The organism is Halomonas sp. JB37 (assembly GCF_002332255.1).
In the GTDB taxonomy this organism is placed as follows: Bacteria; Pseudomonadota; Gammaproteobacteria; order Pseudomonadales; family Halomonadaceae; genus Vreelandella; species Vreelandella casei.
The window spans coordinates 2,927,913-3,158,598 of record NZ_NRGW01000001.1; the positions used below are offsets into that span (position 1 = coordinate 2,927,913).

Below are 230,686 nucleotides of genomic sequence, written 5' to 3' on the forward strand. Positions count from 1 at the left end.
CACTGCGGCCTTAATTTATGGCGAAACGAACAGCAGGCTACACATCATCAGGCATTCGCAAGGTTAGTGCCCTGCCTGCCCTGCTGACCGAATTTGATCGTTTTGAACGCATAAACCCAGTGAAGCGGAAACCAAACGCGGTGATCGGCTGGGGATTAAAGCAGACCAGCGTGCGTGCCCGAGGGTATGCCCAACGCCACCAATTGCCCTATATTGCGCTAGAAGATGGCTTCCTACGTTCGCTAGGCCTGGGTGTTAATGGCTTTCAGCCACATAGTCTTGTCGTCGACCATACTGGTATTTATTACGATGCCTCGCGCCCCTCTGACTTAGAAAACTGGCTCAACACCGATACCTTTGATGATGAAGAGCTAGACCAAGCAACGCGCTGTATGGCGTTGATTGCCCGCTATCGGCTATCCAAATATAACCACGCCGTGGATCACCCTATTCAGGCATCAAACCAGGCGCGTGTATTGGTTGTTGATCAAACCGCTGGCGACGCGTCCATTCATTATGGCGGCGCGAGTGCTGAAAGCTTTGAGCAGATGCTTGAAGCGGCCTTGAGCGAGCACCCCGATGCTGAGATTTTGGTTAAAATTCATCCGGACGTCATCGCGGGTAAGAAGCAAGGCCACCTGCTAAAAGCCGCTGAGCACCCTCGTTGCCATGTCATCAGTGAAGATCTCAACCCCTGGGCGCTTTTTGATCACGTGGACCACGTCTATGTGGTGACCAGCCAACTCGGCTTTGAAGCCCTGCTAGCGGGCAAGCAGGTCAACTGTTTCGGCATACCGTTTTACGCAGGCTGGGGATTAACACTTGATCAAATTCCCTGCCATCGACGCCGCCAAGCGCGTACGCTGACAGAAGTGTTTGCCGCGGCCTATTTGCGCTACTGCCGCTACGCTAACCCTTACACCCAACAACCCGCCACGCTGGAAGAAACCATCGCCCTGATCACCGATCAAAAGCGCCAGCAGGAACGCTATCGAGGCGCATGGTTAGCCTGTGGCTTTTCATCCTGGAAGCGACGCTTTATTGGCGATTTTCTAGGCACCGCCGCTCAGGTCGAGTATCAGCCAAAGCTACCTAGTGCACTAACCGCTGAGCCAGATTCAAAGCGGCTACTGGTCTGGTCAAGCCGCATTGATGCGAACTTTAAACGCCAATATGCCCAGCACATGGAAACATTATGGCGGATGGAAGATGGTTTTATTCGCTCGGTGGGCCTGGGAGTTGACTTAACTCAGCCGCTGTCACTCGTCATTGACTCCCAGGGTATCTATTACGACCCCGGCCAACCCAGTGACTTAGAGACACTGCTTACCAACACCACGTTTAGCGATGACCTGCTACTTCGCGCCAAGCAGCTGCGTGAACGGCTCGTGGCGCTCAAGCTCTCTAAATACAACGTGCGCGGACAAACAGACATTGACCTACCTCAGGATCGCTATACGATTCTGGTACCCGGCCAAGTGGAAAGCGATGCTTCGATTGCTACAGGCTCACCCCATATCACCACCAATAGCGGGTTATTAAGTGCCGTGCGTAGCGCCCATCCGGACGCCTTTATCATTTATAAAGCCCACCCTGACGTATTGAGCGGGGCGCGCATCGGTAAACTCGATACCAATGCCAAACGCCTGTATGATCTAGAGGCCAGCGGTCTCGATATCGCGGCGTTGTTAGAGCGTGTTGATGCCGTTCACACGATGAGTTCCTTAACAGGATTTGAAGCACTTCTGCGCCAGCGTGAAGTGTGCACGTATGGTCTGCCATTTTATGCTGGCTGGGGGTTAACACACGATTCGCTTAGCTGCCCACGCCGCACGCGTTCGCTCTCATTGGACGCGCTAGTTGCAGGTACGCTGATTTTGTATCCCGGCTATGTGGACCCAGCGTCCGGGCAGCTATGCAATGCTGAAACGGTCGTTAGCCTGTTGGAACAGGCAAGAACACAACATTCTACCCTTACATGGAAACAGCATTTTTACCGCTGTTATCGTAACTTGTTGATTAAAAGGCATTGAGTTGAAGCATCCGAAGCGTGCATTCTTATTTTTGCAAGGCGTTTGCTCACCGTTTTACCCACGCTTAGCCAAGCGCCTGGTGAATGACGGGCATCGCGTTGTAAAGGTCAACTTCAATGCAGGCGATATCGCCTACTGGCAGCGTACCCATGGCGAAAGCCACCTCTTTCGCGGCGCTGAAGACGAGCTACCAGGTTATATCAAAGCACTGTGGCAAAAGTACGCCATTACTGACCAAGTGATGTTTGGTGACCGTCGGCCCATTCATCGCCCCGCGGTCGATAATGCGGCGGCAGCTGGCGTACGTACTCATGTGTTTGAAGAAGGCTACTTTCGCCCCTTCTGGATTACCTTAGAGCGTGAAGGCGTTAATGGCCATTCGCTGTTGCCCCGTGATCCACGCTGGTTTTACGAGACCGGCAAAGCGCTACCCGAACCACCCGCCCCGGTACGCTTTCGATCTTCTTTTAAGATTCGCGCGATGCATGACGTTAGCTATCACTTGGCGGGTCTGGCGAATCCGCTGGTCGCGCCCCGCTATCGCAATCACGCGCCAATTAGCGCACCCGTTGAGTATGCAGGCTACGTCAAGCGCTTCACCCAGCTGAAGTTCTGGAAAAAACGCGACGCCCAGCGTATCAAACAACTGATTGAGAGCGGCCGCCCCTACTTTATGCTGCCGCTGCAATTAAACAGCGACGCCCAGATTCGCTACCACTCACCCTACGCCGATATGCAGGCAGTGATGGAGCATGTTATGGGCTCATTTGCGCAGCATGCACCCAGCGATGCGATGCTGTGCATTAAGAATCATCCGCTGGATATGGGCCTCACCAACTACCCTAAAATCATCCGCCGGCTCGCTGATCACTACGGCTTGCAAGGGCGCATTGTTTACCTGGAGTCTGGCGACCTTAACGCGCTGCTCAAGCACGCCAAAGGCAACGTAACCGTTAACAGTACGGTGGGTATCGTTTCGCTTGAAAAACACTGCCCAACGTTCGCACTAAGCGACCCTATCTACAATCTGACGGGGCTCACCGACCAAGGCAGCCTTGAAGACTTTTGGCAGCAGCCACAGCCGCCTAGCGCAGAGCTGTTTGGCTATTTTCAGAAAACGGTGATGCACGCGGTTCAAATCAATGGCGGCTATTACTGTCAGCCTAGCATTGATTTAGCCGTCGACAACGCCGCGCGGGTGCTAGAAGCCTGCCCGTCGCCGCTGGAGAAACTGCTATGACCGCCCTTCAGAAAACGGCTGAAAACCATCACCACTGCGTGCTGATCACTGGCGCTACCGGCGCCATTGGCGGTGCCCTGGCGCGCGCCTACGCGGCTCCAAATACGCAGCTTATCCTGCACGGACGACAGCAGGATAAACTAGAGGCCCTAGCCGAGATTTGCCGCCACCAGGGTGCCAAGGTCACACTTTCGAACATCAACCTAACCGATGATCATGCTCTAAAGGCGTGGTTGGACGAACTATGCACCAACCAAGTGCCAGATATCGTCATCGCTAACGCGGGCAAAAACACCCATCCCCAAGGAGCCGACATGCTAGAGCCCTGGGGAGAAGTACAAGCGCTGCTAGATCTTAACCTTAAAACGCCTATCGCGATGGCCCAGCATTTAGTACCTGCTATGCAAAATCGTGGCAGCGGTCAGCTGGTCTTTATTAGCTCGCTTGCCGCATGGCACGGCTTGCCCACTACGCCCAGCTACAGCGCTAGTAAAGCAGGCATAAAAGCCTACGGCGAAGGCCTTCGCGGGCTGCTAGCCCCTCACGGCATTGGCGTGACAGTGGTGATGCCCGGCTATGTTACCTCGCCTATGTGTGATGCAATGCCTGGGCCTAAACCCTGGGAATGGCCACCCGAGCGCGCCGCTAAGGCGATTAAACGCGGCATCGCGGCTAATCGATCGCGCATCAGCTTTCCCTTCCCGCTTAACTTTGGCACCTGGTGGCTTGCCGTACTGCCCGCTGGCGTTTCTCAGTGGCTAATTCAACGCCTGGGCTTTAATCATCACGGGGAGACTCCGCATGATTAGTGCGCTGATGTGGCCACTTCTTGTGGGGCTGGTAATGTGCAGCGCTTTTGAAGCTTTGCTCAACCCGCGACCACGCCCATTTTGGCAGCGCAGCATCGCGGTTAATGTCACCCATACCGGCTCTTGGCTGCTGCTCTTTGGACTCTTGGCATTGCTGCTACAACGCCCCTGGTTTGCGGTAGTGGTGGTGCTTTCGCTGCAGTTGGTTGTTATTCAGTCGAGCAATAGCAAATCACGCACGCTTAACGAGCCGTTTATCTGCCACGATTTTGAATACTTTTGGGACGCCATACTGCACCCACGCTTATACGTCCCTTTCTTTGGCGTTGGGCTAGCGATTGCCGCCAGCAGCGCAGGGGCTGTGGCTATTGGCGCTTTTTTCTATTGGGAAACATCGCTTGTCACAAGCGAAGGCGCGAGCCGCTTTTTAATCGGTGCGTTTGAGGTCATTGCTATAGGCGTGCTGCTCCTGTCATTCAGCCTGCCCAAGCAGCCTGCCATCACGTTGCAACCCGTACACGACATGCACCAGCTAGGACTATTTGCTAGCCTCTGGGCCTACGGCGTGGCGCTTATGCGTGCCCCCGTGCCTAAGCCTGAGCAATCGCCCTTTCATGCATTAACAGAAGTAGCGAAAGCGCATCCAACTGAGCAATCACTACCTAATGTGGTATTCATTCAGAGCGAGTCATTCTTTGACCCACGTTCGTGGTGTGACGACGTTGACAGCGGTCTTCTGCATCATTTTGATACCACCCGCGCAAACGCTACGCTTCACGGCCCGCTAAACGTGCCTGCCTGGGGCGCCAATACTGTTCGCACTGAATGCGCTGTGCTAACGGGCATCGCCCCTGAGAAATGGGGCGCGCGCCAATTCAATCCTTACCGTACGTTATCACGTCACACGCTTCCCAGCTTGGCAAGTTCTTTTAAAGCAGCAGGTTACCGTACGGTCTGCGTGCATCCCTATCTGGCAAGCTTCTACTTTCGCCACAAAGTGATACCGCAGATGGGCTTTGACCAATTCGTGGATATCAGTGCATTTGAGAGCAGCGACAAAGCAGGTCAATACATCAGTGACCGAGCGGTGGCACGAAAGATTGGACGCCTGCTTGAAGATGACGATAATAGGCCGCTATTTGTTTTTGTGATCACCATGGAGAATCACGGCCCGCTGCATCTAGAAACGCCCAGTCAAGACACGCTAGCCGCGACGATGCCCGGCGCGCCTTGGCCATTACCGGATCATTTACGCGATCTTGCTGTCTATTTGCACCATCTTGGTGAATCCGACAAGATGCTAGCGAGCGTTAAAAGCACATTAAATACAGCAAATCGGCAGGGGCTGCTAGGCTGGTATGGTGACCATGTGCCCATTCTACCGGAGGCCTATGAATATTTTACGCCGCCGGATAGCCGCACCCCCTACATGATATGGTCAACGCAGGGCCCGGAAGCACAGCACTTGTTAGCAGCAGGCGAACGGTTGGCAAGCGCCAACGAACCTTACGAATTAGCCGCAAACGAACTTGGCGTCCAGTTATTCAAACAAGTGTTTGGACACGATATAAGTAGCGTTATGATCAAGGCAGAACCAGAACCTCAGGAGCAAGAATGACTAAACGCGTTGCCATTATCGGCGCCGCCCATCGTTTCCCCGGCACCACCCCTGAAACGTTCTGGCAGGACCTGCAAGCCGAAAAAGATTTAGTCACTGAAGTGGCAGCCGACCGCTGGAGCCATGAAGCTTTCCAGCACCCTGACAAACGCCACCCCGGCACCAGCGTGACGTTTGCCGCCGGTAGCCTGGGTGATATCAGCGGGTTTGACGCTGAGTTTTTTGGCATTTCGCCTCGCGAAGCGGCCAATATGGATCCTCAGCAGCGCATGCTGTTAGAGCTCGCCTGGGAGGCCATGGAAGATGCCAGCATTACACCCAGCTCCCTGCGCGGTAGCCAGTGCGGGGTATTTTTAGGCGTCGCAAGCTTAGACTATTCCTATCGCATCGCAGACGATATGGCGGCGATTGATGCCTCAACCGCCACTGGCAATACGTCGAGCATTGCATCGAACCGTCTATCATATGTGTTCGATTTACATGGTCCCAGCATGTCGCTGGATACCGCCTGCTCGTCTTCCATGGTGGCCTTTCACCAGGCCTGCCAATCGATTCGCAGTGGTGAAACTAATATGGCGCTGGCAGGCGGCATTAGCCTGCACCTGCACCCTTACGGTTTTATTATTTTCTCCAAAGCCAGCATGCTCTCGCCGACGGGCCGCTGTCAGGTATTCGATGACTCCGGAAATGGCTATGTGCGCTCGGAAGGCGCCGGCATTTTCCTGCTCAAAGAGTATGATCAAGCGGTTGCCGATGGCGACAATATTATGGCCGTTGTGGCAGGTTCTGCGGTCAACACCGACGGTCACAAATCCGGCCTGACCGTCCCTAACCCCAACGCCCAGATTGACTTGATGAAGCGCGCCTATCAGCAGGCGGGCATAGCACCCGATGAGATCGACTACTTAGAAGCTCATGGCACAGGCACCGCGGTGGGCGATCCGATTGAAGCTCGCGCCATTGGCGAGGCGCTCGGTCAGTACCGTAAAACACCGCTACTGATTGGCTCGGTTAAAAGCAACCTTGGCCACCTGGAAACCGCCTCTGGCGTTGCTGGGTTAGCAAAAGCGCTTTATAGCATTCAGCACCGTGAAGTACCGGCCACCATTGGGATTCGCAAACTCAATTCGCGCATCAAATTTGATGAGTGGAATCTGTCGGTGGTTACCAAGGGCCAAGCGCTAAAAAAACAGGGCCGCCTGGTTATTGGCATTAACTCTTTCGGTTTTGGCGGGGCCAATGCCCACGTTATTTTAGAAAGCCCACCTGAGCGAACTCAGCCAACGCCACAAACACCCGGCGCACGACTACCCATTCGCCTTAGCGCGCGTAGCGAAGCCGCGCTCACACAAAGCGCCGATGCGCTGGCCAGCTATTTGCGCGAAAACGGCTCTACGCCGCTGTACGATATCGCCCATACGCTGTTTAACCGCCGCGACCAGCATAGCCATGGCGCCCTGTTTTTTGCTCAGACGTCAGAAGAAGCGGCTATCGCTCTGAGTAAATTTGCAGCGGGTGAAACCAAAAGCACTACGCTACTTACGCGCTTATCCAACGCGGCGGGGCCAGTTTTTGTTTACGACGGCAACGGCTGCCAGTGGGAAACCATGGGGCGCGACCTGCTACAGGATTCACAGGTCTTCGCTGAGGCGATAGGCCGTGTTGATGCATTATTTCAGCAGTACGGTGATTTCTCTTTACGCGCCGAGCTTGAAGGTCGCAATACTGAAAACCCGCAGGCCCAAGCCCCGGCTGAACAAGACCGTTTTACGCTGACTGAGATAGCCCAGCCTGCCCTATTTGCGCTGCAGGTAGCGCTCACAGAGTGGCTTCGCCATCAAGGCATTACGCCCACCGCGGTTTTCGGCCATAGCGTCGGTGAAGTTGCCGCCGCCTGGGCCAGCGGCGCGCTAAGTCTGGAAGATGCGGTCAAAGTCATTTACTTCCGTAGCGACTATCAAGGTAAAACTCGCGGCCAAGGCGTCATGACCGCCGTCGCTATCAGCGCCGACGACATTGCTGAATGGCTGGCAAAGCCGGGGTTCGATAACGTGTGCTTGGCCGGCATTAATAGCCCGAAAGGCATTACGTTGGCAGGCGACAGCGCACAGCTAGGCGCATTGGAAGCGGCCCTGAGCGACAAGAGTATCTTCGCTAAGCGTTTGCCACTGGATTACGCCTTCCATAGCCCGGCGATGGATAGCATTGAAGCTGGCGTCATTCATGCACTGGCCGACATAGCCCCGCAGGCCACGCAAATTCCCTACTATTCCACCGTGACCGGCACACTAATTGATGGTCGTGATCTAGATGCCATCTACTGGTGGAAAAATATCCGTGAACCGGTGCTGTTTGACGATGCTGCCAGCGCATTGATTCAGCAAGGCCATAACGTGTTTATCGAGATCGGCGCACATCCTATCTTGTGGCGTTATCTCAACGACTCTCTGCGCCAGTTAGAATGCCCGGGCCTCGTTTTTGGCACCATTGAGCGCCATAAGTCAGGGCTTGACGGATTACAGCGCTGCTTAAGCCAGCTGCTGCTAAGCGGCCTTGCTCTAGACAGCAACTTTTTCCCCGTTGAGGGTAAGCGCGTACCGTTACCGCGCTATGCCTGGCAACGTGAGCATCACTGGGTGCAAAGCACCAGCGACAGCCAAGGCCTGCTCGGCCGTTATTATCAGCACCCACTGTTGGGCTACTCGCTTTCTCAGCATGAACACACGTGGGAAAGCCAGCTCGACACCCAGCGCCAGCCCTGGCTTGCAGACCACGTCGTTGGCGAAGGGGCAGTCTTCCCCGGCGCCGGGTTTGTCGAGCTCATGCTCGCGGCAGCGCTGCAGCTAAAAGATACTCCGCTGCTGGATATAGAAGAGCTAGAAATTCGCGCCCCGCTGCTGCTAGACGGCACTCATGGTCGCACCATGCGCCTTGCCTATCTGCCCGAAGACGGTCGCCTAGAAATTCACTCGCGCGAACCAGCTACCAGCAGTGAATGGCAGTTGAATGCCGTGGCACGCACAATGCGTGAGAGCCGTGGCTTCCTGCTTAATCGCAAAGCACCTGCGCTCCCCAGTCGCGCGCCGGACTACACGCTAAACGATCATCTGCAAATGGCCGAGCGCATTGGCCTTCACTACGGCCCTTCTTTTCAAGCCATTTCACGCGGATGGATTGAAGGCGATGCGGTCATCGGCGAAATTGCCCTGTCGGAGGCGGTTCAAGCGCAGCTCACCACGCTGCACGTACACCCTGGCATTCTGGACAGCGCCTTTCAAATGTTTATACCGCTGCTCGCGCAGCACAGCGAATTTGCCGCACAGCTGGCCTTTGTGCCGGTACGCGTTGGGCGCATTCAGGTAAATACCCAGGCAGGCGCGCCCGTATTAGCCCGTGCGGTGATGGGCAAGCGTGCACCGCACTCGTTTACCGCTGATTTTGAGCTGTATGACGCGGCCGGGAACGCTGTTGCCGTACTGAGCAAAACTCGCTTTAAAGCAATTCGCCTCAACCGCGCCCATCATCAGCACTTTAGCTATCTTGATATTGAGCTTACGCCAGCGCCACTTCAGGCCAAACCGCTGACATTACCAGCCGAAGCACTGGCGCAACTGGCCAATATCGTCAGTATTTACACTGAACGAACCGGCCAGCGCTATGGCAATGAAGTAGCGCCGTTGCTTGATAGCCTGAGCGATGCGTTTGCCCAGCAAAGCCTAGCTCAAGAAACAGGTCAAGAAACGTCGCAAGAAGCAGATCAAGCACAGCATTCGCCAGACGTTATCTGGCAACTGCTGGTGCAAGACTACCCGGACTACTTTGCCCCGATCCACCTCGTAGGCCGTTTAGGACTACATCAAAATGCACTGCGCAGCGGCACTAGCGACTTAGACTCTTTAGGCATTAGCCATGACCACTTAGCGCGCTTAAATCGTGTTCTAGTGGGTGAAAGCGGTTGGCAAGCCATCGCGGGCGAGCTGGGGCAGCTGGTAGATGCACTGTTAGCGTCCCTACCCGCCGGGCAGCGTCTGCAGCTTCTGGAAGCCGGCCCTAGTGCGCCCGCGCTGGGCGAGCGTTTGCTGGAACGCAGCAGGCACGCGGCCAATAGCGACCTCAGCCATTATCGTGTGATTACCACCCACGACACCGCCCGTCATCAGGCAGAGCAGCTGCAAGAACGCTTCCCGCTGATGGACGTACAGCACCTGAGTCAAGAAGGTTTTTCCTCGCTTACTGAGCCCGCTTGCGCTGAAAAAGCACAGCTGGCATTCGTCAGCGTCAATGTCACTCAGCCCGCAGCCACGCGCCAGTTAATTGAAGCGCTACCCGCACAGCTTGCCCCTGGTGCCCAGTTAATGCTTATTGGCATTTCTCCCAGCCGCTGGCTTGATGATCTGCTGGCCACACCGGATATTGATCAAACCGCGCTGGAACAAGATACGTTGATCGGCTGGCTAAACGATCAAGGCTTTGTCGTTTCTGCGCCTATGGCACTAGAAGAAAGCGGCAGCGGTGCTTATCTTCTGCATGCGCATTATCCCGAAAAATCAGTTGAAACAATTTCCAATGCACGCTCACGTCGCCACTTAGTGGTCGCTGATTCAGCTAGCGAAACAGTCGCTGCAAGCTTGGTTGAAACACTGCAGCAGTTGGGCGCGTCTGCCCTGCTCAGCATCAGCCAAAACGTGCCTGCTGCGCTATTGGCCGATGCGCTGTCCGAACCAATGTTAGCTAATCATAGTGACCTAACGCTTAATGTGATCGATTTACGTGGGCTAGGCGCTAGCAGCACAGCCGAGCAAACTGCACGCTGCGAGCACGCCTTGCAGTGGACGCTGGCATTAGAGCAGCAGTCGCTCGCGGCCTCGCTATGGCTGGTCACCCGAGGCCTTAGCTCGCTTTGGCAATGCGCTAGCCACACACCAGATGATCACGATGCGCCCGGTGATGCTGTGCTATGGGGCTTTGGCCGCTCGCTTGCCAATGAAGCCGTAGGGCACAGCGTTTATCTGCTGGATATACCGGCGGCCATTAGCGTGCCGGCTCTTGATACATGGGCGAAGCTACTCAGCCAGCCCGATAGCGAAAACGAAGCGCTGATCGATAGCCAAGGCCACCGCTTTGCCACACGGCTACGTACGCTACCTGCGCCGCAGCCTGAAACGGCAACCTCAAGCGAGCAGCCCCGCCAGGCGATGACGCTGGGCTTTGCTATGCCCGGCCAGCTACGCCAGCTAGCATGGCGCCCGCGCCCTCTGCCGGCAGCCAGTGCTGACGAAGTGGAAATTCGCGTTAAAGCCACTGGGCTGAACTTTCGCGATGTCATGTATACCCTGGGACTGCTTTCTGATGAAGCGATTGAAAACGGCTTTGCCGGGCCAACGCTAGGCCTTGAGTTTTCGGGCGTGGTTGAAGCCGTGGGCAGCAACGTGACGCACGTGACACCGGGGCAAGCCGTAGTGGGCTTCGGCCCGGCCAGTTTCAGTGACTGCGTCATCGCTAGCCAGCATGCCATTGCGCCATTACCGGAAGGCATTAGCTTTGCCGCCGCGGCCACCATTCCCACCACTTTCTTCACTGTCTATTACGCACTCAAGCATTTGGCCCGGGTAGAGCCAGGCGAAAAGGTACTGATTCACGGCGCAGCAGGCGGTGTGGGCATCGCGGCTATACAAATCGCTCAGTGGCTGGGAGCGGAAATTTACGCCACGGTCGGCTCTGACGAAAAACGTGATTTTCTGCGTCTGATGGGCATCGAGCGGCTTTACGATTCACGCTCGCTCACCTTCGCAGAAGAGATTCTCGAAGATACCCAGGGCGAAGGTGTTGACGTAGTGCTTAACTCGCTAGCCGGGGAAGCAATCAATCAGAACCTACGCGCGCTGCGCCCGTTTGGTCGCTTTTTAGAACTAGGTAAGCGCGACTTCTATGAAAATACTCACATTGGCCTGCGCCCTTTCCGCAACAACCTGAGCTACTTCGGCATCGATTCGGACCAGCTCATGAAGGTACAGCCTGCGCTCACCCAGCGCCTGTTTGGCGAAATGATGGCACTGTTCAATGACGGCACGCTGAGCCCTCTGCCGTTTACCTCGTTCAGCCACAGCCAGGTGATCGACGCCTTCCGCTATATGCAGCAGGCGCGTCAGATTGGCAAAGTGGTGGTGACTTACGAACAGCCCATTGCGCCGCCCAAGCACGACTTATTAGGCACGGCGACGATGGCGCTCCCAGAACAGGCCAGCTACTTAGTGACGGGCGGCCTCGGCGGCTTTGGCTTAAAAACGGCTCAGTGGCTGGTAGCAAAAGGCGCACGGCAGCTGATTCTGCTTAGCCGCAGCGGCCCCGCCACAGAAGAAGCTCAAGCAGCTATCGCGGCGTTTGAGCAGCAAGGGGTGAAAGTACTCGCCTTGGCCTGCGACATTACCGATCGCTCCGCACTGGCAACGGTACTTGAGCGGGCGAAAAGCGAGCTCGCACCTTTGCGCGGTATTGTTCACGCCGCCACGGTGATTGACGATGGCTTGATCCGCAACTTAGATGCCGAACGGATCCAGAAAGTATTAGCACCCAAAATCGACGGCGCCCGTCATTTAGATGCATTGACTCGCGAGGCGGCGCTGGACTTCTTCATTCTCTATTCTTCTGCCACTACGCTATTCGGCAACCCTGGCCAAGCCAACTACGTGGCGGCTAACCACTGGCTAGAAGGCTTTGCGGCTAATCGCCGCGCGGAAGGGTTGCCGGCAACCTGTGTACGCTGGGGCGCGATTGACGATGTCGGCTTTTTGGCCCGCAACACCCGCACTCGGGATGCGCTGCAAGAACGCCTAGGCGGTTCGGCGCTGCATTCAGATGATGCGCTTAACGTGCTCGAACAAATGCTGTTAACGCCAGGGCCAAGCCTGGGCGTGCTAGAGCTTGAGTGGGGTGCGCTTGCTCGCTTCCTGCCAACAGCTGAGGCGCCTCGCTTTAACGAAATTGCCCGCGCCAGTGACGACGACAGCAGCGTGGACGCAGACGATGACATCAGCGCCCTGCTGGCCGACCTTTCCCCTGAGGAGCTGCACAGCACGGTAACGGAGCTACTGCGCACCGAATTGGCCAGCATTTTACTGATTGATGAAGACAAGCTCGATATTCATCGCTCGGTTTACGACATGGGCTTTGACTCGCTGATGGGCGTTGAGCTAATGACGGCCATTGAGAACCGTTTGGGCGTCCAGGTGTCAGTCATGGTGCTCAGTGAAGCATCGACATTGGATAAATTGGCGGGTGTGTTGATTCAAAAAATGCATCAGCACGACGACGTTGACGACGACTCGCAGAACGCGATTGCTTCGCTGGCTGCACAGCACGGCACGGAGGGTTTTGGCAGTGAAAAATTGACTGCTGAGCCTGCGCCCGCGACATCATCATCGACAACCGAGACATCATGACCGCTAAGCGCTCTGACCTGAAACAACAGCTTCTCGAACAAGCACGCAGGCGTTCCACGTCGCGTACTAGTAATGCCCCTTCATCTGAGAAAGGGGCCGAGCAGCGCTCGGTGCCCGAGCGTTTCACACGCTTTGATGCCCAGCCTGGCTATCAGCAAATCGCTATGATGCGTCAAGCTGCAGAGCAGCTGGGACTGATCGATCCGTTCTTTAAAGTGCATGAAGGCACCGCAGGAGCGACCAGCGTCATCAATGGACATACCTGCATTAACTTTGCAAGCTACAACTATCTTGGCTTCTCCGGCGACCCGCGCATTAACCAGGCCGCCTGCGATGCCGTCGCCCGCTACGGCACATCGGTTTCTGCCAGCCGCGTGGTGTCCGGCGAGCGGCCCATCCATCAAGAATTGGAACAGGCCCTTGCTAAGGCGTATGACGTTGAAGATGCCGTTGCCTTTGTCAGCGGCCACGCGACCAATGTGTCAACGCTAGGCTATCTGCTTGGCCCTAAAGACCTGGTACTTCACGACGAATATATTCACAACAGCTCGTTAGTCGGCGCACAGCTATCAGGCGCCAAACGCATGTCGTTTAGCCATAACGACCCTGCAGCGCTGGAAGCCCTGCTAGCCCGTCACCGGCATCAGTTTGAACGTGTTCTAGTGGTGATTGAAGGGCTATACAGCATGGATGGCGATATCCCTGAGCTACCCCGCTTTATCGAACTTAAGCAACGCTACCAAGCATGGCTCATGGTTGATGAAGCACATTCTTTTGGCGTGATGGGTGACACCGGCCTGGGGCTACGCGAATACTTTGATATCGACTCGCGGGACGTGGATATCTGGATGGGCACCATGAGTAAATCCATGGCAGGCTGCGGAGGCTATATTGCCGGCAGCAAACCGCTGGTCGAAATGCTTCGCTACCTTGCGCCAGGTTTTCTCTACAGCGTTGGGATGCCTGCCCAGGTGGCAGCGCCTTCATTGATGGCACTGGAGCTCCTTCAGCAGGAGCCGGAACGCGTACAGCGACTTCACAGCATTTCGCGCTACTTCCTTGAGCAGGCAACAGCACGCGGGCTGGATACGGGTAAAAGCATCGGTGCGGCGGTCGTACCGGTGATTATTGGCAGCTCTGCCGCCGCCGCTCGGCTTTCCCACGGGTTACTAGCCGAACACATTAACGTACAACCGATTTTGCATCCGGCGGTTCCTGAAAAAAGCGCACGGCTACGTTTTTTCCTTTCATGTGATCACACTCGGTCGCAGGTTGATCAAACGCTAGATGCACTCGCCAAGCTGCTGCCCTAATAAATCAGCACGTTAAGGCTAAGGATGATCGTATGGACGTTGACGAAAGCGCGGAAAACATAGTCTCTGAAAGCATAGTCTCTGAAAACCTGGTCTCTGAAAACCGGGCCTCTGAAAACCTAGCCTCCGCCTGGTATGTTATTCAGTGTAAAGGAGGTGAGTCATTTCGCGCCGCGGAGCACCTCGCTAACCAAGGTTATGAGGTGTTCCATCCGGTGCTGAATGCTCAACGCAAACGTCAAGGCAAGCTAACCACTGTCGTTGAGCCTCTGTTTCCTTATTACCTGTTTATCTGCTTAGACCAGATAGTCAGCAACTGGCGACCCATTCGCTCCACCCGTGGTGTTCTTCGGCTGCTAACCTTCGGCGACAAGCCAGTGTCTGTGCCCGCATCGCTGGTCGAAACGTTACGTGCACAGCCACATCGTCAGGAAGGCATTCATAGCTACTTCTGCGCCGGTGAAAAAGTTACTATCACCGACGGCCCGTTTAAAGACTTAGAAGCTATCTTCTCACGCTGCAAAGGCGAAGAGCGCGCCATCGTTTTACTCAATGTTTTGCAGCGCCCTCAGCACATCGAACTGCCTGTGGGCAGCTTAGGCAAATCCTAGCGCGCCTAGCGATGAAACTGCTTTTCGCGCTCAGGCTGCCAAACGATGGCATCGATACGCAGGCGCACTTCGGTGTTATTAGGTAATGGCCACTCGATGACACTGCCGACCTTGAGGCCAATTAACGCTGCGCCGATGGGGGCCATCACTGAAATTCCATCAGCCACACTGTCCAGCAAGTGTGGGTACACTAAGGTGCGAACCATGCTGCGCTCCCTAGACAAATCGGTAAAACGCACCTGGCTATTCATACTGACAACATCGTCAGGAATTTCTTGAGGATCGATAACTTCCCCACGAGACAACTCTTCTTCAAGTAGTTCCGCCACCATCAAGTCCTTGTCAGATGCATTATCAATTAGGCGCTGAAGGCGCTCGGCATCAAGACGGTTAATGGTAATAGGAGGACGCTGCCCCATGCTTACTCTCCTTAGAAAGCAACAAAATCAAAAAAATTAATTTGTTTTGAAGATGAATTAACGGTATGAAAACCTACCAACAAAAACAGCCCTCCCCCAGAAGGGAAGGACTGTATATCATCAGTATAGGCGATTCACATGATAAAGGCGATTAGGTGACGCCCTGCTCGATCATGGCATCAGCGACTTTTCGGAAGCCCGCTATATTAGCCCCTAGGACTAAATTGGTCGGCTCACCAAACTCTTCCGCAGTGGTAGCGCACTGCTGATAAATATCACTCATGATCTGCTGGAGCTTTTGATCGACTTTTTCCATCGGCCAACGCTCCATGCTGCTATTTTGAGCCATTTCTAGCTGGCTCGTAGCAACACCACCGGCATTAGCCGCCTTGCCCGGGCCATAGTCAATCTTCGCTTCCAAGAAGAGGTCTACCGCCTCTGTAGTAGAGGGCATGTTGGCCCCTTCACTCACACAGCGCACGCCGTTGGCTAGCATTACCCGCGCATCGGTTGCCGTTAGCTCGTTTTGAGTGGCGGAAGGGAAAGCCACATCACCTTGAAGATGCCATACGGCATGACCAGCGTCAGGATAATCACGCACGGAAATATAGTGCGCATCAGGCCGCTCATTGACATACGCTTCTAAAGAAACCCGCTTAACTTCTTTAAGCTCCTTCAGCAAATCAAGGTCAATACCGTCGGGGTCATGAATAGTCCCCTGAGAGTCGCTGCACGTGATTGGCTTGGCGCCTAGCTCGTAGAGTTTCTCGATGGTATAGATAGCGACATTGCCTGCCCCAGACACCAAGCAGGTTTTGCCACTTAGCGTTTCATCTCGCGCCGCCAGCATATTCTGGGCAAAGTAGACGGCGCCATAGCCCGTCGCTTCTTTGCGGCCAAGCGAGCCGCCCCAGCTAAGCCCTTTACCCGTTAGCACGCCTTCATAACGGCCTGTCAGGCGTTTGTATTGGCCAAAAAGGTAACCTATCTCACGTGTTCCCACGCCGATATCACCAGCAGGAACATCGCTATTAGGACCTATATGCCGATACAGCTCCGACATGAAAGACTGGCAAAACCGCATAATCTCATTATCGGACTTACCTTTGGGGTCAAAATCGGAGCCCCCTTTTCCCCCACCGATGGGCAAACCCGTCAGAGCGTTCTTGAAGATTTGCTCAAACCCCAAAAATTTGATGGTGCCCGAAGTAACGCTAGGGTGAAAGCGCAAGCCGCCTTTATAGGGCCCAAGCGCAGAGTTGAACTGGACGCGGTAGCCTTTATTAACCTTGACCTGACCAGCATCGTTTAACCAGCTAACGCGAAACATCACCTGGCGTTCCGGCTCAACTATTCGCTCGATAATACTGTGATCAAGATAGTGCGGAGAGCGTTCAAACAGCGGCCGCAGGCACTCAAGCACTTCTTCTGTGGCTTGATAAAATTCTGATTGGGCAGGGCTGCTTTTGGCAAGCCGAGTAAGCGTGTCGTGAACGTAAGGCATAGAGCGACATACCCTTGCAGTTTCAAAAATCAGTGGGCTGGCCAGAGCGTTGTCGTATTTAACTGCGGGCGCGTCTTCCTGCATACCCTATGCCGGTTTGGTATAACGTGTTTATGCGCAAAATTAAGACCAAAGTCTATAATATTTTGCACAAAGCTGGTGCGCAGGATAAATCAAATAAACCTTTTTTAAACGAAGAGCAGTGAAATTAAAGGCTTTCAATAATCTTCTGTTAGTCATTGGCGCTGCCTAAAAGGCAGCGCCAATGTGTGTGGCAAGAGGCCTATACGTCGTAACCTGCTTCTCGAGCGAGAACAGTATTCGCTTTCAACCAGCCCTCAATGTGACCGCAATCAAAGGTGCGGCCGGTCATGCGGAAAGCCTGCACTGAATGCCCCTCCTGCATTAAACGGTCAATCGCATCGGTCAGTTGGATCTCGTTACCGGCACCGGGTGACTGGTCACTCAATAGCTCCATCACACGGAAAGGCAACACGTAGCGCCCAATGACAGACAGGCGCGAAGGCGCTTCTTCTGGCTTAGGCTTTTCAACCACGCCACGCATATCAGCGCTTTCACCAGCATTCGGTTCGCTGCCGCCACAGTCCACAATGCCGTAGCGATACACTTCATTCTCCGGCACGGCTTCCACCATGATTTGCGCGGCGCTGTTCGCATCCCAACGCATCACCATGTCACCAAGATCACAGCGAGCATCACCCGCCTGTGGCTTGACCAGCACATCGGGCAGAATCACAGCGAAAGGCTCGTTCTGGCTTAATAAATGAGCTGCGCAAAACACCGCATGCCCAAGGCCTTTTGCATTAGGCTGACGCACGCTGGTGATTTTTAACTGCGGTGGCGCGATGGCTGCCAATACTTCCAGCAACGCATCTTTACCTTTGCTAGCCAGTGAGTCTTCAAGCTCGGCATGCGCATCGAAGTGATCTTCAATGGCGGACTTTCCGGATCGCGTTACCAGGATAATCTCATTAATACCCGCCGCCAGCGCCTCTTCCACCACATGCTGAATCAAGGGGCGGTCGACTACCGGCACCATCTCTTTGGGAATTGCCTTACTGATCGGCAATAAACGGGTACCAAAACCTGCCACGGGAATAATCGCTTTACGCACCTGCGTCATTTATAGCCTCCTTGATTAAATTACAAGTTACTTGATTCGTGAACTAGTCGAATGCCTTGCTGATACCATTTATTGGGTTACCCAGCGATAACACGCTATTCAACCATGCGAAAAGCAAGGAGCGTCAGAAAATGCCAGCCCGTCAGCATCCTTACCTGATAGTGTTGGCAGCTTACCATCCGCTAGCGGCCAATTAATCGCTAAGTCAGCATCTTGCCAATGCACGGATACCTCATCACCCGGCGCGTAATAATCCGTACACTTGTACTGAAACTCAGCTTCATTGCTGGTGACGTAGAAGCCATGCGCAAAGCCAGGAGGAATCCACAGCATATGTTTGTTTTCTGCGCTTAGCAGCACTCCTACCCATTGGCCAAATGTAGATGAGTTTGTGCGCATATCGACTGCAACATCAAACACTTCGCCACTAATTACGCGCACCAATTTTCCCTGGGGCTTCTGATATTGGTAGTGCAAACCCCGTAATATACCCTGCACAGATTTACTATGATTGTCTTGCACAAACTGATAGTTGCCACAGTTAGTTTCAAATTCACTTTGGCGAAAGGTTTCCATAAAGAAACCGCGCTCGTCGCCGAAAACTTGCGGCGTGAGCAGAACCACATCAGAGATGGCGAGCTTCTCGTACTTCATTATTAAACCGTCAATGGTGAATAGTGAGTTATGAGTGTCGAGGGATGGTAGCCATTGACTTACTTCTCGCCCGGCACTGTGTGCTTTTTACCTTTCAAAAGGCGCTGGAGATATTGACCATACTGGGTTTTGGCAAGGGGTGCTGCGAGCAAACCTAGGTGGTCGTCGTCAATCCAGCCCTGCTGCCAAGCAATCTCTTCCAGGCATGCAATTTTAAGCCCTTGCCGATGTTCAATCGTCTGAACGTACTGGCTGGCCTCAAGAAGACTGTCATGAGTGCCTGTATCTAACCAAGCAAAGCCACGCCCTAAGCGTTCTACGCGAAGACGGCCCTGCTTTAAATAGGCATTATTAACACTGGTAATTTCTAGTTCACCGCGCTCGGAGGGCTTCACAGCCTTGGCAATTTCCACAACGTCATTATCGTAAAAGTAGAGCCCGGTAACAGCATAGGTAGATTTTGGCTTTTGAGGCTTCTCTTCAATGGATATGGCTTTACCCGTCTCATCAAATTCAACGACCCCGAAGCGTTCAGGATCCTTCACCAAATAGCCAAATACTGTCGCTCCCTTCGCATGACCACTGGCACGCCTTAACTGATCAGAGAAGTGCTGGCCGTGAAAAATATTATCGCCAAGCACTAAGCAAACAGAGCTATCACCGATAAATTCCTCACCAAGAATAAATGCTTGGGCCAATCCATCGGGGCTAGGCTGCTCAAGGTACTCAATGCTCAACCCAAAATCTTCACCGCTACCCAGTAAATTTTTATACTGAGGAAGGTCTTCAGGCGTGGAAATAACCAGAATTTCTCTGATGCCAGCCAGCATCAGCACCGATATCGGGTAGTAAATCATCGGTTTGTCATAAATTGGCAGCAGCTGTTTGGAAACACCCCGTGTAATGGGATGTAGCCGTGTACCAGAGCCACCCGCAAGAATAATGCCCTTCCTATATGCAGCGTTATGATTAATGGGAGAGGTGTTCATGGGCTAATTATCCGTCAGTATTAAGGTGTGAAAGATAAAGCGGGACTGATGAAGTTGAAGTAAGTTGCTTGTGATGCTCACTATTCACTTCTCATAAAGCTCTTTCAGCGTTAGCGATAGCTGGCTTTGCCAAGTGGGCATGGTGATGCCCAGTGCAGCTTCGAGTTTACCAAGCGCCATGCGTGAATTGAGCGGGCGCTGTGCTGGTGTAGGATAAGCTGCCGTGGCTATACTCGCTACGCGCTCAGACTTAATAGCCAGCTTTTTACCTAATAAAAGAGCATGCTCAAAAATTTCGCATGCAAATCCATGCCAGCTTGTCTCGCCTTGCGGAGACAGATGGTAAATGCCGGTTGGGATGCCAATAACGGGTGGCGAGTGGTGAGTAATTAAGGCAAGACGCGTTATCTGAGCAATAAGGCGCGCAGGAGTCGGTGCACCGACTTGATCATTGACGATGCTCAGGCCCTCGCGCTCGCAACCCAGGCGCAGCATTGTTTTCATAAAATTGTTACCGCGGGCAGCGTAAACCCAGCTAGTGCGAAAAATCAAGCAGCTTGCACCACTTTGACTAACCGCTTGGTCACCTTCTAGCTTGGTTTGGCCATAAACGCTTAACGGTGCGGTAGAACTATCTTCCCGCCAAGGAATAACACCATCCCCTGGATAGACGTAGTCGGTTGAGTAATGCACTAACGGGATATCGTGTTTAGCAGCATATCCAGCAAGCTGTTTCGGTAGCTTAGCATTAAGACATTTGGCGAGCGCAGGTTCACTTTCGGCTTTATCGACCGCTGTGTAAGCAGCAGCGTTAAGAATTAGCTCGGGTCTGTGCTCGTTTAAGTAGGCATCCACTGCATGGGCATTAGTTAAATCAAGCTCATATCGTGTCGGTGCCAGAATAGGACCGAAGAGCGAGAACTCACGCTGAAGTTCAAAGCCGACCTGGCCGCTGCCGCCGGTTATTAAGATAGCCATAGAAACCTTATTGCTAAATGTGAGGGCGTCTTGCTAAGCAAGCTTCCTGGGAAGCCGCTATGTATCTTCTCCACGAATGTACTAGCAGAGCAGCTAAGTTAATTTACCTACAGGACATGAGGTAGCCACATACAAGTGTTAAAGGCTGCCTAGTCGTTGACCTTGATAGCTGCCATCTTGGACGCGCTTCCACCAAGTCTCATTCGCTAAATACCATTGCACCGTTTTGCGCAGGCCGGTTTCGAACGTTTCATTTGGCACCCAGCCTAGCTCACGCTCAACTTTACTAGCATCAATGGCATATCGGACATCATGGCCTGGTCGGTCAGTGACGAACGTGATCAAGTCACGGTATGAGCTTTTGCGCGGCACAAGCTCTTGCAGCAGGTCACACAGTGTTTCCACTACGGTAAGATTGGCTTTCTCGTTGTGACCTCCAATGTTATAGGTTTCGCCTACCTGACCTTCGTTAGCTACTTTAATCAACGCGCGTGCATGGTCTTCAACAAAAAGCCAATCACGAATCTGCTGCCCATCACCGTATATCGGCAGTGGCTTACCGGCTAAGGCGTTAAGAATCATCAGAGGAATAAGCTTTTCTGGAAAATGAAACGGGCCGTAATTGTTCGAGCAGTTAGTGACTAACGTTGGCAGGCTGTAAGTGCGCTGCCAAGCACGTACTAAATGATCGGAGCTGGCTTTACTAGCCGAATAGGGCGAGCTCGGCGCGTAGGAAGTATCTTCCGTGAAGAGGTCATCGGTACCGTCTAAATCACCATACACTTCATCGGTCGAGATATGATGAAAACGGAAGGCGTTAGCTTTGACAGCATCTTGTTGCTGCAAGCCGTTCCAGTAGCTCCGCGCAGCTTCCAGTAGAACAGCGGTGCCAATCACATTGGTTTGAATAAATTCTGACGGGCCATCAATAGAACGATCGACATGACTCTCTGCGGCAAGGTGCATCACCACATCAGGCTGATACTGCTCAAACAGTTGCTGCATGATATTAGCATCGCAAATATCAGCCTGAACAAAAGCATAATGTCCACTGGCCTCAACGTTCGCCAGCGATTCTAAATTACCAGCATAAGTGAGTTTGTCTACGTTCACTACACGGTGATTTGTATTCTGAATAAGCTCGCGTATAACTGCAGAACCAATAAATCCAGCGCCGCCGGTAATTAAAAACATTTTACTCATCAACGGATCTCAACACACTCGACAATAACACCAGGGCACTCTCAATCAGCTCATCTAAGTGCTGCTCGCCTTTAAAGCTTTCTGCATAAACTTTGTAAAGTGACTCAGTGCCACTGGGGCGTGCGGCAAACCAGCCGCTTTCAGTCGTGACCTTAATACCGCCAATAGAAGCGCCGTTACCCGGTGCAGCGCTTAGCACAGCAGTAATAGCATCACCGGCCAGATTTTTTGCGTTCACGCTCTTTGCGCTTAACTTTTTAAACGCAGCTTTCTCTTCAGGTGAGCAGGTAGTGTCAACACGCTTATAGAAAGGTTCGCCAAAACGCTCAGTGAGCGCACGGTAATACTCACTAGGCGTTTTGCCCGTTACCGCCATGATCTCAGCCGCTAAAAGACACAACACAATGCCGTCTTTATCAGTAGACCATGCACTTCCATCGCAAGTCAGCAAGCTGGCACCAGCACTTTCTTCGCCACCAAAGGCCAACCAACCTTCATGCAGGCCTTCCACAAACCACTTAAAACCTACCGGCACTTCATAAAGCTCGCGCTGATGGGAAGCCACCACGCGATCAATCATGGAAGATGAGACCAGCGTTTTACCTATTTTCAAGGTGGCTGCCCACTCTGGGCGATGCATGATCAGATAATCAATACACACGGCTAAAAAGTGGTTGGGGTTCATCAATCCACTTGCATCGACAATGCCGTGACGATCCGCATCAGGATCATTACCAAAGGCGATATCGAAGCGGTCTTTAACCTTTAATAGATTGGCCATGGCAGCCGGGCTTGAGCAATCCATACGGATCTTACCGTCGTGATCCGGCGGCATAAACGCAAAATCAGGATCAATGGTGGTATTCACCACCTCAAGATTCAATTGGTAATGCGCCGCGACCGCCTGCCATACCGGCAGCGCCGTGCCGCCCATCGGGTCAGCACCCAGCGTTAGGTTCGCCTTCTGAATCGCGCTCATATCCACCACGGTGCCAAGCTGAGCCACATAATGCGCGGTGTAATCGTACTCTTGAGCGTGGGCAATTGCCTCTTCGATAGAGACGGTGAGAACATCGTCTAACTGGCGAAGCAGATATTCATTTGCGCGTTGCTCTATCCAGCCCGTCGCATCCGTATCAGCGGGGCCGCCATGGTAGGGATTGTACTTAATGCCACCATCTTCAGGAGGATTATGTGATGGGGTAATGATCAAGCCATCGGCCAATGCGGTACTAGGCTCAATCTGACCTTGAGGACGATTATGTTGCAAAATGGCGTGGCTAACTAAGGGTGTCGCGGTGTAGCCGTGAGCTTTCTCCACAAAGACCGCCACCTTGTTAGCGGCCAGCACCTGGAGCACGCACTCCCATGCCGGGCGGGAAAGCGCATGAGTATCAAAGCCTAAAAACAGCGGCCCTTGATAGCCCTCTTCACGTCGATAGTCAACGACCGCTTGGGTGATCGCATAAATATGTGATGCATTAAACGTTCGCTCAAGTGAGCGGCCACGGTGACCGGATGTGCCAAACGAGACTAGCTCTTTAGCCACGCTAGCATCGGGCCGTTGTTCGTAAAACGCCTTTAAAATGGCTTCCATGTGTAAACTCCTTTTAACAACAAGACCCGCAAGCGATGACCACAAGTGTCAAGTCTATAATAACGAGAACCATAATAACTAAAGCCCCTGAACAAGGGGCCATACCATCATTAATGCTGCCATTTCAACGCTGCCTGTTTTTCAATCACTGCCAAACAGGTCGCGGGTATATACTTTCGCTTCTACGTCACTAAGCTCAGCCACCATTCGGTTAGTCAAGATGACGTCACACTTGTCTTTAAAGGCGGCTAAATCACGCATCACGGTTGAGCCGAAGAACTTGTCGTCTTGCAATACCGGTTCATAAACAACCACCTCTACACCTTTTGCCTTAATACGCTTCATAACACCCTGCATAGCGCTGGCACGAAAATTATCCGAGCCTGTTTTCATGATAAGCCGATAAACGCCTACCACGGTCGGATTGCGGCGCAGCACTGATTCAGCAATAAAGTCTTTGCGCGTACGATTAGCATCCACAATCGCTTGCACCATATTGCTCGGCACATCCGCATAATTGGCGAGCAGCTGTTTAGTATCCTTCGGCAAACAATAACCGCCATATCCAAAGCTTGGGTTGTTGTAATGCTTACCAATTCTCGGGTCGAGACCAACGCCTTGAATAATCTGCTTGGCATCTAAGCCGTGAGTTTCCGCATAGCTGTCTAATTCATTGAAATAAGCCACCCGCATTGCCAGATACGTGTTCGCAAATAGCTTAATTGCCTCGGCCTCGGTGCTATTAGTCAGCAGTACCTCAATCTCTGCTACCAGCGCCCCTTGCTTGAGAAGGCCAGCAAACATCTCGCCCCGCTCGGAACGCTCACCGACAATGATGCGCGAGGGATAAAGGTTGTCGTAAAGTGCCTTGCCTTCACGCAAAAACTCAGGCGAAAAAATAAGATTTTGGGTACTAAAACGCTCCGAAGCACCCGTGGTGTATCCCACCGGCACGGTGGATTTAATCACCATCACTGCCTCAGGGTTAATGCGCATGACTTGCTCAATGACAGCTTCGACGCTTTTAGTATTGAAATAGTGAGTGTCCGCGTCGTAGTCCGTGGGGGTTGCGATAATCACGAACTGAGCATTCGCGTAGGCTTGTTCAGCATCCAACGTAGCCGTAAAGCGCAGGTCATTGCGACTTAAAAAGTCTGATATTTCAGCGTCCTCAACCGGCGAGAGACGATTATTCAGCAACTCGACTTTCTCCGGCACAATATCCACTGCGACCACTTCGTGGTGTTGTGCTAGCAGCATCGCGTTGGAAAGCCCTACATAGCCGGTTCCTGCAACGGCAATTTTCATACTTATAGCCCCTAAAAACTAACCCAGAAAAACATAAATCACTCGAAAGCGCCGTCCACTGAACGGCTGCGGCTCATCCAGAATGTCTCTGTTTTGAGTGGATCACCGATGAGCTGAGCATCTACTCCAGCCTGCTGAGCCATACGGGCCGTCGCTATTGGGTTATCCAGTAACTGCTGTAGGCTATCGCACCATGCTGAGGGTGAGTCTTCCACCAATAGACCGTTTTCACCATGGCGCACCACCTCAGTATAGGGGTAGCGATTGGAGTAAAGACCCACCCCCCCCATCGCGGCAATATCCAAAAACTTAATAAACGACTTTCCTTGGTTGAACGGCGTTGCTAGCAGCGGCGCCAAGCCAATATGAAAGCGGTGCTGGCGTTGGTACTTTTTGAATGCTTCCCAGGGCAACGGCGCCGGCGCCCTTACCCGCGGCAGCGCTGCCAATCGTTTCGGGATATTCTGACCCAACATCACCTCAAGCTGAGTATCATCACGCTGCTGTTGGAGCGCTTCCAAGGCTGGCATGATGTGCAGTAAATCTTGAAGATGCGCCCGCGTACCGTGAAAGCCTATTTGCCAGGGCAATTGCGCAGAAGGAGAAACCGTAAAATGTTCGTGGCTTGGCAACGGCGCCAATAACGGTGGTGTTAGTACTGAAACGTTAGGATGGCGAGGTGTAAAGTAACGAGCGAGCTGGTCGCTACAGACCACCACTTCATCGGCCAATGCCAATAAGCGCGACTGAAGGCTAGCGATAAGCGCCATGCGTTTGCGATAAGCGCCGGGCAGTGAGGCGTCAATGGCGGCCGCGGAAATGTCATCATCAATCAGATAAACAATATAGCCAAATGCATTACGGTTACGCTCTAAACAGCGCAGCCAACTAAGGGGAAGCGAACGGCATAGCAGCAGGTTAGCCCCGGCATAGTTGCGCATAAAGGAACGCCCATGCAGCCACCCAGCGCCAAAAGCACGAGAAGTAGGAAAACGCTCGGTTCGCACGCCCTGATGATGCATGGCAGTCGCGGCCGACTCATAAAAATAGATATCCTCAGTTGGCCTCGCGCCATCGCTAAGCACCAGCCAATGCGTATCCGGCCACTCTCTACGCCTTCTCCCTAGAATCATCGTAACGAAAAATCCTCATTTGCCAACGTCAAATTAGGATTATAGGCAGGGTCTTTATCGAGTAACGATCCCCACTGCTCTCGCATATAGCGTGCTTCTTTCAAAGCACGGGCACGCTTTTTAGGCGTATCATCAGCGCCACGGGAAATGGACTCATGGTGGTAAAGCTCAGCAAAGGGTGTCCACAGATTACGCAACCCCAGCTTATGCACCTTTAAGCACAAATCGACGTCATTGTAAGCGACCGCTAAATCAGGTTCGTTAAGACCACCTACTTGCTCAAACACCTCACGACGCAGTAGCAAGCATGCTGCCGTTACAGCCGTTAGGTTTTGAACAAGCTGTAGGCGACCCGCATAGCCTTCTTCGTTGTGCTGAAAAAACCGGTGCGCATGCCCCGCCACTCCGCCTATCCCTAATATGACCCCACCATGCTGAATGGTCCCATTTGGGTAATAGAGCTTCGCACCCACACACCCCACTTCCGGCCGGGATGCTTGGCTAACCATTTCTGTTAACCATTCGCCATCGATAGGCTCAACATCATTGTTAATCAGACCGATGATATCGCCTCTAGAATGCTGGGCACCAAAATTATTAATTGCAGAATAATTAAAATCATGGTTCCAACGCATGACTTTTACCCGCGAATCACGTTGTTCTACTTCTTCCATATAAGCCAGTGTTTTAGCGCAGCTGGACTGGTTATCTAAAATCAATAATTCAAAATGCCGGTAAGCGGTTCTCTCCAAGATAGCATCCACACATGGCTTCAGTATTTCAACACCATCACGAGTGGGTACTAACAAACTAACGAGAGGCTGAGGCGAAGGGACTGGCCACATAACCCGCGCTGAATTAACCACACGCCCAGGAACAATATGAGCAGAGCAGCCCATCTCATTGAGGCTAAGAGACACTAGAGCCGCATAATCGTTAGCAAGCGAAAGCGTGCTCGGAACTGCACGATGAAGCAGAATGCGCCCAATACTTTGTATTTTTCTAACATTACTGGCTAACACGTTAAGCGCCAGCTTAGCCTGCCAGCTGTCTATTGATGTAGCGCAAGGTAAGCCGCCGGCCGGCATTATCTCTGAGAATTTATCGCCACGTACCCATATCGCACATCCAATATAGGGCTGCGAAAGCAACAAGTCTGGGTTCCATTGGGGTTTAAAAAGCGGAGAATGTCGCATGCCTTCAGCATCTAACTGATCCTCATCGCTATAAAGCAACTCTGCGTCAGGATAACCTGCCAACATGTAAAGCGCATGGGCTGGTAGCTTATCGCCAGGGCTAAGAACAGACACCCACATGGAGGCAGAGAGTGTCATTTTTCGAGGCTCAGATTTTGTATCTGATATCGTAATGCGTGGGTCTTCCGCCACCATTTTTTCAAGATACGGGAGCACATCCGTGACGCAGCCTACCGAGGGTAAAAGCACAGCTCTCCAGCTATCTAGCAATTGGAGCTGAAGGCTTTTTATCGTTTTTACAAGAGAATCAGCATCATGAATACCTGCAACAGGAATATAAAAAAGGTATTCACCTACCAGTTGCCGCGCTTGAATTTTCGTTCTTATTTTAGCCCCATTTGGCTTACTTTCGAACTCACGCACCCAAAGCCTATAATTTCGGCGTGAGCACAAGCTAATGTAGGTTGACTCATACTCTCGAATGGCTGTTCGGCGCCATGACTCACCGCTCGCACGTGCGCGCAGGCGAACTCTTCTGACAGCCTCTTGCTGTGAGATATCGCGATAGTCCTGATGAATGTTAATCAACCGCTGCAGTAAACGGTCACGGGCAAACGAAGCAGTGACCCACACAAGGCGAAAGTGTGGCAATGAAAAATGTCCCTTTGCATTCATTGGCCTGAAGGCAAAGGACTTAACCCCCCAAGGCACATGCACTAGGCGCTTGCTCAGCTTGCCAACCCGCAAAGGCATATCAATATTGAAGGTCCTACGACCCGCCACAAAACGAAAGCTAGCGGCCACCGAGGTTACCGAGCGGTCTACCATAAGTTCAATCATATACCAGCCGGGTAAATAGACGCCGCCCTGAGTGGTAAACTCCATGGACTCGTCTAGCGCTTCCCAGCGATGGTGATAGGCATCCCATACAACATTATCTTTAGGCGCTAGGGCTTGCTGAAATGACAGCGTGCCCAGCACCACTTGCATATTGGCTGTTATCGTCACGCGCTAAACCACCCTTCCGGAAGACAGTCATTCCATTTATCCACCCCCCAGCCCGCTAAAGCAGTTTGTTCAGCGGGCATACGTTGAGCAAACGCAGCGGTATGTTCTTCCATGCTTACGCCTTCTGTTTTTTCAAGAATGGTATCTTGCAAAGACCACGTCACTTGCGGTGCCGCGACCATAAAACGTGCATTTGTCTGCACTAACACTACCTGGGCAGCGACAGAATGAACCAGTGACACATCAACATTACCGGCGCTATGTACAAATATCACACGGCGGAAAATACGCACTAAAAACGGAAACATCATATAGCTTGAAGAGGCCCCCATCACCAAACAGCACTGGTCAAGCACAGCATCGCTATTTTCCCACACAATGACACGCCCAAAGTTAGGCAGGCCATTGTCGTAGCGTTTATGTTCCCGATGATCAAACGAATTCAGCCGTGGAGTAGCCGCCCTGCGCACGGGATTTAACTTACTTCCCAAATCTCCACGCACCTGCACAACTTTATACTCATCCTCAGCAAACCAACGTTCGGCATCTTCCAATGCGGCCAGCCCTAATCGACTCACCGCCTCGCAGGTAACACGCATGGCAGCTTGCTGGGTCCAATGGGTATCCGTCACGTGGTAAGCGTCATCACCCATCTGTTTCAACAAAGCTTCAGGATACAAACAAAAAGCATCTGGTAACGCTTCAACAACTTGATCAACAGGCGTAACGGCACCCATTGGGTAAGGGTGATAAGCGTGCATCACCTTCTCCTTGCTAGGAGCAATCACCATCAAGACATTCGCGTTTGCCTGGATAGAAAGCGTTGTTAGTTGCTCAGCATAGGCAATCCAATTATCGATAGCTTCCTGCCGTAACGATATATAGCCAAGGTGCTGGTACAGGCTTGCGTTAGTATCCTGATCGAGAAACAGCCAGCCCTGTTGGCCAATCAATGCACTGGCCTGAAGCTCCTGCGCTGAAGCATCATGCATCAGCGTTAAACGCTCTAGCGGAATACGCTGCTCGCTTGTTTCAGTGGTTAGCACAGCAGACAACGTTACATTGCCGGCCCGAACCGGCAGCTCAACACGGAAATGAACAGTACCGCTTGTACTTTCGCCGTCAGTAAATTCAAAGCGAGTAACAGGAAGCACGCATTCGACGCCCTCTTGCCAACAACAGACAAGCTGCACATTGCCATTAACAGGCGATAAACCGGCAACACTCAGGCTAGCCTGAAGCAATACACCTCGCTGGGTAAGCAGCCCCCGCGACTGTTGTGGCCACGTTCGTTTCCAAGCCGTAATAGGTGGTTTTAGTGGCGCAGAGCGAGAGTGCACAAAAGCATAACGGGCATGCCTCCACCAGGATAAGGAAGCCGAAAGCGTTTTACGCCACCATGACTGCCTAGGCGCATAAAAAGGCACAGCAAATACACTTGTGCTGGGTAGCGACAGTGCCTGCAAGTAAACATGGCTGGCCCATGCCTTAGCGACGGAACTCTTCCGGGTATTTCGATCAAAGCGAGAGAAGTAAGCATCACCTTGCGTAGCTGTTAACGCGCTGCCTGCACGTTGCTTTACGCGGCTAAGCACAAACTCTTCCACGGATTTAACCGCGTAGTGGTTGATCCGCGCCCCCTGCCAGCACACGCGGCGGCTGACACCGGGCCGTCCATCAACCACTTGTAGCGGCTTACCTTCACCATCAACGTAATGCCCCGTTTTTAGCGTCGCATGGCACTCGTTATCGAAATGACGTACCCGCGAAGGCCTCACAACACTCTTGTAGAATCGGTTGTAGCGAAACGTGCGTGAAGAGCGTTGCGTAAAACGCTCTATCACCAAGCCATCGCCCCGAAAACGCTCACCAGAAGAGCCAAAACATGCAGAATTAAGCGCCAAGGCACTCACTTCTGGATTACTGAATATCTCGCCAAGCCAATTAGGCAGTCGTTTTGGATTAGGCTTGTTGGCAATCATGGTCTGAGCACCATGCTCATCTAGCGGCAATAAAAATTCGTCGACACCAATGAAGGCAACGATATCTAACGTCGCGGGGCACGCGGCTAATAGCGAGTGGTAAACGAAGGGTTCACTTGAGAACGGCTCACTTGACGTATCATCCACACCCGATGGACGTACTAATGTCACTAAACCAAGGCGTTTCAGCTCACGTAGATAGGCATAAGAACCATCGCTACTACCAATGTCTGCAATAACAAAATGCTCGACGCCTACCGCCAGATGGAAAGCAATCCACTCTTGCAGTGCATCCAATTCATTTTTAATAACTGCCGCAACACCTAGCCGGGGCAGCCTCTTCGAGGTTGAAATAGTCCCTAACTCCCAGTCGTTGCTAATCTAATCACACTTCGTTTGATTGACGTTCGTGGTGACAGCAGGAAAGAGGCGGCTTAAAGCATTCGCCATGGCGGCTTGATGCGCCGGGGTACCAAAGAGAGCGTTGGCTCGTTGGCGGCCAGCATTTCCCATAGAGACAAGCAACGCGGGGTCATTGGCCAGTGTTTCAATCCATTGCGCCACCCGCTGCACATCTCCCAAGGGAGCTAAAAACCCTGTCTTTCCATGTGCCACCAGTTCAGGCAGCGCGCCCCACTCATAGGCCACCACCGGCCTTGCAGCGGCCATCGCTTCTAATACAGTACGGCCAAAAGACTCCTGAAAACGGGAGAGGTTCACCACAATATCAAGATTCGCCAGCGCATCCTTAGGGTCTTGCACATAGCCTTTATGGAATATACTGCCCTGGCTACCTAACGCTTCACCCACTTCACGCCGCTGATCAAGCAAGTCATCTAAATCTGGGGTTTTCGCCCCGTACAAACAACACTCTACTGCAACGCCCTTACGTGCCAAGGCATCGGCAAGTGCCACAAAGTCTGCCAACCCTTTTTTATAGCTCAAGCTTCCCAGTAGCCCAACCCTTAGTGGGCGCTGCACATCAGGCTGAAAAGCAGGAACCGCCTGCCAAACGCACATATCAATTGTATTAGGCACAACCGCCACTGGCACGCCGGTTTCTTGGAACGCTCTCGCCGTGCACTGAGAGTTCACAATTAACAGGTCTGAATGAGCAGCCGCATGAGCCACTACCCCTTGCGCCGAGCTGTTTAATGCCTGGCAAAGGGCAGGGTCATGCGCAGGTAACTCACGAACGTGCGTCATCACAGGCAAGCCTAACCGCTTGGCCACTACCGAAGGGGCTTGAAGCGTTAATGTGTTCACATAAACCGCGTTTACACCCGCTGCTTCAAGCAGTGACTGCATAGACGCAAGCGTTTCAGGGTGGTCCGCTTCCCCCTCTCGCCACCAGTAATACGGCATAACACACACAGAGCAACTAACCCGCCGCAATGCATCTAGGTAGCTTGGGTTGCTAGCGTTAGGCACCACCACCACAGTAGCGACACCCAGCGCTTCCAGTGTGGAAAGTGCATCCAATAAACTACGTTCCGCCCCATATAACCGAGAACCAACGCTATGGGCAAACACCGCTAAACAAAGCTGCCCACCCCGGCCTGCTTGTATACCGCTGCCCGTAAAACAGGGCAACGGGCTCAGCCCCCGCCAACGGCCCCACCACCAGTAATGGATAACGGAATGGTAAGGCTCCCACGTCTGATTCCCGCTATAAAGAACGCCATAACCGCTGATACTGAAACGCGGCGCAAGCTCACGGCCTTCAGCAAGCCCATATAGCAAGCAGTGGGCGAAGGCATTTCCCCCGCCAGCGGCCACATCGGGGTAATGCTGCAAATACCACTGTTCGTTAAACAAGTGGGCTACCGCCCAACACAAAAAAGGGTAGCGCCAGCCATGCTGCCGCCACCCCTTCTTGTGATGCACCCACCCCAGGCTTCTAACCGCCTGCCATGCTGTCATAACACCACTCGGCCACCGCCAGCGAAATACGCCATTAAAGCGTCTGTTTGAGCGGCCGGAAGTGGCTTACCAATCAGATCACGCACGCCTTCCCGCGTGGTAAGCTGCGGCACGCTATCTGGCCAGCTAAACGCAGGCGCAAGCGACTGCACACGCACTTCACCACAGCGCAACTTGATGCCTCCATGGGCAACAGCAATGCCCTCTTCATGACACAGTTCCCACATATCATCCGCTAGCCAACGCGTATTAAAATCATCTGGCTTGCTCCAGGGGCAAACGACAACACGGTAGCCTTCATGGCGTAGTCGCAGCAACGTATTCAACAACTGCAAAAGCTCAGGATTTCGAGAAGAAACATCTGCGACGACGGCAATATCAAAGTGCAAACAGGGCTGTGGTTGGTTACCAAGAGGCGTTGGGAAAAGCCGGCGAAGCCCATCATTAGACATTACCGGCACTACTTGACGCTTTCGCCACCACGCTGCAGCTTGATGATATAAATGCCGCACACCACAATGAATACTGCGCACATGAGTCGTTTTGCGCTGGGTTAACGACGCTGCCTGCACTAATGAAAACGCCAACGGCACATCGGTAGCCACCTTAAATAGCGCATCAGCGCCATAATGCTTCTGAAGCCGCTCTACAAACTCATTATCTGCCGCTACCGCCACCTCATCCCACAGCCCCAGAGTATCAAGCACTTCACGACGCACCATGACAGACGCAGGATTAGGCTCCAACCAATCTGTACATAAATGCCACGGCCCCAGCGGCTGTAAGTGCTCATCTACCCGCACCCAAAACGACTGGGTAGCCATCACACTGGCACGCTGAATAAGTGCGAGCACTTGGCGTTCAATCTTTTGCGGATGCGACCAGTCATCGCTGTCATGCACCGTAATAAATGCCCCTTTGGCCGCCTTAACACCGGTATTTCTAGCGCTGTAAGCTCCTTGGTTTTTCTCATGCTGAATCAGTGTGAGTTTAGGTTCTAAACGCGCTCTCTTTTCTACTCGTTTAACCGTGCCATCGGTACTAGCATCATCTACTACGATAATTTCAATATTGGGCCAGCTCTGCGCCAACAATGACTTCAACGCTACATTAATCGTGTTTTCAGCGTTATAGGCAGGCACTACCACCGATACCAACGGCATACGTCGACGCACCTTAGCTCTCACTCGGCGTGTTTTTAACTGCCCTAGCCCTCTTCTCGACTCTACCGGCAACAGGGGTACCAGCTTACGTTTGGCTAACCACTGGTTTAGAGGCGCTAAACGCTGATTTAAAGGCAGATTAACCGACGCCAATTGCAGCATCGCCTCATCCAAACCACTGCCAGAAAAATACTGTTTGTCATGCAGCGCATCAAGCTTATCTTGCTTGCCCAAGCGTACATAACATTTCAGCAACGCCTGTGGAATCCACTGCTGGTACCGTTCAGCATCACCTTCCGCCAGCGTTTGTAAATGCGTCAATGCCTCTTCATAACGGGATTGACCATAATACCAGCCTGCTAAGTACCACAGCGCCGCCGGTTGCCCCTGAGCAGCCAGCGCCTGCAATTTAGGAATAGCCACCCCTGCGTGGCCATGCCAAGCCTGGTGATGCAACCAAACCGCTTGCTCCTGGAAAAGAGGGAAATCACTAATATGGCCCTCGGGGGAAGGCATGCGCCCTTCATAAATGCCATAGCGCAGAAAATGCACCAGGGGATTAACGTTAGCTCGCCGAACATCTACATAACGAGAGGTGTACCACCGAGAATCAAACCGAGAGCTAGGGGTTAACCCCCCACGCCAACCTAAGCGTAAAAAATGCAGCTCTGGCCTTACCCATAGCCACCGCTGCCAAACTGGCAACTGCTGTTTATAGTAGCCCTGCTCAAACACCTCGTGGTGATTTAGCAACCCAATATCGCCCTGCTCTTTGGCGCTAGCAAACGGTAAAAGCGCTTTCAAATACGAGATAATAGCCACTATAAGTCAACGATTCTCGAATGGGTTGAACACATATCACACGTAATCCTTGCACGAAGGTTTAAAGGGTTTGAAATACCTTGAAGCCTGAATGGGAAAGCTTGCGGTTGTACGGGGCTACCGACACCTTTGCCACTGTGGCCGTACGTGGCCCAAAGTGGAGCTTACCCAACAACTGCTCTACTTCCGAACGCTTACCTTTCAGCGCTGCTTGCAGCGTTCCATCTTGACGATAGCGCACCCACCCTTCAACGTTTAGTGTTACCGCTTCACGACGCAGCCACTTACGAAATCCTACCCCCTGCACTTTACCTTCAATAGACACCAACCGCTGGCAACGGGCTGGAAGCGCTGCCGGGATAGGGACGATAGAAAACGTGCTTGATAACGCTTTCTGCTTTTCATAAGCCCGCCGCCACACCGCTGTAGCAACATCGCGAGGCTTACCGCGCATTGGGAAGTGGTGCCCACCTAGGCCGGGACAAGTATTAACTTCAATGACATACACCTCGCCCTGCTCATTGCAGGGGTCAGATAACATTACATCTACTCCAGCCCAATCTAGTCCGGGCAAAGCCTTTACAGCTGCAACAGCAACGGCCTTAGCTCGTTCTGACACTAGATCGGTAGCATCAAAAGTATCGGCCCCCTTTGAAATATTGGCTTCCTGTCGCAAAACCACATGTTGCTCAGCATCGGGTACACTCTGCCAGTTTAAACCCTGCCGAGCCAAGTTCTGAAAAGCAATTTCATCCAGTGGGATCAAACTTGTCATCAAGCGTGGATTCATAGAGCGTAGGCTATTTTTTTCTTCAACTAAGGCTTCCACAGTGGAGATACCATCGCCGATAACATGCGCAGATTCCTTCCCCAACACAGCCAAAACATCATCGCCCAATACAAAAAAACGATATTCGCTGCCATGCACTTGCTCTTCTACTAAAGCACCGACGCTAGAGCGGGCTTGGTGAAAAGCTTTATTGATTGAGGATTCATCATTTAAGTTAAGCGCCACTGCGCGCCCACGAGTGCCTCTAAGTGGCTTAACAACCACCGGTTTACCAAGCACCTTCCAAAAACGAACAGCCGACTCAGCATCCATTACTTGTCTGGCAGACGGTGTTGATACCGCTGCACGCTTAAGAAAACTATGAGTGTATCCCTTGTGGGTTGCCAGTTTAGCACCCACCGCGGACTCGTTAGATCGCACATCCCAAAAAAATAGTTGGACACCATTATGTTGAATCAAAATCATTTGACGATTTAGCCAAACTACTTCAGCGCCTTCAAATGCCGCCGCTCTGGCTATCAACCACGGCCCAAACAAATGATACTGGGGTACGCATCTAGCCATTTGGCTAAAGGGGTCTTCGTAATAATTTTGGTCATTTTTTAAAACAGGGTCAGGTAAAACTGCCGAATCAACTTGCATAAAAACTTCCTACTAGAGCCAAGCAGGCTAAAGGCATCACTCTAAACAACTCGCCAGTTCAAAAAATGCTCCAAGGTAAGTATCGGCCTGATCACTAAAGGCATGATAAGTCCCAGGCACCGCTGTTAACTCGCCTAACACCACACCTTGATAAGTCTCGTAAAGATCAATTCGGCAAAAAGGTACCGACAGACTAGCAGAAACTCTTTCTGCAACAGCTAACAAAGCCCGTGGGTTACGTGGGGGGAGCAGGGTAGCGTCTAAGGCACCATCGTATTTACCAGTATCTATTGGGCACCAATCACGATCATACCAGCGATAACGCTGCCCGTGCTGCCCCCGTGCTACTTGCAATATCATTGCGGCATGCCCACGGAAAGCATAGAACTTAAAATCATCAACAGGGCGTAATAAACCAGAAGGCGGAAGCAGCAGTTCTTCTAATTGCCAATGATTGGGAAACTGATGCTCGCGCATTTCAGCATAAAGATGTTCGAGAATCTCAACTAACCGTATTGGCCGGCGTAACTGCAAGCAGTTAAAAGTAATCGCGTCCATCCGCTTAAGCGAAAGAACACCTCGGGAGCTATGCGCCTGACGAGGCTTGATCACACAAGCATCAATCCCCTCTAATGAATCACGCAGATGTTGTAGGGGAAAGTCTTCACGCAACATACGAGCTGTGGCTACGCCCATTGCTTGCATTTGCGCATTTACCCAAGCACGATCCACTGAAAGCCGCTCAAAGGAAGTCCCTTTCGGCTGAAGTGCTTCACGCTGATAACGCCGCACTAGCGCATCTAAACCAGCCCGGAATGAAGGTAAAGTGGGTGGGGAGCCCTTACGCGCTGGATGGGAAGCCTGAACCCACGCCAGAAGCGCGGGATTTGATATATAGGCATGAAAGGGTGGCATATCAGAAAGCAGCATTATTACAGCCCAAAATAGTAGAAAAGCAGCAACCCTAAGTCAGATAGCGACATTACAGTTTTAAATAGCGGGCATACACTATGCTATAGCTAAAGTCCTTTAACTCATAAGAACAAAGGTATGCCCTATCAAGAACCAACTTAAACTGAAACCGCTTTGTATCGTAAGAAGTCTTTATCTTTTAACTTACGCGTCCAGTTTTCCGTAACCAATTTAGTCACATCAGCTTTCCCCGGCCCCTGTCGCATTAACGTAAGCATCTCATCTAACGTCGTTTGCGCACAGAACAACACTGCTTCTACCGCGCCATCCGAACGGTTACGTACGAAACCTTGCACAGCACGAGCACGAGCTTCACGCTGGAGCCAAACTCTATAACCAACGCCTTGAACCTTATTACCGCTTACAACAACCCTGATTGGATGTGTAGGAAATTGTGATGTATTTGCTGGCTCAACCTCGATCGACCAACGATAATCTTGCCGTACGCGTGCATCGCGGGAACCTAGAATTGCCATTACCACAGTAACAAGGCTCATTCCATTTGATCCCTTGACTGCGATCAGATCACGATCTTGCAGTAAGAAACGAATTTTTTTGGCCGCTGTTTTCGCATCCTGAAATTTAACAGTCTCAATGTTTTTAACAGCATCAGCAACCATCGCGGCCTTAGGGCCGACAGTTATTAGTAGGTCTATACCCGCATCTTCTATTTTTGGAGCAAGTTCAAGATGATGACGAACCTCATCAGGCCCCAACTCTAGCATGTCACCTAAAACTAGAATCTTCCGCTTCACTTTCTCTCTTAGTTTTAATAGCTCTAGGAGAGCAACAACTGAGTCGGGCGCAGCATTATAAGCGTCATCAATAAGCTCGATAGTGCAGCCATCTTTTGGGATAGCTCTAAAACGCTCAACTCGACGCGCCGTTGGGGTGTAAGCTGTCAGCCCAGCCAGCGCCAATGAGCTTCCACCGACTGCAAGCAAAACCCCTGCCACGAGAAGCGAATTCATAACAAAGTGCGCTCCTGGCTGGCCAATCAAATAGTCTACACGTGTATCGCCAATCATTACCGTGACTTCGGAGCAAGTGGGGCGAAGCTTGGCATCAAGAAGACGCACATCATCTGAGTCGCGCTTACCACATGAAATAATTCGACCAACTCTCCCACTTTCTGATGCCCGCGCTACCATTTGCTCATAGCGAGCGTCACCGGATGGAAGAACAGCCGTTCCGCCATGCGCTAGCTCGAAGAATATCTCTGTTTTTCCAATTAAGATAGAATCAGCACCACCTTCAGCATGATGGCTCCCATGACTCAAGCCAATGCTAGTGATTACCGCTACATCAGGCTTAACCACCGCTGATTTACGTCTTACGGCCCCTTGATCCATCATTGCAATTTCAAGAACAGAATAAGCCGCATTTATGGGTAGGCTAGCCACCGCTGCCAGGTTTGCATTCCCAGCATTGAGATTACCTGTTGTGTGGTTGGTAGCACCACAGTATGAAAGTACAAGCGCAATCATATCCTTTGTAGTCGTCTTCCCCACACTTCCGGTGACACCGACCACTTTCCCTTTAAACTCCGAGCGTGCAAGCGTTGCAAGCTCACGAAGCGCATGATCCATTCGAGGAACTTCAATGATCGGAAAGTCTCCTTCAATATTGCCGGAAGACATCACAGCAACAGCCCCCCTCTCGACTGCTCGTTCAGCAAGCGCCTGCCTTCTACTTTCCTCTACAGATATAGGAACATAAATGTCCCCAGGGTTTACGTTAGCTGCGGATGTAATTATGCGGCTTACAAGAAGCTGGCCAGATTCGTTCCTAATAATTTTCGCTCCAAGGAATTCGGCGATTCCTTCAACGGTACCTAACAACGGTCTAGTTTGAAGTCCCATCGTTTTCTCTTCCTCAAGATGCTTTACTGATGGCACGCTGCCTTTTGGCGCACCACTCAATACTTTAGAGTTTTCCTGCTGAAGCCTATCCAAGGCATGTTCGATGGTCTTAACCATCGTATTATCTCTCTCAGCCTTGTCCGCAGCATTTAAGACAACGGCAAATACGGCTTTCCCATCTCGCTGGATCACTGTAGCTAGGTTACGGCGCAAACCAGCGGTCTTGCCGGTTTTCATTCCGAGCACTCCAGAAGCGTTATACATCAACACGTTTGTGTTAATACAAGTTTTTCCATTAAATACAAACAAGCCAATTGAAAATAAGCTGCGGTGTGCAGGATAGTCTTGCAAAAGACTCCTAGCAAATAGCACTATGTCCAAAGCAGTTGGCGTTGATGATATTTGCCTTCAACCAAGACAGCCTCAGATGGCATCACCATTTTCAAGTCCAAAACGACATCCGATTCACGTTCATCTTCAACGGGGACAACAATTAAAAATATGTGATCGTATCACTGGGCTCAAGTTGAGTATAGGGCGCAATTAGATCCCTTCTTACCTAAAAGTGCGTCAACCCGTAACAGTTTCAACCACCATGCTCTTAGTGTAATTTTTGAACCATTTATCCATAATCGAAAGCACCACATTTTTGACTCCCGCCGCTTTCAAAAAAAGCGCAGTTTTGATCGACGACCATCAGTGCTACTTCGAGTTGAAGCTCAGCGCTAGAATTACACTTTAGCTTTGTTGTTATACTGCCACCTAACTCTCTCCTGGCGCATGGTGTCTCCATAAAGGAATTAGGTAACCAAATTCACTATGCCACGAGACAACCGTTAACTTAACCAATTAATGAGTGAGAGTTCCGAGTTTTTTTCGAACTCGACGTCCTTGGCTAGCTCAGCGGCTGTGTCTCTAAGTTTTATTGGTTTATTTAACTGCGTACCCATATGATGATATTCTTTCGAAAGGCTACTCAACCGAGTACAGTCAAACAGTTTGGTTTAGAGCCTCCAGCTATGTTAGCTGCTATGCTGGTGCCAACAATATTTAAAAAAAGGGGCGAATGCTGACACTAAGCGCAACACCGTCAATGTATAAATTACGGTGCCTCATGGTACTTCGCCATCTGCCCGCTCATCACCTCAATAGGGCACTTGAAGTCGAAGCGCTTTCGGGGGCGCATGTCTAGCTCAAGCGCGATCTCATCCAGTTCTTGCTGATTATAGACTGATAGATCCGTTCCTTGGGGCTAGTGCTGCAGTATGAGACCATTGATATTTTCGTTGGCGCCTCTCTACCACGGACTATGTGGGTCACAAAAATAAATGGCAGCATCGGTATGCTAGGTAATCTTGGCGTGCAGCGTCATTTCGCGCCCCTGGTCATACGTCATACTCTTCCGTACAGCCAAAGCATCCGGTTCAGCGCAGCGCTAAAGGCTTCCACGGCCGAAGTGGCGGTCGCATCGTTCATCTTCGCCAGGATCAGGTAACCGCTTTTCAGTTCTACAAGGATCCCGACAGCCTATGCGTTGCCCTTGCCTTTGATCAGGTCTCCTTCCCAATGCCCGGTAAATTCACGTTTTTCTACCTCGGGAGGACGGAGGTGGATGCTGACCATATCAGGAATCTGGTTGCGTCGATCAACTTGCCCACGTCGGGGCTTACGGGTGGATTTTCCTTGCCGCAAGCAGTGGGTCAGTTCCTTTCGCAGCTCACCGACGGCCAACACCTAGATAGCACTTTAGATCGTTTCACGGCAGACGTAGGCGTCTCGAAGGTCCGACGCAGCATGTAATGAATCAGGGCGAACCGAGGGCTACCCGGAAGCAGTTTGCGCCTTGGTCGACAACGGTCATGACGGCGTGTAACGTGCGGTACCGGCCATCGGACGATCCATTGCGCCGTATCTCTCGACTGATCGTCGCCGGGGACCGCTCAAGCAGGGCTGCTACCTTCCTGATGCTCAAGCCTTGTGCGAGGCTGACTTGGATCGTCGCACGTTCTTCTATGCAAAGTTCATAATATGACATGGGGTCAACACCTTACCGGTTTGGTCAGGTGTTGCACTCAGAATCTGCTGCCAAGAGGTTATTGGTATCTCTGTACTAGACTGAGGCAGCCTTAAAACGTAAAAAATCGTTTGTTTTTAGCCCACGTGTCCAGGTATCCGTGACCAGTTCGGTTACCTCAGCTTTTTCTGGCCCTTTCCGCATCAGCGCAAGCAGTTCATCCAACGTCGCTTGTACACAGAACAGCACAGCTTCAACTGTTCCATCCGAGCGATTACGAACGAAGCCGTGTACGCCACGAGCACGAGCCTCTTGCTGAAGCCAAACTAAATAGCCAACACCTTGCACCTTACCACTAACCACAACACGGGTAGACGTTGGAGTTTGCTTATCAGCGCTTTCCTGAATTTTTGCTCGGATTGCATCCAGTCGCACTTGATCGTCTTCCTCGCAGTACGCCCGCAAAGTATCCCAATCAAGGTATAGGCCAAGACCTGCGCCATCCTGATTAGGTAAGACATTCGACTGATCAACCCATTTCAAAGGGTTGGTCACAATATGAGCTTCAATATTATGTCTAGGACCACTTGTAATATAATTAAACTTTGGCAAGGCCTGAGCAAGAGATAGAAGCGCTCGCGATGTCAAATCACTACAACCAACCATTCCTCCAATATATACATGAACTTTCTGATCAAATTGGTTAGCAGCGTCTCCAATTTCAAGTGCTTTTAATAAGCCACCGCATTTCTGTACTTTTATATTGATTCCACGACATCCACCTTGCTTCTGCAACTCGCGTAAATCGCTTTCATCCCAAAGACTTTCGTCAGCCATTAGCACTAAATCAAGATCCATCCCTGATATCTTATCATTAGCTAGCTTTTGAAACTCACACATCTCAGCAGAAAACCGTTTCGCAACAGGTTGCTCCAGAATAACCGTTCCTCGAATATCACCTGCACGCGCACTGTCCACGATGGCGTTAATCAGGCTAGGGACTCCTTCTGGAGAGTAGGCCTCATTCATATCTAGCCAAGCCACCTTATCCTGTCCCATCTCCCTGGCAACGGTGGTAACATCGCGCAAGAATTCTAAATTCAAATGAGTATCAAAAGCTCCTTTAGCCCGGCAAACCGGATATCGCTTAAGGTGTCTTCTAATTGACTTCAGTAATCGCAACCCGCCCTCTGATATTTCAGATATTGTAGCCGCTGATACACCAACTGGATCGCGCTGCTGACCCAATAACTCAGCCACCGTCATATTATGAAGGCGTGCTACCCCATCAAGCAGCATAATGTCAATACCTGCCAGTGACGCCCGGTATGGCTTTGTATTTCTAGTTGGCTCACCAAGCTTTAATGCCAGCTTTTCCAACTTTTGCATAATAAGTCGAACGTCAGCCAGTGATGCTTCAGGTGATGCTTTAGATATATGGGCCCCTATTAACTGCTCACGCGCCTGATTATAGAATTTACGCGCCGAAGCAATTGAGTCCCCGGTGAGCGCAAGCGACCTTGGGGAAGCTTCACCCAGACCGACCACACCATCAAGCTGCATCACCAAAATATAATTCGAAGAGACCTTTATCGTATGACGTGACGTTTTAAATCCACTTTTGAGAGGAATCCGACACAGTAGTGGTTCAAAATCAGTAATCACTGCAACATCAGCCGCCTGCTCTGGAGTTGCAAAGATCGATTTGGACTTTTTCGGGGCTGGAAGACCTGCCTCTGTTTCGATCACCCAGTTATTACCTACTTTCTGCCGTGCGGAGCGTGGTGCAAGGGCAGGCAGTAGTCGTTCAAGCTTGAGTCCTCCCGACCCTTTAATAACAATAAGGTCACCATTTTCAACCAACCCTCTGACTTTTTTAACCAAATCATCGGTAGTCTTAATGAGATGTACTTCAACTTTATCTTTCAGCATCGGCGCCATTAGTGCGGCCATTGGGCCGACAAGAATTGCCACATCGATGCCTGCCTCCAGAACATCCTGCACAAGGGACTCGTGCATTTGCGGAGCATCATCACCTAACTCCATCATGTCACCAAAGACAAGCACCTTGCGCTTGGGGCTACGAAGCTGGACTAGCTCTAAAAGTGCGCGTACGGAATCCGGCGCAGAATTCTGCGCATCATCGATAATTTCTACCGTTTTTTTACTATTCTGCACGTTAACTTTTAGGCGTTCCCCCCGTCGTGGGCCTCGCTCTAAAGTTGATATATTTTCAGCAATATCGAGAAGGTCAAGCCCCAGGGCATGTGCCCCTGCCATAGTGAACATGGCAGCATCGACAAACTGCCGCCCTGCAGCAGGAACCCTTACCGAAATGGGCTTGCCATCAACCAACATTCGAACTTTCGTTTCTAGCGCACCTAGTTCGGCACCTATTAGTTGCACTGTATCGACTTTACGCTGACCGACGGTGATTAGAGTCTCGATACTTTTTTGAGCAATAAGACTCTCATTAGCCTCATCGAAATCCAAAACACTTCTTCCTACGATAGCAACTCGGTCACCAACTAGGTAATCAAACATCGCAACTTTATCACGCAAAATATCATAGCGAGAAGGATATTTGGCTCCATGCGAGTGGCCAATCACCGTGACCATTCCTATATGTGGTTTTACATGTGTAGCCTTCTTGGGAACACTATTTGGTTTCGTGCTGCAAACCTCAATAAGAGAATACTGAACGTCTTCAGGCATTGATGCGAGAGTCATCAAGACGCCGTCAGTTTCATTATAATTGCCACGCGTCGCATAAATATCGCCGCAGTACGACAATGCGTGATTCATCATATCTTTGGTAGTTGTCTTGCCTACACTACCAGTTATCCCAAAGATTTTTCCTTGATAACGTGAGCGCGCACTATCAGCCAGCTTTTTCGCCGCAGCCACAACATTATTGACTTGTACGACAGGAGCATCAGTTGGAAAAATAGAACGATCCAACGAAGTCAAGACCATAGATGCTCCACGCTCCAAAGCCTTATTAATATAGTCTCGATTTTCCATTTTCACGTTACCAATTTTCGATCCTCTTGGAATATAAAGAGAACCGCGGCTACAGTGCCTAACGTCTATATCGACACGTTCAATAATAGCTTCAGCAAGTGCAGCATTTGGCTTCTTAACCAAGTCAAGTTCATCAGCAATAGTATTAAAAGTCCAAGCTTTAAATCTACGATTCACTGTCATAAGAGGCACCATTTTTCACTCTAAAAATCTACGCTAGATTATTTACTGTCATAAAAATATAAATGAGTTATCGAAAGATTATTTTTCATAAGCTACTACTTCAGTATTTCAACAATAAAATACTGCTAAGAAGGCAGATAATGAACTAGAAGATCTTTTCAATTATTTCGATCATTGAGCTATCTCTTTCAGCCTTATTTGCTGTATTTAATACAACAGCAAACACTGTCTTTTCATCCCGATGAACCACTGTAGCCAGATTACGGCGCAAACCAGCGGTCGTGCCGGTTTTCATTCCGAGCACTCCAGAAACGGTAGACAGTAGCTCGTTGGTGTTACGACGAGTTTTTCCATTAAAAACAAACGAGCCAATCGAAAAAAAACTGCGATACGCAGGATAGTCTTGCCACAGGCGTCTAGCCAATAGTGCCATGTCACGAGCAGTCGTTGTACCTTTACCTATGCCGGAAGGGCTGGCAAATTGGGTGTTCTGCAGCCCAAGCTTGACGGCCTCTTCATTTAGTTTTGAGACGAAATCATCAGCACCAAAATGATGAGCTATTGTAACTGCTGCATCATTAGCCGAGGGCAAAATCATGCCCAACACTAAGTCAGCTACAGAAACTGATTGGCCTTCTTTTAACCCCATATTGGTTTGCGGCACCCGCCCTGGGACTCGCTTGACTACAGCGGCATTAGGCACCGTTATCATTGTAGATAAAGGTAGGGTGCGGAAGACCAAATAAAGCACCATCATCTTGGTTAATGAGGCTGGGTTGAACTGCGCGTCAGCATGTTCAGCCAACAGCACATTTCCCTCTTGATCCGTTACTAGCCGTGCGACTTCGTTTGTCAAAATAAGCTTTCCTAATGCTAGCGATTTAACGAGGCATCTTCGATTAACCCTGCCACCAGTTGTGAAAAGGAAATTCCCCGCATCTGGGCAATTTCAGGCAGAAGAGAGGTTTGAGTCATGCCTGGCTGGGTATTCACCTCAAGCCAAATTAATTCATTGCGTTCTGGGTCAAAGCGATAGTCTGACCGACTCGCGCCTCGGCAGCCAAGTGCACGGTGCGCAGCCAGCGACAAGTCAAGTATGCGCTGCTCAACTTCCGGAGGTAATTCAGCTGGGCATATATGGCGAGACCCACCGGCGACATATTTGGATTCATAATCGTAGAAATCTTGACCCTGAGTAAAGATTTCAGAGATACCAAGGGCACCATCATCCAGCACTGCGCAGGTTAACTCTCGACCAGGCACAAAGCGCTCAACCATTAGCTTTTCGCCAAAACGAGCAATATCGGGCGAAAGACTTGGGGCTTCGTCTCCCTCATATACGGCGGTTATCCCGAAAGATGAACCTTCAGCGATGGGCTTGACAATATAAGGCGGGGCCATGACATGGTCAGCCGAAATTTCCTCTGGCGTAGCTAAAACGTGTTCCGCCACTGGAATCCCATTGGCAGCAGCAACATGTTTGGCATTAACCTTATGCATCGCTAACGCCGAGGCAAGCACACCTGAGTGGGTATAAGGAATGTGCAGCAGCTCTAGAAGCCCCTGAATTATGCCGTCTTCACCACCCGGCCCGTGCAGCGCATTGAAAACCTTATCAGGGCGGATCTGCATGAGACGCTCGGCAATATCATCTTGAACATCAACACGTTCGACAAGATAGCCAGCCTCTTCCAAGCCAAGTGCGCAAGCCTCTCCTGTCCTAAGGCTAACATCACGTTCGGAGGAAAGCCCGCCCATTAGTACTGCGACCAAAGGTTTGCGTGTCATATCAAAGAAGTCCTGTCGTTAATTTCAGTAACGCCAAAGTGGGTATTAGCATAACAGGCCAAGGCTTGAACCACTTACAGCATGGGCGATTCCCCTCTAACGGGGTCAACCACTGGCATTAAAAAGTGTTCAGCCATATTGGCCAAGTAATATTATTAACAGTCCGGCCAGGAAGGTGAACGAGCACTTATTATTGAGAAACCGCAACATGTACCCGACCGGAAGGAACCTAAAATCTTTCACCAACTTATGTCAAATTTTTATTAAATTATCAACTTCGACAAAGTCCGTGGAAAAACAGCAACTTGCCTACTATTAGCATAAACAGCCAAATCAAATAGAGGCAGCCGCATGCTTCCATATTTGTTGTGCAATATTGCTTTGCTTCCCTTCGCCTGGGTAGTGATAGACTGCAATATTAGGGTCGCATGAAACATCGAGTACATACGGCACAGCATCATTACCTTTTGAGCTAATCACCACATCAACACTGGCAACTTCTAACCCTGGAATGCTAGCTACTGCTTGTATTGCAAGCTTTTCAAGCGTTGGTGTTAAATCGTTAGTAGCATCAACAAATTCTGCCCCTGCAGCCAATGCAAGGCTACTTCTTACTTCAAAGGAATCACCCTCAGGCAAGATACTGTCAACGGTTAATCCGCGTTTCTGCATGTTGGATTCAGTGTTTCGTCCAAACCGGATAGGCTTGTTTCGGTAGCAAGGGTTAAGGTCACGGGCTTGGTTTTTTATTTCTATTAATTCTTGAATTGTAGAATTTCCATCACCGACCAGGGTAGCCGGTCGTCTGGATAGGGCTGCAACTACTTTATCGCCTACCACCATAACTCTGTATACGGAGCCTTCGATATGCTCCTCAGTCAAGACGCTACTCCGCACTTCAAAGCATTTTTCCAACTCACGCTCTAGGCGTCTTTCCGTCGAAACCTTGCCTACATTAACACTTTTCCCAGCAGTGCTAGTAGACCATAGGCTTAAAGTGCCACCGAAAGCTTTTCTTGCTCGCTTTGCCGCATTCAAGCTTTTTACAATGCGAGCCTTGGGAACATTAACACCAGCATGCTTCAGCAGTTTCCTAAGCAACACTCTTCTATCAGTGACTGAGTTAGCGGCATAGGAGTCAGCGCCTCTTACGTCATGAAAAAGGATTTTTTTTCCTGCTTTCTCGCACAGGAAAACATACTTAGAAATCCACGTTACCGTAGCTTCATCCAATTCAGCTTCATAAGCTATTAACTGGGGACCGACACCGTATCTGCCCATCTTCTCAATGATGGCTTCAGATGAAATATCGAGCGAGCTAGCTTCAGTAAACATAAAAGTCCCTTTAGTTAAGGTTTAAGGTTTAAGGTTTAAGGTTTAAAATTTAAGGCTTAAGCTTAAAATTCAAAAAACATCTATTGACATTGGCCTGACTGAAACGCCATGACCACAAGATAACGAATTCAAGAAACTGCTAACTTCGCTAGTACCTCCTTTTAAAATAAAATCCATCTGGCCTTTAATGGCATCAGATGCTTGCCATTCCAGAACCAACCCTGAATTTTTAGTGCTATAGAATTTGTCAACTTCTTCTTTAAATTTATCACAGTCGACTAAGCCTTTAGCTTTACAAGGAGTCGTCACCGATCTATTGAAAAAAGCCATGTTTTTTTGCGCAGCAAATTTAACATAAGAAACCTCGTTTTCAACAATGCTACTAGCTATTTTCTTAGCCAAACGTGCTGATGGGAAAAGAACATTATGAAGATGCAGCCTTTCACTCACCTCAACGATGCAGCATTGCTGCTCTGACACATCCCCAGCTGTATTGTCAACCACAATATCAATACATAGGGTACGTACTCCTGGTAGTGCATCCATAACTTTTTCGGCAACACGTTGGTATCTATGAGGCATTTTTAACAAATTGTAACCATCATATCCAGTATTTTCTGGCTTCGATAATGCACACACCACGCTACCATGAACAACTATTAATCTTACTTTGTTACCCGGCACATGCTGTTCTACTAGGAATCTGTGTTTTTCATTTTTTAATTCGATTCCATCCTCTGTAGTGACCGTAGGAAGCAGACCCGTTATTGCATACGCTGAGTTTTTGTAATCAGCTTGCGGTGAAAACATTCTTTCATCCACCACGCGAAGGCGCTTAATTACAGCATCAAATTCTTGGGCGTTGTTAACAACAACCCCCCTTTCTCCTAACTCCTGCGCCATCGCCTCTTTGATAACGACGGGGTAACCAATTCTGCGAATATACTTCACTACTTCTAGCTTTGACTCATAAGAAAAAGTGGCTCCTTCAGGCACCTTCATTCCATGCTTTTGAAGGAGCGCCCTCCTTACTCGCCGATCTGAAAGAAAAGTAACGCCTGCTAGCGAGGAACTTCCTGGCACACCATGAGTAAAGCCTACGGAGCTGATAGGCCCTGATGGTAAATATCCCACAACCATTTGTCTTGGTAGCAGCTGCAATGGCAGCCTTATTTTAAGTAACGCTTCCGTTATTAACACACCATCTATGAGCTCAGATGGAAAGTCAGCATAGGTACCCTCATATCTTTTTTCGGGTATTAATTTTTCATATAAATGTTTCATAACTTACCACCCAACAATCTGAAACCCACTGGTTTCTCGCCTTCATAGTGAATTGTATTTACCGAAGTAGGCTTCGCATTAGCAGGACCTAAAACTAACGCGGTTACCAGGTAGGATGCTGGCAGCAAATCACCGTAAATCCGAACCTCTACTGTTCTGCGGTCTACTTGTCGTATCCAGCCGGATAGACCAAATTTCTTTGCTCTTTCCATAACCCATTCGACATATCCCGTCTTAGCTAAGGTACCTTTTACGGTTGAATGTAGATGAAGTGTATCGAGTGGCGCAGTCAAAAAATTCAATCCTTCTTGATTTGCTGCACTGATTAATAGCTTCTTCGCGACTTCTTTAGGCTCACCAAAGAGAGGATATTCGCAATTACCAATCGCGGCATGAGCGTTTAGTTCACAGATACCGCTATCTTGCTCGCTTAATGGCTTTGTGTGATCTTCTAATAAGAAATCAACGCCGCAGTAATTTAGACCTGGAATCACCTTAACCGATTCCACACAAGCCTTTTTTATATCCTCATGTAGTTCGTCATAGACGCTGATACTATCCCCGCCTTGGGAAATATTACTGGAAGAAGAAAGCCTTACTAATTCACCTGCTGCGGGAACACTCTCTAAAGAGTAACCCAGCCTATCAAGTTGGAACAGCATAGTATCATTGAACTTTATCGGCCTCCTCCAAAGATGGGTGTTACTTTTTCGGAACTGATTTTTGAGAAGCACAAGTTCAGCGATACTATTTTCTCCATCGCCTACTACACACGCAGGCAACCTCATGATTGCCGCAATCACTTTACCATCTAATACCAGTATTCGGTAATCTTCACCACTAACATGTTTTTCAATGATAACATCTTGCTTACCCAGCTGTGAGGACTGACTTATATTCAGAGCATCTCTCAGTTCTTTAGCTGTTCGCAAGTTTGCAAAAACACCTATCCCACCAACGCCTGCCACGGGTTTGCATACAACAGGGTAACCAATCAATTCTGCGTACTGCTCAGCCATCCATAAGTCGTCTTTCTTAAACAGTCTACCTTCTGGCACGGGCAGACCTAGGCGTTGCAAACATGCTCGCGTTGCCTCTTTATGGCTAGTTAAAGCATGAGACATACTGCTTGAAACTATGGTCCTACTCCACTTGAACGGGAGTTTTTTATTACTCTCATCATAGATGACATAGGAGCCTTTCGTGAACCTTAAACTATTCAGACCTAAGCTAAGCGCATGTCTTTCTACTAAGTGCCCTTTTGTTCCGTTTATACCCAATGGTTTAGCAAACTCAACATCTGAATAATGCTGCGCCGATTTCCCAAGCATATCAGGTACATTTAACTCAGGAATTTTCCAGAAAAACAGTACATTTTCAAGCAAGTCGCTAAATCGGCTATTTGGCCAAGCTACATTGCTGAAGGTCTGCACGTCATCGTGCGCTGTAGAACTCCGGCTTTTAAAAGCATGGCGTATCAAAGAGCAAATAGCATATACAATCTTATCTTTATATTTTTTAAGAAACTTATCTAATTCAGGACTACCATCTCGATTGAATTTTCTAAATATTTTTTTATCTTTTATTGCTTCTATGGACCATGCTTCAATCAATGCTTCTAACTCATCACCTTCGTTTAACGAGAATGAGTAATTAACGAGACGCTTAACTACCTCCTTTAACAAGTCCTGGGCTCTTGATGGGTATCCCTGGCCTGATAAGGATGGCATTTGAAATTCTACCGCTGCGGTTTCTATACCACTGTTCCCTTCTATTTCTATACTAACCCACGCATTTGCGGCGTAGCGGGGGTCTGCATCCTTCCATATCCCGCCCTGTACTGGTGCTTTTAAACCACCAGCACTTACTTTTCTTACCTTAATACTCATCAAATACGCCCTGTATTGTCATCAAACACTAGTATCAGAAATTTTATTTCCTGTTTACAAACAGCCCCAAGCGACATGAGCTAAGCAGCCAATCCTTCAGCCAGAAGAAATCGTCTATAAGTGGCATCGTCAAGTAATGGCTCATGCATCTGAAAAAGACGCACTTGACTGTAGCTGTTGCCCTCTAGCACTACAAAGTCGTGGTCACGTAGAATCAGATCGAAACCGCAATATTTTAGATACGGTAGCTTGCTGAACAGAGCCTTGAGTTTGTACTTGTGTTCTTGCCAGTTGGGAATACTAGCCCCTGTTAGTGTCTCGCCCGTATCTGGGTGGGCATGCCATACTTGACCACTAAAACGACCCGCCGCAGCTACAGCATTGCCAAGTTTTCCCGTTTCCAAATCAATTTCAATGCTTAGTCCACCCAGCGAAAAATTATCGATAGGGTACGATTCGCTATTACCTACACGCAGTACGGCTCGCACTATGTATGGCTCACCGCTTTGCACGTCGCGCATTATGAGCACACGCACCGTATTAACCGTAAGAGGATAAAGACGGCGTGAGAATTCACCTTGCTGTACGTATTCATTAATAATAAATGGAACCCGTTGACTGGTGAATAATTCACTTAATGCGTCGCTTCGCAAGCTAAAACGCGGATTAATTGCGTCGTTGGTTTCCACCACGGCATGGCGTTTATCTATACGAATAAAGTAAACACTACCACCGCCGCCGCCACCTAAGGGTTTGGCCACTAACATTCGCGGCTCAGATTCGCCGCGCGCTATCTGCAGCCATAGATCGGTGTGTGGGATTACACGGCCTTGCCGGCATACCGCTACGGTACGCGGTACATTGCAATACTGGCCAAACACTTGGTCAAATAGTATTTTATTATTAAAAACAATACCATAGGAGCCATTCACTAGACGGGTAAGCCAGCGTTGCACATCACTTAAGTAACTGTCTATGTTATCGCGGTTAAGCCCATACAGCCTTGCTTTTTCAGGTAAAAAGCCACGCTCGTAGAAGAACTGAGCTTCTTCTTCACTTAGGCGTGCTAAGTCTGGGTCGGCATGAAAATCCAGCGTAAAGCGTTTTAGTAACGCAAGCTGATCGGTTTCTTTAAGGCTTTCCATTAGACGCTTGTGGTGGCCTTTCGGCAGCACTGTGTCGCTATGTGCTGCTGCCTCCATTTCCTGAGCATCTGGATGGGTCTTGGATGCGTGCTTGGGAGCCCAAAAGGTGGTATCTCTCTTCATATTCCAAACTCACGCATAAAGTCGATGGCTGTTTGGTTTTGCATTAGTGGGCCGTGTACCTGAAAGTCTTCCACAGTGGGGGTGGCTGCCAAGCGAATCAACATTGGAGTCGGCGTCGAAATATCAATATCTACCTGGATAAAAGAGTAAAGCGACTCTTTTTGTATTGGCACAACAATGCTTGCGTTGGCCTGCTGCCAAATAGCTTTATAGCGGTATTTTTCCCAAGGCACCGGTTTTCTTGGCCCTACCACAATGCCACTGGCGTTAAACCTAGCCACACTGCGGGTACGCCCACTGTTGGGTGATAACCACATGCTAAGCGCCATGCCCACAGTAGCAGCGGTAGCTTTTTTGGTAGCCACAACTGAAAGTGGCACCAGCCCTGCACATGCTGGGTCCATTATTAAAATCACTTTTAGCACAGCCCCTGTGGGCAGTGCTTGTTTAGTCACTGTGGGGTTAGCCACCATTGGTATGCGCTGGTTATATAGCTGCCACTGCAGCTCTGTATTTTCCAGCAAGGGTTGCATTGGCCCATTGGTTTGGGCCAACAGGCTGGCCTGTAGATCGCTGATATAGGCATCTATCCGCGTGTCTGGCAGCTTATAAAGGCGTTTGCGGTTGGGTAGAAAACCACGGTTATGTAGATATTCCGCGTCCTGCTGGGCAAGGCTTCCTTGCTGTGCTCTAAACGAGTGGCTAAATTCTCGCCAAATTTGTACGCCTTCACTATGATTCAGCCTTTTTATTCGACCAACGTGACTTAAATCTGCACTTCTGCGTGTTTTATAAATAACACGATGGTTTTTTGCGCCTCCTTGTTTGTGCATCATGCTCTGTACACCGCCCAGAAAAGGCGTTGGCCTGCGGTCTTCTTCACGGCCGAAACGTAAATAGTGCAGTAACGGATTCATGGAAGCGTTACGTACGTCGTCGTACTCTTCCAGATACCATTGGGTATGAAACCCTGGCCCTGGGTTGTGACCTTGCTGTATTCCGCGAGACAGATAATAACCTAACGGATCTTTTACGGCGCTTGGCTCATTGAGTAGTTCTGGATAGTTGGCTAGGTACCATTCTGAATGGAAGTAGCCGCTCTGCTCTATTTCTGCCCGTATCTTGGCGTCTTGGTAACCTAGCCACTTTTTGAGACGCCATTCGAACGTCTTCAATAGCGTTGGCATAAATTGCGTTGGCACGAGTTGCGTTGGCATAGCTAGCCGCTCACCTTGTTCAAGTGATTGGTAATGCCTGGGTGCTCAAGTAGCGGTTGATGCATTTGATGTGCTGCCATGACGTCCGTGTTGGTTCCGAAAAACGATACGCCTGTTTCGGTAACCACGAAGCTTAGACTGCAAACGTGCAAATATGATGATTCATCAAAGAAGCGCAGCAGGGCTTTTCTAATATCAGCCCAGTTGGGTAGGTGCTCACCGACTAGGGTTTGGGCGGTGTCAGGGTGTTGCAAATAGGTGTCTATAACGCCCTGCTGGTTAAGCCCGCGGCATGCTGTAATTAAGCCAGTTTGTGGATTGATACTGGCACTAAGCGCGCCTTCTTCTACCCGCATTGGTGTGTTTGATGAGGTTGCCATGCTACCCACCGTTAAGCTAGCAGCGGCTATTTCAGGCAGCCCTTCATCGGGTTCACGCACCAGTAATACGTGCAGCAAATGGTAGCCATCAGGGCTTACTTTAGTTAGCCAACTATGTTGAACCGGCGCTGTGGAAATGATCAACGCCTCGTTGTGCTCTTGTGCTTCTTCAACCAACTGATTAACAAATGCTTTTTGAAACGTTTGCGAGTCACTGCTCTCTACCAGCTTTATTTTGCGGTACTGCGCGTGGCTATCCGGTGCTAGTGAATGCACGTGCACTTCGCTAGGCGCTGTATTTCCATTCGTCCACCACGGTGATTCTAACCACTGAGCACCATTTTTAGAAATCATGCAGATGTTTTTTTCAACGCCGAAGTAATTGGCCAACACATGGCCACATAGAACTCGGTCGGAGAGGACGGTTTGATATTTTTGATTAATTGACTGCAGCCTAAGCGACTGGTAATCACTCAGGAAGGCATTAAGGTCGTTTTCAGTTAAATCGTACAGGCCTGCTCGGCTTCTGTAGAAGCCGCTGTGAAATAGCTGGCGGCTTTGCTCTTCTTTAGTTGCTGGTGCGCTTTCTTCCCAGAACTTTAATGTAAAGTCTTTCCAGGCTTGCAGGGAGGCGATGTCGTCGGCGTGCGCAATACTGTCTTTATGTGTTGAGAACATTTTGTTTAATAGCCACCTATAAAAAATCTATTCGTCGTCGTTGGCTTCTTGAAGCGATTTCAGCACTGCAAAATCTTTGCGCAATATTTTGAGCTTATCTTCCATGTCGCTTTTTAGTTCTGCTAACTCTTCAGGCGGCACGCTATTATTGCCTTTCGCTGCTAGATAAAGGGCTTTTGCTTCTCTGTATATTTTCCTTGCTGCTCTGACATCTTGACGCGCTCTTTTAAGCTTTTCTGCTTCATGCATACCAAAGGCCTTATGATAGGCATCAATCGCATCATCGATATCATCGAACCAGGTGGCTTCGCCTTTGTTGATAAAGATACCTGCCTGACAAAGCTCTCTGAGTATACCTTCGCTGTGCGAGACCATAATAAGGCTGGCTTTGCCGGTTTTCTCTCGAAAGGCAGCTTTTGCTTTGGCTTTAAAGTTTTTATCGCCAACCGCAGTGGCTTCATCTGAGATGTAAACGTCAAAATCAAACGCTAGCGATAGTCCAAATGAGATACGAGCGCGCATCCCCGATGAAAATGTTCTTACTGGCTCATCAAAGGCTTTGCCTATCTCAGCGAAGTCTTCAACGTATTTGATAACGCGTTTTACATCTTCACTGGAGCTGCCATGAACACGGGCCACAAACTTTACGTTTTGCCTGGCAGTCATGTTTTGCTGCATGCCTCCTGAAAGCCCAACTGGCCAGGAAACTTTGGTATGGCGAATCACCTCACCTCTTTCAGGCTTATCCATACCTGCTATTAAGCGCAGCAAGGTCGACTTGCCTGCACCGTTTGCACCTATCAGGCCAACGCTCACCTTGGGTGGGATGGTGAGATTGATATCTTTCAATACCCAGTCGCTACCGTGATGGTTATGGTAGCGCTTGTAGAGACTGCGAATTTCAATCATTTGCATTCTTAGTGATGGCTAGGGGATGAACGCTGCGCCTGTTAGGAGTGACCTTCATTTCTAACACTTAACACCTCACTGTCACACTCCTGCCTGTTCGCTGATAGAGGCTTTCGAGCTCTTCTTTGAGTGCTGCGCGGGCGGTTTGTTCACCGTGTATTAGGCGGATAGTGTGGGGCCAGCGGCGCATACGCTTTACGAAGTTGAGCAGATTCTTTTGGTCTGCATGGGCTGAGTAACCACTGACCGAGGCAACGCCGGCTCTTATATCAATGCGTTGCCCATCGATATCGACCCACCCGCCTTGCGGGCCGTATTTCTGAATATCACGCCCTGGAGTACCTGTGCCTTGATATCCAACAAACAACACTTGGTGGCGTACATCACCTAGCATGGCTTTCAGGTAATTCATAATGCGCCCACCTGCACACATACCACTAGCAGCAATCACCACTGCTGGCCGGCCTGTTTTGGCTAAGTACTCGACAGTTTGCTCATGTTCTGCGTGACTATCAACGGTGTAGAGGTTCGCAAAGTTAAGCGGGTGACGACCACTACGCAGGCGGCGTTGGGCTTCTTTATCCCAGTAAGGTTTTAGCTCACGATATACCTTGGTAAAGCGTGCAGCTAGCGGCGAGTCCACAATGATTTCTAGTGAGGCCCAGCGCGATGAGTGCGCATGATGAATAATGGTTTCTAACTCATAGAGAAGCTCTTGCGTGCGGCCTATGCTGAAAGCTGGCACCATCACGGTACCGCCGTTAACGAGCGCGGTTTCTATCGCATTCTTTAATACCGCCTGACGCTGGCGACGATCAGGGTGAGTGCGGTTACCGTAGGTGCTTTCTAGCACCAGCTGATCACAACCGTAAGGCGATCGTGGCGCAGGCAACAATGGCGCATAAGGCGCACCCAAATCACCAGAGAATACAACGCGCTCTTTTTCACCGGTAACGGCATCCTGATAAGCCACTTCAGCGTAACAAGAGCCTAAAATGTGCCCTGCCCGCTTCAGTTTTACGCGCGTTATGCCTACATTGTCAGAGGCAACACTGTGCCACTTGCCATAGGGCACGCTAACAACCTGCTGCCTTAACTGTGCCTGAAAGCGATTGATCAGTTTCGCATCACGGGTAAAGCCTATTTTTAGCGCATCTTCAATAACAAGGGGCAATAGCGTGGCAGAAGGCTCTGAGCAAATAATCGGACCTGTGAAACCAGCCGCTAGTAAATAGGGCAGTCGCCCTACATGATCAATATGCACATGGGTGATGATCAGGGCTTTAACCGTTGAGATATCGAATTCAATTTTTAGCTGTTCGAAGCTATCTTTAGCGGCATCTTTTCCCTGAAAGAGACCACAATCAACAAGGAGAGAGTGTTCGTTATTCAGTATTAACTGGTGGCAGCTACCGGTCACACCGATAGCGCCACCATGATGAAGAATATCGAGCATGAGGATACGAAAGATCGCTCCTTTTAGTCTCGGTGATCTTTAATAATCATGAGCAGCATACTGAAGATAAAGGCAAGGAAGATGGCAATGATGGCGAAGACGCTGCTGTTGTAGAGCCGGCTTGGTTCTGTGGGATATTCCGGCAGCAGTGGGCTTTGCAGTACGCTTACCTGCTTAAGCTGGCGGGCGGCCTCTAAGCGAGTATTTTCTAGCGCAGCAAGTGCGCTGGAGTAGGTTTCCTGAGCGAACTGCGCTTGCAGTTCTAGCGTTTCATATTCAGCAGAAACACTGTTCAGCGAGCCACCCGATGCCTGCGCTATACGATCACGTTGTTCAATAATTTGGTCGCGTAGCGCGGTGATATTACGCTCAACTTGGCGCAACTCGGGTGATTGTTCGCTTTGGAAACTGGCTAGTGCGTTACGCTGCGCCTGGAAGCGTGCCAAGTCAGCTTCAAGTGTTGACACCACCTGATTAATACTTGCCACGGTATCAGTGGGCGAGACTAGACCAAACTCATTTTGGTACGCCAGCAAGGCGGCACGGGTTTCTTTAAAGCGCTCATCGAGTCGCACCATTTGCTGCTCTAAAAAGTGGACCTGCTCTTCAGCTAGACGATGACCCATTTCATTCATATGGTCTTCGCCTGCCTGAAGTAGCAGCGTGGTCATTTGATGGGCAAACTCTGGTGTATAACCCTGAACAGAAATATTAAGAACGCCGGCGTACTCATCGAGCTCTATATTTACGCGGCGTAGATAGTATTTATGCAGGTCTTCAATCGGCGCGTCTCGATCATATAGCCTTGCGAAAATATCGCCGTGTTCAGTGTAGTGCTCTCTGATGTTTAGGTCTTCGTCTAGGAGGCGCAGCATATCCACTGACAATAAGTGCTCGCGCAGCAACAAGAGATCTTTAGTATTACCACCGCCGCCTCCCATTATTGATGACAGACTAATTTCTGGGGCCGCCACTTGCGGGCTTTCCAGCACCACCGTGGCACGCGAAACATAACGCTCCTCTGCCCATACAAACCAGTAGAACGAAACTAAAATAATGGCGATAGCAGCCACGGCCCAGTGCGGCGACTTTTTTACAAAACTACCTAAAGAACGTTGCATGAATTATTTGGCCTTTAAGCGATCAAGAAAGCGCAGGTGCATTAACAGCCCCAGGGCAATAAGGATGAGTGTAAACAGCCAGAAATAGAGCATGCTAGTTCCGTGAACCACTTGATAGCCCTCAAAAAAACCAAGGCGCAGAGTCTCCAAGCCATGAGGAATTGGATTTAGCATGAGATATTCCAGCAACCAGTGTGGCATCGAATTCAGCGGAAACATGACTCCGGAGAGAATCAGCAGCGGTAATGAGAGCATACGTATTATTCGGCCAATTTCAGGTACTAATGTAGCCGCCACCGAAGTGATTAGCCCTAAGCCCATCCCCAGGCTCCACAGCGAAAACCAAACAGCCATCGCTCTGATTGCATTATCTGGGTACATACCCAGCCCCAGCATTAACCCGCCGCCAATAAAGATCAAAAATACAAAGCTACGCAATATACCTTCTAAAAAATTACGCACAAACACTGGATCTACAGGCTGCACTTGGCGGTAAGCGAATAGAGCCTTGTTACCATCGATCGCCCCCATTCCACGCAACATGCCTTCTCTTACAAGCAGAAACCCCATTAAGCCCGAAATCATCCAGGGAATAAATTCGGCGTTAACCACTAGCCGATCACCACGAATAAAGCTGCGGAGGCCTACCATAATAGCAATAAAAGCGACTGGCTCAAAAATCATCCAGAACCAGCTCATGCGGTCTGCCATGGTGCGCGAAATAGCCTCACGCATAAACATGGCGTACCACACACTACGGGTCACTTGCCACGGCGTGCGGGCACGCCGTGGCTCACTGCTTATATTTTCCATAGCGTTACTTTGTAAAGGAGTGAGATGTGAGGTGTGAGGTGTGAGGTATTGACTCCCTCACACCTCACTATTTACTTTTTTACAGATCTAAAGCGACTCGAGTTGTCACAGCGATTTGGAAAAGTATTCGGGTTAGCGTAGCCGCTAGCTGCAGATTATGTATGGGTGCGGCAGGCATCACCAAGATCTCATCACCCGGCCGTAGCGGTGAATTGCTGGCATGCTCGACTGCACCGTTCTGGCGGACCAATAAAATTTGGTCTTTATCAGCACGCACAGTAAAGCCGCCAGCGCCCTGGACGTAATCGATCACGCTCATGCCGGGACGGTAAACAACGGCTTGGGGCACCAGGATTTCACCACTGATAAGTACGGAATCACTGATTTCAGGAATGGTAATGACATCACCATCCTGCAGGCGTATATCAGAGATACCGTCACTGTTAGCTACAACCAGCCGGCCGCTGGGCTCTAGGTCGCGAGCCCTTGAGATAAAACGCTCTATCAATTCGGCTTCTTGCAGGCGGATTTTCGCCTCTTCATCGGTCCGCGACTCTGCGCCCAAGTAGGTAGTTTCTAAGCGCCGTAAGCTGTCTTCAAGGGCCTCGGCTTGCTGCTGGCGCACGCTTTCACGCTGTAGAGAAACACTTTCTACTGCGGTCATGTTTTCCGGCACAGCTATAGCGTCCAGTAACTCACTTAAACGCGCATTGCGTGGCAGTGCATAGCGTGATGGGCCGTAGTAGCTGCCTTCCACTTCCACAACGATAGTCTCGCTACGCTGGTCTGCGCTGAATAGCACTTCATCGCCACTACGAATCATTTGGCCGTAGAACATGTCGATGGGGAAGTACTGAGCAATGGGCCCGTCTTCACGGTCGCCGCGGAGTAGCACGTGGGAAACGCCGCTTTTAAGTCGTGCCAAATTAATTAGCTCAGCACCGCTTAGCTGATTGCCGACCAACTCATAACGGTGGGCACGATGCACGTCACCGCCTACTGCAATCGCGGGGCCACGCTCTTCTACCACAATGGTGTCGCCATCTTGGAACTGCGGGCGGGCAATGATGCCATCGATCAGAAAGTCATATAGGTCAACGGTTGAAACGGTGCGGTCATCACGCACCACCCTCACTTGGCGATAGCTACCAAGGTCTTGGTCAATCCCCCCGGACTGATCAAGAAAATACAGCAACGAGTCGTTGGGCGTACCTGCATAGCGGCCAGGATTTTCTACATAGCCCGTTACGTATACCGCAACTGGCTGCACGCCTTGCAGATTTGTATAGACCTCTACGTTATCCGGATAGACGGAGGTAATAGCACTGCGGACGCTGTTATCCACTTCCTGGCTGCTTTGCCCTTCTACATTTATCGGGCCAGAACCAGGAATAAAGATATTGCCCTGAGCATCTACCGGTAGCACGCGGTCAAACTCAAACGCCCCCCAGGCACGGACGGTGACTTGGTCGCCGGGTTTAATGCGGTAGTCTGGGTTAAGGCCATCGCCCATGGCGCCACGAAAGCCGCCAGTAAATAGATTAGCGCCAAATGGCGGCAAAGTATCGGTATCTTGCAGCGGCAACGTCACAGGGCCATAAGTACCGCTGCGCCAATCTGCACGAGGCGTATCGTTCACTTCGTCTTGCTGCTGTGCCCCCCCTTGCTGACTACTCTCAGACGGTAAAATAGTATCGGACAGGCTAAGAGACTGCGCCCAGGCTGCGCCGCCCATGACCGCGCTTAACAGAGTAATAGACACGATTGCTGCGGTTTGCTTGAACATTAATAGCGCCCTTCAACTGTTTGCATGCCTGTCTGCGTCACTACGCGTTGATTTACCCAGCCGTTGGGCGTTGCACAGACAAGAGCGCTGTTAGCACTGCCTCCTGCTGCAACTACGCGAAGCTTACGGCATTCACGCCCGCTAGCAGCTAAGTAAGATTCATCAGCAATAATTTCGACGTTATCACCCCATGGGCTGCGCGCCACGTTAAGAACCCCACTGGCGGGTGCTTGCGAGAGAAAATTATTGAGGCTTTCGTTTTCTAACAACGTCGCCGCATCATTATTCAGGACGTAACGCGCTTCTTGCTGATTACTACCAGAAGGGTAGCTTGTAGCACAGCCACTTATAGCGACCACACTCAGTGCTGTCAGCAGCATGCGCGCTGGCGACACAAATGAACGTTGGGATATTGGCATAATGGATTCCAGATGAAAGGCACGCTACCGCCCAGGGATTGAAACGGGCATATTCCCTTGCCCTACTCTATCTGTGCGGCTGAATGGGGTGGTGCTCTAAATTCACACCAGCTTACCATTGTAGAGGATTACTGCCACCGCCTCCACATTGACAGCAGTTGTAGTGACACTCATTTAAATTATGAAAACACTAACCCTTCAGAGAAAGAAAAACCGACCATTTTTCAATGATCGGCTGTCTATGGCCTGCTGAATAGGAACGCTTTCTTTACGAATGGTTCTCTTTCATTGGTAAGCGCCTTAGCCTTCCTGAATGAATACCCCACAAAATTGCCAACAAAAAGGCATATATCATGACGCCGCTATTATGGGTCATAAACACCTGCGACAAACCAAAATCGATATATGTTACGGGCAATAATACACCCGCCGTTGCTAACGCTCGGTCTGATAAATCATTCGCAGTGAGCCCTTTTGAAAACAGCCTTAACGGGATTAAATAAAGCGCAATCAGGACTGCCAGCCCTAGCAGGCCACGCTTAGCAAAAGCATCAATGAACTCATTGTGTGCATGGCCATACTCACCTATTTCACGTGATATGAAGCCTTGATCGGATAATGCTAGCATCTCGTTCTTGTAGCCGTTGTATCCCCAACCAAGTAGCGGCTTTTCTTGGATAAGATGCGCCGCCCCACGCCACATTTCAAAACGCGCGCCTACTGATGTCGTGCGGTTCTCACCGGAAATATAAAGACTGACATCATTAAATGCTTCGTGAACACGCCCTTGCACACCTATTTGCGGCACGGCATACACAACGATAGCGCCTACAATAACAGCCGCTACCACCGCCGTTTTTAGCCTGACGGACAGATTTCTGCCATAGGCGCGGTAAAGCACTAATAAAACAATAGGGAAACCCACCCAGCCGCCTCGGCTACCTGAGAACAAAGATCCAAGAATGCCTGCTAGCGCCCCTAGCATTAAAAAGCACACCCACACGTGGCGATGTCGCTGCACAGTGGCCCACCCAAGTCCTGCTAAGCACATGACGCCAAGCAGCATGCTAAGGTTGCCAAATTGAATTACATACGTGTATCCCTGGGCCCGATCCACGCCTTCAAATAACTTTTGCCATCCTGCCCAGCTACCCGCGGCAATGGCACCAACAGCAAGACCACTCCATAGAAAAGCTCGCCTAGGCGGGAAGCGCAGCACCCACCAAAGCGCAGGTATCGCTAAAATAAAACGACTTGGCTTATCTAGCCCTCGACTACCCTGGCCATCCCACCAAACCTCTGCTAACGCAACGAGCGCATAGGCCAAAACAGCGCCCACTATCCAAGCATCTCCCTTTGAGAAACGCGGAACGCGCATGGTAAACAGCAGACCAAGCCCGCCTAACAGCAGCAACACTGCTCCCACTGAATAACCGCTAGGAATGACCAGCGCGATCGCACCGAACAGGAAAACGGCAACGCTAGTGTAAAACTCAGGAAAACGCGCTTGTACACTCATCGTAGAGGCACTCATGGATGGTCTCTCATCAAAATTCCTTTCGGTACATACCAACAAGCAATCACAGCCCAAACTTAGCTGCCTTGCTATGCCTTAGTAGAGAATTGCTGCCAACGCCACGTATCGATCATCATATCCTCGAGCGTTTTAACGGGTCGCCATCCTAAATCACGCTCGACTTTGCTGGCACTAGCCCAAAAAGCTGCTAAATCGCCTTCTCGCCGAGGAGCGTAGCGATGAGGGACTTCAACGCCTGTTGAGGCTACAAAGGCATCCACCATTTGCTTAACCGATATACCGCTTCCCGCGCCGAGGTTGTAACAATGAACGCCTGGGCTATCTAGCACCTTTAAAGCCACCCTATGCCCTATGGCTAAATCAACTACATGTAAATAGTCACGCACACAGGTACCATCATCAGTGGCATAGTCATCACCATAGATTAAGAGTTCCGGCAATGTTCCCGCCGCGACCTGGCTAATATAGGGCATTAAATTATTAGGAGTACCCTGGGGAAGCTCACCGATATAGCCCGAAGGGTGCGCCCCAATAGGATTGAAATAACGCAAAAGACCCACCGACCACTGAGGGTCACTCGCGTAAAGATCTTCCAGCAACTGTTCCACCATGCCCTTGGAGGTGCCATAGGGGCTACTCGAAACGCCCCTTGCCATTGTTTCGATATAAGGTGGCTCAGCATCTACACCATAAACAGTCGCAGAAGAACTAAATAAGAGCCGCTTAACTCCTGCTTTCTGCATAGCGGAACATAAACAAATACTGCCGTAAACATTTACGTCATAGTAGGCTAAAGGGTTTTTAACACTCTCGCCAACTGCTTTTAATCCTGCACAATGAATCACTGATTCAATAAGGTGATTTTGAAATATAGAATCTAACAGAGAAACATCACGTATATCACCATGATAGAAAAGGACATCGCGCTGCGTGATATTCTTAATGCGACCAATCACAGATTCGTTGCTGTTAGACAGGTCGTCCAAAATCACCACTTCATGACCAGCCTGAAGCAGCTCTACTGCTATGTGCGAACCGATATAACCGGTACCGCCTGTTAATAAAATCATATAACCCGCTCGTCAGTAAGCATTTGAGTGCTTAAAGCCTTTGAAAACAGTCATAAAAATAATTCTTACATCAAACCACAGCGACCAGTTATCGATATACCACAGATCATATTCAACTCGACGCTGCATTTTTTCTAGGGTCTCGGTCTCACCTCGCAACCCATTTACTTGCGCCCAGCCTGTGATACCAGGTTTGACTTTATGTCTACGCATATAGGACTCAACAAGCTCCTTATAATATTCATTGTGCGCTAGCGCGTGGGGCCGGGGGCCTACAATAGACATACGACCTTGTAAAACATTATAAAACTGAGGAAGCTCATCTAGAGATGTCCTTCGCAAAAAAGCACCAATCGGCGTTATACGATCATCGCTCTTTCGAGCCTGAGTAACCGACCCGCCCTCCTCTTGATGCACTTTCATAGACCTGAATTTATAGACTTTAAACACCTTACCATTTGAGCCTGTTCTATACTGCTTAAAGAGTACGGGACCTGGCGAGGTAACTTTTATCATCAAGACAATAAGTAAGCAGATAGGTAAAATCATCAGCGTAATCGCAGCACCGAAAAGAATATCCTCCGTACGCTTGACGACTCGCGCCACACCGTTAATGGGCGAAACGCTCAAGTCAATCGCCAAGTGACCAGCCACTTCGCTGGTACGATGATTAAGCAGCCGCATATCTTTAAAGTCAGGAATTAAGCGAATCTCCTCGGTGTGATTCCTTAACACATAAAAGATATTATGCACCATCTCGCCCATTTCCAAAGGTGCACAGATCCAAACTTCAGAAGCGCTAGAAGCACTGATTCGTTCAGCTATCTTTTCAAGCTGCGCCATAGTCGGTATACCGTGTAAGCGCTCAACGCCGGCGATGGAATGCCCCTCCCAAGAGGCCGAACGCATTCCTTTAGCAACATGAAGTACATTGCTGCCGGGGCCAATCAAAAAAATGGGACGACGGGCACCACCTCTAATGCGAATTCTACGCAGCCCATACTGCACGAGCGAGCGCGCACCAGCCGCCAATAAGAAAGAAAGAACGAGCGTGAGCCCTACCCACAACCTTGAATAGCGGTCAGCCGCATGTGCAAAATAAATCAGAGAAGCGGAAATAACACCGACCACTAACCAAACCATTAACAATTTGCTAACAATGTGAAACGTAGACGATACACGCCATCTTTTATAGCTACCGGTCGAGCTATTGATCACGACAATCATCAACGATATGCAGGCGAGTGCTAATACATATCGCTCGTGCAGCTCAAAGGTGCCAAATCTTGAAACGTAAGCAACTGAGCCTGATAGGATAACGATAAGGATATCCAGGATAGGGAAAATTATTTTAGGAGGGTAACGTTCGGAGAAAATAATTCCCTTTTTACTCTGACCAATTTTTTTATATATCGGGTCCATGCTCAATTCTCACCTAAGCTTTTAAATTCAGAATTACCGCTTCCTATGTTTTTGTCTTCAGGGACCTCTTTTCGTGAGAAATAGAAAATCATCGACAAGACGGCAAAAACACTGTTGAAAGCAGATACTGAAAGCGAAGATGCCAACAAAACCCCGAGCACACATAAAACATCTACCCAGCTATACCCAGATTTTCTAAGACCATACGCAGTAAATCCAATTAAAAAAAGCAAGCCCATAACACCATGATCGAATATTACACGAATAATATAAGAGTGTAGAATAACCGAATAACAGGTTTCATCACCTGAAAAACTGTATAAATCACTCCAATAAGATAGTGATCGACACGTTTCATCAGACAATGGTGTAAGCGGCTCTGTTCCGAATAAAACATTCCACCATTTCCAACCTTCCGCATTATCTAGAAAAAGCAATAAAAACCTGACCCTATCGACTGACGCCCCTTGCTCTAGAAAAGAACGAATGGTCATTTCGTGATCTTGTTCAATTGTAACACCAGGAATATCCGCGCTCGCTTCAGGAGATATTGCGGGCTGAACCTCCGCTGCAGTAGACGAGTTGCCTAGTGAGACATCCATTCTGTCATTAACCACAAAAACACCAACAAACAATAAAAAAGGAAGCAACAACAACCACTTTTTCCAATAAAAACCACCCACTCTAAACACGCTAAAGAAATAAACAACTAGCAAGCAGAGAAAGGCACTCCTGGACCCAGACAAGGAAACAATAGCCATAACAACAAGAAAAAAAACAGTGCGCCAGCGCAAATCAGGCAGCACTAGATAGAAAAGCAAAAGTAGAAAAATGAGTTCAAAATTATTCTCAGTATAAACACCCGGCCTAGAGCTAACCCATACGTCTAAACCAACAACTCTAGAGTAGAGATATTTAACCAAGAACAAAACCACTAAAATGTAAAAAAACTTACTCACATAAACTTTAGAGAAAAACGTTTTCCCTATGAAAGAGCACAAAAGAGCTACGTATATAAAAGCTTTATAAGCCTGAAGATAATCAAGTAAATTTGTATTATTCAAAAACACAGCGACGTAAAAAGTTATCAAAAGATATGCAACTACCGACATCATCAAAAAAACTGAAACTCGACCTTTAGGAGGAAAAACAAAAGCAGACAAAAGCAATACAGCTAACTCTAAAATAGCCACTGCTGGTAAAATATTATAATCATATGGCGAAAAAACACCGACGACACCTAGCGCCAATACAATCAGCACCAAAAATTGAGACAATAGTTCTTGGGATCTTAATCGGCACTCGAAAAAGTACTGCTTGTATTGATGATCAATTTGCATCCAATGCTCCTGCCTAAGCCAAGAAACGTTCTTGTCTCTCATTTTTTCAAAACAATCACTTAAAACAATTTTCTCATAATTTTTTCTTTTATCCCCATCTTCCACCCTTTCCCCCAATGATGAATTAGATAGGTATTATCCTCTATATAAGAATACATCAACTGTTTTCTATCGTGTGACTTGGCATAAGGATTATACGGATAAAAACACTGCCATGGCAGCCGGTTAATTCCTTCTGCATTTTTTTCGACACACGCATTTGCTACTTCTGGCGCTATTAGGAACGGTTGATTATCGTTATGACGTTGCTCTATTAATTCAATAGCATTATTAAAAAAATGATGCCCTGCAATACCACCTACAACAGCAGTATTGAGCCTATCTTGGTCTTCATAGCCCAAAAAGCATTGATTATCGAGCAAGGGCTCAAGTGACTTTACTACCTCCATATCGACATCTAGATAGATACCACCATGGTCTCGCAATGCAATCATGCGTACGTAGTCAGATAAGAAAGCCCACCGCTTCTTATCAATACAGTATTTAATATAAACGTTATTTGTATCAATGTTATGCTCATTCCATTCAATCACTTCAAAATCCGGCATATGCACTTGCCAGCCTTTCAAACACTCTTTATACAGGGAAGTCATTTCATTCCCACCAAACCAACAAAAATGTATCTTTTTAGGAATCATAACTCACCGAAGCTTGTTGCCAAACTTAATCAAATAATAAGGGTAGTCTTTAAAGTAACGTTTCAACAGGCGTCGCGGCTCTTTAAAAACCCTGTAAAGCCATCTTAAGTGCAGCTTATTCACAAGCTTTGGATAATAATCCTGCCCTTTAGCTTCTACAAGTTGATCTAAGTAACCGCCACACGTAAACCCTGTACCTTTCCAGCCAAGCTCCCTCATATCAAGGAGCACTCGCTCTTGCTTACCCGCTCCCATACCAACAATTAGGATATCAGTAGAATTAGATTGCTCAAGAAATAGTCTATATTCATCATCGCTATTAAAATAGCCTGATCGAGCTTGCACTATCTGCAAACCAGGGTACTTAATTTCTAATAATATTTTGGCCTGCTGAATATTGTCATCAGTGCCACCCACTAACGTTAGCGTGGAGTTTCGCTGCAACGCATGATTGAAAACAATAGGAGCAAGCGATGTATCATCAAAGCTAGTGCGCGTTATTGATTTATTTTTAAAGAGACGTGTATAAATAACAATTATGATTCCATCCGCGTAAAATTTTATCCTTGAGCACTCTTCGCTACTCAACTCTTGAGCAACCACCCCCAAAGAAAAAGGATTGATAAAACTATGATCAACACTCTCTTCTTGTTGAAATTCCTTTTCTAACTTAATCATCAGTCTTCACCGAATGCCTTTTAGAAACTAAAAATATTAACTATTAAACTTAACAGCCTCTCTCCAGTCGATGACTAAAAAGCCGAACTTTTTATTGACAACATACAATGCCACCACATTTTGTATCAGCAGGCATAGTAGTAGCGACAGCGCAGCACCATTAGCATTATACATGGGAATGAGCAGCAGTGATGCTAGCCCGCCAATCACTACCGACCAAATCAGAATATTCCTCGCGGATTTTTGTTCGCCCGCCATTAGCAGCAACAATATGATAGACCCAGTCATAACATTTATCAATTGGGCAACCACCAAGATCCTTAGCACGCTACTTGCACCGTCATAATCTGATCCAAATAGCCCCAGCACGGCTTCTGGCCATACAAGGAATAGTGCCGCAGGTAAAAATGCAACACACGTCATTTGAAAAGCGCTTTTCTGAGCTAATTCTCGTAAACTTTTGTGATCATTTTCATGCTGCAGCCTAGAAAATCTTGGCCCAAGAATACTATCGTAGACCGTTAAAATGAAACCAATAATCATTGCCAGCCTAAGCCCTAGGCTAAATATCGCAACATCGCTTTCATCATGAAAAAAGCCTAGTACGATTCCGGCTCCCCACTGGGTATAATAAAATATGATACCTACAAGTAAAAAGTCGGGGAGACTTTTGTAAAAGCTTTTTGAAAAGCTCACTTTCTCTAGCGATACGAACCGGCAGTCTTTGTATATCTTTATCACATACCACACTGCTAATAATAAATAAAAAAACAAGATACAACCTAACGCTAAAATAAGCTCAAGAGCACTAAACTCATAATCAAATAGGCTACCGAGCACTACCAGAAAACTCAATATAATTGAGATACAACCTATCTCAAAAAAACATGAAACATTTGCTCTTCCCCAACCCTTCATAAGAAAATTACATAAATAAATAACACTATAAAGCGGAGATATAACAGCCGTTATTTTCAAACTATCAACACCATTCTCAACTGAAGAGAATAGCATTTGAGCAATCGCAGGGGCAAAAAACCATAATAAAATTGAAAACAGGCAGCCTACCAAAATATTAACGAACATTGAGCGCTGGTAAATCCACTTCACCTCTTTTTTATTACCATTAGAGGTTGCTATTCCCATAAACTTAAGGGTAGCTCTGTCTGTCCCAAGACTGGTAAACACCTGAACCCCGATCATCACAGACAGGCATAGCATAAATGCGCCAAACGCTTGAACGGTTACAAATGTAGCCAAGACATAGGAGAGTAAAAAAGTCCCTCCAGCCGCAATACCCCTGGCAGAAAAGGTAGTTAGCAGCTGGCTTTTCATGACTTTTTTGACAAGCATTCTAGATTTCTCTTCTTGATTCAAAAAACTAAGTATAATATATTCTGGAAATATTTTTAGGGTTGAATCATACCTGTTTGTTTAGAACCATGTAACACGTAACTTCTCATCACCTCATTTAATCCACTTTCTATTAGTTTATTCCTAGCTATTGCGCGCTTTATCAAGACGGGGTCGAAAAAAAAGCTCTCGCTGTAATGGCGAGAGCCTTGTACTCAATCATTTATACTATTGATCATTTTATACATGAGCAATAAATGCGTACTCAAAAGTGATAACGTGCCCCTGCCAGCCAATACGTACTATCAGCCAAGCTTTCATGCCGTAGGCTAGGTGCATCGCTATCGGCTAGCTCTACAAACACATCAAACGCGTCAGACACCTTATAGTACGTGCCTGCTGCCCAGGCATTGCTTTCTTCGCCTTTATCCCGCTCTACGTTGTAGTAATCTGCGACAAATGCCCAAGGACCCACGGTATAGGTGGCGCCAACGCCAGCAGTGTCGAACCCTCCCCCATAGAGGTCGCTATCTGCTTGCGTTTCCAACCCAAGGCGTGTGGATAACTGATCAGATATGTCATAGGACCCTATCAAGCCATAGAGCATTTCGCCATTGCCGCCGCCACGTACCACGTTTTCTACTGCGCCCAGCCCGACCTTCAGCGAACCATGCTGATAGCGGACACCGCCTTGCGTGGCGACAACCTCGCCCTCTCTACTCTGCTCGTCAACCGTCAATCCTCGCTCACTGTAGTGCTTGAACTGCACAAAGGTAGTGAAACCATTTAGCGCTGGGGTGTAATAACCGATGGAATCGCCACGCGACTGTATACCCGAAGAGTTGAACAGCAGCCCACGGTCTAGGTAAACATCAAATGGCAATGAAACAAACTGAGCGTAAAAGCTATCAAAGTTGCCTGCTTGAAATGTTCCATAGCGTTTGCTTGCCAAGCCAATATAGCTCTGACGAGTTTCATCAAAGCCATTATTTGCATCATCTTCATTGCCCTTGAAACGCCACTCTAAACGACCAAACGCGGTTAGATCAGATGTGACTTCATGGCTCATTCTAAAGCCTAGGCGTGAGTAAATATCGACAAACTCAACGCCATCATTCACTGCGTTACCGGCACTATCAAACTCGGGACCGCCACCCGCGACCCCCATGGCGATGCGGCCGTAGACATCTAGCTGAGTACCATCTTGATTATAAAGCGTGGTGGCGTGGGCAACAGAGCCCCAAAAACTGCCACTAACAGCTGCGGCTAGCATCACTTTTTTCATTATCACCATCCCTTACTTTCTTTTTATACGCATATGCGCAAAATGCTTACCTATGAATAACAATGTTATATCATAACTCAAAATTAGGGAAGATATTGATGCTTTTTAATATCACTAACATCTACTTTACAGCCTTTCATATATACAAAAAAACCGGCCTCATAAGAGGCCGGTTCTATTGGTTCTGCTAGGCAGCTACCCTTAAAGCAAGGTGGTTAAACCAAGCTTAGAAGTGGTAACGAGCGCCTGTCAGCCAGTATACTTCGTCAGTCAGGTCGCCAACTACGTCGCCCAGATTGGTGTCGCTGTTGATGCGGTTAGATGCATCAGCATCGGCGACTTCTAGGAATACGTCGAAGCTGCTAGAAACGTTGTAGTAGCTGCCCAGTGCCCAGGATTTGCTGGTTTCTTCACCGTCACGCTCAACGTTGTAGAAATCACCAGTGAATGCCCAAGGACCGGTGGTGAAAGTACCACCTAGGCCAACCTTGTCATAGCCATTTTCGTCGCTAGCGCCACGAAGATCGTAACCGCTGTTGTTGTCACGCGTTTCATAACCAAGACGCGCAGAGAACTGGTCAGTGAAATCGTAAGAACCGATCAGGCCGTAAAGCATTTCGCCGTTACCGCCGCCACGCTTCACATCTTCAACAAAGCCTAGACCAACAGTCACAGGGCCCTGTGCGTAGCGAACACCACCTTGTGGTGCTACAACACTGCCTTCATTAGAAACTTCACCAAATTCTCTGCCCCTATCTTGCCCATCTTCAAGCAGTCCGCGCTCACTGTAGTGTTTCAACTGCAAGAAGGCAGTGAAACCGCTCAGGTCAGGCGTGTAGTAACCGATAGAGTCGCCACGTGACTGTTTCGGATGACCAGCAAATTCTAGGCCACGATCGATGTAAACATCGAACGGCAGAGAAACAAACTGATTGTAGAAGCTGTCAAAGTTACCCGCTTGGAAAGTACCGAACTGGTCACTTTGCAAACCTAGGTACGCTTGACGAGTTTCCGAGAATGCATCGAAGTTGTTACCGTTGCGGTTACCAGACTCATCAGCACGGAAACGCCACTCAAGACGACCGAAAGCAGTCAGGTCACGAGAAACTTCGTGGCTCATGCGCAGACCAAGACGAGAGAAAACGTCTACGAACTCAGCGCCGTCATCAATACGGTTGCCAGCACTATTGAATTCAGGGCCGCCACCAGCGATACCCATGGCGATACGGCCATAGATATCCAGCTTAGTACCGTCTTGGTCGTATACAGTTGCTGCTTGTGCTGCAGCAGAGGCACCCAAGGCACCAACGATAGCAGTCGCTAAAAGTGTTTTTTTCATGATGTAAGTTCCTTAACTCGTATACTGTTTCGATCGTTGCTGCTCGGCTCTTAATAAGCCGGCAGGTGGCTTTTGCGGGCCATGCTCTTTTCCCATCCGCCGGTTTTTCCCGGAGGTATGCGGCATGTCCTCAACTAAGCCTTGTTATAGTCCAATGCTCGCAGGACAAACTCTATACCGGGATTCCTATGAACGCAATAGAAAAAAACAGTGTTTCTTTACTATTTGCACTTTTTTATGGAACCCCTGCACCGCCATCCGGTCTCAGCCGCCCTTGAACTTCTGCTGTAGACCTAACAATTTGTCTTCCATGCTAAGCGAGCTGCGGGACTCATTTTTTTCCATATCAGGTTGCTTAGCCACATTCTGGTGGCTTTCTTCAGCTGCCGGAGAGGACTTTTTAGCTTGAGCTTGTTTTTGTGGCTTACTTACTTTCGACGCACCATTTTTCGCCCTACTATCTTTCGACTTACCATCTTGCGATTTAACATCATGCGGCTCACCGCGTTTTTCTGATGCATGCAATGCCGCTTGTTTATCCACATTTCCCGCAGGTTGCCCATCTAAATCAACCCGTTCAGCGCCAGCTCGGACTGCTTTGATATAGCGCGGCAGATTAACATAGTTAGCCAGGGCACGGCGTACAAGCTTGCTCGGCCATGCTTCCCGTTCAGCTAAATCTTGATGAATGCCCACTTTCAGCGGCTTAGTATGGCCTTTGAAGAACGCTTTCGGGTAGCGCTCATACCATTCATTAAGTAGCGCGTGTGGGGACGGTGCCTGCGATGTTACGGCAGCAGGCTGAAGTGACAATGATTCATTTTTTTGCGCTTCATCTAAGCCCGCACTGCTTACCCGCTCTTCAGACGGATCATTTGATGACGCTTCAGCGAGATTTTCAACTTCTTCAGTTTCAGTTTCAGCTTCAGTTTTTTCAATTATCGCACTGGCTTCAGTGGCAGCGACTGCTTCGGCTGCAGGAGAGTTCTGGGACGTTGCCGCACTTGGCTCGCCCTGCGGTAGCGCATTGTTGCCTACCAGCTGCTTTAAGCGCTGATTTTCCTCACGCAGGGCCTGTAGCTCAGCTTGGGTGCTCTCAAGACGCTGTTCTAAATCATCTAGCATAGTTATTAAGCTGGCGGCCATAGCCTTCTCCTTTGACCTTATCAGTCGGCGGTGCGCTCGTAGACGACGAAATCGTAATGTGGCTGCCCTTCCGCTGGCTGCCCCGCTACGCGCTGCACTTCGCGCCACACCCGGCCATCAATTTCCGGAAACGTGGCATCACCCTCTACGTCACAATCCACTTCTGTTATATAGAGCCTCTGAGCAAAGGGTAACGCCTGGCGATAAATCTCGCCGCCCCCCATCACCATAATCTCTTCTGCTGCCTCAATGGTGGCATGCTGGTCAGCTAGTGCAAGCGCTGCTGGAAGATCATGACAAACACGCACGCCTTCGTGAACAAACTCAGCATTACGTGTCACCACAACATTGAGCCGATTCGGCAGCGCTTTACCAATTGATGCAAACGTTTTGCGCCCCATCACCAGCGGCTTTGCCTGTGTCATACGTTTGAAGAACTTTAAATCTTCAGGCAAATACCAGGGCAGTTTGCCCTCAACGCCAATTACCCTATTTCGCGCCATAGCGACAATCATAGCCACCGGCACTAATGGATCGACGTTAGTGCTCATACCGCCACCTTCGCTTTGATGTGAGGGTGTGCCTCGTATGCGTCAATTTGGATATCTTCAAACCGGAACGCAAACAAGTCGTTTATTTCTGGATTAAGCACCAGCTGCGGTGCTGCTTTCGGCGTGCGGGTCAGCTGTTCTTGCGCCTGCTCCAGATGATTACTGTACAGGTGAGCGTCGCCCAGCGTATGAATAAACTCACCGGGCTGAAGGCCAGCCACCTGAGCCACCATCGTTAGCAGCAGAGCGTAGCTGGCAATGTTGAACGGAACACCTAAGAAAATATCGGCGCTGCGCTGATAGAGCTGGCACGACAGTTTTCCGTTTGCCACATAAAATTGGAAAAGGCAGTGGCACGGCGGAAGCTGCATTTCATCTACTTGAGCGGGGTTCCAGGCAGACACAATCAGCCTGCGCGACTGGGGCGTCGTGCGAATTTGCCCTAACACCTTAGCGATTTGGTCAACGCTACCGCCCTTAGGGTCAGGCCAGCTACGCCATTGATAGCCGTAAACGGGGCCCAGATCACCGTTTTCATCGGCCCAGTCGTCCCATATCCGCACGCCGTGATCTTTTAGGTAAGCGATATTAGTGTCGCCTTTCAAGAACCATAGAAGCTCATGGATAATAGAGCGCAGGTGCAGCTTTTTAGTCGTCAGCAGCGGAAAGCCACGCGACAAATCAAAGCGCATCTGATGACCAAACACGGAGCGAGTGCCCACGCCGGTGCGGTCATGGCGGTCAACGCCATGCTCTAAAACAGTCTTCATTAAGTCTAAATAGGGTTGCTCTAGCGCGGGCGTTGTAGCAGTCACAGAATTTCCAAATTAACAGGCGATGTAGCGGTTCATTTTAGGTGGAGAGGTCATAAGGGGCAATGTGAAGATTCCCCCTCGCCTTTACTCAACCTGCTAATACTTATCCTTTGGCGTTTTGTATTTGAACATCAACTGGCTGGGAGCGTGACCAGGCGATGATTATCAGCCCTAACGCAATCATCGGTAGCGTTAGCAGCATGCCCATCGTGACCCAATCGAAAGCAATAAACCCAATGTGTGCATCGGGCAGGCGAACAAACTCGACCATAAAGCGGAAAACGCCGTAGCAGACTAAAAACAGGCCTGAGACAAACCCACGCGCGGTTGACTTGGCAGAAACCCACCACAAAATGGCGAAGAGCACCGCTCCTTCCAGTAGCGCCTCATAAAGCGCAGAGGGATGGCGCGGCTCAGGCCCCATACCTGGAAAGGGCATGCCCCAGGGCAGCGACGTCAAACGCCCAGGCAGCTCATGATTAATAAAATTACCGATACGCCCAGCACCTAAACCAATCGGCACTAGCGGCGCGATAAAGTCCGTAAGCGTTAGAAACGCTAATTTTTTTCGTCTTGCGAATATCCAGGCGGCGAGTAATACACCGAGCAGCCCGCCGTGAAAACTCATCCCGCCATCCCACACGCGGAAAATCCACAGAAGATCGGCTGACCACTGCCCCAATCCATAAAATAACGCGTAGCCCAAACGCCCACCCGCGACGACACCTATCGCACAATAGAAAAGTAAGTCGCCGATATCATCATTATTGAGACCTAAGCGCGATGCACGCCGGCAGCCAAGCCACCAGGCCGCTACAAAACCTACTACGTACATCAAGCCATACCAATGGACTTGCAGCGGGCCCAAGGAGATAGCCACTGGGTCAATCGTCGGGTAGTTAATCATTTACACTCTCTAAGCTGACTAAAAGGATCAATTATTGAGGGCCATTCATATAACAGACTGTGCAGCACGGCTACCCCAATGAAACCGGCTGCCAGGGCTCATGTAGAAGCATCCACGTTTATCGTGCCAGGAAACCAGTGAACGATAATATTGAGCAGTGTTTCTGGCTGATACGGCTTTGCTAGCAGGTCATCCATCCCGGCTGCTAGGCAGGCATCGCGCCCTGCATTGTCGGCATTAGCCGTTAGCGCTACCAGCACACTTTTATCACGTTCATGTGTACGCTCGTAATTGCGCCAGCGCCGGGTCGTTTCGAGCCCATCTAGCGTGGGCATAAAAATATCCATAAATACCAAGTCAAACATGGCGCTTTGCTGGCGCTCAAGCGCCTCTTCCCCACTGCTTACGCCCTCCACCTGAAGCCCCTGGGCCTCCAGCATTTGACGCGCCAACATCAAATTAACCGGCCCATCATCAACGACTAGCACGCGCAAACGCCGCTGCGGTGCATCAGTATCAGGCATCGATTGATTTCCCTGCTGGCCACTTTTACCTTTGTCCGCATTTTGAAGCGCCAGACTAGCGAGCAGTGACCGAATATCTGAAAGGCGCTCACGTACACCAAGCACCCACTGCCGGCAGCCATTCGTCAAATCCTGATCAGCTGTTGTACTCAGATACTCAAATAGCTTATCAGTCTCATTTTGCAGCAGCGCTAAGTAGCCAGACTTTAACCGCGACTCTTCGCGCGCCCGCTCACGTCCTGCCATCAGATGTTTCAACTGACGCTGCTGATGCTGAATATCGTCCAATAGCGACTGCTCATGCTCTTGCTGCGTCTGCTGAGCGGTAGCGCTGGCGGTTTGTGAACAGACAATGCAGCGTTCAATCTCGGCTAATACGCCATTCACGCTGGCTAAGCGCTGAAGCGGGAGTTGAGACTCATCGGCGGCCTTAAGTGGCACGCACCGATGCTCTGGCAGCGAACGTGACGCCGTGGCGAATAGTGCCTGACTGTGCCGTTCAAGCTCAGCAAGCTCTTGCATAAAGCGGCTATCTTTACGCCGTGCACGGGTTTTAATCAGCATCAGGAAAGCACCGACATTCAAGCTACTGCCGATCAGCATTGCCAATGCCAGCCAGAGCATAGTGCTCCATGACACGTAGCTTGGCGACATCCACCACACCATCGACGCCACAGCGAGGCACAGGAATATTAACGCTGCTTGTAAAAACAACAGTGGCCAAAGGAGCGGCCATATAATGGCTCCCCAAAAATGCTCCCTTTGATAGCGTTGCGTCATCTCGCCTTCCTGATGGCCATACGGCCTGTGATAATGATACCGGCCTAAGTGTACGTCTACACTTCGTTACTGTCATGCAGGCCGTTGACTGAACGCTTTTTACTTTCTGACCTGTGAGTTTGCGCTATGTGCTTAATTACGTTCGCTTGGCAACCCAGCACCTCCATGCCGTTACGACTCATCGGTAATCGCGATGAGCTCCACGCACGCCCCACCGCACCGCTTGACTACTGGGAAGGAAATGCTGACGTTGCAGGCGGGCGCGATTTAGAGGCCGGCGGCTCTTGGCTGGCGGCCAAGCGAGGCGGCGTCGTGGCCGCACTGACCAATGTCCGCGACCCTCAGCTCGTCGTACCGCCCGGCGCGCCAAGTCGAGGTGAGTTAGTGGCGGATGCCCTGAAATGCAATGATATTAACGTGTGGCTAACAGCGCTCAGCCAAGGTGATGCTTTACGCTATGCGGGATTTAATTTGCTCGTGGCAACACCGCAGCGGCTGTGGCTCCTGCATCGTAGCCAAGAGCAACTTACACTCAATGAAGTGCCCCCTGGCGTGCACGGCTTATCCAACGCCAACCTTAACTCACCGTGGCCTAAGCTATTGCATGTACGCAGCGCACTTGAAAGCGCACTTGAAAGCGCACTTGAAAGCGCACTTGAAAACGCATCTGAAAACAACTCCTCGGAAGATTGGTCCATCGCCGTTCAACGAGCGATGCAAAATCCACAAGAAGCCGCTAACGAAGAACTACCCGATACAGGGGTAGGCCTTGCGCTAGAACGCCAGCTCTCCGCTGCGTTTATTGTTGGCGAGCGCTACGGCACACGCGCCACATCGTGGCTAACGCTTGATGCCCAAGGCAATATCGACATCACTGAGCAGCGCTTTGGGCCGCTGGGGCGCAATGAAGGCGAAACCTCCCTAGCGCTACGCAGCGGCGTGTGATGACGCCTTTTCTAGTCTCGCGGCGGCATCAGGTGTGATAGTTGCCATTCGTCTAGACGGTTCTCAAGATGCGTATGTACCAAGGCAGGCGTATCCAACGTCATGACTTCTTTAAGCAACTGTTGGGCATCCGTCATCGGCACTCGGCGGATGGCTGCGCGCACTTTAGGCAGGCTAGGCGCATTCATGGAAAGACTAGTAAAGCCCATCGCCATCAACAGCAGCGCCCCGGCCGGATCACCGGCCAACTCACCGCATAGCGAAATGGGTTTATTGAGGCGCTGAGCATCGTGGGAAAGCTCTTGTAAGGCGCCCAGCAGCGCGGGATGCAGCGCATCGTAAAGGCTGGATACCCGTGGATTATTGCGGTCCACCGCCAGCAAATACTGAGTAAGGTCGTTGCTACCCACGGAGAAGAAATCGATACGCTTGGCCAAGGCGTCCATTTGGTAAATGGTCGCAGGCACTTCGATCATTACCCCCACCTGAGGCCGGATGACGCTGATACCTTCCTCGCCTAGTTCCAAAATAGCGCGGTCCAGCAGGCGCAACGCTTCATCCACTTCTTCTACGTTGGTGATCATCGGAAACAGAACATAAAGATTATCCAGATCGACCGATGCTTTTAGCATGGCGCGCAGCTGCACCATCAATACTTCCGGGTGATCCAGCGTGACGCGCATACCGCGCCAGCCAAGAAACGGGTTAGCCTCTTCAATCGGGAAGTAAGGCAAATCTTTATCGCCACCGATATCTAGCGTACGCATAACGACTGGCAGCGGCGCAAAGCCTTCTAACTGGTCTCGGTAAAGACGAGTCTGTTCTTTTTCGCCGGGGAAGCGCTCGGTAATCATAAAAGGCACTTCGGTACGATAAAGGCCTACGCCGCCTATGCGACTTTTCAGCAGCGCGTTGGCATCTACCGCAAGCCCGGTATTGACCATCAGTGGCATGGTATAGCCATCAGGCGTTACGCTGGGCAAATCCTGCTCATGCTCCAGAAACTCGCTCAGCGCCTTCTCTTCAGCAATCAAGCTTGCGTAGCGCGCGGTCAGCTCGGGCGCTGGGCGCACAAACAAGCGGCCACGATGACCATCTAACACCACCGGCGCTCCGCCTAGACGCGGCAGTGGCAAATCCACCATGCCGAGCACGGTGGGAATGCCCATCGCGCGGGCGACAATTGCCACATGAGAGGTGCTGGAGCCCCGCACTGACACCAGCCCTTTAAGCTTATCGCGAGGAACTTCACCCAGCATAGCGACGCTAATTTCATCGCCCACTAAAATGGCGTTATCGGGATAGGTTTCCGGCGTAGAGGGCGTATCTTCCTGCAGGTGTGCAAGCACGCGGCGACCTAGATCACGAATGTCTGCCGCGCGCTCACGCAGGTAGTTATCGTCAACTCGCTCTAAATACTGCACGTGACGACGCACTACATCGGCCAGAGCACCGGGCGCCCACTGCCCTTCGCGAATACGCTTTTCAACTTCATCGGCTAGCGCGGCTTCGCCCAGCATCTGCTGATAAACATCAAATAGCGCTAATTCTTGAACCGATATGCGGCTTGCTAAGCGTTCTGCCGCCGCGCGGATTTCGCTACGGGTTTTGCCAATGGCCTCTTTCAAGCGAGCAACTTCGTAATCCTGATCGCTAGGAACGAGATCCGGCACGCTGTTCAGATCCGCTGGCGGCGTAATGACCACCGCCTCACCCATGGCCATGCCTGGCGATGCAGCAACGCCTTTAAACATTGCCTGGCCACCCGCAAGCGCCGGGCGCATTAGGTTACCGGTTGCCAAGGCATGCGCCAGCACGCCCGCCAACTGAGCAGCCATCGTGACCAAAAAGGCTTCATCTTCATCATCATAGCTGCGCTTTTCAGCCTGCTGAACGACCAATACGCCCAGCATATGACGCTGGTGAATGATCGGCACGCCTAAGAAACTTGAATAGCGCTCCTCACCGGTGGATTCAAAATAGCGAAACTGCGGGTGAGTCTGGGCATCTTCAAGATTAAGCGGCTCGCTACGCTTGGCCACTAAGCCAACCAGGCCTTCACCTAACGGTAATACGACACGCCCCACCGCCTGGGTGCGCAGGCCAATGGTTTCCATCAATATAAGTGAATCAAGCGCTTTATCATAAAGGTAGAAGGAGCACACATCGGTCTGCATCGCTTTACGGATTCGGCGTACCATCGTAGACAGCGCGGCATCAAGGGTACGCGCGCTATTCACTTCCTGAATAACACGGCGCAGCACCTCAAGCATGGACGTTTTACCTTTCACTGTTATTTGCCTCGCTGAGGAATTTCTTGGCAGACTCGCGCCGCCCTAGTGTGGCAGCCAGCAGTCGCCCCATTCTTCATCCTGTGCCAGGCGCTGAACGCGGGGAGACAGCTCCCGCAGCGCGCGCCGATAGACCTCTCGCTTAAAAGGCACCACTTGCCCTAACGGATACCAATAGCTGACCCAGCGCCAACCATCAAACTCGGGCGTTGGGGTAGCCGTCATGCATATTTGGCTTTCCTGGCAACGAATTTTAAGTAAAAACCACTTCTGCTTCTGGCCTATGCAGACCGGACGCGAATGTGTGCGAATCATGCGTCGTGGCAGACGGTAGCGTAGCCAGCCCCGGGTGCAAGCAACAATATCAACATCGTCGGCGGTTAAACCGATCTCCTCAAAAAGCTCACGAAAAAGCGCTTGTTGTGGCGTCTCGCTTGCATTGATGCCCCCTTGGGGAAATTGCCACGCATTCTGTCCCACCCGACGTGCCCAAAGCAGCTGCCCCTGGCTATTGGCAATGATAATGCCAACATTGGGGCGAAAGCCGTCAGCGTCGATCACGGACATCACCTTATAAATTTTCAGTTACCCCCATTTTTCCACAAGGGTGACAAGCGTATCAATACATTATAACGCCATACGGTGAATGCTTATGCTGCGCGGGTGGGAAAGCCTGGACGACTCTGCGATAATTCGCCCCTTTGTAGACCAGTACCAAGCACTTATAACCACTGATTAAAAAGGGTGAGCATCGTGAGTCTGGCCATTTTCGATTTGGATAATACGCTGCTATCCACCGACAGCGATCATGCCTGGGGTGAGTTTTTACTCGAACAAGGCGTCGTTGACCCCATTGCTTACCGTGAAGCCAATGAACGTTTTATGGCCGACTACAATGCGGGCAAGCTGGATATGGCGGCCTTTTTGGAAGTGGCACTTAAACCGCTGGCCGATAATTTGCCCGAACAGCTTTCTGCTTGGCATCAGCAGTTTATGGTTAGCAAAATTGAGCCACATATTTTACCCAAAGCAGAGGAATTGCTGGCGCGCCACCGCACCCAAGGCGACACGCTGTTGATCATTACCGCCACCAACCGCTTTATTACTGCGCCAATCGCCGAGCGACTGGGTGTGGATAACTTGATCGCCGTGAACCCTGAAGTAAAAGAGGGCCGCTACACAGGGCGTGTTTCCGGTATTCCCAGCTTTCGTGAAGGCAAAGTGACTCGCTTGAATCAATGGTTAGAACAGCAAGATCTCTCGATGGACGGCGCTTGGTTTTACAGCGACTCGCACAATGACCTACCGTTACTGGAAAAAGTCGATCACCCCATCGCGGTAGACCCCGACGACACCCTGCGCCAAGTGGCAGAAGAACGCCAATGGCGGATCATGAGCCTGCGCGACTGATATCAGTAGACCGTTGTAGTAAGTAGTAAGTAGTAAGGAGTAAGGAGTAAGGAGTAAGGAGTCAGCGCCAATAAAAAACCCCACAAGCATGGCTTGTGGGGCTGGCGTTGACTGGCGCTCAGATATAAGCGGCAGTTAACGGGTCTAGCCGAGCAGATGCTCAACCGCTGCACGTTCTTCGCGCAGTTCTTTCTCGCTCGCTTTCATCTTCTCTTGGCTGAATTCGTCCAGCTCAAAGCCTTGAACGATTTCATACTTACCACCCTGGCAACGCACGGGGTAGGAGTAGATGATGCCTTCTTCGATGCCGTAGCTGCCGTCAGACGGAATCGCCATGCTGACGATACCTTTAGAGCCTAGCGCCCAGTCGTGCATATGGTCGATGGCTGAAGAAGCGGCAGAGGCGGCAGAAGAGGCGCCACGTGCTTTGATGATCGCCGCGCCGCGCTGCTGCACGGTGGGGATAAAGTCGTTTTCGTACCAGTCGCGCTCAACCAAATCAGCTGCCGCTTTACCGTCAACCTTGCACTGGGCAATGTCGGGGTACTGGGTGGCACTGTGGTTGCCCCAGATGATCATGTTTTCAACATCTGTCACGTGCTTGCCGGTTTTCTGTGCCAGCTGGGTCAGAGCGCGGTTGTGATCCAAACGCGTCATCGCGGTGAACTGACCGGCATTTAGATCCGGCGCGTTGCAAGAAGCAATCAGCGCGTTAGTGTTAGCAGGGTTACCCACCACCAGCACTTTAACGTCACGGCTAGCGTGGTCATTCAGCGCTTTACCCTGGACAGAGAAGATCGCTGCGTTGGCTTCCAGCAGGTCTTTACGCTCCATGCCGGGGCCACGCGGACGTGCGCCAACCAGTAGAGCGAAGTCGGCGTCTTTAAACGCGACGTTCGGGTCATCGGTCGCGACGATGTCTTTCACCAGCGGGAAAGCACAGTCGTTAACTTCCATAACCACGCCGTTCAGGGCGTCCATTGCCTGAGGAATTTCCAGAAGCTGGAGAATGACAGGCTGATCCGGCCCCAGCATGTCGCCAGCGGCGATGCGGAAAATAAGAGAGTAGCTGATCTGGCCGGCACCGCCGGTAATCGCAATACGTACTGGATCTTTCATCATTGCTCCTTGATTGGTTCGCCTAGGGATGGTTCTCGCCTGAGGAGTGGTTCAACAGAACTCAAGACGCCAAGATGGTATGCCCAGCCGGGCAAAAACTCAATCAGACATGCGACTACGACCTATTTAACCAACGTACCGTTCCCCATCGGCTTGCTACTCGCTGAAAACACCGAGTTGCGTTATGGTGTCATCGTCTTAACGCCCTACCTGCTTGTTGCTAAGCTTTTTTTGTTACGTTGTTTGTTAAGCTTTTTATTAAGGACATGGACGCCCCCATGCGAAGAATCCCCTTTTCTTATGCCCTGGCTAGCCTACTGGTGCTGGCGCTGGTGATATGGCTCGCGTTTGGCAATTTCCAGCGTTTCCAAACAATGCCGCCAGATGCCCCCGCGCGCAGCCAAACAGGCCCGCGCGTTGAAGTAATTGAACAGCAGAGCACACCGTTTATTCCACAGCAGATCATCCAGGGCCAGCTAACCGCCGAACGTGAAACCACTTTGCGTGCCAACTTAGCGGGCTTTGTGACGGAGAAGCCGGTAACTCAAGGCAGCCGTGTCCAGGCGGGCGACACCTTGCTAGTGCTGGATAACGATGCTCTGCCCGAGCAGCTGCAGCAAGCCCGCGACGAACTGGCAGTGGCCGAAGCGGAGTACAGCGGTGCGCGCAACCTGCGCCAGCGAGAGTTAATTTCACAGCCCGAACTATTGCGCCTACAGAGTGCGCTCAGCGCTAACGCCGCCTCGGTGGCACAGCTACAGAAACAACTCAACGATAGCCGCCCCACTGCGCCGTTCGATGGTGTGCTAGATCGCGTGCAGGTAGAGGTGGGTGATCTATTGCAGCCCGGTGAAGAGTGGGCCCAGCTAGTGGATGATCGCCGTTTGAAGGGCGCAGCCTGGGTATCTCAACAGCAGGTAGGTGAGTTGACCGAGGGCTTGCCGGTCACCGCACGGCTGCTGAATGGCGATCACCTGGAAGGCGAGCTGACCTTTATAAGTCACCGTGCCGAAGAAGCCACACGCACCTTTTATATTGAGGCCACATTGGACAACCCGGCCGGTAAGCGACTAGCAGGCGCCAGTGCGGAGCTCACCATTATTCTGCCGCCTCGCCAAGTTCACACGCTCTCGCCTGCGCTACTTAGCCTAAACGGCGAAGGCCAACTGGCCGTTAAACATTTAGATGCTAACGACCAAGTGCAGCAAACCGCTGTGCAGTTGGTCAGCGCCGACATACAGCGTGCTTACGTTGCGGGTTTACCGGATCCGCTGCGCCTGATTACGCTTGGCGCTGGCATGGTGGACATCGGCGAAACGGTTACGCCGGTACCTGCTGAAGACCCCATCATTTCGCAACCGCAAGTCGGGCAGGATAGCGTTCATGCGCCAGTTGATTAATGCGGCGTTAGAGCACACCCGCACCACGCTACTGTTATTGGTGAGCCTGCTTTTGGCGGGTACCGTCGCTTGGCAGATGATTCCTAAAGAAGCCAACCCTGACGTTACGATCCCGATGATTTATGTCTCGCTGTCGCTGGAAGGCGTTAGCCCAGAAGACGGAGAACGGCTGCTCATTCGGCCCATGGAGCAAGAGCTTCGCGGCATTGAAGGGCTACGCAAGTTCACCGCTCAATCCAGCGAAGGGCATGGTTCCATCACTCTGGAGTTTGATCCCGGCTTTGACCCGGACACCGCGCTGACTGACGTTCGCGACCGGGTAGATATTGCCCGTAGCGAGCTGCCTTCAGAAGCCGATGAGCCGCGAGTCATGGAGGTCAACGTTTCAGAGTTCCCGGTGTTAACAATTGGCCTTTCCGGGCAGCTGGATACCCGCGAGCGCATTACCGTTGCCAGACGCTTGCAAGAGGAAATTGAAGGCATCGCCGATGTGCTAGAGGTCGATATTGCCGGCGACCGTGAAGACCTGCTGGAAATAGTCGTTGATCCGCTAGTGCTCGAAAGCTACGGCGTCGATTTTGATGCCCTGTTTAATCAGGTGTCTCGCAATAATCGCTTGGTCGCTGCGGGTAGTATCGATACCGGCGCCGGGCGTTTAGCGCTCAAAGTGCCTGGCATCATTGAGTCCCTTGAAGACGTCATGAATATGCCGGTCAAAGTCGAGGATGACAAAGTCGTCACCTTTGGCGACGTAGCATGGATTCAGCCTACCTATAAATCTCCTGAGGGTTTTGCCCGTATAGATGGCCAGCCAGCGGTGGTGCTAGAAGTTTCCAAGCGCGCCGGGGCGAACATCATCGCAACGATTAGCGCGGTACGTGAGCGTTTAGCACAAGCCGGTGATTTACTGCCCGAGCAGCTGAGCTTCACCACTATTTTGGATGAGTCGACCACCGTTGCCAATATGCTTTCAGAGCTATTAAACAACGTATTGACCGCCGTGGTGCTGGTGCTGATTGTGGTGGTCGCGGTGATGGGATGGCGCATGGCGCTGCTAGTCGGCCTGACGATACCAGGCGCTTTTTTAACCGGCATACTGCTGGTGTGGGCGTTTGGCTTTACGCTCAACATTGTGGTGCTGTTCGCGCTGATTTTAGTGGCCGGCATGCTGGTGGACGGTGCGATCGTGGTGAGCGAGCTAGCTGACCGCTACTTACGGGATGGCCAAACGCCTCACCAAGCGTGGCTAAACGCCGCGTCACGCATGAGCTGGCCGGTAATCGCCTCTACCGCTACCACGCTCGCCGTCTTTATCCCCTTACTGTTCTGGCCCGGCGTGGTGGGTCAATTTATGAAGTACCTGCCCGCTACGGTGATTCTGTGCCTACTGGCGTCGCTGGCCATGGCGCTGATATTTTTACCAACGCTGGGCCGACTGTTTACCCGCACCGCGACGAACCAAACAGATGCTAGCCTTGAGCCCGCCGCCACCTCATTAGGCCGCGGCTATCGGCATGTGCTTGCCCGCTTACTCAAACATCCGGCGTGGGTGTTGCTCGTCACCGTGTTGCTAATGGTGCTGCTGTATACCGGCTATGCACGCTTTAATCACGGCATCGATTTTTTCCCTAACGTTGAGCCAGATAGTGCCCAGGTGCTTGTTCGCGCTCGTGGTGATTTCTCCGCAGAAGAGACCGATGCCATTGTCCAGCGAGTGGAAGCTAAGCTCTCCGGCCTGAGCGAAGTGAGAGCGCTCTATGCGCGCTCCTTTGCGCTACCCAACGAGCAGATGGGCAATGATGTGATTGGCATGCTCCAATTCCAGTTTATCGACTGGCATAAGCGTCGCCCTGCTCGGGAAATATTAGCCGACATGGCCGATCGCACTCGCGATATTCCCGGCATTACGCTTGAATTTCAGGAACAAGAATCGGGCCCCGGCGGCGGCAAGCCGATTGTGCTAGAAGTGAGCGCCATCAACCCCGATGTTGCCGATGCAGGCGTTGGCCAACTCACCCAGCTAATGCGCGAGCTGGGTGGCTTTGTCGATATTCAGGACAATCGCAGCTTGCCGGGCGTGGAGTGGCAGGTGAACGTGGATCGCGAGGCCGCCGCACGCATGGGCACCGACATCACCACGATTGGTAGCGCGGTGCAGCTGCTCACCACGGGCCTTCAGGTAGCGAGCTACCGGCCGCCGGAAGTCAGCGATGAGGTCGATATTCGCGTGCGCCTACCGCAACACTGGCGCTCGTTAGATCAGTTAGAGCGCCTGACCATCAACACTCAGCGTGGGCAGGTGCCGATCTCGCATTTCGTGACGCTAGAGCCCGCGCCTAAAGTGGGCACACTTAGCCGTATTGATGGCCGCCGCGCCATTACGGTTGACGCTGACCTAGCCCCGGGCTATCTCGCCGACGAACGCCTGCGCGCCCTGCTCGACGCCAGCCGCGACAGCCTACCCGATGGGCTAATGGTAAACGTTGCTGGCGAGCAGGAAGATCAGCAGGAGTCGATGCAGTTTCTGGTCAGCGCGTTCCTAATCGCTATCGGCCTGATGGCGATTATTTTGGTGACCCAGTTTAACAGTTTCTATCAGGCGGGCCTGGTGCTGTCGGCGATCGTTTTCTCTACCGCCGGTGTACTGATGGGCCTGCTAATAACCGGCCAGGCGTTTGGCATTGTGATGGTGGGCATGGGCGTCATTGCCCTGGCGGGCATCGTCGTCAACAACAATATTGTCTTGATTGACACCTATAACGAGCTGCGTGACGAAGGCATGACGCCGAGCGAGGCGGCCCTGGAAGCAGGCTGCTTGCGCTTACGCCCGGTACTGCTAACGGCGATCACCACGGTGCTGGGGCTGATGCCGATGGTACTGGGTATCAACGTCGACCTATTTACCCCTGCGCTCGGCTTTAATGCGCCTTCTGCTCAGTGGTGGACACAGATGTCCAGCGCGATTGCGGGTGGCCTCACCTTCGCCACCGCGCTCACGCTACTGCTCACTCCTTGTATGCTGGTGATTGGCGGCCAATTGCGTCGTGAATCACGAGTAGCCAGCAGCGAACGATAAGCAAGCAACAAGATGCCACGACGACAAAAGCGCCGCATGGCGGCGCCTATTAAACTGTCTGCGTTAGCTTATATAAGGAAAATTAAGCAGGTGCTTTGGCGTTCTGCGGGCTGTTAGCGGCATGCAGGCGCGCAATCAGCTGGTCTTCGAGCGCGAAGCGCTCCGTCAGGCCTCGGGCCAGACGGTCAATCCAGGCGGGCAAACGGGCAATATTCTGCTCGCAGCTGAGCGTAGAGCCAAAGTCAGCATCAAACTCCAGCACCATTTCGGTCGACATCTCTAAGCGCTCTAGTAATTTAGCCGCGATAACTAACGCAGCCTCATCGCCAAAGGCTTGCGCTTCTTCCGAAAGCTGAGGGTAAATTTCAAAATGACCGGCGCTGATGTAGTCCATCAACTGCTCACTGAAGGTATCGATAGGCGCTTTGCTCACCGCTTCTAGCTCAGCATCACACGCCTCTTTTAGCTCAATGAAGCTAATTAACAGCTGGCGACGCTGATCTAGCCAGCGGTCAATCAAGGCGTGCACGCCCCCCCAGCGCTCCAGGGCATTTTTGCAATCTTCGAGCATGGAGCTATCTCCTTAACGATGCATAACTCGCCATAATTATGCGTGGCGATCTGCATAATCCTATACATAAGTATTTACTTAACGACTCGTTTAGCCGCGACTAGCATTGAATAGGCTTAGATTCTCTTCTCTTCCTACCCCTGTCAATCCCAGCCAGTACGGTTTCCGTAGCACTAAAAACTCACCCACCATAACACTTTCTTCTATAGCCGATGGCAAGCGCCCCCAAGCAGCAGGCCATGGCGTGGTGCTAACTTTTTTATGCTCTCACCTTCCGGTGTCTTTTGCGAGCAAAGCAGTAAAGTGCGTAGCAGCAGGCCTTTTGCAAATATATTTTAAACCTAAACATTTTATGCTTGAATTTTATTACTTCTTTTTCTATCTTCAGAAAAGAGTGTGTTTCCCTGTGGAGAACAAAAATGAGAATCGCCTGCCTCGGCGGAGGGCCAGCCGGCCTTTATTTTGCCATCAGCATGAAACTGCAGGACCCTTCCCATGACATCGTAGTCATCGAGCGCAACCGTGCAGACGATACGTTCGGCTGGGGCGTGGTTTTATCAGACGAAACCTTAGATAACCTTGCAGCCAATGACCCGGTGAGTGCAGCGCGTATTCGCGAACATTTCGCTTATTGGGATGATGTAGCGGTCGTCCATAAAGGCGTTAAAACCGTTTCCACCGGCCACGGTTTTTGTGGCATTGGCCGGCGTCAGCTATTGATTCTCTTACAGGCCCGCGCACGTGAACTGGGCGTCGAGATGCGCTTTGAAACCGATGCCACGGAAACCAGCATTGACCGTTATCGGCATGAGTACGATTTGGTACTGGCCGCCGATGGCCTTAACTCTCGTACGCGCCAAACCTACGCGGAACATTTCAAACCTGATATTGACGTACGAGCGTGTAAGTTTGTCTGGCTAGGAACGCACCAAACCTTTAACGATGCATTTACCTTTATTTTCGAAAAGACCGAACATGGCTGGGTCTGGGCGCACGCCTATCAGTTTGATAACGACACAGCGACCTTTATTGTCGAATGCAGTGAAGCCACCTGGCAGGCATTTGGCTTCGGCGAGCTGAGCCAACAGGCGTCTATTGACGTCTGCGAACGCATTTTTGCCAAGCACTTAGGTGGGCACCCGCTGATGACCAATGCCCACCATGTGCGCGGCTCGGCGTGGATCAATTTCCCGCGCGTGCTGTGTGAACAGTGGCGCTATGAAAACGTCGTGCTCATGGGCGATGCCGCCGCGACGGCGCATTTCTCGATTGGCTCAGGCTCCAAACTCGCGCTAGAAAGTGCTATTGCCCTGGCTAACTGCCTGCACAGCGAGAGCAGCATCGCCACGGCGGTTGCCCGCTATGAAGAAGAGCGTCGTTTCGAGGTGCTGCGCTTACAGTCAGCCGCCCGCAACTCTACCGAATGGTTTGAAGAAGTAGAGCGCTACTTGGACCTCGACCCGGTTCAGTTCAACTATTCGCTATTGACGCGCTCCCAGCGCATTAGCCATGAAAACCTGCGCGTGCGCGACCCGCAGTGGCTAGAAAGCGCTGAGCGCTGGTTTCAAACCCAAGCAGGCAACCCTGGCAGCGCTCGCGCGCCGATGTTCGCGCCTTACCAGCTACGTGATATGACGTTGATCAATCGCGTCGTGGTCTCACCCATGGCGCAGTACAAGGCCATTGATGGCTGCCCTACCGATTGGCATTTTAGTCATTACGCTGAGCGCGCTAAAGGCGGCGCTGGTTTGGTGTATACCGAAATGACCTGCGTTAGCCCCACCGGCCGGATTACCCCAGGCTGCCCGGGGCTGTATGCACCTGAACACGAAGCGGCGTGGCGTAGGCTATGTGATTTTGTACACGCAGAAACCAAGGCCAAATTATGCGCGCAGCTGGGCCACTCCGGCGCTAAAGGCTCCACTCAGTTGGGCTGGGAAGAGATGGATGCCCCGCTTGCCGACGGCAACTGGCCACTGCTTTCAGCCTCCGCGGTGCCGTGGGCCGCGAGTAACCAAGTGCCCAAAGCGATGGACCGCGACGATATGGACCGCGTGCGCGATGCGTTTGTCCGTGCCGCGCAGATGGCTGATCGTGCGGGCTTTGACATGATTGAGATTCATGCAGCACACGGCTATTTGCTCTCTTCATTTATTACCCCGCTGACCAACCACCGCGACGATGAGTACGGCGGTAGCCTTGATAACCGCCTCCGCTACCCGCTGGAAGTAATTAACGCCGTGCGCAGCGTTTGGCCGGCCCATAAGCCGCTATCGGTCCGTATTTCCGCCAACGACTGGTGCGGCGAAGAAGGCATTACTCCCGATGATGCCGTTGAGATTGCCAAGCGTCTGCGCGATGCCCAGGTCGATATCATCGATGTTTCAGCCGGGCAAACGTCGCCACAGGCCAAGCCGGTGTATGGGCGCATGTTCCAAACGCCGTTTTCTGACCGTATACGCAACGAGACACCGATTGCCACTATGGCCGTGGGCAATATTTACCAAGCCGACCACGTGAACTCGATTCTGATGGCCGGTCGCGCCGACTTAGTCTGTATCGCCCGCCCTCATCTTGCTGACCCTTACTGGCTTCTTCACGTAGCGGCAGGGTTAGGCGACAGCGACGTTGAGTGGCCCGCCCCTTACCGCGCAGGCGCCGATCAGCTACAGCGTTTGGCAGAACGTGGCGAGGGCTGGGTATGAGCCTGACCGGCAAGCGAGCGGTAATTACCGGCGGCGGTAGCGGTATCGGCGCCGACATGGCGCTGACTTTTGCCAGTGCAGGGGCTGAGGTGACGATTATCGGGCGTCGCAAAGCGGCTCTGAAATCCGTCGCTGACCAGCATCGTGGTATTCAATTTTCGGTCGTTGATGTCACCGACGAGGCCGCCATGGTGGCTTTTTTTGCCCAGTTTGGCAGGGTCGACATTGTGGTTGCCAACGCGGGTGCGGCGGAAAGCGCGCCCTTCGCCAAAACGTCGCTTGAACAGTGGCAGCGCATGCTAAACGTTAATCTTAGCGGCGTGTTTCTGACGCTACGCGAAGGCCTTAAACAGTTGAATGACGGCGGCCGCCTGATTGCCGTCGCGTCCACCGCAGGCCTTAAAGGCTATGCCTATGTGGGCGCTTACTGCGCAGCCAAGCATGGCGTGGTCGGTCTGGTACGAGCCCTGGCTATCGAAACGGCCACGCGTAACATTACCGTAAATGCACTGTGCCCCGGTTTTACCGACACGCCGTTATTGGCTGCCAGCGTTGACACCATTGTGGCCAAAACGGGGCAGTCAGCCGAGCAGGCAACCTCGCACTTTGAAGCGACTAACCCGACCGGGCGGCTGGTCACGCCGGCGGAAGTCAGTGCTACGGCCCTTTGGCTATGTGGCCTCAACAGCAGCGCGATAACCGGGCAGGCAATCTCTATTTCAGGCGGTGAAGTATGACGGACGAACGTTTAACCAAAGAACGCCTGCGCTTGTGGCTGCGCATGCTGCGCGTTACCCGCCAGGTAGAGTCCGCGCTGCGTGAGCGCCTGCGCACGGAATATGACTCTACGCTACCGCGCTTTGACGTCATGGCCGCTTTATCTGCCAATGCAGAAGGCCTGAAAATGAACGAGCTATCTCGCCGCCTGCGGGTTTCCAACGGCAACGTCACCGGCATTATTGATCGTTTGGTGGAAGATGGCTTCGTGCAGCGCATTGCGATTGAAGGCGACCGTCGTGCCACCCGCGTGTGCCTTACTAAGGCCGGCCAGGAAAGCTTTAACGGCATGGCCGCTGCCCATGAGCGCTGGGTGAATGCACTGTTTGAAGAAGTCACCGAAGCGGATGCTCATCATATAGGCGAGCTGCTTCACCGCTTACCTACCGATACGAGAACAATAAAATGCAAAGCATGAAGGAATTAGTCCCCGAGCACTTTATCTGGGAAATGAAAGGTGACGTCGCGGTTATTCGACTGAATCGTCCGGAACGTAAAAACCCGCTGACCTTCGAAAGCTACGCTGAGCTTCGCGATACCTTTCGCGACCTTGCCTACGCTTCGGATGTTCACGCGGTGGTGTTTACCGCTAACGGCGATAACTTCTGCTCGGGCGGCGATGTGCATGAAATTATCGGCCCTCTGGTAGGCCGCGACATGAAAGGCCTGCTCGAATTCACCCGCATGACCGGCGACTTGGTCAAGGCGATGCTGAACTGCGGCAAACCGATTATCGCCGCCGTCGACGGCATTTGCGTCGGTGCCGGGGCGATTATCGCCATGGCCTCGGATATCCGCTTTGCCACCCCCCGCGCCAGCACCGCATTTCTGTTTACTCGTGTGGGGCTGGCGGGTTGCGACATGGGTGCCTGCGCGATACTACCGCGCATTATCGGTCAAGGCCGAGCGGCGGATTTGCTCTACAGCGGGCGCAGCATGAGCGCCGAGGAAGGCCTGCAATGGGGCTTTTATAACCGCGTAGTGACCCCTGAGTCGCTTATTGACGACGCCCTTGCCTACGCCACCCGCCTGGCTCAAGGGCCTACCTTTGGCCACAGCATTACCAAAACACAGCTTAACCAGGAGTGGTCGATGAGCCTAGAGCAGGCCATTGAATCAGAAGCGCAGGCGCAGGCTATCTGCATGCAAACCAATGACTTTGAACGCGCCTACCACGCTTTTGTAGCCAAACAAAAACCTGAGTTCAAGGGGGACTGATGAGCGACAAGAGCTTCCTAGCATGGCCCTTCTTTGAGGCTAAGCACCGCGATCTTGCTGAGCAGCTTGAAGCATGGTGCCAAGCACAGCTGCCCCGCGATCATAGCGATGTGGATGCGACCTGCGTGCAGCTTGTGCGCGACCTGGGCGCGGCGGGCTTCTTACAAGGTACCTCAGGCGAGCATATCGACGTGCGCAGCCTGTGCCTGATTCGCGAAACGCTGGCCCGCCACGATGGATTGGCCGACTTTGCCTTTGCCATGCAGGGTCTGGGCACCGGCGCAATCAATCTATACGGCAGCGATGAGCAGAAAAAGTGGCTGGATAAAACCCGCCGCGGCGAAGCGCTTTCGGCGTTTGCTCTCAGCGAGCCTCGTTCTGGCTCAGACGTGGCTCAGCTGGACACCACGGCTGAGCGCGACGGCGACAGCTACCGCCTCAATGGCGAAAAGACCTGGATTTCCAACGGCGGCATTGCTGATATTTACACGGTCTTCGCTCGCACCGGTGAAGGCCCTGGCGCCAAAGGGCTTTCCGCCTTTCTAGTGCCTGCAGATACCCTCGGGCTGGAAATTCGTGAGCGCTTGGAGTCTGTAGCGCCTCATCCGTTAGCGCGGCTAGGCTTTAACGATATGGTGCTACCGGCTAGCGCGCTAATCGGCCAAGCTGGGCAAGGTTTTCGCATTGCCATGTCGGTACTGGATGTTTTCCGCTCAACGGTAGGTGCCGCGGCCCTCGGCTTCGCACGCCGGGCGCTCGATGAGTCGTTATCTCGCAGCCGCTCTCGCGAGCTGTTCGGCGCCACGCTTTCTGATCTGCAGATGGTGCAAGGCCACTTAGCCGATATGGCACTGAACGTCGATGCCGCCGCCCTATTGGTGTATCGCGCTGCCTGGGCTAAAGACCAAGGCGCTGAACGTGTTACCCGTGAAGCGGCGATGGCCAAGCTTTTTGCCACCGATCAAGCACAGCTCGTTATTGATCAGGCGGTTCAGCTGCATGGCGGTGACGGCGTACGTAAAGGCCATATTATCGAAAGCCTCTACCGGGAAATCCGCGCGCTGCGTATTTATGAAGGTGCGTCCGACGTACAAAAAATAGTGATCGCCCGCAGCATGCTCGCCGAGGAATAAGCAGACAAATAAACAGCCAGAAGCCACACCGCTTGAGTAAGTTTTATCCAAAACAATAAAACATTACGCCAGACACCGTATCCCTGCCCACGGCGCACTTAAGACGTATTTAAGACGTATTTAAGACGTACTTAAGACAGAGCCAAGACGTGGGCAGGAATAAACAATGACACCGAATACGGAGGTTGGTCATGTACATCCAGTCAGCCCATGCTGATACTTTTGCGCGGGATAACCTGCCACCCATTGATTGCCAACCCGCGTTTTTGCTCGCAGGCTGCGATTATCCTCAACGACTCAATGCAGGCGTGGAACTCTGCGACCGGCTGCTATCCCAAGGCTTTGGCGAACGCATTGCCTTAGCGGGCAACGGCCGTCGCCGCACCTATCGCGAGCTCACCGAGTGGACCAACCGCCTGGCGCACGTATTGGTGGAAGACTTAGGCGTCAAGCCCGGCCAGCGAGTGCTGATTCGCTCAGCGAATAACCCGGCCATGGTCGCCTGCTGGCTAGCCGCCACCAAGGCCGGTGCCGTAGTGGTTAACACGATGCCCATGCTGCGCACGAAAGAGCTGAGCCAGGTGATTGATAAGGCAGACATTAGCCTGGCCTTATGCGATACGCGCCTGCTCGACGAACTGCTAGAATGCCAGCAGCAGTGCCCGGTTCTGCAACGCATCGTGGGCTTTGATGGCACCGCCAATCATGATGCGGAACTTGACCGTTTAGCACTAGGCAAACCCGCCACGTTTGACGCGATAGATACCGCAGCCGACGACGTCGCGCTGCTAGGCTTTACTTCCGGCACCACCGGCCCACCTAAAGCCACCATGCATTTTCATCGCGACCTGCTGGCGGTTGCTGACGGCTACGCCAAAGAAGTCCTGCAGGTCACGCCAGAGGATGTCTTTGTCGGCTCCCCTCCGCTGGCCTTCACTTTCGGCCTGGGTGGGCTGGCAATATTCCCACTCCGCTTTGGCGCTACGGCCGTGTTACTTGAGCACGCCTCGCCGCCTAATATGATGGATATTATCCGCGAGTATCGGGCCACGGTGGTCTTTACAGCGCCAACGGCTTACCGGGCAATGCTCTCAGCACCCACTACCCAAGCGGACCTAAGCAGCCTGCGGGTGGCTATTTCGGCGGGCGAAACGCTGCCTGCACCGATTTATCATGACTGGATAAAGCAAACGGGCACACCGATTCTTGATGGTATCGGCGCGACGGAAATGCTGCACATCTTCATCTCGAATCGGCTGGACGACCATCGCCCTAACTGCACGGGCAAACCGGTAACTGGCTACGAGGCACGCATCGTGGATGATGCAATGCACGATGTACCCCGCGGCACGGTCGGCAAACTAGCGGTTCGCGGCCCGACCGGCTGCCGCTATTTAGCCGACCAGCGCCAGCGCAGGTATGTCACTGATGGTTGGAATATCACCGGCGATGCGTTTTATCAGGATGAAGATGGCTACTTCCATTTCGCCGCTCGCAACGACGACATGATTATCTCGGCAGGCTATAACATTGCCGGCCCAGAGGTCGAAGCGGCATTGCTCGCCCATCCCGCGGTGAAAGAATGTGCGGTGATCGGGGCACCTAACCAGGCCCGCGGCCAAATTGTCGAAGCTTTTGTGGTTTTAAACGATGGATTTCAGCAAGATGAAGCTTGTCAGCAAATGCTACAAGACTTCGTGAAGCAGACCATTGCGCCGTATAAGTATCCTCGTTCCATACGTTTCATTGAAGCTCTGCCAAAAACAACAACGGGAAAGGTTCAGCGTTTTCGCTTGAGCCAAGAGCATTACCCCAGCGCTGACTCTCCTTGCACTAACACAAGCAACAAAACGATTTAATAATGAGGGAATTGCTATGAAACAGATAACTCGCTTGGGCCTTGGTTTACTGCTCTCTTCAAGCTTGGCGACAGCGCACGCTGATGACGTCAAAATTGGCATGATCACGACTCTGTCTGGGGGCGGCTCGCACTTAGGTGTGGATGTTCGCGATGGCTTTATGCTGGCGCTTGAACAGTCGGGCCGTGACGATGTTGAGGTCTTAATTCAGGACGATGCTAATCGCCCGGACCTCGCGCGCAGCTTAGCCAATGAGTTTATGCAGCGTGATGAGGTCGACATTCTGACCGGCATCATCTGGTCTAATTTGGCAATGGCCGTGGTTCCCGCCGTCGTGCGCCAAGGCACTTTCTACCTTTCCCCCAACGCCGGCCCTTCCGATTTAGCGGGGCGCATGTGCCACGAGAACTACTTCAACGTCGCGTATCAGAATGACAACCTGCATGGCGCCATGGGCGCTTATATGCGCGAACAAGGCTATGAGCGGCCAATTATCATGGCGCCCAACTACCCGGCAGGCACCGATGCGTTAGCGGGCTTTAAACATCTTTATGAAGGCGAGGTTGTCGACGAGCTTTACACCCAAATGGGCCAAACCGACTACGCCGCTGAAATTGCCCAAATTCGTGCCAGCGATGCCGACAGCCTGTTCTTCTTCTTACCCGGCGGAATGGGCATTTCGTTCATGAAGCAGTGGGAAGGCTCTGGAGTCGACATGCCGATCTTTGGCGCGGCGTTCTCGTTTGATGAAATCCTAATCAAAGCGGTAGGCAGTGCGGCGATTGGTGCACGCAATACGTCACTGTGGGCGTACGACTTAGAAAATGACGCCAATGAGCGCTTTGTTGAAGGCTTCCGAGAAGCCTATGACCGCACGCCAACGCTCTACGCAGCTCAAGGGTATGACACGGCTAATTTAATCCTTAGCGCGCTTGAGGTCGCTCATCCTGATGATAAAGACGCCTTCCGCGAAGCGCTGCGCGCAGCAGACTTTGACAGCGTGCGCGGAGATTTCCGCTTTGGCCCTAACCAACATCCGATCCAAGACATTTACGTTCGCGAAGTCGTAGAAGGTGACGATGGCCAGCCCACCAATCGCTTGCTGGGTATCGCCATTGAAGATATTCAAGACGTCTATTTTGAAGAGTGCCAGATGTAATATCGCCGCGGCTGGGTGCTATCACCCAGCCTTTACTCTCTTCCTTCGCAAAGGTTAACTAACGTGTCCGTGACACTGCTAATCGAGCAAATACTCAACGGCGTACAGCTTGGCACGATGCTGTTTCTGATGGCCAGCGGCCTCACTCTGGTATTCGGGGTAATGGGGCTGATCAATCTTGCCCACGGTTCCTTTTACATGGTGGGCGCCTACGCCACTGCGGCGGTGACGGCATCAACGGGCTCATTTCTGATGGGGCTGGCAGCGGGCATGACGGCAGCAGCCTTGGTTGGCGCGCTGGTTGAACTGTTGGTCATACGCAGGCTTTATCATCGCCCTCACCTCGACCAGGTATTGGCAACGTTTGCGCTTATTTTGATTTTTTCGGAAGGGACACGTTGGATTTTTGGCTCGTCGCCCATGCGACTAAGCCCGCCATCTTGGCTAACCGGATTCGTCACCCTGCCGGGAGACACCCGCTACCCGCTTTATAGGCTGATGCTGATTGGCGTCGGCATTGTTATTTCAATCGCACTTTACTTTCTGATCTCTAAGACACGCTTAGGCATGCGCATTCGGGCTGGTGAAAGCGACCGCGAAATGATTGGTGCACTCGGCGTTAATATTTCAAAGCTGTATACCGTCGTGTTTGCCTTAGGCGCCGCGCTAGCAGGTTTAGCCGGAGCGCTGGTGGGCGCGCTGCAGTCGGTGCAGGTGGGCATGGGCGAGCCGGTGCTTATTCTGGCCTTTGTGGTCATCGTGATTGGCGGTATCGGCTCGATAAAAGGCGCGCTACTCGGTGCGCTGCTAGTCGGGCTTGTGGATACGCTTGGGCGCGTCTATTTGCCGATTTTCTTTCGCGCGTTCATGCCTCCTTCTGAGGCCAGCGGAGTTGGCGCGGCGCTAGCGGCAATGCTGATCTATATCCTCATGGCCGTGATACTCGCCTTCAAGCCAAAAGGACTGTTTGCCGCCCATGACTAATAACATTCCTACGTCAGCCGTATCGTCTAAACCTACGTCTAACAGCGCTCGTGCTTCTATGCCCAAGCACTCCCACTCAGGCGGCTCAGGCGCTGCGCCAGCTAATCAGGCAGACAGCCATTTTGGCCGCAAAGGGCTGGTGCAAATTGCGCTGCTTGGGCTGCTGTTGTTATTGCCCGTGGCGGCGTATTTTTTTGGCCACCTCTACTACGTTAATTTAGCCTCGCGCATCACCATTATTGCCATGGCGGCGGTCGGGCTTAATCTGGCGATTGGCTATGGCGGCATGGTCAGCTTTGGCCATGCGGCGTATTTCGGCCTTGGGGGGTATGTGGCTGGCATCAGCGCTTATCATGCGTTTGATTTCACGCCGTTTATGACCTGGCCGATAAGCATTCCGGGCAGCGACAGCTTATTAGTGGTGTGGCTAGCCGCTGCCCTGCTGTGCGCGCTGCTGGCACTGGCGATCGGCGCTATATCCCTGCGTACGACCGGGGTGTACTTCATTATGATCACCCTCGCCTTTGCTCAGATGATTTATTACTTTGCTAACTCCTGGCCAACTTACGGCGGTGAAGACGGCCTGCCCATTTATATACGCAATAGCCTTCCTCTGGTCGATACCACCAATGCGTTGACCTATTTTCTGATCTGCTTTGGTGGCCTGGTCATGGCAATGGCAGTTACCTCGCGGCTGATGAAGTCGCGCTTTGGCGCGGCGCTCACCATGGCGCGCTTAAACGACGTGCGCCTAGCTACTGCAGGCGTCAGCCCCTACCCGGTTCGACTGGTGGCGTTTGTAATTTCTGCCGCAATTACCGGGCTGGCCGGCGCACTCTATGCCGATCTCAATGGCTTTGTTAGCCCGTCAGTGCTGAGCTGGCATTTCTCGGGAGAGCTAATGGTGATTGTCATTCTAGGCGGCGTAGGGCGCCTTTACGGCCCCTTGGCCGGGGCGATTCTGTTTGTGATGATGGAAACCTTTCTGGGCGGTATCACGCAGTACTGGCAGCTTTTTCTAGGGCTAGTGCTACTGGGCGTCGTGCTATTTGCCAAGCACGGAATCATGGGCTGGCTGGCAGGGAGAGAGCGTAATGAGTGATAGCGTCCTTTCACTGCAAAATCTGCATAAACGCTTTGGCGCTCTGCAGGCGACGAACGATGTCTCGCTGGATCTTAAGCGTGGGGAAATTCATGCGCTGATTGGCCCTAACGGCGCGGGAAAATCAACGCTGATTGGGCAAATCGCCGGCAATATACGCCCGGACGAAGGTCACGTTTATTTGGCCGACACCGAGATTACCGGCATGAGCATTGCCCAGCGCGCTCGTTTAGGGTTAGGGCGTAGCTTTCAGGTATCTTCACTGGCTGAGCCGCTATCAGTAATGCGTAACGTGATGATGGGCGTTCAAGCGCTACAAAGTCACAGCTTTCGTTTCTGGCGCCCGGTTGCCAGCGACCAGCGCCTGCTTGAACCCGCTTATGAGGCGCTGGAACGCATGCAGCTAAGCCACCGCGCTTGGACGCCGGTATTTGAGCTTTCTCACGGCGAGCGTCGCCAAGTAGAAGTAGCCTGCGCTCTGGCACTGAAGCCGCGCGCCCTGCTGTTAGACGAACCCATGGCGGGTTTGGGCCCAGAGGGCTCTGCCAAGCTCACTGAGCTGCTTGAAGCGCTGAAACTTGAAGTCCCGATTCTGCTGATTGAACACGATATGGAAGCAGTGTTTCGCCTTGCTGATCGCATTTCAGTGCTGGTCTCCGGAAGCGTCATTGCCCATGGCGACAGCGAGGCGATTAAACAGGACCCACTCGTCCGTGAAGCGTACCTGGGAGATTCAGATGCTTAAGATTGCGAATATTGAAACCTTTTATGGCCCTTCCCAGGCGCTGTTTGGCGTTAATCTCGAAGTCAATGCGGGTGAGATGGTCGCATTGATGGGGCGCAATGGAATGGGAAAAACCACCACCATTCGCTCTATATTCGGCCTCACGCCAGCCAGCCGCGGTACGATAGAGTTTGAATCTCAGAACCTGCGCCGCTTGCCTGCTTATCGAATTGCCAAAGCGGGTTTGGGCTTAGTACCGGAGGGGCGCCGCTGCTTTCCCAATCTTTCCGTACGCGAAAACCTGCTGGTCACCGCCCGCCCGGGCGAGTGGACATTAGAGCGGGTGGAAAGATTATTTCCGCGCTTGGAAGAGCGCCGGACACAAATGGCCAAAACGCTGTCTGGCGGTGAACAGCAAATGCTGGCGATTGGCCGCACGCTGATGACTAACCCGCGCTTGCTGGTGTTGGATGAAGCCACAGAAGGCCTGGCTCCGGTGATTCGTCAGGAAATATGGCGGGCGATTCGTCTGCTCAAAGAGCAAGGCCAGGCAACGCTGCTCGTGGATAAATCATTAAGCGAGATTCTCCCCATCGCTGACCGCTGCACCATTCTTGAAAAAGGCAGCACTGTCTGGGATGGCAAGCCGGCGGCACTGGACAGCGCTGTTCGCGACCGTTATCTGGGCGTGTAGTTGAGATTTCTGACACGTCGTTGAGAATAAAAACAGGGGAAAGCGCCATGACGTTTACAAGCCAGCGAAAAGTCCGCTTTCAGCACTGCGATCCGGCGGGGATCGTTTTTTACCCTCGCTATTTTGAGCTGATCAACTCGGTCGTCGAGGACTGGTTTGAGGAAATCGTGCAGCACGATTTTAATCAGTTGCATATTGAAAGCGGCACCGGAGTGCCCACCGCCGCTATCGACACACAGTTTCACGCGCCTAGCCGGCTCGGCGAGCTGCTTAACTTTGAATTAACCGTTCAGGCCATTGGGCGCAGTAGTCTGGACCTTAAAATTGTTGCTTACTGCGGCGAACAAAAACGCCTAACAAGTTGTTCTACTCTAGTATTTATGGATTTAACGAGCGGTAAGTCTATGCCATGGACCGACGCGATACGCCAGCACATTACCGTTGATAACCTATAAGGATAGCCCTAATGAGTGACGCCACCTTTCATCAGCTTCTTCATCCTTCTCACTGGAAGGCAGCCGTAGGCTATGCCAATGGCGTGCTTGCCTCCGGCCAGACTGTTTTTGTTGGCGGGCAGATTGGCTGGAATGCCGAGCATGTCTTTGAAAGCGACGACTTTGCTGTGCAGGTTAACCAAGCGCTGCAAAACATTGTGGCGGTACTAAAAGAGGCGGGAGCAGGCCCTGAGCACTTGGTACGTTTAACCTGGTACGTCACTGACAAGAAGGAGTATTTAGCCCGCCTTAAAGACGTAGGCGCCGCCTATCGCGAAGTGCTCGGTAAGCATTTTCCAGCGATGACGATGGTGCAAGTGGCGGGGCTTGTCGAAGACCAGGCTAAAGTAGAGATCGAAGCAACCGCGGTGATACCTTCCGCCTAACTTCCACCTCAGAGCCATAAACAGCGCCCCCAGCGGGCGCTAGCTTAGTCGTGAAACGCTTTAATCCATTCAACAAAGCATCCACCGTTAAGATAGTGCTCAAGAATCGTGAAGTGATCCACGCTGGGGACTAGCTGCTGGGTAACGTGCTGGCCGTGCTGACGCAAATGCTCGCTATAGTCGTTCATTTGGCTTTGAAATCCATCCAGCTCCAGCTCACCTGACACGAGATGCATAGGCGAAGGCACTCGACACGCTAGCCCTAACGGGCTGAATTCGTGCACATCACGACCCGTCAGCTGAAGCTTAGGCTGCAGCCACGACCACGGAAACGGCCGCAGGTCGTATAAACCGCTCACACACAGGGCGCCACGAATCAGTTCGTTCGGCAAGCCAAACGTGCCCTGCCAATCGGTCGACATCAGCATGGCACACAGGTGCCCGCCCGCTGAGTGCCCTGAAATACTCAGCTGATATGGATCAACGCCCAGCTCGTTGGCATGACAAGAAACGTAGGCCACCGCCGCTTGACTCTGCCGCACCAGCTCGCTAAAGCGCACCTGAGGGCACAGCGCATAGTTAACCACCGCCACCGTGATACCGGATTTAACGAGATCATCGACGATAAAGCTAAATTCACGATGACTAAGCGAGCGCCAGTAGCCGCCGTGAAAGAACACATGTACGGGCGCTTTAGGGCTATCGGCATGGAAGATATCCATACGTTCAGCAAGCGAAGGGCCATAAGCAAGATCCAAGGTGACGCGATGGTTTTCCCGCGATGCCTCGCTACGCTTGCGCCAATCATTTACCAACACCATCGGGTCCCGACCCAGCATCGGGTCGTAGGCACGATCAATCTCTTCTTGGCTGGCAAAGTGTTTGTAAAGCACGCCGCACTCCTTGTCACCTAGCCTTAACGTTGACGCACGGCGAGCACTAGCATACGCAGCACGGCGATAGCCAAGATGGCAAAACCGATCAACGTCCAGGCAGGTAGTGAAAGCCCTAGCAACGCGAAATCTATATTGGCACACTCACCCGAGCTGTTTAACACCATGGACACGACGTCCCGCATGGGCAGGATATCCATCATGTATTCGAGCCCAGGCCCGCATGAAGGAACCTCGTCAGCCGGCAGCGACTGTAACCACACGTGGCGCCCGGCGACAAAGGCACCGGCTCCAACGGCCGCCAGCGATAAAAGCCCGTAAATGACTTTGCCGACGCGGCCTGCAGGGTTATGTATGGCTGCAATGGCGAACACAACCCCTGCTGCAATCACTGCGACGCGCTGAAAAATACACAGCGGGCAGGGTTCATAGCCGCCGATATGCTCAAGGCCAAGAGCGACCGCCATCATCAATACACAGAAAGCTAAGCCGGCCAGAGCTATTGAGCGAAAAGAGTGCAGGATCATTGATGAGCCTCAAAAGGTAGCGCCGACAAAGCGCGGGATTCGCGTGCTTTAGTAAAGTAAACCTGAAGAAACTCAGAGAACGTCTCTTGGTCAGCGGCTTCAATATCGTGCTGCTGCTGGTGAGATGTTTCAATTAGCTGGGCTAACAACGCTTCACGACAGCGCTGCATCGGCGCCGCCTTCAGCTGCTCCGCCTGCTCTTGAGCCAAACTCAGCATCAAATCACTTAACGAGCCGCCATTTTCCTTCAGCCGTTCGAGCACCTGAGCGGAAGGCGTAAGTGAGGGGTCACTCAGCCTGGGAGCAAGACTCGCCAATGCCTCTGCGTGAGGTGTACCTTCTTCTACACCGTCAAGCAGACGGGCCACTTCGCCCATTTCCGCAAAGATCTGTTCGCCCCACTCGCTCACCGAAGTGGGCTTACCATGATTAAATAGCTTAAGTTCAGGATCGCGACCGCGCTCGACGACCCAACGACGATTGTCGTCTAAGCGGTCACATTCCTCGTCGGAAATCCATGGGCTATCGCTGAGCAGACACCACATCAAGAACGTGTCCACAAAGCGCATTTGGACTTCATTCACGCCAAGCGGATCGAAGGGATTGAGATCTAAGCAGCGCACTTCGATGTATTCCACGCCGCGGGCTTCCAGCGCCTGACTTGGCGTTTCGTTGTGCTTAGCGACACGTTTGGGACGAATATCGCTGTAATATTCGTTCTCAATTTGCAGAATGTTAGCGTTTAACTGGCGCCACTCGCCATCTACGTTAACACCCATTGCTTCATAGTCGGGCCATGGCGATGAGATCGCGTGACGCAGCGTATTAACGTAATTCGACAGCGAGTTAAAACAGATTTTAAGCTGCGACTGCACTTTGTTTTGGTACCCAAGATCCGACATACGCAGGGTCGTCGCGTAAGGCGCAAAATACGTGTCGTCACTGAGCGACTGCAGCTTATCAGGCACATTGCCTGCAGGCAGAAAGCTTTTATCGATGGCCGGTGACGCACCAAATAAATACAGCAATAACCAGCTATGACGGCGAAAATGACGAATCATGCCGAAATAGCGGGTGGAGCGATAATCGTTGAAGGGGATATTGGTGGCTTTTTCCATTTCACGCAGCGCGTGCCACATATCATCCGGCAACGACACGTTGTAATGAACGCCCGCAATCGCCTGCATGATGCGCCCATAGCGCATGTCTAACCCTTTGCGGTAAACATGTTTCATGGTGCCAACATTGGAGCTGCCGTAGTCGGCAATCGGCACACTGTCGTTGCCAGACAGCCTAGACGGCATGCTGCCAGGCCAAATCCACTCATTTTCTAAGTGATGATAGGTAAACGTATGCAGGTCAGATAAAAAGCACAACGCCTCACCCGGCTGTGAGTAAACCGGCGTAATGTACTCAAGCAGCGACTCGGAGTAGTCGGTGGTGATATGCGGGTGGGTTAGCTTAGAGCCCAGCGCGTGCGGGTGCGGGGTTTGCGCAATTTGGCCATTGGCGTCAACTCGCAATCCTTCTTTTTCAAGCCCACGACGCAAGCGGCCCAACCGGCCAAGGCGCGCACTGGGAAGCAGGCGTTCAACTTGCGCAGTCAGCGCGGATGGCACAGTGAGTGGTTCAGTCAAGGTGAACACTCCTTGTCAGTAAAGCCCGCCGACGGCGGGCCTTGGTGAAATCAGATGGCATCGTCAGCATCTCTGCTTAGCGCAGTAAAAGGCAGGATATGGCGGCAACCATGTATTTTTCAAGGCATCGCTTATCAAGACATCGCTTTTTCAAGGCGCGCGATACGTTACCGCTGCCTATGACTATTCCCCGCCACGCGCTTTTAACAAAGCGGCGCCAAGTGCACCCATAGGTGCCGCCTGTTCAGAGGGCTTCGAAGCACTACGCTGCCCCCGCGCAGGCTTTCGCTGAGCGTTCTGCTGTTCAGCACCGTTCTTAACATCGTTTTCAGCCTCAGGCTGATCATCCAAGCGCATGGAAAGCCCTACTCGCTTACGCGCAATATCAACGCTCATTACTTTAACCGTCACGATATCCCCTGCCTTTACAACGCTGCGCGGATCGTCGATAAACCGGTCGGATAACGCCGAGATGTGCACCAGGCCATCCTGATGGACGCCAATATCAACAAACGCACCAAAGTGCGTGACGTTGGTAACGGTACCTTCCAGCACCATGGCGAGCTTGAGATCTTTCAGCGTTTCGACCCCTTCACGAAACTCGGCAGCTTTAAACTCAGGGCGCGGGTCACGGCCAGGTTTATCTAGCTCTTTAAGAATATCGCTGACCGTAGGCACACCAAAACGCTCATCGGCAAAGTCGGCAGGTTTGAACGCTTTTAGCGCCGCGCTATCGCCAATCAAGCCTTTCACCTCACGACCACCCTGCTTGGCGATACGCTCCACCAAAGAATAGGCTTCAGGGTGAACGGCACTAGTATCCAACGGGTTATTCGCATTATGAATGCGCAGAAAGCCGGCGCACTGCTCAAAGGTTTTCGCGCCTAAGCGGCTCACCTCTAATAGCTCTTTACGACTTTTAAAAGCGCCCTTTACATTGCGTTGAGCAACAATATTTTCAGCCAGCGCCGCACTCAGCCCAGCAACCCGTGACAGGAGCGCGCTGGAGGCGGTATTGAGATCGACACCGACCGCATTAACACAGTCCTCGATCACAACCTCCAGGCTTCGCGACAGCTGCACCTGAGAAACATCGTGCTGATATTGCCCCACCCCGATCGACTTGGGCTCAATTTTGACCAGTTCGGCGAGCGGGTCCTGCAGGCGACGGCCAATGGACACCGCGCCACGGATAGTGACGTCTAAATCAGGCAGTTCACGAGAGGCGTATTCAGAGGCAGAATACACCGAGGCGCCGGCTTCTGAGACCATCACCTTGCTTAACCGGTGCGCGGGCGCCAGCGCCTTGACCAGCTCGCCTGCCAGCTTGTCGGTTTCACGACTAGCGGTGCCGTTACCAACAGCAATCAGCTCAACGCCGTGCTGTTTAATCAGCTTGGTTAGCACGCCTAACGACTCATCCCAGCGATTCTGCGGCGCATGAGGGTAAATAGTCGCCTGGTCAATAAACTGGCCGGTGGCATCAATCACCGCAACTTTACAGCCCGTCCGCTGGCCTGGATCAATCGCGAGGGTAATTTTCTGGCCCGCCGGTGCCGCTAGCAGCAGGTCTTTCAGGTTGGCTGCAAATACCTCGATAGCCGTTAATTCAGCGGCTTCGCGTAGGCGGCCCAGCAGCTCTGTTTCCAGCGCGGTATAAAGTTTTACGCGCCAAGTCCAGCGAACCACTTCAGCGAGCCACTTATCCGCCGCACGGCCTTGATCACTAATGCCGAACTGCTTGGCAATCGTCACCTGGGCAGGATGAACCGGGGCATCGTCTTCACCAGGCAAACGAATCGACAGGCTTAAGATACCTTCGTTGCGCGCGCGAAACATTGCCAACGCGCGGTGCGAAGGCGCTTTGGCCAGCTTCTCGTCGTGCTCAAAGTAGTCGGAGAACTTAGCGCCCTCCTGCTGCTTGCCCTCAAGCACACGGGCATTAAGTTCGCCCTCTTGCCACAGCCGTTCGCGTAATTGGCCAATCAGCTCGGGGTCTTCGGCAAAGCGCTCCATCAAAATCTGCTTGGCGCCATCCAGCGCAGCCTTGGCATCTTCGATGGCGGGAATATCGCCTTCCGCCGGGCGTAAATAATGAGCGGCTTCGCTTTCAGGGCTTAGCGTAGGATCAGCCAGCAGTGCATCCGCCAATGGCTCAAGCCCTGCTTCGCGGGCGATTTGTGCTTTGGTACGGCGCTTTTTCTTAAAGGGCAGGTACAGATCTTCCAGCCGCTGCTTGGTCTCAGCGGCATCAATGCTTGCCTTCAGCGGGCCGTCCAGCTTGCCCTGTTCATCAATGGCGGTTAGCACTGCGGCACGGCGTTCTTCAAGCTCGCGCAGATAGCGCAGGCGCTCATCTAACTGACGTAGCTGAATATCGTCTAGGGCGCCGGTGACTTCTTTACGATAACGGGCAATAAACGGCACGGTGGCGCCGCCATCCAGCAATTCCACCGTGGCAGAGACTTGTTCGGGACGTACGCTTAACTCAGTGGCTAAGCGCGAAATAATACGCTGATTGACATCCATAAATTACAACTAACTCATGCAGCATTTGATATGTTGCCAAGGTACCACAAACCTACCACGGCTGGCATGACTTGCAGCGTAACCGGACCGCCCCCCTTTCGGCGCCTCATCATCGGTCATAAACAAAAGCCATGATCAGACGACATCACAATGATCCGCAGCCACCCATAAAAAATGGGACAGTGCCGAAGCACTGTCCCATTTTGATAACACTGACAGGCAAGCCTATTTTCAGCCCTGAGGGCCCGCTTTGACGATAGCGTCGCTGACGCCTTCGAATTTCTTGAAATTATCAACAAACTTCGTCGCCAGTTCTTTGAGGTGACGATCGTATGCATCACGGTCTTGCCAGGTTTCACGCGGATCAAGCAGGCTAGAATCAACGCCCGGCACGGAAACAGGCACCTGCAAATTAAGGCCATCAATATGCTTGGTTTCGATATCGCGCAGCACGCCGGACTGAATCGCACTGATGATGGCGCGAGTCGTCGGGATGGAGAAGCGTGAGCCGCCTTCACCGTAAGCGCCGCCGGTCCAGCCAGTATTGACCAGGTACACCTGAGCGTCTTTTTTGTCGACACGCTTGATCAAAAGATCAGCGTATTCACGCGCAGGCCGCGGGAAGAACGGCGCGCCGAAGCAGGTAGAGAACGTCGCGGCCAAACCTTCAGACGAGCCCATTTCGGTTGAGCCGACTTTGGCGGTGTAGCCTGACAGAAAGTGATAAGCCGCCGCTTCCTTAGACAGCACGGACACCGGTGGCAGCACGCCAGACATATCGCAAGTCAGGAACACAATAGCGTTCGGCTCGCCCGCGAGGTTTTCCGGCACACGCTTCTCGACGTGCTCTAGCGGGTAGGCGGCACGGGAGTTCTGAGTCAAACTGTCGTCAGCGTAATCGGGCTCACGGCGGTCATCCAACACAACATTTTCAAGCACGGTGCCGAATTTGATGGCGTTCCAGATAACCGGCTCGTTCTTTTCAGAAAGATCGATGCACTTGGCGTAGCAGCCGCCTTCCATATTGAAGACGATGCCGTCGCCCCAAGCGTGCTCGTCATCGCCAATCAAAAAGCGCGCCTGGTCAGCGGAAAGCGTGGTTTTACCGGTGCCAGAGAGGCCGAAGAACAGGCACGTTTCGCCATCTTCACCAACGTTAGCCGAGCAGTGCATGGGCAGCACGTCGGCAGCTGGGAGCAGGAAGTTTTGCACGGAGAACATGGCTTTTTTCATTTCACCGGCGTAACGCATGCCGGCGATTAGCACTTTCTTCTCAGCGAAATTGATGATTACACAACCATCAGAGTTAGTGCCGTCGCGCGAGGGATCACACTCAAAGCCCGCGGCATTAAGGATTGTCCATTCGTCTTTAGCGGCTTGGTTATAAGCCTGAGGACGCACCAACATGGTACGGCCAAACAGATTTTGCCAAGCGGTTTGGGTGGTGACGCGAACCGGCAAGTAGTGAGCGGAATCACTGCCGACGTGAAGTTCAGTCACGAAATGTTCTTGGCCAACTAGATACTCATCAACCCGGTTCCACAAGGCGCTGAATTTGTCGGAATCGAAAGGCAGATTGACACCGCCCCAATCGATTTGACTGCGCGTAGAGGGCTCATCGACGATAAAACGATCTTTCGGAGAACGACCAGTACGCAGGCCCGTATTTACTACCAGAGCACCGTTGGCCGACAGGCGGCCTTCGCCACGTGCCACTGCGCGCTCGATCAGTTCGGCGCTGCTGAGGTTGACGTGGGCTTGGGGAGCAGCTTGAGTCGTGGTCATGTCGATTCCTGGCCTTAAGGCCGTTGTGTCTCGTTTACCGGGCGAAAGGAGCTGCTTACCACGACGTGACGCGTCTAACGTGCAAGCATCTTCATTACCATCGCCTTAAAGTTCATCCCAACCATGGCTAAACCGGCTGGGTGCGCTGAAGTCGGGCGCATTATGGCAAAAAGAAAGCCCCCGGGAAACGGGGGCGAAGATCAAAGATCGTGTAGTTAAACTACTACATAGACACTACATTTTGTGTTGCAGCGCAGTAAATAATAAAACGGCCGTTTGCAAGAGGCGCCGAATTGATTGAATCTACTGGCCCTCCCGCGACGAAGGGCAGATCCATTGCCTGCTGCATCTGACTACATAATTAGTGAATTGTCGGTGATGGCGCTTCAGGGTCATCCAACAAAGTTTCAATATCCGCTGCCGTGTAGTGATATTTCGTGTGACAAAAGTGGCATTGCGTGTCAATTGCGCCCTGTTCTTGAAGAATATCGCGCAGCTCGTCTTGGCCTAACGAGTACAGCGCGGACGTCATTCGCTCGCGAGAGCACGTGCAGCCAAAGCGTAAATCTTTCGGATCGAAGACGCGCACCGTTTCTTCATGATAAAGACGGTACAGCACTTCGCGCTGCTCAAGCCCCAGCAGCTCTTCTGTTTTGATAGTATCGGCCAGCTGCACGCTGCGGCTCCAGGCATCGATATCTTGGTTTTGCGATGCTTCCGGCAGGCGCTGCAACAGTAAACCACCGGCGCGCTCCTCATTCGCCGCCAGCCATAGGCGAGTCGGCAACTGCTCTGACTGGCTGAAATAGTCCTCTAGGCAGCCGCTCAGCGTGTCTTGATCTAACGCCACAATACCTTGATAACGATTGCCTTCACGAGGATCGAGCGTTATTACAATCTGGCCTTCGCCCACCAGTTCGCGAAAGCTTGCATGCTCACTTGGCAGCGCGGCATCTTCTGCAATACGGGCAATCGCGCGCAGCTCACCGCCAGGATTGGACTCTGCCATTAATAATGCCAGCGCGCCTCGCCCGCGCACTTCAATGCTCAGCGTGCCATCCAGCTTAACCGTATCAGTAAGCAGCGCCACCGCTGCCAGCAGCTCGCCCAGCAGCTCATTAACAGCGGGTGGGTAGGCGTGGCGATCCAACACTTCGTGATAGGCGGCAGACAGGGTGACGATTTCACCGCGCACATTGGTTTGATCGAATATAAAGCGTTGAATTTGATCGGACATGATTTAACTACCTACTGTTTAAAGTGCAGCTGATGTTTAGCGGTGGTGACTAAAAGCGTGGGAATTACTCTCCCTGATGACGCTGGAAGCGCTGGATATCGCGACGCTGCTTTTTATCGGGACGCTTGAGCGGATGCTGCATCGCTTCATTGGTGAGTCGCCGAGCCTCGGCTTCCCGTGCACGGCGCTGTATGCTTTCGTCGGTCTCTGCATAGAGCATGCGTGCTTCCGGCGCACCGCGGCGCTGGTTAGAAAGCGATATCACGTCTACCTCAAGAACTTCCCATCCTTGCGGCACGCGAATATTGGCTCCCACTTCGACGTTTTTACTGGTCTTAACGCGGGCGCCATCGTAATGCACCTTGCCGCCTTCGATCGCTTTTTTGGCAAGCGCACGGGTTTTAAAAAAACGCGCAGCCCACAGCCATTTATCTAAGCGTACGCTTTCACTCATGCATGCTCTCCTTGTCGTTACGACGACATCGGCAGCTGTTCAGGCAGCAGCTGGGCAAATCGATCCAGAGCAATAAATTCCTGCAGCTCTTTTTCAGGCCGCTGACTATCCGGCTGTTTAATGCCCAATAAATGCTTAATGCCAAACTCACGGGCACTCTCTAACACGCTGGCGTTGTCATCGATAAATAGCGTACGGGCAGGATCAAAGGCTTCGATTTCCTGTAGCGCGAACCAAAATGCCTGCTCTTCTTTGGCAGCGCCTACGTCTTCAGAAGAAACGATTGCATCCAGGTAGCTTTCCAAACCAGTCAGCGGGAGCTTCAAGGCAAGGCTCGCACGATCGGCATTAGTGGCCAGGATGACGCGAGGATGCGCCTGCTTTAACCATTTAAGAAAATCCAGCGCGTCGCTGCGTAGGCCAATTAAGTGCTGTACTTCGCGCTTTAAGGCAACAATATCGACCCCTAGCTCGCGGCTCCAGTACGCTAGGCTGTACCAGTTCAGAGTGCCCTGCTCACCCACAATGCGAGCCTTTAGCGCCTCTTGAGAGGCTTCATCTAACTGGTGCAACTCACGGTAGCGCCGCGGTAAATGCTCAAGCCAAAAATGGCTATCGAAATGTAAATCTAGCAGCGTACCGTCCATATCGAGAAGGACGGTGTCTATCTCGCGCCAATCAATCATTGTCGCTCCGGTCGCGTAAGGAGTAAGCGTGCTATTGTAGCTTAACCGCCTTTTACCAGCCATGGAGGCACGCTTTTATGTCCGACTCCTTTATGCCCAACTCCCCCTCAGCCCCTCATGATCCCGACACCCGCAGCAGTACTGATTACCTGCGCAAACCGCAAATTTTATCGCGTGAATGTGTGGCGCAAAGTCGCTTATTTCAAGTGGAGTCATTATCACTGCGTTTTTCTAACGGCGAAGAGCGTCAGTTCGAGCGTTTAACCGGCGCTGATCGCGGTGCGGTGATGATTGTGGCAATGCCAGATCCTGATCACGTATTGCTAATCCGAGAATACGCCGCGGGATTTGAGGATTACGTACTGACGCTACCGAAAGGCCTGGTCGACCCCGGTGAAGACATCATCACCGCGGCCAACCGTGAGCTGATGGAAGAGTGTGGCTTTGGTGCCCACTGCATTGAACCGCTGGTCGAGCTTTCGTTGGCCCCTAACTATATGCGCCATCGCATGCAGGTACTGCTCGCCACCGACCTTTATCCCAAGCGGCTGCCGGGTGATGAACCCGAACCATTGATTGTGGAAACGCATGCTTTAGAAGAGCTGCCTGCGCTCTTAATGCGCGATGACTTCCATGAAGGGCGCACCATTGCCGCTCTTTATATCGCCAGGGATAGAATGCGGGAACAAAAGCGTCACAACGCCACTGATTTACTCTAATCACAAATGAATGAGAGCAGCGTTGGCGTTTACCCAACGCTGCTTTGACTTCAGACGCGATGCTTCAGAAATGATGCTTCAAAGAAATCCAGCGCCGTTGACGGTGGCTATCTAGCCCTGCTTCTAGCAACGTCATTGAGCGCAGTGCGTCATCTACGCTAACCGGCAGCGGCGCCTGCTCGCGAATAGCGGCAGCAATGCCTTGATAATAGGCAAGATAATCACCGGGCAAAGTGGCATATTCGCGCTGTATTAGCGGCGTACTTTCCCCCTTCCCTTCGCGTAACGTTAGCGTACCGTGCTGAGTATCATTCCCCCAGTGTGCTCCGGGCACCTCACCGGCTTTCAAACGCTCTTCCTGCGGATCTAAACCATACTTAACATAGCTGCCATCGGTGCCGTGAATTCGAAAGCGTGGCGTTGGGTCGGCCGCTAACGTGCTCGCTGCCAGGGTAACGCGAAAGCTTTCATAATCCAGCACGGCAAGAAAGTCATCATCAGCCTGTGCACCATCACGCCGAGCGGTTACTTCCAGCAAAATGGCGTGCGGCATGCCAAACAGCTCGCAGGTCTGGTCTAGCAGATGCGGCCCCAGGTCGTACCAAATACCGCCCCCTGGCGCGGCCTTCTCACGCCAGCGATCAATTACTTGCGGGCGAAAGCGATCAAAGCGTGATTCGACGCTGACAACGCGTCCTAGGGTGCCCGCTTCTAGCAGCGCTTTTACGGTTAGAAAATCGCTATCCCAGCGGCGGTTATGAAATACCGATAGTAGCCGCTCCTTATCATCAGCTAGTTTTTTGAGCAGTTTGCCCTCTGACACCGTGACCGTGAACGGTTTATCGACCACCACGTGCTTACCCGCAGAAAGCGCCGCTTTAGCCAGTGAAAAGTGCGTGTCGTTGGGGGTAGGGATAACGATGAGGTCAATATCGCTACGCTGGCACAGCGCTAGTGCCTGACTCTCCACCTCGACGTTAGGTAAAGATCCCCGTACCTTGGCAGCGTCACTCGATGATACAGCCACCAAATCCAGGCCGTCTGTGGCCTGGATCAGCGGTGCGTGGAAGGTTTGGCTAGCGAAACCGAAACCAACTAATCCAACGTTAATGGTCGCCTTCATTGCATTCCTTCACATGTATTATTGCGATTTATTACCCGGCTTGCTCTATCAACACTGCTCTACCAGTACTGTTCTATCAATACGAGTACAGTAGCCTTGTAAGAAGCGGGCCGGGCTATTGGCATCGCTTTAATCTCTAAGCGTAGTTTAAACTTAGCTTAACCTTAGCCACGGCCAAATACGACATCAGCGACGTCGCGATAGCGCTTGGCGAAGTGCACCGTCATGCCCTCTTTCAGATAGTCAGGCAATTCTTCGTAATCACGCCGATTAGCGTCGGGAAGAATTAGCTCGAATATATCGCTACGCCGGGCGGCAATCACTTTCTCGCGAATACCTCCGACCGGCAGCACCTGACCGGTTAACGTCAGCTCACCGGTCATTGCCAGCGGCCTATCAATGGCGTGGTGCTTGGCAAGAGACATTAGCGCCGTCGTCATCGTAACGCCTGCCGAAGGGCCATCTTTTGGCGTCGCTCCTTCCGGCACGTGCAGGTGCACAAACGCTGAGTCAAAGAAATCGGCATCGGCGCCATATTCTTGCAGGTGGCCAAGCGTATAGCTGTACGCGATATTAGCCGACTCCTGCATCACCTCACCCAGCTTTCCGGTGAGTTTGAAACCGCGATCCAAGGAGTGCACCTTGCCTGCCTCAATCGGCAGCGTTGCACCGCCCATGGACGTCCACGCAAGCCCGGTTACAACGCCTTCACCGGTTAACACTTTTTCCTTACGGAAGATCGGCGCCCCTAAAAACTCTTCTAAGTTCTTAACTGAAATTTTGACCGTTTCAATATCGTCTTCCAGCAGTTTCACGGCTGATTTACGCACAATACGGTGCAGCTGCTTCTCCAGCTGTCTTACCCCGGCTTCACGAGCGTAGCCTTCAATCACCTGTTTTAAAGCCGCATCGGTTAAATTAATGCGCTTTTTAGGTAAATTGTCGCGTTTAAGCAATTTCGGCCACAGATGATTCTTGGCAATCGCCAATTTTTCTTCCGCGATATAGCCAGAAAGGCGAATTTGCTCCATGCGATCAAGTAATGGCCCGGGGATCGAATCCAAGGTGTTCGCCGTGCAAATAAACAACACCTTAGAAAGGTCCATCCGGACATCAAGATAGTGGTCGAGAAAATCGACGTTCTGCTCGGGATCAAGAACTTCCAGCAGCGCCGAAGCGGGGTCCCCCTGGAAGGACTGCCCCAGCTTGTCAATTTCGTCCAGCATGATGACGGGGTTTTCGACCTCTACCTCTTTAAAGGCCTGCACGAGCTTGCCAGGCATAGCGCCTACATAGGTGCGTCGATGGCCTTTGATTTCCGCCTCATCGCGCATTCCGCCGACCGAAAACCGGTAAAACTGACGGCCTAGCGCCTCAGCGATCGATCGCCCGATCGATGTTTTACCCACCCCTGGCGGGCCAACTAGCAGTATAATCGAACCGCCAACATCGCCCTTGAAAGTACCTTCGGCCAGGAATTCGATAATGCGTTCTTTAACGTCGTTGAGACCGTCGTGATCTCGATTCAGAACTTGACGGGCATGCGGAAGATCCAGCTGGTCTTGGCTGGTCACGCCCCAAGGCAACGAAGTTAGCCAGTCGAGATAATTACGCGTGGTGCCATACTCTGGCGACCCGGTTTCCAGGACGCTGAGCTTGGTAAGCTCATCATCAATTCGTGTTTGAACGCGTTCAGGCACCACTAGCGCATCCAGGCGCCCCCTGAAAGTATCCACATCGTTTTCACGATCATCTTTGGAAATACCTAGCTCGCGCTGGATCACTTTAAGCTGTTCACGCAGGAAAAATTCGCGCTGACGGTCCTGCATCTGCGCATTAACCTGCTCGCTAATTTCACCCTGTAGCAGCGCCACGTCGATTTCTTTACGCAGCAACGGCAGCACTTTTTGCATGCGTTCGCCGACCGCTAACGTGGCAAGCACATCCTGCAGCTCGGGGCCTTTGGCAGAGGTAATCGCCGCTGCAAAATCGGTTAACGGGCCTGGCTGATGGGGGCTAAAGCGATTGAGGTAATGCTTAAGCTCTTCGCCATATAACGGGTTTATCGGCAGCAGCTCTTTAATCCCGTTGATAATCGCCATAGCGTAGGCGCGAGTTTCTTCATTCTCCGCATCAACCGGCTCTTTTGGATAAGTGACCTCCACCAAATACGGCGGCTCTTTGGAGAGCCAGCGGGTAATTTTAAAGCGCTGCCTGCCCTGAGCAATAAACTGAATTTGCTCATCTTCACTTTTTAACTTATGGACTTTGACGGCAGTACCGATCTCAGGAAAACTTTCGTGGTCGATAGAGCTGACGCCCTGCTCACCTACAAACGCAACGCCAATCATGTGGTGTGGCGTGTTGCCAACGCGGCGCATGGTCTCTTCCCAGCGCTCACGGTTAATTACTAAAGGCTGAACCTGGGCGGGGAAGAAAGGACGATTATGAATGGGAAGAAGATAGATGCGCTCCGGCAGCATTTCGCTGGCGGGCATTATAGAATTTACCCGCTCGCCGTCTGAACGGTAGTCTTGGCTGCCCTGCTCTTCATTCGCTTTCTGAGAGCGTTCGTCATGGCCCTGGTGAGAAGCTTTGTCAGTGGCTGAAGAAGACTCGTCGTCTACTTGCCAGTCAAGATGCTCATCATCGCGGTCGTAATCTTGGTCGCTCATGCGCCCTCCAATGAACCGATATCGGCGGTGAGAACCGCCTAACGTTGCCAATGGAATGCGGGCACATAGCCGAAACTTCAACCCTTCACGCCTATAACCGGGTGTTTAAATCATGCGGTAAGCTAAGCACTCATCAATGATTACGGCCAAAGTTCAGGCATTGGGCGACCGTTAACCCGCCATACGCCACGTATAACGTCAAACTGCAGTTCACGAGTGCCTAGCGGTAGCCCTAGCCATAGCGCGGCTACGGTGGGGGCTTCGCGCCAGGTGAAATCGCCATCAATGCGTTCAAGCCATTTAGCCTGCTCTTTGTCTTTGTCCAAATCGACGACACTTAACTCATCTAACTTGCGGGCATCGAAAAAGAGCGCGCCGTCCGCGTCTAAGCGAATGCCCAATAATGGGCTGTCAATGGCGACGGTCATGACATCCAGGCGCGGTGAGTCACTGAGCATATTGCGCAAATCTGGTTCAAGGCGGGCTAACAAACCCTCTGCCATCGGCAGGCTTGAGTCTCCCCAAGCGGCTTCCTGGCGTAAACGGCGAATGCCATGGCGCACCGCGTCGGCGTTCAAGCGAGAAAGTTCCATCTCGATTCGGCCATTCATCAGCGGCGTATCAGGCGCCTCTGAAGGCACCAGTACGTCGCCCACCTCTAGCTCACCTTTAATACGCAGCTCGCCTTCATCCAATATCATATGGCTACTTAAATCCAAGGGCGAAAGCTGCATCACAAACGCGGGATAGCTCAACTGCAGCGTTTCAATATTTAAATGATCGCGCTGCGAAAAGTGGTAGGCACCGTCGGTGTAGGTATAGCGACTCTCAAGAACGGTGGGCCCAACCGCCAGCTGAGACATGCCATCGGTCAACGTGAGCTGATCTAGCATTGCACGCAAGCGCCAGTCGCCAAACACGCCTTCTAAGCGCAGCCGAGCGCCGCGAACGGATAGTTCACGGCCATTTTGTTGAATGACGAAGGGAGCCAGGGCAAGGCGCAGCTCGCTGTGGCCGCTCAGGGTATGATAGCGACCTTGCCAGCGCGGCACAGAAGGCGCGGTCACTTCACCCACAGCTTGCTGCAACACGGTATCTAAGCGGGGTAAAAGGGAACCTTCAACGTCGGTACTGAGAATACCGTGCCGGGCGTTGTAGTTAAGCTCGAGCCGCCAAGGGCGGCCTAAAAGCGGTGAGAGAATGAGCCTACCATGGGAGCTTAGCCAGCCTTGGCGGCTCTCAGTGCGGCTAACACGCCACTCGCCACGCGCTTCTAAATCCTCTAAGGCTTGATGCAGGCTACGTTCAAAAAGAATGCTTGAGAGAAGCTGCGCTGCCACCCATACCACGGCGATTACCGCCAGCGTGGGGACAATCAAACGTTCCTTGCGCATACTCTCTCCTTGAAACCAACGCACTCGACGCAAACGTAGTTAAAGCAAATAGTTGAAGCCAATGCACCCGAAAAACCGATCTACAGAATTTGTACTTCTGACGACGGCCTGCTCACTTTGCTACTAACCGCTGACTAAGCATCTTGCTTAGTGCAGCCAGAACCAAAGGTGCATCGTACTCCAGGCGTAAACCCCCGCCATAACATCATCAATCATAATGCCAAAACCACCGGCGACGCGGCGGTCTGCCCAGCGAATTGGCCAAGGCTTGAAAACATCAAATATGCGGAACACCACAAATCCCCATAGCGCAGCCTCCCACGAAAAAGGCACCGCCGCCATGGTCAACCAATAGCCGACAAATTCATCCCACACAATGCCTGAATGGTCATGCACACCTAAATCATGCGATGTTTTATCGCATAGCCAAACGCCCACAATAAAAGCGACAAAGCAGATACCTAAATACCACCCTAGGGGCAAATCCGCCATCATCCAATAAAAAGGAATCGCAGCTAGGGTGCCAAACGTACCGGGTGCCCAAGGCACTGTGCCGCTGCCTAAGCCAAAGGCAAAAAAATGCGTTGGACGACGCCAGACACTTTTCGGTGCACGATTCATGGCGCTTCCCCACTAAAATGCTGCCAACCAGCATAGCCACTGATATCTGCCTGATCAGTAGCACTAATACCTAGCACTTCCTGACAGCGGCCTATGACGGTTAGCGTTAACCCCAATGGCGCCAAGCGCTGCTGCGCTTTAGCAATATTGTCACTACTTAATGTTACTAGCAGCTCATAGTCGTCACCACCGCAGAGCGCTGACTGCCTCGCGGCTTTCAGGCCTAGCGCGTTTTCCAGGCCGTCTGCTAGAGGTAAGGCGTCTATATCGATCACTGCCCCGACGTGAGAGGCCGCGCGCAAGTGCGCTAAATCAGCCAGCAGCCCGTCGGAAATATCCAGAGCCGCGGTAGCTAAACCACGCAGCGCAATGCCTGCGCTCAAGCGCGGTTCAGGCAATAAGTAACGCTTTAACAGCGGATGCCTTAAATCACGCTCACCCTGCTTCCAGAGTGCCAGGCCGCCGGCTCCACCGCCTAGCACACCGGTCACCGCAATTAAATCGCCCGCCTGAGCACCACCTCGAGTGAGTGCCTCACCTACTGGCACCTCACCCATCACGGTAACGCCAATAGAAAGAGCGCCTGACGTAACATCGCCTCCTACCAACGTAGTGGCATGTTGCTCGCTAAGCGCGTGAAAGCCGCGCGCATAGTCGGCTAGCCATGCCTGGGTCGCGTCGTCGTCAGCAAACGAGCGCTGATCAAAAGTCAGCGCCATTAAGCACCAGCGCGACTTAGCGCCCATGGCCGCTAAGTCGCTAAGCGCTACGGCCAATGCACGGTGGCCCACCGCAAATGCCGGAGCTTCGCGGGGAAAGTGCACATCCACTACCGAGGTATCAACGCTAACGGCCAACCGCTGGCCTTCTTGCGGCACCAGTAGCGTGGCATCGTCGCCACATCCTAATGCGACGCCATCAGACACCGAAGCCTCCTGCGACGGCATGAAGTAGCGTTGAATCAAATCAAATTCGGCAAGCACAAAGGCCCCTTAAACGCATTGTCATACCGCTCACGTTCAGAGACGACGAGCGCTGACTTCGGCACTGCGCAAGCGAATTGCCAGCTTGTCCAGAATGCCGTTCACGTATTTATGGCCATCAGTGGCGCCAAATGACTTAGCCAGCTCAACGCCTTCATTAATCACGACGCGATAAGGCACTTCCATACGGCGGGACAGCTCGTAAGCCCCCAGCCTTAAAATCGCCAGCTCCACTGCATCAAGATCTTCCAAGCGGCGATCTAGCAACGGCGAGATATCACGATCCAGCTCTGCTTTATAACGCACCGTGTTGTGAAGCAGCTCATGGAACAGCGCCTTATCGGCGATTTCCATCACTTTCACCCAGTTTTCGTGATCTTCCAAGTCATCATCGGCAACCTGGCTTCGAAACTCCGCTTCAATGGTAGTGATGGATTTGCCCGTCATGTGCCACTGATAAAGCCCTTGCACGGTTAACTCACGCGCGGCGTGACGACTCTGCTGAGCGGCAGACGGTTTGCGCTCGCTCATTTAGAATCTCCTGGCGAAAGCGCCCGTAGCAAAGACACCATTTCCATTGCCGCCATCGCCGCCTCGGTACCTTTATTGCCCGCTTTCGTGCCCGCGCGTTCAATCGCTTGCTCGATGCTTTCAACAGTTAGCACGCCGTTGGCAATCGGGGTATCAAATTCAAGCTGCAGGTGGTTGATCGCCGTGTTGCAGCCGCCGGCTACGTATTCGAAGTGAGGGGTTCCGCCGCGAATCACCGCCCCTAGCGCAATCACCGCATCAGGCTTCATCACTGTCAGCACGCGCTTAACCGCTAGCGGCAGTTCCCAAGCGCCCGGCACGTGAACAATGTGAATATGCTCAGCGTCGACGCCATGACGCGTCAAGCTATCGATAGCACCTTCTACTAAGCTATCGACGATATGGTGGTTAAAACGGCCGACCACGATGACGTAACGGCCATCGACATCAACAAAAGTACCTTCAACTTGAGAGAGGGAGTGCATCAATTTATTCCTGCTGAGAAGTTGGCTCATACGCCGTGTCATTAGGGCCAAGACGCTCAACGACTTCGAGATCAAAGCCGGAAAGCGCGGAAAACTTCCACGGTGAACTAAGTAATCGCATTTTACCCACGCCTAAATAGCGCAGTATTTGCGAGCCAGTGCCGATAGTTAAATAATTGCCGGCGCCATCGGAGTCGCTGGTACGCGGCTGGCGAACGCGATCAAGGAAAATATCCAGCTGATCTTTTAAATCCTGATGCGGCCTTCCGTCATCGATCAACACAAATACGCCGGGTGCTGAGCCGGCAATCTCTTCCAGTGCGCCGTGCGCATCCCAGCGGCACTGCTCACCCTTCATCAATCCCATCACATCGCGTAGCGTATCGGTCAGATGCACGCGAACCGTGGTGACCTCCTCGGCGGTAGGCTGGCCATTCACTAGCGCCAAATGATGAGCGCCCTGAATGCGATCACGGAACACATGCAGCTCAAGCTCACCATGAGAAGTCGTCACAGAAGACGCTTCAATATGATCGACGGTCTGCTCATTGACGATACGATAATGAATCAAGTCTGCAATCGTACCGATTTTAATATCGTGTTTCTCAGCAAACGCTTCAAGCTCTGGGCGGCGCGCCATACTGCCGTCATCATTCATGATTTCACAGATGACGCCGCTGGGGTCAAATCCCGCCAGCGCCGCTAAGTCACAGGCGGCTTCTGTGTGCCCTGCACGACGCAGCACGCCTCCCGGTTCGGCCATCAGCGGGAAAATATGCCCCGGCTGAACAATATCGGACGGTTTGGCATGCACAGCCACGGCGGCCTGTACGGTACGCGCACGGTCGGCAGCGGAAATGCCGGTAGTGACGCCTTCAGTCGCTTCAATCGAAAGCGTAAACTTGGTGCCAAAGCCAGAGCCGTTATCGCGCACCATTAGCGGCAAATTAAGTTGCTCGCAGCGGGCTCGCGTCATTGGCATACAGATAAGACCGCAGGCAAAACGGGCCATGAAGTTGATATGCTCGGCCTGCACCTTTTCGGCGGCCATAATGATATCACCTTCGTTTTCGCGATCCTCATCGTCCATGAGAATCACCATTTTGCCTTGGCGGATATCGTCCACCAGCTCAGCGATAGGGGATAGCCCCCTAGAGGAGGAGTGCGCCATGGAATCTCCAAAAAATGTTGTCGCGAAAGGTGCTCGCGTTTGCTGCGATTTCGCGCGTCAGGGTACCTTGGTATCGTCACTGGCGCTAGTCGGCTGAGGGGAAGCGATAATGCGCCAGTCGCGCCCCACCGCCCGCATATCAAGAATGATTAAACGTCGCTGATCGGCCATACGGGAAAGCCCGGGCAGCGCAAATAGTGGCCGCGCTTCACCTCCTAACAGCGTCGGCGCCACGAACAGCTGCAGCTCGTCGACCAGTTCAGCATCAAGCATGGCGCCCGCGAGCGTTGCGCCAGTTTCTACCAGCAGCTCATTAATCTGTTCATTTTCAGCTAGCCACTGCAGCATTAAAGCGAGGTCGATACGCCCGTCGCTACCGGCTGGCAGTACGGGGACTTCAGCGCCCGCCTGAGTTAGCCGTTCGCGCTTTTCAGCCAAGTGCTCTGGCGTGGTAATCACCAGGGTACGCCCAGGTTCGTTCAAACAGGCTGCGGCTAATGGCAAGCGTAGCCGAGTGTCTAAAATAACCCGCAGAGGCTGACGACGAACCACGTCGTCAGCATTATCGAGCTGGAGCTGTTCAGCGCGAAGCGTAAGTCGCGGATCGTCCATAATCATCGACTCAACGCCGCTCAATATCGCGCTAGACCGTGCACGCAGTCGCTGCACTTGGCAGCGCGCCTCTGGCCCGGTAATCCACTGTGACTCCCCTGACCCCATCGCCGTACGACCATCTAAACTCATCGCCATCTTCAAGCGCACAAAGGGCCGCTGAGCTGTCATTCGGGCAATAAAACCAGGATTCAACGCGCGCGCTTCGCTCTCTAGCAAACCCACCGCGACGTCAATGCCTGCCGCTTCTAACCGCTGTAGACCTTGGCCACTGACCTGAGGGTTGGGATCGACCATCGCAACAACGACGCGGGCCACGTTGGCCACCACGAGCGCCTGAGCGCAGGGCCCAGTGCGACCGGTGTGCGAACAGGGCTCCAACGTCACATATGCCGTCGCGCCTTGGGCACGTTCACCTGCGGCGTTTAAGGCGTGGACTTCCGCGTGTGGTTCCCCGGCACGCAGATGAAAACCTTCGCCAACGACCAGTTCATCTTTAACGATCACACAGCCAACCCGCGGATTAGGATCGGTCGTGTAAAGCCCTTTATTTGCCAGCTGTAGCGCCCGCGCCATATAGCTGTGATCGGCTTGACTAAAGACGGCACTCATTTCAACAGCTCGCTGCCGTCGCCGGGCTCTTGAGATGGCTCTTGAGACAATCGATCAATCTCCGCGCGAAACTCGTCCAAATCCTGAAACTTACGGTATACCGAGGCGAACCGGATATAGGCCACATGATCCAGCGTTTTCAGCGCCAGCATGACTGACTCACCGATATCGCGGGCGTTGACTTCGCGATCACCCCGCGCGCGCAGGGTTTGACGGATGCGCTCCACCGCCGCTTCAATGGCTTCTGCGCTGACTGGGCGCTTCTCTAGCGCACGCAGTATACCGGCACGCAATTTGGCCTCATTAAAGCTTTCTCGCGAACCGTCGGATTTCACTACCCGCGGCATAACGAGTTCAGCCGTTTCGTAGGTGGTAAATCGCTCTTGGCAACTCGCACACTGGCGTCGACGGCGTACTTGGTCGCCATCGGCTACTAACCGCGAATCGGTCACTCGAGTATCGTTTGCACCACAAAAAGGGCAATGCATGGCGGTCAACCTGTTGTCAGCTCGTGTCAGCGGGCCCACGAGTTAGCGTTTAAACGCGGTATCTACCTCGCATTGTAGCGATTTGGCACACAAGCTGCAGCGTTTGTAGCAGATTGTTTATCAGGAGTCCGTCATGCCCACCTTTGAGCAGACCGTCCACGGCTACCTCAGCCATCTTTACGGCCCTCGAGCTTGCGAGGTCCAGCGTCGTTTAAACCAGCATATTACGCACTTCCTGTCACTTGCCCCATTTTCGTCTACGGGCATCGATATTCAACCTAAGAATGCACCGTTTTGGAGCGAGAAAGATCAGTGGGTGATCAGCTACGGCGACTCCATTGTTGAGGAAGACCTACCACCGTTGGCCGTGCTCAGCGACTTTCTCCAGGCGAGGTTAGGCGAGCGTATCAGTGGAGTGCACGTATTGCCCTTTTTCCCGTGGAGCAGTGACGACGGTTTCTCCGTCATCCACTACCGGGAAGTCAATACCGATCTGGGCGACTGGTCACATATTCGCGAGCTCGCCAGCCATTATGATTTGATGGCCGATTTAGTGCTCAATCACGTCTCACGAGAATCGCTGTGGTGCGTAGATTATCTTAGCGGTAGCCTGCCCGGCCGCGACTACTTTATCGAAGTTGATCCCAGTACCGATGTTTCTCAAGTAGTGCGCCCTCGTAGCAGCCCTCTGCTAGTGCCGATATCAACCCGTCGCGGCACGCGCTATCTGTGGGCAACATTTTCCGAAGACCAGCTTGATCTGAATTTTGAAAATCCCGACGTACTGTTAGAGTTTGTGGGTATTTTGCTGTTCTACCTGGAGCAAGGCACGCGGATTGTGCGCTTGGATGCGGTGGCCTTCTTATGGAAGCGGCTGGGTACCTCGTGTATTCACTTGCCAGAAACGCATACCGTGGTGCGCCTACTACGGGCCATAGTGGATCACATCGCCCCCGGCACACTACTTATTACCGAAACCAACGTTCCTCATCAGGAGAACATCAGCTATTTCGGGCTGGAACGACTCCCCGACGGCGAGCCCGATGAGGCGCACATGGTGTATCAATTTGCTCTGCCGCCGCTATTGCTACACACCTTAACCCGGGGCGAGACCCATACGCTGCAAACATGGCTCGCTAGCCTACCCATCCTCCCCGATCACTGTACTTACCTGAACTTTACCGCTAGCCACGACGGCATTGGCGTACGTCCGCTGGAAGGGCTACTGCCTGATCATGAACGTGATGCACTGTTGGAGCTCATGCATCGTTTTGGTGGCTTTGTCAGCATGCGCAGCAACCCGGATGGCAGCGATACGCCCTATGAGATTAATATTACCTGGTTCGAAGCCATGCGCGGCACCCGCCGTGGCCCTGACCCTTGGCAGATTGCCCGGTTTATATGTAGCCAAGCGATTATGCTGAGCTTACAAGGGATTCCTGCGCTGTATATCCACACACTAACGGGCACGCTCAACGATGTAGAAGGCGTTGAACGCAGCGGCCGTCTGCGCTCGATTAACCGTCGTCGCTGGCAACGTAGCGAACTTGATCTATTGCTAGACAGCCCCTCCACGCCCACCCACGATGTTTTTCACACCTTAAATCGGCTGCTGGACCAGCGCCGCCAAGAGCCTTGCTTTCACCCTAATGCCGCACAGCGGACCTTGGCATCAGCCCCTGAGCTGCTCGCCGTGGAACGCGGCCCACTTGCGGATGGCCGGCGTCTGCTAGCGCTGTATAACGTTACCGATACGCCGTTTGCGCTAGAAAATGGCGGTGAGGCCATCATACAGACGCTAGGTAGGCACACTTGGCAAGCACTTGATTCCGATAATCCCTGGAATGTTGAGGGCGCTCTTTCTCCTTATGCGGTACGCTGGCTAATAGCCTACAACTAAGGATATAACCAAACGTGCGCTTACATTACCAACCCATCATCAGTGGCATGTTATTACTTGCAGGACTGGGAAGCACAGCTATCGGCTATGCCGACGATCTTCCTGCACCGATACAGTCTCTCGCTGACCAAGGCTTTGAAATCCATGGACAGTTTGATTCACCCGGCGATTTACGCGGCTATGGCATGATGAGGCAGGGCCAGGAGATGGCCGCCTACTTAACCCCTGATGGGGAACACGTCATTGTGGGTACGCTGATGGATAGTGAAGGCAATGACCTCACTGATGCGCAGCTGGATGAATATGTACGAGCACCGCTAGAAGCACAAACTTGGCAGTTATTAGCACAGAGCCACTGGATTCAAGACGGTGACACTAACGCCCCCCGCGTGATTTACGTTTTCACCGATGCCAACTGCCCCTACTGCCGCCAGTTCTGGCAAAACGCTCGCCCCTGGGTAGAGGCCGGTGATGTGCAGTTGCGCCATATTATGGTGGGCATTTTAGCCGCTGACAGCCCGGGTAAAGCCGCCGCTATTTTAGGTGCCGACGATCCCGCTGCCACGCTGAAGGCACATGAAAGTGGTCAGCAAAGCGTTGAAGCAAGCGCCCAGCCACGGAATATCGAAGAACAGGTATATGCCAATAATCAGCTGTTTGAAGAGCTAGGATTATACGCAACGCCAACCAGTGCCTTTCAGCGTGAAACGGAGAGCGGCTCTATTCGCATTGATCGTATTCAAGGCCTGCCTAACGATGAACAGCTGATTGACATGATGGGCAGCGAAACGCCTTAAGTGCCACGTTCATGATGAACGTGGCACTTGGCCAGAGACTATACTTTTCCCTGATTATCCAGCTCTACCGCTTCGTGCATGCGCGCCAGCAGGTCAGGCACAGCCGCCTGAACACGGTTCCAGCTAGGAATAAAGGGTCGCTCACGCGGGTTATCCATAAACAGATTGCCCGCTTCGAGTAGATTGCTGGCGAACAGCTCAACGGCCTGCTCTTCCGTATGCCGATCTAGGCTTAATCCATTCATCGTCGCATCGTGATCGTAGGCCTCAATTAAATCTAATGCGAATCGGTAATAGGTTGCTTTGAGGGTACGAAAGTCTTCACTGCTAAAGGTAATGCCCTGCGTCGCCAATTTACGATACAGCGCTTTAGAAATATCCAAACTCATGCGATTCAAGCCGCCGTCTGGATCATCTTCGCTGACCGGCTGATGTTTATGGTCATACGCATCGGCAATATCGACTTGGCACAGCTGTCGTAGCGAGTAGTTGCGCTGCAGCTCTGACAACACACCAATCTCTAAGCCCCAATCCGCGGGGATACGGATTCCTTCAAGCACGTCGCTGCGCATCGCAAACTCGCCCGAGAGCGGGTATCGAAAGCTGTCTAAATAATCGAGATAAGGCAGCGGGCCACATACCGTTTTCAGCGCTCGCAGTAACGGCGTTACTAATAGTCGTGACACGCGACCATTGAGCTTCCCTTCGGCAATGCGCGGGTAATAGCCTTTACAGAAACTGTAGTTAAAATTCGGGTGAGCGACGGGATACATCAATCGCGCCAGCAACCCGCGCTCATAGGTCAAGATATCGCAGTCGTGAAGCCCAACGACCTTTGAACGCCCGGACGCCAGCACATAACCGGCGCAGTACCATACATTGCGCCCTTTGCCTGGCTCTAACGCACCCAATCCGTGCTCTTCTAGCTCCGCATCTAAGGCACGTAATCGTGGGCCATCATTCCACAAAATACGCGTATGTTGAGGCAGGCGAGAGAAAAACTCCTTGGCATGTAAAAACTGCTCACGATCAGCCCGATCCAGGCCGATTATGATCTCATTGAGATAAGGCACTTTCACTAACTCATCAACAATCGCCGATAATGCGGTTCCTTCCAATTCCGAAAATAATGAAGGCAGGATTAATCCCATTGGGCGTCGACGTGAAAATTGGCATAGCTCCTGCTCTAACGCCTCTACTGGGCGTCGAGTGAGGTTGTGAAAATCAGTAATAATGCCATTTTGATGAAAGTCGCTCATATGTTTGCCTTCCTGAGTAGGTTAAATAACGGCATCACATGCTGTTGCCGCGACTAAACGGCGTTCGTCTCGCCCCCAAAAATGGGCCACCCCCTCAGCCCAGCCAGTCGGCCCTGCTGCTTGCGTGCGATATAACGACAGGCTATTGGGCTCAACGATCAAATCATGACAGCCACGAATGACCACAGCTTGATCGACGGCTTCCAGCATCGTGACATCGTTGGGCCCGTCCCCCAGGCCAAGTGAAAGCGGCGTACGCCCTCTTAAGGTGGTAAACCGCTTAATTAACCACTCCACCGCGCTACCTTTGTCGGCAGTGCGCCCCATGACATGCCAAAAACGTCCGCCTTGAGTCAACGCCAATCCATCGCCTTCCAAGGCAGCACGGAAGGTATCCAAGGCAGCCGCATTGTCTTGCCATAACAGTGGCTCGCTGCCTTCTCGCTGACGTGCATCCCGGGCACGCGCTTCGTCAAGCCCGGTGAGTTTCACTACCTCTAAGACGCTCATCTCACTCATACGCGTAAAGCGGCATTTTAGCCGTTCTCGCCACACCTTGAGACGAGCACGAATAAAGCCAATATCGACCCCCGGATGCTTGATCACCACACCATCGCGCCCACTGCCCGGGCGATCTAAACGTGCATGACACCAGCCAGGCGGCAGGCCAATGACCGCGCCATTTTCAGCAATAAAAGGCGTTGCGGTAAGACCCAGCGCTTCGCGTAAAGGGATTAGCTCGGCACGGGTTTTACTGGTGACGGGGATTACCGGCACTCCCATCTGTTTTAATCGGGCAAGCCACGGCGCAGCGGGACTGGAGTCATAGCTATGGTGGTCTAATAGCGAGCCATCTAAGTCGGTGACGACTAAGCGAGGCTGCAAAGCAGGATCTATGGAAAAGATTGGCGCTGGGAGACGATTGGCTTCAAGCATGGCACTACCTCGTTTCAGCCTTAACGCACAGTTAAGACGTCGTGTCTGGATTACCAAGCTTATAAGGCAAATAATGCGCCAAAAACGATAAATGCTGGTTTCGCAGTGAGTTACATATCACTTGTGTAGTGGCATTGCGCTCAAGCCAATGGCAGCACCAAAAAGCAGCGTTGATAGCGCACCCAAAAGGCGCATAAAACAATCGGCGCACGCTGCTGTCTTCCAACGGCTGTGTGGCTGATGCACAGTGGTGCTAATACCCTGTCCGCTGCGTGTAGGCTAAACCTTTCTAAAGTGATGCATTAAAGCAAAATGCGCGCTAGCATACTCATCGAAGAAATGACCGCAGAGTGAGCCCTTTCCCACCAGGCGCTAGCCAACGGCCAGCGTAATTGGTGATTTCAGGCCTTTGATCTAAATAGCACGCTCGCAGCGTGTTAGAGGGCAAAGGGGGCTGGTAAAGCCATCTATCCCAATCGTCAAATATGTAAAGGTTTCCTATGGGTCGTCAACGACAGACTGTTAAGCAACATATTATTGTTATTGCTAGCCGCGTCATCAAACTGACCGCCAATATCACCAAAGTGCTTTGCTATCCTTTCCACGCCGCCTTTCCTAACAAGCGCTTTACCCTGCCAGCCTATGCGCCACCGTTGCTTCAGCCCTCCGCCAAGAAAGTGGCAATCCCGCGGATTATTTGGCAGACCAACTTCACGGACAAAGTGACGCTGCCTGTCTATCTAAACTATTTATTTAATCGCCTGATGGCCCCACGTTTTGAATATCGTTTTATGGTGACGGAAGCAAGGCACCTATTTATTGCGGATCACTATGACAGTGAAATCACTCAAAACTATTTGAAATTACAGATAGGTGCTGCACAGGCTGATTTCTGGCGGCTGCTGGTGCTACAAGAATATGGCGGCGTTTATTTAGATATCGATGCGCATGCTATTTGGCCGTTAAGCGACACGTTAACCAGGAATACCGATGAGTTATATGTCGTCACGCGGCGCGGGGATTTCAGTAATTACTTTATTGCCAGCAAGCCTCAAAACCCGAATCTCGACAAATTAATCAATCAGGTTAATAACAATATTAAAGACAATCAGCTCACTAACGTATTTGAGCTAACCGGGCCAGGCGTGTTCAATCAATTGCTAAACATACAAGAGGTGCCCACGGTTTCTTACCGCCATGCCTGCAATCAAGGCAGCTTTACTAACGAGCACTTCCAGTACATCGATAAAGCAGCGGGAAAGTGGACCAAAGAGCAACAAAAAGTGAGTATTGTTCGCCAAGAAGAACCGTAAATATCTAAGCAAGAGGCCCTGAATTAACAGGGCCTATTTTCACATACGCACTAACGTGACGTTTACTTATAAACAGGCAGTCGCGCGCAAACCTCAGCTACTTTATCCAACACCTGCGCTTCAGTGGCGCTGGTGTCTTCGCCGCTGGCTAACACATCCAGAATATCGCAGATCCAGCCGGCCAACGTGCTGCACTCTTGCTCACCGAAACCGCGCGTGGTCACCGCAGGCGTACCAATACGCAAACCTGAGGTTACAAACGGGCTTTGCGGGTCGTTGGGTACGGCATTTTTATTAACGGTAATGTGGGCGCGGCCTAAAGCGGCGTCCGCGTCTTTACCGGTAACGCCTTGCTTGATCAGCGACAGCAGGAATAAGTGGTCTTCGGTACCGCCAGAAACGATGTCGTAACCGCGGTCAATGAATACGCTGGCCATTGCTTGAGCATTTTTGACCACCTGCTGTTGATACGTTTTGAATGCAGGCTCCATGGCTTCTTTGAAACAGATCGCTTTTGCCGCAATCACGTGCATCAAAGGACCACCCTGGCCACCCGGGAATACCGCTGACTGCAGCTTCTTCTCAATATCAGCGTCGTTTTCCGCCGAGAGAATCACACCACTGCGCGGGCCGCGTAGCGTTTTATGCGTGGTAGACGTCACTACGTGGGCATGGGGCAACGGGCTTGGATAGACACCCGCCGCGACAAGACCTGCCACGTGGGCCATATCCACCAATAGGTAAGCGCCCACTTCATCGGCGATCTCGCGGAACTTGGCCCAATCAACGATCTGAGAATACGCGGAAAAACCGGCGATGATCATTTTCGGCTTGTGCTCGCGAGCAAGCTCGGCCACTTGGTCATAGTCGATCAAGCCTTGCTCATTCAAACCGTACTGAATGGCATTGAAGTGCCTGCCCGAAAAGCTTGGCTTGGCGCCATGGGTCAGGTGGCCACCTGCATCCAAGCTCATGCCTAAAATAGTATCGCCAGGCTTAACAAGCGCTAAAAAGACGGCGCTATTGGCCTGGGAGCCAGAATGCGGCTGAACGTTGACATAGGTTGCGCCAAACAGCTCTTTGGCGTAATCAATGGCCAGATTTTCAGCAATATCGACGAATTCACAGCCACCGTAGTAGCGCTTACCGGGATAGCCTTCGGCGTATTTATTGGTTAGCTGGCTGCCTTGCGCTTCCAGTACGCGGGGGCTGGCGTAGTTTTCAGAAGCAATCAGTTCGATGTGAGCTTCTTGGCGTGCTACTTCTTTCTGCATGGCATCAAAAAGCACATCATCAAATCCGGCAATTGTCATATCGCGGCTGAACATCGGCAGGCACCTCGTAACGAGAAAGAGTCATCATGGAAGAAGCGAGGGCGCTATCATAACGCAGCCTGACACGACTTTCATCGCATCCGCATCAGGTTGTTAATGAACAGCATTCATCTTTAAGGCTTGGTAGCAGTATTTGTGAGACACCGTTTTAGCTCGCGAATCTTTAGGTTGCTATCCACCCCACCCCTGCTGACTTGCATTTTCGTCGCCAAGACCGAATACTGTATATTCATACATGCGCCATATCAGCCAGGGTGTCGACAATGCTAGGTCAGCACACTCCACTTACCCCCGCCTTGCCGTTAATATCTCAGCCGCAGCCTTATCTAACGTTGACGGGACGAGCGGGCTTTAGCGGTTTTCCTTCGCCTGCGCAGGATTACGAACCACGCACGCTAGATCTCAATACACGATTGATAAAAAACCCTACCGAGACGTTTTATATCACTGCCGCGGGCGACAGCATGGAGGGCTGGGGTATTTTTGACAGCGATTTACTGATTGTCGACCGCGGCGTAAAACCTCGCTTAGGACATATATTGGTGGCGATGTTTGACGGCGAAGTATTGATTAAACGCTACGCGCTCTATCAAGGCACACCGCACCTTTGCTCTGCCCATCCGCATTACCCGCCCCTGCCGCTTGAAGGCACCGACTGCCAGCTATGGGGCGTGGTGCGCGCCGTCGTGCATGAATATTTGCGATGAAATGAGGGCTTAAGATGATTGGCTTAGTCGATGGCAATAATTTCTATGTCAGCTGCGAGCGTATCTTTCAACCTAAGCTTGAAGGCCGGCCTGTCGGTGTTATGTCGAATAACGATGGGTGCATTATCGCCCGCTCGGCCGAGCTTAAAGCGCTGGATATTCCCATGGGGACGCCGGCGTTTAAACTTGAAGAGCTGCGTCAGCGTGGCGACATCCACCTACTGTCGTCTAACTACGAACTGTACGGTGATATGTCGGCACGACTGACCCAGCTACTGCGCAATGCCTGCCCGGACGTTGCCCCCTACTCAATCGATGAAATGTTCGTCTATTTAGAAGATTTCACCGCAGAGCAGTGTGAGGCTCTAGGGCGGAAGCTACGCCAGCGCATTCGGCGTCATTTAGGCCTGCCGGTGTGCGTTGGGCTAGCCCCCACTCACACACTCGCCAAGCTGGCTAACCACGTTGCTAAGCAAGACCCTTACTACCAAGGCGTTTGCCTACTCGGTGGGCAGGATCACACCACCGAGGCCCTGCTCAAACGCACGCCGGTAAGCAGCGTGTGGGGCGTTGGGCATCGGCTGGCCGAGCGCTTAGCCATTGGCGGCGTGAGGACCGCCTGGGAATTAAGAGAAAGCGATGAAAAACAGCTGCGTAAGCGTTTCTCAGTAGTGCTCGCGCGCACGGCGCTTGAGCTACGCGGAACGCCATGTTTAACAATGAACGCATTGGATCTACCACGCCAGCGCATTATGACATCGCGCTCGTTTGGCCAACCGACAGGCGACTTTACGCAGGTGCATAATGCTCTACGCCGACACGCCCAACGTAGCGCTGAAAAACTGCGCGAGCAGCGTAGTTTAGCCCGCGCCGTGATGGTATTTCTTAATACCAACCGCCACCGTCGTGATCAGCCACAATGCTTCCCGCAAGCGCTAATCGCGCTGCCGTCACCCAGCGACGATACCCGCGTTATCCTTGATACGGTTCGCCAAGGGCTGGAGCAAATGTACCGCCCTCACCACCACTTTATGAAGGCCGGTGTAATGCTCCTCGACTTAGTCGATGCCGAGCGACACCAGCTGTCATTACTAGGGCCAACACCCCACCATCATCACCCATTACTGATGGCAGCGGTGGACCAGATCAATCAGCAAATGGGGCGAGGAACGATTAGTTTTGGCATGACCAATGCGCCGGCCGCCTGGCAACTGCGCTGCGCCCATCGCTCCCCGCGCTTCACTACGCGCTGGGATGAGTTAATGCTGGCAGGCACTCATCCTGGCGCTATCGATGCGTGTACTTCACGGACGTAACCGCTACCCTAGGGCATCCTTTGCCCGAATAACGTTGCCTTAATGCCTCTCTCTCGTCCCGATCAAGAGTACGCTCCAGCACCTGGCCTAGCGCAACGGTGGGCAAACCGCTATATACAAGGCTACTTTCGCCGCCATCCGGCACTGGCAGCCCCCAATCCGCAGGCGCTGGAACGCGCACGACGCTGGATTATCACTTGGGCGGCGGTTGCCGGAATGATATCTGGCACGCTGATTGGTGGAGCAGAATGGTGGATGCGGGAATTTGCCACCGACAATTGGAATGCGCTGAGTCTTCGCGAGCAGCTTCCCTACTGGGCCAGCTATATGGTCGTGGCAGGCAGCATTACCGCGCTAGAGATTGGCTTTTTGTACTGGAACGCGCTACGCGGCGTCGCGAGCATTACGCGCCTGGCAGGCTTGCACTATGGCCAAACCGAGCCACTAGAGCCGGATATCCAACTGACGGTGCACGGCGTTTCACGCGCCGCCTTGGAGTACCCAACCCCGGGCAGTCTTATCTATGGCGTTGACCCACATGCCTACCTGGGTGGCTGGAGAATAACCGCTAAAGCCCTACTTTATCGCTTAAAAGTCAGCTTAAGCAGCTTCCTGCTTCGTTTACTACTACGCCGCTTATTAGGCCGCCTGACGTTGCGCGGTTTTCTGCCCGTGTTAACAGGGCCCCTGTATGCTGTTTGGAACGCCTGGATTGCTGCACGCATTATTCAAGAAGCCTATTTACAGGCCCGCGGACCAGCGCTAGTGAAGCAGTTAATGGCAACGCTAGCTGACAGCGACGCTCCGATTCGCAGCTTAGTGGCACAAGGGGTGGGTGAGGTCATTATGCGCAACCAGCACCCGCATCCGAATTTAGTACTGCTTCTGGCCCGTCTGCTAGACAGCCTGCCCGACAAACCGCAGGCTATTGACGTTGATTGGCCAGCGACGCTCCACGACTACGCGCAGCTAACGGGCCCGTCACGGCATACGCTGCTCAGCGCACTTACCCAGACGGTACTGCTCAGCGGCACCTACCGTGGTGCGAGGAAGCGATTTTTAAAAGAAGTCTTTGCGACGTGTCAAACGCCGCTGCTAGAGAAGGATGTGAAGACCCAGCAGCAGCGCTTGTTATCAGGCGAGGTGCCGTAACGGCTTAAACGGACTTGAGGGCGTGACGTAGCCGTGGGCTGAGGATCTCACCGAGCATCGCCATAGCAACCAAGAGTGCCAGGAGCCACGGCCAGTGCGCGGCAAACGAAACCTGATAAACGCCCAAGGCGTCGATGAAAGTCACCACGATACCGAGCGGGCTCACATAGCGCACCATGGTCAGCCACAGCGCATAGGGTAGCGGCGCCAGCCCCAGCTCATCACGGAAAGTCTCGCTTTTTAATACATAGCCCGCCAGCACCACGATGCCCAATCCACCCAGCGGCATCATCCAGCGTGACGTCAGGTAGTCCAGCCAGTCGAAAAAGGTTTTTCCCGCCAGCGTCCAGTCAGCGCCTAGATTAAACGACAGCATTGCCAGGGTACTGATCAGCCACAGCACGATACCCGTTAGCCAAGCAGCGGCCGGGCGCGACAACCCTTTGTTATCGCATAGCCAAGAGACCGTGGCTTCAACCATGGAAATAGCGGAGGTCAACGCCGCCATAGAGAGCATTAAGAAGAATAAGATGCCAAATAGCGTGCCCAGAGGCATCGCTTGGAAGGCCAGCGGCAGGCTCATAAAGATCAACCCTGGGCCTTCACCAGGATTCATACCATTGGCAAAAATGACGGGGAAAATCGCCAGACCCGCCATCAAGGCAACAACCGTATCGGCGACGGCAACGCTCACCGTGGTACGGCCAATTGAAGCGTCTTTAGGCAGGTAGCTGCCGTAGGTCAGAATCGCGCCAGAGGCAAGTGAGAGTGTGAAAAAGGCGTGGCCGAGCGCTGCCAACATGCCCTCACTAGAGAGGCTGCCGGCATTGAATGAGAATAGAAAGCTCACCGCCGCGCCAAAGCCACCGGAAAACATACCAAAGCCAATCAGCACGACCAGCATGATAACCAGCCCTGGCATCATCCAACTGACGCTTTTTTCAATGCCTCGCTGCACGCCTTTGCCCACAATGAGCATCGTGATCAGCGTGACAAAGGTGCTCCAGAAACCAAGGTTGAGCGGGTTCGCATTATTAGCGCCGAACACCGCCGCCATCTCATCAACGCTGCTGGCTGCAAGCCCGCCAGTTAGCATCTTCCACAAATAGGCAAATGACCAACCGGCCACGACCACGTAAAACGATAACACCATAAAGCCGCACAGCATCGCCATCCAGCCAATCAATGACCACGCAGAGGAGCGGCCAGACTCATTGACGACGCGACGAATAGCGTCCACGGGGCTGCCGCGCCCGCGGCGCCCAAAGGCAATCTCCGCCATCATTACCGGCACACCAACGGCAAAGATGCACGCTAGATAAACCAAGACGAACGCACCGCCACCAAATTCCCCGGTGATATAAGGGAATTTCCAGATATTGCCTAGCCCAACCGCCGAGCCGGTTGCTGCCAACATAAACCCCCAGCGGCCTAGCCACTGAGTGCGAGGTTGCCCAGAAGAGGTCATTAGCGCATTTACCCTGTCATAAAAAGGCGCCTATTCTAGCAGCCTGCCGGACTTAACGCAGATCTACTGCAAACACCGGTCTCTCAATCCTCTTCAAGCGATCGATTTCATTCATCAGGCATACACGGAGGCTTTGGCCGCGGCATCCAAACGCTGAGCGGTTTGATCCACTTGGCGCAACCAGGCCAGCAGCACCGCGCCAATTATCACAAAACCACCGGCCAACCAAAGTCCAACGCTATAATGCCCTGAAGCCTCTGCCAGCATGCCAGTTAACGCCGGCGCACAAATTTGTGCCGCGCCATAAGCCAGCGTCATCTGGCCCATTAAGCGTGCAGGGCTTGATGGATACAGCCTGCCGGCCATGGTCAACACAAGGCTGACACAGCCTAGGAAGGTACCGCCATAAAGCACGGCGCTCAGGAGTACGCCGGCTAAGCTTGATGTTATAGCGGGCAGCACGATGCCGACGGCTTGTATCAGCATCGCAACAATCAAAGCACCCAAATAGCCAATCCGCCGGGCGATCAAATCCCAAAGCATCACCGCCGGGGCTGCCGCCAAGCCCACCAGGGCAAACGCCCAGTTGCCCGCCCCCACCAGAAGCGGCTCGCGCTCCACAATCGTGACAATGAACGTGGCGCTGATGACATAGCCATACCCTGCACAGAAATAGGCAGGCAACATTAAACGCATAAACGTGCGCGAAGGGGGCATAACAGGAGTCGCACTTGCTTCGCTTGCACCAGGTAGCGATTTCACCGGGCGCGGTAGCCAACGCCATGCGGGTACTAACAGTATTGCGCCTAGCAAACCAAAGCCCCACCACTGGGCCCGCCAGCCAAGTGACAGTGACAGCATGTATTCCACCGCTAAGGCGGCCACTACAATCCCCAGTCCCGCTCCGGCAAAATGAATGCCTAACTCGCCGCGCTGACGATGCTGAATCAACCAATGCAGAATCAGACCCGAGGCTAATAGCATCGAGCTACTGGTGGAAAGACCTGATAGAAAGCGTAATCCTGCCCAGAGCCAAAAGTGGTCGGTCAAGGCCATACCCGCGGTGGTCAGCACGGCCAGCACCAGCCCAGTTCGGTACAACGTATCCTTGGTATAAATACTACGCACGGACGCTGCCAGCACGGCCCCGAGCATATAGCCTGCGTAGTTGATCGCCGCTAGCCAGCCACCATCAGCATCCCCCATCCAACTCTGCTGCTGCATCACCGGCAATAAAGGCGTATAGGCAAAGCGCGCTATTCCCATGCACAATATCTGGCTACAAACGCCTGCCAGCAGCACTTTAAAGCGCCGGGAACTTAGCGTTGCTACGGTCATCGAACGGCTCCTGAAACAACGTCGCTTATTGTTGTGTTAATGAGCATGAATGTCGTTATGAATGCATATACTCACACCAGACATGCACTTATAGATATGTACTTATAGACATACTAAGGCGTTTTAGGCAGCGCGTCATGACGCCTAACGGGCTGAGCACGAACTGGCGGCGTCTCCTCTGCCTTTCACCTCGGCTTTTTCTACACGCCGGGCCGGAATCTGGCAGACTAGAGGCGATAAACACCCACCTTAATGAGTGAGCGAAAAACGATGAGCGATACGGCAAAACCCTGGACGCAACCGATGCCCGAGGCGCAGTTTAAATTAATGCGCGATATTCTTGCCGCGCCAAGCCCAGTGGGCCTGGAAGCCGCAATGACGTACGGCGTACTCAAGCCCCATTTTGAAAGTTTTGCGCCTAAAGGCTGGCATCTGCATCAGTTCAAGGGCAATGCGGGCGTTGTGCTAGATACTCACCCTGACCGCGATGACATGTTCAAAGTGATGATCATCGGCCATGCGGACAAAATCCGTATGCAGGTGCGCTCCATTGGCGAAGACGGCAAGATCTGGATTAACACCGACTCCTTCTTACCTTCTGTGCTGATCGGTCATGAAGTGAAGCTCTTTAGCGAAGACCCGGAAAAACCCGGCAGCTATCGCAGCATCGAGGGCGGTACGGTAGAAGCGCTCGGGGCCATTCATTTCTCCGACCCTGCACAGCGCGATGGCAGTAAGGGCATTAAGAAAGAACAGATCTATCTGGATCTGCAGATTCATGGCCAGAATAAGAAGCAGCAGGTCTTGAATTTGGGCGTGCGCCCAGGCGATTCGATTATTTTTGATCGCCCTATTCGCCCCGGCTTTAGCCCCGACACCTTTTATGGCGCCTACTTAGATAACGGCCTGGGTTGTTTTGTGGCCGCAGAAGTAGCACGCCTGATCGCCGAAGCCGGCGGCACGAAAAATGTACGCGTACTGTTTGCGATTGCCAGCTATGAAGAAATTGGCCGCTTTGGCAGCCGCGTAATGGCCGGTGAAATGAAGCCTGATGCACTAATTGGCGTAGACGTTAACCACGACTATGTAGGCGCGCCGGGTATCGGTGACAAACGCATGCAGCCGCTAGAAATGGGTAAAGGCTTTACCATGGCCGTTGGCTCGATTGCCAGCGAACAGCTGAACCGTATTATTGCCAGCGCCGCGAAAGAGCATGATATTCCGCTGCAGCGTGACATTGTCGGTGTGGATACTGGAACCGATGGCATGGCGGGAGTATTGGCCTCTATCGATAGCGCTGCTACCTCCATTGGTTTCCCGATACGCAACATGCATACCATCTCGGAAACCGGTCATACGCAAGACGTACTGGCCGCTATTCATGCGCTGACGCACACACTGCAAGCCCTTGATGCCTTGCCGGATTTACAGCGTGAATTCCTGGATAACCACCCGCGTTTGGATCAAGCAAGCCCGCTAACTCATCAGGGTAGTGATAAGCCTGCCAGTGAAGATGATGAAAGCGAAGAGATTAAGCCTGCGTAAACAGCGCCCACGCTAAGTGCTTTTTTACATCCCTTGAAAATGGCCCGCTAGATAGCTTCTAGCGGGCCATGTTTGATTCAACTCGCCTCCCCCCTTATTAATACGAAACCTTTCCCTCGCACCCTCTACCACTACTAAAGTTGCACTCCTACAACCAACGTTCAATAAACCAAAGTGGTAGGATCCCTCCCGTTAATTAGCCAGTACTTACACGTTATTGCTTATCAATGGAGTTAATAAATGGGAGTTTCATCGCAAGGATGGCGCCATTGGACGCCCCTGCTGGCCGGGCCGCTGCTGTGCATACTGGTACAGATTCTCATGCCCGCCACACTGCTCGACCCTGCACCGCGCCTGGTACTTGGCCTAACCGCCTGGATGGCCGTGTGGTGGGTAACTGAACCCGTACCCATTCCAGTCACCTCGCTTTTACCCATGATTATTTTGCCGCTAAGCGGCGTAATGACACTAGATGACACCGTGGTCGGCTACGCAAACCCGGTTATTTATATGTATATGGGCGGTTTTATACTGGCCATTGCCATTGAGCGTTGGAACTTACATCGCCGTATTGCACTGAATATTGTTAGCCGTATCGGCAATAGCCTACGCAGCATTGTGCTTGGCGTAATGATCGCCTCAGCCTTTCTTTCCATGTGGATTTCAAATGCCGCCACGGCGCTGATGATGCTACCCATAGCCATTGCCCTGCTCGGAGAGCTGGATGAGCGTGACCAGTTCGATGGTAAGCAGCGCGATGCGTTTGCACGCGTGCTGCTACTCACTGTTGCTTACTCAGCTTCCATTGGTGGCTTGGCTACGATTATTGGCTCGGTGCCCAATGCCATAGTGGTGGCTATGATTCCGCAATTTTTTGACGGGGTTGAAATTAGCTTTTTAGATTGGATGATGTTTGCACTGCCTCTGACTCTGATCATGCTCGTCATCTTGTACGTCTATCTCACCCATATTTATGCCAAGGTGCCCAACACTCGCTTAGAAGTTAACTTCGTTGCCGAAGAGTTGAAAGCACTTGGCCCCATGGGGCCTGAAGAAAAGCGCGTACTGATAGTGTTTGTCACTACCGCACTCGCATGGGCGTTAAGGGGTTGGTTAGCGCCTTTCTTTGATCTACCGCTAAACGATACATTAATTGCGGTTATTGCGGCGGTGGCACTATTTATTATCCCAGCTCACAGCGAAAAACGTAGCCTGTTAGTGTGGGATGATATGGCACGCCTGCCGTGGGGGCTGTTTATACTTTGGGGCGGCGGCATGACGCTCGCCGCCGCCTTCAGTGCGAGCGACTTAACGGGCTGGATCAGCCAGCAGCTGCAGCTCTTAGACGGCGTTAATTACTTTGTGCTAATTCTCTTTATGGTGCTGCTGATGCTGTTCTTAACCGAGATTATCTCTAACACCGCAACGGCCAATATGGCACTGCCTATTACGGCGGGAATGGCTGCCGCGATTACGACAGGTAATCCACTGGGCCTAATGGTGGCCGTTGCTCTGGCAACTACCTGCGCTTTCATGATGCCTATTTCCACGCCACCTAATGCTGCCGTTTTCTCCAGCGGGCGCATCTCAATTAAGGAGATGGCAAAAGCAGGCTTTGCGATGAATATTGTTAGCGCCATTATCATCACGCTATTTGTTTACTTTATTATGCCATTACTACTTCCTATGCCGTCTTAGCAAATAAAGTGGTTTAAGATTGCACGCAAAAAGAAGCCCCGGCCATTCCTTGGCTGGGGCTTTATTAAACCTTCCATGATGCTTCTTCACAAACGTCCTGTTCGTGCTTCCCTGAGTACTTAAAGCATTCCTAGCTTTGCCTTCCCTGTTACCACTTCCCTGTGCTTGAAGGGCACAATGCGCCTTATATCCATGGATTTATCTAACCTGTGATATGCAGTCGCAAATAAATGACGTTTGAACGATTTAAAATTGAAACAAGCAACTTGCCAACTTTCCAAACAAAAACATACAATCATGCACGTTTCGCTACCCACAAGGATGATACCCGTGACTCAGTATACTTGGTGGTCTGCCGCCGTGATTGGTTTGGCTATTTCCCCGCTTACCTGGGCAGATAGTTGGGAAGGAAGCATTGGCGCTGGCGTGCTCTACGCGCCTGATTACTTAGGCAGCGACGACTACGACACAAAACTATGGCCATCGATCAATCTCACCTATGGCGAGACCTTCACCATCAATCCGCGCTCTGGCATTGAATGGCACGCTATTCGTGATGGCGGCTGGACCGTATCGCCCTTTGTTGGCTACACCTTTGGGCGTGACAATAAAGGTGACATAAGCGCCTTCGAAGAAGTAGATGGCGGTGCAACGCTAGGGCTACGCGTTGGCTACGAGCAAAGAGAGTGGCTCTACAGCGTGGCGGCTAGCACACCGGTAACCGGCGATGTGGATGGCGCAGAGTTTGAAGTAGCAGCGGCTTGGCGTACACCGCTTAGTGAGCGCTTATTTTTCTCTTTATCGCCAAGCGCTCATTACTCAAACGAAAAGTGGACAGAATCAATGTTCGGCGTTTCAGCACGCGACAGCCTGCGTAGCGGAATTGCTCAATACAATCCTGACGGCGGATACTGGCGGCTAGGCGTAAGCAGCAGCCTGACTTACGCGCTAACGCCAGAATGGTCAGCAACAGGCTTTGTGGGGACAAGCTACCTAACGGGCAACGCATCGGACAGCCCCATCGTGGATGAGCTAGGCAGCGATTGGCAAACGGTGACCGGCGTATCCCTCAATTATAATTTTTAACAGGCCCTCGCTATATTCCGTGAAACTTCGTCGCGTCATCTCGCGAGCGATTAGACGCTGCCAAGGAGGCCTGGGTACAAGGCGGCTTCGAGCATGGCCGCTTTCGCTTGCCGGTTGGCGATGAGCGAGAGTTCATCCCTTTTCCCGAACAGCCAACCGGTAGTTAAAAAAGCGGCGGGCAATGCCCGCCGCTGTTTCCGCTTTATATACGTATTGTGCTGATTAACGCTCCAGCTCCAGCCACGCCATCAGTGACTCAGCCGTGAGCGCAGAAGACGGTGGGTTTTGGCCCGTGATCAGTTGGCCATCTTCACGCACGTAGGGGGTGAAATCATCCGCCTTGCTGTAAATGCCTCCGCATTTTTGCAGGGCGTCTTCGACGAGGTGCGGCACGACATTGGTTAAGCCAACGGCCTCTTCTTCGCCGTTCGTAAAGCCCGTTACCTGACGGCCTTTAACCAGCGGCTCGCCTGCGCTGTTTTTCGCATTCACAAGCACAATCGGCGCATGGCACACCGATGCCACCGGCTTGCCTTGGGCAATAAAGGTTTCGATCATACGAATAGAAGTAGGATCATCGACGAGATCCCATAGCGGGCCGTGGCCGCCTGGATAGAAAACCGCATCAAAGTCACCGGCATTCATATCGCTTAAACGATGGGTAGCGGCAAGCTCAGCCTGGGCCTTTTCATCCTGCTTGAAGCGGCGCGTGTCATCGGTTTGGCTATCGTCTGCATCACTGGTGGGGTCCAGCGGCGGCTGTCCACCTTTAGGCGAAGCCAAGGTTACCTCAGCACCCGCGTCTTTAAACACATAATAAGGGGCAGCAAATTCTTCTAGCCAGAAGCCGGTTTTCTTGCCGGTATCGCCTAACTGATCGTGAGATGTCAGCACCACCAAAATACGTTTGCTCATACATGCTCTCCTGACAGTGAATAGACAAACAGCGTTGCTTGCTACCTCAATTACTGGGGGCACATACCTGAGTTACAAGCCTTATCAATAGCGACAAGCGTATAGCCACTTAGCGCTTCCATGCTCCAATGCGATAACATAGGGCGGTGATTATCTTTTTCTAGCAGCGAGCACGCCGTGAGCATTGAAGCGAGAGATTTTTATCGCAATGGGCCAGCCCACCGCCCTGAATGCGCCAGCAGTTTTGCCTTAATCCGGCGCCAGTTCGATTTCCGCTCCATTGAGATTGGCCGCTGGGTCACAAGCGCGGAGCGCGACCGTGCCTCCGGGCTTTTTCACGATGCCTTGTGCGATCTTATGTTGATTCTACAGGGCCCAGAAACACTGATTTCGCTGCGCGGCTCCATAGCCTTACAGTATGGCTGTGGCGGCCGGCCCGGGGTTGCTGCGCATTACGACCCCAGTCAGCGCAGCTTTGCACTCGCTAAAAATGCTGGCCCCGGCAGCATTGCTCACGAATGGTTTCATGCCTTCGACCACTACATTGCCCAGAAATGTTTTCAAGGCGCGCCCGCCCACATGTTCGCCTCTACTGCCTGGTTAGCCGAAGCCACGCCAGTCCCTCACTCACTTAATCAGCGGCTAATGCGTTGCTTCAAGGCCGTACTTTTGCAACCAGAAGGCGACCAGCCAAGCACATTGTTTAAACACTCGGTGCGCATAGACAAACAACTTGGCCAGCTCTATTACAGTAAGCCCGAGGAACTCTGTGCGCGTGCTTTTGAGGCTTTTATACAGGACGCAGCCATCACCAATCACTTCTTAGTCAAAGGCACAAAAGCCTCGCCGGAAGCAGACAAAGGGCTTTATCCCCAGGGTGAACAACGGGTTCGCATTAATGCCGCATTCGGCGAATATTTTGGCAGGCTCGGCAACGCACTTAGCACTTAAAGTACGCCCTGAGAGTTAGCATAATGCGTGGTGATATATCGATGGAATGGTCTACGCTTATAACGTCCACCGAGGAGAATCATTATGTCTGAACAAGTGTGCGCATGCCCGAAATGTACGTGTTCTGTCGATAGCAAACCCGTTGAGAAAGAGGGAAAATTATACTGCTGCGAGTCCTGCGCCACCGGCCACGCAGACGGCTCCCAAGACTGTGGTCACAACTGTAAGTGTGGGAAATAGTCCTTCTACTTCGCATTTTCTGCTACTGTAACCGCGCCCGACAGTCCCACTGCCGGGCGTTTTTGCGGCTCAGGCTGTCAATATGGAAAAGCTGCTCAGCCCCTTTCGCCAACGTGCGAAATGGCGCAATTGTGACTAAGCTGTAGCAACGCTCACTACTCAGAGGAAGAGAAAATGTCTACTACCACTATCGTCGTTATCGTTGTTGTTCTCGTTGCCGTGCTAGGCGTTGGTTTCAGCGGCCGCCTACCGTTCTAATAACGAGCCATAAAAAAAGCCCGCTGAAAAATCAGCGGGCTTTTTAAATTCTGTGGCGGAGAGGGAGGGATTCGAACCCTCGAAGCCTTACGACTTACACACTTTCCAGGCGTGCTCCTTCGACCACTCGGACACCTCTCCACATTTTGTGCTCTGTTCAAAGGATGAACCTTTCGCAACAGAACGGCGCACATACTATGGTCTAAGCTGCGAAATAGCAAGCCTTTTCAGGCTTCTCGCGCGTATCGGCTAGCGTTGCGGCAACACGGCGTAGCTGCCGCTGGCTTCCAGGCAGAGTGTTTCTCCACAGTAGAGCTGATGAGTCAGTGCAATACGTCCTTTATCACGTTCGGCGAGCATATTGGCAAGCTGAGCGAGTCCCGCAGGCTCAAGCGGTGTGCATATTAAGCGGTAGTTATCCGCGACCGGGGCAAGAAAGCGCTGACTAGCCTCTGCAACCACCACATCGCGTGCCAAGCCTTGCTCACGCAGCCATAGCGTGACCCAGCACCAACCTTGCAGAGTGGTTTGCGCCGTCAGCGCACCGCCAAAGCCCGTGCCTTTATCGTTAAGGTTAGGCTCTAGCGCTAACTGCCAGGTGAGCGCATCACCCTCGCGCACCATTTCGCTAATGCCTAGCGCGCCCACCATAGGAATCGCCTCGCCTAGCCACTGCTGAAAGACAGCAAGATCTTCCTGCTGACCTTTGGGCAGCGGCAAGCGTGGATGCGGCATGCCCGGTTTACGAGATAGTTTCATAGGGTCGCCTGCCTACTCCCAGCGCTCAACAAAATCAGCAACGCTATGCTCCGCCACTGGCTTATGGCGACCGCCTAGCGCACCTACATAGATGAATGCGACAACCTCGTCGTTTTCACTCAGGCTCAGGCCTTTACGTACCACCGAATCGAACGCGTACTTTCCACTGCGCCACATAGCGCCTAAGCCCTGTGCGTGGGCGGCCAGCAAGATACCGTGGGCGGCGCAGCCTGCGGAAATCACCTGCTCCATTTTGGGCACTTTATCGAGCTCTGGCGTAACCTTTGCGATAACGGCGATCACCATCGGCGCGCGCAGCGGCTTTTTACGCGCTGAGTTCAGCGTATCGTCATCGGCATGCGGGTCTTCCTGGAACTCTGCTTCAGCAAATAGCTCGCCTAGGCGCTCGCGCCCTTCCCCACTGAATTCAATGAAGCGCCAAGGGCGCAGCTCTTTATGGTCGGGTGCGCGCAGTGCTGCCTGATAAATAACACTGAGCTGTTCGGCACTGGGCGCCGGCTCAGCCAGCTTGCCCATTGAGCTGCGTTCGTGAAGAAGCGTGAGTGCGTCCATTAATGACTCCAGTCCAGGTTCAATCGTATGTGACTACGGTAGCATCGTCATTTATAACACTGCCGTTTACTGCCTTGCCAGCCTCAGCGGTGTCGGCGGCATCAGCCCAGGCGTTGCGCGCCAAGGACTAATATCCAACCCGCCACGACGCACGTAGCGGGCAAGTACTAGTAGCTGGCTGGGCTGTGCATAAGCCATTAGGTCGGTGAAGATATGTTCAACGCAATGCTCGTGAAAATCCTGATGCTGTCGAAACCCGATCAGATAGCGTAACAGCCCTTCGCGATCAATCTTTGGCCCTTTATAGCGAATCAACACGCTGCCCCAGTCCGGCTGGCCGGTAACGGGGCAGTTAGATTTGAGCAAGTGGGAATACAGCGTCTCTTCGACGACCTCATCGCTTACCATTAAATGAGCGCTGCTAGGCGTGTAATCGCTTACTGCGATATCTAAGTCGTCCAAACATTCGCCCGGCAAGCACTGCACGGTAAGCTCAGGGGCATCCACATCAAATAACTCAACGCTCACCTCGGCACCCGCTGCGATAGCGAGGTCATTGGCAAGCGTTTGCATTACGTCTTCACGACTATAGAAGCGGGTTTGATTAAAGCTATTGAGGTAGAGCTTCCACGACTTCGATTCAATCAAATTGGGCGAGCTGGCGGGCAGGCGAAAACGTGCCACGGCTACCACGGGCTTACCGCGTGAATTCAGCCAGGACACTTCAAACGCGTGCCATTCGTCTTCACCGACAAAGGGTAAAGCCCCCTCTTCGATCCCTAACGGCACTCGGTTGGCCGCACGAACAATAGGATAAAGCAGCGCCGCGTCATACTTTTCGGGGTAAGCGGAATCGCGCCCTAGCGGCGCGTGCTCCAAGGTATCTGGTCGATGTGCCATTATCTGTCACCCTCTGCTTAATGCCGTTATGCAATTAACTACGAATGCCTTTACCGCGCTCCAACATTACCAACGCAACGCTGAATAGCACGACAATAAAGGCAAAGATCGCAGCGAGCGCCCAGCCAACGGGAATATCCGAGACGCCTAAGAATCCATAACGAAACACGTTAACCATGTACAAGATAGGATTGAGCATGGAAACGCCCTGCCAGAAGTCTGGCAGCATCGAAATAGAATAAAAGACACCGCCCAAGTAAGTCAGCGGTGTCAGTATGAAGGTCGGTACAATGGAAATGTCGTCAAACTTGTTGGCCAGCAAGGCGTTGATAAAACCGCCAATGGAAAACAGCGCAGACGTAAGCACCACCACTAATATCGTAAGCAAGGGATGCTCCATGGTTAAGCGGGTAAAGAACAGCGAAACCATGGTCACAATGATCCCCACACCCAGGCCTCGGGCCATGCCGCCTAAAATAAAGCCGGATAAAATTACCCAGTTAGGCATCGGCGATACCATCATCTCTTCAATTGAACGCTGAAATTTGTTCGAAAAGAAGCTCGATGCCACGTTGGAATAGCTGTTGGTAATCACGGACATCATGATCAACCCTGGAACAATAAAGTCCATGTAGCTGAAGCCATCCATGTCGCCAATTCGCGAGCCGATTAGATTGCCAAAAATAATGAAATACATCGCCATCGTGATAGAGGGCGGCAGCAGCGTTTGCGGCCAAATGCGCGTAAAGCGCTTAATTTCTTTCAGCACTAAGGTCCATAGAGCAATCAATGTTTGGCCTGCATTCATGAGCGAGACTCCCTGTTTTCGGCATCAGAACTCTCACCGCTAGAAGCGTCAGCACGCTGATCTATCGCCCCCTGGTTACTGCCTTTTACCATCGACACGAACATCTCCTCTAAGCGATTGGCCCGGTTACGCATAGACACCACCTGCACACCCTGCTCACTTAGCGCATTGAACACATCATTCAAACGCTGGCCGCGATGCACCAACAGTGAAAGCTGGGTGGGCTCTAGCTGATGAAGCTCAAAGCCCTCAACATGCGGTGTCTCTGCGACCGGCTCAGCTAAATCAATGAGGAAGGTCTCTGTATCAAGCTCAGCCAGCAGCTGACGCACGCTGGTATTACGCACAATGTCGCCATCATTAATAATAGCGACATTGCGACACAGGCTCTCAGCTTCTTCCAGGTAGTGCGTTGTCAGGATGATCGTCGTGCCTTCATCTTGGTTAATGCGCCGCATGTATTCCCACATACTGCGCCGAAGCTCAATATCGACACCGGCAGTGGGCTCATCCAGGATCAGCAGTCGAGGGCGGTGCATTAACGCCCGGGCAATCATTAGCCGTCGCTTCATCCCACCTGAGAGCATACGTGCGTTGCCGTCGCGCTTCTCCCAAAGGCCCAGGTCAGTAAGAAGCTGCTGGGCACGTGGCAATGCCTCGCGAGTGCTCATACCGTAATAGCCTGCCTGAGCCAGTACGATATCGAGCACCTTCTCAAACTGATTAAAGTTGAACTCTTGGGGCACAACGCCTAGCTGATACTTGGCTTTGGCAAAATCTTTATCAATATCGATGCCAAAGATAGAAACGCTGCCCGCCGTTTTTTGCACCAGTGAGCAAACCACACCAAGAGTAGTGGATTTTCCGGCCCCATTGGGACCCAAAAGCGCAAAAAAATCGCCCTGCTGGACGTCGAGATCAATACCTTTAAGCGCTTGAAAGCCGTTGGCGTACACTTTGGTAAGGCCACGGATCGACAATGCCGGTTCGGCCATGAAAATGTCCTGTCAGCAAATATAAGAAGATAAAGTAAATGATTAGGGCGCAAACTAATTTTTCAAGGCGAGAGACCACTCACCAAGCGCCAGACACACAAAAAATGACGCTCAGCAGATAGCTGATGCATCATAGAAATAGGGGAAAATAACACTAAATGCGCTTGGAGCGGGAAAGGAGATTCGAACTCCCGACCCTCGCCTTGGCAAGGCGATGCTCTACCACTGAGCTATTCCCGCAACGCAAAAAACTGCACATAAGCGCAAGATGGCGTCCCATAGGGGGTTCGAACCCCTGTTACCGCCGTGAAAGGGCGGTGTCCTAGACCACTAGACGAATGGGACACTGTAAGCACTACAAATGCTTGGAGCGGGAAAGGAGATTCGAACTCCCGACCCTCGCCTTGGCAAGGCGATGCTCTACCACTGAGCTATTCCCGCTTAATAGAATTCTTGCTATCGGAGATGGCGTCCCATAGGGGGTTCGAACCCCTGTTACCGCCGTGAAAGGGCGGTGTCCTAGACCACTAGACGAATGGGACACTGTAAGCACTACAAATGCTTGGAGCGGGAAAGGAGATTCGAACTCCCGACCCTCGCCTTGGCAAGGCGATGCTCTACCACTGAGCTATTCCCGCTTAATAGAATTCTTGCTATCGGAGATGGCGTCCCATAGGGGGTTCGAACCCCTGTTACCGCCGTGAAAGGGCGGTGTCCTAGACCACTAGACGAATGGGACGTTTCATTACCTCGTTGAGGTGGCGCGTATATTACTCAGACCTTACTTAGCTGTCAAGCATTCTACCGTAGCAGCACCCGTGTATAACGCACTTACTGGGGGATAGTGCACTTGACGGCGCCGCAAGCCTGTCACATTGATATTCAGCCTGCCGCTGGCAGAGCGCGGCATAATCGCCCATGCTGAAACTCAAGGTGACTAAGCGCTGTCACTAGGTTAGAAAGCTTTGACGGTTTTTAGTCCAAGCACTACATAAGGGAGAGTAAACAGCATGGCTAAAATTGAAAAAAAGCCCGAAGAGTGGCAAAAACAGCTGACGCCAGAACAGTACCGCGTAGCGCGTGAAAAAGGCACAGAACGCCCGTTCAGCGGCGATTATCAGGTGGTGGATGCCCAGGGCATTTATCACTGTGTGTGCTGCAATGCACCGCTGTTTGAGAACGAGCATAAATTTGATGCCGGGTGCGGTTGGCCTAGCTTTGATCGGCCGTTAGGTACCCGCTGTGTGGAAGAGCATCAAGATGGCACCCATGGCATGCAGCGCACGGAGGTCGTTTGTTCACACTGCGATGCCCACCTAGGCCACGTTTTTCCAGACGGACCGCCAGAAACGACCGGTTTACGCTACTGCATTAACTCAGTGTCGCTGGAATTTCACCCCGACGAGTAATCGCGGCTAAAAGGAAACCCAGCAAGGCGGGCGCCATCTGCTAGAATGGCAGCCCGCTTTTTTGTGCTTGTAGGAGAGACTCATGCTCGGCTGGTTCCCCGGACATATGAACAAGGCCCGCCGCCAGATCAAAGAGGTGCTGCCTGAAATCGACGTCGTCATTGAAGTACTTGATGCACGTCTGCCCTACTCCAGCGCCAACCCAATGCTGGCCGAGCTGACGCGCCATAAGCCGGTGCTAAAAATTCTTTCCCGCGCCGACCTTGCCGACCCAGAGAAGACCGCCGAATGGGTCGCTTTTTTCGATGCCCAAGAGAACATGCGCGCCTTCGCGGTCACCACCACCAACACCCGTGAGCTAAAGCAAATCCCCAAACTTTGCCATGAGTTGGCCGGTGCGGTACGCGCCGACCGAGATGTTCGCGTGATGGTGATGGGCATTCCCAACGTGGGCAAATCCACGCTGATTAACGGCCTGGCCGGGCGTAAAATTGCTAAAACGGGCAACGAACCTGCCGTGACTAAGCGCCAGCAAAAGGTGCGCATTGATGGGCGTGTAGCGCTTACCGACACGCCGGGAGTGCTGTGGCCCAAAATAGAAGATCAGGCCAGCGCCTATCGCCTCGCGGCCACCGGCGCTATCCGCGATACGGCCATTGAGTACATCGATGTAGGAATTGTCGCTAGTGCAGAGCTTGCCAAACGCTATCCTGAGGCGCTGACTGCGCGCTATAAGCTCAAAGAGCTGCCGCCTTACGCCGCGCCAGACATTCCCCACGACATTGATGCCGACGGCCCGAAAAAACCCGATTTCCTTGCTATTGCAGGCTTCGATGGTCATGCCATTTTAAAAGACATCGCCGCCCGGCGCGGCGGGCTGCGTGCCGGTGGCGCAGTCGATCTGCACCGTGGCGCGGAAGTTCTGCTCCACGAACTGCGCGACGGTAAGTTAGGGCGAATGACGCTGGAGACACCTGCGGATATTCCACCGCCACCGGTGCAAAACGACGAAGACAATCAAGTGCTTTCCGACGCATAATGGCCAATAGCCCCATAGCTAACGGCAGCTTGCGGGCACTGTTTTAAACTCATGTTTTTAGATACACATGCTTTTGGACACTTTTGGGCCTCTAGCCACTTTTGGACAGACATCTCATGACTACTCCGCAGTCGCATGAAACACAACCGCTGAAAAAATCTCATAAGCTGCATAATGTCTGCTATGACATTCGCGGCCCGGTACTCGACCACGCCAAACGCCTGGAGGAAGAAGGCCATCGAATACTTAAGCTGAACATCGGAAACCCTGCGCCTTTTGGCTTTGAAGCACCGGAAGAGATTCTTCAGGATGTGATGAGCAACTTGCCTACGGCACAGGGCTACTGCGACTCCAAAGGACTTTACTCCGCACGCAAAGCGATTATGCAGGAGTGCCAGCGCAATCAGATTCCCGGAGTGGGCATTGAGGACATATTCATCGGCAACGGCGTCTCTGAGCTGATTGTGATGGCGATGCAGGCGCTGCTTAATGACGGCGATGAAGTATTGATTCCCGCGCCTGACTACCCGCTTTGGACAGCCGCCGCACACCTTTCAGGCGGCCACGCAGTGCATTACCTATGCGATGAACAGGCCGACTGGACGCCCGACATGGCAGACATTCGCGCCAAGATCACCAGCCAAACCCGCGCCATTGTTCTGATTAACCCCAACAACCCTACCGGCGCGGTATATCCGCCGGAGGTGGTTAAAGACGTGTTGGCGATTGCTAAACAGCACAACCTGGTGGTGTTCTCCGACGAGATCTACGACAAAATTCTGTATGACGGCGTAGAGCATACCGCCACCGGTGCGCTGGCCGACGATGATCAGCTGGTCATTACCATGAATGGGCTATCTAAAAGCTACCGCTGTGCAGGCTTTCGATCGGGATGGATGATTCTCTCCGGCACCCTGGCTAAATTAAACGCCAAAGATTATATCCAGGGGCTCAATATGCTGGCCTCCATGCGGCTATGTGCCAACGTGCCAGCACAACATGCGATTCAAACCGCGTTAGGGGGCTATCAATCAATTAATGATTTAATCCTGCCTGGCGGGCGGCTGCTGGCGCAGCGTGACATTACTATTGAGAAGCTAAATGCCATCCCCGGCGTCTCCTGCGTGATGCCAAAAGGTGCGCTCTACGCGTTTCCGCGGCTCGATCCTAAGGTATTCAATATCAAAGATGACCAGCAGTTGGTACTGGATCTGCTGCTGCAGGAAAAAATATTGCTGGTGCAAGGCACAGCCTTTAACTGGCCCGAGCCTGACCATGTCCGCATTGTGACGCTGCCTTGGGCAGACCAGCTAGGCGATGCTTTGGATCGTTTTGCCAACTTCTTATCCCGCTATCGGCAGTGAAGCCGGGCGAGTCGCTAGCGATGGCATAGCACCGTCATCGGGCACCGGCATACGCTGACGTTGCTTTGACTTGAAATTGCCATGAAGAGCACGTAGTTAAGTCTCTAGATCACGACTCATTTTATTGGCTGTGTGTATAAACCGTTTCCATAAACGCTAAGGGAGGACCTGCATAATGATGCGAATTCTGCTGTTTCTAGGCACCAACATAGCGGTGTTGCTGGTCGCCAGCATTACCTTGCGCCTACTAGGCGTTGAAGGCTATTTACGTGGTCAAGGCATCAACTTTACCAGCCTGCTAATTTTCTGCTTCATATTCGGCATGGCAGGCTCCATCATCTCGCTATTCATTTCCAAATGGATGGCTAAGCGCAGCACGGGCACGGTGATTATTGAAACGCCCTCCAATGCCACCGAACAGTGGTTGCTGGACACCGTCGCGGAGCTTTCCCGCGAGGCCGGCATCAAAACGCCCGAAGTGGGCATATTCCCGGCCCAACAGTCCAACGCCTTTGCAACTGGCTGGAATAAAAACGATGCGCTCGTCGCGGTATCGGCGGGCTTAATGAATCGCATGCGCCCTGAAGAAGTCCGCGCGGTTTTGGCCCACGAAATTGGCCACGTGGCCAACGGCGACATGGTCACGCTGGCGCTGATCCAAGGGGTAGTGAATACCTTCGTCATGTTTTTTGCCCGCGTGGTAGCGCACTTAGTCGATAACTTCCTGAAAAGCCGCAGCGGTGGTGAAGGCGGTTTAGGCTTTATGGGCTACTTTGCCGTAGTGATTGTGGCAGAGATCGTGTTTGGTATTTTGGCCTCCGCCATCGTTGCCTGGTTCTCGCGTTATCGTGAATATCGCGCCGATGAAGCCGGTGCGCGCTTGGCAGGCACTAATGCAATGGTCAGCGCCCTCGCGCGCTTGAAGACCGAAACCGAAATGCCCGACCAAATGCCCGATACGCTGCGCGCCATGGCGATCACCAAAGGCCAAACACGCTCATTACTTGAGAAGATGTTTGCCAGCCACCCGCCGTTAGATGAACGCATTCGCGCACTGAAAGAAGCCGCCTATCGTCAGTAAGTATGGGCACTAGTCCTACACACTTCAGGCCCGCAGATGCGGGCCTCATTGTTTCAACTTTTGTTGTTTCAGCTTTTGTTGTTTCAACTACCGCTGCTTCCATCCTCCGCTACACCGTCAGCGTTACACCGAATCCCGCCCCGCGCAGCATGCCCTCTAGCGCCACCGCATCCCCTGACAGCTGCACATTGAGCGTGGCGAACTCACGCCGCAATGGGTAGTTAGCACGACAATCATCAAAACCTTTTGCCCCTCCCTGGAGCAGCGCTTGGCGCTGAAACGTATCGTGATCGCGGCGCACGTCATAAACGGCTCGCATGCATAGACGCAGGGCGTCTTCTGGCGCCAGCGGATGCTGTATATGCAGCGATGCAAGCGCAGGCGGCGGGCAGATATCGACAAACGAGAGTCCACTAGGCTTTTCGCAGTGACGAGCTAGCGCCTGCTGAATCATCCAGGTACCCCGCAGTTTGCCATCCAGGCTATGCCCGGCAATATGCGGTGTCGCTAGTGAGACCAAATCACGCAAGCCAGCGTCGATTGCCGGCTCGTCTTCCCATACATCTAGCACCGCGCGGATATCACCCTGACTGGCTAAACGACTACGCAGTGCCAAGCCATCCACACAGTCACCCCGCCCGGCATTAAGCAACACGCTACCCGGCGCGATTTCATCGACACGCTGAGCATTGAGCAGATGATAGCTGGCATGCGGGCCGTCACGAGTCAGCGGCGTATGCAGGCAAATCACGTCACAGTGCTTGATAACAGCATCTAGCGAGTGAAACCCTTGCGCACCCTCAGCCTCTGCTCTGGGCGGGTCACAGGCAAGCGTAGCCACGCCCATGGCCGTTAACCGTGCTTCCAGCCGCCGGCCCACATTCCCCACCCCCACAATGCCGACACTGCGTTCGCTAAGCAGCCAGCCATCGCGCTCGGCTAGCGTCAATAAACTGCTCAACACGTAATCGACCACCGCCTCAGCATTGCAGCCCGGAGCGCTAGCAAAAGTGATATTGCGCTGCGCTAGCGCAGCATGATCGATATGATCAGTGCCGATCGTGCAGGTGCCAATAAAGCGCACGGGGCTGTCAGTAAGCAACTTACCGTTAACCTGCGTAATAGAGCGCACAATCAGCGCATCGGCATCGTGCAGGTGAGCGGCCGTTATCTCACGGCCGGGCACGCGGTTGATGGCACCAAACGAGCCAAAGCAGGCATCAGCAGCGGGGATATTGGCGTCGATTATAAGTTTCATAGGCGTTTGGGTATCCGGGCTTTACAATACGCCCGCGAAAGTTTGATGTGCAGGCGTGTTTAAAGGGCATTTAAGGAGAGTGTTGTGATCGTACGCTGGGAAACCAACCATGACTATGTGTTGGTTCATATTCACCAGGATATGTTTGGTGATTGGATTTTCAGTCGCGCCTGGGGCCAAATCGGCACTCAGTTTGGTGGCCTGAAACATCAGCTAGCCGACACCTTGGACCAAGCCCAGATGTGGCTTGAGGACGAGGCCACGATTCAGTCCTCACGGGGTTTTCGTAAGATACTGGAAGTGGCCGACCATACGCCTGAAGGCCAGGAGGCCATGCGTCAGCTCTCACTACTGGATTTGATTTAAGCAGCTCATTCGCTAGCCTAAAAAGCGCCGCCCGCTACGCTCATGAACACCGGTAGGTGCCGCGGCATCTGGAGGCGTTGCAAGCGCCGCCAGCGCCGTTTCATTCAACCAGCCGTGTTCGCGTAGCCAAGCGCTCAAGCGCGCTAATTCGAAGCCACGCTCCAGCTCCTCCCCTTGGCTATCCACCAGCACCGGTATGCGCGTACCGTAGCGCTCAACCAGCTCAGCATCATCAATAATCTCAATATGATGCAGCCACACTCTTTGATTCGCCAGCGTGGCTACCAATGTCTCTAGCTGAGTGCATAGATGGCAGCCCTGGGTTGTATAAAGCGATAGCCGGATCATTCCAATGCTCTCCTCTGGCAGGCTTAGTGAGCCGCTGGATGACGGAGTAGAAACACATGGTGCAAATTAGTACGCCGTTGGAAGTCGGGGTCAAAGCTACGCCCGGTGATGTCTTCTACCGCGTAACGTTCGCTGAGTGCTTCATCCAACTTAAATCGCCGCTGGTTATTAGAAAACACTAGCGTGCCGCCGGGTGCTAATCGCGCCATAGCGAGATCCACAAGACGCGGATGGTCACGCTGCACATCTAGCGTGTCGCGCATCTTCTTCGAGTTAGAAAACGTCGGCGGATCCATGAAGATCAGATCAAACTCGGTACTCGCGGTTTCTAACCAGCGGAAACAGTCATCGCGTACGACCCGGTGTAGGCGCGTATCAAGCTTATTCAGCGCGAAGTTGTCTTTAGCCCATTCAAGATAGGTGTTAGACATATCCACACTGACGCTGTCACTAGCACCGCCTAATGCCGCTTGCACCGTTGCCGTAGCGGTATAACAGAACAAGTTTAAGAAGCGCTTGCCGCTGGCCATCTCACCTAGCATGCGACGCACCGGACGATGATCCAGAAATAACCCGGTGTCGAGATAGTCACGCAGGTTCACCCATAGCCGCGCGCTACCTTCCTGCACTTCAAAACGCTCACCGCTCGCGCCACGCTTTTGATACTGGGCGCTGCCAGCCTGCCGCTCGCGGCGTTTAATATAGATCTTACTGGCGTCAACGTTCAGCGCCTCTGGCATTACTTCCAAGGCGTCGTACAAGCGCTTTTGCGCCTGAGAAGGATTGATTGAGCTGGGCGCTGCATATTCCTGCACATGCACTCGATCACCGTAACGATCCACCGCAAGGGCATACTCGGGCATATCGGCGTCGTATACGCGGTAGCTCGTTTCGCCGCTCTGTTTCAGCCACTTCTTCAGGCGCTTTTGATTTTTGATTAGGCGGTTGGCAAACATCTGCGCATTGTCTTGAGCTTTTGGCGCAGGTGAATCGTTTGGAACCGCTTGCGTATCAAAGCCAGCCGAGGCTTCACTCGTGGCCTCACGACGTTCTGCGCTAGCCGCTGACACTACCTCGCCATTACCCGCGGGAGCCGCGCTCTCGGCATCAGTGCCATGCGCCGCTCCACCCACATCCATCAGCAGCAGCTTGGCATCCAGGGCACCGTTTTTAAGCGCGTACTGTTTGTGCGCCCGCATTCCTAGCCGATGGCCCAAATCAGGGTTGCCGGTAAAGACTGCCAGCGTCCAGCCAGGGAACAGTGCTTTGGCTTTCTCGCCCAGCTGCGCGTATAGGCGCACAAGCTCGGGCAGCTCACCCAGACGCTCGCCATAAGGCGGATTAGTAATCAACAGGCCGCTTTGCGCGGTCAGCGTATCGGGCCTGGTAAGCTGGGCAAGACCCTGCCCATGCAGCGTCATTAATGCGGGGATACCGGCCCGCATAGCGTTGGCTTTCGCAGCCGTTAGGGCCGCTGGGCTCTGATCAAAACCTATCAGCTGGGCTTTGCAACGTTTACGGCCAATCGATGCACGCGCTTCGGCTTCACGCTTTTGCTCACGCCATACGGAATCATCGTGACCCGCCCAGCCGTGAAAACCAAACCGCTCGCGATTGAGGTTAGGCGCTTGATCGGCGGCCATCATAGCGGCTTCGATAAGCAGCGTTCCCGCGCCACATAGTGGGTCAATCAGCGGCTCACCGGCTTTAAGGCGCTCAGGCCACCCTGCACGCACCAACAATGCGGCGGCTAAATTTTCTTTCAGCGGTGCATGCCCAACGTCGCGTCGATAGCCACGGCGGTGCAAACTTTCACCTGAAAGATCGAGGCCAATAGTCAAGTTCATCCGGTGCAGGTGAGCATAAATACGCAGATGCGGCGTTTTGATATCGACGTTAGGGCGCTCCTGCCCTGCCAGCTGCAGCGCATCGACCACGCCGTCTTTAACCGTTTGTGCGCCAAAGCGGGTATGCCGTATATGTTCACTGCGGCCATGAAAATCCACCGCCAGCGTGTTTCCAGGCGCCAAGTGGTTTGTCCAGGCAATGCGTGCAACCACATCGCGCACCTGTTCGGCGGTATCGATCATCGGCTCGCGCACCAGCGTTAAAATGACGCGGTTAGCTAATCTCGACCATAGGCATACGCGATAGGCAATCGCTTGGCTGGCAGTAAAATAAACACCTGCCACCGTTGTTTTACCCGGCGTGGCGCCTAGCGCCATGAGTTCATCGTGCAGCAGGCCTTCAATGCCTTTCGGGCAGGTGGCTAGCAGACTTAAGGGGGCGTTTTGACTCGGCTCAGTCATGATATTGGTCATGATAATAGCTGCGCGGAAAGGCGCGATATTCCTATATATAGCAAATGAGTTTACGTTTTGTGACAATTTATAGTCGACAGATGACCCCATCATGGTCTAACAATAAGAGAGTAGCTACTGAAAAACGCATGCGTTACCTGTCAGGATCTCTTAAGAAGGTAGTTTGAAAGAGGCCTATGATGGATAAGAGTTCGCCGCTCGACCCGTTCAGCTCGTGAGGGCTAGGCAGTTGAGTTGATGCGGCAGCTCGCTCTTGAAGCAAGCTCTCGGAATAGCAGATGCTGTCGGGCATATTTTATGGATAGCTTCGATAACATCCTATTTCTTCTTAAAGGCTTTCGTGAAAAGAGGTTAGCCAATGAAACGACAAAAGCGTGATCGCTTCCAGCGGGCATATGTCCACGGCTATAAAGCAGGTGTATCGGGTCGCTCTCGCGATGATTGTCCCAGTCAAGATATCAATTTACGCGAATACTGGATGAGCGGTTGGCGTGAAGGTCGCGGCGACCAGTGGGACGGGATGACCGGCGTTTCCGGCATCCACAAAAACCCTCTGGTCATGACCTAGCGTTTTATATTTTCTAACGTTTAAACGAAATGTTTTTAATAAGCCCACCCTACTCAGTGGGCTTTTTTAGTGCCTGACGTCTTCAATGCCTTGGCACACTCGCCCACGAGCCTGGGGCCTTGATAAATCAAGCCTGAATAAAGCTGCACTAAATCCGCACCAGCGGCCATTTTTGCCTCAGCGGCGGCAGCACTGTCGATCCCCCCGACGCCTATAATGGGCAGCGTTGGCAAGTGTTCACGCAGCTGTCGAATCACACGATTAGACGCCTCAAAGACCGGCCGTCCTGACAGCCCGCCGGCCTCCTCGGCCTGAGGGTCGCCCTGCACTGCCTCGCGGGAAACAGTGGTGTTGGTAGCGATGACGCCATCCAACGCATTGCGCTCAATGCTTCCCGCCATTAGCGCGACTTCTTCTTCGCTCATGTCCGGAGCTATTTTGATCAGCAGAGGTACGTGGCGACCCGCTTGCGTATTTAACGCTGTGGCGCGTGCGCGAATGGGCCCCAACAGTGCATCTAGCTGTTCACCAAACTGTAGGCTGCGCAGGCCAGGCGTATTAGGCGAGGAGACATTAACGGCAATGTAATCCGCACAAGAATGCACGGCATCTAGGCACAACAGGTAATCGTCCAGTGCGTGCTCTACCGCGGTGGTTAGGTTTTTACCAATATTTATGCCCACAATGCCGCCATAGTGGCGTTTTTTAACCTGCTGAATCAGATGCTCAACCCCTTTGTTATTAAAACCAAAGCGGTTGATGATCGCGTCATGCTGCGCCAAGCGAAATAGCCGTGGCTTGGGGTTGCCTGGCTGTGGCTGTGGAGTGACCGTCCCGACCTCGACAAATCCAAACCCCAGCGACCCCAGTGCATCAAGATGGTCTGCGTTTTTGTCCAGCCCGGCGGCCAAGCCAACCCGATTAGCAAACCTTAGCCCCATCAACTCGATAGGATCATTGACCGGCTGACCAAACAATCGTGCTACGCCACCGATACGATGCAGTGACTCGAGCGCACTTAGCGCCATCCCGTGGGAGGTTTCTGGATCGATGCGAAAGAACAGCGAGCGGGCAAGCGCGTACATGGCGAGTCTCTTGAAGCGAATCGAAAACGGGCGCCAGTATAACGCAATAAAGCGCGCCCTGGTGGAGAACCAGGGCGCGCTTTAACCTACCAAGAACACATTACCAAAAATAAAAGCTACGATTTTAGGCTTCGTTATCGCTCTCGGCCAAATCCACCAGTTCGCGCACCGCCACGGCAAAGAGCGCAAAGCCACCTTCATTCCCGCTGCGCACTTCTTCGATAAGACGACACCAGCGACGATGTAGATCAGCGTGCTGATCCAACCACTGTGCCACTCGCTCTTCGATATCGCGACTACCCGCATCCAGCTTCAGCACGCTGGTGGTAAGCGCAAGCTGTTGACGCTCTATGTCATCACGGAAGGTTTCCCGTGCCTGCGCCTGCCAGGCATCGCGCACTTCCAGTTGGTTCACCTGCTGAATCATCCAAGGTAGTTCTAACCGGCTACCGACCTCGTAAAGCACCTCGGCCACTCGCTGGGGTTTTTCATTGGTTATCCGAGCGGCTTGGATAATGCCTAGCCCGGCGTACAAGCTCGATGACGCCGCAACGGTAGAAGCCAAGGCTTCAGGCACACCAGCGTCTAAAAGCTCGTCACGGCGCGCACTCCAGCCGCTGAGCTCTTCACCACTCAGCAGCTCGCCGATGCCTTCTTGCAGCTGCGCCAGGCGCGGAGCGAAATACTCAATAGTATCTTGAGTGGAAAGCCCCAAGTGCTGGCGCACGAACCAGCGCGTAGCGCGGCGGATTAAACGCATTAAATCGAGCATCATTGAATACTGGATGCGGTTAGGCACCTGATTATCCAAGGCCTCAATTTGCGCCCACAGCCCGGCCAAGTTGAAGCTATCGCGCGCTACCACGTAGGCGCGCGCAACATCGGCACGGCCCGCCCCGGTTGAATCAATAAGGCGGCGCACAAACACGATGCCCATGTGATCCACCAAGTCGTTGGCAACTTGGGTCGCCACGATTTCACGCTTAAGACGGTGCTCATACATTTCGTCTTTAAAGCGCTCAACCAGCACCGCTGGGAACAGCCGCTCAAGATGGCGATGAATATAGCTGTCGTCAGGCACATCGGACGTGATCAAATCGCCCTTCAGCGTGCTCTTGGCATAAGAAATCAGTACCGAGAGTTCCGGTAAGCGCATACCTTGCGCATTGCTGGCGCGCTCTTTTAACGCTTCATCGGTGGGTAGGAACTCAAGCTCGCGGTCAATCTGCCCTGCGGCCTCCAGCTCGCTGATAAAGCGGCGATAGGGCCCCAGTGATTGATTGGAAAGAATCGCCGATAGGTCTAGCGCCTGACTTTGGCGGTAGTTATCCAGGATGACCAGGTCGGCCACTTCGCCTGTCATTTCCGCTAAAAGCTGATTGCGCTGTTTTTCAGTCATATCGCCACGCTTGACCACTTCATCAATCAAGATTTTGATATTGACCTCGTGGTCGGAACAGTTCACACCGCCTGCGTTATCAATGAAGTCAGTGTAAACACGGATTCCTTTGGCGGCGGCTTCCATACGCCCGCGCTGGGTCAACCCGAGGTTACCGCCTTCACCGACCACGCGGCAGTTCAGCTCAACGCCGTTGATCCTTAGGGTGTCGTTGGCTTTGTCACCCACATCGGCATCGGTTTCGTCGGAGCTTTTCACATAGGTGCCGATACCGCCGTTCCAGATCAAATCCACCTGGGATTTGAGCATGGCGCGAATCAGTTCATTAGGCGACAGGCGCTCCTCTTCAATGCCAAATACCTGCTGCATTTCAGGCGTGATGCTGATCGACTTAGCGCTGCGGCTAAAGATACCGCCACCGGCAGATATCAGCTCCTGGCTGTAGTCTTCCCAACTGGATCGCGGCAATGTAAACAACCGTTTGCGCTCAGCAAAAGCGGCGTCGGCATCCGGATTGGGATCAACAAAGATATGCAGATGGTTAAACGCACCCACCAGCTGAATTTTGTCGGAAAGCAGCATGCCGTTGCCGAACACATCACCGGCCATGTCGCCGATCCCGACCACGCTGAACAGCTCGCGCTGGGTATCCAAATCCAGGTTTTTGAAGTGCCGCTTCACGGATTCCCAAGCACCGCGTGCGGTAATCGCCATTTTCTTATGGTCGTAACCATTTTCGCCGCCCGATGCAAACGCATCGCCCAGCCAATGGCCGTACTCAATAGAAATGGCGTTAGCGATATCAGAGAACGTCGCGGTGCCTTTATCTGCAGCGACGACCAAGTACGCATCGTCTTCATCATGGCGGACAACATTTAAAGGCGGCACAACGTCGCTGCCGACTAAGTTATCAGTGATGTCCAACAGCGCGCGGATAAAGATCTGATAGCAGGCAATACCTTCTTTTTGCACCACTTCACGGCTGGCATTCTCGGGCATGCGCTTGCAAACGAAGCCGCCCTTGGCGCCTACCGGTACGATCACCGCATTCTTCACCTGCTGCGCTTTCACTAGCCCTAATACTTCGGTGCGGTAGTCTTCAAAACGATCAGACCAGCGCAGACCGCCGCGCGCCACTTTACCGCCGCGCAGATGCACGCCCTCAACCCGGGGCGAGCAGACAAAAATCTCGAACATCGGCCGCGGCTTAGGCATGCCGGTAACTTTAGAGGGCTCAAGCTTATAGGCGATATAGTCTTTAAAGCGGCCATCTTCGGTCAGCTGATAATAGTTAGTCCGCAGCGTGGCGAGAATCAGCTCCATAAAGCGGCGTAACAGTTGGTCATCGTTAAGGCTAGCAACGCTCTCCAAGTGCTCGTTCAAACGCGCAATGGACTCATCGGTTGCATGGCTCTGCTGCTCAGGATCAAAGCGTAGGCCAAATAACGCCACCAACTCTTTGGTGATAGCCGGATAATTCGCCAACGTAGCGGCAATGTAATCCTGAGACATACCAAAACGGATTTGCTTGAGATAGCGCGCGTAGCCTCGCAGCATCGCTACTTCACGCCAGTCGAGCCCCGCGCCAATAATCAGGCGGTTGAAGGCATCGTTATCAGCTTCGCCGGCCCATATGCGCTTGAAGGCTTCACTAAACACATCGCGCATATCGCTTAGATTGACATCCGTACCGCTGTGTTCAAGCTCGAAATCGTGAATCCAGTAGCGCTGGTCGGGGGCGTTAATGTCGTAGGGGCGCTCACCGATTACCCGCAGGCCGAGATTTTCCATCATCGGCAGTACGTCTGAGAGCGGAATTTGCGATTCGCGGTGGAACAACTTCAGGTTCACACCGCCGCCCTGCTCTTCCAGCGGGCGATAAAGCGACAGCGATAGGTCATCGCCGTTGTCCAGCGTTAACAGATGCTGAACATCAAACACGGCCGTACGGGCCGAGAAGTCTTCGCGATAGCTGGCTGAAAACGCTTCGCGGAACTGATCCATCAGATGATTCGCGTGCTCTTCACCAAACCCTTCAATCATCGCGCTTTGCAGCTCATCCCGCCAGCTGCGTGCCAGCCGCGCCACTTTGCTTTCAAGACGCTTAAGATCGTAGTCGCTCGGCGCATCGCCGTTAAAGCGTAGAATCAGCTGAATACGCGCCAGTACCGACTCGGAGAGATAGGTATTGAAATCGCCAAAGTGGGCGTCTAACTCATCGCACAGCACGTTTTGAATTCGCTGACGCAGGTCCGTCGTGAACACATCGCGGGGCACAAAAACCAGGCAGGAGTAGAACTTGCCACTGATATCGGCGCGGATAAACAGCCGTACCTGACGGCGCTCACGAATGTTCAGAATGCCAAGCGAGGTGCTGGCAAGCGACTCGGTGTCAATCTGGAACAGGTCATCACGGGGATAGACTTCCAATACCTGCAGCAGCTGCTTACCGTTATGCCCCTGGGGATTGAAGCCGGCGATATCCATCACTGCTTTCAACCGACGGCGCAGCAGCGGAATATTTCGCGGTGATTCGTTATAAACCGTCGAGGTGAATAAACCGAAGAAACGCCGCTCGCCAATAACGTTACCGTCATCGTCATAGCGGTCAACGGTGATGTAATCGGGATAAGTAGGACGATGTATCCGCGAATGGTGCGCGCTTTTCGCGAAAGAAAGCAGCTGGGGCACCAGCACGTAGCCATTGTGCTCATCCACACCCTCTTCGGTGCGAATACGCTCACAGTAGCGCGGCTGATCTAGGCGGAAAACGCCCAGCACGCTCTCGTTATCGCGCTGTAATTGATCACCTAGCTCGCCGTCTTCCAAGCGATATTCATCGTAGCCCAGGAAGGTAAAGTTATCCTTGAGCAGCCACTCTAAAAAGGCGATCGCCTCTTCGTGGTCATCGGGATCAATTTGCGGCGGACAGTTTTTTTCTAGCTCTTGAATCGACTCGGTAATTTGCGAGCACATAGCGTCGTAATCGCCCACGGCGGTACGTACATCGCGCAGCACTTCGTGCAAATTACGTTCAATTTTTTCCAGCAGCGCCATGTCGGTGTGGCGATCGACCTCAATCACGATCAGCGATTCACGCGCTTCAGGCGCGTTCTCATCGCGTGGCGACGTCAGCGACTGCAGCTGATGGCGCTCATCACGCGCCACTGCCAGCACGGCGTTTTGAATAGCATGCACCGTCAAACCACGACGGTTGAGCTCGATACGCACCGAGTCAACCAGGAACGGCATATCCTCATGCAGAACGGCCACAAAGGTATGTGTTGACTGCCAGCCGTGCTCTTCAAAGTCGGGATTAAACACCCGCACCTTGGGGCTTTGCGGGTCGTGGTGCTGCAAGAACTGCCAGATCGATAGCGTGGCGCCATACAGGTCGTCTAGGCGACGATCCACTAGGTCTTCCACCGGCACGGTGGCATAAAAGTGTCGAGCGAAGGCATCCACAGTTGCCGCACGGGCAGGCTCTAACCGCGCACTTAGTCGTTCCTGCAGCTGTTTCAAAAGATCTTGCCGGCTCTCTTCAATCGCAACGTAGTGCATCCATCACCTCGACTACTTAGGCCTTTTTTCGGCCAAAAAACGAAGGACAATAGGCCTTTAGGCCAACATATCGTCTAGCTTACGCTACCTGTGGCCACCTCACTAATCACCTGACAGGTTAATCATGGCACATGCCACTTATGCATTAGGCTATGGGTACAACCTAGCCGTCGCGCCGCTGCAGCAATACCCCGCATTCACAGTGATCTGTAAAAGGGAATTGATCAAACAGCGCAAAGCGCTCAATCCGATGGGTTTTGGTCAGTATGGTCAAGTTTTCCGCCAACGTAGCGGGGTTACATGAAATATAGACGATCTGAGCATATTCACTGAGCTGTTCACAGCTTTGCTCATCTAAGCCTGCACGCGGTGGGTCGACCAGAACGGTGGAAAAATCGTAGTCCTCCAGGGCCATTTCCGCCACGCGCCGTCCGGCTTTCTCGCCTTTAAGCGCCAGTGAAAACTCCTCCGCTGACATCCGCGCAATATGGGCGTTGGCCACGCCGTTGGCATCTAAATTGACGTTGGCACTAGCCACCGACGTGCGGGAAATTTCGGTGGCCAGCACCCGCCGAAAGTTATCCGCCAAGGCAATAGTGAAATTGCCGTTACCGCAGTAAAGCTCCACTAAATCGTTCTGGGCGCCTTCCTGCTGTTTGCCTGTCACTTCTCGCGCCCAGCTGAGCATTTTCTGGCAAATATGTGCATTGGGTTGGGTGAAGCTATTTTCGACCTGCTGATAGTGCAACGTGCGGCCATCTACCTCCAGACGCTCCCAGACATGGTCGCGCGTTAAGACAATACGCTGCTTACGTGAGCGGCCAATAATCATGATGCCCAGCGCTGCTTCTAAGGCGCGCGCCTCTTGCTCCCACTCGTCCCCTAGCGGCCGATGGTAAACCAGCGTTACCAGCGCCTCGCCCGACAAGGTGGTTAAAAACTCGACCTGAAAAAGGCGACGACGCAGCTCATCTGATTGAAGGCATGCTTCACGCAGCTGTGGCATGAGCTGGTTGATGCGCGTACTGGCAACGGCATATTGGTCAAGCCGAACGACACGCTTATTTTTTGGATTTGCAGCATCCACCTCAAACATGGCGTAAAAAAGATCGTCACCTTCATGCCAGATACGAAACTCACAGCGCTGGCGATAGTAGCCAGGCGGTGACTCAAAGACCTCTAACGCTGGCGGCTGAAAAGCGGCAAACGTAGTTTCCAGATAATCACGTTTAGCGGCTAGCTGCTCAGCATAACGTTCAGGTTCTACAACGGGGATAGCCAAGGCTGCTCCTCATGGATTTAATCAGTTCGATAACAGTGATGGGGGTTAGCGTCGTTCGGCATTAGTCTTAATCAGCCATGCCTTTTAGCAGCTGGGGCGCTTTAAACCCATAGCGCGCAAAACCCACGGTCAGGTTAGTGGCGGGCGCGGTGGTAAAGCAGCGACCATCGTGATGCCTGCTCGTGAGCGGATCAACGACTTGCGCGACCCGCCGAGCAATAGCATCGCCGGAGTCAATCCAATACAGCGGCATCGGGGCAAGCTGCGTCAGCCACGGCTTCAGTAGCGGAAAATGGGTGCACCCCAGCACCACGGTGTCTAGCGCCGGCTGCGTTGAAGGCGTAGGCAACACGGCCTGCCACAGCGGGGCCAGCGCCGCCTGCATACGAGCAACGCTGGGCGCCCCACCGGCCAAGTACGCTTCTGCTTCGATCACCAGCGCGTCGGCAGCAACCCGCGTAATAACACAATCGCTGGCAAAACTATCAATCAAGCGCTGGGTGTAGGGGCGCCCCACCGTTGCTTTAGTGGCTAGCAGCCCAATATGGCGTGTCTGACTCATCGCGGCGGCAGGCTTAATGGCGGGCACCGTTCCCACCACGGGGATGGTCAGCTGCTCGCGCAAAGTCTCCAACGCTAAGGTGCTTGCAGTATTGCAAGCTACCACCAGCACGCTGGGCTGGCAGGCGCCAACGGCGGCCTGGCACACCGCCACAATGCGCTCAGCCAGCGCAACGTCATCGCGCAAGCCATAGGGTAGCCACGCATTGTCACAGGCATAGCACATAGCGACATCAGGATAGTGTTGGCGTAGCGACTGCGCCACTGACAGGCCGCCGACGCCGGAATCAAAAATTAATACAGGGGCTTGCATGACTCTCTCTGCATGACGTTTTACTCATGGCGCTCTTTGCATAGCTCTGCTGACGCTGATTTTTTTCAGCGCCGAGAAAAGTTATCGCTGAGTCTTGCGCAGCATAAAAACGGGGCCGCTAGTTTAGCATGCCCCGCGAGTGAGATTATCGACTGGCGTTAAGAAGAAAAGAGTAATCGCTGGGCTATACTTCGGGCACGTCGGCACCGCGCAACTCTGCGTAAAGTTCAGGATAGGCTTCCTGCAACCGCTCAAGCTCCTGCTCAGCGCCTTCGGGCAATGCTTGTCGCAGCTCTTCCATATCTTCTGGGCTGAAGTGTTCGTCAATCAACGGGAATAACCCCTCGCGCTCATGGCGCAGATAGGCACGATGCGCTTCTAAATAGTCCTTTAGATCCTCGGCAAAGCGATCCATGGGGAGCACATTGTCCATCAGAATCATATCGATATCGTTGGATAGACGCTGTAAACGTGGCTTTAACTCTCGATAATCAATCGCCATTTGTTCGGTAAGCGCAAGATGCTCTGGGGCTTGCGTCTGAAGCCGTTCAACGCAGACGCGCTCAAGCGGGGCGGCAAAGCCATCCATGTAAGATAAAATGTAATCAACGACTTCGCGCATTAACTTGAAGTTGGGGCGCTCACCCAGTGCTAGCGTTTTTTGCTTGAGCTGCAGCACGTGGAGCAATCTCGCCATGTTGGCATGATCTAGACGCAGTTGGTTTAACATCGAACCGTCTCCTTTATTGAGTCATGCCTGCCATCGCACCTTGCGGGGTGACGACATGCGATCATGAGCGCGCCTTCACCAGCGCGCCATTATTAAACGTAAAGCTACTAAAACACATAGCCCCTAATGCGGACACATAACAACTTGCGAGGGCTATCACCAATTATTATCAATAACGACTATCAACCACAATGCCCTTCAGGCGCTGTCCTAGCAAGTGTATATTGCGAGTAGAATATGCCAAAGGTAGCCTGCTAAGCCGTGGTTTACCATCGACATTCGCTGGCACTTTGTTGTTCAACGCCTCGATTCTCTGCCTACATAAACAACGGACATTGACATGGATCTGTTTAATAGCGCCCACGCCGCGCCTGCCGAGGATGCTCCGCTGGCCTTTCGTATGCGTCCACGTCATTTGGATGATTACGTTGGCCAGCCAGCGCTGGTAGGGCCAGGCAAACCCTTACGCCGCATGGCGGAGTCAGGCATAGTGCGCTCGATGATTCTCTGGGGCCCGCCAGGCGTTGGCAAAACGACGCTTGCTGAACTGTTGGCCAGAGCCTCCCAAGCCCATCTTGAGCATCTCAGCGCGGTAATGGCGGGAGTCAAAGAGATTCGTGCGGTCGTTGATCGCGCCCAGCAAATGTCTTCGACGGTAATTCTTTTTTTAGATGAGATTCATCGTCTCAACAAGAGCCAACAAGACGCCCTGCTGCCTCACGTCGAGTCGGGCCTGTTGACACTGATTGGTGCGACTACCGAAAACCCATCGTTTGAAGTCAATTCTGCGCTGCTCTCGCGCGCGCGGGTTTATGTGCTCAAATCACTGACTCAAGAAGAGCTGATCACGGTGATGCACCAGGCGCTTAACGACGCTGAGCGCGGCCTTGGCAAGCGCACTATTCAGGTCAATGACGATGTTCTCATCGCCCTCGCACACGCAAGCGCCGGTGATGCACGCAGAGCATTGGGACTATTAGAAACGGCCTGCGATTTCACCCGTCTAGAAGCGGGGGCAGAGGTACTGCACAAAGACGTACTCGCCGATGTCATTGGCCATCAGGCAAGCGCGTTCGATAAGCAGGGCGACGCCTATTACGACCTGCTGTCAGCGATTCATAAATCGATCCGCTCTTCACGCCCCGATGCCGCACTGCTGTATATGGCGCGCTTCATGCAGGGCGGCGGCGACCCGCTCGACGTGGTACGCCGGCTGACTGCCATTGCGTCCGAGGATGTCGGCAATGCCGACCCACGCGCCCTGCCGCTCGTGATTGCCGCCTGGGATGCTTACCTGCGCCTGGGTGATTATGAGGGCCAGCGGGCGATTGCCCATGCGGCGATTCACCTGGCAGTCGCCCCTAAAAGTAACCGCATCGACCGCGCCTGGAATGAGGCCAAGCAGTATGTGCGCCAACAGCCGCAGGTTGAGGTACCCACGTATTTGCGCAACGCCCCGACCAAGCTGATGGAGCAGCTGGGCCATGGTGAAGGATACCGTTACGCGCACAATGAGCCCGACGGCTACCCGGCGGGCACCGCGCACAGCTGCTGGCCCGCAGAGCTGCCTAAAGCAACCTTCTTTAAACCTAGCTTACTGGGTCAGGAGAAACGTTTTGGCGAGATAATGGCATGGCGTGAAAGCCTTGACCAAGAAGCCGACAAGGCGCCCTAGGGCGCCTTGTCGGTGGGATCTATTCTACTGCTAACTCATCTACTACTAACTGGTCTGCTACTAACTTATAGCTCCTCACGAATGACGTCGGTGCCTTCAGGAATATCAAAGTCGAACTGGCTCCGATCGATATTGCCATTATTGGTGATATCGCTAAAGGTAATCGAGGTGCGCTGCCCGGTGCTATCCATCATCCACAGCTCGGTTAACGTATCGGCATCGAACACCATGCTTAGTTCTTCAAACAGCGTATCGGCAGAAATCGGCACGAGGGTAAACACATCGTCGCCGTCGTCCTGCTCGTAAAATACTTCATAGCTTTCAGTTAGGTCGCTGACGCTGCCCGATAACAGTAAAGCAGGTGTGTGCGTGACGCGATCATCCATCGCCTGAATCGTCACCTGCTCAAGGTCAGGATCATACAAATACACATCATCACCGTCTGAAACAACGATCTGAGAGTATGGCGCATCCACTTCCCAACGCAGCAAACCTGGACGAGAAAGCCACATCTCACCGCGCGCGCTCTGCAGGCGGTCACCGCTACCATCTAAAATCTGCTGTTCAAAAGAGGCTTGATAGCTTTCTAGCGGCTCTAGGCGCTCGGTCAGGCGCTCTGCTGCATCGTCCGCCAATACTGGCGCAGCGAACGTTAAACCCAAGGCGCTAGCCGCAAATGCCAGCGATGAATGTCGTCGTGTTTGGGTATCGCGCATATGATCTCCCTAGGCAACCGTTGCCGGATCTTCGTTGCCAAATAATAGTTCGTAAGGCTGACTTAATTGCCCGTGTGTGATTAAGACGTGAAAAACGCCGCCGGGTTTCACCAGCGACGCAATTTTCACGCTTATTGCATAATGATGAATAACACCAAACGATTAGTGACCTACCGGCGGCGGTGCGAGAACATCGCGTGCACCGTTAGACCCCATCGCCGTTACCACACCTGCGCTTTCCATCGCATCAACCAAACGAGCAGCCCGGTTATAGCCAATTTTAAAGCGACGCTGAACGGCAGAAATAGATGCCTTGCGCGTTTCGGTAACAAACTGCACGGCCTCATCATAAAGCGCATCCTGCTCCGCATCGTCACCGTCTACGCCATCGGCTTCAAGGCCAGTTAACGCATCCGCCGTGACGCCGCCCGAGAGAATTTCCTCGATATATTGAGGCGCGCCACGGCGCTTCCAGTCATCCACGACACGGTGCACTTCATCATCATCAACGAAGGCACCATGAATGCGATTAGGCGGCCCTGACCCGGCGGGTAAATAAAGCATATCGCCGTGACCCAGCAGGCTTTCAGCACCGCCCTGGTCAAGAATGGTGCGCGAATCAATTCTTGATGAAACCTGAAAAGCCATCCGTGAGGGAATGTTGGCTTTAATCAGGCCGGTGACCACGTCAACCGAGGGGCGCTGAGTCGCCAAAATCAAATGGATACCGGCGGCACGCGCTTTTTGCGCAAGCCGTGCAATCAGCTCTTCGACCTTTTTACCGACGATCATAAACATATCGGCAAATTCGTCGATCACCACGACGATGTAGGGCAGTTTCTCTAACACAGGATGCGGCTGATGAATCTCCCACGGCTGCGGTTCCCACAGCGGGTCTGCAACCTGGGCTCCGGCACGTTCAGCTTCATCTAAACGACCGTTAAAGCCGGCGATATTACGCACGCCCATGGCCGCCATAAGCTTATAGCGGCGTTCCATTTCAGCGACACACCAGCGCAGGCTGTTGGCAGCTTCTTTCATGTCCGTAACGACCGGCGCCAGCAAATGAGGAATGCCGTCATATACCGACAGTTCGAGCATTTTGGGGTCAACCATGATCAGCTTTAGCTCGCTGGGTTTAGCTTTCAGCAGCATCGAGATCAGCATGGCATTGACACCCACTGACTTACCCGAGCCTGTGGTACCGGCAACCAGTAAGTGCGGCATCTTGCCAAGGTTAGCGACCACCGGGCTGCCGCCAATATCTTGGCCTAATGCCATTGTCAGCGGCGAGGTCTCTTGCTGGTAACGGTCTGAGTCAATAACTTCTCGCAGCCGAATCATGGCGCGATTGGGGTTGGGTATTTCAATACCCACCGTCGGGCGCCCCGGTATAACCTCGACAACGCGTACGCTTTTCACCATCAGCGAGCGCGCCAAATCTTTGGCAAGGTTACTGATTTTCGACACTTTCACGCCGGCCGCAGGCTTAATTTCAAAGCGTGTGATGACCGGCCCCGGCCACGTATCAACGACTTCAGCCTTAACCCCATACTCACGCAGCCGTACTTCAAGCAGCTCCGCCATATCGGTTAATTGCTCTTCGGTATAGTTGGGCTGGTGAGGCTCTGCTGGCGTGAGCAGCTGGAAACTGGGCACATCGCCCTCTGGCTCGTCCATGGTTTCAAACGCCGGACGCTGGCTTTGCAAATGCTCCACAGTCCATAGCGTGGGGCCTTCATCCGTCTCCGGCGCACTTTCTTCAGGAGCAAAGGTGGGCTCCCGACGCATAGTGGAGGGCTGGGGTTGTACAGGCTGTACCGGCGGCACTGCTGACGTAGATGATGCAGGCTGCATAGAGGCAGCGGGCGGTGTGAGCGGCATTGGCGCCTCTTCCAGCTCATCATCCATATCTTCATCGTCCCAAACAGGCTCAGGCACGACCTCAGCAACACGCTCAAAAGCAGGCGTCCGCTCGGGCACGATGGCAGCAGCACGCTCAGAGGCGGGCGTGGGTTCTGATACTGACACACGCTGTTCAGGCTCGCTGACAGGCGGCTCCACTGACGCGCGGCTCGGCTCAACTCGCGGAGTCTCGATTGGCTGCTTTTCGACGGGCGCTTCATCATTCACAAAGTAGCTGGTCGTCGCAGGCATCGATGATGCGTCTTGACGCGACGCCCGCAGCGGGAAGGCGGCGGCTGTGTTCGAAGGCTCGTCTACTGCTGGCTTATCTATCTCTGGCTCTTCTACTGCTGGCTCATCGACCACAGGTTCAGCGGCTGAAGGCTCATCACTATCAGATATCTGGAACGTAGGTTCTGCAGCACGGGGTTTCACAGGCGCGAAGGCATTTTCGCGCGGCGCTTTAGGCGTACTCGGCGGCGTGGCGTCAGCCATGGGTTCTACAGGCGCTGGAGCACTTGACTGAACAGGCACATGTTTGTTGCTCGATAGAGAAGCCGCTTCCCACGGAATCGAGGTATCGGTGGTATTACCGATGGAGGGACTGGCATCAGGTGTCTTATCTGCCGTTGGTTCATACGCGGAGAAGGCACTCGACAAACCCGGCTCGCGCCGCTCACGGCCAGCAGGTGCTTTTACCGCGGGCCTGGTAGCCACTGTTTCTACCTCGGCAGGCGGTGGTGTCTCTGTACGCGCTTGAGGCTTGGGCGCGGGGGCCGGTTTAGCCGCCGCGCGCTGAGCTGCGCGCATACGCCGCGCCTGTCGACGGGCCGAGAACCAGCCGCCCAAGCGGCAGATTCGCTTACCAAGCTCATCGGCAACCTGCAGCCATGACATGCCACTAAACAGCGGAAAACCGCTTAAAATCAGCGCTGCGGCAATTAAACCAACGCCACCACTGCCCACCAGCGGTTTCAGTGCAGCCACGAAGCCTTCACCTAAAATACCGCCTGAGGCGTAGGGCAACATGCTATTAGGATGATAAAAATGCAGCGCTCCCAGCATGGTGGTGCCAAACATCAGCAGGACCAAGCCGCCCGCATGCACCGCAATAGCCACCGGGTCGAGTTCAAAGCGTACCTGACGTGAGCGAATCAACCACCAGGCGGCAAAACCAAACATACCCGGCCACCACAGCGCACTAGCGCCCAGCAGCGAGTAGAGCACATCGGCTAACCACGCACCGACTTGTCCCATCCAGTTACGAATATCCGTTTCTGGCCCCTGATACGACCAGCCAGGGTCAGACGGCTGATAACTAAACAGTGCTAATAATAAGAAAACACATAGCGCAAGCAGTACTACCACCACGCATTCGCGCACTGAGCCCTGTAGGCGCAGCCCAAAACGTCGAGCTTTATCTTTCGCGGCATTAACACGCGCAGAAGAAGCTGACGATGGCGTTTGACGCGCGTTACGCTGCGTTCGCTTGCTTGCTGCTTTATTCACTTTCAAGCGACTCTCCCTTTACACCTCAATGGCGTCTTTAATCCACTTGCGAGTTTGCATCATACCGAGCATCCTTCCCCCGTCACAGAGGTGCTAGCTATGCGACCAGTAAAAACTAAGCGATCAGTCAAACTAAGCGCCCAGTACAAATACGCCGCTCAAGCGCGTTGTAACAGGAGCAAGCAATGCTACCCTGGCTTTCCTCGCCACTTCCTACATTTCCATCTACTGATACAGCGTTGGACTCCCCCAACGGCCTGCTGGCGGCCGGGGGTGAACTCTCCCCTGCTTGGCTCATAGAAGCCTATCGACGCGGCATTTTTCCGTGGTTCAGCGACGACGATCCTATTCTATGGTGGAGCCCAGACCCGCGCATGATACTCCTACCGGAGCAATTTAAGCAGCGCCGAAGTCTTACTAAACGATTACGCCATGGTGGCTTTCATGTCACCGTGGATCAACACTTTGAGCAAGTTATTCAAGCCTGCGCGGCCCCACGCGATGAAGAGGCCGGCACTTGGATCACGGACGAAATGCGCGACGCCTATAACTTGCTTCATTTTCAAGGCATTGCACATAGCATTGAAGTCCATCAAGACGAAAAACTCGTCGGTGGCCTATACGGCATTGCTATGGGCCCCGTCTTTTTTGGCGAGTCGATGTTTTCCCGCGCCCCCGATGCCTCAAAAGTGGCTCTGGCACATTTGGCTAAAGCGATGCGCGACCACGGCGGACGCCTAATCGATTGCCAAATGCACACACCCCACTTGGCAAGCCTGGGCGCTATTACAGTCGCTCGCGCGTCATTCATCAACTATCTTAAAAACTGGCTGCCCGATGACGCGTTTACGCAAGCATCATCCTCCGCTGAAGCACCGATAGTTCCATCGTCACCTTGGCTTCACGCACTTGGCGCCGAGAATAACGCATATTGACGAACTCATACTGTTTCAACGATTTATTTTCGAAAAGGAGGCAAACCGTGAGCAGTAACACTCCGCCCCGCCCGGTGCGGGATTTGCGCTTCTTCCTTACCGTGCCTCATGCCTGTAGCTACCTACCGGGCAAAGAAGCGACCACGCTATTTCTCGACCCGCAGGAGTCACCGGTACCGGGTGTATATGACTCGCTGGCGCTGCTAGGTTTTCGGCGCAGCGGGCGCCACCTCTACCGCCCCCACTGCGAAGGATGTAACGCATGTCGCTCGGTGCGCATTCCCATTGAGCAGTTTGCCGCCAATCGCACTCAGCGCAAGATCTGGCATCGCAATGCCGACATTAGCGTGCGCGTGGCACCGGCCCGCTATTCGGCTCAACATTACACGCTTTACGCTGACTACATTCGTCAGCGCCACGCTGACGGCGATATGTATCCGCCCAGTCGTGAGCAGTACCGCACCTTTTTAACGCTTGAGGAGCCCTACGCCCATCTTATGGAGATGTATCTGGGCAACGAGCTGGTCGGCGTGGCGGCATTTGATCAGTTAGAGCACGGCCTCTCAGCGATTTATACCTTCTTTGCCGTTAGCGATACGCTAGACAAGCGCTCGCTGGGAACATTCGCTATTCTTCAGCTAATTGAACTCAGCCGAGAAAAAGCGCTGCCGCACCTGTATTTAGGGTATTGGATCGAAGAGTGCCGTAAGATGCGCTACAAGCAGGCTTTTGCACCGCTAGAAATGCTCGACGGGCGCCATTGGCGACAGTTAATTCGTTAAACACGTCAGCTTTTTTGCCTTGGCGGCGGGCTTGCGGCACAATATAGCGCTGATTCTTGAGTGCTCACACAGAAGCACTCAAGTGCTGATGTATTGTTACCTGATTAATTCGTACATGAAGAACCTGTACATTACTAACTCATAAGTGGGGAAATGCCTATATGGCACGCGAAGATCATATTGAAATGGAAGGCGTTATCGTCGATACCCTTCCGAACACCATGTTTCGTGTTGAGCTGGAAAACGGTCACGTTGTTACTGCTCACATCTCTGGAAAAATGCGCAAAAACTACATCCGCATTTTGACCGGCGATAAAGTAAAAGTAGAGCTAACGCCTTACGATCTCTCCAAAGGCCGTATCGTTTACCGTTCGCGCTAAGTCGCTGTCGCTAGCGTTTGATAGCTGACCGCGTTCGGCGGTAACGATTCCTGCGCCGTTCACTGTAAACGACAACGCCCCGTCAGTGACAGGGCGCTGTGCTTTTACGCATACACATTGATGATTGGCTAGGCGGACTTAGCGCCCTTTTCAGGGCGCATCAGCCATTTCAATCTCGGTGGAAATATGCAATTCGCCATCTTCCAAGCTGACGTGAACAATTCCGCCGCTCTCTGCCAACTCGCCAAACAGAATCATCTCGGCTAATGGTTTCTTCAGCTTCTCTTGAATGAGACGCGCCATCGGGCGTGCGCCCATATCAGGATCGTAGCCTTTATCCGCCAACCAATCCCTCGCCGTGTCGTCCACATCCATCTGCACGCGCTTCTCATCCAACTGTGCCTGCAGTTCGATCAAGAACTTATCGACCACGTTACGCACCACGGAAACGGGCAGCGCATGGAACTGGATAATGCCATCTAAACGATTGCGGAACTCGGGAGAGAACGTGCGCCGAATAACTTCCATGGCATCGGTCGAGTGATCCTGATGCTGGAAACCAATCGAACGACGTGAGGCCTGCTCGGCCCCTGCGTTAGACGTCATGATCAGAATAACGTGGCGGAAGTCAGCCTGGCGTCCGTTGTTATCGGTCAAGCGGCCATGATCCATAACCTGCAGCAACAGATTAAAGACTTCCGGGTGCGCTTTCTCAATCTCATCTAACAGCAGTACGCAGTGCGGCTGCTTGGTCACGGCTTCGGTTAACAAACCGCCTTGGTCATAGCCCACATAACCAGGAGGCGCACCAATCAACCGCGATACGGTATGGCGCTCCATGTACTCGGACATATCAAAGCGCACCAGCTCAATGCCCATAATATGTGCAAGCTGTTTGGCCACTTCGGTTTTACCAACGCCTGTCGGCCCTGCAAACAGGAAGCTACCCACGGGCTTGTCAGGTGATTTTAAACCGGCTCGCGAGAGCTTAATGGCCGCAGAAAGGCTATCAATCGCCTCATCCTGGCCGAAAACCAACATTTTCAAATCACGATCCAGCTTTTCAAGCTGCTTGCGGTCTGAGCTTGAAACACTCTTCGGCGGAATGCGTGCAATTGAAGCAACCACGGCTTCCACTTGCTCAACGTCGATCGTTTTAGCACGCACTTCTGGCGGCAGCAGCCGCTGATGAGCACCCGCCTCATCAATAACATCAATCGCTTTATCAGGCAGGTAGCGATCGTTGATATAGCGGTCTGCCAGGCGCGCCGCACTTTCCAGCGCCGCGTCGGTGTACTTCAATTCATGGTGTTCTTCAAAGCGCGACCGTAGCCCTTTAAGGATTTTGATAGTGTCATCTACCGATGGCGCCATTACATCCACTTTTTGGAAGCGCCGCGCCAGAGCACGATCTTTCTCAAAGATGCCGCGGAATTCTTGGAACGTCGTCGAGCCAATGCAGCGCAGCTCGCCGGAAGAAAGCAGCGGCTTGAGCAGGTTCGATGCATCCATCACACCACCGGAGGCAGCGCCAGCACCGATAACCGTGTGAATCTCATCAATGAACAGCACGGCGTTGGGTTGCTTGCGAAGCTCGCTCAGCAGACTTTTGAGACGTTTCTCAAAATCGCCGCGGTATTTGGTGCCCGCGAGCAGAGCGCCCATGTCCAATGAGTAAACAACCGCATCGGCAATAACATCGGGCACGTCTTCTTCAACGATACGCTTCGCCAAGCCTTCTGCGATCGCCGTTTTCCCCACGCCCGCCTCGCCTACCAGCAGCGGGTTATTCTTACGCCGGCGCGCCAAAATCTGCACGACGCGCTCAAGCTCATGGTCACGACCAATCAGCGGGTCAATTTTGCCTAGCCGCGCCTGTTCGTTAAGGTTGGTGGCATAGCCATGGAGTGGGTGTGACGCACCTTCGCTACCGCCCTCTTCCACATCATCGTTTTCCGAAGAAGGAGAAGGCGAAGGGCCGTGGCCAGCAACTTTTGAAATTCCGTGCGCGATGTAATTCACCGCATCGACACGAGCAACGCTTTGCTGCTTAAGGAAGTATACCGCCTGACTTTCTTGCTCAGAGAAGATCGCTACCAGCACATTAGCGCCAGTCACTTCGCTTTTACCAGATGACTGAACATGAAAAACGGAGCGCTGTAAAACACGTTGGAAACCGAGCGTAGGCTGGGTTTCGCGATCACCCTGCCCTTCAGGAATAAGCGGCGTGGTCGAGTTGATAAAATCCTGCAGATCGGAGCGCAGCTTGTCGAGATTAGCTCCGCAAGCCTTCAGTACGTCAACCGCGGAGGCATTATCCAGCAACGCGAGCAGCAGGTGCTCAACGGTCATAAACTCATGGCGTTTAGAGCGCGCCACGGTAAAGGCCGTGTTCAGGGTCATTTCAAGTTCTTTGCTCAGCATGGCAGTCCCCTTTTCGCTACTTCCTAGGGTATGTCGCCACCTAGGGCTTGCGTCGGATCAGTGTAATCGACCAGTACTCTCAACATCGGGTACAAATGGCACGGTTGCAAGCCTCACCGCCAATTTTTTCTCACGCTTTTTAACTGGCGGCCTCAATATCACTTATCAACGGGTGCTCACACTCCCGGGCGTACTCGTTTACCTGATAGCTTTTGGTTTCAGCTATATCACGAGTAAACACGCCACAGGTGCCCTTTCCTTGGGTATGTACCGCGAGCATGACTTGAACGGCCTTCTCGCTATCCATGTTGAAAAAATCTTGCAGCACTTCAATAACGAACTCCATCGGTGTGTAGTCGTCGTTATGAAGCACCACTTTATAAAGCGGCGGCTGTGCCAGCGCGGGTTCCGCTGACTGAACCGCTATATCACCGTCTTCATCAGGCATATTTGGCCGCGATGCTCCCGCTTTCACGGAGAAAGAGGCCAAGCATGGGCTTTCTAGGTTGGACATAAGCAGCACAATGAGTTGTCTCGACGCTGACCGATGGAAGAACCTGAGAAATATTAATAATACTTCTCAGACGCTGCCGACCAGCAAGGGTTCATGAAAAATTAAAATATCACAGGGTGTAACAGAGGGTGCAATGCAAAAACCCCCGTCCGCCAAGCGGACGGGGGTTCACAGGCTAAATTAAAGCGTAAAATTAGCCCTTAGCGACCATGGCTAACGCTTCATTTAGCGTTTTGCTGGGGCGCATCACTTGCTCAGTCAATGCGTGGTCAGGGTGGTAGTAGCCACGGATATCGGCAGGCTGGCCCTGAACACTGTTCAGCTCATCCAAAATAGCAGTTTCTTTAGACGTCAGTGCTTCTGCCAAACGGCCAAACAGCTCTTTTAGCTCAGCGTCGTCATTCTGCTCAGCCAGCGCCTGTGCCCAATAAAGCGCCAGGTAGAAGTGACTGCCACGGTTGTCGAGCTCACCCACCTTACGTGAAGGCGATTTATTGCTGTCCAGGAATTGACCGTTAGCTTGATCAAGCGCTTTCGCCAATACGGTTGCACGAGCGTTATCGAAGGTGCTGCCCAGATGTTCCAAAGACGCGGCCAAGGCCAAGAACTCGCCCAGTGAATCCCAGCGCAAATGGTTTTCTTCGAGAAGCTGCTGCACATGCTTAGGTGCAGAACCACCCGCGCCTGTCTCAAACAAGCCGCCGCCGTTCATTAGCGGTACGATCGAGAGCATCTTCGCGCTGGTACCCAGCTCCATAATCGGGAACAGGTCGGTCAGGTAGTCACGCAATACGTTACCGGTGACGGAGATAGTGTCTTCGCCTTTACGGATGCGCGCCAGAGAGAAGCTCATCGCCTCTTCCGGCGTCATGATACGAATGTCCAGGCCATCGGTATCATGATCTTTCAAGTAGCTTTCTACTTTCTTGATCAACTGAGCATCGTGGGCACGCTGGGCATCCAGCCAGAAAATAGCGGGCGTGCCGCTTTCGCGGGCGCGGTTAACGGCCAGTTTGACCCAATCGCGCACAGGCGCATCTTTGGTTTGGCACATACGCCAGATATCGCCCTGCTCAACGCTGTGCTCAAGCACTACGCTGCCGCTGGAATCGGTGACACGCACCGTGCCGTCTACGGCGATTTGGAACGTTTTATCGTGAGAACCGTACTCTTCGGCTTTTTGCGCCATCAGACCTACGTTAGGCACGCTACCCATAGTGGTCGGGTCAAACGCGCCATGCTGCTTGCAGTCTTCAATCACGCTCTGATAGATACCGGCATAGCAGCGATCAGGAATCACCGCTTTCACGTCGTGAAGCTGGTCATCGGCGCCCCACATTTTACCGGAGTCGCGAATCATCGCAGGCATCGACGCATCGATAATCACATCGCTAGGCACGTGCAGGTTGGTGATACCTTTATGCGAGTTCACCATGGCCAAGCGTGGACGCTCGGCATAAAGCGCCTGGATCTCATCCTGAATTTGCGTCTGACGCTCTTCAGGCAGCGTTTTAATTGCTGAATACAGGTCGCCGATACCGTTATTGGGATCAAAACCGGCCTGTTTGAGAACGTCCGCGTGCTTGCTCAGCACGTCCTGATAGAACTCAGTTACCACCATGCCGAACATGATGGGATCAGAGACCTTCATCATGGTCGCTTTAAGGTGTAGCGAGAACAGCACATCTTTCGCTTTTGCGTCCGCGACTTCTTCGGCCACAAAGCGACGCAGCGCGTTGCGGCTCATGACGGCACCGTCAACAACTTCACCGGCAAGCACGGCTGTTTTCTGCTTGAGCACCGTCGTGGTGCCATCTTTTGCCACTAGCTCGATCTTAAGATCGCTGGCTTGCTCAATTAGCGCTGATTTTTCGCTGCCATAAAAGTCGCCATCACGCATGTGAGAAACGTGGGACTTAGAGTCGCTGCTCCACTCACCCATGCGGTGCGGGTATTTACGGGCATAGTTTTTAACTGACAGCGGCGCACGGCGATCAGAGTTACCTTCACGCAGCACGGGGTTAACGGCGCTACCTTTGGTTTTGTCGTAACGCGTTTGAATATCTTTGTCTTCATCACTCTGCGGCGCTTCCGGGTAATCAGGAAGCTTATAGCCCTGCTGCTGTAGCTCTTTGATAACGGCCTTCAACTGCGGCAAAGACGCGCTGATGTTAGGCAGTTTAATAATGTTAGCTTCAGGGGTCTTGGTCAGCTCGCCAAGTTCCGCCAGATGATCGTCGATCTGCTGCTCGTCACTCAGGTAATCAGGAAACTGAGAGATAATCCGCGCGGCCAGGGAGATATCGCGCGTCTCTACTTTGATGCCCGCAGAATCGGTAAAAGCGTCGATAATCGGCAGCAGGGAGTGGGTCGCAAGCGCTGGGGCTTCGTCGGTGAGCGTGTAGATGATCTTCGGCGTTTTGGTCATTTTTGCGTTAACCTCTCTTGTCACTACGATTGCAAGAAATCTTGAGCGGAGCGCGCGCTTAATGATGGGCGCCCCAGCAAGTAGCCGGAGTATACCAGCGCTGCACTTTTTACGCATGAGTGATACACCAAGACGCCAGGGCAGCGAATCAAGAAATGGATAAAGAGATGTCATGAGCAACCTCTATTTATTGCACAAGCCTTTTCAAGTATTGAGCCAGTTTAGCGACCGCGAAGGACGCCAAACATTGGCACAATATATTGATGTGAAAGACATTTACCCGGCTGGGCGGCTGGATTACGACTCCGAAGGATTGCTACTGCTCAGCAGCGATGGCGAACTCATCCACCACATCTCGCACCCGCGCCACAAACAGCCTAAAACTTACTGGGCTCAGGTTGAGGGGCAAATAGACGATGCTGCTCTTAAAGCGCTACGTCAGGGCATCACGCTTAAAGATGGCCCTACTCAGCCTGCCAAGGCACGCCGTATTGAGCCCCCAACGACCGCGCCTCGCCAGCCGGCCATTGACCCCAAACGCCATCCGTCGACCAGTTGGCTGGAACTCATCATTAGCGAAGGCCGTAACCGCCAAGTGCGGCGCATGACCGCTCACGTCGGCTTTCCGACGCTGCGCCTAATTCGCTCGGCGATTGGCCCCTGGCGGCTAGGCGACCTTGCCCCCGGCGAGTGGCGTAAAGAAATGCTACACGCGCCCCGCCCAGCCAATTCGCCTCAGCGAAAACGCGTACAGCCCGCTGCAAAGCGTCGAAAACCAACGTGAGTGCAATTCACAGTACAGCGGCCTGCGTGATTCAGCGCGGCGAGCATTTCTTGATGGTGGAAGAACAGCGTGGCGGCCCCGCCAGCGTTTTTAATCAGCCTGCTGGGCATATCGAAGCCGGCGAAGGCCCCATCGCGGCTATTTTGCGAGAAGTGCAGGAAGAGACGGCCTGGCAGGTATCGCTCACCGGCTACCTGGGGCTCTACGTTTTTCATGCCGATGGCGGGCAAACGTTTCACAGCCACGGCTTTACGGCCGAGCCACTTGATAAGCTCGACCTCGCCCTAGACCCTGACATTATCGCCGCTCACTGGCTGACGCTTGAGCAAATACGTGCGCTAGACCAGCAGCAACGACTGCGTAGCCCGCTAGTGCTGCAGCGTATTGAGGACGCTTTAAGCGGGTGCTGTTATCCGCTGGCAGTGATTCGTGAGTGAAGCACTCAAAGCCCTTCCCCATCGTGTATAATCGCCGCCCAATTGCAGCTCATTATTTACCTACGCCTATTTTTGTTGCACACCACTGCTCCTGAAGGATACCTATGTCATTTAAAACCGGGTCATCCACTGATTCCACAACGTCGGCGCTGCCCGAGTCTGAGCCAGCCACTCGCGGCAAAGTCATTGTTGGCATGTCCGGCGGCGTCGACTCTTCTGTTTCGGCCGTTCTCCTCATGCAGCAAGGCTATGAGGTGGAAGGCTTGTTTATGAAAAACTGGGATGAGGACGACGGCACCGATTACTGCACGGCTAAAGAGGATCTTGCTGACGCTGAGGCGGTGTGCGAAAAGCTGGGTATTAAGCTGCATACCGCGAATTTTGCGGCCGAGTACTGGGATAACGTATTTGAGCACTTTTTAGCCGAGTACAAAGCAGGCCGCACGCCCAATCCTGACATTCTGTGCAACCGAGAAATCAAGTTTAAGGTGTTTCTTGAGTACGCCGAAATGCTGGGGGCCGACAAAATCGCCACCGGCCACTATGTGCGCGAAGCGCAGCGCAACGGCCGTCCTCGCTTGCTAAAAGGCCTGGATGGCAACAAAGATCAAAGCTACTTTCTACATGCGGTGCCAGAAGCCGCCATTGCGCGCACGCTGTTTCCCGTTGGGGAACTTGAAAAGCCCGCAGTGCGCGCTATCGCTGAACAGCACGGCCTGATTACCGCCAAGAAAAAAGACTCCACCGGCATCTGCTTTATCGGCGAGCGTCGCTTTCGCGATTTTCTGCAGCAGTATCTTCCCGCGCAGCCCGGTCTCATAGAAACGCCGGAAGGTGATGTGATTGGTGAGCACATGGGGCTGATGTACTACACCCTTGGTCAGCGCCAGGGGCTAGGTATTGGCGGGCTTGCCAACTACTCGGAAGAACCCTGGTACGTGGCGGCTAAAGATTTGGAACGCAACGTACTGATCGCGGTGCAGGGCAAGCATCATTCTTTGCTCTCCTCTGATTCGCTAGCTACCGAGGCCATGGACTGGGTGGCGGGCGAGCCGCCGGTTCAACAAGGCCGTTTTACCGCCAAAACGCGCTATCGGCAAAGTGACTGTGGCTGTGAAATGCGCGTTCTACCCAGCGGCGGCGTCGAGGTTACCTTCGATGACCCGCAATGGGCGGTAACGCCAGGCCAGTCCCTGGTGCTTTATGATGGCGATATCTGTTTAGGCGGTGGCGTTATTTGCGCTATCTGGAAAAAAGACGCGGAGGTTGCGGCATGAGTTCCACTACGCCGATTCATCGTGCGCCCGACTCTCCCGCCGTGCGCCAAGCGCTAGCCCTGGCGGGCGTATTTCAAGCCGCCAGCCTGGTGGACGAACTTGCTCGCACCGGCCAGGTCGACACGCGCGCCTGGGACACGCTCATTGAAGCCACTGTGGATACTAACCCACCGAGCTTCGAAGCCATTTATGGCGGGCATCCCAACAATCTTCGCCGTGGCCTAGAAACCTTAGAAGCCTTGGTGGGCCGCAAACAGGCCAACCCTGTGGTGCTGCGCTACGGTTTTTCACTGCTAATGCTGATGAATAAGCTGCGCACCAATAACGCGATGATGGATTCGCTCGGCCAAAAATTAACGCGCATTCAGGGGCAGGCCGAGCACTTCGGCTCTACCCATGAAAACGTCGTTGCCAGCCTAGGCGAAGCGTATCAAGAGACGCTCTCGACCTTTAAAACCCGCATTGTGGTGCAGGGCGACCCGTCGCTGCTGCAAAGCCGCATGATGCCCGAACGCGTACGCGCCTGCTTAATGGGCGGCATCCGTTTTGGGCTATTATGGCATCAGCAAGGCGGGCGGCGCTGGAAGCTTGTGTTCCAACGCAAGGCGCTTCGCCGCGCTCTGGACAGCCTTAGTTAGGCTGCTGATGCCATTAGCTAACCTGTTTTTGAACCGTTTGTTTTTGAACTGTTTGTTTTTGAATAACCTGCTCTCGAACCACCTGGAAACGATGCCATGCAACTCTCCGCTTTGACCGCTCTCTCCCCCGTTGACGGCCGCTACGCTTCTAAAGCTGCCGCACTGCGCGAACACTTCAGCGAATTCGGCCTGATCCGCGCCCGTGTGATTGTGGAGGTTCGCTGGCTACAGCGCTTGGCCGAGCAAGCTCAAATCACTGAAGTGCCTCCTCTTTCCACTGATGCGACGGCGTTTCTTGAGCAGCTGATTACCGAATTCTCGCTCCAGGATGCCGAGCGCATCAAAGAAATCGAGCGCACCACCAATCACGATGTCAAAGCGGTTGAGTACTTCCTTAAAGAGAAGATTGCGGATCAGGCCGAGCTGCATGCGGTTACCGAGTTCATCCACTTCGCCTGCACCAGCGAAGACATCAATAACCTTTCCTACGGCGTGATGCTCAGCGACGGCCTTAAGGCCATGCTACCCACCATGCATGAAGTGGCTGACGACATTGCCAAATTGGCCATTGCCCATGCCGCCCAGCCGATGCTGTCGCGCACCCATGGTCAAACCGCTACGCCCACAACGCTGGGTAAAGAAATGGCGAACGTGGCGTACCGTCTTAAGCGCCAGCTAAAGCAGATTGAAGCAGTGGAAATGCTGGGTAAGATCAACGGTGCCGTGGGTAACTATAACGCCCACCTGACGACCTATCCTGAAGTCGACTGGGAAGCCAACGCGCGCACCTTTGTGGAAGGTTTAGGACTGACGTTCAATCCCTACACCACTCAGATCGAGCCACACGACTACATTGCCGAGCTGTTTGATGCCATCTGCCGCTTCAACACGATCCTGATCGACTTTGATCGCGACGTATGGGGCTATATCTCACTGGGCTACTTTAAGCAGCGCACGGTTGAAGGCGAAATTGGCTCTTCCACCATGCCGCATAAAGTTAACCCGATTGATTTTGAAAACTCTGAAGGCAACCTGGGTCTCGCCAATGCGATACTTGGCCACCTTTCTCAAAAACTGCCTATTTCTCGCTGGCAGCGCGACCTGACGGACTCCACCGTACTGCGTAACCTGGGCGTGGGTCTGGCGTATGGTTTAATTGCTTATCACGCCAGCCTAAAAGGCATCAGCAAGCTTGAAGCCAACCCGGAGCGCCTAGACACTGACCTGGATAACAGCTGGGAAGTGCTCGCAGAACCGATCCAAACAGTCATGCGCCGCTACGGCATCGAAAAGCCCTATGAAAAACTTAAGCAGTTAACGCGTGGCAAACGCATCGACCAGGCCGGTTTTGCCGCGTTCATTGACTCCCTTGAGCTACCTGATGATGTCAAAACCGAACTGAAAGCGCTGTCACCGGCAAGCTACATTGGCAACGCTCAGGCACAGGCCGAAGCGCTGACAAAACAGCTCGGTTGCTTGTAACACCCTTTGCTGCGACCACCTCTTTCTCCAGCACGACAGGATACGCCATGAACCATCACGATAAGCCGCTAACCCTTCTGGGCGATCTTACCGCCGCAGATTTCTTAGCCAATTATTGGCAGCAAAAACCGCTGCTGATTCGTGGCGCCATGCCAGACTTTATCAGCCCCATCGAGGCCGACGAACTGGCAGGGCTTGCCTGTGAGCCTGGCGTAGAGGCTCGCCTAGTCGAGGAAGAAGGTCCGGACGGCCCTTGGCAGGTATCTCACGGCCCCTTTGATGAAGCCACCTTTGCACGGCTGCCGGAAACTAACTGGAGCCTGCTGGTTCAAGCGGTTGACCACTACGTGCCCGCCGTTGCAGCGCTAATGGATGAGTTTGATTTTTTACCGCGCTGGCGCCTTGATGACGTCATGATCAGCTATGCACCTCCTGGCGGCAACGTGGGCGCGCATATTGACCAATACGATGTCTTTTTGCTTCAGGCCAGCGGGCACCGTCGTTGGCAGCTAGGTGGCAAATTAACCGAAGATGCCCCGATCATCGCCGGTATTGATCTGCGCATCCTGCAAGAATTCACCATCGAGCCCGACTCAGACTGGGTGCTTGAACCGGGCGACATGCTGTACCTTCCCCCCGGCTGGGCGCACCACGGTGTCAGCCAAAGCGATGACTGCATGACTATTTCGCTCGGCTTTCGCGCGCCCTCTGCCGACGAAGCCATCACTTCTTATGCGGATTTTTTGGGCGAACAGCTTCCCGCATCCCAGCGCTATAGCGATGCGGGCATGGCGCCTGCAAATTTGACCGGCGAGCTAGACGATGCAGCCATTGAGCGTATGCGTCAGCTGATTGTGTCGACACTCGATAACCCGGTGCAGTTAGCGCAATGGTTTGGCCGCGTCATGACCCAGCCAAAATATGTTGATCAAGTTGTACCGCTTGAAACACCGCTGACCGAGGCGGCGCTTGTTGCTCAACTACAAGACGGCGAACCGCTTTATCACATGCCCGGCTCGCGCTTTGCTTGGCGCAGCGAAGCAGGCGGCACCACGCTGTTTGTCGATGGCGACAGCCACGCGTGTTCTGCTGAGCTAGCCCAGCGCTTAGCTGACGCAACCCCGATCTACGCCGAAGACCTTGAAATTGACGCTGCAGCAGCGCTGATTACACAGCTGGTAAACACCGGCAGCCTCGGCTTTATGAGCGATGAAGGCGACGACGAGGAGTATTAATGGCGATTGCCCACGTTAACTCTGGCGATTGGGAAACACTCGGCCCGGCTGCCAGTGAGATCCGCCGCCGAGTCTTTATTGACGAGCAAAGCGTGCCACAGGAAGAGGAATGGGACGGCCTTGACCCTGAGTGCCGGCACTTTCTAGCCATGCTTGACGGGCAGCCAGCAGGCACTGCCCGGCTGCTGCCAGATGCGCATATTGGTCGCGTTGCCGTGCTCGCTAACGCCCGAGGCACCGGCATTGGCGTACTGCTGATGAAGGCGGCGATTGAGGCGGCACGCCATGCGGGCCACTCTCAGGTAGCGCTTAGTGCCCAGGTTCATGCGCTGGCGTTTTATGAGCGGCTAGGTTTCGTCGCTCACGGTGATGAGTATATGGATGCGGGCATCCCACATCTCGATATGACGCTCTCACTGACGTAACAAGCCGCCGTAATCAATCTTTAGCACTGCCTCGGCAGTGCTTTTTTATGCCTGTTTGGCGAAAAACAACTACCTAAACCCGCCACAAACCCTCCCTTCCGCTACCCCCCTGTTGTCGGGTTACAACGCCCTGTGCACCCAAGTGTCAATTGTTGAATTGAGCATACTCACCGATAGTTGTTGCACTGCAGCGTTAAGGCAATGCGTTGCTAATTTGCGCAAGACCATTACGACTCAAGCCATCATTAAAGAGGGTATGCTCATGTCAGGACTACTCGACGATATCAAAGCCATGGCCCAACTACGCGAAGCACAGGGCGGCAAATGGGAAGCCATTAAACCTGAGTACGCCGCCCGAATGCGGGCTCAAAACCGCTTTCATACCGGCATCGACATTGCTCGCTACACCGCTAAAATCATGCGTGAGGATATGGCCGCCTATGACGCGGACACTGCGCAGTACACTCAATCGCTTGGCTGCTGGCACGGCTTTATTGGCCAGCAGAAGCTTATTTCGATCAAAAAACACTTTGGTACCACTAAACGTAGCTACCTCTACCTTTCTGGTTGGATGGTCGCCGCACTGCGCTCCGAGTTCGGCCCACTGCCTGATCAGTCGATGCACGAAAAGACCTCGGTCGCAGATCTCATTGCAGAACTTTATACGTTCTTGAAACAAGCCGATGCCTGGGAACTGAACCATCTTTTTCGCGCCTTGGGCGATGCTAAAGACGCGGGCAGTCGTGAGGAAGAACAGCGCCTGATCAGCAAAATCGACAATTATGAAACGCATATCGTGCCGATCATCGCCGATATCGATGCAGGCTTTGGCAATGCGGAAGCCACCTATCTGCTGGCCAAAAAATTCATCCAAGCGGGCGCCTGCTGTATCCAGCTAGAAAACCAGGTCTCTGATGAGAAGCAGTGTGGTCATCAGGACGGCAAAGTCACCGTCCCCCATGAAGACTTCCTAGCCAAAATAAACGCCGTGCGTTACGCCTTTTTAGAGCTGGGTATCGACGACGGCGTGATCGTGGCGCGCACCGACTCACTGGGCGCCGGTTTGACACAAAAAATTGCCGTTACGCGTGAACCCGGTGATCTCGGCGACCAGTACAACTGCTTCATAGACGGTGATGTGATTGAAAATGCTGCCGACATCAACAACGGCGATGTCGTCATCAAACAGAACGGCAAGCTGGTTAAACCTAAGCGGCTCGCCTCAGGCCTCTATCAGTTCAAGCCAGGCTCTGGCGAGGATCGCGTTATTCTGGACTGCATCACCAGCCTGCAAAATGGTGCGGACCTGCTGTGGATCGAAACCGAAAAGCCCCACGTTGGGCAAATTGCTAGCATGGTGAATCGTATCCGTGATGTCGTGCCGGATGCCAAGTTGGTTTACAACAACTCACCTTCGTTTAATTGGACGCTCAACTTCCGCCAGCAGGTGTTTGATGCTTGGCAAGAGGAAGGTAAAAACGTAGCGGCGTATCAGCGTGAAAAACTGATGAGCGCCGAGTACGACGACACCGAGCTTGGCCAACTAGCCGATGAATGGACCCGCAATTTCCAGCGTGACTCTTCTCGCGATGCGGGTATTTTCCACCACTTAATCACGCTGCCCACCTACCACACCGCCGCCCTGTCGACTGACAATCTGGCAAAAGGTTACTTCGGTGATGAAGGCATGCTGGCATACGTAAAGGGCGTGCAGCGTCAAGAAATCCGCCAAGGCATTGCCACGGTTCGCCATCAGGATATGGCCGGCTCCAACATTGGCGATGATCACAAAGAGTTTTTCCACGGCGATGCCGCGCTCAAAGCCGGTGGCAAAGACAACACCATGAATCAGTTTGGCTAATATAGACGTTTGATGCATTCATACGCTTATCGGAGCTTATAACAGGAGGCCTTGTGGTCTCCTGTTATAGTTATCGTGTAGTATTTGCACACTGCTTTCTTAATACGCTGTTACACTCTTGACTAAGCTATTTAGGGGCTATTATTTTTACGCATTGATCTTTTTAGATGATAGCTGGTCAAAGGTGGTAGTATCGGCTATCTTTAACGAACACTGTTCTATAACTGCAATCCACCTTTTGCCTACCTGTTGGTAGCAGCTATACGGGCGACAGTTACTCAAGACAGCTATTCAAGATAGTCATTCAAAATAGTTATTCAAATAGATATACCTTGGAGGTTTTAATGAAACGTCTTCTTCTTCCTGTTGCCGCAATGAGCATTCTTACGCTAGCGGGCTGTGCCAATACGTCTGGTTATTCTGGCGATGTCTATCGCGGAAGCCAAGCGCAAACGGGCCAAAACGTGACTTACGGCACGATCTCGGCGGTTCGTCAGGTACAGATTCAGGCTGAAAGCCGTGCGGGCGGGCTGCTGGGCACAGGTGGTGGCGCTATCATCGGTGGCCTTCTGGGCAGCCAAATTGGTGGCGGTTCAGGACGCCAGCTAGCCACCGTTGCCGGCGCACTGGGTGGCTCAGTAGCAGGTACTGCAGCGGAAGGCGGTGCTAACCGCGTAGCCGCGTTAGAAATGGAAATTCGCCGCGACGATGGCACTGACGTTGTCGTTGTACAGCGCGCGGATCATCCTTTCCAAGCGGGGCAGCGTGTACGTTTGATTGGTAATGGCGGCAGCATGAGCGTTGCGCCCTACTAACTAGTTGCGCCCTACTAACGAATAGTGACGGCTATTGAAGGCGATTTTTCACTAGCAGTTAAACGTTAGCAAAAAGCCCGGCCATCAATGATGGCCGGGCTTTTTTATCGAGTGCTACCAAGCGATGCTTAAAAGTTAGCCTTGTTGCCGGCCCAGCTTACTAGCGCCGAGACGCCCCAGCCGATAAGACATAGCAGTATCGCCACCAGCAGCATTTCAACTGGCTGCACCAGGGTCGTTGCGCCTAGTACCGCTAGCGTGATTACCCACAGGTAACGGTTATCACCGTCACTTTTCAAAAAGCCGGGCAGTACCTTATCTAGCCCCTGGCTAACGCCGTTGCTCCAGCGCTGATTGACAAAATATGCAATCAGGCAAAACGCGATAAGCCAAATAAAAAAAATCGTCATTGAGTGCTCCAAAATAATAGGGCAAAGGAAAAAGTGATGGTCGTAGGGTATCCCTGGTCACCCTAACGCGCAACACCGCCTAAAGGCTTGGATAGGAAAAAGCACCCTTACCCCCTGACAAGCCAGCACACACGCGTTACCATATTGGGACATGCACTCAGCTAAAGGTTATTCCATGCAAATTGCACAAAACTCGGTTGTCGCGTTCCACTACACACTGACCAACGATGCAGGTGAAGTGCTTGACAGTTCCGAAGGCCGTGAGCCGCTAACCTACCTCCATGGCGCTGGCAACATCATTCCGGGCCTTGAGAAGGAGCTTGAAGGTCGTGCAGCGGGCGAGAAACTTAATGTTGCAGTATCTCCAGCCGAAGGCTACGGCGAGCTGCAAGAAGAGCTGATGCAAGAAGTGCCTCGCGATGCCTTCCAAGGCGTTGAGAGCATTGAGCCGGGCATGCAGTTCCAAGCCCAGACTCAAGGCGGACCACTAATGGTTACCGTCAAGAAAATTGAAGGCGATACGGTGGTTGTTGATGGCAATCACCCACTGGCTGGGCAGAATCTCAACTTTGACGTTGAAATCGCTGAAGTCCGCGATGCAAGCGCTGATGAAGTTGAGCACGGCCACGTGCACGGTGAAGGTGGCGTTGAGCACTAAGTGCCTCGCGATACCGATCAGAAAAAAGGTGACCCTCGGGTCACCTTTTTTTATGCCTATGATTTAGGAACCCCCGATTAAGCGTCTTCATCACTGGGGATCAGCATTAGCTGCCCGTGACGAACGCTTCTTGATGAAATCACTTCGGCCGCAAACTGTTTTAACGCGCTCCCCTGGCCCTTGAGCAGAGCAACTTCGAGGCAGCTGTCATGGTTAATATGCACATGCAACGTTGAAAGCATCAGGTGATGATGGTCGTGAGAATGACGCGTTAAACGCTTAGACAGCTCCCGGGCTGCATGGTCATAAACATACACCAGCGCACCCATACAAGGCGCGTCGGGCGCAGCCTCTTCCCTCACCTGCTTTAAACCGCTGCGCGTTAAGTCGCGAATCGCTTCAGAGCGGTTCTGGTAACCACGCTCATGCATTAGCGTATCCACTTCTGCGAGAAGCTCCTGGTCAAGCGTTACCGTTACACGCTGCATTCACGCCCCCTTTGCTGATTGGCTGTTCACATCCTGACGGTGTCGCCAGTATGATGTTATTGTAAAAACATCATACTGACGACATAAAGGATCAAGCGATGGCTAAACCATTTAGGCCTATCTTACTGGGCATTACGCTAAGTTGTTTAGCTGTCGCCAGTGGCGTACAGGCAAAAGAGCAGTTAATCCTGGCGATTGGTGGAGAGCCCGAGCAAGGCTTCGACCCGCTGTTGGGCTGGGGGCAGTACGGCAATCCACTGTTTCAGTCAACGCTACTCTCGCGCGGCAAGGATCTATCGCCACAGGCGGAGCTTGCCACCGAGTGGTCACTTTCAGACGATCGACTGACCTGGACACTCATACTGCGCGACGATGCCCGCTTTTCTGACGGCACGCCGCTCACCGCTGAAGACGTTGCCTATACCTTCAACACAGCGGCACGCGCAGGTGGCCGGGCTGACCTCAGCGCCCTTGAAGTAGCCACGGCGCTTGACGACCATACCGTGACGCTACGCCTGCAGGCTCCGCGTATAACGTTTATCGACCAGCTGCTGACACTCGGCATTGTGCCCAGTGCCGAGCGCGACAACGGATACAGCGAGCGCTATGGTCGGCATCCTATCGGCTCTGGACCTTATCAACTGGTTGAATGGCAGGAAGGCGAGCAGCTGATTGTTGAACGCAATCCTTATTTCTACGGCCCCGAACCCACCTTTGAACGACTGGTATTTCTATTTACCGGTGAGGATACCACGCTAAGCACCGCCCATGCGGGCCAGGTAGATATCGCCTCCGCCCCTGCCGCACTGGCCTCCAACCTGCCGGCGCATATGAATCGAACCATCATGCAAAGCGTCGATAACCGCGGCATTCTGTTTCCCATGCAGCCAGCGAGTGGCGAGCAAGCGGCCTCTGGGGCGCCCATTGGCAATGACGTAACCGCTGACATTGCCATTCGCCAGGCGATCAATTTAGCCGTTGACCGCGACACATTGGTCGACGTGGCGCTTCATGGGTTTGGTCGGCCGGCATTTGGCCCAGCCGACGGCCTGCCTTGGAGCGCGGAAGAAGAGCAAATAGCAGCACCAAACCTTGGCCTCGCCGCCGAGATTCTTGACGGCGCAGGCTGGAAGCTGCGTGATGACGGCGTGCGCTATAAAGATGGCCTGCCTGCACGTTTTCGCCTCACCTATCCGTCAAGTGACACCACCCGGCAGCTACTCTCGGAAGTCAGTGCCGAGATGGTTCGCCCTTTGGGCATAGACATGCAGCCCACCGGCCGTCATTGGGATGAAATTAAGCGTGAGGCGCTGCACCAGGATGCCATCATGCTTGGCTTTGGCAGCCACAGCCCTCAAGAGATTTACTACCTTTTCCACAGCCAGCACGCGGGCAACGGTTTCTATAACAGCGGTTTCTACGCCAATGCTGAGGTTGATGCGAACCTTGACGCCGCCCAAGCGGCAGAAAGCGTTGCACAAGCCAACGACTACTGGCGCGCAGCCCAGTGGGGCGGCACAACAGGCTACGGCGTTCGCGGTGATGCTAGCTGGGCTTGGCTAGTCAATCTTGAGCATGTCTACTTTACCAACAGCTGCTTGGATGTGGGTGAGCTGGGCATCGCCCCGCATGGGCACGGCTGGCCGATCACTAGCAATCTGCTTGAATGGCGCTGGACGTGCGACTGATTAATTTCATAACGCAGGAATTAGCGCAGGGAATAGCCAAGCGTTTAGCGCGCCTAACACTGGTATTACTCTGCGTGGCATTGGTGTCATTTGGACTGATGATGGCTTCGCCAATTGATCCCATTGATGCCTACTTAGGCCCCCAAATGGCTCAGGTTAGCCCTGAACAGCGCGAGCTAATTGCCCAGCGCTGGGGGTTTGACGCGCCGCCTGTCGTACAGTTTAGCCACTGGCTGCGCCAACTATTGAGCGGCGACCTAGGCTGGAGCCATGTGTATAACCAGCCGGTCAGCGAAGTCATCGGCCAGCGCTTTCAGCGCTCCATTGCCCTACTCGGCGGCGCCTGGCTATTGTCAGCACTGCTAGGCTTTAGCCTGGGCGTTGTGGCAGGCGCCAAGGAGGGCTCAACGCTGGATAAGATCATCAGCACATACGCCTATATCACCGCCTCTACCCCCGCTTTTTGGCTGGCGATACTCGCAGTGCTGTTGTTTTCGGTATTTTTGGGCTGGACGCCCACTTGTTGCGCAGGCCCGACCGGGATCTTGAGTCAGCAGGTGTCGCTCGCTCAGCGCTTGCATCATCTCGTGCTGCCAATTGCCACGCTGGCACTGCTGGGCATCGCCAATATAACGCTGCACACGCGCCACCGCATGCTTGAATTTATGCGCTCAGAGGTGGCCACCCACGCCTTCGCCCAAGGCGCTAGCCGACTTGATGTGGCGTGGCGACACGGCATACGCCATGCATGCTTACCGGCAATGACGCTAGCGTTTGCATCCCTGGGCGAGCTGTTTGGCGGCTCTATCTTAATTGAGCAAGTATTCGCCTATCCTGGCCTGGGTCAGGCCACGGTGGCCGCTGGCCTGCGCAGCGATATTCCGCTCCTACTAGGCATTGCGCTTTTTACCGCCCTATTTGTCAGCATTGGCAATCTAATGGCCGATAGCCTTTACGGCGTTATCGATCCGCGAATCAAGCTGGGTGACCTATGATCCGCCATCAGCCGCGCCTGCGCGCCCTGCTCAGCGCTGGCATCACCCTACTGCTCATTATGGGGCTCATCGCCAGCCAGTGGCTGCTGGGAGACACTCCGCAGCAGATGCAGTTTGATGCACGGCTAGCACCGCCGAGCCTTGCTCATTGGTTTGGTACCGATGCGCTAGGGCGAGAGCTGTGGGCGCGCACTTTGGCGGGGCTTTCCATTAGCTTTTGGGTAGGCTGCCTGGCCGCTCTGCTGAGCACGCTGATTGCATTAAGCCTGGCGGCATTGGCCGCGCTGTCTAGGCGGCTGGATGCCCTGGTTAGCCTGCTGATAGATACGCTGCTTAGCGTGCCGCATCTTATTCTATTAATGCTCATCGCCTTTGCCCTTGGCGGAGGCACTCAGGCAGTGATTATCGCAGTTGCCGCCACCCACTGGCCTAGCTTAGCCCGCGTGCTGCGCGCTGAGCTACTGCACTTACGCCAGGCTCCCTACGTACGCATTTCCCGTGCGCTAGGCAAGTCACGCTGGTTTGTGCTGCATAGCCATTTACTACCTCACCTGCTTCCCCACTGTCTGATCGGCGCTTTACTGCTATTTCCTCACGCAATCTTGCACGAAGCGGCGTTAACGTTTTTAGGCTTTGGCCTAAGCCCTAGCCAACCCGCTGTTGGCGTACTGCTGGCTGAAGCCATGCGTTACCTAACGGGCGGCTATTGGTGGCTCGGGGTATTTCCTGGGTTAGGTCTACTCATCATGGTGCTGTGTTTTGCGCGCCTGGGCAGCAATCTAAGGCGAGCGCTATAGCGCTTTTTAAGCAACGGCTGATAAGAGGCTTGCCATGTTAACCATTGAACAGCTATCGCTACGCCTGCCCCACTACGGAACGGGGTATGCCGCCTGGTGGAAGCGTAGCTGGGCGACCTGCTTAGATAACTTATCGCTGCACTTTTTGACAGGCGAGGTACATGCATTGGTAGGCGCTTCGGGCGCCGGAAAGAGCCTACTGGCATATGCCATCATGGGGCTGCTGCCAGCATCGGCACGGCTCAACGGCCAGCTGTGCTATCAAGGGCAACTTCTCGACAAACGAAGCCAGAAAACGCTGCGTGGCCGTGAACTAGCGCTTATCCCGCAATCGTTGAACGCTCTGGACCCGCTGGTACGCACCCAGCGTCAAGTGGCCTGGGCAGCCGAGCGCGCAGGCCAGTCTTCGGGAAGCGCCCGGCAATCCGCTCGGCAAGCGTTGGACCACTACCGGCTAGATACTCGCGCCCAGCAGGCCTACGCTCATGAGCTTTCAGGTGGCATGGCACGCCGCGTTCTAACAGCCATGGCGCACGTTAGCCAGGCGCAGCTAGTGATTGCCGATGAGCCTACCGTGGGCCTTGATCCACATCAGCGCCAGCGCGTGCTGGCAGCGCTAAGAGACTTGGCAGACCAAGGCAAAACCGTCATTTTAATCACGCATGATCTTCGCCACGCTCTACCGATTGCCGACCGCGTCACTATTATGCGCAGCGGCAAGCTGATTGAAACCGCTCCGGCTCACGCCTTTCAGGGCACCGGCCGCTCGCTCACCAACGCCTATTCCCAGGCGCTGTGGCTAGCGCTACCCGACAATGCGTTTACGCTCCCCAAACCTTGCGCGGCATCTATCGCCGATAAAGCCGCCGGCATCAAGGCACAGCAGGAGATCAGCGTTGCTTAATGCGCATCAGCTTAGTTTTCAATTTACAGCCGGGGTGCCGCTGCTGCAGAACGTTTCCCTAGCGATAGAGGCTGGGCAGTGGGTAGGACTAAGCGGCGATTCTGGGGCGGGAAAATCAACGCTAGGAAAACTGCTGGCAGGCTATTTAACCCCGCACAAGGGCAATGTCATCCTGGACAATGCGACACTTCCCACAAGCGGCGTGCAGCCCGTACAGTGGCTACCGCAGTCGCCGGAGCTTGCGGTTAATCCGCGCTGGCGGGTGGCTAAAATATTACGTGAAGCCTGGACGCCCTCTGAGGCGCAGTGCCAAGCGTTTGGCGTGCAGCCCCACTGGCTATCGCGCTTTCCCCACGCGCTTTCGGGAGGCGAGTTACAGCGGGTTTGCGTGCTACGCGCCCTGGCACCAGGGGTGCGTTTTTTGGTTGCCGATGAAATCTCGACCATGCTCGACCCCATCACTCAGGTTGAGCTTTGGCAGGCTTTAAAGCAGAAGGCGGAACAACGCCGCCTGGGTGTGCTGGTGATTAGCCACGATACCGCGCTACTGAAACGGCTATGCACACAGCGCTATCACTTAAGCAATGCTCAGCTTACGCCTATCAGCTAGCGGCCTGACGGCGTTCGAAACGCCATAGTCCAAAAGCAATCGTTAGCGTAATGCTCAGCAATAGCCATGACCCTACGGCAACGCCTGACCAACCGGCCCAGCGCCAGAATGGCTCTAGCCAGAAACCCCCAAGGCTTGCCCCCGTATAATAGAACACCAGATACAGCGCTGAAGCACTGCCGCGGGCTCCCTGGGCGTAGCGTCCCACCCAGCTAGAGGCCAGTGAGTGGGTTAAGAAAAAGCCAAAGGCGTTAACGCTTAGTCCAACGATAATCAGCACCAGCGATTCCGACAACGTGATGGCAGTACCCAGCATCAAGATCATCACCCCTACCATCATGCACGTCGCGGGTGAAAAACGTCCGGCTAAACGTCCTGACATCATGGAACCAAAGGTGCCTCCCAGATAGGTCAAGAAAATCAGCCCCAGGCCGCTGGCCGCCAGCGTGTAGGGCTCGTCGGCCAGCCGGAAGGTGATATAGCTGTATTGATTAATAAAGATTAAAAAGTTGATGCCACCCAAGCAATAGGCGGCGAGCAGTATCGGACTACGCAAATGCCCCAGTAGATCACTGGCCGCTTTACGCAGCTCAAAACGCTGGGGTACAAACGCGCGGCTGTTAGGCAGCAGGCGCCAAAACACCATGCAGCCAACCAGGGTAATGATGCCTACGGCTAAAAAAGCAGCGGTAGGGCCGCCTATCTCGGCGGCGGCACCGCCCACAATTCGCCCGCTAATACCGCCGAGCGAATTAGCGCCGATATAAAGCCCCACGGCACTTAGCAGTGCGGGCTTTTCAAACTCATCACCCATCCAGGCAATCGCGACGGCCGGTAGCCCGCCCAGCACAAACCCCTGCACTAAGCGCAGCAGTAACAAGCTTTCAAAAGTAGGCGCGAAGGCCAAAGCAAGAGAGCAGCCGCCTGCCAGCAGCAGGGTAATACGCATAATGCTTTCGCGGCCAATAGCATCTGAAAGCGGCCCGAAGACCAGCAGTGCCAAGGCAAGAGAAAGCGTCGAGACCGACATGAGTAGACTAACGCCGAGGGTAGAGACATCGTAGGTCTCTTTTAGCCCTGGCAACAGCGGTTGGGGCGCGTATAAATTGATAAAAACGAGAAATGAACCCAGGCAAAGCGCCAAGGTAGCGCGCCACCAGGCGCGCGTTTTGGCTTCAATCATGCCATTCCTAAAGTAAGCGGCGTTTGGCTACTAGAAATTACTGCCTAACTGAGCCAAATGGGTTGGCTCCAGCGCCCGGCGTGCCTGCCAGTAGTAGCGCTGCCAGTAACTATTATCCAAGCTGGAAATAATTACCCCTTTTGACGTTGAGGCATGGAGAAAATAGCCATCGCCTACGTAAATGCCCACGTGGTTATAGCGGCCCGGGGGACTGAAGAACACCAGATCGCCCGCCTGTAGCTCTTGGCGGTCGATCGAGCGTCCCTCGTGTACTTGACCACGGGTGGAGCGCGGCAACTCTAAATTGAAAGTGTCTCGGTAAACATTGCGAACCAGGGCCGAGCAGTCAATGCCTCTTTCTGACGTGCCGCCAATTCGGTAGGGCGTTCCTGCCCATCGCTGGTGCTGTGCCAGAAGTGCCTCGCGAACAACCGTTGGTGGCGGAACTTGCTGACTAAGCAGTTGAGCATTGATGGGATCAATCGGCGACATTTGCGGATTGGCCCCTATTCCCGGCAACGACATAGAGAAGTAGTTCTCAGGGGCTTGCATGTTGCTCTGTCGAGAAGATCCCGCACAGCCAGCCACCAATGTAACTAAAAAACAGACACTTGCAACACGGACAGCGGTCACAGCGGGGCGTGGCAACGCAACCATGCGATTAACCTCAAGACATGTATAGGAGTATGATATGACAAAACTAATTTTTTCAACGCACGACTATAAGCTAGTTATCATGTGTTTGGCGAGCATCAATGTAAGGTACGTTGATCGCCCGGCAACGTATCGATATGCAAGGGTGCAAAATGGCGCGGTTTATTACCTGGAAAATCCAGGCTCACCCACGGCCCTGCCAAAACGGGCGCACCGCAGACCCAGGCCACTAACGCCTGACGAAAACCGGCTAAAAAGCTTTCGCGTTCAGGGGTTTCGCCCATAAAAAACGAGAAGCCTGCGTACATACCCTTCGCATATTCCTGCCAGCCCGCGTAATGGTTCGCGGCCAGCTGGTAGGCGCTGTCCAGCACCGTCGCAAAGGCTTGACCGTCTAGCCAACCAAGCTGTCGGGCGGCAATCGCCAAGTCAACCAGCTGAGCAATATCCCACGCCGCCATATCGACATCATTACAGCTATCTTCATTGTCGCGAACGCGGCGTAAGCGCAGCAAATGATGGCGCTCATCTTCAGCGCAGTCGCCGGACTCCAAAATGGCGATTTCGGCATCCAACCGCTCGGGGTTCAGCGTGTAGGGCGCGTAGTTAATCTGATATTCCTGACGATCGCCAGACTCCAGCATATAGGCCAGGAACTCTTGCATATCGTCAGCGCTGTTCAAATGGTAATGGCTGTCCACCCACTCGCGGATTTCAGCGCACTCGCGGATGCTCTCAGGCTGAGGCTCGCTCCATACGGCGCTATTCAACGGCCCTACCAACGACATGGCAGTGAAGTGGCTTAAGGTGGGCCGGCTGCCCGGCTCGCACCATGCATCGTGGCGCCAGTCCAGCCAGTGAAACAGGCTGCCGGGGTCTTCAATGTGCCAAATAATTTCATTGATTAGCGAGGCGTGCTCAGGCTCTGGCAGGCAGCTTTCCCAGGCAAACCATGCCTCTAGCAGACGCTTTGCATTGGGATAAAAACGACACAGGCAGCTGCGCAATTCGCTGGCGTACGCCATTAATGGGTCACGCTCTAACAGCCCGCTATCCAGCGACATGTGCAGGTAGAAAGCGAATTTCTCGGCCATGTGAATAGTCGCCGCATGGCGGCTGACACCCTTAACCGCATTGCGCTGCTTAAGCTCTTCAGGGGTCGGCTGCCCAAACCAGCTTTGCGACGGTGGCAGCACGCCGTGGACGGCATCGGCGGCTAGCTGATTGAGGTGATGCGCCTGCGCCGGTAGCCAGTAGCGCGCTAACGCACCGGCCCCCTCATCGGCATAAAGATCTAAAGACTCCTGCAGATACAGCGCCGCATCGGCGCGCTGCTCTTCGGCAAGCGCGGCGGAAGGATCTATCTGACGCAGCATGACATCGGGTTCGCGAACGCCTGCCAGCGCTAAAAGCCAGTGATGAGAGGTATTACGCCACTGACGAATACGAGCTTGCGAGGCCTTGCGCGTCGTCTCATCTAACAATTTGTTGGGTGCAGTCTGCCACGGACTATGGTCGCTATGAAGCAGCAGCTGATGCCGTTCGCTGGGCGTTTTATCACGCCGATCAATACCATCAAACAGGCTCTGCCCTCGCCCGTAGGCATCAACAAGCGCCTGCCAGTCAGGGTAGCGGACACTAATTAAATCGGCGGCGTGGCCCGCCAGGTCATCGGCTTCCTCTTGACTAAGCCAGCCACAGCAGGCGCCCGCCCAAGCGAGTTCCACCAAACGCATCCAGTCCCAGGCCGCCCACTCTAATGGCTCGACTTGGGTAACAAACTGATTCAACACCGGCGCATAGGGTGACTCTTCTACCACGCTACGCTGCCATTCCATGCGCTGCGCATTATCCATACCCAATAGCTCACGCGCTTCGATATCCCAGCGCTGACGCTCGCCCTGCGCGCCGAGCCAAAGCATCGCACCGAGCAGTGCGTCACGATCACGCACATCCCACACGTGGGCCAGCCACTCGGTGGCATCAGGCCAGTCCGTTTGACTAGCAGGATAGGCAATGATCGGCCGAAATAGCGCGCATAGCCGCCAGCTTTGCGCCTGAGGCTGCTGGGGCCATAGCGGCGACGGAGCCGAGCATTGGCTTAAAGCACGTTCAAGCGAGCCCCACGTAATGCCTTCGCCGTTAGTTTCAAGGTTCGCCAATGTCTGGCAGGCATCCATAAAGCGATCGTCGGCGCCAAATTCCCAGCCTCGTGCACCTAGCGAACGACGCAGGTCGGCCAGCCAAGCACGCAAATCGTTGTAGTCACTGGTGATGCGACGCGTTAAATGGTGCGCCCAGGCTTGCGCTTGGCTGGGTTCAAGCCAGCCTGCGGCGCCTGCTAGGGCTGCCCACTCCAGGCCGCCAAGTAAACGGTCAGCGCGACCTGCAGGGGCACCCAGGCCGTGAAACAGCTGTTCAGCCAGCTCTCCACGCCCGGTAATCCCTAATTGCAGCAGGCGCTGCTCCGCCGCTCCTGCGTCGACCGCCAGCGGATGAGAAGTAACCGCCCAATCGCACAGCAAAAGCTGCTGGGCCCACCAGGCATTTAACGCGTCGGTCAAGAGGCACCTCGAGAAAACACAATGTCGCCAGCAAGGAGCTGGAATAAAGCCGCTTAGTGTAACGGAAAGTGGCGCAAACACCGAGAGTCAGAGGCGCCCGCGGGTAGAGGTAGGCGTAAAACAACACCGCCCGGCACAGGGCCAGGCGGTTGTCATGCAGCGAGCCGTTAAATGGCTACGCTTTTCTGACCTTACTAATGACCCACAGTAGCACCACGGCACCAACTATTGCGGTAACCAGTGAACCGATGAAGCCACCTGAGGAAAGGCCTATCAGGCTAAACAGAAAACCGCCAATGACCGCGCCAACAATACCCACACCAATGTTACCGAGGATGCCAAAGCCGCCACCACGCATGATGTTGCCAGCAATCCAACCAGCTAAACCACCAATGATTAACCATGCAATAAAGCCCATATAGTCTCCTTACTATTTCAATTACAGGTTTTAGTTACGCGTTTTACCTAGCCGTCGCGCTTGTTCTACCATAGCACACAGCGCTACTGTTCTGCGCCTAGTCAGTATAGATGCTTGGCAACTTTTAAAGGAAAACTCATGATCCCCGACTCGCTCAAACAGCTGCTTAACAGCACACAGGGCCAACAAACGGCCCAGTGGGAAGGCCGCGACGTGGTACTTTTCAATATGCCTTGGGGCGAATTGGTGATCAGCCTACAGGGGGCTCATGTACTGCATTTTCGCCCCATGGGAGACACTGATTGGCTATGGTTGACGCCCACGCCGCAGGCGTTACCAGGCGCTATACGGGGCGGCATTCCGGTCTGCTGGCCGTGGTTTGCCGACGAACGCTATGCCGATGAAAGCCCTAATCATGATGGCCCTTTTCATGGCCTCGCACGCCACGCCGACTGGCGCTTAGACGTCGTGGACGAGCATGCCGAAGGCATTGAAGTGCATCTTTCTCCAGAGCAGCGCCTGCATACTCAGTTGACTGCGCGGCTGGTCGTTCAAGCGAATGCTCAGCGGCTCAACGTTGAGCTCATTAGTGAGAATATTGGCGAAACGCCGGTCAAAACGAGCGCCGCACTGCACACTTACCTAGCCGTTGCCGATGTCCATCAGTGCCGTCTGGAAGGCCTTTCCGGAGCGCGCTATCTCGACAAGCTGCGCGACTTTGCCGAAAGCGAACAGCAAGGCACGCTGGCGGTTCAGGGGGCGGTAGACCGCATCTATCATACCAACGCAGCAGTGCTGCTAAGCGACGGCGAGCGCAGCCTGCGCATCAGCAAGCAGTCGAGCGACTCAACCGTAGTATGGCATCCCAACAACGACCTCCCTAGCGATACCCCCGCCGAGGCAGCACGTCATTTTATCTGTGTCGAAGCCGCCAATACGCGCCTGGACCCTGTTTGGCTCGTGCCCGCTGCCCAGCACCTGCTAGGCACCACCTTGAGCCGCGGTTAATCGTCCGTTCATCAATGTGTTGCTACGCTATACGCTGTTAATCTCGACGCTATTAACCTAGACACCGTTAATCCAGACAGGGCTACTCTACACATGGCTAATCTGTGCCAGCGCTATGATTGACCACATAGCGCATACTGCGACTAGTGAATGCCACAATAGATAGCGGCTTTGACGATGAGTGGCAGAGCCAACGTAGGAAAGCAACATAAAAGGGATCGATAGGATGCGCCAACCGTTAAGTCGCGAACTAAGCAATTTGCTAGAGCGAGGGCGCGATCGCCAGCTGCGCTTAGCGGTCACGGGCCTCTCTCAAGCGGGCAAAACTGCTTTTTTGACCTCGCTGGTCAATCAGCTACGCCATGCCGGCATCGAAGCACGGCTTGACTTGCTACCTGCCGCCCGCGAAGGCCGTCTGCTCGGCGCACAGCGGCTTAATCAGCCCGACCTGGGCGTGCCCCGCTTCCCCTATGATCCGGGCATGGCCGCACTGCGCGATACGCCACCACGCTGGCCAGAACCCACCCGTGGCATCAGTGAATTACGCTTACAGCTGCGCTACCGCCCTGCCCGCAGCGGCTGGCTTACGCCTGAGATTGCTCACCTTACCCTGGATCTTTTTGACTACCCCGGCGAATGGCTGCTCGATCTACCGTTATTACAGCACGACTTTTACAGCTGGAGCCAAGCGCAGGCAATGCATGAGGGCGAACAACGCCGCGGCCTATTTAGCGAGTGGCTGACAGCCGTGGCATCGCTCGACCCGGCCAGCGAAGCCGATGAAGCCCAGCTCGCCGCGCTAGCCGAGGAATATGCGCAAGGATTACTCCGTGCCAAACAGGCCGGCTTTTCTGATCTTCAGCCAGGCCGCTTCTTGCTGCCGGGTGAGTTAGAAGGTGCCCCGGTGCTGCAATTTTTCCCTCTGCCGCAGCTAAGCGCCTCAAAAGAGGCGCTAGAAGCATTGCCGGCTAACAGCCTCTACGCCACGCTGGCCGCGCGTTTTCGCTACTATCAACAGCAGGTAGTAAAGCCCTTTTACCGCGATCACTTTCGCCGCTTTGATCGTCAAATCGTACTGGTGGATGTGCTCGGTGCGCTCAACGCGGGGCCTGAACGGTTTGAAGACCTTTCCCGCGCGCTGCGCCAACTAATGCACAGTTTTGATTACGGCAAGCGTAGCCTGCTCACGCGCCTATTCGCACCAAGAATTGATCGCCTAGCGATTGCGGCGACCAAGGCCGATCACGTCACACCCGACCAACATGGTCACGTGATACAGCTGCTTGAAGCCCTTTTGGCAGAGCCGCTGAAAGATCTGCGCTTCGCCAACGTGCCTGTCAAAGCACTTTCGCTAGCGTCGATACGCGCCACAGAAGCACGTGAAGTGACTCACGAAGGTAAGCGATCGCCTGCACTTCGCGGCACGACGCTTGAAGGCGAAGACGTGCTGGTTTATCCCGGCGATGTGCCCGCTAGACTACCCTCCGCTGATTTCTGGCAACAGCAGGGCTTTGATTTTCCAGGTTTTCGCCCAATGCAGAGCCACTCAGAAGCGCTAGATCATATTCGCATGGACGCCGCCATCGACTGGCTGATTGGAGACAAATTGACATGACCACCCCTCAGCCACGCCGTCACTTCACGCTGGATGACAGGCCAGATAACACCCCGGAAGTAGACCCCGCTCTGCGTCAGCGCGAAGCCTTTGCGGGCACCAGTGAGCATCATCCGCTGGCACCGGTTGCGGAAGAGAAAGCACTGCCTGCCGCCAGCCTAGGCGCTCCGCGCAAGCGCCGCTGGGGGATGCTGTTTGCCTTAGTAGGCAGTGCTGGACTGGGTACGGCAGAGCTGGTCACCGGCATTCCAGACGCGCTGGCCCAGTCTCAGTGGCTCGCCATTGCGTGGCAGCTATTTGGCATTAGCCTGATTGGTTTAGGCAGCCTTTCACTGCTCAAAGAACTGGGCCGTTTGCGTCGCTTAAAACGCCACGACAAACTGCGCGGTGATCTTACTGAGCTGCCCTTACGCTCCCCCCGCCAAGCGCTCGCCATGGCTGAGCAGCTTAAACGCCAGCTCAAGCTCGCCGATGATGATCCCCACTGGCTGGCTTTTCAAGGCGCCAGCCAGCCTCATCATAGTGGGGAAGAAATTCAAACGCTGCTGCGCTATCACCTTCTGGCACCGCGTGATCGTGAGGCCCAGCGACTGATTACCCGCATGTCGAGTGAAACCGCGATTATGGTGGCGATCAGCCCGCTAACACTTGTTGATATGGCGCTAGTGGCCTGGCGCAGCTTAGCGATGGTCGATCGATTATGCCGTCTTTACGGGCTTGAACTAGGCTACGCCAGCCGCCTGCGGCTGTTTCGCAACGTACTACACAATATGGCCTTCGCCGGTGCTAGTGAATTGGCCACCGAGGCCAGCATGGATATGCTTTCGCTCGATTTAGCCGGCCGCCTTTCTGCCCGTGCAGGGCAAGGGCTCGCCACCGGGCTGCTGAGTGCTCGCTTAGGACTACGTGCCCAGCGCCTTTGCCGCCCGATACCTTTCACGACCGAAGAGCAACCCAGGCTGGCTGATCTACGCCAAGACCTGTGGCGTCAGATCAAGCGCTTAGATAAAGAAACCGTTGCGCAGAGCCGCTGAGAAGGTAAACAACAGCCAACTTTTTTCGCCAACAGGCTGGGATTCAACGCTGCGTAACTTCATGATGGGGTTTTAGTTAGCATGCTCCAATGAGGAATAATTGGTTATGAGCACTCCCAATGAGTCGGAGCCGCACTCGGTTGCAGATGACATGCAAACCGACTACGTCGTCGGCCAGGACAATATTAAGGGGCAGTTTGGCCCCATCGGCTTCGATATCCACAACCGCGTCTTTATGGTATCGGCACTGGCCTCGGCCACATTCATCATACTCACACTGCTGTTTCCCGAACGAGCGGAAAGTATTTTCCAGTCCATTGTCGCTTTCTCAACGGGCACGCTGGACTGGTATTTCATGATTTTGGTCGATTTCTTTATTCTGTTTTGCTTAGCGCTGGTTGTTCTGCCTTATGGATCAGTCAGGCTGGGCGGTGCCGATGCACGACCCGACTATAGCTACCTCTCCTGGTTCGCGCTGCTATTTACCGCAGGTATTGGCATTGGCCTACTGTTCTTTGGCGTACTGGAGCCGGTTTATCATGCCAACGTTTCGCTGCCACTGGGCATTGAGTCACCGTTCGGTGCCAATGGCGAGCTGAACCCTGAAGCTGTTGCTAACGCCAGTGCGATGGGCCTTGCAGGCACCTATCTTCACTGGGGTATACATGGCTGGGCAGTTTATGTAGTCATGGCATTAGGGCTAGGTCTGTTTACCTATAATAAGGGTCTACCCTTCTCGATTCGCTCGGTATTTTTTCCGATACTGGGTGATCGTGTCTGGGGCTGGTGGGGCCATGTGATCGATATCCTGGCGGTATTTTCCACCTTATTTGGGTTGGCTACATCGCTTGGGTTAGGGGCACAGCAGGCCAATGCGGGGATGAACTTCGTCTTCGGTATGGAAGTAAACACCACGACCCAGGTCATCGTGATCGTACTGGTCACGGCGGCGGCTCTGGTCTCGGTCTGGCGTGGACTAGAGGGGGGCGTTAAAAAGCTCTCCGAAATTAATATGGTGCTGGCGGTCCTGTTCTTCTTCTTCGTACTGCTTGCTGGTCCGACCTTGCTAGCCTTAACCGGATTCTGGTCGGGACTCACCACCTATGTCACTGAGTTTCTGCCGTTATCAGCGCCCTTTGGTCGTGACGACGATGCCTATCGCCAGGCCTGGACAATTTTCTACTGGGCTTGGTGGATCAGTTGGGCACCTTTCGTCGGTATGTTTATCGCCCGTGTATCAAAGGGCCGTACGGTGCGTGAATTCATACTTTGTGTATTGCTGGTTCCCAGCCTGTTTATCTTTATCTGGATGGGCGTATTTGGCTCAACGGCGCTTGAACAGCTCTATGCTGACCCGACAACCAGCCTGGTCAAAGAGTACGTGATCGACAATTACAGACCCGAGCTTTCGCTGTTCGGCATGCTGAATGAGTTACCACTGACAGGCCTGATGTCGACGCTTGGCATTATTCTGGCGCTGATTTTCTTTATCACATCGTCAGATTCAGGCTCTCTGGTAATTGATACCATCACTGCCGGTGGGAAAATTGATGCCCCCCGCCCACAGCGGATGTTCTGGGCAATCATTGAAGGTCTGATAGCGATTGTGCTGCTTATCGGCGGTGGCCTGACCGCACTTCAGGCAGGCGTCACCGCGACGGCCATTCCGTTCTCGATCGTGATGCTGCTGATGTGTTATTCAATCATCAAAGCGCTTAATAGCGAACTGCGTCTGATACGCTCCTGAAAAGAACATCCCTGCGGAGAGATCAGCAGGGATGTTTAATGTGTTCCTCAACGCTTAAAGCTTAAACCGCTGTTGCAGCCACTTGGCAACAGCGGCGTCCCCATGATGGCCGATACGCTCGGCACCCTTTACGCGATCAAATAGTGCCGGGTGGGCATTAGCCATTACCTGTGCCTCCCCTGCCAAGTTGAGCATTTCGGTATCGTTGAGATTATCTCCAAAGGCTAGGCACGCCGCCGGGGTTAAATCTAATCGTTCAAGCAGCGCTGCTAACGCTACGCCTTTGTTGACCCCACCCGCCATAATTTCCAGCGAATAATCTGTTGAATAGGTAATGTGCAGCGCGTCGCCATAGGCCTCTTGAACCTGAGCTTCAAGGCGTTTTAGCGCATTAGGATCACCTAAATAGAGCACTTTGCCGACGCCACTGCTATCCATCTGTGCGGGGGGAACTACCTGATAGCGAAAACCGGTGGACGCGTGCAGGGTGAGCAACTGCGGAGCATCCTGGTCAATATGCCAGCCGCTTTCGCGGTACAGATTAAGCCGCACTTCCGGCGGACGCGGCAGATTGATCAGCGCCTGCGCGTGCTCAGCCGCCAAGTGAGATGACGCCAGCAGCCTGCCTGCCGGATCGTGAACATAGGCACCGTTGGTACTGATCAGATGCGCAGGGATCGCTAGCTGATCGCGAAACACCTTCATATCATCATAGTGACGGCCCGAGGCAAGCGCCACATGATGGCCTTGCTTGACCAGCGATCGCAGTACCTCAACCGTGCTGGGGTGTAGCGTGTGGTCGCCCCCTAACAGGGTTCCATCCAGGTCAGAAACAATCAGGCGAGGTGTCATAGCGCGCTCCATGGGCGTGGCTGTTTAGCTTAACCGATTCGGCTGAGCGCTTGTAAGCCTTTGACTCGCCGTCATCAGCGCCAACTTCGCATGGCGACAATTGGCGCGGCCTGCGGGAATCCGTATAGTGGCACCCTAACTCTCGCCAACTGATTGAGCTCATGCTTCAGAATAACTCCATGCTTGCCCAGCTCAAGCAACAGATTCGTCAAACCACCCCCCGCGCTGAAGGGGTGATCAAAGCCACCGACAAAGGCTTCGGTTTTCTCGAAACCGACGACGGTGAATCTTATTTCGTGCCGCCGCCGGCCATGAAGCAAGTGCTTCACGGTGATCGCGTGGAAGCGGTTATCCACGAGAACGGTGACAAAAAATCCGTTGAGCCCGAAAAGCTGATTGAGGCTGGGCTGGATCGATTTGTGGCCCGCGTGCAAAAGCGTGAAGGTCGGCTTGCCGTGGTACCCGATCATCCGTCGATTAAAAATGTGATCAAGGCGCGGATTAAAAACAGCCTTGATGAAAACAGCATTGCCGACGGTGACTGGGTCGTTGCGCGCCTGGTGCGTCATCCACTCAAAGCCGATGACCGCGCCTTCTTTGCCCAGATTGATGAGCTGGTTGCTAAAAGTGATAACCCGGCCGTGCCATGGCGCGTTACCCTGGCCCGCCACGCGCTGGAGCAAGAATGCCCCGATGCAGGCAGCGAATGGCCTTTGCATGATGAAGGCCTTACCCGCGAAGATTTAACGTCCACGCCCTTCTTCACCATTGATGGTGAGAAAACCCGCGATATGGATGATGCTTTGCACGTCGCCATCCGTGCCGAAGGCGGCTGGCGTTTAAGCGTGGCCATTGCCGACCCCACCGCCTACGTGGAAGAAGGCCATGCCGCTGATTTAGAAGCCCGCGTTCGCGCCTTTACCGTTTACCTGCCTGGCCAGAATGTCACCATGCTGCCTGAACAGCTGGCCGACGACCTCTGCTCGCTGTGGGAAAACCAAGATCGCCCCGCGCTAGCCTGCACGCTGGACATCAATGCCGACGGCAGCCTGGGCGAGTATCGCTTCTTTGCAGCCAATGTTAAGTCCCACGCCAAGCTTGTTTATGACAACGTTTCTGACTGGATTGAAGGCCAAGGCGACTGGGCACCGGCGGACGATATCGCCGAGCAGCTCTCAGCGCTGCGCGACTTAACCGAAGCGCGTACCGCTTGGCGCAACGAACACGCACTGGTGTTTAAAGACCGCCCGGACTACGTCTTTGATTTGGATGCGGCCGGTAACGTATTGGCAGTGCGCACCGAAGAGCGCCGCATTGCCAACCGCATGATCGAAGAATCGATGATTGTGGCCAATGCCTGCTGCGCCGACTTCTTGGCAAACAACATCGGCCACGGGATCTTTAACGTGCACCGCGCGTTTGAACCGGAAAAAGCCGAAGCCGCCCAGGAATTCCTGGCAGGCCAGGAGATCGTGGTAGATCGCGAAGCGTTAACCGAGCTTGCCCGCTACACCGAGCTTAAGCGCGCACTGGAAAGCCGCGATGACGCTTGGCTAGACGCTCGCCTGCGCCGCTTTCAAGGCTTCACGATGATGTCGGCACAGCCTGGCCCGCACTTTGGCCTGGGTCTTGCGGCCTACGCCACCTGGACCTCGCCAATCCGTAAGTACGGCGACATGGTCAACCACCGCCTCATCAAACTTGTGCTTAAAGGCGAACAGGCCCCCGCCGAAGCTACTCAGCAGCTCACCGAGCAGTTGACGGAGCGCCGTCGCTTGAATCGTATGGCCGAGCGCGATGTTAAAGACTGGCTTTACGTCCGCTATCTAACGCCTGCCGCGCAGAATCAAGACACGTTTGAAGCCGAAGTTATGGCCATCAATCGTGGCGGCATGCGCGTTCGTCTGCTTGAAAATGGCGCAACGGCGTTTGTGCCCGCCCCCTTAATGCACAGTGATCGCAGCAAAGTGGTGATTGATGATAAAGAGGGCCGTATTCAGATCGAAGGAGAAGAACGCTATAAGCTGGGCGATCCGCTTCGCGTCGTGCTGACCGAAGCCCGCGAAGAGACGCGCTCACTGGTCGCTAAGCCTGCTGTTTAACGACAAAACACGACGTTAGTCAAAACGGCGCTTATTTAAGCGTCGTTTTTTTATAGGCAAAAAAAAAAGAGCACCCGAAGGTGCTCTTTTGAAGCGTCAACGCTAACCGACCGGCACTTACCAGCCAGTGACTTCTTTTAGCGCATCGCCAATTTCAGCCAAAGAGCGCACGGTTTTAACACCGGCGTCTTCAAGGGCCGCAAACTTCTCGTCAGCGGTGCCTTTACCGCCAGAGATGATCGCGCCCGCATGGCCCATACGCTTGCCAGGAGGTGCAGTAACACCGGCAATGTAAGAAACCACTGGCTTAGAAACGTGGTCTTTAATGTAAGCCGCCGCTTCTTCTTCAGCCGTACCGCCGATTTCACCGATCATAACGATGGCTTCGGTTTTCGGGTCTTTCTCGAACATCTCAAGGATGTCGATGAAGTTAGAACCAGGAATCGGGTCGCCACCGATGCCAACACAGGTAGACTGACCAAAACCGTGATCAGTTGTCTGCTTAACGGCTTCATAGGTCAAGGTACCTGAACGCGATACGATGCCGACGCGGCCTGGCAGGTGAATGTGCCCTGGCATAATGCCGATTTTGCATTCACCCGGTGTAATAACACCTGGGCAGTTAGGGCCGATCAGACGTACGCCCAGCTCGTCGCATTTAACTTTTGCTTCGAGCATATCTAGCGTAGCGATGCCTTCAGTGATACACACAATCAGCTTGATACCGGCATTCGCCGCTTCAAGGATTGAGTCTTTACAGAATGGCGCCGGTACGTAGATAACGCTAGCTTCCGCGCCGGTTTTCTCTACCGCTTCTTTAACGGTGTTAAACACGGGCAGACCGAGGTGCGTTTGGCCGCCTTTGCCCGGCGTAACACCACCGACCATTTGCGTACCGTAGGCAATCGCCTGCTCGGAGTGGAACGTGCCCTGGCCACCGGTAAAGCCCTGGCAGATGACCTTGGTGTTCTTATCGATCAGGATGCTCATTACTTGCCCTCCGCCGCTTTAACGACCTGCTGAGCCGCGTCGGTCAGACTGGTAGCCGCGATGATATTCAGACCGCTAGACGCTAATTTTTCAGCACCCAGCTCGGCGTTGTTACCTTCTAGACGTACGACAACCGGCACATTGACGCCGACTTGCTCAACGGCACCGATAATGCCTTCAGCAATCATATCGCAACGTACGATACCGCCGAAGATGTTAACCAGTACGGCTTTAACATTGTCGTCAGACAGGATGATTTTGAACGCTTCAGCTACGCGCTCCTTGGTTGCGCCGCCGCCGACGTCCAAGAAGTTTGCTGGCTTGCCGCCGCTCAGGTTAACGATATCCATCGTACCCATGGCCAGGCCTGCGCCATTTACCATGCAGCCGATGTTGCCATCAAGCGCCACATAGTTAAGCTCCCACTTCGCCGCATCGGCTTCGCGCTGGTCTTCTTGAGACGGGTCGCGCATAGCTTGCAGGTCTGGGTGGCGGTACAGCGCATTGCTGTCGAGGCCCAGTTTGGCGTCGAGGCAGTGCAGATTGCCTTCTTCGGTGACAACCAGCGGGTTAATTTCCAACAGCGCCAAGTCTTTGTCGTGGAACAACTGCGACAGACCCAGGAAAATCTTGGTGAACTGTTTGATCTGGTCGCCTTTCAGGCCCAGTGCAAACGCTAGTTCACGCGCTTGGTACGGCTGTGCGCCGACCAGCGGATCGATTTCTGCTTTAAGAATTTTTTCCGGCGTTTCTTCTGCCACTGTCTCGATCTCTACACCACCTTCGGTAGAAGCCATGAAGACAACGCGACGGGTAGTCCGATCAACAACAGCGCCGAGGTACAGCTCGTCAGCAATGTCAGTGCAGGTTTCAACCAGAATCTTGGCAACCGGCTGACCTTTTTCGTCAGTTTGGAAGGTTACTAAGTTCTTGCCTAACCATTTTTCTGCGAATGCTTTGGCTTCAGCCGGATCTTTGATCAGCTTAACGCCACCCGCTTTACCGCGGCCACCAGCGTGAACCTGGGCTTTAACAACCCACATGTCTCCGCCGATTTTTTTGCAAGCTTCTTCCGCTTCTTCGGGGGTGTCGACAGCAAAGCCTTTAGACACTGGTAGACCATAGTCGGCAAACAGCTGTTTACCTTGATACTCGTGAAGATTCATCGATTCATGCCATTGGTTGCATGTGACTCGAACGATGATCAGTTTTCTTTTAAGAGCAGTCTTACAAGAACGGTCTTAAAAGAACTGGTCATCCCCGTTCTTTCGATCTTTGCGTATGACGACAAAGCCGAAAGTGTTGCGCCACCCATAGGTGGCGCTTCGTTGTTGCTTACTGAATTATTTACGCTTCTTGCGATTGGCCATATGGATCGCATGGCCGTCTACTGCAAGCGCTGCTTCGTGCACAGCTTCCGACATAGTCGGGTGTGCATAGCAGGTTAGGGCCAGGTCTTCAGCGCTAGAGCCGAATTCCATTGCAATCACGCCCTGGGCTATCATTTCACCGGCGTGCTGACCCACGATGTGCATACCGAGAATACGGTCGGTTTCTGCATCAGCGATGATCTTGGCGCTACCTTCGGTGGCGTTATTAGCCATCGCACGGCCGCTGGCCGCGAAGGGGAAGGTACCGGTTTTGACTTCGATACCCTTAGCTTTGGCATCTTGCTCAGTGATGCCGACCCACGCCACTTCCGGGTAGGTATAGATGACGCTAGGAATAGTGTCGTAGTTCATCTCGGCTTTATGGCCCGCGATAATATCGGCGACCATAATGCCTTCTTCAGACGCTTTGTGTGCCAACATCGGGCCACGTACGCAGTCACCGATAGCGTAAACGCCCGGCACATTAGTACGGCACTGGTCATCGACAAAAATGAAGCCACGCTCGTCAAGCTCAATGCTAACGCCATCGGCAATCACGCCTTTGGTGTACGGGCGACGACCCACGCAAACGATGAGCTTATCAAACGTCATTTCCTGCTCGCCGTTGGCATCGCTATATGTCACAACGACTTCTTCGCCTTTAACTTCAGAGCCGGTCACGCGCGCGCCAAGCTTAATATCCAGGCCCTGCTTCTTGAGCAGTTTCTGAGTTTCTTTGGCAACGGTGGCATCCACCATTGGCAAGAAGGAGTCCATCGCTTCAAGCACGGTCACTTCAGAACCTAAACGGTTCCATACGCTGCCCAGCTCAAGGCCGATAATGCCTGCACCAATAACGCCTAAACGCTTAGGTGTTTCGGTGAATTCCAATGCGCCGGTAGAATCAACAATCAGGCCTTCAGTCAACGGCGTCGGCGGAATTTCAACCGGCACAGAGCCTGCGGCAATAACGATGTTATCGGCGTCGTAAGTAGAGGTGTTGCCCTCAGCATCGGTGACTTCAACCTGCTTGCCAGAAATCACTTTAGCGGTGCCTTCGAGAGCCGTTACACCGTTGGCTTTGAAGAGGCCAGAGATGCCGCTGGTCAAGTTCTTAACGATCTTGTCCTTGCGCGCAACCATCTTGGCAACGTCCATCGTGACGTCACCTGCCTGAATACCCATATCATCAAAATCGTGCTTGGCTTCGGCAAACTTGTGCGAGGCTTCAAGCAACGCTTTAGACGGAATACAGCCTACGTTCAAGCACGTGCCGCCGTGAACGACATTGCCTTCTTTGCCGATCCATTTTTCGACACAAGCCGCTTTCAAGCCCATCTGGGCTGCGCGGATAGCGGCAACATAACCACCAGGGCCGGCACCGATGACGATCACATCAAACTTATCAGCCATGTTGGCTCCTTTAGCTTGCTAGCCTCTCACCAGCTATTGACTTAAATCGGGCGAGAGGCAGTGTGCGATTGCAAATACATCCTGATTAAGCTTAAGCGCCGGCGTTAACAACGGCGCAAAGACTTATTAGACATCCAGCAGCAGACGTGCGGGATCTTCCAGCAATTCTTTCAACGTAACCAAGAAGCGAACGGCGTCTTTGCCGTCGATCATACGGTGGTCGTAGGAAAGCGCCAGATACATCATCGGACGAATTTCAACCTTACCGTTGATGGCCATTGGGCGATCCTGGATTTTATGCATACCCAGAATGGCCGTTTGTGGCGGATTGATAATCGGTGTCGACATCAAAGAGCCAAAGGTGCCGCCATTGGTGATGGTAAAGGTGCCGCCGATCATGTCGTCCATGCCCAGCTTGCCATCACGACCACGCTTACCGAAGTCGACAATCGAGCGCTCAACGTCAGCAATTTTCATGCTGTCGGTATCACGCAGTACCGGCACAACCAAGCCACGGTCAGTGGATACCGCAACGCCGATATCTTGGTAGCCGTGATAAACGATATCGGTGCCGTCGATAGACGCGTTCACGTCAGGGAAACGCTTAAGCCCTTCTGAAGCGGCTTTTACAAAGAAGCCCATAAAACCCAGCTTGATATCGTGGGCTTTTAAGAAGGTATCTTTGTACTGCGCACGCAGGGCCATGATTGCGGTCATGTCCACTTCGTTATAAGTGGTCAGCATGGCCGCGGTTTGCTGCGCCTCAACCAAACGCTTAGCAATCGTCTTGCGTAGGCGGGTCATGGGTACGCGCTTCTCAACGCGCTCGCCTTCAGCCACCGGTGCAGCGGCCGCTTTCGCCGGTGCAGCAGCCTTAGCAGCCTTCTTAGCGGAGCCGTCTTTCACTGCTTTCTGAACGTCTTCTTTCAAGATACGACCACCTTTACCGGTGCCCTCAATCTTGGCGACATCCAGGTCGTGCTCAGCAACCATCTTACGGGCAGACGGAGCAAGGATTTTGTCGCCCACTTTCTCATCGGCGCCATCATCATCGCTGCTGCTGCTGTCTGCTTTAGCAGGCGCTTCATCAGCACCACTGCTATCGCCGCCAGCACCTTCAGTAAACACGGCCAGAATCGCTTCGGACTCTACCTGGCTACCCTCTTCGGCTTTAATTTCAGCCAGGGCGCCGTCTGCCGGTGCAACGACTTCCAGCACTACTTTGTCGGTTTCGATGTCGGCAAGCACTTCATCGCGCTTAACCGCTTCGCCTACTTTTTTGTGCCACGTCGCCACGGTGCCTTCCTGAATCGACTCAGGAAAGCTGGGAGCTTTTACATCGTGCTTTTTGCCACCACCGTTACCGCTACTGGCAGGCTTGTCTTGCTTCTCTTCAGACGACTTGTCGTCAGATTTCTCGGCGGGCTTTTCAGCACTGTCATCGTCAGAAGATTTCTCTTCTTTTTTATCGCTGTCACCAGACGCACTGCCTTCGCCAATTTTGCCAAGCACCTGCTCTGACTGAACGGTATCGCCCTCTTCGGCCATTACGTCAGTCAGAACGCCAGCTTCTGGGGCGACGACTTCCAACACCACTTTGTCAGTTTCAATTTCAACAATCAGTTCGTCACGCTCAACGCGATCACCCGGCTTTTTATGCCACGCCGCCACACTGCCTTCGGCAACGGATTCCGGAAAGGTTGGCGCTTTGATCTCAGTAGCCATGTCGTTTCCCTTATGTGTTCTCTAAATCCAGTGGCCGCTTATAGATTAAAAGCGTCTTCCACCAGCTGGCGCTGCTGCTCAGTATGGACGGACATATAGCCGGCTGCCGGAGCAGCAGAGGCAGGACGTCCTGCGAATTTCAAATCGCGCCCGAAGCCATCTTTCAACATATCGGCCACCGCACGTATATTGTGCTGACTAGAGTACCAGGCGCCTTGGTTCAGCGGCTCTTCCTGACACCACACAATGTGTTCTACGTTGGTATAGTCCTTAAGCGCTTCCAGAAGCTCTTCTTTCGGGAAGGGATAAAGCTGCTCAAGGCGTAGAATCGCCGTGTCCTCACGCTCATTCTCCGCGCGCGAAGCTGCCAAGTCGTAATAAACCTTGCCAGCGCACAGTACAACACGTGTGACCTTTTCCGGTGCCAGGTCCGCTTGATCAGCAAGCACCATGTGGAACTTGCCGTGGGCAAGATCTTCAAGGCTCGAGATCGCTTCTTTATGACGCAGCAGCGATTTAGGTGTCATCACCACAAGAGGCTTACGCAGCGGACGGATCACCTGACGACGCAGCAAATGATAAATCTGCGCAGGCGTCGTCGGCACACATACTTGCATATTGTGCTCGGCACACATCTGCAAGAAACGCTCTAAGCGTGCTGAGGAGTGCTCCGGGCCCTGGCCTTCATAGCCATGGGGTAGCAGCATGGTTAAACCACACACACGGCCCCACTTCGTCTCACCTGAGGAGATGAACTGGTCCACTACCACCTGGGCACCGTTAAAGAAGTCACCAAACTGAGCTTCCCAGATCACCAAGTCATTCGGCGCGGTCGTTGAGTAGCCATACTCAAATGCCAGCACCGCTTCTTCCGACAGGAAGGAGTCGTGAATGGTGAAACACGGCTGCCCATCGGTCATATTCTGCAGCGGAACATAGGTCGAGCCGTCTTTCTGGTTGTGCACCACCGCATGGCGATGAGAGAAAGTACCGCGTCCTACGTCCTGCCCGGTAATACGAATCGGGTGACCTTGTTCTAGCAACGTGGCGTAAGCGAGAGTTTCTGCAAACCCCCAGTTAAGTGCCAGCCCACCGGCCTGCATCTTGCGCCGATCTTCATAAATCTTAGCAACCTGGCGCTGGACTTCGACACCGTCTGGAACCTCACACATGCGTGCGGCTAGCTGCTGCAGACGCTTCATCTCGAAGGTAGTGTCTGCATCGCCCGACCACTCATGACCCAGGTAGGGTGCCCAGTCAACAAACAGAGACTCATTGGGCTCTTGCACTAACGCATTGGCAACATGGTTACCGGCAACCAAATCGTTGCGATACGTTTCCACCATTTCTTTGGCGGATTCTTCTGACAGCACGCCCTGATCAACTAAGCGCTGGGCATACAGCGTGCGTGCAGAGGGATGGCCTTTGATTTTTGCATACATCATTGGCTGCGTGCCGGACGGCTCGTCAGCTTCGTTGTGACCGCGACGGCGGTAACAAACCAGATCGATCACCACGTCCTTTTTGAACTGCTGGCGATAGTCGAGAGCGACCTGTGTAGCATGCAGTACTGCATCCGGATCATCGCCATTAACATGAAAAATAGGCGCTTGAACCATCTTTGCAATATCAGTGCAGTATTCGGTAGAACGTGCATCCAGCGGATGTGACGTGGTAAAGCCCACTTGGTTATTAATCACAACGTGGACGGTACCGCCGGTCTTATAAGCACGGGTCTGGGACATCTGGAATGTCTCCATCACTACGCCCTGACCAGCAAAGGAAGCGTCACCGTGGACGTTGATAGGCAGCACTTTACTACCATCTTCATCCTTGCGGCGATCTTGACGAGCGCGAACCGAGCCTTCTACCACCGGCGCCACGATTTCTAGGTGCGATGGGTTAAACGACATGGCCAAGTGAACTTCGCCACCCGGAGACATGACGTTAGAACTAAAGCCCTGATGGTACTTAACGTCGCCTGAACCACGCTCGATGACTTTTTTACCATCAAACTCATCGATCAAATCAGTTGGGTTTTTACCCAAAATATTGACCAACAGGTTGAGTCGCCCGCGGTGTGCCATACCGATGACCACTTCCTTGGTGCCATAACCCCCGGCACGCTGGATGAGCTCATCCATCATTGGCACAAACGCTTCACCGCCTTCAAGGCCAAAACGCTTGGTACCTGGATATTTGGATGCTAGGTAATTCTCCAAACCTTCAGCCGCCGTCAAGCGCTCTAAAACGTGCTTGCGCACGTCAGCACTGAATTCGGGCGCACTGCGAACCGACTCAAAACGCCGCTGTAACCAGCGTTTTTCTTCTGTATCGACAATGTGCATGATTTCGCAGCCGATGGAGCGGCAATACGTGCGCTCCAGCGCATCCACGATATCGCGCAGCGGTGCTTTGTCGATGCCCAGAAAGAAAGAACCGGTTTGGAACTCGGTATCCAAATCAGCTTTTGAAAGCTGATGAAACGACAGATCGAGGTCCGGTACGGGGGTGGGATTACGCAGCCCTAGCGGGTCAATATTGGCCTTTTGATGACCACGGAAGCGATAGGCGTTAATCAGCTGCAGGACTTTCACCTGCTTTTTGTTCTCTCCGCTATCGGCAGCGGCAACTACGCGGCCCGGGCGATTTTCACGCCCCAGCTGGTAGAACTGATCACGTACTGGGCTTAGTGGGACATCGTGGGAGGCGCCGCCCTCGGGACGAGGCAGCTGATCAAAATAGCTGCGCCATTCGTCAAGGACAGACTCAGGATCTGCGAGGTACTGCTCGTAAAGCGCTTCCACGTAGTGAACATTGCCGCCACTAACGTGAGAGGAACGCCACATCAACTCCATTATGCCTTGTTGCATCTCTCGGTCACCCTGCACTGATGGGGTGGTATCGGTATCGTCGCAAGCGTGCGGCGACATCGCTGTTGCCCTGCCGGCGGGGCGATACATTTACCGGCGGCGCCGGCCAGCGGCCGGAAACCCTATTCATCTAACGATTTCTCATCAAGCAATTCTTCATCAAGCAATTCGTCGTCTAGCAATTCATCACCTAACGGTTCATAAGGCTTTTAATCTTCAGTTCATGCTCGAAAGCCGGTACCCAAGGCACCGGCTTTCAAACTTGCCTGGTCAGTAGTGCGACGCGACGCCGCACCACGTGACGAACCCTATGATAACAAGCGAAGCGCGATGATTTAAGTGGCATTGTTGCTCAACTTAAGCGCCGCCCGCTTTTTTACTCAAATGTCATACGTTTAGGTAGCATCGGCGAGTAGCATTTCGCGGATTTTACCAATCGCACGAGTAGGATTCAGGCCTTTTGGGCATACCGCCACACAGTTCATGATGCCACGGCACCGAAAAACCGAGAACGGATCTTCCAGGTTGCTCAGGCGCTCACTGGTGGCCGTATCACGAGAATCGGCCAGGAAGCGATATGACTGCAGCAGACCAGCAGGACCCACAAACTTCTCAGGATTCCACCAAAATGACGGGCACGACGTAGAACAGCATGCACACAGAATACACTCATACAGGCCATCTAGCTTGTCGCGCTCTTCCGGAGACTGTAGACGTTCAATAGCCGGCGCCGGCGTATCATTTTGCAGGTAAGGCTGAATACGCTCGTACTGCTTATAGAACAAGCCCATATCAACGACCATGTCGCGGATAACTGGCAAGCCAGGCAGTGGGCGCAGGGTCAGCTTGTTGTTTTTCACAACGTCTGACAGCGGCGTGATACAAGCCAAGCCGTTTTTGCCGTTCATGTTCATGCCGTCTGAACCACAAACGCCTTCACGGCAGCTGCGACGAAACGCCAGACCGCTGTCTTGCTCCTTCATTAGATGAAGAACATCCAGCACCATTACATCGCGGCCTTTGGTATCGACCTGAAACTCCTGCATATAAGGTGCGGAGTCGGTTTCCGGATTATAGCGGTATACGGATACCTGAAGATTGGACATAGTGACTCCCTCTCGTCAATGCGGAGTTTAGTAGGTACGAACCTTCGGTTCGAACGTATCAACAGTTTTCGGCTTGAAGTTAACGTCGCGCTGCTTCATTTGCTTAGTCAGCGGGAAGTAAAGCGAGTGCTTCAGCCAGTTGACATCATCACGGTCTGGATAGTCATAGCGCGAGTGGGCGCCACGGCTTTCTTTACGTTCAAGGGCAGCGATCGCCGTCGCTTCTGCCACTTCCATTAAGTTATCAAGCTCCAGCGCTTCCACACGTGCAGTGTTGAAGGCATTGGACTTATCCGGCAGGTAGGCATTACCGATCCGTCCACGCAGCTGCGCTAGCTTCTCGACGCCTTCCAGCATGTTTTTCTCTTCGCGGAATACGCCGAAGGAGGTCTGCATGATTTCCTGAAGCTCAGCTTTTAGCTCAGGAATGCTTTCGCCGCCTTCCGACTCATTCCAGCGATTGATGCGCTTCATTGCCAACTCAACGTCAGACTCAGAGGCATCCAGGTAGTCGACCCCTTCGTTCAGTGCACCTTCGATGAACATGCCCGCGGCACGGCCAAAGACCACCAAATCAAGCAGTGAGTTGCCGCCCAGACGGTTAGCACCGTGAACAGATACACACGCTGCCTCACCACAAGCGAATAGGCCGTTAACGATATGATCGTTACCGCTTTCGTCTTGTGTAATCGCCTGGCCATGAATGTTGGTGGGAATACCGCCCATCATATAGTGGCAGGTCGGTACGACCGGAATCGGGTCGGTAGCAGGATCGACATGAGCAAAGGTCTTAGAAAGCTCAACGATACCCGGCAAGCGCTTACCAAGAACGTCTTCGCCCAAGTGGTCAAGCTTCAAGAAGACGTGATCGCCCTTCTCACCACAGCCACGACCTTCCAAAATTTCCATGACCATCGAACGAGCAACCACGTCACGGCCGGCCAAATCTTTGGCGTTCGGTGCATAACGCTCCATAAAGCGCTCGCCGTCTTTATTGATCAGGTAGCCACCTTCACCACGACAACCTTCTGTGACCAGCGTACCCGCGCCGTAAATACCGGTCGGGTGGAACTGCCACATTTCCATGTCTTGCATCGGAAAACCGGCGCGCATTGCCATGCCAATGCCATCACCCGTATTGATCAAGGCATTGGTCGTGGAGGCGTAAATACGACCCGCACCACCGGTCGCCAGTACGGTGGCTTTCGATTTAACGTGAACCACTTCACCGGTTTCGATGCACATAGCGATGCAGCCAACCACATCACCGTCAGCATTTTTAACCAAATCTACCGCGTACCACTCATTGAGGAACACTGTGTTGTTCTTCAAGTTGTTCTGATACAGGGTGTGCAACAACGCGTGGCCGGTACGGTCAGCCGCGGCACAGGTGCGTGCAGCCTGGCCACCTTCACCAAAGTTTTTAGACTGGCCGCCAAACGGACGCTGATAAATGCGGCCGTTATCTAAGCGCGAGAACGGCAGCCCCATGTGCTCAAGCTCAAACACCGCCTTCGGGCCTTCGGAACACATATATTCAGCCGCGTCTTGGTCAGCAATATAGTCGCCGCCTTTAACGGTATCGTACATGTGCCAGCGCCAATCATCGTTCGGATCATCAGATGCAATCGCGCAAGTAATGCCGCCCTGGGCAGAAACGGTGTGAGAGCGCGTCGGGAAAACTTTTGATAACACGGCCGTCTTTTTGCCGGACTTCGCAAGCTCTAGAGCGGCTCGCAGGCCAGCGCCACCGCCACCAATAATAATGGCGTCAAACGTCAGGCTACGCAGATTAGACATGTATCAAGCTCCCCACAGAATTTGAATGCCCCACACCAAATACACGAAAATACCCAAAATAATGACAGCTTGGGCACCCATGCGCAGGCAAGTAGACTTAAGATAGTCAGTGGTTACGGTCCACAGGCCGATCCAGGCGTGTGCCGCGATGGCGATAAAGGCCAATAGCGAGAAAATTCGCATCCACGTTTGGTTGAACAGGCCGCTCCATGCGTAATAATCAAGGTTCGGATTAAACAGCAAGAAGCCGACGATAAAGACCGTATAAAGAGCCAGAATCACTGCGGATACGCGCTGCATCAGCCAGTCAGAAAGCCCACTACGGCCAAAGCTAGTGATGTTAGTTACCATACCCAAACTCCTGCCAAAATAATCAGAACGGCACTGACCACGACGGTGATCTGGGCCTTTTTCACGCCACCCTCAAGGGTCACACCAATGTCGGCATCCATCAGCAGGTGTTTAATACCGGCGACAAAATGGAATGCCAAGGCGGACAACAGCCCCCAAGCAATGAACTTAGCCAAGAAATTATTGGCTAACGCATTGCTAACGGCGTCAAAACCCGCCGGAGATGACAATGACTTACCTAGCGCCCAAAAAGCGAAAATCAGGCCAACGAACAGGATGACACCCGTGATGCGGTGTGTGATCGACGTCAATGCCGGTAGTGGGAAATGTATTGTAGATAGATCTAGGTTTACGGGTCGTTTGCTATTCACGGCTTTATACACACTCTCTTGGCCCGCTCTGCGACAGGTCGGGCATGGCCCGAGCGGGCAGTGGTTGCTGGAAGGGGCTCGGCCGTTGCCAAGTCGGGCACGACCACCTACCTGCCGGTCGCGCGCCGTGGATTATAAGAACCTTCGCCCTCGCTTACAAACCGAACTCAGGCATAAGTCGACTCTGTAGGAAAAAAATCCGTTTAGACCGAGTCGATTTTGCGCTGCAGCATGGTTATAGTGTCCATAGATTAGCAGATTGATAAGCTTGTTAACGTACTATGATAATCTATTCGTGATTTTTGACGCCTTCACATATTGTAGGCTTTTTTCAATCTTATACAAAAACCATTCACAACAATTATATCTGCACAGCTTACGCCTAGCGCATCGGATAATTGACAAAATGTCGCACACTTCTATAGTGGGCAGGCCTTTTCGCCGGCGCGGCATGCGCAGCAATGACTTTACGTCCCAACCCGAATTCGAAAGGAGGCCTGCATGGCTGACAGGAAAGCGACACTGACGGTAGACGGCATCGACAAACCGATCGAGCTACCTATGTACTCCGGCACACTTGGCCCCGACGTCATCGACGTACGTGAGCTCGGTGCTGAAGGCCTGTTCACCTACGACCCCGGCTTTATGGCCACCTCTTCCTGCCAGTCTGCCATTACCTATATTGATGGTGGTCAGGGCGTACTGCTGCATCGCGGCTACCCCATTGATCAACTGGCCAAAGAATCCAATTTTGTTGAGCTTAGCTACACCCTGCTATTTGGCGAGCTGCCCAGTGAAGAGCAGTACGCAGATTTTGAATCACGTATTCGCAATCACACCATGGTTCATGACCAGATTAATAACTTCTTCAAAGGGTTTCGCCGTGACGCGCACCCGATGTCTATTATGTGCGGCGTTGTAGGCGGCTTAGCGGCCTTCTACCATGACCATATGGACATCACTCAGCAAGAAGACCGCGAGATTAGTGCCATCCGTCTCATTGCGAAAATGCCGACGCTGGCGGCCATGTCACACAAGTATAACGTTGGCCAACCGTTCAACTATCCGCGCAATGACCTGAGCTATGCAGAGAACTTCCTCTACATGATGTTCAGCAACCCGTGCGAAGAGTACAAGATCAATCCGGTATACGCGAAAGCCATGGACCGCATCTTCATGCTGCATGCGGACCACGAGCAAAATGCCTCTACCTCGACAGTACGCCTTGCAGGCTCCACAGGCGCCAACCCGTTCGCCTGCATTAGCGCCGGCATCGCTGCACTGTGGGGCCCTGCTCACGGCGGTGCCAACGAAGCCGTACTAGCAATGCTTGACGAAATTGGTGACGATTCCGAAGAGAATATCCAGCGCTTTGTTGATAAGGCCAAGGATAAAGAAGACCCCTTCAAGCTAATGGGCTTCGGTCACCGCGTTTATCGCAACTTCGATCCGCGCGCCAAGGTGATGAAAGAAACCTGTGACGAGGTACTCGCCGAGCTAGGCATGGCTGACGACCCACAGCTCAAAATCGCCAAGCGCCTGGAACAGATCGCCCTGGAAGATGAATACTTCATTGAGCGAAAGCTGTATCCGAACGTTGATTTCTATTCTGGCATCATTTTGAAAGCGATGGGCATTCCAACCAATATGTTTACCGTGATTTTTGCGGTATCCCGCACCGTTGGCTGGATCTCACACTGGCACGAGATGCTCAGTGAAAGCTACAAAATCGGTCGTCCGCGCCAGCTGTATATCGGCCACGATAAGCGTGACTACCCAACGAAATAAGCCAGCAAAAATAAATCGACCTCTGCTAGGTTGATAGCAATGCGAAAAAGGCCACCTACGGGTGGCCTTTTTCGCATGAGCTGATCCCACCACCCGACATTCAAGCCCTTCTTTTCACCAGAGGCTATGCAGGATGAATCGCTACCGGCTAACGCCTTTAACACGATCGCCTCTTAGAGCCCGCCTTTCGCCCGTTAACGCAACAGCCATTGCGACTGCTAAGCAGCATAGTCCATCATCTTTTTCAGCCAGCGGCATTAGACTATTGGGCCACGCGATTAAGGCACTTTTAAGCATCAATAGCGCTTGACTTTTGAGGGCTAGCATCCAGAAAAATGTTTTCCACACTATCTGTGGATAACCCTGTTCACAACCACTACAAAACGTCCCGAAATCGCCATGAACAGTGGGCCAACCTTAAATTGGTCATTTTTTGACCTATTGTAAGTTGTTGTTTTTTAACATTTTAAAGTTATGTTCAAGTTTTTTGCGTCAACAACAACGAGTTGTGCACAACTTTTAGAAGGGATCAGAAAAAGTGGACAAGTCAAGCATAAAATCGTCTAAAAAAGATCGATTTGTAGCTTTTCTGTGAACGACAGAGATGCCAAAAACCAGCAAATGAGGAGACTCATTGCTAGAAAAAACAAACAGGAATCAGGGGATATCGATTTGATGGCGTCCCATAGGGGGTTCGAACCCCTGTTACCGCCGTGAAAGGGCGGTGTCCTAGACCACTAGACGAATGGGACATTACTACGTGAATTCACGAATCAAGATGGTGGAGCCTAGCGGGATCGAACCGCTGACCTCAACACTGCCAGTGTTGCGCTCTCCCAGCTGAGCTAAGGCCCCACATGTCGCGAAGACGGAGCGTATAATACTGATTATGATCATCTTGGTCAACAGCGAAAACGTCTATTTAGTTCTGACAAGATCAGTGACAAAAACAGGCGCTTTCGCCATGGCTATCTTAATGAGTTGTTACGCAATATCACGAAACTCTTTTTCAAAACGCTTGGCCTGCTTTTTCGAAACGCCGCCTAGCACGTCAATGGCACCACGCAAGCGGGCTCGAGTAATGTCAGAGCCGAGAATCGCCATCGCATCCATCACCGAGGTACTGGAAGTACTGCCAGTGATAGCAATAAATACCGGCGCGAGGAACACCTTCATTTTCAACTCAAAATGCTCGGCCAGCGTTTTTACCTCGTCAAGCAACGCCTCTTTATCCCATGCTGAAACGCCCTCAAAGCGCCAAACAAGGAACTGAAGCAGCTTAACCAGCTCTTCTTCATCAAGCTTCACGCTATCAAATGAATGCTTTGTTAACGCTGGCTGGCCTGCAAAGAAATGACCGGCGAGCGGCATTACTTCGGAAAGCGTTTCGACCCGGGGCCGCAACTGAGGCAGGATTTGCTTCACGTACGCTTCGTTGAAGGCCCATTCGCGCAGCGCTTTCAACAATGCATCGTCATCCAAGTCTTCACGGATATAAACACCGTTCAGCCACGTCAATTTTTCTAAATCAAAGACCGGACCACCCAGCGACACACGCGTCACATCGAAATCAGCGATCATTTCTGACAAGCTGAATTTTTCACGCTCGTCAGGCATTGACCATCCCATACGACCTAAATAATTGGTAACGGCCTGGGGCAAAAAGCCCATACGGCGATAATAATTAATCGACGTCGGATTTTTACGTTTAGAAAGCTTAGATTTGTCAGGGTTGCGTAGCAGCGGCATATGACACAGCACCGGCATTTCCCAATCAAAATACTCATACAGCAACTGATGCTTAGGTGCGGAATTAATCCACTCCTCACCGCGCAGTACGTGAGTAATGCCCATCAAATGGTCGTCGACAACGTTAGCCAAATGATAGGTCGGCATGCCATCTGACTTAAGCAGTATCTGTGCATCGACCTGGGCCCAATCCACTTCAATAGTGCCACGCAGCATGTCATTGACGACGCAAACACCTTCAGCAGGCACGTTCATACGCACCACAAAAGGCCAGTTCTCTTGCCGGCGGCGCGCTAGCTCACTCTCATCGAGCGCTAAGTCAGCGGATTTCAATGCCAAGTGCATACCCGCCGCTTTGCGTGCCTCACGCAGGTCATCTAACTCTTCACTGGTGCGGTAGCACTTAAACGCATGCCCCGCGTCTAAGAGCTGCTGAACATGCTGCGCGTAAATTTCGCCACGCTCGCTCTGCCGATACGGGCCATGAGGGCCACCGACATCAGGGCCTTCGTCCCATTCAAGGCCCAGCCAGTGCAAGGAGTCGAGAATCATCTGCTCCGACTCAGGCGTGGAGCGCACTTGATCCGTGTCTTCAATACGTAAAATAAATTGGCCGCCATGCTGACGCGCAAAACATAGATTAAAAAGCGCTATGTATGCCGTACCAACGTGTGGATCCCCGGTGGGAGAAGGTGCGATACGAGTACGTACGGTCATGAAAACGTCCTATGGCAAATATGCATGGCCATATTATACCCACCTTAGCCACAACCTACAGCGTCGCGCAGGGAACAATTGGCGTCCAAAAGCGTCATAAGGTGGGCTCAATGTTGCATGTCCCTTAATACGTGCTAAGTAAAGATCGATTAATACGGCACTGCAGCAACATCTTGAGTGAGCATCTCAAGAGTGAGTTAAGATATAACGCTTGGTTATAGTGCCACTATTCTTAGTGGATGGAACTCAACGAGCTTGTTAGCTCATTCAACAGGAAGATGAAATGGAATCGCTAGGCTCACGAATAAAGCAATTGCGGCTTCGAGCCAAGCTCAACAAAGCAGCGCTGGCACGCAAAGTTGGCGTGTCAGATGTCACCATTTCTTATTGGGAATCCGGGGCGATCAAACAGATCGGTCACGAACGCTTAGTTGCGCTTGCTGATGCCCTTGACTGTTCCCTGGCAACGCTCTTAGAAGGTGATAGTGCTCCTGAGCTTTTAACGTTGACGCATACCGGCCCACTCCCCTGGGAACAGGTACAAGCAACGAAAATAAGAGTCCCCAATCACCTGCCCATGACGATTGATTGGAAAGCACCGTGCGTTATGACCACGCCGGGTCCTGATACAGATTTTTCACCGGCCACCCCGGGTGATTTACTGTTGCTTGGCCCAACGCATGTATTCCACAAAGCGGGTCATTACGTTGTACAGCGCGACGATCGTTTCGTGATCGAGCACTTCGCCAAGGCTCCAAGCGATACTGCCATCCACGCAGTACTGTTAGCCCACTGGCATCCTGCCTAAAGCGTCTACCTCCCCGGACTCTCTAGCACCTCCACCTGGTCACGCGTGCGTCTTGGTTCACTCCCTACCAAAAAGCGCCGTGAGTAGGTGGCCACTTGGCCCAGCCCATGGCGGGATTGACTGACAAGCTCTCCCGCCAGGTGCTGGCCATTGTGACCAATGATTGCTTGTACCGCGACGGGTTGAACACTGCCCTCTGAAACATCAACACGCACGTCGTAACCACCATCGGGTAATCCGCTACCTGAACCAAATGGCCCCGCTGAAAATAGCCCGCCTTCTACCTGGGTGCGTGCTTGCCAGCGCACTCGGCTGATCTCACGTTCGACAATAATTCGTACCTGAGTACCGTCAGGCAAATTGCTTTCACCCTCGACCATTAAGCGCCGATCGGTGCGCAGCGATACATGTGTAGATAGCTCGACAATAAGCGGCGCAACGTCTTCTTCTACCGCGGATGACTCAGGGGGTGCTTGCTCAGGCTGCGCAGTCGCTACCGTGTCACTGGCCGGCGGCTCAGTTTCTCCACAGCCAGCCAGTAGCGCAGCAGACACGATCAATACGCCAGCGCGATTTATTATATTGCCCATACGAACTCCCAAAACGTTACCTAGCCTGCAGCTTACCACTGCATAGCGGCCGCCACAGCGGAATACGCCTTTTTGAATCCGCGGCACGCTCTACTTCCGGTACAATGTGCTTATCGTGCTAACAAGACACTTTCAGGAGCAGCAGCTTTGGATATCATTTGGTGGGTGGCATATGTGGCTTTGGGCGGTTTTGTTGGCCTCATGGCTGGCTTATTAGGCATCGGTGGCGGCGGCATTATGGTGCCGATTCTCACCTCGTTATTCGTGCTTCAAGGCGTGCCTCATGAGCACCTTGCCCACTTAGCCCTAGGCACCGCTATGGCGGCTATTATCCCAGCCTCCACCGCAAGCTTACTTTCCCACCATCGGCACGGGGCGGTTCGCTGGGATATCGTGCGTTTTATTACCCCAGGCATATTAGCGGGTACTTTTTTTGCAACCTTTGTTGCCGCACTTATTCCTACTCGCAGCCTGGCGATTTTTTTCGCCTGCTTTATGGTATTGATGTCGATTCAAATGCTGATAAACGTTAAGCCTAAACCCAGCCGCAGCCTGCCTAGCCCCGTTGGCGTAAGCGGAGTGGGGTTAGGTATCGGCGGCATTTCGGCGCTGGTCGCCATCGGCGGCGGCTCGCTGACGGTCCCCTTCCTCACCTGGTGCAACGTCACGCTTCCCCGCGCCATAGGTACCTCGGCAGCCGTAGGCTTACCCATCGCGCTGGCGGGTGCTCTTGGCTACATCATCAATGGCTGGGGCGTTTCGGGCCTACCCGACGCAACGCTAGGCTTTGTTTATCTGCCCGCCTTTCTATTAATGGCGCCCTTCAGCATCCTCATGGCACCTATCGGCGCAAAGCTCGCCCACAAGCTGCCCGTGGCGCTACTCAAACGAGTATTCGCCTTCCTGCTGATGGGGCTGGCCCTGCAGATGGTATATGCGGTGTTTACGGCTTAATGCACATAATGCGACGTTTAGTACAGATGCCTACACTAACCACTAACCCCTAACCACTAACCACTAACCACTAACCACTAGCTCACTCAAGCAGAGGAAGAACTTACCGGCATCGTTTTTTTGTTATTAGCGTGTCTAAAAAGCGATGTCATGCTTCTCCAGGGTTTGATATTGGCCCGCCTCAATTCGCAGTACCAGATAACCATAGCCGCCCACATCAACATTCTCCATGGTCAGCACTTCACGACAAAGCAGTCGAATCACACCATCATGGGTCACCAGTAGGTTAGCATGATGGAACTGTTCCTCGGTTCGAAATGTCCATCAAACATAACCAACCTTAGAATTTTCAATATGATCGGAGAACTATATGGCTATGCGCATTAAATCTATCGCAACCACAGGATTAGTAAGCATACTTCTAGCGGGCCAAGCATACGCTTTCGATATCAATAGCGTAACTGATCGCGCAAGCAATATGGCTTCCAGCGGAGGCAGCAGCAACCTATTAAGTTCACTTTCAAGTGGCTCGTTCAATTTCGCTAATCTTGAGAACCTCACCGGCGTTTTAAGCTATTGTCAGGAAAACGGGTATTTAGGTAGTAATGCAGATATCGCCAAAAGTCAGGTTATGTCACGTCTAGGTCTTGAATCTGAGCCGGAAGAAAACCAAAGCTACCAAGAGGGCCTGTCTGGTATGCTTCAAGGCGACGGTGAATCCTTCAACTTAAGCGCCTTAGGCGACCAAGTCGGCGAACGCGCCTGCGGCATGGCAGCAGACCAAGCAATGTCGTTTGCTGGTGGATAACCCACCTCAACGACAAATACTTTGTTCTACAAGATAATGCGTAAAGCGGGCTTGCCGCAAAACAGCAAGCCCAATACCCTTTGAAGATCAATTAGCCCTCCTCAACGCCCTAGATTAACGGTATCCCTTGCTCTGTGCTGGGCACCCTTTCTTACGTACAATGGCGCGTATACAAAGCGCCATTGCTGAAAAGATCTCAAAATGTACCCAGTTTTTTTGGGACCTCGCCCAGTATCCTTACTTGGTACACTGTAGACACACCCAATGCGTTAATTACGGCTTAAAGAGGCAATAATGCTGCATTCCGTGCGGCCAAAGCATTACTAAATGACTAATTTAATTAAAGAAAACAGTGCAGATCGGGGCCGGCTTTTTTCTGTGGCCCCCATGATGGATTGGACGACCCGCGACTACAGAGCATTTGCCCGCACACTAACCAAGCGTGCGCTGCTGTATACCGAGATGGTCACGACTGGTGCGATTTTGCACGGGACGCCCCGTGAGCGCTTCTTAGGCTATAACGAGGTGGAGCACCCGCTTGCGCTGCAGCTAGGCGGCAGCGATGCCGGTGAGCTGGCGGAGTGCACGGCGGTTGCTGAGGCGTGGGGTTATGATGAGGTGAACCTGAACGTGGGTTGCCCAAGCGATCGCGTGCAGAACAACATGATTGGCGCGTGCTTGATGGGCTACCCCGAAAAGGTAGCGGACGCCGTGCGGGCAATGCAGGCGGCGGTGTCTATTCCGGTCACGGTGAAGTGCCGTATTGGCATTGATGATCAGGATGAAGACGCAGATCTTGAGCGGTTTATTGCGATTGTCGCTGACGCTGGCTGCGAGGTATTTACCGTTCACGCCCGTAAGGCGTGGCTACAAGGTTTATCACCTAAGCAGAACCGTGATGTACCGCCGCTTAACTACCCCCGAGTTCATCGTTTAAAGCAGAGCCGCCCTGAACTGCATATCGGTATTAACGGCGGGATTAAAACACTCGCCGAATGCCAAGAGCAGCTCACCCTTGTGGACAGCGTTATGGTGGGCCGCGAGGCGTATCAAAACCCGTGGCTACTGGCCGGTGTTGATGAGCAGCTGTTTGGTGAGAAAGGCCCGGCGGAGAGCCGCTTGGATGCCGCGAACGCTTTCCGGCCTTATATTCAGCAGCGCTTAGACGAAGGCGCCAAGCTGAATCATATTACCCGCCACCTGCTGGGCCTGTTTCAAGGTTGCCCAGGCGGAAGGCGGTTTCGGCGTCATTTGTCAGAACACGCGCATAAAGAAGGCGCAGGATTGCGCCTATTTGATGAAGCATTAAGCTTAGTGCGTGAGCCAGAGACCGAAGACACCCAGCCCGCCCCCATGCCTGTTTAGCGACCAACGTTCAGGCGGCGGGCCGAGTATTTACAGCATTACGGCTGGCCGCCTTTCACGCCTTTAGCGATGCGATCACCTACGTCTTGGTCGATATTGCGCCAATACTCAAACGCACGCTCAAGCACTGGCTCGCTGACGCCGCCTGAAAGATGCCCAACGACGTTGGACACTAAACGATCACGCGCGGCATCATCCATTACATCGCGAACTAACGTACCGGGCTGACCCCAGTCATCATCGTCTTTGCGCAGCGTATAAGCTGCACGTACCAACTCACCGCTGGTGGCCCATACGGCATCTTCTGGAAAACGCTCAACATCGGCTTTAGGGCCACCTTTGCTGTTCGGCGCATAGACAGGGTCTGTCGCGTGATGCATACGCATGGCACCACCCTGGGTATAGCTATTGACTGGGCTTATGGGCATATTGACGGGGATATGCTTGTAGTTAACGCCCAAACGCGCCCGATGTGCATCGGCATACGAGATAGAACGCGCCAGCAACATCTTGTCGGGTGAAAGGCCGGTGCCCGGCACCATGTTGTTAGGCTCGAACGCGGCCTGATTGATTTGGGTATGGAAGTCGGTGGGGTTTTGGTTAAGGGTTAACTTACCCACTTCCATCAATGGATAGTCGTCGTGGGGCCACACCTTGGTGAGATCAAAGGGGTTATAGCGATAGGTTTTGGCATCCTCAAAGGGCATGATCTGCATTTGCAGTGTCCAGGTGGGGTGCTCGCCACGCTGAATGGCTTCAAATAGATCACGGCGATGATAGTCGGCGTCGGTGCCGGCCATTTTATCCGCTTGTTCCTGAGTCATGCACTTGATGCCCTGGTCGGTTTTGAAGTGATACTTCACCCAGAACCGCTCACTTTCATTATTAACCCACATATAGGTATGGCTAGAGTAGCCATTCATATGCCGCCATGTCGCCGGCACGCCACGGTCTCCCATTAACCAAGCTACCTGGTGAGCCGATTCAGGTGACAACGTCCAAAAATCCCACTGCATATCATGGTCACGCAGGCCGTTATCGGCGCGACGTTTTTGTGAGTGAATGAAGTGCTGAAACTTCATGGGATCACGCACAAAAAACACTGGGGTGTTATTACCCACCATGTCGAAATTGCCTTCCTCGGTATAAAACTTCACCGAAAAACCGCGTGGATCACGCCATGTATCAGGGCTACCGCTTTCACCTGCTACCGTCGAAAAGCGGATCAGCACATCGGTTTTAGTGCCTTTCTGCAGAAACTTGGCTTTGGTGTATTTGCTAACATCGTGGGTGACTTCAAAATGCCCAAAAGCACCACTGCCCTTGGCATGCGGCTGACGGTCAGGGATCATTTCACGGTTAAACGCCGCCATTTGCTCCATCAGGGCGTGGTCGTGCATCACAATAGGGCCATCTTGCCCGACTGAGAGCGAATGTTCGTCACTGCTAACCGGTATGCCCGCATCCGTTGTGGTGTGCTTAGGTTTATCGCTCGTCATCGCTTTTCCTCCATGTCACGGTAGACGTGGCGTTTGACCGCCACTCGTTCGAGTACGATGAAAGCTTGGCTATTAATTTTCATTGTTATCAATGTAGCCGCTAACAAAGCCCACCCTTAGGTATAGCCAATCAGCCGCCAACTTTCCATGTATGGCGGCTATCACTTCTCTATCAAACCAATAGCTTTTATGTATAGGCAGCTAAAAAGAAAAAGAATCCGTGGGCGGTACCAAGCTTGAGTTAAAGCTTTCGATGGCCGTTTCAGCCTCCTCAATTTCATCGAAACGGGCAATATGAAATAGCGCTTCACCTTCGTTAGCCAGCGGCAAGCGGCTCATCCCAATCACAATTCCATCTGCCACCGCGCGTACTTCGCCCTCTTCATTGCCAAAAGGGTCGGCCACTTTGCCCAGCACCTCACCTTTGGCAACGCGCGCGCCTAGGCGCACCTTGGGGCGCAAAATACCGTCGATAGGCGCCCTTGCCCAGCTTGAGCCGTTGGCCAGTTCAGCAGGCGCTGGCGTGCGGCGGCGCTGCTCACCGGCCAACATGCCTAAACGCCGCATAACGCGCAGTACACCGCGGGCACCGGGTGCAATCGCCCACTCATCAAAGCGCAGCGCTTCACCGGCTTCATAGGTTAATACTGGAATACCACGGCTCTGCGCGTAGTGGCGCAGGCTACCTTCGCGCAGCTCAGCGTTAAGCACCACGGGAGCGCCAAAAGCATCTGCCATGCGCTCGGTTTCACTGCCTGGGCGCAGCTGTGCACGAATTTGCGGCAGGTTCGTACGGTGAATCGCCCCGGTATGCAGATCAATAATATGCGTGGCGTGATCAACAATTTGTTCGCGAAATAAAGCGGCAATCCGACCACCTAACGAGCCTGACTCACTGCCCGGAAAGCAGCGGTTAAGATCACGCCGATCAGGCAAATAGCGCGTTTGCTGTAAGAAACCAAATACATTGACCACCGGCACTGCGATCAGTGTGCCACGAATGCCATTAATCGCTTTGGCGCGCAGTACCCGGCGAACAATTTCCACGCCGTTGATTTCGTCGCCATGAATACCACCGCAAACCAGCAAAACAGGGCCATCCTTGCGCCCGTGCACGACCTCCACAGGGATATGAAGCGGCGTATGGGTATATAAACGCGCGACTGGCACATCTATTTGTAAACGCTGGCCGGGCATAATGGTGTGCTCGCCCAGTTGAAAAGGTGCTCGCGGCATGCTTAAAGTCCTGTTTTAACGATGATGCTTCACGCTGTCTCAGTGAATACGGATCCATTCCATTGCCTTTTTATACGCCTGACGCTGCAAAATAACGAGCCTAACCCTTCTCTCTATGCGATAGCTGAATTATCCATACAGTTTTGAATGTAAATATCAGCCAGCTTAGGTTAAAATGTGACCATTACGTTTCGATCATAAGGTTGCGCGCCATGGCAAGAAAAACTAAAGCTGAAGCTGCTGCCACTCGGGAAGCACTGCTAGAGGCTGCCGAAGAGGTGTTTTTTGCCAAAGGCGTGGCACGCACATCACTAGAACAAATTGCTCGCCATGCAGGCCTTACTCGAGGCGCTGTTTATTGGCATTTTAAAAATAAGGGCGATTTGTTCATGGCGCTTGTCGAACAAGTCCGCATGCCCTTTCAATCGCTCATGGAAGAAGTGGAGAAAACCGAGGCGGGAAAATCGCCCCTTGAGTCCATCCGCTTAGCCTGCCATGCCGGCTTGGCTCGTATTGAACAGCCCTCATATCAGCGCATACTGTCAATCTTGCTGCATCGCTGCGAGTTCTTCAGTGATATCAACCCGCTCGAAATGCAGGATAAAATTGGTAATGAGTGTTTCGATGAAATGCTGTCAGTGTTTGAAATCGCGCAACAGCAGCAGCTGTTGCGTGAAGACCTCTCGCCGGCCGTTGCCACGCGGATGATGCAGTCAATGCTAGGTGGTCTCTTCCACGACTGGCTACGCAACCCCGGTGCTTATTCGATTCGGGAACGCGGTGGAGAAATGATCGATACTTCCATCCGCATGATGCAGCGCTAATTATTTAACGCCACTCTTAATGCAGCTTGTGACACTCAGCGTACCTAACTGCGGGCACGCCCCCATGCTAGACCGACCTGAACAGGTCATGCCCATTGAGCGCTTTTTAATACGGGCTGCAAAGGCTGATGTAGTACCCAACAAGCAAACTCAAGCGACCAAGGTTAGCCCTACTATCACTCAGTGGCTAACCCAGCAGTGGCGGAAGTGGTGGCAATAGCTGAGCGACGCTTGTAGGCAATGCGCCCAGCTGCTTGCTATCAATGCGAAGTAGAGTACGGCGCCGAGTGGCGTTTTTTTCGGTTGAGCCGCAGCTTGTTCAAATGAACGCGTGTTTCTAGGTAGTCTTGCTCTGACACGCTCCGATAAGCGCCCTCTGAGGGCAGGTACTTCACCAGCACACGACGCTCGCCTTGAAGTGGCAACGTCCCCTCTTTGCTATGCAGCGTTACTGCGCTGTTCGGCTCATTATCAATCACTGCAAATGCCAACTCACCGCGGCCTTGGCGCTCAGTCACCACCACGGTTTCTCCCAACAAGCACCGGCGAGTAAACGGACGATAGCGGTGCAACCCACGGTGTAGCGCGTGGCAAATCGATGCGGCGATAGGGGAAGCAGCGACCATTGACAACCACAACACCAGTACGCCCACCGGAATACGTATTAAGCCAAGTGGCAGCCAGCGCAAGACTAATAGCTCTATCGTCAACGTGAGCGCCGCTGAAATAGCCAAAATAACGCTCAATGCCAGTATGGCAGGCACACCGGCAAAGCCTAGCGAGACCAGCGTGCTGGCGAGGTGGTCTTCTTTTAAGCTATCACGTTCAAATAAATCTAGCGGGGCTACTCGAATCAGCACTAATAGCCAGTAGAACGCCAGTAACCCGAGTAAGACA

The 230,686-nt window shown here is 53.0% G+C and carries 188 protein-coding genes, 9 tRNA genes and 1 pseudogene (1 of these 198 running past the window's edge); 73 read left to right on the plus strand and 125 right to left on the minus strand.

Going from position 1 to position 230,686, the window contains the following annotated elements; translation table 11 throughout:
- Positions 1-17: 17 nt before the first annotated feature.
- From CIK78_RS13705 to rfaH, 7 genes are read left to right on the plus strand one after another with little or no spacing between them, the layout of a single operon-like run.
- Positions 18-2,033 (plus strand): capsular polysaccharide biosynthesis protein, encoded by a 2,016-nt coding sequence (locus CIK78_RS13705; RefSeq protein ID WP_096281116.1) that lies wholly within the window; start codon positions 18-20, stop codon positions 2,031-2,033.
- Between the two features lies 1 nt (position 2,034).
- Complete coding sequence (locus tag CIK78_RS13710; RefSeq protein WP_096281118.1) at positions 2,035-3,273, plus strand: capsular biosynthesis protein; 1,239 nt, start codon at positions 2,035-2,037, stop codon at positions 3,271-3,273.
- The gene (locus tag CIK78_RS13715; RefSeq protein ID WP_096281120.1) at positions 3,270-4,082 is read left to right on the plus strand and encodes an SDR family NAD(P)-dependent oxidoreductase; all 813 of its coding nucleotides are present in this window, start codon (positions 3,270-3,272) and stop codon (positions 4,080-4,082) included. Before CIK78_RS13710 ends, CIK78_RS13715 begins: the two co-directional genes overlap by 4 nt.
- A complete protein-coding gene (locus CIK78_RS13720) occupies positions 4,075-5,700 on the plus strand; it encodes an LTA synthase family protein (protein ID WP_096281122.1) in 1,626 nt (541 codons plus the stop codon). Before CIK78_RS13715 ends, CIK78_RS13720 begins: the two co-directional genes overlap by 8 nt.
- On the plus strand, positions 5,697-13,139 hold the full coding sequence (locus tag CIK78_RS13725; RefSeq protein WP_096281124.1) for a type I polyketide synthase: 7,443 nt from the start codon (positions 5,697-5,699) through the stop codon (positions 13,137-13,139). The genes CIK78_RS13720 and CIK78_RS13725 overlap by 4 nt, the downstream gene beginning before the upstream one ends.
- Positions 13,136-14,452 carry an aminotransferase class I/II-fold pyridoxal phosphate-dependent enzyme gene (locus CIK78_RS13730; RefSeq protein WP_096281127.1) on the plus strand — a complete coding sequence of 439 codons (1,317 nt, stop codon included), beginning with the start codon at positions 13,136-13,138 and terminating at the stop codon, positions 14,450-14,452. Before CIK78_RS13725 ends, CIK78_RS13730 begins: the two co-directional genes overlap by 4 nt.
- A 32-nt stretch (positions 14,453-14,484) precedes the next feature.
- Positions 14,485-15,063, plus strand: coding sequence for a transcription/translation regulatory transformer protein RfaH (gene rfaH / locus CIK78_RS13735; protein ID WP_096281129.1), 579 nt, complete (start codon positions 14,485-14,487; stop codon positions 15,061-15,063).
- 5 nt (positions 15,064-15,068) lie between these two features.
- Here rfaH and rnk read toward each other — a convergent pair whose 3' ends face one another.
- The 48 genes and pseudogenes from rnk to CIK78_RS18100 all read right to left on the minus strand — a co-directional run bounded on the left by rnk (position 15,069) and on the right by CIK78_RS18100 (position 75,317).
- Positions 15,069-15,482 (minus strand): nucleoside diphosphate kinase regulator, encoded by a 414-nt coding sequence (rnk, locus tag CIK78_RS13740; protein ID WP_096281131.1) that lies wholly within the window; start codon positions 15,480-15,482, stop codon positions 15,069-15,071.
- A 151-nt stretch (positions 15,483-15,633) separates the two neighbouring features.
- Positions 15,634-16,986 carry an NADP-specific glutamate dehydrogenase gene (gene gdhA, locus CIK78_RS13745; protein WP_096282390.1) on the minus strand — a complete coding sequence of 451 codons (1,353 nt, stop codon included), beginning with the start codon at positions 16,984-16,986 and terminating at the stop codon, positions 15,634-15,636.
- 283 nt (positions 16,987-17,269) lie between these two features.
- Positions 17,270-18,130, minus strand: a complete 861-nt coding sequence (locus CIK78_RS13750) for a UTP--glucose-1-phosphate uridylyltransferase (protein WP_096281133.1) — start codon at positions 18,128-18,130, stop codon at positions 17,270-17,272.
- A 99-nt stretch (positions 18,131-18,229) separates the two neighbouring features.
- Positions 18,230-18,784: a dTDP-4-dehydrorhamnose 3,5-epimerase gene (gene rfbC, locus CIK78_RS13755; protein WP_096281135.1), complete on the minus strand. Its 555-nt coding sequence runs from the start codon at positions 18,782-18,784 to the stop codon at positions 18,230-18,232.
- A 59-nt stretch (positions 18,785-18,843) separates the two neighbouring features.
- Positions 18,844-19,773 carry a glucose-1-phosphate thymidylyltransferase RfbA gene (rfbA, locus tag CIK78_RS13760; protein WP_096281137.1) on the minus strand — a complete coding sequence of 310 codons (930 nt, stop codon included), beginning with the start codon at positions 19,771-19,773 and terminating at the stop codon, positions 18,844-18,846.
- Between the two features lie 84 nt (positions 19,774-19,857).
- Complete coding sequence (gene rfbD, locus CIK78_RS13765; RefSeq protein ID WP_096281139.1) at positions 19,858-20,751, minus strand: dTDP-4-dehydrorhamnose reductase; 894 nt, start codon at positions 20,749-20,751, stop codon at positions 19,858-19,860.
- Positions 20,752-20,889: 138 nt separating this feature from the next.
- Positions 20,890-21,954 (minus strand): dTDP-glucose 4,6-dehydratase, encoded by a 1,065-nt coding sequence (gene rfbB, locus CIK78_RS13770; protein WP_096281141.1) that lies wholly within the window; start codon positions 21,952-21,954, stop codon positions 20,890-20,892.
- The gene (gene pgm / locus CIK78_RS13775; RefSeq protein ID WP_096281143.1) at positions 21,947-23,551 is read right to left on the minus strand and encodes a phosphoglucomutase (alpha-D-glucose-1,6-bisphosphate-dependent); all 1,605 of its coding nucleotides are present in this window, start codon (positions 23,549-23,551) and stop codon (positions 21,947-21,949) included. The genes rfbB and pgm overlap by 8 nt, the downstream gene beginning before the upstream one ends.
- A 141-nt stretch (positions 23,552-23,692) precedes the next feature.
- A complete protein-coding gene (locus CIK78_RS13780; protein WP_096281145.1) occupies positions 23,693-24,859 on the minus strand; it encodes a nucleotide sugar dehydrogenase in 1,167 nt (388 codons plus the stop codon).
- A 38-nt stretch (positions 24,860-24,897) separates the two neighbouring features.
- Positions 24,898-25,992 (minus strand): hypothetical protein, encoded by a 1,095-nt coding sequence (locus CIK78_RS13785; RefSeq protein ID WP_096281148.1) that lies wholly within the window; start codon positions 25,990-25,992, stop codon positions 24,898-24,900.
- Positions 25,989-28,028 (minus strand): glycosyltransferase family 2 protein, encoded by a 2,040-nt coding sequence (locus CIK78_RS13790; protein ID WP_176483401.1) that lies wholly within the window; start codon positions 28,026-28,028, stop codon positions 25,989-25,991. The genes CIK78_RS13785 and CIK78_RS13790 overlap by 4 nt, the downstream gene beginning before the upstream one ends.
- A gap of 164 nt (positions 28,029-28,192) precedes the next feature.
- Positions 28,193-30,475, minus strand: a complete 2,283-nt coding sequence (locus CIK78_RS13795; protein WP_141393044.1) for a glycosyltransferase family 2 protein — start codon at positions 30,473-30,475, stop codon at positions 28,193-28,195.
- Between the two features lie 84 nt (positions 30,476-30,559).
- The gene (locus CIK78_RS13800; protein ID WP_096281155.1) at positions 30,560-32,101 is read right to left on the minus strand and encodes a glycosyltransferase family 4 protein; all 1,542 of its coding nucleotides are present in this window, start codon (positions 32,099-32,101) and stop codon (positions 30,560-30,562) included.
- On the minus strand, positions 32,098-34,086 hold the full coding sequence (locus tag CIK78_RS13805; RefSeq protein ID WP_096281157.1) for a glycosyltransferase family A protein: 1,989 nt from the start codon (positions 34,084-34,086) through the stop codon (positions 32,098-32,100). The genes CIK78_RS13800 and CIK78_RS13805 overlap by 4 nt, the downstream gene beginning before the upstream one ends.
- Positions 34,087-34,147: 61 nt before the next feature.
- Entirely contained in the window at positions 34,148-35,518 is a 1,371-nt protein-coding gene (locus tag CIK78_RS13810) for an acylphosphatase (protein ID WP_096281159.1), read from the minus strand.
- A 36-nt stretch (positions 35,519-35,554) separates the two neighbouring features.
- Entirely contained in the window at positions 35,555-36,223 is a 669-nt protein-coding gene (locus CIK78_RS13815; RefSeq protein ID WP_176483402.1) for an ATP-grasp fold amidoligase family protein, read from the minus strand.
- Positions 36,224-36,588: 365 nt separating this feature from the next.
- Positions 36,589-38,733 (minus strand): Mur ligase family protein, encoded by a 2,145-nt coding sequence (locus CIK78_RS13820; RefSeq protein WP_255249103.1) that lies wholly within the window; start codon positions 38,731-38,733, stop codon positions 36,589-36,591.
- A gap of 721 nt (positions 38,734-39,454) precedes the next feature.
- A pseudogene (locus tag CIK78_RS13825) lies at positions 39,455-40,387 on the minus strand (IS30 family transposase).
- 75 nt (positions 40,388-40,462) lie between these two features.
- Positions 40,463-43,573, minus strand: coding sequence for a Mur ligase family protein (locus CIK78_RS13830; RefSeq protein ID WP_176483403.1), 3,111 nt, complete (start codon positions 43,571-43,573; stop codon positions 40,463-40,465).
- 145 nt (positions 43,574-43,718) lie between these two features.
- Complete coding sequence (locus CIK78_RS13835; RefSeq protein WP_176483404.1) at positions 43,719-44,429, minus strand: serine hydrolase; 711 nt, start codon at positions 44,427-44,429, stop codon at positions 43,719-43,721.
- Between the two features lie 17 nt (positions 44,430-44,446).
- Positions 44,447-45,361, minus strand: a complete 915-nt coding sequence (locus CIK78_RS13840) for a D-alanine--D-alanine ligase (protein WP_096281169.1) — start codon at positions 45,359-45,361, stop codon at positions 44,447-44,449.
- A gap of 333 nt (positions 45,362-45,694) precedes the next feature.
- Positions 45,695-46,696 (minus strand): hypothetical protein, encoded by a 1,002-nt coding sequence (locus CIK78_RS13845; protein WP_096281171.1) that lies wholly within the window; start codon positions 46,694-46,696, stop codon positions 45,695-45,697.
- A gap of 69 nt (positions 46,697-46,765) precedes the next feature.
- The gene (locus tag CIK78_RS13850) at positions 46,766-47,980 is read right to left on the minus strand and encodes a hypothetical protein (protein WP_141393046.1); all 1,215 of its coding nucleotides are present in this window, start codon (positions 47,978-47,980) and stop codon (positions 46,766-46,768) included.
- The gene (locus CIK78_RS13855) at positions 47,977-49,869 is read right to left on the minus strand and encodes an acylphosphatase (protein WP_096281175.1); all 1,893 of its coding nucleotides are present in this window, start codon (positions 49,867-49,869) and stop codon (positions 47,977-47,979) included. Before CIK78_RS13855 ends, CIK78_RS13850 begins: the two co-directional genes overlap by 4 nt.
- Positions 49,870-49,949: 80 nt before the next feature.
- A complete protein-coding gene (locus CIK78_RS13860) occupies positions 49,950-51,014 on the minus strand; it encodes a sugar-transfer associated ATP-grasp domain-containing protein (RefSeq protein WP_176483405.1) in 1,065 nt (354 codons plus the stop codon).
- Positions 51,015-51,133: 119 nt separating this feature from the next.
- On the minus strand, positions 51,134-52,354 hold the full coding sequence (locus tag CIK78_RS13865) for a hypothetical protein (protein WP_096281180.1): 1,221 nt from the start codon (positions 52,352-52,354) through the stop codon (positions 51,134-51,136).
- A gap of 2 nt (positions 52,355-52,356) precedes the next feature.
- Positions 52,357-53,412: a sugar-transfer associated ATP-grasp domain-containing protein gene (locus CIK78_RS13870; protein ID WP_096281182.1), complete on the minus strand. Its 1,056-nt coding sequence runs from the start codon at positions 53,410-53,412 to the stop codon at positions 52,357-52,359.
- A gap of 27 nt (positions 53,413-53,439) precedes the next feature.
- Entirely contained in the window at positions 53,440-54,321 is an 882-nt protein-coding gene (locus CIK78_RS13875) for an ABC transporter ATP-binding protein (RefSeq protein WP_096281184.1), read from the minus strand.
- 67 nt (positions 54,322-54,388) lie between these two features.
- A complete protein-coding gene (locus CIK78_RS13880) occupies positions 54,389-55,777 on the minus strand; it encodes an MBL fold metallo-hydrolase (protein WP_141393047.1) in 1,389 nt (462 codons plus the stop codon).
- Between the two features lie 23 nt (positions 55,778-55,800).
- Positions 55,801-56,898, minus strand: coding sequence for a chain-length determining protein (locus tag CIK78_RS13885; protein ID WP_096281186.1), 1,098 nt, complete (start codon positions 56,896-56,898; stop codon positions 55,801-55,803).
- Between the two features lie 3 nt (positions 56,899-56,901).
- Positions 56,902-57,711: an ABC transporter permease gene (locus CIK78_RS13890; RefSeq protein ID WP_096281188.1), complete on the minus strand. Its 810-nt coding sequence runs from the start codon at positions 57,709-57,711 to the stop codon at positions 56,902-56,904.
- A gap of 79 nt (positions 57,712-57,790) precedes the next feature.
- The gene (locus CIK78_RS13895) at positions 57,791-59,497 is read right to left on the minus strand and encodes a polysaccharide biosynthesis/export family protein (RefSeq protein WP_096281190.1); all 1,707 of its coding nucleotides are present in this window, start codon (positions 59,495-59,497) and stop codon (positions 57,791-57,793) included.
- Entirely contained in the window at positions 59,497-59,916 is a 420-nt protein-coding gene (locus tag CIK78_RS13900; RefSeq protein WP_096281192.1) for a DVU3141 family protein, read from the minus strand. The genes CIK78_RS13895 and CIK78_RS13900 overlap by 1 nt, the downstream gene beginning before the upstream one ends.
- A gap of 268 nt (positions 59,917-60,184) precedes the next feature.
- Entirely contained in the window at positions 60,185-61,450 is a 1,266-nt protein-coding gene (locus CIK78_RS13905; RefSeq protein WP_096281194.1) for an O-antigen ligase, read from the minus strand.
- Between the two features lie 71 nt (positions 61,451-61,521).
- On the minus strand, positions 61,522-62,523 hold the full coding sequence (galE, locus tag CIK78_RS13910) for a UDP-glucose 4-epimerase GalE (protein ID WP_096281196.1): 1,002 nt from the start codon (positions 62,521-62,523) through the stop codon (positions 61,522-61,524).
- A 12-nt stretch (positions 62,524-62,535) separates the two neighbouring features.
- Positions 62,536-63,945, minus strand: coding sequence for an undecaprenyl-phosphate glucose phosphotransferase (locus CIK78_RS13915; RefSeq protein ID WP_096281198.1), 1,410 nt, complete (start codon positions 63,943-63,945; stop codon positions 62,536-62,538).
- 2 nt (positions 63,946-63,947) lie between these two features.
- Positions 63,948-65,390: a hypothetical protein gene (locus CIK78_RS13920; protein ID WP_141393048.1), complete on the minus strand. Its 1,443-nt coding sequence runs from the start codon at positions 65,388-65,390 to the stop codon at positions 63,948-63,950.
- Positions 65,345-65,983, minus strand: coding sequence for a glycosyltransferase (locus CIK78_RS13925; protein ID WP_096281202.1), 639 nt, complete (start codon positions 65,981-65,983; stop codon positions 65,345-65,347). The genes CIK78_RS13920 and CIK78_RS13925 overlap by 46 nt, the downstream gene beginning before the upstream one ends.
- 3 nt (positions 65,984-65,986) lie before the next feature.
- On the minus strand, positions 65,987-66,661 hold the full coding sequence (locus CIK78_RS13930; protein WP_096281205.1) for a WecB/TagA/CpsF family glycosyltransferase: 675 nt from the start codon (positions 66,659-66,661) through the stop codon (positions 65,987-65,989).
- A 36-nt stretch (positions 66,662-66,697) separates the two neighbouring features.
- On the minus strand, positions 66,698-68,014 hold the full coding sequence (locus CIK78_RS13935; RefSeq protein WP_096281207.1) for an oligosaccharide flippase family protein: 1,317 nt from the start codon (positions 68,012-68,014) through the stop codon (positions 66,698-66,700).
- Positions 68,015-68,279: 265 nt separating this feature from the next.
- Entirely contained in the window at positions 68,280-69,299 is a 1,020-nt protein-coding gene (locus CIK78_RS13940; RefSeq protein WP_096282391.1) for a porin, read from the minus strand.
- 226 nt (positions 69,300-69,525) lie between these two features.
- Positions 69,526-70,638, minus strand: coding sequence for a porin (locus CIK78_RS13945; protein ID WP_096281209.1), 1,113 nt, complete (start codon positions 70,636-70,638; stop codon positions 69,526-69,528).
- Positions 70,639-70,902: 264 nt separating this feature from the next.
- Complete coding sequence (locus tag CIK78_RS13950) at positions 70,903-71,784, minus strand: ProQ/FINO family protein (protein ID WP_096281211.1); 882 nt, start codon at positions 71,782-71,784, stop codon at positions 70,903-70,905.
- A 20-nt stretch (positions 71,785-71,804) separates the two neighbouring features.
- Complete coding sequence (locus CIK78_RS13955) at positions 71,805-72,335, minus strand: dihydrofolate reductase (RefSeq protein WP_096281213.1); 531 nt, start codon at positions 72,333-72,335, stop codon at positions 71,805-71,807.
- Positions 72,332-73,150 (minus strand): thymidylate synthase, encoded by an 819-nt coding sequence (locus tag CIK78_RS13960; protein WP_096281215.1) that lies wholly within the window; start codon positions 73,148-73,150, stop codon positions 72,332-72,334. The genes CIK78_RS13955 and CIK78_RS13960 overlap by 4 nt, the downstream gene beginning before the upstream one ends.
- 103 nt (positions 73,151-73,253) lie before the next feature.
- Positions 73,254-74,057 carry a prolipoprotein diacylglyceryl transferase gene (gene lgt / locus CIK78_RS13965; protein WP_096281217.1) on the minus strand — a complete coding sequence of 268 codons (804 nt, stop codon included), beginning with the start codon at positions 74,055-74,057 and terminating at the stop codon, positions 73,254-73,256.
- Between the two features lie 98 nt (positions 74,058-74,155).
- Positions 74,156-75,205 (minus strand): response regulator, encoded by a 1,050-nt coding sequence (locus CIK78_RS13970; protein ID WP_255249104.1) that lies wholly within the window; start codon positions 75,203-75,205, stop codon positions 74,156-74,158.
- Positions 75,168-75,317 (minus strand): hypothetical protein, encoded by a 150-nt coding sequence (locus CIK78_RS18100; protein ID WP_255249105.1) that lies wholly within the window; start codon positions 75,315-75,317, stop codon positions 75,168-75,170. The genes CIK78_RS13970 and CIK78_RS18100 overlap by 38 nt, the downstream gene beginning before the upstream one ends.
- 170 nt (positions 75,318-75,487) lie before the next feature.
- Between CIK78_RS18100 and CIK78_RS13975 the strand changes: the two genes are divergently transcribed.
- The gene (locus CIK78_RS13975) at positions 75,488-76,306 is read left to right on the plus strand and encodes an NRDE family protein (RefSeq protein ID WP_096281222.1); all 819 of its coding nucleotides are present in this window, start codon (positions 75,488-75,490) and stop codon (positions 76,304-76,306) included.
- Between the two features lie 11 nt (positions 76,307-76,317).
- On the opposite strand, the gene ptsP is transcribed toward CIK78_RS13975, so the two are convergent.
- Positions 76,318-78,579 (minus strand): phosphoenolpyruvate--protein phosphotransferase, encoded by a 2,262-nt coding sequence (gene ptsP, locus CIK78_RS13980; RefSeq protein ID WP_096281224.1) that lies wholly within the window; start codon positions 78,577-78,579, stop codon positions 76,318-76,320.
- Between the two features lie 63 nt (positions 78,580-78,642).
- Positions 78,643-79,158: an RNA pyrophosphohydrolase gene (gene rppH, locus CIK78_RS13985; protein WP_096281226.1), complete on the minus strand. Its 516-nt coding sequence runs from the start codon at positions 79,156-79,158 to the stop codon at positions 78,643-78,645.
- Positions 79,159-79,350: 192 nt separating this feature from the next.
- On the opposite strand from rppH, the gene CIK78_RS13990 reads away from it, so the two are divergent.
- On the plus strand, positions 79,351-80,007 hold the full coding sequence (locus CIK78_RS13990; RefSeq protein ID WP_096281228.1) for an HAD family hydrolase: 657 nt from the start codon (positions 79,351-79,353) through the stop codon (positions 80,005-80,007).
- Between the two features lie 144 nt (positions 80,008-80,151).
- On the opposite strand, the gene CIK78_RS13995 is transcribed toward CIK78_RS13990, so the two are convergent.
- The gene (locus tag CIK78_RS13995; RefSeq protein WP_096281230.1) at positions 80,152-81,126 is read right to left on the minus strand and encodes a malate dehydrogenase; all 975 of its coding nucleotides are present in this window, start codon (positions 81,124-81,126) and stop codon (positions 80,152-80,154) included.
- A 278-nt stretch (positions 81,127-81,404) separates the two neighbouring features.
- Here CIK78_RS13995 and CIK78_RS14000 point away from each other — a divergent pair, with 278 nt between their 5' ends.
- Positions 81,405-82,526, plus strand: coding sequence for an efflux RND transporter periplasmic adaptor subunit (locus CIK78_RS14000; RefSeq protein ID WP_096281232.1), 1,122 nt, complete (start codon positions 81,405-81,407; stop codon positions 82,524-82,526).
- The gene (locus CIK78_RS14005; RefSeq protein WP_096281235.1) at positions 82,510-85,602 is read left to right on the plus strand and encodes an efflux RND transporter permease subunit; all 3,093 of its coding nucleotides are present in this window, start codon (positions 82,510-82,512) and stop codon (positions 85,600-85,602) included. Before CIK78_RS14000 ends, CIK78_RS14005 begins: the two co-directional genes overlap by 17 nt.
- A gap of 82 nt (positions 85,603-85,684) precedes the next feature.
- Here the strand turns inward: CIK78_RS14005 and rsd are convergent, their stop codons facing one another.
- Entirely contained in the window at positions 85,685-86,173 is a 489-nt protein-coding gene (gene rsd / locus CIK78_RS14010) for a sigma D regulator (protein ID WP_096281237.1), read from the minus strand.
- Between the two features lie 419 nt (positions 86,174-86,592).
- Here rsd and CIK78_RS14015 point away from each other — a divergent pair, with 419 nt between their 5' ends.
- The 13 genes from CIK78_RS14015 to CIK78_RS14075 all read left to right on the plus strand — a co-directional run bounded on the left by CIK78_RS14015 (position 86,593) and on the right by CIK78_RS14075 (position 99,408).
- Positions 86,593-88,878, plus strand: a complete 2,286-nt coding sequence (locus CIK78_RS14015) for a bifunctional salicylyl-CoA 5-hydroxylase/oxidoreductase (protein ID WP_096281239.1) — start codon at positions 86,593-86,595, stop codon at positions 88,876-88,878.
- A complete protein-coding gene (locus CIK78_RS14020) occupies positions 88,875-89,615 on the plus strand; it encodes an SDR family NAD(P)-dependent oxidoreductase (protein ID WP_096281241.1) in 741 nt (246 codons plus the stop codon). Before CIK78_RS14015 ends, CIK78_RS14020 begins: the two co-directional genes overlap by 4 nt.
- The gene (locus CIK78_RS14025) at positions 89,612-90,073 is read left to right on the plus strand and encodes a MarR family transcriptional regulator (RefSeq protein ID WP_096281243.1); all 462 of its coding nucleotides are present in this window, start codon (positions 89,612-89,614) and stop codon (positions 90,071-90,073) included. The genes CIK78_RS14020 and CIK78_RS14025 overlap by 4 nt, the downstream gene beginning before the upstream one ends.
- On the plus strand, positions 90,061-90,873 hold the full coding sequence (locus CIK78_RS14030; protein WP_096281245.1) for an enoyl-CoA hydratase family protein: 813 nt from the start codon (positions 90,061-90,063) through the stop codon (positions 90,871-90,873). The genes CIK78_RS14025 and CIK78_RS14030 overlap by 13 nt, the downstream gene beginning before the upstream one ends.
- Positions 90,873-92,006, plus strand: coding sequence for an acyl-CoA dehydrogenase family protein (locus CIK78_RS14035; protein ID WP_096281247.1), 1,134 nt, complete (start codon positions 90,873-90,875; stop codon positions 92,004-92,006). Before CIK78_RS14030 ends, CIK78_RS14035 begins: the two co-directional genes overlap by 1 nt.
- Before the next feature lie 191 nt (positions 92,007-92,197).
- Entirely contained in the window at positions 92,198-93,865 is a 1,668-nt protein-coding gene (locus CIK78_RS14040; RefSeq protein ID WP_096281250.1) for a benzoate-CoA ligase family protein, read from the plus strand.
- 16 nt (positions 93,866-93,881) lie between these two features.
- Positions 93,882-95,024 (plus strand): ABC transporter substrate-binding protein, encoded by a 1,143-nt coding sequence (locus CIK78_RS14045; protein ID WP_096281252.1) that lies wholly within the window; start codon positions 93,882-93,884, stop codon positions 95,022-95,024.
- Between the two features lie 63 nt (positions 95,025-95,087).
- A complete protein-coding gene (locus CIK78_RS14050; RefSeq protein ID WP_096281254.1) occupies positions 95,088-96,008 on the plus strand; it encodes a branched-chain amino acid ABC transporter permease in 921 nt (306 codons plus the stop codon).
- Positions 96,001-97,110 (plus strand): branched-chain amino acid ABC transporter permease, encoded by a 1,110-nt coding sequence (locus CIK78_RS14055; protein WP_255249106.1) that lies wholly within the window; start codon positions 96,001-96,003, stop codon positions 97,108-97,110. The genes CIK78_RS14050 and CIK78_RS14055 overlap by 8 nt, the downstream gene beginning before the upstream one ends.
- Positions 97,103-97,855 (plus strand): ABC transporter ATP-binding protein, encoded by a 753-nt coding sequence (locus tag CIK78_RS14060; RefSeq protein WP_096281256.1) that lies wholly within the window; start codon positions 97,103-97,105, stop codon positions 97,853-97,855. The genes CIK78_RS14055 and CIK78_RS14060 overlap by 8 nt, the downstream gene beginning before the upstream one ends.
- Positions 97,848-98,528, plus strand: coding sequence for an ABC transporter ATP-binding protein (locus CIK78_RS14065; RefSeq protein ID WP_096281258.1), 681 nt, complete (start codon positions 97,848-97,850; stop codon positions 98,526-98,528). Before CIK78_RS14060 ends, CIK78_RS14065 begins: the two co-directional genes overlap by 8 nt.
- Positions 98,529-98,575: 47 nt before the next feature.
- Complete coding sequence (locus CIK78_RS14070; RefSeq protein WP_096281260.1) at positions 98,576-98,983, plus strand: acyl-CoA thioesterase; 408 nt, start codon at positions 98,576-98,578, stop codon at positions 98,981-98,983.
- Positions 98,984-98,994: 11 nt separating this feature from the next.
- Entirely contained in the window at positions 98,995-99,408 is a 414-nt protein-coding gene (locus CIK78_RS14075) for a RidA family protein (RefSeq protein WP_096281262.1), read from the plus strand.
- Between the two features lie 44 nt (positions 99,409-99,452).
- Here the strand turns inward: CIK78_RS14075 and CIK78_RS14080 are convergent, their stop codons facing one another.
- The 8 genes from CIK78_RS14080 to yrfG all read right to left on the minus strand — a co-directional run bounded on the left by CIK78_RS14080 (position 99,453) and on the right by yrfG (position 109,156).
- On the minus strand, positions 99,453-100,301 hold the full coding sequence (locus CIK78_RS14080; RefSeq protein ID WP_096281264.1) for an alpha/beta hydrolase: 849 nt from the start codon (positions 100,299-100,301) through the stop codon (positions 99,453-99,455).
- A gap of 23 nt (positions 100,302-100,324) precedes the next feature.
- Positions 100,325-100,828 carry a disulfide bond formation protein B gene (locus tag CIK78_RS14085; protein WP_096281266.1) on the minus strand — a complete coding sequence of 168 codons (504 nt, stop codon included), beginning with the start codon at positions 100,826-100,828 and terminating at the stop codon, positions 100,325-100,327.
- On the minus strand, positions 100,825-102,465 hold the full coding sequence (gshA, locus tag CIK78_RS14090) for a glutamate--cysteine ligase (protein ID WP_096281268.1): 1,641 nt from the start codon (positions 102,463-102,465) through the stop codon (positions 100,825-100,827). Before gshA ends, CIK78_RS14085 begins: the two co-directional genes overlap by 4 nt.
- Before the next feature lie 183 nt (positions 102,466-102,648).
- Positions 102,649-104,994, minus strand: coding sequence for a Tex family protein (locus CIK78_RS14095; protein ID WP_096281270.1), 2,346 nt, complete (start codon positions 104,992-104,994; stop codon positions 102,649-102,651).
- Positions 104,995-105,225: 231 nt separating this feature from the next.
- On the minus strand, positions 105,226-106,779 hold the full coding sequence (locus CIK78_RS14100) for a phosphoenolpyruvate carboxykinase (RefSeq protein ID WP_096281272.1): 1,554 nt from the start codon (positions 106,777-106,779) through the stop codon (positions 105,226-105,228).
- Between the two features lie 361 nt (positions 106,780-107,140).
- Entirely contained in the window at positions 107,141-108,016 is an 876-nt protein-coding gene (hslO, locus tag CIK78_RS14105; protein WP_096281274.1) for an Hsp33 family molecular chaperone HslO, read from the minus strand.
- 64 nt (positions 108,017-108,080) lie between these two features.
- Positions 108,081-108,470 (minus strand): S4 domain-containing protein, encoded by a 390-nt coding sequence (locus tag CIK78_RS14110; protein WP_096281276.1) that lies wholly within the window; start codon positions 108,468-108,470, stop codon positions 108,081-108,083.
- A gap of 17 nt (positions 108,471-108,487) precedes the next feature.
- Positions 108,488-109,156 carry a GMP/IMP nucleotidase gene (gene yrfG, locus CIK78_RS14115; protein WP_096281278.1) on the minus strand — a complete coding sequence of 223 codons (669 nt, stop codon included), beginning with the start codon at positions 109,154-109,156 and terminating at the stop codon, positions 108,488-108,490.
- A 92-nt stretch (positions 109,157-109,248) separates the two neighbouring features.
- Between yrfG and nudE the strand changes: the two genes are divergently transcribed.
- Positions 109,249-109,875, plus strand: coding sequence for an ADP compounds hydrolase NudE (gene nudE, locus CIK78_RS14120; protein WP_096282393.1), 627 nt, complete (start codon positions 109,249-109,251; stop codon positions 109,873-109,875).
- A gap of 64 nt (positions 109,876-109,939) precedes the next feature.
- Here the strand turns inward: nudE and CIK78_RS14125 are convergent, their stop codons facing one another.
- The 10 genes from CIK78_RS14125 to nrdR all read right to left on the minus strand — a co-directional run bounded on the left by CIK78_RS14125 (position 109,940) and on the right by nrdR (position 120,570).
- On the minus strand, positions 109,940-110,998 hold the full coding sequence (locus tag CIK78_RS14125) for an oxidoreductase (protein WP_096281280.1): 1,059 nt from the start codon (positions 110,996-110,998) through the stop codon (positions 109,940-109,942).
- A 164-nt stretch (positions 110,999-111,162) separates the two neighbouring features.
- Entirely contained in the window at positions 111,163-113,673 is a 2,511-nt protein-coding gene (gene lon, locus CIK78_RS14130; RefSeq protein WP_096281282.1) for an endopeptidase La, read from the minus strand.
- 140 nt (positions 113,674-113,813) lie between these two features.
- Positions 113,814-115,067 carry a DUF945 family protein gene (locus tag CIK78_RS14135; RefSeq protein WP_096281284.1) on the minus strand — a complete coding sequence of 418 codons (1,254 nt, stop codon included), beginning with the start codon at positions 115,065-115,067 and terminating at the stop codon, positions 113,814-113,816.
- Positions 115,068-115,214: 147 nt separating this feature from the next.
- The gene (locus CIK78_RS14140; protein WP_096281286.1) at positions 115,215-115,688 is read right to left on the minus strand and encodes a phosphatidylglycerophosphatase A; all 474 of its coding nucleotides are present in this window, start codon (positions 115,686-115,688) and stop codon (positions 115,215-115,217) included.
- A complete protein-coding gene (gene thiL / locus CIK78_RS14145) occupies positions 115,685-116,671 on the minus strand; it encodes a thiamine-phosphate kinase (protein WP_096281288.1) in 987 nt (328 codons plus the stop codon). The genes CIK78_RS14140 and thiL overlap by 4 nt, the downstream gene beginning before the upstream one ends.
- A gap of 36 nt (positions 116,672-116,707) precedes the next feature.
- The gene (gene nusB / locus CIK78_RS14150; RefSeq protein WP_096281290.1) at positions 116,708-117,202 is read right to left on the minus strand and encodes a transcription antitermination factor NusB; all 495 of its coding nucleotides are present in this window, start codon (positions 117,200-117,202) and stop codon (positions 116,708-116,710) included.
- Positions 117,199-117,687, minus strand: coding sequence for a 6,7-dimethyl-8-ribityllumazine synthase (gene ribE, locus CIK78_RS14155; protein ID WP_096281292.1), 489 nt, complete (start codon positions 117,685-117,687; stop codon positions 117,199-117,201). The genes nusB and ribE overlap by 4 nt, the downstream gene beginning before the upstream one ends.
- A gap of 4 nt (positions 117,688-117,691) precedes the next feature.
- Positions 117,692-118,858, minus strand: coding sequence for a bifunctional 3,4-dihydroxy-2-butanone-4-phosphate synthase/GTP cyclohydrolase II (gene ribBA / locus CIK78_RS14160; RefSeq protein WP_096281294.1), 1,167 nt, complete (start codon positions 118,856-118,858; stop codon positions 117,692-117,694).
- A gap of 57 nt (positions 118,859-118,915) precedes the next feature.
- Positions 118,916-120,082: a bifunctional diaminohydroxyphosphoribosylaminopyrimidine deaminase/5-amino-6-(5-phosphoribosylamino)uracil reductase RibD gene (gene ribD, locus CIK78_RS14165; protein WP_096281296.1), complete on the minus strand. Its 1,167-nt coding sequence runs from the start codon at positions 120,080-120,082 to the stop codon at positions 118,916-118,918.
- A complete protein-coding gene (gene nrdR / locus CIK78_RS14170) occupies positions 120,079-120,570 on the minus strand; it encodes a transcriptional regulator NrdR (protein WP_096281298.1) in 492 nt (163 codons plus the stop codon). Before nrdR ends, ribD begins: the two co-directional genes overlap by 4 nt.
- A gap of 133 nt (positions 120,571-120,703) precedes the next feature.
- Between nrdR and CIK78_RS14175 the strand changes: the two genes are divergently transcribed.
- Both CIK78_RS14175 and dsbG read left to right on the plus strand, forming a co-directional pair.
- Positions 120,704-122,470 (plus strand): sugar phosphorylase, encoded by a 1,767-nt coding sequence (locus CIK78_RS14175; RefSeq protein WP_096281300.1) that lies wholly within the window; start codon positions 120,704-120,706, stop codon positions 122,468-122,470.
- Positions 122,471-122,484: 14 nt separating this feature from the next.
- Positions 122,485-123,267 (plus strand): thiol:disulfide interchange protein DsbG, encoded by a 783-nt coding sequence (gene dsbG, locus CIK78_RS14180; RefSeq protein WP_255249107.1) that lies wholly within the window; start codon positions 122,485-122,487, stop codon positions 123,265-123,267.
- Positions 123,268-123,305: 38 nt separating this feature from the next.
- Here dsbG and CIK78_RS14185 read toward each other — a convergent pair whose 3' ends face one another.
- Both CIK78_RS14185 and CIK78_RS14190 read right to left on the minus strand, forming a co-directional pair.
- Entirely contained in the window at positions 123,306-124,526 is a 1,221-nt protein-coding gene (locus tag CIK78_RS14185) for a glycosyl transferase (RefSeq protein WP_096281302.1), read from the minus strand.
- A 21-nt stretch (positions 124,527-124,547) separates the two neighbouring features.
- Positions 124,548-125,462, minus strand: a complete 915-nt coding sequence (locus CIK78_RS14190) for an HAD-IIB family hydrolase (RefSeq protein WP_096281305.1) — start codon at positions 125,460-125,462, stop codon at positions 124,548-124,550.
- A 500-nt stretch (positions 125,463-125,962) separates the two neighbouring features.
- Between CIK78_RS14190 and CIK78_RS14195 the strand changes: the two genes are divergently transcribed.
- A complete protein-coding gene (locus CIK78_RS14195) occupies positions 125,963-126,775 on the plus strand; it encodes a glycosyltransferase (RefSeq protein ID WP_096281307.1) in 813 nt (270 codons plus the stop codon).
- 62 nt (positions 126,776-126,837) lie between these two features.
- On the opposite strand, the gene glyA is transcribed toward CIK78_RS14195, so the two are convergent.
- On the minus strand, positions 126,838-128,103 hold the full coding sequence (gene glyA, locus CIK78_RS14200) for a serine hydroxymethyltransferase (protein WP_096281309.1): 1,266 nt from the start codon (positions 128,101-128,103) through the stop codon (positions 126,838-126,840).
- A 269-nt stretch (positions 128,104-128,372) separates the two neighbouring features.
- Between glyA and umuD the strand changes: the two genes are divergently transcribed.
- Genes umuD through CIK78_RS14215 form a run of 3 tightly spaced genes read left to right on the plus strand, consistent with a single transcriptional unit; the run spans position 128,373 to position 131,284 of the window.
- On the plus strand, positions 128,373-128,816 hold the full coding sequence (gene umuD / locus CIK78_RS14205) for a translesion error-prone DNA polymerase V autoproteolytic subunit (protein ID WP_096281311.1): 444 nt from the start codon (positions 128,373-128,375) through the stop codon (positions 128,814-128,816).
- A 14-nt stretch (positions 128,817-128,830) separates the two neighbouring features.
- Positions 128,831-130,132 (plus strand): Y-family DNA polymerase, encoded by a 1,302-nt coding sequence (locus CIK78_RS14210; RefSeq protein ID WP_096281313.1) that lies wholly within the window; start codon positions 128,831-128,833, stop codon positions 130,130-130,132.
- 42 nt (positions 130,133-130,174) lie between these two features.
- Entirely contained in the window at positions 130,175-131,284 is a 1,110-nt protein-coding gene (locus CIK78_RS14215) for a hypothetical protein (RefSeq protein WP_096281316.1), read from the plus strand.
- A 4-nt stretch (positions 131,285-131,288) separates the two neighbouring features.
- Here the strand turns inward: CIK78_RS14215 and CIK78_RS14220 are convergent, their stop codons facing one another.
- Positions 131,289-132,752, minus strand: a complete 1,464-nt coding sequence (locus CIK78_RS14220) for a sodium-dependent transporter (RefSeq protein WP_096281318.1) — start codon at positions 132,750-132,752, stop codon at positions 131,289-131,291.
- Positions 132,753-132,866: 114 nt separating this feature from the next.
- Entirely contained in the window at positions 132,867-134,090 is a 1,224-nt protein-coding gene (locus tag CIK78_RS14225; protein WP_096281320.1) for a YbfB/YjiJ family MFS transporter, read from the minus strand.
- Positions 134,091-134,360: 270 nt separating this feature from the next.
- Between CIK78_RS14225 and CIK78_RS14230 the strand changes: the two genes are divergently transcribed.
- The 3 genes from CIK78_RS14230 (at position 134,361) to CIK78_RS14240 (ending at position 138,419) form a co-directional block, all read left to right on the plus strand.
- Positions 134,361-135,635 (plus strand): M20/M25/M40 family metallo-hydrolase, encoded by a 1,275-nt coding sequence (locus CIK78_RS14230; protein ID WP_096281322.1) that lies wholly within the window; start codon positions 134,361-134,363, stop codon positions 135,633-135,635.
- A 240-nt stretch (positions 135,636-135,875) separates the two neighbouring features.
- Positions 135,876-137,333, plus strand: a complete 1,458-nt coding sequence (locus tag CIK78_RS14235; protein WP_096281324.1) for an SLC13 family permease — start codon at positions 135,876-135,878, stop codon at positions 137,331-137,333.
- Between the two features lie 321 nt (positions 137,334-137,654).
- Positions 137,655-138,419 carry a MipA/OmpV family protein gene (locus CIK78_RS14240; protein WP_096281326.1) on the plus strand — a complete coding sequence of 255 codons (765 nt, stop codon included), beginning with the start codon at positions 137,655-137,657 and terminating at the stop codon, positions 138,417-138,419.
- Positions 138,420-138,641: 222 nt separating this feature from the next.
- On the opposite strand, the gene CIK78_RS14250 is transcribed toward CIK78_RS14240, so the two are convergent.
- Positions 138,642-139,334, minus strand: a complete 693-nt coding sequence (locus tag CIK78_RS14250) for a type 1 glutamine amidotransferase domain-containing protein (RefSeq protein ID WP_096281328.1) — start codon at positions 139,332-139,334, stop codon at positions 138,642-138,644.
- Positions 139,335-139,511: 177 nt separating this feature from the next.
- Here CIK78_RS14250 and CIK78_RS14255 point away from each other — a divergent pair, with 177 nt between their 5' ends.
- Positions 139,512-140,285, plus strand: a complete 774-nt coding sequence (locus CIK78_RS14255) for a CLCA_X family protein (RefSeq protein ID WP_096281330.1) — start codon at positions 139,512-139,514, stop codon at positions 140,283-140,285.
- Positions 140,286-140,369: 84 nt separating this feature from the next.
- The gene (locus CIK78_RS14260) at positions 140,370-140,525 is read left to right on the plus strand and encodes a metallothionein (RefSeq protein ID WP_096281332.1); all 156 of its coding nucleotides are present in this window, start codon (positions 140,370-140,372) and stop codon (positions 140,523-140,525) included.
- 311 nt (positions 140,526-140,836) lie between these two features.
- Here the strand turns inward: CIK78_RS14260 and CIK78_RS14265 are convergent.
- The 12 genes from CIK78_RS14265 to CIK78_RS14320 form a co-directional block, all read right to left on the minus strand.
- Positions 140,837-140,924, minus strand: a tRNA-Ser gene (locus tag CIK78_RS14265).
- A gap of 108 nt (positions 140,925-141,032) precedes the next feature.
- Entirely contained in the window at positions 141,033-141,542 is a 510-nt protein-coding gene (locus tag CIK78_RS14270; protein ID WP_096281334.1) for a YiiD C-terminal domain-containing protein, read from the minus strand.
- A gap of 12 nt (positions 141,543-141,554) precedes the next feature.
- Positions 141,555-142,115: a nitroreductase family protein gene (locus tag CIK78_RS14275; protein ID WP_096281336.1), complete on the minus strand. Its 561-nt coding sequence runs from the start codon at positions 142,113-142,115 to the stop codon at positions 141,555-141,557.
- A gap of 66 nt (positions 142,116-142,181) precedes the next feature.
- A complete protein-coding gene (gene queF / locus CIK78_RS14280; RefSeq protein ID WP_096281338.1) occupies positions 142,182-143,015 on the minus strand; it encodes an NADPH-dependent 7-cyano-7-deazaguanine reductase QueF in 834 nt (277 codons plus the stop codon).
- A 34-nt stretch (positions 143,016-143,049) separates the two neighbouring features.
- Complete coding sequence (locus CIK78_RS14285; RefSeq protein WP_096281340.1) at positions 143,050-143,823, minus strand: ABC transporter permease; 774 nt, start codon at positions 143,821-143,823, stop codon at positions 143,050-143,052.
- Positions 143,820-144,818 (minus strand): ABC transporter ATP-binding protein, encoded by a 999-nt coding sequence (locus tag CIK78_RS14290; protein ID WP_096281342.1) that lies wholly within the window; start codon positions 144,816-144,818, stop codon positions 143,820-143,822. Before CIK78_RS14290 ends, CIK78_RS14285 begins: the two co-directional genes overlap by 4 nt.
- Positions 144,819-144,983: 165 nt before the next feature.
- Positions 144,984-145,058: transfer RNA gene (locus CIK78_RS14295), tRNA-Gly, on the minus strand.
- 29 nt (positions 145,059-145,087) lie between these two features.
- Positions 145,088-145,163, minus strand: a tRNA-Glu gene (locus tag CIK78_RS14300).
- A 21-nt stretch (positions 145,164-145,184) separates the two neighbouring features.
- Positions 145,185-145,259 (minus strand) — tRNA-Gly (locus CIK78_RS14305).
- Between the two features lie 25 nt (positions 145,260-145,284).
- Positions 145,285-145,360: transfer RNA gene (locus CIK78_RS14310), tRNA-Glu, on the minus strand.
- Positions 145,361-145,381: 21 nt separating this feature from the next.
- Positions 145,382-145,456 (minus strand) — tRNA-Gly (locus CIK78_RS14315).
- A gap of 25 nt (positions 145,457-145,481) precedes the next feature.
- Positions 145,482-145,557, minus strand: a tRNA-Glu gene (locus CIK78_RS14320).
- A 271-nt stretch (positions 145,558-145,828) separates the two neighbouring features.
- On the opposite strand from CIK78_RS14320, the gene msrB reads away from it, so the two are divergent.
- From msrB to htpX, 4 genes are all read left to right on the plus strand, one after another.
- The gene (gene msrB / locus CIK78_RS14325) at positions 145,829-146,227 is read left to right on the plus strand and encodes a peptide-methionine (R)-S-oxide reductase MsrB (protein ID WP_096281344.1); all 399 of its coding nucleotides are present in this window, start codon (positions 145,829-145,831) and stop codon (positions 146,225-146,227) included.
- An 82-nt stretch (positions 146,228-146,309) separates the two neighbouring features.
- Entirely contained in the window at positions 146,310-147,266 is a 957-nt protein-coding gene (ylqF, locus tag CIK78_RS14330; protein ID WP_096281346.1) for a ribosome biogenesis GTPase YlqF, read from the plus strand.
- A gap of 116 nt (positions 147,267-147,382) precedes the next feature.
- Positions 147,383-148,630, plus strand: a complete 1,248-nt coding sequence (locus CIK78_RS14335) for a pyridoxal phosphate-dependent aminotransferase (protein WP_096281348.1) — start codon at positions 147,383-147,385, stop codon at positions 148,628-148,630.
- Between the two features lie 175 nt (positions 148,631-148,805).
- On the plus strand, positions 148,806-149,711 hold the full coding sequence (gene htpX / locus CIK78_RS14340) for a protease HtpX (protein ID WP_096281350.1): 906 nt from the start codon (positions 148,806-148,808) through the stop codon (positions 149,709-149,711).
- Between the two features lie 109 nt (positions 149,712-149,820).
- Here htpX and pdxB read toward each other — a convergent pair whose 3' ends face one another.
- Positions 149,821-150,969 carry a 4-phosphoerythronate dehydrogenase PdxB gene (gene pdxB / locus CIK78_RS14345; RefSeq protein WP_096281352.1) on the minus strand — a complete coding sequence of 383 codons (1,149 nt, stop codon included), beginning with the start codon at positions 150,967-150,969 and terminating at the stop codon, positions 149,821-149,823.
- Between the two features lie 84 nt (positions 150,970-151,053).
- Between pdxB and CIK78_RS14350 the strand changes: the two genes are divergently transcribed.
- Positions 151,054-151,335, plus strand: coding sequence for a hypothetical protein (locus CIK78_RS14350; RefSeq protein ID WP_096281354.1), 282 nt, complete (start codon positions 151,054-151,056; stop codon positions 151,333-151,335).
- A gap of 12 nt (positions 151,336-151,347) precedes the next feature.
- Here the strand turns inward: CIK78_RS14350 and CIK78_RS14355 are convergent, their stop codons facing one another.
- Positions 151,348-151,683 (minus strand): glutaredoxin family protein, encoded by a 336-nt coding sequence (locus CIK78_RS14355; RefSeq protein ID WP_096281356.1) that lies wholly within the window; start codon positions 151,681-151,683, stop codon positions 151,348-151,350.
- 23 nt (positions 151,684-151,706) lie between these two features.
- A complete protein-coding gene (gene rlmKL, locus CIK78_RS14360; protein WP_096282395.1) occupies positions 151,707-153,992 on the minus strand; it encodes a bifunctional 23S rRNA (guanine(2069)-N(7))-methyltransferase RlmK/23S rRNA (guanine(2445)-N(2))-methyltransferase RlmL in 2,286 nt (761 codons plus the stop codon).
- A gap of 370 nt (positions 153,993-154,362) precedes the next feature.
- On the opposite strand from rlmKL, the gene rmf reads away from it, so the two are divergent.
- On the plus strand, positions 154,363-154,572 hold the full coding sequence (gene rmf, locus CIK78_RS14365) for a ribosome modulation factor (protein WP_096281358.1): 210 nt from the start codon (positions 154,363-154,365) through the stop codon (positions 154,570-154,572).
- 53 nt (positions 154,573-154,625) lie between these two features.
- Here rmf and CIK78_RS14370 read toward each other — a convergent pair whose 3' ends face one another.
- From CIK78_RS14370 to CIK78_RS14390, 5 genes are all read right to left on the minus strand, one after another.
- Complete coding sequence (locus CIK78_RS14370) at positions 154,626-155,657, minus strand: quinone-dependent dihydroorotate dehydrogenase (RefSeq protein WP_096281360.1); 1,032 nt, start codon at positions 155,655-155,657, stop codon at positions 154,626-154,628.
- 124 nt (positions 155,658-155,781) lie between these two features.
- Positions 155,782-160,617 (minus strand): NAD-glutamate dehydrogenase, encoded by a 4,836-nt coding sequence (locus CIK78_RS14375; protein WP_096281362.1) that lies wholly within the window; start codon positions 160,615-160,617, stop codon positions 155,782-155,784.
- Between the two features lie 163 nt (positions 160,618-160,780).
- Entirely contained in the window at positions 160,781-161,899 is a 1,119-nt protein-coding gene (gene trmA, locus CIK78_RS14380) for a tRNA (uridine(54)-C5)-methyltransferase TrmA (RefSeq protein WP_096281364.1), read from the minus strand.
- A gap of 67 nt (positions 161,900-161,966) precedes the next feature.
- Positions 161,967-162,773, minus strand: coding sequence for a glutamate racemase (murI, locus tag CIK78_RS14385; RefSeq protein WP_096281366.1), 807 nt, complete (start codon positions 162,771-162,773; stop codon positions 161,967-161,969).
- A 184-nt stretch (positions 162,774-162,957) separates the two neighbouring features.
- Positions 162,958-163,503: a hemerythrin domain-containing protein gene (locus CIK78_RS14390; protein WP_096281367.1), complete on the minus strand. Its 546-nt coding sequence runs from the start codon at positions 163,501-163,503 to the stop codon at positions 162,958-162,960.
- Between the two features lie 340 nt (positions 163,504-163,843).
- Between CIK78_RS14390 and CIK78_RS14395 the strand changes: the two genes are divergently transcribed.
- Entirely contained in the window at positions 163,844-165,178 is a 1,335-nt protein-coding gene (locus CIK78_RS14395) for a replication-associated recombination protein A (protein WP_096281369.1), read from the plus strand.
- A gap of 65 nt (positions 165,179-165,243) precedes the next feature.
- Here CIK78_RS14395 and lolA read toward each other — a convergent pair whose 3' ends face one another.
- Positions 165,244-165,894: an outer membrane lipoprotein chaperone LolA gene (gene lolA, locus CIK78_RS14400; RefSeq protein WP_096281371.1), complete on the minus strand. Its 651-nt coding sequence runs from the start codon at positions 165,892-165,894 to the stop codon at positions 165,244-165,246.
- Between the two features lie 162 nt (positions 165,895-166,056).
- Positions 166,057-169,314, minus strand: a complete 3,258-nt coding sequence (locus CIK78_RS14405; RefSeq protein ID WP_096281373.1) for a DNA translocase FtsK 4TM domain-containing protein — start codon at positions 169,312-169,314, stop codon at positions 166,057-166,059.
- 179 nt (positions 169,315-169,493) lie between these two features.
- Here CIK78_RS14405 and aat point away from each other — a divergent pair, with 179 nt between their 5' ends.
- The 3 genes from aat to infA all read left to right on the plus strand — a co-directional run bounded on the left by aat (position 169,494) and on the right by infA (position 171,405).
- Complete coding sequence (gene aat / locus CIK78_RS14410) at positions 169,494-170,243, plus strand: leucyl/phenylalanyl-tRNA--protein transferase (protein WP_096281375.1); 750 nt, start codon at positions 169,494-169,496, stop codon at positions 170,241-170,243.
- Positions 170,244-170,290: 47 nt separating this feature from the next.
- The gene (locus CIK78_RS14415; protein ID WP_096281377.1) at positions 170,291-171,025 is read left to right on the plus strand and encodes an arginyltransferase; all 735 of its coding nucleotides are present in this window, start codon (positions 170,291-170,293) and stop codon (positions 171,023-171,025) included.
- A gap of 161 nt (positions 171,026-171,186) precedes the next feature.
- Positions 171,187-171,405 carry a translation initiation factor IF-1 gene (gene infA, locus CIK78_RS14420; protein WP_007111068.1) on the plus strand — a complete coding sequence of 73 codons (219 nt, stop codon included), beginning with the start codon at positions 171,187-171,189 and terminating at the stop codon, positions 171,403-171,405.
- Between the two features lie 150 nt (positions 171,406-171,555).
- On the opposite strand, the gene clpA is transcribed toward infA, so the two are convergent.
- The 3 genes from clpA to CIK78_RS14435 all read right to left on the minus strand — a co-directional run bounded on the left by clpA (position 171,556) and on the right by CIK78_RS14435 (position 176,771).
- Positions 171,556-173,829 carry an ATP-dependent Clp protease ATP-binding subunit ClpA gene (gene clpA, locus CIK78_RS14425; RefSeq protein ID WP_096281379.1) on the minus strand — a complete coding sequence of 758 codons (2,274 nt, stop codon included), beginning with the start codon at positions 173,827-173,829 and terminating at the stop codon, positions 171,556-171,558.
- Between the two features lie 139 nt (positions 173,830-173,968).
- Entirely contained in the window at positions 173,969-174,277 is a 309-nt protein-coding gene (gene clpS / locus CIK78_RS14430; RefSeq protein WP_096281381.1) for an ATP-dependent Clp protease adapter ClpS, read from the minus strand.
- 259 nt (positions 174,278-174,536) lie between these two features.
- Positions 174,537-176,771 carry an NADP-dependent isocitrate dehydrogenase gene (locus CIK78_RS14435; RefSeq protein ID WP_096282396.1) on the minus strand — a complete coding sequence of 745 codons (2,235 nt, stop codon included), beginning with the start codon at positions 176,769-176,771 and terminating at the stop codon, positions 174,537-174,539.
- A gap of 172 nt (positions 176,772-176,943) precedes the next feature.
- Between CIK78_RS14435 and CIK78_RS14440 the strand changes: the two genes are divergently transcribed.
- From CIK78_RS14440 to CIK78_RS14480, 9 genes are all read left to right on the plus strand, one after another.
- The gene (locus CIK78_RS14440; RefSeq protein WP_096281384.1) at positions 176,944-177,555 is read left to right on the plus strand and encodes a pseudouridine synthase; all 612 of its coding nucleotides are present in this window, start codon (positions 176,944-176,946) and stop codon (positions 177,553-177,555) included.
- On the plus strand, positions 177,552-177,992 hold the full coding sequence (locus CIK78_RS14445; RefSeq protein WP_096281386.1) for an NUDIX hydrolase: 441 nt from the start codon (positions 177,552-177,554) through the stop codon (positions 177,990-177,992). Before CIK78_RS14440 ends, CIK78_RS14445 begins: the two co-directional genes overlap by 4 nt.
- A 98-nt stretch (positions 177,993-178,090) precedes the next feature.
- Positions 178,091-179,269: a tRNA 2-thiouridine(34) synthase MnmA gene (gene mnmA / locus CIK78_RS14450; protein WP_255249127.1), complete on the plus strand. Its 1,179-nt coding sequence runs from the start codon at positions 178,091-178,093 to the stop codon at positions 179,267-179,269.
- A complete protein-coding gene (gene hflD / locus CIK78_RS14455) occupies positions 179,266-179,907 on the plus strand; it encodes a high frequency lysogenization protein HflD (RefSeq protein ID WP_096281388.1) in 642 nt (213 codons plus the stop codon). The genes mnmA and hflD overlap by 4 nt, the downstream gene beginning before the upstream one ends.
- A 96-nt stretch (positions 179,908-180,003) precedes the next feature.
- The gene (purB, locus tag CIK78_RS14460; RefSeq protein WP_096281390.1) at positions 180,004-181,389 is read left to right on the plus strand and encodes an adenylosuccinate lyase; all 1,386 of its coding nucleotides are present in this window, start codon (positions 180,004-180,006) and stop codon (positions 181,387-181,389) included.
- A gap of 47 nt (positions 181,390-181,436) precedes the next feature.
- Positions 181,437-182,624, plus strand: coding sequence for a cupin domain-containing protein (locus CIK78_RS14465; protein WP_096281392.1), 1,188 nt, complete (start codon positions 181,437-181,439; stop codon positions 182,622-182,624).
- Positions 182,624-183,049: a GNAT family N-acetyltransferase gene (locus CIK78_RS14470; RefSeq protein WP_096281394.1), complete on the plus strand. Its 426-nt coding sequence runs from the start codon at positions 182,624-182,626 to the stop codon at positions 183,047-183,049. Before CIK78_RS14465 ends, CIK78_RS14470 begins: the two co-directional genes overlap by 1 nt.
- 262 nt (positions 183,050-183,311) lie before the next feature.
- Positions 183,312-184,910, plus strand: a complete 1,599-nt coding sequence (locus CIK78_RS14475) for an isocitrate lyase (protein WP_096281396.1) — start codon at positions 183,312-183,314, stop codon at positions 184,908-184,910.
- Positions 184,911-185,254: 344 nt separating this feature from the next.
- Entirely contained in the window at positions 185,255-185,725 is a 471-nt protein-coding gene (locus tag CIK78_RS14480) for a glycine zipper 2TM domain-containing protein (protein WP_096281398.1), read from the plus strand.
- A 128-nt stretch (positions 185,726-185,853) separates the two neighbouring features.
- On the opposite strand, the gene CIK78_RS14485 is transcribed toward CIK78_RS14480, so the two are convergent.
- The gene (locus CIK78_RS14485; RefSeq protein WP_096281400.1) at positions 185,854-186,135 is read right to left on the minus strand and encodes a hypothetical protein; all 282 of its coding nucleotides are present in this window, start codon (positions 186,133-186,135) and stop codon (positions 185,854-185,856) included.
- Between the two features lie 175 nt (positions 186,136-186,310).
- Here CIK78_RS14485 and CIK78_RS14490 point away from each other — a divergent pair, with 175 nt between their 5' ends.
- A complete protein-coding gene (locus tag CIK78_RS14490) occupies positions 186,311-186,793 on the plus strand; it encodes a peptidylprolyl isomerase (protein ID WP_096281402.1) in 483 nt (160 codons plus the stop codon).
- A gap of 77 nt (positions 186,794-186,870) precedes the next feature.
- Here CIK78_RS14490 and nikR read toward each other — a convergent pair whose 3' ends face one another.
- Positions 186,871-187,281 (minus strand): nickel-responsive transcriptional regulator NikR, encoded by a 411-nt coding sequence (gene nikR, locus CIK78_RS14495; protein WP_096281404.1) that lies wholly within the window; start codon positions 187,279-187,281, stop codon positions 186,871-186,873.
- 98 nt (positions 187,282-187,379) lie between these two features.
- On the opposite strand from nikR, the gene CIK78_RS14500 reads away from it, so the two are divergent.
- Genes CIK78_RS14500 through CIK78_RS14520 form a run of 5 tightly spaced genes read left to right on the plus strand, consistent with a single transcriptional unit; the run spans position 187,380 to position 192,275 of the window.
- On the plus strand, positions 187,380-188,969 hold the full coding sequence (locus CIK78_RS14500) for an ABC transporter substrate-binding protein (RefSeq protein WP_096281406.1): 1,590 nt from the start codon (positions 187,380-187,382) through the stop codon (positions 188,967-188,969).
- Positions 188,948-189,964, plus strand: a complete 1,017-nt coding sequence (locus CIK78_RS14505) for an ABC transporter permease (RefSeq protein WP_096281408.1) — start codon at positions 188,948-188,950, stop codon at positions 189,962-189,964. Before CIK78_RS14500 ends, CIK78_RS14505 begins: the two co-directional genes overlap by 22 nt.
- The gene (locus tag CIK78_RS14510; RefSeq protein WP_096281410.1) at positions 189,961-190,761 is read left to right on the plus strand and encodes an ABC transporter permease; all 801 of its coding nucleotides are present in this window, start codon (positions 189,961-189,963) and stop codon (positions 190,759-190,761) included. The genes CIK78_RS14505 and CIK78_RS14510 overlap by 4 nt, the downstream gene beginning before the upstream one ends.
- Positions 190,762-190,795: 34 nt before the next feature.
- Complete coding sequence (locus tag CIK78_RS14515) at positions 190,796-191,665, plus strand: ATP-binding cassette domain-containing protein (RefSeq protein ID WP_096281412.1); 870 nt, start codon at positions 190,796-190,798, stop codon at positions 191,663-191,665.
- The gene (locus tag CIK78_RS14520) at positions 191,658-192,275 is read left to right on the plus strand and encodes an ATP-binding cassette domain-containing protein (RefSeq protein WP_096281414.1); all 618 of its coding nucleotides are present in this window, start codon (positions 191,658-191,660) and stop codon (positions 192,273-192,275) included. Before CIK78_RS14515 ends, CIK78_RS14520 begins: the two co-directional genes overlap by 8 nt.
- Here the strand turns inward: CIK78_RS14520 and CIK78_RS14525 are convergent.
- The 4 genes from CIK78_RS14525 to CIK78_RS14540 all read right to left on the minus strand — a co-directional run bounded on the left by CIK78_RS14525 (position 192,268) and on the right by CIK78_RS14540 (position 197,094).
- Positions 192,268-193,458 (minus strand): MFS transporter, encoded by a 1,191-nt coding sequence (locus CIK78_RS14525; protein WP_096281417.1) that lies wholly within the window; start codon positions 193,456-193,458, stop codon positions 192,268-192,270. The genes CIK78_RS14520 and CIK78_RS14525 overlap by 8 nt on opposite strands.
- A 30-nt stretch (positions 193,459-193,488) precedes the next feature.
- Positions 193,489-194,010, minus strand: a complete 522-nt coding sequence (locus CIK78_RS14530) for an NlpC/P60 family protein (protein ID WP_096281419.1) — start codon at positions 194,008-194,010, stop codon at positions 193,489-193,491.
- Between the two features lie 200 nt (positions 194,011-194,210).
- Positions 194,211-196,676, minus strand: a complete 2,466-nt coding sequence (locus CIK78_RS14535; protein ID WP_096281421.1) for a YbeU/YbeR family protein — start codon at positions 196,674-196,676, stop codon at positions 194,211-194,213.
- Between the two features lie 175 nt (positions 196,677-196,851).
- Positions 196,852-197,094: a GlsB/YeaQ/YmgE family stress response membrane protein gene (locus CIK78_RS14540; RefSeq protein WP_096281423.1), complete on the minus strand. Its 243-nt coding sequence runs from the start codon at positions 197,092-197,094 to the stop codon at positions 196,852-196,854.
- A 138-nt stretch (positions 197,095-197,232) separates the two neighbouring features.
- Between CIK78_RS14540 and CIK78_RS14545 the strand changes: the two genes are divergently transcribed.
- The 4 genes from CIK78_RS14545 to CIK78_RS14560 all read left to right on the plus strand — a co-directional run bounded on the left by CIK78_RS14545 (position 197,233) and on the right by CIK78_RS14560 (position 202,498).
- Entirely contained in the window at positions 197,233-198,102 is an 870-nt protein-coding gene (locus CIK78_RS14545; RefSeq protein ID WP_096281425.1) for a D-hexose-6-phosphate mutarotase, read from the plus strand.
- Between the two features lie 226 nt (positions 198,103-198,328).
- Positions 198,329-199,717, plus strand: a complete 1,389-nt coding sequence (locus tag CIK78_RS14550) for a YcjX family protein (RefSeq protein WP_096281427.1) — start codon at positions 198,329-198,331, stop codon at positions 199,715-199,717.
- Positions 199,714-200,751, plus strand: a complete 1,038-nt coding sequence (locus tag CIK78_RS14555) for a TIGR01620 family protein (protein ID WP_096281429.1) — start codon at positions 199,714-199,716, stop codon at positions 200,749-200,751. Before CIK78_RS14550 ends, CIK78_RS14555 begins: the two co-directional genes overlap by 4 nt.
- 106 nt (positions 200,752-200,857) lie before the next feature.
- On the plus strand, positions 200,858-202,498 hold the full coding sequence (locus CIK78_RS14560) for a BCCT family transporter (RefSeq protein WP_096281431.1): 1,641 nt from the start codon (positions 200,858-200,860) through the stop codon (positions 202,496-202,498).
- A 54-nt stretch (positions 202,499-202,552) separates the two neighbouring features.
- On the opposite strand, the gene CIK78_RS14565 is transcribed toward CIK78_RS14560, so the two are convergent.
- Positions 202,553-203,350 (minus strand): HAD family hydrolase, encoded by a 798-nt coding sequence (locus CIK78_RS14565; RefSeq protein WP_096281433.1) that lies wholly within the window; start codon positions 203,348-203,350, stop codon positions 202,553-202,555.
- A 161-nt stretch (positions 203,351-203,511) separates the two neighbouring features.
- On the opposite strand from CIK78_RS14565, the gene CIK78_RS14570 reads away from it, so the two are divergent.
- Positions 203,512-205,452 carry an exoribonuclease II gene (locus CIK78_RS14570; protein WP_096281435.1) on the plus strand — a complete coding sequence of 647 codons (1,941 nt, stop codon included), beginning with the start codon at positions 203,512-203,514 and terminating at the stop codon, positions 205,450-205,452.
- A gap of 117 nt (positions 205,453-205,569) precedes the next feature.
- On the opposite strand, the gene sucD is transcribed toward CIK78_RS14570, so the two are convergent.
- The 9 genes from sucD to sdhC all read right to left on the minus strand — a co-directional run bounded on the left by sucD (position 205,570) and on the right by sdhC (position 217,451).
- The gene (gene sucD, locus CIK78_RS14575; RefSeq protein ID WP_096281437.1) at positions 205,570-206,442 is read right to left on the minus strand and encodes a succinate--CoA ligase subunit alpha; all 873 of its coding nucleotides are present in this window, start codon (positions 206,440-206,442) and stop codon (positions 205,570-205,572) included.
- On the minus strand, positions 206,442-207,608 hold the full coding sequence (gene sucC / locus CIK78_RS14580; protein WP_008958560.1) for an ADP-forming succinate--CoA ligase subunit beta: 1,167 nt from the start codon (positions 207,606-207,608) through the stop codon (positions 206,442-206,444). The genes sucD and sucC overlap by 1 nt, the downstream gene beginning before the upstream one ends.
- 177 nt (positions 207,609-207,785) lie before the next feature.
- Positions 207,786-209,225 carry a dihydrolipoyl dehydrogenase gene (lpdA, locus tag CIK78_RS14585; RefSeq protein ID WP_096281440.1) on the minus strand — a complete coding sequence of 480 codons (1,440 nt, stop codon included), beginning with the start codon at positions 209,223-209,225 and terminating at the stop codon, positions 207,786-207,788.
- 126 nt (positions 209,226-209,351) lie between these two features.
- Positions 209,352-210,950 (minus strand): 2-oxoglutarate dehydrogenase complex dihydrolipoyllysine-residue succinyltransferase, encoded by a 1,599-nt coding sequence (odhB, locus tag CIK78_RS14590; protein ID WP_096281442.1) that lies wholly within the window; start codon positions 210,948-210,950, stop codon positions 209,352-209,354.
- A gap of 38 nt (positions 210,951-210,988) precedes the next feature.
- Positions 210,989-213,823 carry a 2-oxoglutarate dehydrogenase E1 component gene (locus CIK78_RS14595; protein WP_096282398.1) on the minus strand — a complete coding sequence of 945 codons (2,835 nt, stop codon included), beginning with the start codon at positions 213,821-213,823 and terminating at the stop codon, positions 210,989-210,991.
- A 395-nt stretch (positions 213,824-214,218) separates the two neighbouring features.
- On the minus strand, positions 214,219-214,929 hold the full coding sequence (locus CIK78_RS14600; protein WP_096281444.1) for a succinate dehydrogenase iron-sulfur subunit: 711 nt from the start codon (positions 214,927-214,929) through the stop codon (positions 214,219-214,221).
- Positions 214,930-214,956: 27 nt separating this feature from the next.
- Positions 214,957-216,729, minus strand: a complete 1,773-nt coding sequence (gene sdhA, locus CIK78_RS14605; RefSeq protein ID WP_096281446.1) for a succinate dehydrogenase flavoprotein subunit — start codon at positions 216,727-216,729, stop codon at positions 214,957-214,959.
- A 3-nt stretch (positions 216,730-216,732) separates the two neighbouring features.
- On the minus strand, positions 216,733-217,080 hold the full coding sequence (gene sdhD, locus CIK78_RS14610) for a succinate dehydrogenase, hydrophobic membrane anchor protein (protein WP_096281448.1): 348 nt from the start codon (positions 217,078-217,080) through the stop codon (positions 216,733-216,735).
- Positions 217,074-217,451, minus strand: coding sequence for a succinate dehydrogenase, cytochrome b556 subunit (gene sdhC, locus CIK78_RS14615; protein ID WP_217990287.1), 378 nt, complete (start codon positions 217,449-217,451; stop codon positions 217,074-217,076). Before sdhC ends, sdhD begins: the two co-directional genes overlap by 7 nt.
- A gap of 501 nt (positions 217,452-217,952) precedes the next feature.
- On the opposite strand from sdhC, the gene gltA reads away from it, so the two are divergent.
- A complete protein-coding gene (gene gltA / locus CIK78_RS14620; RefSeq protein WP_096281452.1) occupies positions 217,953-219,239 on the plus strand; it encodes a citrate synthase in 1,287 nt (428 codons plus the stop codon).
- A 676-nt stretch (positions 219,240-219,915) separates the two neighbouring features.
- Here gltA and CIK78_RS14630 read toward each other — a convergent pair.
- The 3 genes from CIK78_RS14630 to gltX all read right to left on the minus strand — a co-directional run bounded on the left by CIK78_RS14630 (position 219,916) and on the right by gltX (position 221,705).
- Positions 219,916-219,991, minus strand: a tRNA-Glu gene (locus CIK78_RS14630).
- Positions 219,992-220,018: 27 nt separating this feature from the next.
- Positions 220,019-220,094: transfer RNA gene (locus tag CIK78_RS14635), tRNA-Ala, on the minus strand.
- Between the two features lie 129 nt (positions 220,095-220,223).
- Positions 220,224-221,705: a glutamate--tRNA ligase gene (gene gltX, locus CIK78_RS14640; protein ID WP_096281456.1), complete on the minus strand. Its 1,482-nt coding sequence runs from the start codon at positions 221,703-221,705 to the stop codon at positions 220,224-220,226.
- 283 nt (positions 221,706-221,988) lie between these two features.
- Here gltX and CIK78_RS14645 point away from each other — a divergent pair, with 283 nt between their 5' ends.
- The gene (locus CIK78_RS14645) at positions 221,989-222,513 is read left to right on the plus strand and encodes a helix-turn-helix domain-containing protein (protein WP_096281458.1); all 525 of its coding nucleotides are present in this window, start codon (positions 221,989-221,991) and stop codon (positions 222,511-222,513) included.
- A gap of 5 nt (positions 222,514-222,518) precedes the next feature.
- Here CIK78_RS14645 and CIK78_RS14650 read toward each other — a convergent pair whose 3' ends face one another.
- A complete protein-coding gene (locus tag CIK78_RS14650) occupies positions 222,519-223,103 on the minus strand; it encodes a hypothetical protein (RefSeq protein ID WP_096281460.1) in 585 nt (194 codons plus the stop codon).
- A 147-nt stretch (positions 223,104-223,250) separates the two neighbouring features.
- On the opposite strand from CIK78_RS14650, the gene CIK78_RS14655 reads away from it, so the two are divergent.
- Complete coding sequence (locus tag CIK78_RS14655) at positions 223,251-224,057, plus strand: sulfite exporter TauE/SafE family protein (protein ID WP_096281463.1); 807 nt, start codon at positions 223,251-223,253, stop codon at positions 224,055-224,057.
- Between the two features lie 135 nt (positions 224,058-224,192).
- On the opposite strand, the gene CIK78_RS18105 is transcribed toward CIK78_RS14655, so the two are convergent.
- Entirely contained in the window at positions 224,193-224,321 is a 129-nt protein-coding gene (locus CIK78_RS18105; RefSeq protein WP_255249108.1) for a hypothetical protein, read from the minus strand.
- 106 nt (positions 224,322-224,427) lie between these two features.
- On the opposite strand from CIK78_RS18105, the gene CIK78_RS14660 reads away from it, so the two are divergent.
- Both CIK78_RS14660 and dusA read left to right on the plus strand, forming a co-directional pair.
- Positions 224,428-224,865, plus strand: coding sequence for a DUF2501 domain-containing protein (locus tag CIK78_RS14660; RefSeq protein WP_096281465.1), 438 nt, complete (start codon positions 224,428-224,430; stop codon positions 224,863-224,865).
- Between the two features lie 327 nt (positions 224,866-225,192).
- Positions 225,193-226,230, plus strand: coding sequence for a tRNA dihydrouridine(20/20a) synthase DusA (dusA, locus tag CIK78_RS14665; RefSeq protein WP_096281467.1), 1,038 nt, complete (start codon positions 225,193-225,195; stop codon positions 226,228-226,230).
- Between the two features lie 38 nt (positions 226,231-226,268).
- Here dusA and CIK78_RS14670 read toward each other — a convergent pair whose 3' ends face one another.
- A complete protein-coding gene (locus CIK78_RS14670; RefSeq protein ID WP_096281469.1) occupies positions 226,269-227,729 on the minus strand; it encodes a catalase in 1,461 nt (486 codons plus the stop codon).
- 201 nt (positions 227,730-227,930) lie between these two features.
- Positions 227,931-228,965 (minus strand): succinylglutamate desuccinylase/aspartoacylase family protein, encoded by a 1,035-nt coding sequence (locus tag CIK78_RS14675; protein ID WP_096281471.1) that lies wholly within the window; start codon positions 228,963-228,965, stop codon positions 227,931-227,933.
- A gap of 212 nt (positions 228,966-229,177) precedes the next feature.
- Between CIK78_RS14675 and CIK78_RS14680 the strand changes: the two genes are divergently transcribed.
- Both CIK78_RS14680 and CIK78_RS17885 read left to right on the plus strand, forming a co-directional pair.
- Positions 229,178-229,789, plus strand: a complete 612-nt coding sequence (locus CIK78_RS14680) for a TetR family transcriptional regulator (protein ID WP_096281473.1) — start codon at positions 229,178-229,180, stop codon at positions 229,787-229,789.
- Positions 229,790-229,853: 64 nt separating this feature from the next.
- Positions 229,854-230,009, plus strand: a complete 156-nt coding sequence (locus tag CIK78_RS17885) for a hypothetical protein (RefSeq protein ID WP_176483407.1) — start codon at positions 229,854-229,856, stop codon at positions 230,007-230,009.
- A 40-nt stretch (positions 230,010-230,049) separates the two neighbouring features.
- Here the strand turns inward: CIK78_RS17885 and CIK78_RS14685 are convergent, their stop codons facing one another.
- Positions 230,050-230,686, minus strand: the 3' portion of a protein-coding gene (locus tag CIK78_RS14685) for a hypothetical protein (protein ID WP_096281475.1). It continues 50 nt past the right edge of the window; the window shows 637 of its 687 coding nt (coding positions 51-687); its start codon lies off the right edge, out of view — the gene reads right to left on this strand; it ends in the stop codon at positions 230,050-230,052.

Coding starts and splice junctions, on each gene's coding strand:
- CIK78_RS13900 (WP_096281192.1), bottom strand. CDS start 59,916: ATGCCAATATCCCAACGTTCATTTGTGTCGCCAGCGCGCATGCTGCTG.
- CIK78_RS13715 (WP_096281120.1), top strand. CDS start 3,270: ATGACCGCCCTTCAGAAAACGGCTGAAAACCATCACCACTGCGTGCTG.
- lolA (WP_096281371.1), bottom strand. CDS start 165,894: ATGCGCGATACCCAAACACGACGACATTCATCGCTGGCATTTGCGGCT.
- CIK78_RS14560 (WP_096281431.1), top strand. CDS start 200,858: ATGAGCACTCCCAATGAGTCGGAGCCGCACTCGGTTGCAGATGACATG.
- CIK78_RS14040 (WP_096281250.1), top strand. CDS start 92,198: ATGTACATCCAGTCAGCCCATGCTGATACTTTTGCGCGGGATAACCTG.
- CIK78_RS18100 (WP_255249105.1), bottom strand. CDS start 75,317: ATGGCCGCTCCTTTGGCCACTGTTGTTTTTACAAGCAGCGTTAATATT.
- CIK78_RS14110 (WP_096281276.1), bottom strand. CDS start 108,470: ATGAGTGAAAGCGTACGCTTAGATAAATGGCTGTGGGCTGCGCGTTTT.
- lgt (WP_096281217.1), bottom strand. CDS start 74,057: ATGATTAACTACCCGACGATTGACCCAGTGGCTATCTCCTTGGGCCCG.
- rfbD (WP_096281139.1), bottom strand. CDS start 20,751: ATGGCTATCTTAATAACCGGCGGCAGCGGCCAGGTCGGCTTTGAACTT.
- sucD (WP_096281437.1), bottom strand. CDS start 206,442: ATGAGCATCCTGATCGATAAGAACACCAAGGTCATCTGCCAGGGCTTT.
- CIK78_RS13850 (WP_141393046.1), bottom strand. CDS start 47,980: ATGAAACATTTATATGAAAAATTAATACCCGAAAAAAGATATGAGGGT.
- CIK78_RS13975 (WP_096281222.1), top strand. CDS start 75,488: ATGTGCTTAATTACGTTCGCTTGGCAACCCAGCACCTCCATGCCGTTA.
- CIK78_RS13750 (WP_096281133.1), bottom strand. CDS start 18,130: ATGACGCAGGTGCGTAAAGCGATTATTCCCGTGGCAGGTTTTGGTACC.
- CIK78_RS13725 (WP_096281124.1), top strand. CDS start 5,697: ATGACTAAACGCGTTGCCATTATCGGCGCCGCCCATCGTTTCCCCGGC.
- nusB (WP_096281290.1), bottom strand. CDS start 117,202: ATGAGCGAGCGCAAACCGTCTGCCGCTCAGCAGAGTCGTCACGCCGCG.
- CIK78_RS14595 (WP_096282398.1), bottom strand. CDS start 213,823: ATGCAACAAGGCATAATGGAGTTGATGTGGCGTTCCTCTCACGTTAGT.
- rfbB (WP_096281141.1), bottom strand. CDS start 21,954: ATGAGTAAAATGTTTTTAATTACCGGCGGCGCTGGATTTATTGGTTCT.
- CIK78_RS14030 (WP_096281245.1), top strand. CDS start 90,061: ATGCAAAGCATGAAGGAATTAGTCCCCGAGCACTTTATCTGGGAAATG.
- gdhA (WP_096282390.1), bottom strand. CDS start 16,986: ATGCCTTACGTTCACGACACGCTTACTCGGCTTGCCAAAAGCAGCCCT.
- CIK78_RS13875 (WP_096281184.1), bottom strand. CDS start 54,321: ATGATTGAAATTCGCAGTCTCTACAAGCGCTACCATAACCATCACGGT.
- CIK78_RS14285 (WP_096281340.1), bottom strand. CDS start 143,823: ATGAATGCAGGCCAAACATTGATTGCTCTATGGACCTTAGTGCTGAAA.
- dusA (WP_096281467.1), top strand. CDS start 225,193: ATGACTAATTTAATTAAAGAAAACAGTGCAGATCGGGGCCGGCTTTTT.
- CIK78_RS14240 (WP_096281326.1), top strand. CDS start 137,655: ATGATACCCGTGACTCAGTATACTTGGTGGTCTGCCGCCGTGATTGGT.
- gltA (WP_096281452.1), top strand. CDS start 217,953: ATGGCTGACAGGAAAGCGACACTGACGGTAGACGGCATCGACAAACCG.
- galE (WP_096281196.1), bottom strand. CDS start 62,523: ATGATTTTATTAACAGGCGGTACCGGTTATATCGGTTCGCACATAGCA.
- CIK78_RS13895 (WP_096281190.1), bottom strand. CDS start 59,497: ATGTTCAAGCAAACCGCAGCAATCGTGTCTATTACTCTGTTAAGCGCG.
- umuD (WP_096281311.1), top strand. CDS start 128,373: ATGCTAGGTCAGCACACTCCACTTACCCCCGCCTTGCCGTTAATATCT.
- CIK78_RS14175 (WP_096281300.1), top strand. CDS start 120,704: ATGCCCACCTTTGAGCAGACCGTCCACGGCTACCTCAGCCATCTTTAC.
- CIK78_RS13950 (WP_096281211.1), bottom strand. CDS start 71,784: ATGGCCGCCAGCTTAATAACTATGCTAGATGATTTAGAACAGCGTCTT.
- CIK78_RS14390 (WP_096281367.1), bottom strand. CDS start 163,503: ATGTTAAACCAACTGCGTCTAGATCATGCCAACATGGCGAGATTGCTC.
- CIK78_RS14230 (WP_096281322.1), top strand. CDS start 134,361: ATGAGCGATACGGCAAAACCCTGGACGCAACCGATGCCCGAGGCGCAG.
- CIK78_RS14075 (WP_096281262.1), top strand. CDS start 98,995: ATGAGTGACGCCACCTTTCATCAGCTTCTTCATCCTTCTCACTGGAAG.
- nrdR (WP_096281298.1), bottom strand. CDS start 120,570: ATGCATTGCCCTTTTTGTGGTGCAAACGATACTCGAGTGACCGATTCG.
- CIK78_RS14045 (WP_096281252.1), top strand. CDS start 93,882: ATGAAACAGATAACTCGCTTGGGCCTTGGTTTACTGCTCTCTTCAAGC.
- htpX (WP_096281350.1), top strand. CDS start 148,806: ATGATGCGAATTCTGCTGTTTCTAGGCACCAACATAGCGGTGTTGCTG.
- CIK78_RS14035 (WP_096281247.1), top strand. CDS start 90,873: ATGAGCGACAAGAGCTTCCTAGCATGGCCCTTCTTTGAGGCTAAGCAC.
- rfaH (WP_096281129.1), top strand. CDS start 14,485: ATGGACGTTGACGAAAGCGCGGAAAACATAGTCTCTGAAAGCATAGTC.
- CIK78_RS14020 (WP_096281241.1), top strand. CDS start 88,875: ATGAGCCTGACCGGCAAGCGAGCGGTAATTACCGGCGGCGGTAGCGGT.
- nikR (WP_096281404.1), bottom strand. CDS start 187,281: ATGCAGCGTGTAACGGTAACGCTTGACCAGGAGCTTCTCGCAGAAGTG.
- CIK78_RS14060 (WP_096281256.1), top strand. CDS start 97,103: ATGAGTGATAGCGTCCTTTCACTGCAAAATCTGCATAAACGCTTTGGC.
- CIK78_RS14530 (WP_096281419.1), bottom strand. CDS start 194,010: ATGCAAGCCCCTGAGAACTACTTCTCTATGTCGTTGCCGGGAATAGGG.
- CIK78_RS14645 (WP_096281458.1), top strand. CDS start 221,989: ATGGAATCGCTAGGCTCACGAATAAAGCAATTGCGGCTTCGAGCCAAG.
- ribBA (WP_096281294.1), bottom strand. CDS start 118,858: ATGGCGCACTCCTCCTCTAGGGGGCTATCCCCTATCGCTGAGCTGGTG.
- CIK78_RS13890 (WP_096281188.1), bottom strand. CDS start 57,711: ATGGAAAATATAAGCAGTGAGCCACGGCGTGCCCGCACGCCGTGGCAA.
- CIK78_RS13845 (WP_096281171.1), bottom strand. CDS start 46,696: ATGTTTACTGAAGCTAGCTCGCTCGATATTTCATCTGAAGCCATCATT.
- CIK78_RS14650 (WP_096281460.1), bottom strand. CDS start 223,103: ATGGGCAATATAATAAATCGCGCTGGCGTATTGATCGTGTCTGCTGCG.
- CIK78_RS14485 (WP_096281400.1), bottom strand. CDS start 186,135: ATGACGATTTTTTTTATTTGGCTTATCGCGTTTTGCCTGATTGCATAT.
- CIK78_RS13730 (WP_096281127.1), top strand. CDS start 13,136: ATGACCGCTAAGCGCTCTGACCTGAAACAACAGCTTCTCGAACAAGCA.
- CIK78_RS13940 (WP_096282391.1), bottom strand. CDS start 69,299: ATGAAAAAAGTGATGCTAGCCGCAGCTGTTAGTGGCAGTTTTTGGGGC.
- sdhD (WP_096281448.1), bottom strand. CDS start 217,080: ATGGTAACTAACATCACTAGCTTTGGCCGTAGTGGGCTTTCTGACTGG.
- CIK78_RS14220 (WP_096281318.1), bottom strand. CDS start 132,752: ATGACCTCTTCTGGGCAACCTCGCACTCAGTGGCTAGGCCGCTGGGGG.
- CIK78_RS14525 (WP_096281417.1), bottom strand. CDS start 193,458: ATGATTGAAGCCAAAACGCGCGCCTGGTGGCGCGCTACCTTGGCGCTT.
- CIK78_RS14135 (WP_096281284.1), bottom strand. CDS start 115,067: ATGCGCAAGGAACGTTTGATTGTCCCCACGCTGGCGGTAATCGCCGTG.
- CIK78_RS13880 (WP_141393047.1), bottom strand. CDS start 55,777: ATGCTCGATATTCTTCATCATGGTGGCGCTATCGGTGTGACCGGTAGC.
- rlmKL (WP_096282395.1), bottom strand. CDS start 153,992: ATGACTGAGCCGAGTCAAAACGCCCCCTTAAGTCTGCTAGCCACCTGC.
- ptsP (WP_096281224.1), bottom strand. CDS start 78,579: ATGCTTGAGGTGCTGCGCCGTGTTATTCAGGAAGTGAATAGCGCGCGT.
- CIK78_RS13935 (WP_096281207.1), bottom strand. CDS start 68,014: ATGCTTGTCAAAAAAGTCATGAAAAGCCAGCTGCTAACTACCTTTTCT.
- ribD (WP_096281296.1), bottom strand. CDS start 120,082: ATGAGTGCCGTCTTTAGTCAAGCCGATCACAGCTATATGGCGCGGGCG.
- CIK78_RS14195 (WP_096281307.1), top strand. CDS start 125,963: ATGGGTCGTCAACGACAGACTGTTAAGCAACATATTATTGTTATTGCT.
- CIK78_RS14490 (WP_096281402.1), top strand. CDS start 186,311: ATGCAAATTGCACAAAACTCGGTTGTCGCGTTCCACTACACACTGACC.
- CIK78_RS14225 (WP_096281320.1), bottom strand. CDS start 134,090: ATGACCGTAGCAACGCTAAGTTCCCGGCGCTTTAAAGTGCTGCTGGCA.
- CIK78_RS14335 (WP_096281348.1), top strand. CDS start 147,383: ATGACTACTCCGCAGTCGCATGAAACACAACCGCTGAAAAAATCTCAT.
- rsd (WP_096281237.1), bottom strand. CDS start 86,173: ATGCTCGAAGATTGCAAAAATGCCCTGGAGCGCTGGGGGGGCGTGCAC.
- CIK78_RS13830 (WP_176483403.1), bottom strand. CDS start 43,573: ATGACAGTGAATCGTAGATTTAAAGCTTGGACTTTTAATACTATTGCT.
- CIK78_RS14395 (WP_096281369.1), top strand. CDS start 163,844: ATGGATCTGTTTAATAGCGCCCACGCCGCGCCTGCCGAGGATGCTCCG.
- CIK78_RS14065 (WP_096281258.1), top strand. CDS start 97,848: ATGCTTAAGATTGCGAATATTGAAACCTTTTATGGCCCTTCCCAGGCG.
- yrfG (WP_096281278.1), bottom strand. CDS start 109,156: ATGATTGATTGGCGCGAGATAGACACCGTCCTTCTCGATATGGACGGT.
- lon (WP_096281282.1), bottom strand. CDS start 113,673: ATGAGCGACCAAGATTACGACCGCGATGATGAGCATCTTGACTGGCAA.
- CIK78_RS13945 (WP_096281209.1), bottom strand. CDS start 70,638: ATGAAAAAAACACTTTTAGCGACTGCTATCGTTGGTGCCTTGGGTGCC.
- ribE (WP_096281292.1), bottom strand. CDS start 117,687: ATGCACTCCCTCTCTCAAGTTGAAGGTACTTTTGTTGATGTCGATGGC.
- CIK78_RS14190 (WP_096281305.1), bottom strand. CDS start 125,462: ATGCTTGAAGCCAATCGTCTCCCAGCGCCAATCTTTTCCATAGATCCT.
- CIK78_RS14680 (WP_096281473.1), top strand. CDS start 229,178: ATGGCAAGAAAAACTAAAGCTGAAGCTGCTGCCACTCGGGAAGCACTG.
- CIK78_RS14355 (WP_096281356.1), bottom strand. CDS start 151,683: ATGATCCGGCTATCGCTTTATACAACCCAGGGCTGCCATCTATGCACT.
- CIK78_RS14210 (WP_096281313.1), top strand. CDS start 128,831: ATGATTGGCTTAGTCGATGGCAATAATTTCTATGTCAGCTGCGAGCGT.
- CIK78_RS13915 (WP_096281198.1), bottom strand. CDS start 63,945: ATGGACCCGATATATAAAAAAATTGGTCAGAGTAAAAAGGGAATTATT.
- gltX (WP_096281456.1), bottom strand. CDS start 221,705: ATGACCGTACGTACTCGTATCGCACCTTCTCCCACCGGGGATCCACAC.
- CIK78_RS14260 (WP_096281332.1), top strand. CDS start 140,370: ATGTCTGAACAAGTGTGCGCATGCCCGAAATGTACGTGTTCTGTCGAT.
- CIK78_RS14250 (WP_096281328.1), bottom strand. CDS start 139,334: ATGAGCAAACGTATTTTGGTGGTGCTGACATCTCACGATCAGTTAGGC.
- CIK78_RS14375 (WP_096281362.1), bottom strand. CDS start 160,617: ATGCACTACGTTGCGATTGAAGAGAGCCGGCAAGATCTTTTGAAACAG.
- ylqF (WP_096281346.1), top strand. CDS start 146,310: ATGCTCGGCTGGTTCCCCGGACATATGAACAAGGCCCGCCGCCAGATC.
- CIK78_RS13810 (WP_096281159.1), bottom strand. CDS start 35,518: ATGCAAGTTGATTCGGCAGTTTTACCTGACCCTGTTTTAAAAAATGAC.
- CIK78_RS13970 (WP_255249104.1), bottom strand. CDS start 75,205: ATGCTCTGGCTGGCATTGGCAATGCTGATCGGCAGTAGCTTGAATGTC.
- CIK78_RS14570 (WP_096281435.1), top strand. CDS start 203,512: ATGCTTCAGAATAACTCCATGCTTGCCCAGCTCAAGCAACAGATTCGT.
- rnk (WP_096281131.1), bottom strand. CDS start 15,482: ATGGGGCAGCGTCCTCCTATTACCATTAACCGTCTTGATGCCGAGCGC.
- CIK78_RS13930 (WP_096281205.1), bottom strand. CDS start 66,661: ATGATTAAGTTAGAAAAGGAATTTCAACAAGAAGAGAGTGTTGATCAT.
- CIK78_RS14235 (WP_096281324.1), top strand. CDS start 135,876: ATGGGAGTTTCATCGCAAGGATGGCGCCATTGGACGCCCCTGCTGGCC.
- CIK78_RS14435 (WP_096282396.1), bottom strand. CDS start 176,771: ATGACCAAAACGCCGAAGATCATCTACACGCTCACCGACGAAGCCCCA.
- CIK78_RS13800 (WP_096281155.1), bottom strand. CDS start 32,101: ATGACAGCATGGCAGGCGGTTAGAAGCCTGGGGTGGGTGCATCACAAG.
- sucC (WP_008958560.1), bottom strand. CDS start 207,608: ATGAATCTTCACGAGTATCAAGGTAAACAGCTGTTTGCCGACTATGGT.
- CIK78_RS14290 (WP_096281342.1), bottom strand. CDS start 144,818: ATGGCCGAACCGGCATTGTCGATCCGTGGCCTTACCAAAGTGTACGCC.
- CIK78_RS14440 (WP_096281384.1), top strand. CDS start 176,944: ATGAGCAACCTCTATTTATTGCACAAGCCTTTTCAAGTATTGAGCCAG.
- rfbC (WP_096281135.1), bottom strand. CDS start 18,784: ATGAAGTACGAGAAGCTCGCCATCTCTGATGTGGTTCTGCTCACGCCG.
- CIK78_RS14070 (WP_096281260.1), top strand. CDS start 98,576: ATGACGTTTACAAGCCAGCGAAAAGTCCGCTTTCAGCACTGCGATCCG.
- CIK78_RS14675 (WP_096281471.1), bottom strand. CDS start 228,965: ATGCCGCGAGCACCTTTTCAACTGGGCGAGCACACCATTATGCCCGGC.
- CIK78_RS14125 (WP_096281280.1), bottom strand. CDS start 110,998: ATGAAGGCGACCATTAACGTTGGATTAGTTGGTTTCGGTTTCGCTAGC.
- CIK78_RS14555 (WP_096281429.1), top strand. CDS start 199,714: ATGACCACCCCTCAGCCACGCCGTCACTTCACGCTGGATGACAGGCCA.
- CIK78_RS13720 (WP_096281122.1), top strand. CDS start 4,075: ATGATTAGTGCGCTGATGTGGCCACTTCTTGTGGGGCTGGTAATGTGC.
- sdhA (WP_096281446.1), bottom strand. CDS start 216,729: ATGTCTAATCTGCGTAGCCTGACGTTTGACGCCATTATTATTGGTGGC.
- CIK78_RS14660 (WP_096281465.1), top strand. CDS start 224,428: ATGGCTATGCGCATTAAATCTATCGCAACCACAGGATTAGTAAGCATA.
- CIK78_RS14095 (WP_096281270.1), bottom strand. CDS start 104,994: ATGGATGTCAATCAGCGTATTATTTCGCGCTTAGCCACTGAGTTAAGC.
- CIK78_RS14505 (WP_096281408.1), top strand. CDS start 188,948: ATGGCGCTGGACGTGCGACTGATTAATTTCATAACGCAGGAATTAGCG.
- CIK78_RS13705 (WP_096281116.1), top strand. CDS start 18: ATGGCGAAACGAACAGCAGGCTACACATCATCAGGCATTCGCAAGGTT.
- CIK78_RS14055 (WP_255249106.1), top strand. CDS start 96,001: ATGACTAATAACATTCCTACGTCAGCCGTATCGTCTAAACCTACGTCT.
- CIK78_RS13790 (WP_176483401.1), bottom strand. CDS start 28,028: ATGATTGAACTTATGGTAGACCGCTCGGTAACCTCGGTGGCCGCTAGC.
- murI (WP_096281366.1), bottom strand. CDS start 162,773: ATGCAAGCCCCTGTATTAATTTTTGATTCCGGCGTCGGCGGCCTGTCA.
- hslO (WP_096281274.1), bottom strand. CDS start 108,016: ATGTCCGATCAAATTCAACGCTTTATATTCGATCAAACCAATGTGCGC.
- CIK78_RS14500 (WP_096281406.1), top strand. CDS start 187,380: ATGGCTAAACCATTTAGGCCTATCTTACTGGGCATTACGCTAAGTTGT.
- CIK78_RS14025 (WP_096281243.1), top strand. CDS start 89,612: ATGACGGACGAACGTTTAACCAAAGAACGCCTGCGCTTGTGGCTGCGC.
- CIK78_RS14545 (WP_096281425.1), top strand. CDS start 197,233: ATGATCCCCGACTCGCTCAAACAGCTGCTTAACAGCACACAGGGCCAA.
- CIK78_RS13815 (WP_176483402.1), bottom strand. CDS start 36,223: ATGCAAGCAATGGGCGTAGCCACAGCTCGTATGTTGCGTGAAGACTTT.
- CIK78_RS14515 (WP_096281412.1), top strand. CDS start 190,796: ATGTTAACCATTGAACAGCTATCGCTACGCCTGCCCCACTACGGAACG.
- CIK78_RS13885 (WP_096281186.1), bottom strand. CDS start 56,898: ATGCAACGTTCTTTAGGTAGTTTTGTAAAAAAGTCGCCGCACTGGGCC.
- CIK78_RS13785 (WP_096281148.1), bottom strand. CDS start 25,992: ATGATTCTAGGGAGAAGGCGTAGAGAGTGGCCGGATACGCATTGGCTG.
- pgm (WP_096281143.1), bottom strand. CDS start 23,551: ATGGAAGCCATTTTAAAGGCGTTTTACGAACAACGGCCCGATGCTAGC.
- CIK78_RS14465 (WP_096281392.1), top strand. CDS start 181,437: ATGAACCATCACGATAAGCCGCTAACCCTTCTGGGCGATCTTACCGCC.
- nudE (WP_096282393.1), top strand. CDS start 109,249: ATGCCCAACTCCCCCTCAGCCCCTCATGATCCCGACACCCGCAGCAGT.
- CIK78_RS14000 (WP_096281232.1), top strand. CDS start 81,405: ATGCGAAGAATCCCCTTTTCTTATGCCCTGGCTAGCCTACTGGTGCTG.
- CIK78_RS14475 (WP_096281396.1), top strand. CDS start 183,312: ATGTCAGGACTACTCGACGATATCAAAGCCATGGCCCAACTACGCGAA.
- CIK78_RS14270 (WP_096281334.1), bottom strand. CDS start 141,542: ATGAAACTATCTCGTAAACCGGGCATGCCGCATCCACGCTTGCCGCTG.
- purB (WP_096281390.1), top strand. CDS start 180,004: ATGCAACTCTCCGCTTTGACCGCTCTCTCCCCCGTTGACGGCCGCTAC.
- CIK78_RS14100 (WP_096281272.1), bottom strand. CDS start 106,779: ATGACCACGACTCAAGCTGCTCCCCAAGCCCACGTCAACCTCAGCAGC.
- clpA (WP_096281379.1), bottom strand. CDS start 173,829: ATGCTGAGCAAAGAACTTGAAATGACCCTGAACACGGCCTTTACCGTG.
- CIK78_RS13955 (WP_096281213.1), bottom strand. CDS start 72,335: ATGAGCACTAACGTCGATCCATTAGTGCCGGTGGCTATGATTGTCGCT.
- pdxB (WP_096281352.1), bottom strand. CDS start 150,969: ATGAAACTTATAATCGACGCCAATATCCCCGCTGCTGATGCCTGCTTT.
- CIK78_RS13870 (WP_096281182.1), bottom strand. CDS start 53,412: ATGTTCTCAACACATAAAGACAGTATTGCGCACGCCGACGACATCGCC.
- CIK78_RS14670 (WP_096281469.1), bottom strand. CDS start 227,729: ATGACGAGCGATAAACCTAAGCACACCACAACGGATGCGGGCATACCG.
- CIK78_RS14470 (WP_096281394.1), top strand. CDS start 182,624: ATGGCGATTGCCCACGTTAACTCTGGCGATTGGGAAACACTCGGCCCG.
- CIK78_RS17885 (WP_176483407.1), top strand. CDS start 229,854: ATGCTAGACCGACCTGAACAGGTCATGCCCATTGAGCGCTTTTTAATA.
- glyA (WP_096281309.1), bottom strand. CDS start 128,103: ATGTTCAGCCGCGATATGACAATTGCCGGATTTGATGATGTGCTTTTT.
- CIK78_RS14565 (WP_096281433.1), bottom strand. CDS start 203,350: ATGACACCTCGCCTGATTGTTTCTGACCTGGATGGAACCCTGTTAGGG.
- CIK78_RS14550 (WP_096281427.1), top strand. CDS start 198,329: ATGCGCCAACCGTTAAGTCGCGAACTAAGCAATTTGCTAGAGCGAGGG.
- CIK78_RS13865 (WP_096281180.1), bottom strand. CDS start 52,354: ATGCCAACGCAACTCGTGCCAACGCAATTTATGCCAACGCTATTGAAG.
- CIK78_RS13860 (WP_176483405.1), bottom strand. CDS start 51,014: ATGGAAAGCCTTAAAGAAACCGATCAGCTTGCGTTACTAAAACGCTTT.
- CIK78_RS14540 (WP_096281423.1), bottom strand. CDS start 197,094: ATGGGCTTTATTGCATGGTTAATCATTGGTGGTTTAGCTGGTTGGATT.
- CIK78_RS14015 (WP_096281239.1), top strand. CDS start 86,593: ATGAGAATCGCCTGCCTCGGCGGAGGGCCAGCCGGCCTTTATTTTGCC.
- CIK78_RS13905 (WP_096281194.1), bottom strand. CDS start 61,450: ATGAGTGCCTCTACGATGAGTGTACAAGCGCGTTTTCCTGAGTTTTAC.
- CIK78_RS14005 (WP_096281235.1), top strand. CDS start 82,510: ATGCGCCAGTTGATTAATGCGGCGTTAGAGCACACCCGCACCACGCTA.
- rmf (WP_096281358.1), top strand. CDS start 154,363: ATGAAACGACAAAAGCGTGATCGCTTCCAGCGGGCATATGTCCACGGC.
- lpdA (WP_096281440.1), bottom strand. CDS start 209,225: ATGGCTGATAAGTTTGATGTGATCGTCATCGGTGCCGGCCCTGGTGGT.
- CIK78_RS14215 (WP_096281316.1), top strand. CDS start 130,175: ATGCCTCTCTCTCGTCCCGATCAAGAGTACGCTCCAGCACCTGGCCTA.
- CIK78_RS13995 (WP_096281230.1), bottom strand. CDS start 81,126: ATGAAAGATCCAGTACGTATTGCGATTACCGGCGGTGCCGGCCAGATC.
- CIK78_RS13780 (WP_096281145.1), bottom strand. CDS start 24,859: ATGAAAATTGCCGTTGCAGGAACCGGCTATGTAGGGCTTTCCAACGCG.
- msrB (WP_096281344.1), top strand. CDS start 145,829: ATGGCTAAAATTGAAAAAAAGCCCGAAGAGTGGCAAAAACAGCTGACG.
- hflD (WP_096281388.1), top strand. CDS start 179,266: ATGAGTTCCACTACGCCGATTCATCGTGCGCCCGACTCTCCCGCCGTG.
- CIK78_RS13840 (WP_096281169.1), bottom strand. CDS start 45,361: ATGACACGCAAACCTTTGGTCGCAGTACTAATGGGCGGGCTTTCCTCC.
- CIK78_RS14275 (WP_096281336.1), bottom strand. CDS start 142,115: ATGGACGCACTCACGCTTCTTCACGAACGCAGCTCAATGGGCAAGCTG.
- clpS (WP_096281381.1), bottom strand. CDS start 174,277: ATGCCTGATGAAGACGGTGATATAGCGGTTCAGTCAGCGGAACCCGCG.
- queF (WP_096281338.1), bottom strand. CDS start 143,015: ATGGCACATCGACCAGATACCTTGGAGCACGCGCCGCTAGGGCGCGAT.
- rfbA (WP_096281137.1), bottom strand. CDS start 19,773: ATGAACACCTCTCCCATTAATCATAACGCTGCATATAGGAAGGGCATT.
- CIK78_RS14600 (WP_096281444.1), bottom strand. CDS start 214,929: ATGTCCAATCTTCAGGTATCCGTATACCGCTATAATCCGGAAACCGAC.
- CIK78_RS14510 (WP_096281410.1), top strand. CDS start 189,961: ATGATCCGCCATCAGCCGCGCCTGCGCGCCCTGCTCAGCGCTGGCATC.
- CIK78_RS14370 (WP_096281360.1), bottom strand. CDS start 155,657: ATGTACGCGCTTGCCCGCTCGCTGTTCTTTCGCATCGATCCAGAAACC.
- CIK78_RS13925 (WP_096281202.1), bottom strand. CDS start 65,983: ATGATTCCTAAAAAGATACATTTTTGTTGGTTTGGTGGGAATGAAATG.
- CIK78_RS14085 (WP_096281266.1), bottom strand. CDS start 100,828: ATGATCCTGCACTCTTTTCGCTCAATAGCTCTGGCCGGCTTAGCTTTC.
- CIK78_RS14185 (WP_096281302.1), bottom strand. CDS start 124,526: ATGAGCGACTTTCATCAAAATGGCATTATTACTGATTTTCACAACCTC.
- odhB (WP_096281442.1), bottom strand. CDS start 210,950: ATGGCTACTGAGATCAAAGCGCCAACCTTTCCGGAATCCGTTGCCGAA.
- CIK78_RS14480 (WP_096281398.1), top strand. CDS start 185,255: ATGAAACGTCTTCTTCTTCCTGTTGCCGCAATGAGCATTCTTACGCTA.
- infA (WP_007111068.1), top strand. CDS start 171,187: ATGGCACGCGAAGATCATATTGAAATGGAAGGCGTTATCGTCGATACC.
- CIK78_RS13855 (WP_096281175.1), bottom strand. CDS start 49,869: ATGAGTATTAAGGTAAGAAAAGTAAGTGCTGGTGGTTTAAAAGCACCA.
- aat (WP_096281375.1), top strand. CDS start 169,494: ATGCTACCCTGGCTTTCCTCGCCACTTCCTACATTTCCATCTACTGAT.
- CIK78_RS14140 (WP_096281286.1), bottom strand. CDS start 115,688: ATGAATCGTGCACCGAAAAGTGTCTGGCGTCGTCCAACGCATTTTTTT.